The sequence below is a fragment of the Micromonospora sp. NPDC050695 genome, from assembly GCF_040654415.1.
GTDB lineage: Bacteria > Actinomycetota > Actinomycetes > Mycobacteriales > Micromonosporaceae > Micromonospora.
In genome coordinates, this window is sequence record NZ_JBFAHZ010000007.1 from 1 (window position 1) to 214,049 (window position 214,049).

Sequence of the window (214,049 nt, forward strand, 5' to 3'; positions counted from 1 at the left end):
CAGCCGCTCATGCCAGCCGTGTCCGCCTGCTCTGTAATGGCTTGAACCGATCAGCAGGAGAGTCTTGACAAGGCATGATCATGCCGTTGACGTTGACTGAACACGTACGGCCGAGCTGCGCTACTGCTGGTACCGACTCCTTCTCTGCCCGGTGCTCCCGTATCCTTTTACTGCGGCGTCAGTAGCAGTCGCTGAGGACCCATCCCTATATGACTGCCCACTATTGGACGAAGACGAACTGGCACCAAAGGATGTTAGCCGTGCAACTCCCGCCATTATTCCGCGCGATGACGCGTCCGATTGAGAGCGGATTATTGCAGTTAGAAATTCCCTCCCTTTACTGGAATCCAAACCTTGGAGGGCTGCACTGGAATTCCATTCTTCGAGAGCCTGGCAAACTACCTTAACCGCAGATCGGTCAGCCACCAAGAGGGCTGCCACATTCTCGTAAGAATGGATATAATTGACAAGATTATCGATTGTTATGTATGTATCCGGAACGCCACACCTCCCGCTAACGATCAATTCTTCGGCAATCCACTCATCCCTCCTCGGCTGCTGGAGAGGGATGAGTTCTCGTGCGTCGCTCTCAATAGCGAACTCGGTTCTCTCGCTGCGATTCGCAACCGTGTACGCGTCGTAAGGCATCAGTGGACTTTGTGACACAGCGCAACTCTCCGATTTTATATTGAGGTGCGATCTCGGCGGCTGCCGTATCTAGGACTAAAAACGTTACTGGGACAGTCTTGGTTCACCAGGGCTCACGAATGCCCACGCCGCCGCGCCGGCACCCCCTGGATCCTCCCGCCACCCGCCTGAGAGGACGTCTGATTCACGTATTTTGTGTGTTATGCGGTTGTAGGGGTTCTCGCCAGGTTGGGGTGGTTTCGGTGGTGAGGCGTTTGGCGAGGTTGTCGATCATGGCGAGGGTGATCATGCTGGCGGAGTTGTCGGGTCGGGTTTCGTAGTCGCGGACGAGTCGGCGGTGGTGCATGAGCCAGCCGATGGTGCGTTCGACGACCCATCTGCGCTTGACCACGCTGAAGCCCTTGACCTGCGGGTCCTTGGTGACGATCTCCACGTCGACGCCGAGTGCGGCACCGTGTTCGACGACGCGGTTCTTGAATCCGGCGTCGACCCAGGTCTTGGTCAGGGTGGGGTAGACGGCGGTGGCCCGGTCGAGTAGGTCGGTGCCGATGGCGTTGTCGCTGGCGCTGCCGGCGGTGACGATGACGGCGAGGAGCAGGCCGAGGGTGTCGGTGATGATGCTGCGTTTGCGGCCGATGATTCTCTTCCCGGCGTCGGTGCCCTGTGTGGACGGTGGGACGTTGGTGGAGGTTTTCACGCTCTGGCTGTCCATGATGGCCGCGGTGGGTGCGATAGTGCGGCCATGGTGGTCGCGAACGAGGCCGGTGAGCTGGTAGTTCAGTTCGGTGAAGATGCCTTCCTTGCTCCAGGCGGCGAAGTAGCCGTAGACCGTCGGGTGGGGCGGGAAGTCGTGGGGCAGGTGGCGCCAGGCGATGCCGGTTCGGTTGACGTACAGGATGGCGTTGAAGATCTCGCGCAGGTCGTGGGTGGGGGTGCGGCCGCTGACGCCGACGTCGGTGCGGGCCTGTCGCCAGGCTGTCAGGCGGGGCGCGATCAGGGCCCATCGGGCGTCGGACAGGTCGGACGGATAGGCTCGTCGCGCGGTCATGATTCAGGCGTACGGCGTCTGGGGGTCGGATCGACGGACCTCATGTACGTCGATGTCGGGTGAAAGTGAATCAGACACGATCACGGGCTGAAATGCTCTGATTCTGGTCAAGGCAGAGCTGACCGGGATGCGTGTATTCCAGGTCAGGTCCGGCATATTGCCCTAACGAGGTCGAGGCGTAAATCGGTCGCTACTGACGCGAACGCGAAACAAACGTCCAGTCAGGTAGGGCACCACGGTGGCACCCGAGACGCCGAACGGAAAGGGGCCGAACGTGTCCGCGTAGAAGTCGAGGATCGACGGCATCACCTCCGCGATCTCCTGCAGTGCCGTGAGGTGCGGCATGACCGCGCCGGCGCCGACGGTGGGCGGGGCAGCGGCGGCGACCGCCGGCGTCGGGGTGAGCGCGGCAGCCAACAGCAGCCCGACAGCGACCATGCCGTTGGGCAAAGCCCGTTTCCTCATGGATGGACCTCTCGTCAGCGACGGATGATCGGATCGACCTCCGTTCAGAAGACGATGCTTGGTGATCGATGTCAGGAAGTCGTCAGCTTCCTATTGTCATCCTGCACTCGAACCGACCGGGGTCAGCGCATGCGACCGACGATGCCGGTGTCGTAGGCGCCGGAGAGAAACTCCCCGTTCTCCAGCAGCTCGGCGAAGAACGCGACATTGTTCTTGGGGCCCTCGATCCGGAAGGCGCCCACCGCCGACCGGGCACGCTCGATCGCCTGCTCGCGGGTGTCGCCGGTGACGATCAGCTTGGCCAGCAGGCTGTCGTAGAACGGGGTGACCGTGTTGCCCTCGGTGTAGCCCGAGTCCACCCGGACACCCTCACCGGTGGGCTCCACCCAGGTCCGCACCACGCCCGGGCCGGGCAGGAACCGCTTCGGGTCCTCCGCGTTGATCCGCATCTCGATGGCGTGGCCGCTCGGCGTCAACGCGTCCGGGTCGAACGTCGGCGCCAACCCGGCCGCCACCCGCAACTGTTCCTCGACCAGGTCGATCCCGTAGACGTACTCGGTCACCGGGTGTTCCACCTGAAGGCGCGTGTTCATCTCCAGGAAGAAGAAATCTTCGGAGCCGGAGCCGGCACCCTCAGAGTCCCGCTGACGCGGGACCAACAGGCACTCGACGGTCCCCGCGTTGCGGTAGCCGACCGCCTCGCCGGCACGCACCGCCGCAGCCAGGAGACGTGCCCGCAGCTCCGGTGAGACCGCCGGGGACGGGGACTCCTCGACCAGCTTCTGGTTGCGCCGCTGCACCGAGCACTCGCGCTCGCCGAGCGCCACCACCCGACCGTCGGCCAGGCCGAGGATCTGCACCTCGACGTGGCGCACCCGGGGGAAGTACCGCTCGATCAGCACCGAGCCGTCACCGAACATCCGCTCGGCGAACGCGCGCACCTTGTCGTACTCGGTGCGCAGCGCGGCCTCGTCGACGGCCACACCCATGCCCATCCCACCGCCGCCGGCGGCGGCCTTGACCATCACCGGGTAGCCGATCTCGGCGGCGGCCGCCACCGCCGCGTCCAGGTCGGCGGCCGGGTCGGTGGTGCCGGGCGCGACCGGAACGCCGGCCGCCGCCATCAGATTCCGGGCGTTGATCTTGTCGCCCATCGCGGTGATCGCGTCCGCGTCGGGCCCGACCCAGATCAGCCCACTCGCCTCGACGGTACGGGCGAACTCGGCGTTCTCCGACAGGAAGCCATACCCGGGATGGATGGCCTGCGCGCCGGTCGACTTCGCGGCGGCGAGGATCGCCTCGGCGTTGCGGTAGCTCTGTGCCGGATTCGGCGGACCGATCAGGACCGCCTCGTCCGCCTCGGTGACGAACGGCAGGTCGGCGTCGGCCTCCGAGTACACCGCGATCGCGCGGATGCCGAGCCGCCTGGCGGTCCGGATGATCCGGCGGGCGATCTCGCCCCGATTGGCGACCAGCAGTGACTCGATCATGTTTCCTCCCGGCGTCCGGATGGTGGGACGATGTCAGGGAATCATGACCGGTGCACTTCTGACGAGTCGACTCAGGCGAGCAGAGCGGCCAGGGTCGCGCCCCGCAGCAGCTCGGCGCGACGGCGCCGGTCCACCTCACCACCGAGGAACGGCGTCGAGTTCATCAGGCCGAACGCGGCATGGGCGAGCACCCGCGCCTCACCGTCGGGCATGCCCGGATGCAGTGCGGTGAGCACCGTCACCCACTCCTCGACGTACATCCGTTGCAGGCGGCGGATCCGCCGCCGCGGCTCCTCCGGCAGGCGGTCCAACTCGTGCAGGTGCAGTGCGATCACCGCGGGGTTGGCCAACGCGAACTCGACGTGGAAATCGATCAGCGACTCCAGTACGCCACGCGGGTCGTCCGGATGCCCGGCGGAGCGTTCCCGCCCGCCGGCCAGCAGTCCCTCGCTCACCGGGATCAGCGCGGCGGCCAGCATCGCCTCCTTGCCGGCGAAGTGGTGGTAGAGCGCCGGACCGGTGACCCCCGCTGCCGCGCCGATGTCGTCCATCGACACACCGTGGTAGCCACGGGCGGCGAACAGACCGACCGCGATCTCCAGGATCTCGTCCTTGCGGGACCGGCGCCGGCCCGCGCCCGCCGCGCCCCGTGCCTGCTGCTCCACCGTCACCGGGCAAGCGTAGACCGCGAGCCGACCCCGGTGGGACGCTGGTTACCGAGCGGTTACACACACCCCGGCGCGCGCCGGCGCGCTCACTCGTCGTCCGGGTCGAGGTCGTGCTCCGCCCGCAACGCGGCGGCCTCGGCGGGCCGGTCCAGCAGATCCAGGGCACGGGCCAGCAGCCAGGCGGTCTGGCGCACCGGCCGCGAGTTGGCCGGGAGCCCACCGAGGACGCGCCGCAGGAGCGGCTCCGCCTCGGCCGGCCGGTCCAGTCGCAGCAGCAGCTCACCGGTGAGGACCTCCACCTGGGCGGCCTCACCGAACGCCTCGATCGACCGCAACCGGTCCGGCACCCCGGCGAGCCGGGCCAGCGCCTCGTCCGGCCGACCCTCGGCCGTCAGCACCCGCGCCCCGGCCTCGGCGGCCATCGCCAGCTCGTACGTCACCGGCGGCTCCGGCTGCCCGATCATCGTCGCCGCCAACCCGTCCACCTGCTCGACGGCACGGATCGCCGCCGGTCGGTCATCGGCCCAGAACCAGGCGTACGCCTCCCGCCGGCGGGCCCGCAACTCGTCCAGCGGCAGGCCGCCGAGCCGGTACGCGGTGGCAGCCGCTGCGAACCGCTCCGCGCCGGCGGCGTCCCGGTCCGCGTCGTACAGGATGCCGCCGGCCTCCTCGAGCACCTGCGCCCGGTACGGGAGGTTGTCCGGACCGTCCAGATTGCCGGCCAACTGCTCCAGTAGGGCCAGTGCGGGGTCGATCTCGCCGAGCCCGGCGTACACGCCCGCCAGCAGGTGCCGGCACCGGTCCGCCTCGGCCTGTGCGCCGAGCCGGTCGAGACCGAGGACGGCCTCCTCGGCGACCTCGGCCGCCTCGGCGAGCCGACCCACCACCCGGTACGCGTTCGCCAGCTCCCAGCGCAGGAACGCGTCGCCCTCGGCACCCCGCTCGACGCAGAGCGTCACCGCCTCGACGAAGTCGTCGACGGCGTCGGCGGCGCGGCCGGCGGAGAGCAACGCGCGGGCACGGGCGACCCGCACCGGCAACTCCGCGTCCGCCGGTGCCACCAGCAGCGCCTCGTCGCAGGCGGCCACCGCGTCGGCCGGATCGTCCACCGCGCGGGCGTAGGTCAGGCAGGCGGCCGTGACCAGTTCGCCGACACCCAGCTCACGGGCGATCCGGCGGGACTCGTCGGCGGCGGCGCGCGCCTCCTCGACCCGTTCGGACTGCTCCAGCAGGTGCGCGCGGTGCAGCGCGATCCGGGCCGCGAGGTGTGGGTCGCCGCCCGCGTCGGCAGGCACCCGGTCGAGGGCCGCGAGCGCGTCCGCCCAGCGTTCCCGGTGCAGCAGCGCCAGCGCCACCCGGTCGTGCGCGGCGGCCCGCTGTCGGGCGTCGCCGTCCCGGTCCAGCACCTCGGCGGCCTCCCGGACCAACGCCAGCCCCTCGTCGGCGTCGTCGTCGGAGCGGGTCAGCAGCACACCGAGTCGCCCGGCGACCACCTGGGCCGGCAGGTCCTCACCCGCCGTCCGGTACAGCTCCAGAGCCGCCCGGTTCATCTCCACCGCACCCTGGATGTCGTCCTCGTCGCCGCGCTCGGCGGCCCGCAAAGCCAGCCGGTGGGCGACCGTACGCGGGGGCAGGTCGTCGGAGCCGAAGCGCTCGTCGCAAGCGGCCAGCGCCGCCCGGAACGTGGCCCGGTCGTGCCGACCCCAGCTCTGCTCGGCGAGATCCAGCAGCTCGTCCGGGCCGGCGTCGGCGGGCACGGTCACCGCGGGCGTCTCGGCAGGACCGGCGTGCGGCGCGTCGCCGACGGTCGCCGGTGCAGCCCCGCCGAGGGGGATGGTCGGGTCGTCCCCGGTCGGACGCGACGGGCGACGGCGGACGCTCGCCGACAGCGGCACGTGCTCGCCGCTCGGCCGCACGGCGAGCCGGCGGGCGATCCACTCCGACTGGTGGGTGGTGCCGTTGCGGGCGTCGAAGCGCGCCGCCAGCTCGGTCGCGGTCCGCGTCAACTCGTCGGCGAGCACCAGCGTCGACACCTCGCCGGCCGGCCGTCCCTCGGCGGCCCGGCGGTACACGGTCGTCCCGGCGCTCCGGCCGGCCTGGCGCAACGCCGCGGCGGCCGTCGCCGCGAAGTGCATCGCGGCGGCCGGCGACGGCGGCCGGTCCAGCCAGTCCAGGTGCCGTTCGACCAGCTCCAGCGCCCGTGCCTCGTTACCGGTCATCGTGCAGAACTCGACGTGGTCGCCGATGTCCCACAGGTTGGCGAGGTTGCCGCGCAACCGGCGGTACGCCTCCCGGTGCGCGTCGCGCGCCGACTCGCCCCGCCCGGTCCGCAGGTACGGCAGGAGCAGCGCGGTGAGGATCGACTGTGGCTGCTCGTTGCAGCTGAGCCGGCCGGCGAGCACCGGCTCGGCCAACGCCACCGCCTCCGCGTCCCGCCCGTTGTCGGCGAGGTAGCCCACCTGGCTGGTCGGATCACAGCCGGCGCAGTCGGAGAGGTCGTCGCGCGGGGTGGTCTGCCAGAGCCGGTACCAGTGCTCGGCCGCCTCGGCGTCGCCCACGTGGTCGGCGACCCGGAACCGGTGCTTGTTGACGGTCTGCAGGCTGTGCCCACCCGCCCGGTAGCGGCGCTCCATGTCGTCCAGCACGGCGTACGTGCGGTCGAGCGGCACCTCCGGGAAGTTCAACAGCCCGTTGATCATGTACTTGAAGTGCCAGAGCAGGTTGTGCAGGTGCCGCTGGTGGTAGGGCTGCGGGTCGCGGTCGAACTCGGACAGACACCAGGAGAACGTCACGAAGGACTTCGCCGGCTCGCCGCCGTAGATGTAGCCCGTGGTGGCCTGCATCCGGGTGACGAACGCGAGGTGCCGGTCGTCGGCGGCGTCCACCCGGCGCAGCAACTGCTCCAGGGCGGCGATCTGCCCCGCCCCGTACGGCATGTCGGAGATGCCACGCAGCACCCGCCACAGATCCTCGTCGCTCATGCTCACTCCCGTCCCGGCACGGCCCGGCCGAGCAGGCCGAGGAAGGAATCGTTCAGCAGCGCCGCGTCGGCGGCGCGGATCGGATGGTGGCCGAGCAGCAACGCCTGCCCGTACAGCGCCTCGATGGCGAGCCCCACCAGCTCCGGGTCGGCCAGCATGGTGACCCGGCGGACCAGCGGGTTGCGGTGGTTGAGCACCAACTGCGGGCGGTCCGGTGGGGCGGTCGCGGCGAGCGCGTCGAGCACGCCACCCCACAGCTCGTCGGCCCGGTCCCGGCTGGCCGCGAGCTGGTCGTTGAATGCCGCCGACCGGCTGACCAGGTAGAGCGCGGGCAGCGAGACCGGGTCGTACGCCCGGATCACCACCTCACAGCCGGAGCGTTCGACGGCCCGCTGCGCGGCGGTGAGGAACGGCCGCAGCGCCAACTCCACCTGCGGGTCGAGGCTGTCGAAGCGGGTCGTGAGGTCGCTCGGCTCCAGCCGTTCGATGAGCACCGAACGGTCCACCACCGGCAGCCGCTCGATCAGCTCGGTGTCGTACGTGTAGCCGGCGTTGACCACCGCCAGGTCCTGCGCGGCGGCCACCGCGGCGAGCTGGCGGAACTCGTCCAGGCTCGCCGCGTAGCGGAGCACACCGTGGCGTTCCCGGAACTCGGCGAGGGTGAGCGTGCCGACGTTGGTGTCCATCGGCCACCACCGGTCGACCAGCCGCAGCATCTCGTCGTCGTGCAACGCCAGCGCCTTCACGCCGAGGTGGTGCACCTGGAGGAACTCGGCGAGCCGGTGCGGGTCGTGCCGTGCCAACCGGACCAGCCAGCCGCGGATCTGGTCGCCGAGCGCATCCCGGGTCGCGGTCAGCAGGGTGTCCTCGTAGAGGGCCTCCCGGCTGGCGGTGGGGCGCAGCTCGCTGGCGTCCACGACGCAGTGCGCGAAGAACGCCCAGTCCGGCAGCAGCCCGTCGGCGTGTTCGGTGAGCAGCATCCGCTTGAGGTAGACCCGGTGCCCCGCGCGGGCCGCCGGGTTCACCGGGGTGGGCAGGATGACGGCGACACCGGTCAGCCCGGCCTCCGGCACGCTCAGTGGCAGCACGTCGAACGGGTCGACGCCGAGCGCCTCCCGGGCGTACGCGATCAGCGCGGCCCGGTCGACCGGCGCACCCGGCGCGGTCGGCCACGGCGGTTCGCCGGTGGTGGTGACCACGTCGCCGACCCGGACCGTGACGGGCAGCAGCGAACCGAAGAGCCGGGCCAGGTCGGTGACGGTCGGGGTGGCGAACCACTGGTCGGCGTCGCGGCGGGGCACCAGCGTGACGGTGGTGCCCGGTTCGGCGCGGGCGGCCTGCGGCGGTGCCACGCTCACCGCGTACCGGCCGTCGGCGTACCCGGTCCAGCGGACCGTGGGGTGCTCGCCGTTGCGGGTGAGCACCTGGATTTCGTCGGCGACCAGGAAGCAGGAGAGCAGGCCGATGCCGAACTGGCCGAGAAACTCGTGGCGGGAGAAGCCCAGCTCGTCCCTTTTGGAGCTTCGGCCGATGGTGGCCAGCAGCTCGTGCACCTGCGCCTCGGTCAGGCCGATGCCGGTGTCGTGCACCCGCAGGGTGCCGTCGCCGGTGCGGTCCGGGGTTTCGATGCGGACCAGGGCGGGCGCGTCCGGTTCGGTCGAGCGGCGTGCCGTGATCGCGTCCACCGCGTTCTGCAGCAGCTCACGGACGTACACCCGTGGGCTGCCGTAGAGGTGATGGCTGAGCAGGTCGACGACGCCACGGAGGTCGACCTGGAAGGTGTGGTCCACGCCTGTCTTCTCCCCCGGTCCCGAATACCGGCGCCCACCGTACCGATGATCACCGACGGGCGCGTCCCCCTTTCGCCCGGCGGCTTGACCCTCGACCCGGTCGAACCCGCACGGTCACCGGCATGACAGCTTCCGCTCTCGGCCGGGACTTCCGGCTGCTCTGGTGCGCCGCCGTCGCGTCGCGGTTCGGTGACGCCCTGCGTACGCCGGCTCTGGCCCTGCTGGCGGCGGCGGTGACCCGCGATCCCCGGGTCATCGCGGCGGTCACCGTGGCCGCGCAGGTGCCGCCGCTGCTCCTCGGCCTGCTCGGTGGCGTGTACGCCGACCGTTGGGACCGCCGCCGCACGATGGCCCTGGTGGACGGGGTACGCGCCGGGGTGGTGGCGGCGTTGGCCGCGGCGGTCGCCGCCGACCGGGCCGGCGTCGAGGTGCTGCTGGTGGCGGCGTTCCTCCTGGCCGGGTTGGGCACGCTGTTCGACTCCGCCTCGTTCGCGCTGCTTCCCGCGCTGGTGCCGCCGGCCGGGCTGACCCGGGCGAACGGCCGACTTCAGGCCGGTACGGCCGTCGCGGGTGGTTTTCTCGGCGCTCCCGCCGCCGGTGTCCTCTTCGCCACCGCCCCGGCTCTCCCCTTCGCCGTGGACGCCGTCACCTTCGCCGTGGCCGCCGTACTGGTGCTGGCGCTCGCTCCGGCACCCGTGGTGGCGGCGAAGGCGCCGCGCGGGTCGGTGTGGGGCGAGGTCGTCGAGGGGGTGCGATGGCTGCGCGGGCACCAGACACTGTGGAGGGTGACGCTGCTCGCCGCCGCGAGCAACCTGGCGATCAGCGGCATCATGGCGGTGCTGGTGCTCTACGCGCTGGACGTGCTGCGGGTGCCGCCGGCCGGGTACGGGCTGTTCGCCGCTGCGGCGATCCTCGGTGGCGTGGCCGGGGCGCTGGGTGCGGGTCGGCTCGCCGCCCGACTCGGCACGGTGCCCGCGCTGTGCGCGGTGCTCGCCGCGCAGACGGTGGCGCTGACCGGGTTCGCGCTGGCCCGACATCCGCTGCCGGGCGGGTTCGCGCTGGCCGTCTTCGCCGCGGGCACGGTGGTGTGGAACATCCTGTGTGCGTCGTACGGGCAGCGACACGTGCCGGCGGGGCTCCTCGGCCGGGTGGGCGCGGCCCAGCGGATGGTCGGCCTGCTCACCGCCCCGGTCGGCGCGATGCTCGCCGGGCTGGCCGCCGCGGCGTACGGCACGGTGCCGGTGACGGACGCGGCGGCGGGCACGTTCGCACTGGTCACGCTTGCCGCGTGGCGGACACTGCGGCCAGCCGCGCGGGCTGCTTCCCGCCCGGTCGGCGCAGCCTAGCCCGGGGTCCGTTCCCGGTGGGACAACCCGGACAGGCGCAGCGCGATCCGCCGTCGGGCCGGTGGCACGGCGCCAACCACCCGGAGCAGGACGTCACGGGCCGGCCGCCGGGCCTGGGAGAGGGTGGCCATCCGGGTCAGCCCGGCGGCGAAGCTCAGCACGTCCTCGGCCATCGGCCGCTGCCGGGCGTTGTAGTCGTCGAGCGCCGTCTCCGGGCCGCCGTCCAGGACGTCGGCGAGGGCGGTGCCGAGGGCCACCGCGTCGCAGATGCCGAGGTTCATGCCCTGGCCGCCGGCGGGGCTGTGCACGTGGCCGGCGTCCCCGGCGAGCAGCACCGGCCCGGACCGGAAGGTGTCGGCGATCCGGTGGCGTACCCGGAACCGGGAACCCCAGAGCACCTCGGTCACCTGGTCCGGTCTCCGCGTCGGGCCACGCTCGTCGAGCAGCGCCTGGAGGTACGCCGCGTCCGGGTCGGCCGGGGCCGTCGCCACGGCGGCGACCAGCCGCACCACACCGTCCGGCAGTGGTGCCCAGACCAGCGGCCCGGGGCGGGCGAGGAAGAGCGCCGCCTCGTCGCGGGGCAGCGTGCTCCGTACGCGTACGTCGGCGAGCACGAAGGACTCCTCGTCGGCAGGACCGGTGAAGCCGATGCCGGCCAACTGACGGACCGTGCTGTGCAGGCCGTCCGCGCCGACCACGTACCGGGCGCGCACCTCCGTGCCGTCGACCTGCGCGAGCACCCCCTCGCCGGTGCGGCTCAGACCGGTCAGCCGGCACGGCCGGCGTACCCGTACGCCGAGGTCGACCAACTGCGCGGTGAGCACGTCTTCGGTGACGGCCTGGGAGACCAGCAGCGCATAGGGGTAACGGGACGGCAGCTCGTGGAACGGGACCGACAGCAGCACCCGGTCCCGGTCGCGGACCGTGAAGCGCGGCGCCCGCACCCCCTGGGCGACCAGGGGCGCCGCGGCGCCGATCCGGTCCAGCACCTCCAGGGTGTACGCGTGCACGACCGCCGCGCGAGACGTCACCGGTGGGTCGGCGACCTGGTCGAGGACGGTCACCCGCACCCCGCGCCGGGCCAGTGTCAGCGCGGTGGCGAGGCCGGTGGGGCCCGCTCCCACCACCAGGACGTCGGTACTCGTGGGCAGCATGGCCACCTCCGGAAACGACTGCTGCCAACACATGTTGGCAAACGCTTGTTGGCAGATTAGGAGCGTGCCGATTGTGTGTCAACAGGTGTTGGCCTACCGTCGTTGGCATGACCGCGCCCGCCCGCTCGACCCAGCCCCGCCGTTCGGACGCCACCCGGGCGGCGATCCTCCAGGCCGCCCGGGAACGGTTCGCCGCCGACGGGTACGAACGCGCCACCATCCGGGCCATCGCCGCCGACGCCCGGATCGACCCGTCCATGGTCATGCGCTACTACGGCAGCAAGGAGGGGCTCTTCGCGGCGGCGGCCGAGTTCGACCTGCGCCTGCCCGACCTGGCCGTCGTACCGCCAGCGCAGCTCGGTGAGACGCTGGTCCGGCACTTCCTCAGCCGGTGGGAGGGCGACGAGACCCTCGTCGCGCTGCTGCGGTCCGCCAGCACCAACCCGGGCGCGGCCGAACGGATGCGCGGCATCTTCACCGACCAGCTCACCGCCGCCGTGTCCACGTTCGGCACCGATCCCGCGATGACCGCCCGGCGCGCCGGCCTGGTGGCCAGTCAGATCCTCGGCCTCGCCTTCACCCGCTACATCGTCCGCCTGCCGCCCATGGTGGACGTCGAGCCGGATGAGCTGGTCGCCTGGATCGGGCCGACCCTCCAGCGCTACCTGACCGGGCAGCCGGAGGCCTGAGCCAACCTTTTGCCCCTCCCCGTGCGTCTGCCAGGTGACGCGCGACGCGACGGCCGGAAGGGGGGCGGATGGGATCCACGGCGAACGACGGCCGCGACGGCTACCTCGCCTTCGTGGAGAACCACCAGCACCGGCTCCTGCGTGCGGCCTACCTGATCTGCGGCAACCGGCACCAGGCCGAGGATCTCCTCCAGGACGCCCTGCTGAAACTCGCGCTGCGTTGGCCCTCGGTCCGCGAGGGCGACCCCTCCGCGTACGTGCGGACGATCCTCTACCGCGACGCGGTGTCCTGGTGGCGTCGCCGCCGTCGCGAATGGCTCAGCGCCACACCGCCGGAACAGGTGGCCCCCGACCGGGACGGCGCGTTGCGGCTCACGCTGCACGACGCGCTGGGTCTGCTGCCGCCCCGGCAGCGGGCCGTACTGGTGCTGCGCTACTACGAGGACCTGACCGAGGTCGCCACGGCGGAGGCGCTCGGGGTGACCGTCGGCACCGTGAAGAGCCAGTGCCACGCCGCCCTGCGCCGACTCCGCGAGGTGGCTCCGGACCTCGCCCTCGACGCCCGACCGGGCGGCGGCGCGGCGACCACCGGCGTGGAGGTGAACCCGTGAACGAGCAGGAGCTACGTCGGCTACTGACCGTCAGCGTCGAGGACGTACTGCCCAGCCAGCCCGCAAGTGCGCACTGGGACCGGGCGCGACGCACCCGGCGTACCCGGCGGGCCGTCGGTGCGGTCGCCCTGGCCGTGGCGCTGCTCGGTGGCGGCACGGTGGCGGCCCTCCGACCGCCGGCCGATCCGCCGCCGGACCACTCGGTGGCGCCGACCCCGACCGCCGAGCCCACCCACGCCGGGCCCGTGCAGCGACCTCCCGCCGAGCTGACCTTCCCACCCGATCCGTTGGCCCGGCTCGCCGACCCGGCGACCGTGCCGCTCTCCGCGCGACCGGTCCAGCGGGCGCTGGCGCTGTTCCAGCCCGTGGACGAGGAGTTCCGCGCGGACGGCGCGGTCCGGGTCCTCGGCGACGACGGCGTGGTGCGCAGTCTCGACGTCGTGACCCTGGCACCCACCCGGGACGAGAGCGGCAACGAGGCACCCGCCGTCAAGCCGGGGGTGTTGTCGCCGGACGGCCGATCCGCCGCCTTCGCCCAGACCAACGAGCTGATCATGATCGACCTCACCACCGCGGCCGTGCGCCGGATACCGCTTGAGGGCTACCTGGAGCTGGTGGTCTGGGCCAACGACCGGGTCCTGGTGGGCGGCGACAACCGGACGTACGCGGTGGACCGGGTCACCGCCACGGCCAGCACGAGCGACGTGTCGGCCTGGAACGTGGTCGCACCCGACCCGGAGGCCGGCCGCGACGCGGCGCTGGTCGAGCTGACCGGCGAGCGGGGTGGCCTGACACTTGTCAGCCGAACCGCCCGGGAGGGCGCGATCCGCTCCGAAGAGCGGATCACCGGCGACGCGCTGCCCGCGCCGTATGAGGTCAACGAGTTCTACGGCCGGGGCTGGCTGCACGGCGAACGAATCGCCAGCGCGGCGTGGATCACCAGCGGCGAGATCGACGGCGCCGAGGGAGCGGCCGTGCTGGACGCCCGTACCGGCGCGGTGACCCACCTGCTCGACCTGGGTCGGGAGCGCGCCAAGGGCTGTTGCCCGGTGCTGGGCTGGGACAACAGGGGAGCGGTGCTGCTCCGCCTGGAACCGGCCGGCCTGGCGCGGTGGAACCCGGAGACCGGCGAGATCACCGGCATCGTCCGCGACCTGCCCGGCATGGTGGCGCTGGCCGGCTGAGCACCGCCCCCCGCGCGGCCGTTCGCGGGCGCGCGGGGGACGTGCTCAGGTGATCAGGCGGCGAGGCCGCCGGGCTGGTCGCCCTTCACCACGGGCGCCCGGACCAGGTTGCCCCACTCGGTCCACGAGCCGTCGTAGTTGCGCACCTGCGGGTAGCCCAGCAGGTGCCGCAGCACAAACCAGGTGTGGCTGGAACGCTCACCGATCCGGCAGTAGGCGATGACGTCGTCGTCCGGGCTCAGCCCGAGCTGGTCGGCGTAGATCGCTTTCAGCTCGTCGGCGGACTTGAACGTCCCGTCCTCGTTCGCGGCGGACTTCCACGGCTTGCTGACCGCGCCCGGAATGTGCCCACCCCGCAGGGCACCCTCCTGCGGGTAGTCCGGCATGTGCAGCATCTCGCCGGTGTACTCACCCGGCGACCGGACGTCGACCAGCGGCCGGCCGGCGGCGATGTGCGCCATCACCTGCTCGCGGTACGCCCGCAGCGGCGCGTCGTCGCGCAACGGCACCGGATAGTCGGCGCGCGGGCGGGCCGGCTTGTCGCGGGTCACCTCGCGGCCCTCGGCGATCCACTTCTGCCGGCCACCGTCGAGCAGCCGCACGTCGGCGTGGCCGAAGAGCGAGAACACCCAGAGGGCGTACGCGGCCCACCAGTTGAAGTTGTCGCCGTAGAAGACGACGGTGTCGCCCCGGCCGATGCCCTTCGCGGCGCACAGCTCGGCGAAGCTCTTGGCATCCAGGTAGTCCCGGGTCACCTGGTCGTTCAGCTCCAGGTGCCAGTCGACCTTCACGGCGCCCGGAATGTGACCGGATTCGTAGAGCAGCACGTCCTCGTCGGACTCGACCACCACGAGGCCCTCGTCGCCCAGGTGCTCGGCCAGCCACTCGGTGGTGACCAGCCGCTGCGGGTCCGCGTACGACTGGAGGCGGGGATCAGGATCGTTGGGCACAGACATGATCCCCAAGGTACGCCGCAACCCCGCCCGCCGACCGGCCATCGGATGCGACGCAGAGTGGGCGGATGACCCGCACGTTGATCGGTCGAGTGGCGAACTGGATGCTTGCCAGCGAGTGAGATGGGGGATGTCGCCCGACTGCACGGCGGTCGTGTCGATGGTCAGGCGCGTGCACTCTGCCCGGGTCATCGGATCCAACCGACGATTCGGTCGTACAGCTCGGTCGGGTCCTCGTCGGGCCGCTCCGTGGACGCGATGTGGTATAGGGCGCCGACGTGCATCGACAGCCCGATCCGGTCACTGCGGTACGCCTCGAACAGGCGCACCTGCGCCGGCGAGCACGGCCATGAGGTGCCAGGGTCGCACTGCTGGCATTCCCACTCCGGCCGGCGGGGCACGTGCTCGTCAGCCATTCGCGCCTCAAGCGCCTCGATTTCGCGGATGGACTGCTGGTAGCGGGCCTCGACCGCGGCGCGGACGCTGGTCGGTGCCTCGCCCATCACGGTGTTGGCCCCTCGTAGAGATGCTCGGCCCGCCGCTGCTGCGCCAGGTCGCGTAGCCGCCGCTGAGCGGCCTGCCGGTCGGCGGCTTCCCAGGTCCGGCCGGCGGAGGGCTCGCAGCGCGGCCAACGGCGGGTGATGCGGTTGATCAGGTTGCGCCACATCGACATCCCTTCCGGGTGGATGGGGGCCGCGGCGGGCGGGGGTGTTGCCGGCACCGCGGCATTGAGGACTCCCCGCTACCGCTGGCGTTGGTTGCTGACCGGAGCCGGGCGATAGCGGGATGCCACCAAAAGCTAGTGCACTAGGTTTGCCGGGGCAAGGGTGTCGCGGAAACTTGGCACACCAGGTCGCGTGTGATCGACTGGGCGGGCTGACCGGAGGTTGTATCCCCATGGCCAAGACGCCTGCCTATCTGGCGATCGCCGCGGAGCTGCGTGCCCAGATCCAGTCCGGCGCGCTGGCGGCCGGCGCCAAGCTGCCTAGTGAGACCAAGCTGATGCAGCAGTACGCCGTGAGCCGCACCGTCGCCAAGTGGGCAATCTCTGTTCTCAAGGCAGAGTTGCTCGTCGAGGGTCGGCCTGGATCGGGCGTGTACGTACGCGCCACCCGCCAACTGGTCCGGCGCGCGCATGGTCGCGACCTGCGTGCGACACCGGGACCGACGTCCCCGTTCGCCCGCGACGCGGCCCGGGCCGGACAACGCGGCACCTGGGAGCACGACAGCCATCACGACCTGGCGGACGAGCGGATCGCCCTCCGCCTCGGCGTCGAGCCCGATGCGCCGGTCATGCGCACGGCGTATCGATTCCTCGCCGACGGCGAGCCGATCCAGCTGTCGACGTCGTACGAGCCGCTGAGCATCACAGGGGGCACCTCGGTGGAGTGGCCCGAGGCGGGCGCGGCGGTCGGGGTGGTGGCCCGCCTGGACGTGATCGGTGTGCGCGTCGACGAATTCGAGGAGCGGATCAATTCTCGGCCGGCACTGGCGGCTGAAGTCGCCGCGCTCGACCTGCCCGCCCGCGCCGACGTGTACGAGATCGCCCGGACGTACTACGCGGCGGGCGTGCCGGTCGAGACCGCGGACATCGTGCTGCCGCGCGGCCGCTACGAGCTGGTGTACCGCATCCCGGTGATCTGATGCTCGGCCCTGACCAGCGAGGCGCGCCCACGGGCTGGCCCGCAGCCGGTCCATCTCCTCAAGGAGGCCCTGCCGCTCGGCCTCGCGGCGCTCCAGCTCGGTAGTGGGCGCACTGACCGGGCGAGCTCGGGCGGGGTGCGCGGTGGTGCGGCGCCGACAGCCATGACGAACAGGCCGACCAGGGTGGACGTGTACCGCAGCGACGGCGCGGTGTGCAGGGTGCGCACCCGTCAGTCGACGATCGGCCCGAGCAGCGGACGCTTGGCGGTCACCGTGTCGCCGGACGAGCGACCGGTCAGCCGCCGCTTGATCCACGGGGCGAGGTGCTGCCCGGCCCAGCGCAGGTCGGCGGCGCGGGCGGCCAGCCACGGGGTCGGTGCCGGATGCGGGGGGACCATCAGCCACTCCTCGTCGCAGCCCATCCCGAGCGCGTTCAACACCTGCCCGGCGACCCGCCGGTGCCCGGCCGGGGAGAGGTGCAGCCGGTCGGTGCTCCAGAGCATCGGGTTGAGGAAGGTGTCGTCGGCGTACAGGTCGACCATGATCGCGCCATGCCGCTCGGCGGTCTCGCCGACCGCCTGGTTGAGCAGTTGCACCCGAGGGGCGACGAGGCGCTGACCGGGCAGCCGGGCCATCACGTCGGCGAAGCGGAACAGCAGCACGTCCGCGCCGCCGGACCGCAACTGCCGGACGACCTCGTCGAAGCGGGAGACCAGCGTGTCCGGGTCGAAGGTGCGCCGCAGCACGTCGTTGCCACCGGCTGCGAAGCTGATCAGGTCGGGCTTCATCGCCACCGCGGAGGGCACCTGCTCGGCGACCACGCTGGGAAAGAGCCGACCCCGGATGGCCAGGTTCGCGTACCGGAAGTCGGGGCCCGCGTCGGCGGCGAGCCGGGTCGCCACCAGGTCCGCCCATCCCCGATAGGTGCCATCGGGGTACGCGTCGTCCATGCCCTCGGTGAAGCTGTCCCCGACCGCGACAAAACTGCGCCAGCGCACCCGCGCCTCCCTCACGCCACTCGTTGCCTGCGGCGACCAGTCTGACACCGCGGGCACGGCCCGCGGAGCCCCGAACCGACGACGTGGCGGAGGTCATGGGGCAGCTCACGGATCTGCCGCCAGCGCACGACCAAGATCGACACAGGATCGCTGAAATCGGGGTGTCCCGATGCCGCGGATACCCCGATATCAGCGACGTTGGGTGGATGCCAATCCGCCTGGTGGCGGGGTGCCGCGGCCCGCGGCCAGGCCCCACAATGGAGGGCCGGTCACCGGGCCAGGCAGCGGGAGGCCGAGTTGAGTCAGGCAAGCGAACCGAGCCCCGCCGGGCCGGCGGTGACCACACCGCGCACCACACGGGCCCGGCAGATCCGCGTCGTGGGGCTGGCCGTCGCACTGGCCGTGCTGGCGGCGGCCCTGGTGCCGATCGTGTTCGCCATGGGTCCGCCGACCCGCGACGACCTGCTCGAGCAGGCCGGCATGAAGGGCAAGCAGCAACTCGTCATCGGGGTGAAGGACGACCAACCCGGCATCTCGCTACGACTGTCGAACAACACCTGGAAGGGCTTCGACGTCGACATCGCGTACATGATCGCCAGCTTCCTCGGGTTCGACCGCTCCCAGGTGCGGTTCCTGCCCATCGAGAGCGAGGACCGGGCCCGTCGACAGGCCAGCGACGGAGACGGGTTCGTCACCGTCGACCTCGTCATCGCCTCGTACAGCATCAACAAGAAACGTGAGGAGGAGGGCGCCGCCTTCTCCGCCGCGTACCTGCACACCGAGCAGTCGGCGGTGACCCTGCAAAGCTTCAAGGGGCCACTGAGCAGCCTTCAGGATCTTGCCGGGCGGGCGGTCTGCTCGCTCACCACCTCGACCTCGATCGAGCGCCTGACCGAGGCCGGCGCGAAGCCGAGAGGCCGCAACCGGATCAGCGAGTGCATCCAGGAGCTGTACGACGGCAAGGTGGAGGCCGTCACCACCGACGCGGCGATCCTCGCCGGCTTCGTCACCGCCGATCAGCCGGGCGACGACGGTCAGCGTTTCCCGGTCACCCTCAAGAACGCGAAGCCGCTGCGGCACTGGGACATCGGCTCGTCCCCGCAGGAGAGGTGGGGCGTCAACACCGGCCCCAACAAGGCGCTCCGCGATCTGGTCGACCTCGCGCTGTACGTCTCGGCGAACGACGAGGAGAACTCGACCTGGGAGAACGCGTACAACGCCAACCTCCGCTGGCAGCAGCAGTACAACCCCGGGCAGCCGGTCGCGGAGCAGGAGCAACCCGAGGCGAGGAAGGTGGAGGTGCGGCAGTGGCCGTGGGAGAGGATCGCGCTACCGGCCCCGGCGCACCCCGGATCGCCACCGGCCCCGGCAAGATCGGCAAGCCACGCCGGATGGCGGGGGCGCGGCAGGCGCAGCAGTGGCTGCTGACCCTCCTTCCCGCGTTCCCCGTCCTCCTTCTGGTGCTGCGGCTGTGGCAGCTCAGCCGGCAGGACATGTCGACGATGCTGCTGCTGGTGCAGTACGTGAGCCCGCTCGGCCTGCTGAGCGCCCTGCTGATCGCCCTGGTGTGGGCGTTCCCCGTCGTCGTGCTCACCTTCGGCGTACTCGGACGTCTGCTCCGGCTCAGCGCCCCTGACCGCTTCGACCCGGAACGGTCGCTGCTCGCCTCCGGGACGGCACGTACCCCCGGCTGGGTGCTCACCGCGGCGGTCGCGTTGGGGGCGCTCACCTGGCAGCTCCGCTTCCTGCCGTCGCTGCTGATGCTGGGTCTCTGGCTGCTCGCGCTGCGCACCCGCTACCTGCACCCGGACCAGCCGACCCGGGTCCTGGTGGTCAGCGTGGCGCTGCCACTGGCGGCGGCGGTGCTGGCGTACAGCGTGCTCGGCCCGGCGATCTGGACCGCCGTGCAGGAGGGTGAGCTGTCCACGGCGGCGCTGCTGGCCGTGCCGCCTGCCGCCACTCTGCTGCTCACCGGCCCGGTCCCCGACTGGGTCGCCCCGGCGCTGACCCATGGTCTGGCGTTCACGGTCGCCGCCGTGCTCCCGGTGGTGATGGGGGCCGTCTTCCTCCGGGTGCCGCTGCTGCCGACCGCCGCGATCGAGGTCGCGCCGAAGGACACGGCCGAGGCGGCACCGAAAGAGACTGCCGAGGCGGCACCGAAGGACACCGCCGGCCTGGAGGTGGTGCTCGGCGCGCTCATCACCGTCACCGACACGTCGACGATCGTGCTGGACCAGACCGCCGGTGTGCGGTTCCTGCCGAACGGCCAGGTCGAGTCGCAGGTCCTCTGCCCGCAGGCGGCACAGGTGCCGTACAGCCAGGTGTCGGTACGCGGCTGGCCGGTGGAGGAGACCGCCCTGGACTGGATGATGCCCCGGCGCCCGGTGGCCGAGCCGGACGTGCGTTGCGAGGGCCGCCTGCCGCCCGTCCGCCCCGGCCCGTCCTGACGACCGAAATGGATCGCCGATCGCGGCGCGCCGGTTCTACGCTGCCCGAATGCTGCTACGTGTGTCGACCCTCTTGCTGCGGACCCTTCGTGAGGACCCGGCCGACGCGGAGGTGCCGAGCCACCGGCTGCTGCTGCGCGCCGGTTACATCCGTCGCGCCGCGCCGGGCGGCTACACGTGGCTGCCGCTGGGCAAGCTGGTGCTGGACCGGATCACCGAGGTGGTGCGTGCCGAGCTGACCGCGATCGGCGACCAGGAGGTGCACTTCCCGGCGCTGCTGCCCGCCGAGCCGTACCGGACCAGCGGGCGGTGGACGGAGTACGGCGACGACATCTTCACCCTCGTCGACCGGCGCGGCGCCGACCACCTGCTGGCACCCACCCACGAGGAGATGGCGGCGCTGCTGGTCAAGGACCTGTTCAGCTCGTACCGGGACTTCCCGGTGACGCTGTTCCAGGTGCAGACGAAGTTCCGCGACGAGGCACGGCCCCGGGCCGGTCTGCTGCGTGGCCGGGAATTCCTGATGAAGGACGCGTACTCGTTCGACCTGGACGAGGCGGGGCTGCGGGAGGCGTACGCCCGGCACCGGGCGGCGTACCAGCGGATCTTCGATCGGCTGGGCCTGGAGCACACGGTGGTGCACGCCATGTCCGGTGCGATGGGCGGCTCGGCGTCGGAGGAGTTCCTGGCCGCGACGCCGGTCGGCGAGGACACGTTCGTCGGCTGCACGGCCTGCGACTACGCGGCGAACACCGAGGCCGTGGTCACCCGGCCACCCGCCACCGGTGACCCGGCCGCGCAGAGGGCCGTCGAGGTGCACGACACACCCGAGACCCCGACGATCGCCAGCCTGGTGGAGCTGGCCAACGCCCGCCGGCTGGGCGGTCGGGACACCTGGACGGCCGCCGACACGCTCAAGAACGTCGTGCTGACCGTCCGCCAACCGGGTGCCGACCGTGCCGAGCCCTTGGTGGTCGGGCTGCCCGGCGACCGGGAGGTCGACCTGAAGCGGGTCACCGCCGCGCTGGAGCCGGCCCAGGTGGCCGTCTTCGACGAGTGGGCCGAACATCCGGAACTGGTACGCGGGTACATCGGCCCGCAGATCCTCGACAAGCTGGGCATCCGATACCTGGTCGACCCCCGGGTGGTGCCCGGCTCGGCCTGGTTGACCGGGGCGAACGAGCCCGGCCGGCACGCGACCGACGTGGTCTGCGGCCGGGACTTCACGCCCGACGGGACGATCGAGGCGGCCGAGGTGCGCGCCGGCGACCCCTGCCCCGACTGCGGCGACGGCGAGCTGACCATCCGGCGGGGCATCGAGATCGGGCACATCTTCCAGCTCGGTCGCCGGTACACCGACGCGTTCACGGTCGACGTGCTCGGGCCGGCCGGCAAGCCGGTCCGACCCACCATGGGCTGCTACGGCATCGGGATCTCCCGGGCGGTCGCGGCCATCGCCGAGCAGCACCACGACGACCGGGGGCTGATCTGGCCGGCGGCGGTCGCGCCGTGTGACGTACACCTGGTGGTCGCGGGCAAGGGCCCGCAGCTCGACGCGGCGCTGGAGCTCGGCGGACGCCTCGCCGCCGCCGGGCTGCGGGTGCTGGTCGACGACCGCACGCACGTCTCGGCCGGGGTCAAGTTCACCGACGCCGAGCTGATCGGCATCCCCCGCACCGTCGTGGTCGGCCGCCGTCTCGCAGAGGGGTACGTGGAGCTGCGCGAGCGGGCCGGCGACGGGCGCGCGGAGCTGCCGGTGGACGGTCTGGTGGAGCGGATCGTCGACGGGGTACGCCGCGATCGTGGGAACCTGGTGTAGCCGCCACGTCACGGGGTAGTGCAGTTGGATCGGGTGAACAGCTTCGGAGGCTCTCATGACCGGTTACCGGGTCAGCGATGTGATGACCAAGCAGGTGGTGTACCTGTCGGCGGAGACGACCCTGGACGAGGCGGCCAGAGTGATGAAGGAGGCGGACATCGGTGACGTGGTGGTCACCGATGGCGCGAGCCTCGCCGGCATGCTCACCGACCGGGACATCGTGGTGCGGGCCGTTGCGGAGAACAGCTCGCCCGCGGCCACCACGATCGGCTCGATCGTCACCCGCGAGGTCGTCATGATCGAGCAGCACTGCACGGCGGGCGAGGCGGCGGCGCTCATGCGGGACCGGGGCATCCGGCGGGTGCTGGTCTGCGACAGCGACCGCAAGCTCGTCGGGATCGTCTCGCTCGGCGACCTGGCCATGCAGCTCGACCCGACCAGCGCCCTCAGCGAGATCAGCGAGCAGTCCCCGACGGTGTGACGAATCGGGCCGGAGGGCCGGCGGTAGCCTCGACACATGGCTGACATGCCGGCCCGACTGGCCGAGATCGTCGACGAGTTCGCCGCCGCGCCGCGCGACCTGGTGCTGGAGATGCTCCTGGAGTACGCGGACGTCATCCCGCCGCTGCCCGACGGCGCCGCGCGCGAGGGCATGGAGCAGGTGCCGGAGTGTCAGACGGCGTTCTTCCTGCGGGCCCGGGTGACGCCGGAGGGCACCGTGGAGACGCTCTTCGACTGCCCTCCAGAGGCGCCGACCACCCGCGCGTTCGCGGGAATCCTCGCCGACGGGCTGGCCGGCGCGAGCGCCGAGGAGGTGCTGGCCGTGCCGGACGACCTCTACCAGCGGATGGGCCTGGCACAGGCGATCAGCCCGCTGCGGGTACGCGGCGGCACCGCGATCCTGGGCCGGCTCAAGCGGCAGGTACGGGAACAACTCGACTGACCGCGAGGTTGCCACCGATCATGGAGATCGAGATCTATGCGGACGTCATCTGCCCGTGGTGCTACATCGGCAAACGCCGGCTGGATGAGGCCCTCGCCAGCTACGAGTGCGAGGTGACGGTCCGCTACCGACCGTTCCAGCTCGACCCGTCGCCGGTGCCCGAGCCCCGCCCGCTGGTGGAGGCGCTGGCCACCAAGTTCGGAGGCCCGGAGCGTGCCCGGCAGATGGTCGCCCGCGCGACCCAGGTCGCCGCGGGTGACGGGCTACGGCTGGACTACGACCGCGCGGTGATCGCCAACACGTTCGACGCGCACCGGCTGGTCTCCTACGCCACCGATCACGGTCGGGCGGCCGAGATGGTGGAGGCGCTCTACCAGGCGCACTTCAACCGCGGCATCGACGTCGGCTCCCGGGACGCGCTGGCCACCCTGGCCGGTGAGGTCGGCCTGGACCCGGCCGACGCGCGCCGATTCCTCGACTCCGACGAGCGCGTCGCCGACATCGGCGCCCAGTTGGCCGCCGCGCAGGGCCTGGGCATCACCAGCGTGCCGACCTTCGTGCTGGCCGGGAAGTACGCGGTGTCCGGCGCACAGGAGACGCAGACGCTGCTCGCCGCACTCGCCGAGGTCGAGCAGCGCGAGGCCGCAGCGCACTAGCCAGATCGACCGTTGTGATGTTTCACGTGCAACGGCATCGACGTCGATGCCTGGTCAGGCCGGCCTGGCCAGGCCCTCCACCACCTGCGCGCCGGGCAGCGCGCCCAGTGCCGGCCCCGGCAGCGCGATCTTGCTGTGGCGTACGCCGGACCCGATGATCACGTGGGGTGTGGCGATCACCCGCGCGTCCACCAGGATCGGCCACTGCGCCGGCAGCCCGATCGGGGTGATGCCCCCGTACTCCATGCCGGTCAGCTCGACCGCGTCGTCCATCGGGGCGAAGCTGGCCTTGCGCACGTCCAGCGCCCGCCGGGCCACCCCGTTCACGTCAGCCCGGGTGGTGGCCAGGATGATGCAGGCCGCGTAGCGGACCACACCCTCGCGCTTGCCCGCCACCACGACACAGTTGGCCGACACGTCCAACCCCACCTCGTACGCGGCACAGAACGCGGCGGTGTCCGCGAGTTCGGCGTCGATCGGTGCGACCAGGACGTCCTCGACGTCCACCGGAGCTTCGGCGGGCCACTGCGCGATGGCCTCCGCCACCGGCGGGGCGAGCAGGTCGAGGCGAGCACGCGCCGGTTCGGTCTTCAGCGTTCCCATCACGGGTGCGATCCTCGCATCCGGCACGCCGAACCGCCCGGCGACTCCCTCGCCACCCCCGGACGCCACCTCCGCGGCGCGGCTCAACTGCCGGCGAGGAAGGCGTTGTCGCGCATGAAGGAGCGGTCGCGGGCGGCCGCCAACTCCTCCTCGCGTCGGGCCCTGGCCCGTTGCAACTCCAGGTCCTCCAACGCATGCCGGACACCCAGCCGGATCACGCCGTAGAGGAAGACGAAGCCGAAGACGTAGAGGATCACCGTGGTGACGACAGCGAACATGGCGTCACCGTAAGGCGAACGTGAACCGTTGTTGCTCTCATTTCCGCCCGGTTCCCCCGTACGTGTCGGCGAGGTGGTCCGCCCAGGTGCGGACGCCCCGGCCGACCCCGCGGCGCGTCGATCGTCTGACGGAACGACGCGGCACCCTGTGACCTGGTGTGCGGCGGCTCATCCCGAACGGATCAGGTCCAGGACGGTCAGCAGCGCGAAGAACGCGATCACGATCTCGTTGACGATCCAGGAGTGCTCCTCGGCCCACTGCCGCATCCGGGTCAGCGCCCGCGCCGCCTTCCCGCCGAGCAGCAGCAACGCCAGCAGGGGCAGGGCCAGCAGGAGCACGGTGAGCAGCACGAACGGCACCAGATGCCACCACGGCAGATTGTGTCGGGCCACGCTCGCGCCGACCGCCGCCATCGTCAGGTCGTCGGTGGGCGTCACCACGAAGAGCAACGCCCCCGTCCGCAGCGCCCACCGCGGACTGGCATGCCCGACGCTCCCCAGCCACCTCGGCGGGCCGGACCGGTTCCGCCGTACCCAGATCACGACCGCCAGGCAGACCAGCAGCGCGAGCACGACCAGGTCGATGACGGGACCGCGATCGACCTTCCCGGCGATCGTGCTGGCGTCGGCGGCCAGGCCGCTCGCCAGGCGGGTCAGCAGCCAGCTCACCGTCACCCCGGCGGTCACCACCAGCCCGGCGCCGGCGAGGAAGCCCAGCGACGCGGCCCGTGGCCGATCCGACGACGCGAGGAAGACCGCCACGACCAGTTGGGTCCCGGCGACCATCACGACGGCCAGCGGCAGGACGGTCAGGAAGTTCATCGCCCGCCATCCTCCCGGCCGGACCGGGTCGGCACCGCCGAAACCGGGGATCACCCGGCCGGGGCGGCGCCCCCACCCACGACCACCCGGCCGGACAGCAGCGCACCGAGCAGCGCCAGGCCGGCGGTCACCGCGAGGGTCGCCACGTAACTGGCCGGGCCGGGCGCGCTCCCGGCGGCCAGCACCGCGCCCGTCAACGCGAGCACGGTCGCCGCGAACAGGTTGTCGCCGAGTTGCAGCGACGAGCTGTTGCGGCCCTGCTCGCCGGGCGCGGACAGCTCCAAGGTCAGCACCGACAACGACGGGTAGAGCAGCCCCATGCCGAACCCGGCGACCGCCCAGCCCACCACGGCGAATGCCACCGGCAGGTCGGGTCGGACGGCCAACGCCACCGTGGCGGTACCGACGGTGATGCAGCTCAACCCGACGCGCGGCAGGCTGGCACGGGAGGCCGGCACCGGGATCCGACCCTGCGTCCAGGAGCCCGCCGACCAGGCCAACGCGCCGACCGTGAGGACCAGCCCGGCGGCGGTCGGCGACAGGCCCCGCTCCCGGGAGAGCATCAACGGGATGACCACCTCGGCGCCGACGAAGGCCGCCGATGCCAGACCCCGCAGCCCGATCACGGTGGGCAGACCGCGGGCCGCCCGGAGGAACCCGGCCGGCAGCAGGCGTGGCGCGCAGACCAGCAGACCGGCCACCGCGATCGCGATCAGCGCCAGGGCCGCGGCGCCGCGCTGCTGTCCCCCGATGTGCAGCAGTGCGGCGCTCACCGCCGCCCCACACGCCCACCCGATCCGCGCCACCGCGCCGGCCGGCGGCCGGGCCGCCGCGGTGCGCCCGAGCGACCGCAGCCCGGGATGGATCAGCAGCACCGCCGGCACCGCCACCGCCGGCACCGCCAGGAAAACCCACCGCCAGCCCAGGTGCTCCACGATCAGGCCGGCCACCGCCGGCCCGACCAGCGACGGTACGACCCACGCCGCCGCGAACGCGGCGAAGATCCGCCGGTGCAGATCCTGCGGGTACGCCTGCCCGACGATCACGTAGAGCGCCACCGAGAGCAGCCCGGAGCCGAACCCCTGCACCACCCGGCCGACGACCAGCACACCCATCGCGGTAGCGGTCCCCGCAATCAGCAGCCCCAGCACGAACCAGGCGACCCCGTGCCACATCGGCCCTCGCGGCCCACGGGCGTCGCACCAGATGCCGGACACCACCATGGCCAGCACGCCCGTGGCGAACGGGCCACCGAACGCGAGCCCGTACAGCGCCAACCCGTCCAGGCTCCGGGCGACCGTCGGCATCGCCGTACCGACCGCCAACGCCTCGAACGCGAGCAGCGAGATCAACGCGACGCTGCCCACCGTCATCGCCCTCAGCCGGGGTGCGAACAGACCGGGCGCGGCCGGTACGGCGGTGGCGGCTGTGGTCGGCATGAACCGAGCCTGCGACCTCAACCTGGATTGAAGTCAACCGCCGGTGACCCAGCTCTCGTCAGGCGTTCTGAAGTGCTTCCCCGACCCCCTTCACCAGTCCCGAAAAATGCTGGTCGGCCAGGAGGTGCCCAGCGGTGATCACGAGGGCGATCGGCCACTCGATGACCTGGAGTGCGGCGAGCACCCCGAGCCCGGCGTAGTAGGCGACCTTGTCCGGTGGTGGCACCGCGACCTCACCCAGGATCGGCAGGTCCATCCGCCGGCTGTACATCTGGACGTTCTCGTGCGACCCGTTCAGGTGTCTGGTCAGCGTGCTCATTCCGGCCTCCCCGTGTCCGGTGATGGTCGCCGGATTCCACCGCCCGCTTCGTCCATGCGCTGCCGACGCCGGAAACTTCCGCAGCCCGAGGGGCATAACGGATGGCAGGTCGGGAAGCCAGGCCGCCGGACGTGACGCGGCGGGAGGGCGAGATGGCTACCGGACGCATCCTGCCGTCCATCGGTGTGCCGCACCTGGTCGGTGAGGCGTCCCGGACCGTCGGGTCGGCGGCGACACGACTGGCCCGACAGGCCGGACTGACCCGTCGCCGGGTCTGGTCGCGCCCCGGCCGGCACCACATCGAGGTGCACGGTGTCTGCCAGGACGGCGGCGACCGGCTGGCCCGCCAGGTGGAGGGTGCCCTGGAGAGGCTGCCCGGGGTGGCCTGGGCACGGGTGAACGCCCCGTCCGGCCGGGTGGTTGTCGCCGTGCAGGCCCCGGAGCCGAGACTGCGCGACCTGATCGCCACGATCGGCCGGATCGAACGGACCTGTGACCACGAACCCGATCCGGAGATCCCGCCGCCGCACCCACCGGAGGAGGGGCCCCGCACCCCGCGCACCCTGGGTGCGCTGGCCTCCGACGCGCTGGGCCTGACCATTTCGGCGGCCACCCGGATCCTGCCGTTCGCGCCGCTGCCCGGCGAGGTGGCCGGCCTGCTCTCGGCGGTGGACCTGCAACCCAAGCTGCACGCGTTCATGGGTAAGAAGCTGCGCTCGGACCCCCGCGCAGACATCATCTTTCCCCTGGCCGAGGCGGTGGTGCAGGGCCTGACCGGCCGGTGGACCGGGATCGTGCTGGACGGTGCCCAACGGATCGTGCAGTGGGGCGAGGATCGCGCCCAACTTGCCGCATGGGAGCGCGCCGAGCCCCGACTGACCGGCGACCCGGAACGCGCCACCGCCCGCTGGCCGGTGATCGACCGACCCCGACCGAAGCCGGACGGCCCGGTCGAGCGGCACATCAACCGGATGCTGGCGGTGGGTGCCACGGCCGGAGCGGCGGCGGTGCCGTTCGCCGGCCCCAAGAGGGCCGCCGCTCTGGGCCTGTCCACGCTGCCCAAGGCCCCCGGCAGCGGACGCGAGGGGTACGCCGCCCAGCTCGGCCGGATGCTCGCCCGGCGCGGTGTGATCGCCATGGACCGCAGTGTGCTCCGCGAGCTGGACCGGATCGACACGCTGGTGTTGGACGCCGCGGTGCTCGGTTCCGACCGGGGTGTCCTGGCCGACCTCGCACCGGCGTCGGGAGTCGACGTCGACCAGGTGGCGGAGCGGGCGTTCGCGCTGTTCGACCCGGCCGATCCGGCCGCCGCACGGTCGGTGGACGGGTGGCGGATCGGACCGCCGGACCACCTGCCGGCGGGCGACATCCCCGACCGGGAGCGGCTCCGCGCCGCCGGAGGGCAACTGCTCGGCCTCGCCCACGGCGACCGGCTCGCCGCTCTGCTGCGGGTCGAACCGGAACCCGCGCCGGGCGTCGACGGCCTTCCGGCCGCCGCGCGGCAGGCCGGGCTGCGGCTGGTCGTGGCCGGCGGCGACGAGCAGCGGTACGGCTTCGCCGACGCGATGCTGCCCGGCGGCGACCAGTTGGTCGAGTCGGTACGCGCGCTGCAACGCGACGGTGCGGTGGTGATGCTGGTGTCCGCGGACCGCAGGGCGCTCGGCGCGTCCGACTGCGGCCTCGGGTTGGCCGATCCGGACGAGCTGCCACCGTGGGGCGCTCACCTACTGGTCGGGGCGGACCTGCGGGTGGTGGCCCTGGTGATCGAGGCGACCGGGGTGGCCCGGCGGACCGCCCAGCAGAACATCCGGCTGTCCATGGCCGGCACCGGTCTCGGGGCGCTGGGTGCGTTCACCGCCCCACCGACGCAGCTGCCGCACCGGGCGCTCGTCGCGGTCAACGGCGCGGCCGGGCTGGCCTTCGCGAACGGCGTCTGGCAGGCCCACCGGCTGCACGACCGGTCGGACACCCCGGTGCCGGTGGCGACCGCCTGGCACCTGATGCCCGTCCGCACCGTGCTCGACCATCTGGGCACCGGCTCGGACGGGTTGGACAGCGCGGAGGCCCAGCGCCGACACGAGAGGCGCGGTGCGGGCGGCGGCGACGCCCCGGCGGGCGGTGGCCTGCTGCGCGCCTTCCTGGACGAGTTGTCCAACCCGTTGACCCCGGTGCTCGCCGCCGGGGCGGTGCTCTCCGCATCGTTCGGCTCGCTTGTCGACGCCGCTCTGGTGGGCAGCGTGGTCGGTGGATCCGCGTTGATCGGGGCGGTGCACGAACGCAACACGGAACGGTCGTTGGCGGAGCTGCTGTCCCGTTCGGCGGTGACCGCACGGGTGCGCCGGGACGGTGCCGAGCGCGTGGTCGCGGCCGAGGACCTGGTCGCCGGGGACGTCATCGTCCTGGAGTCGGGTGACTCGGTGCCCGCCGACTGCCGGGTGCTGGAGTCGGTGGGGTTGGAGGCGGACGAGTCGTCGCTGACCGGCGAGTCGCTGCCGGTCGCCAAGAACGACCGGCCGGTGGTCGCGGCCGCCATCGCCGACCGGCACTCGATGCTGTACGACGGCACCACCATCGCCGCCGGGCACGGTAAGGCTGTGGTGGTGGCGACCGGCGCCGACACGGAGGCGGGGCGCAGTCTCGCGATGGTCCGCCAGGCCCCACCGACCAGCGGCGTGGAAGCCCGGCTCGGCTCGCTGACCAGCGCCGCCATCCCCCTCGCGGCAGGTTCGGCGGTGGCGGTGGCCGGCGCGGGACTGCTTCGGGGCGTACCTCTGGCCGAGACGGCCGCGACCGCCGCGAACCTCGCCGTCGCGTCGGTGCCGGAAGGGCTGCCGTTCCTGGTCAGCGCGGCGCAGCTGGCGGCCGCGCGGCGACTGGCCGAGCACGGCGCCCTGGTCCGCAACCCGCGCACCATCGAGGCGCTGGGCCGGGTGGACGTGCTCTGCTTCGACAAGACCGGCACCCTCACCGAGGGTAAGTTGCTGCTCGCCGGGGTCGGCGACGGCGTGGGCGACCGGTACGCCGCGGTGGACCGCCTGGACGACCGGCTTGGGTCGACGCTCGCCGCCGCGCTCCGTGCCACTCCTCCCGCAGCCGACCCGGAACAGTTGGCCCTGCAGACCGACCGCGCCGTTCGCCGGGGTGCCGCCACCGCCGGGGTGGTGGAGCAGACCGGCGCCCCCGGCTGGCGCGCCGCCGGCGGGCTGCCGTTCGAGCCGTCCCGTGGCTACCACGCGAGCGTCGGAGAGACCGACGGTCACCTGCTGTTGAGCGTCAAGGGCGCACCGGAGACGGTGCTGCCGCGCTGCGCCGCGCGACGCACCGACGGCCGCCAGGAGCCCCTGGACGACGCCGGCCGAGCGGAGCTGCACCGGATGCTGGCCGACCGGGCCGGGGCAGGGCATCGGATCCTGGCCGTCGCCGAGTGCCAGGTGGACGATCCGACGGTGTCCGACGGGGACGTGCGAGGTCTGACCTTCGTGGGTTTCCTGGCCCTCGCGGACGGGGTCCGGGAGAGCGCCGCGCCGGCGGTACGGCGGATCCGGCAGGCCGGCGTACACACCATCATGATCACCGGTGATCACCCGGCCACCGCCGAGGCGATCGCCGCCACCATCAGCGAGCACGACGAGCAGCGCGTGGTGACCGCCGGCGAGCTGGACCAGCTGGACGACGAGGCGCTCGCCGAGCGGCTGGCCAACACCGACGTGGTGGCCCGCTGCACCCCGACGCACAAGGTGCGGATCATCCAGGCGTTACAGAAGTGCGGGCGGACCGTGGCGATGACCGGTGACGGCGCCAACGACGCCCCGGCGATCCGGCTGGCCGACGTCGGCATCGCCCTCGGTCAGCGGGGCACCCCGGCGGCGCGGGCCGCCGCCGACCTGGTGGTCACCGACGACCGGTTGGAGACCATCATCGCCACCCTGGTCGAGGGGCGGGCGATGTGGTCGTCCGTCCGGCACGCGCTCAGCATCCTGGTCGGCGGCAACCTCGGCGAGATCGCGTTCAGTGTGCTCACTGCGGCGGCGACCGGCCGTTCCGCGCTCACCGGGCGGCAACTGCTGCTGGTCAACCTGCTCACCGACCTGGCACCGGCGCTCGCCATCGCCGTCCGTCCACCCGCGTCGGACCGCACCGACGGCCTCCTGCTGGAGGGCCCGGACGTGTCGCTGGGCGAAACCCTCAGCCGGGAGATCGCGTTGCGGGCGGCGGCGACCACGCTGGGCGCGACCGTCGGCTGGACGCTGGCCCGGTACACCGGCCGCCAGCGACGGGCCGGCACCGTCGCCCTGGTCTCCCTGGTCGGCACCCAACTCGGGCAGACCATCCTGGCCGGCGGCACCAGCCCCGCCGTACTGGCATCCACGGCCGCGTCCCTCGGCGTGCTGGTCGTAGTGGTGCAGACGCCCGGTGTGAGCCAGTTCTTCGGCTGTACGCCACTGGGGCCGGTCGGCTGGACCATCGGCGCGGGCTCGGCGCTCGGCGCCACCTTCGCCAACGGCGCGCTCACCAAGCTGGTGGAACACCTGCCGCAGTCGCGGCCCGCCACCGGTCGGCCCGATGAGACGGCGAACGACGACGGGCCGACCGGGTCCGAGGACTGACCACGATCACGGCGCTCGGACGGCATGCACCGAAGCGAACGTGATGCCGCACAGTCATATTGATGCCGCACAGTCATCACGCTAAACGTGAATCCCCAGCCGGTCAGGCAATCTCCGCTGGCCGGAACGGTTCGCGGGCGGGTGCCTGTTCCGCCCCCAGGGCCTCGGCAAAGTCCTCAGGTGATGCCAAGTAGGGCCAGTGGTCGGTTGCTGTCGCGGGCGTGGTGGCGGTTGGCGGCGGCGATGTTGGTGACGCCGGTCAGGCGTAGTGCGCCGATGGCGGCGTTGCGGAGGGTGGCCATGACCTGTGGTCCGGTGCTGGTGCGGATGTGGGATCGGTCTTCGTCGTAGGTGACGTCGCGGATGTGTGCGCCGTGAGGCGCTGTTGTTTCGAGTGGAGGTGAGAGGCCTTCGCCGCTGGCCCTGTCGCAGCAGGGCGGTGGAGCTGAGGGCAGCCTGATCCGGGAGGTGCCGGGGAGGGTGGGAGCAGCCCTGACAAAGCTGGGGCGTGTCAGTACTGCCAGATGGTGCGGGTCCGGCGAGCGGGATGAAGAGGAGTACGAGAGGAACCTGCGTTTACGTCCCTCAAGATGTCACCGGCCTGGAACCTGGCGGATGTGGGCCGGATGCGGTGCGCACCCTCGATCACGTGTCGTAGGGGAACTCCTGGGTGGTTCTGTGTCTGACTGCCGGGAGGCCATGGTGAAGTGCTGCGGGTTAGCCGTGGCGATGCCGCTGGGACATAGCAGGGCTCCTCCTTCGTCGAGCGAACAGCAGTGAACACGGGCCCGATCTACAGGCCGCCTAGCTGGCTCGTCTCGGGTTATTGTTCGGCCCCGGCCCCGGCTTCGCCGCCTGCTGACTGGCCGCCTGGATTTGCGCCCTCAGCACCCTTTGACTGTCGAGGTTTGATCGAATGCGCGCAGCAAGGGAAAAGGTTGCACGAAGGTGAGCTCAGCGGCGGAGCGTTCCCACAAGACGATCGAATAGCCGCAAGATCACGACTGACATGCGCCTGTCTTGTGCCCAATGATCTTGCGAAGAGGAATCGCCTGGTCAGAGGCGATGTTGGTGGAGCCCAGGGGACTCGAACCCCTAACCCCTGCCTTGCAAAGGCGGATAACGGGCGTTGGACGCTGTCGGCGAGTCACGTTGCTTGCCGTTCTTCGTCCAGCGCCCGTCATCCGTTGCCGAGGAATACCAACCGTTGTCAGCGCTTGCGCTGACTTTCTGCTGACCGTTCGGAGCTAAACCGCCAAGGCAGGCTCGCTGCTCGTGGCGACGATCAGGGCGCGCCATCTGCGCGGACTGCCCCCTATCGCTGGTAAGCTGTCCCGCGCCCAGCCGCGTTACTGCTCCCAGCATAGCCCCCCGACTGGCCCCCACGGGGAGCCCCCCGTCCCGGATGGTACTGGCTACTAACCAAATGTGCCGCCGACTGAGTTGGGTTGCGTCGATTCCCCTCAGCCCTCAACATCGCCTGAGCGGCTTGCTGGTAGGTAGCTCCGACTGGCGGGGTTTGGAGCATGACGGCCGGGTTGTAAGGAGCGGCCGGCATGCGGTGCCTAACGTCGAGGTCGTATTCCAACACGTGCTGCGCCCACTGCCCCAGGTGGCAAAGCATATCGTAATTTCGGTGCTCGCGGTACGCGACAGCGCCGGCTTGCCACATGCCTTTCTCTAGTTGCTCAACAAGGAATAGCGGACTAGTAGGCGTCAGGTGAGACATGCTGATCATACCTTTCGATGGGATCTGTTGGTGCGGGGCGCATGCCAGAACCAACTGGCACACCGCATACAACGGGCACAACCGAGATAACGGTTCACAAGGACGCTCGGATCTTCGGTCATGCCGTCTCTCCCTCTGGTGATTCCGCGGCGCGCTCAATCGCGCGGTAGACCGTCGAGCGGGCCACGCCGAACAGCTCGGCGCTGGTGTGCTCGCCGGCCTTGTGCAAGGCCCCGCCAACTGGCGCGACCCATCCGGCAGTCAGCGCGCGAAGACCTTCCGCACGCGCAAGGAGGCCGCCGCGCACCTCGCGGCCACCGAGACGACCGTCATTCAGGGCACCTACGTCGATCCCGCAGCGGGGAAGGTCCGGTTCAGTACGTACGCAGAGCGGTGGTTGGCGTCGCGGTAGGTGGAGACGACGACGCTCGCCGGCTGGACCTCGCGTCTCCGGGCGCAACTGCTGCCGCACTGGGGGACCTGGCCGGTCGGGCGAATTGATCACCTGGCCGTTCAGGAGTGGGTAACGCGGATGGGCCGTGAGCTGTCGCCGGCCACGGTCGCCCCATGCCACTCGCTGCTGTCGTCCATCCTCGCGTCGGCGGTGCGCGGCCGACTGATCGCGTTCAACCCGTGCGAGGGTGTGCGGCTACCAGCACAGCGCAAGCGCGCGGGAGGGCTGGTCCCGCTCACGCTCGACCAGGTGACGGAACTACTGCTGCCGAGCGTCCCGGATTGGCATCGGCCGGTGGTTGCGGCGGCGGCTGGCGCTGGCCTGCGATGGGGTGAGTGCCTCCGGCTGCGGTGGGCCGATATCGTCCTGCCGGACGACGACGACCAGGACGCAACGTTGACCGTGCGGCGAGTGGTGATCGAGGTCAACGGGCACGCGACGGACAAGCCGTACCCGAAGACAGCTCAGAGCCGCCGTGTTGTCCCGGTCCCGCCGTTCCTGCGGGCCGAGCTGGCGCGGCACCGCGAGCGGACGGACCCCGCCAAGGTGGATCGGGTGTTCACCAACCAGGCAGGCGACCCGATGCTCCGCAGCAACTTCCGGCGCCAGGTCTGGCGACCGTCGCTGGTACGGGCCGGGCTGCTCGGCGAGGTCACGGAAACCGGGCCGTACCGATTTCGGGCCACCTGGCGTTCCACAACACTCAATCGCTACACGCACACGCCAGCCGACTTCCACCGGGTCATCCGAGGCGTTTTCGCATACCCCGCTGACGATCCGCTGACGAAAAAAGACGACCATCGATCAGGTCGCCCAGAATCAGAAGAGGAAGAAGCCCGGTAACCTGCACCGGAGCTTGGTGGAGCCCAGGGGACTCGAACCCCTAACCCCTGCCTTGCAAAGGCAGTGCTCTGCCAGTTGAGCTAGGGCCCCGTGGGCGGCTGCGGTGCCGCCGGTCGTTCACCGCCGGGCCGGACCTCAGCGCAGGTCGGGCGCGGTGGTCGCCTCGTGCCACAGGGCGCGCTCGTCGTTCGAGGCCTTGACCTTGTTGTAAACGACGGCGGCCACGCCGACGACGCCAGCCAGGATCAGCAGCTTCTTGAACATGGGGCAACCCCTCAAGCTCGACTACCGTCGGACGACGTGCGGTGGGGCTAGATGGAATCGAACCATCGACCTCAGAGTTATCAGCTCTGCGCTCTAACCGACTGAGCTATAGCCCCGCGTTGCGACGAGCAAGATTAACCCATCCGCTCGGCCGGACCAAAATCGGGGTCCGGACCGGCGGGCCAGGCCGTCGCCGCCTGCACAACCTACCCGAGTACGGGACGCCGGAGCGACCGCTTTACGCGGTGCCCCGGCGTCCCGATCACTCAGTCCCGCTCGGCGAGGGTCAGCTCGATCCCACCGACCAGGTCGGCGCAGACGTTGTAGACGAACGCGCCCAGCGTGGCCAGAGCGGTGAACAGCACCACGTTGACCAGGCCGATCAGCGCCGAGCTGAGAATCACGCCCTTGGCGGTGATCTGGAAGCCGTTGGTGCTCTGCCCACCGCCGGCGTTGACCAGGTCGCTCAGGCTGTCGTTGACGCTCTGGAACACGCCCATCGCGTCCAACGCCAGGTAGAGCACCGACGTGGCGACCACCACGACGATGAACAGCACCACCGACACGGCGAACGCGAACTTCATCACGGACCAGGGGTCGATCCGCTTGAGGTTCAGTCGGGCCCGGCGCGGCCCGCGGGACGCGGCCGAACTGACCGAGGTACGCGCGGCGCGTACCGCGTCACCGACCCGTGCCGCACCGACGGCGGACGGGTTGCCGATGCCCGGCGGCAGGCCACCGCCGCTGGCCGGGCGACCGGCCCCACCGGTACGTCCCGGGTCCGGCTGCGGCTGCGTCATGCCGGGCGTGATCCGGGGCTGGGTGCCCGTTGTCCCACTGGGTGTCGCCTGACCCGGCCGGACACTGATCGGCTGTGTGGTCGTCGGGCGGGCCGGCGCCGGCGCCGCTGCCGGCGGCGTGGTGGACGTCGGCGCCTCGGCACCAGCCGTCTCACCCTTGTCGCCCGACCCGCTGTCCTCGCCGGGCTCCGGCGGGGGTGTCATACCGGGAGCCCGGGTGAATTTCGGGGCAGGCGCATCGGCGGGGACCGTTGCCCGGCCCACGGCCGCGCGGCCGGTCGCTGGTGTGCCGCCCTTGGCGGCCTCCTCGTCGACCGGGTTGGCCGAGGTCCCCGTGTTCCCCGACTTCGCCTGTGTCTCCGTCATTCAACTAGTCCTGTTCGTCAGGCTCGTCGGCATTGCGAGCAATCGCCACGATAGTCACGCCGTCCGGGAGGTCCATCAGCTTGACCCCCATTGTGTTCCGGTCACGCGTACGGCGTACAGGCTTCACCGGAGTCCGGATGACACCACCGTTGCTGGTGATCGCGAACAGTTCGTCGTCCGGGTCGATCACCACCGCGCCAACCAGACCACCGCGCCGTTCGGTGATCTTCGCAGTCAACACGCCCTTACCTCCCCGGCCCTGCACCGGGTATTCCTCGATCGGGGTACGTTTCGCGTATCCCCCGTTCGTCGCCACCAGGACGTCCAAACCCTCCCGAACGACCTCCATGGCGAGCAGGACGTCGTCGTCCGTGAAGCGCATGCCGATCACGCCGGAGGTGGCCCGACCCATCGGCCGCAACGCCTCGTCGGAGGCGTTGAACCGGATCGCCTGCGCCTTCTTCGAGACCAGCAGCAGGTCGTTCTCCGGCGCCACCAGCGCAGCACCGACCAGCTCGTCCTCATCGCGCAGGTTGATCGCGATGATGCCGCCGGAACGGTTGGAGTCGAACTCCTCGAGCCGCGTCTTCTTCACCAGGCCGTTCTTCGTGGCCAGTACCAGATAGGGGGCTACCTGGTAGTTCGGGATTTCGATGATCTGCGCGATCTGCTCGTCGGGTAGGAAGGCGAGCAGATTGGCCACGTGTTGGCCCTTGGCTACCCTACTGGCCTCCGGCAGCTCGTACGCCTTGGCCCGGTACACACGCCCCTTGTTCGTGAAGAACAGGATCCAGTCGTGGGTCGAGCAGACGAAGAAGTGGCTGACGATGTCGTCCTGCCGCAGCGTGGCACCGCTGACGCCCTTGCCGCCACGACGCTGCGAGCGGTAGAGATCGACCTTGGTCCGCTTGGCGTACCCCGTCCGGGTGATCGTGACGACCACGTCCTCGCGGGCGATGAGGTCCTCCATCGAGACCTCGCCGTCGAACGGGATGATCTGCGTACGCCGATCGTCGCCCCACTTCGCGACGATCTCGCCCAGCTCCTCCGAGACGATCCGGCGCTGGCGCTCAGGCTTGGCCAGGATGTCCTTGAGGTCGGCGATCTCGATCTCGAGCTTGGTCAGGTCGTCGACGATGCGCTGCCGCTCCAGGGCGGCGAGGCGACGCAGCTGCATGTCCAGGATCGCGGTGGCCTGGATCTCGTCGATCTCCAGCAGCCGGATCAGGCCCTGCCGGGCGTCGTCGACGGTGGGCGACCGCCGGATCAGCGCGATGACCTCGTCCAGTGCGTCCAGCGCCTTGGCCAGACCGCGCAGGATGTGCGCCCGCTCCTCGGCCTTGCGCAGCCGGAACGCGGTCCGCCGGCGGATCACGTCGATCTGGTGCTCGACGTAGTAGCGGATGAACTGGGCCAGGTTGAGCGTGCGCGGCACGCCGTCGACAAGCGCCAGCATGTTGGCGCCGAAGGTCTCCTGGAGCTGGGTGTGCTTGTAGAGGTTGTTCAGCACCACCTTGGCGACCGCGTCGCGCTTGAGCACGAGCACGATCCGCATGCCGGTACGCCCGGAGGACTCGTCGCGGATGTCGGCGATGCCGGCGAGCTTGCCCTCCTTGATCAGCTCGGCGATCCGCTCGGCGAGGTTGTCCGGGTTGACCTGGTAGGGCAGCTCGCTGACGACCAGGCAGGGCCGCCCCCGCTTGTCCTCCTCGACCTCCACCACGGCCCGCATCCGGATCGAGCCACGACCCGTGCGGTACGCGTCCTGGATGGCGGTCGTGCCGACGATCAGGCCGTGGGTCGGGAAGTCGGGGCCCTTGACGATGCCGAGCAGGGCTTCGAGGGTGGTCTCCTCGTCCTCCTCGGGGTGCTCCAGGCACCACTGCACCGCCGCGCCGATCTCCCGCAGGTTGTGCGGAGGGATCTTGGTGGCCATGCCGACCGCGATGCCCTCGGAGCCGTTCACCAGCAGGTTGGGGATCCGCGACGGCAGGATCGTGGGCTCCTTGGCCCGGCCGTCGTAGTTGTCCTGCAGGTCGACGGTGTCCTCGTCGATGTCCCGCAGCATCTCCATGGCGAGCGGGTCGAGCTTGCACTCGGTGTTGTGGCTGACGAAACCATCGGAGACGAACGAGTGGTCATCGGTGTCGACCCGGACGCTGTAGACCGGCTGCACGCCGGCATCCGTGATCTGCGCCACCTCGGCGTAGTAGAAGCGCCCGTCGACCAGCGGCTCGACCACGTCGAGCACCTCGGTGTTCGTAATCCGGGCAGCGATTTCGTCGCGGTCCCGCTCCCAACGCTCCACCCGGTCCACGTTGTGCCGACGCAGCCAGTCCCGCTCGGTCCAGCGCGGCGCGCCGTGCTCGCGGATGAAGTCGCCGACCAGCGGCACATGGTCGCTGGAGAGCGCCGTGCTGCTCGCCGGCACCTGGGCCAACTCCGCCTCCAGCTTGGCCTGCTTGCGGCCGAGGAAGCCGACGTGCGCCGCGAAGATCCGGGCGTCGCGGCGGTTGGTCACCACGACCTTGATCTCGCCGTTGTCGTAGCGGGTCTGCCGGCTGATCACACCGAACTCCAGCAGCAACTGCTGGACCTCGCGGGCCAACCGCTCACTGCGGGTCGAGTACGAGATCTGCATGGTGTTCCGCGGCAGCAGCGAGGACGAGCCATCGCCCTCGAAGAGGGCCTGGATGAAGGCCCGCTTGACCGCTGCCGGCCCCTGCCAGACGAACTCGGGCACGAACTTCGCGGCGCTTCGGGCACCGACCATGTCGCCGAGCAGGCTCGTCCGCAGCGCGGAGAGGTCCTGCACGTCGAGTTCATGCAGGGTGCTGCCGGAGGCGATGACTCGCTCGCTGACGTAGCGGGGCCCACCGACGGCCAGGTCGTAGGCCGCGAGGACGCGGACGAAGAACTCCCGGTCGACGTTGTTGAACCCGGCCCGCCCCGGGGAGACCCAACCCTCGCTGACGAAGGCACCGGCGAGGACGGCCGCCTCGACGTGCTCCAGCATCGGGTAGCCGATCTCGTCCGGCACCGAGCGCTGGAGAACCACCCGGTCGCCTGGGGAGATCTCGGCGAGCAGCTTCCACAGCAGGGTCGGCACGCCGGCGACGTCCACCAGGCAGAGCACCGGGTGATTGTGGGTGCCGGTCAGCTCGTACCCCTCGCGGGTGCGCAGCCGCAGCGTGGGGTGCTCGCCGGAGTGAAAGAACTTGGAGGCGCGGACCAGGTCGCCGTTGCGGTCGCGGACCTTGAGGTCGATGTCGGTCTCGCTGGACGGCGCCGCGCCGGGCACGATGTCGCCGACCCGGACGCTGCCCTCAGCGGTACGAATACGGACATCTGCGGTCAGACAATATCTCATGGCCGCAGCCGGATCATTACCCGGCGAGCCGAAGTTGCCATTGCCGTCGACCAGCGGGTAGCGCAGCGACCACGGCTGCGCCATCCGGACCAGTGCGTCGTAGATCGCCGAGTCGCCGTGCGGGTGGAACTGGCCCATCACGTCGCCGACGACGCGGGAGCACTTCACGTAGCCGCGGTCCGGCCGGTATCCCGAGTCGAACATCGCGTAGAGGATCTTGCGGTGGACCGGCTTGAGCCCGTCCCGGACGTCCGGCAGCGCCCGACCGACGATGACGCTCATCGCGTAGTCGAGGTAGGAGCGCTGCATCTCCACCTCAAGCCCGACCGGTTCGATCCGGTCGTGCGCGACCACCGCGGCGATGGCCTCGGCGGGGACCTCAGGCTCGTTCGGTGTGGACTCGGGAGAATCGGTCACTGTATACCCTTATCAGACTCAGAGTCGTTTTCGTGCTGTGGATAACGGCTGTGGATACCGGCCAAGCTGTGGATAACTCTGTGGAACAGTGGATCGGCCGGGGCTTGCCCGGCCGATCCACCGAGGTCCGTCAGATGTCCAGGAACCGGACGTCCTTGGCGTTGCGCTGGATGAACGAGCGGCGCGCCTCGACGTCCTCACCCATCAGGACGCTGAACAACTCGTCCGCGGTTGCGGCGTCGTCGAGCGTGACCTGACGCAAAGTACGCGTCGCCGGATTCATCGTGGTCTCCCACAGCTCGGGATAGTTCATCTCGCCGAGGCCCTTGAACCGCTGGATGTCGTCCGGCTTGGCGTTCGGCTTCTTCTGCTGGCGCAGCGCGATGAGCCCGTCCCGCTCGCGGTCGGAGTAGGCGTACTGCGCGTCGTCGCCCTTCTTGTTCCACTTGATCTTGTAGAGCGGCGGGGCCGCCAGGTAGACGTGGCCCAGCTCGACCAGCGGACGCATGAAGCGGAACAGCAGGGTCAGCAGCAGCGTCTGGATGTGCTGGCCGTCGACGTCCGCGTCGGCCATCAGCACCACCTTGTGGTACCGCAGCTTCTCCATGTCGAAGTCGTCGTGGATGCCGGTGCCCAGCGCGGTGATCAGCGCCTGGACCTCGTTGTTCTTCAGCACCCGGTCGATCCGGGCCTTCTCCACGTTGAGGATCTTGCCGCGGATCGGCAGGATCGCCTGGGTCCGCGGGTCACGACCCTGCTTGGCCGAGCCACCGGCCGAGTCGCCCTCGACGATGAACACCTCGGACTCGCGCGGGTCGGTGGACTGGCAGTCGGCCAGCTTGCCCGGCATCGAGCCGGACTCCAGCAGTGACTTGCGGCGGGCCAGCTTGCGCGCCTGCTGCGCGGCGATGCGGGCGCGGGCGGCCTGGGAGGCCTTCGTGATGATCATCTTGGCTTCGGCCGGGTTACGGTCGAACCAGTCGACCAGCCACTCGTTGCAGACCCGCTGCACGAAGCTCTTCACCGGGGTGTTGCCGAGCTTGGTCTTGGTCTGGCCCTCGAACTGCGGGTTGGCGAGCTTGACCGAGATGATCGCCGCGAGCCCTTCGCGGATGTCCTCGCCGGAGAGCTTCTCGTCGCCCTTGAGCAGCTTCTTGTCGGTGCCGTACCGGTTGACCACGCTGGTCAGCGCGGACCGGAAGCCCTCCTCGTGCGTGCCGCCCTCGTGGGTGTTGATCGTGTTGGCGAAGGTGTAGACCGACTCGCCGTACGACTCGTTCCACTGCATGGCGATCTCGACCGACATGCCCTCCTCCTCGGCGCCGAACTCGACCACGGTCTTGTGGATCGGGTTCTTCGAGGCGTTGAGGTGCCGGACGAAGTCGGCGATGCCGCCCTCGTAGAAGAAGGTGACCTCGCGCTGCCGGCCGTCCTCCTCCGCATCCACCCGCTCGTCGAGCAGGTGGATGCGCAGCGCGCGGTTGAGGAAGGCCATCTCCTGCAGGCGCCGGTAAATGGTCTGGAAGTCGAAGTCGACGGTCTCGAAGACGTCCGGGTCGGGCCAGAAGGAAACCGCCGAGCCGGTGCGATCGGTGGTCTCACCCTTGTCCAGAGGACCGGGCTTGGAGTTGTTGTACTGCTGCCGCCACACGAAGCCGGACTTGTGGATCTCCACTGCCATCCGGGTGGAGAGCGCGTTCACGACGGAGACGCCGACACCGTGCAGACCACCGGAGACCGCGTACGCCTTGCCGTCGAACTTGCCACCCGCGTGCAGCACGGTCAGCGCGACCTCGACACCCGGCTTCTTGAGCTTCGGGTGCAGGTCGACGGGGAAACCACGGCCGTTGTCGGTGACCCGGACGCCGCCGTCGGCGAGCAGCACCACGTCGATGGTGTCGCAGTATCCGGCCAGTGCCTCGTCCACCGCGTTGTCGACGACCTCCCAGACGAGGTGGTGCAGACCACGCTCGCCGGTGGACCCGATGTACATACCGGGCCGCTTGCGGACCGCCTCCAGCCCTTCGAGAACGGTGATCGACTCTGCGCCGTACTCCTGCTTGTCCTGCGCTGCCACCCTCGGCCACTTTCTCGCGTCGTCCGCGCCGCTAGGGCGCGTCGGGCGCGGGTTCGGCGGACAGGACGCGACGTCGGCGCGCGGACCGATGCCGGAGACCTCCGGACAACGGGTCGAACGCGCCGGTCGCCGCGGTTGCCCGCGGATCGCGATCGGCTCGACCCGACGTGGAGAATGATCCTGGGGCCACCGGCCCCGTCTCGCGCTCCGCACCGGGTCTTCGTCTCACCATCAATCCTACTGTGCGCGGAGGACAGAACCACCACTCGGCACCCTCAACGAGGCGGCTGAGATGTCCGTAGCCGGCAGAACCCCGCTGCCCGCGACTCCCCCCACACGCCAGGCTCCGATCGCACGCGCCGTCCCCGAACGGGTTGACCCGCACCCGGGCGGGTCGGGGGTCGCGGTCGGGCCGCCCGTGCCGTACGTTTGCGGCGCCCCGGAACCGCCCTTGATCTTTACCGGCCGGAACCGGGACGATCGACCCGATCGACCCGACACGTGCTCTTTAAGAGGTGACAGATGGGGCTGGACAACGTCGCGGTGCACTGGCCGCGGACCGGCCGCTTCTACGATCCGGTCGCGCCGGCGGAGTTCGTCGACTTCGGCGAGATCGTCGACGTGCCGCGAATCTCCGCGCCGACGGCGGCGCTGGCCGAGCTGATCGCGAAGACCGGGACCGTCCGGGCGACCGCGTACACCGAACTGGTGGATCTCCTCCTCGGGCTGGAAGGTGTGTTGTACGCCACAGACGCCGCAGCCGAGGACGAGGACCCGGTGATCGACCCGGACGGGTGCGCCTGGATCGCCGGCGGGATCGAGCGGTTCGTGGCCGGCCACCGGGAGTACGGCGAGGCCGTCACCTTCGACTCGGTCAGCATCGTGCTGCGCGGGTTGCTCGGCGACGGCCGGTTGGCCGAGCAGCAGCTGCGGTGGCTGGAGAGCCGGCTCGACGCGTTGCGCGACGAAAGCGGCGACCCGCCGCAGTGGAACTTCACCTGCGCCGAGTTGGGCGTGCTGGCCGCCTTCTACCGGCGCTGCGCCGAGCGCGGCTTCGCGGTCTACGCCGACGCCTGACCGGCCACCCCGGCCTGCGGTGTGGGGTCGCCGGGTCGGTTGGCCGCGGCGATCACCTGGGTGAGCACCGCGTGCAGGTGTCGCAGGTCCTCGAGCGGCAGGCCGAGCCGCTCGACGATCGCGGCCGGGATGCGTTCCGCCTGCTCGCGGAGCGCCGTTCCGCTGGCGGTGAGGGTGACCGCGAGGCTGCGCTCGTCGGCGGCGTCACGCTCGCGGCGCAGGTAGCCGGCCGCTTCGAGCCGCTTGAGCAGGGGCGACAGGGTGCCCGGATCGAGTTGCAGGAGGCGGCTGAGGTCGCGGCCGGACAGCGGCGCGTGCTGCCACAGCGCCAGCATGACCAGGTACTGCGGATGGGTCAGGCCCATCGGTTCCAGTAGCGGCCGATAGACGGCCACGACGCTGCGTGCCGCCACCGACAGGGCGAAGCACACCTGCTGTTCCAGTGCCAGCGGATCCCCGCCGGCCGGCGGTTCGCTCATCTGTTGCCCTCCCGATGCACGATGGCTATCGTACCGACCATTGGTACACCAACTGTTGGTGTACCAACCATATGGCGGCAGGGTGGAGGCCCAGATGAGCGAGGACGGCGCGGCCACGAGATCCCCCGGCGAGGGCGGCCGGTTCCTGCGGTGGGCCTACCGGCACCTCGCCGGTCCGGCCGACGGCGTCCAGGGCGCGATCCAGGGCGGCTCGGCCGAGGCCCGCGAAGCCTGGAAGCGCGACCTGGCCGAGCGCAAGCGCTACACCCGGGAACAGCGCGAACGCCGGCGCGCCGACCGGCGCACATGACCCACCCGCTCAGCCGTAGGTGTCGCGCGGCCCCCGGCCACGCACCCGGCGCGGCCCCTTCTGCCAGGACGGCGCGGCCGGTCCGTGGATGTGCAGCTTGCGCACCACGTTGTGGCCGACCTCGCTGGCGATCTGCTTGAGCAGCGAACCGGCCAGCAGCCGCAACTGGGTCGCCCACGCGGTCGAACGGGCCTCCACGGTCAGCTCGCCGTTCTCCAGCTTCACCGGCCGGCTGTTCTGCGCGACCTCCGCGCCGACCACCCGCTCCCACGCGCCGAACACCGTGGCCTCGGCCGCGGGCTGCTGCCAGCCGCGCGCCTTCACCAGCCGGTTCAGCACCGCGCTGAGGGGCTGCGGGTCGCGCGGGTCGGGGCCCGGGCCGGAATAGCCGCGCAGCCTCCGCCCCGAGCCGCCGGCGCCATCGCCACCAGAGCCACCACCGGGGGTACGCCGTGCGCGGGCCGCCGCCTGCCGGCGGGACAGCGCCGCGTCGAGCACCGCCCTGGCCAGCTCCGGGCCGGCGGGTGCCGGCCCGTCACCGCCGACCGCTTCCGATCCGGGGGTACGCGCGCCCGCGGCGTCGCCACCACCGGTGGCCTTCGGCCGTGCGGTACTCCTCGAAGCGGCGTCCCCGGTCACCCTGGCACGTCGACCGTTGGTGGGTGGCTCATCCGACACGGCGGACCGTCCCCTCGCCGACCTGGTAGCGGGTGCCGCGCAGGGCAGCCGGCACGTCATCGTCCACGGCACAGGTCACCAGCAGTTGGCTCGCCCCGCCGACCAGCTCCGCCAGACGTTCCCGGCGCCCGGTGTCCAGCTCGGCGAAGACGTCGTCGAGCACCAGCACCGGCTCGATGCCGTCCGCGCGCAGCAGGTCGTAGCCGGCCAGCCGCAGCGCGAGCGCGAACGACCACGACTCGCCGTGGCTGGCGTACCCCTTGGCGGGCAGCGGGCCGAGGGTCAACGCCAACTCGTCGCGGTGCGGGCCGACCAGCGTGGTGCCCCGTTCGATCTCGGCCGACCGTGACGCCGCGAGGGCCGCCGTCAGCGCCTCGGCCAGCGTGGCACGGTCGGTGGTCGGCTCGGCCAACTCGATCGAGGGTCGGTAGGCGATGCCCGCCGCGCCCCGACCGGCGGCCACCGCATCGTACGCCTTGGCGACGTGCGGGGTGAGCGCGGCGACCAGCTCCAACCGGCCGGCGAGCAGCTCGGCGCCGTGCTGGGCCAGGTGGGCGTCCCAGACGGCCAGGGTGCCGAGGTCGCCGCCGCGGGATCCACCCGTCTTGCGGGCCAGGTACGCGGTGCGCAGCAGGGCGTTGCGCTGCTTGACCACCCGCTCGTAGTCGGCCCGCACGCCCGCGTACCGGGGCTGGCGGTTGACCAGCAGGTCGTCCAGGTAGCGGCGACGCTCGGCCGGGTCACCCCGGACCAGCTCCAAATCTTCCGGGGCGAAGAGCACCAGCCGCAGCGCACCGAGCACGTCGCGGGCCCGTCGAGCCGGGGATCGGCCCAGCCGGGCGCGGTTGGCCCGGCCCGGCACGATCTCCAGCTCGACCAGGAGTTCCCGGCCGTCGTGCACCACCGCGCAGCGGATCACCGCTGAGGCGGCGCCCATCCGGACCAGGGGGGCGTCCGTGGCGACCCGGTGCGAGTCCAGGGTCGCCACGTAGCCCAGCGCCTCGACGAGGTTCGTCTTGCCGACGCCGTTGGCGCCGGTCAGGACGTTCGCCCCCGGCTGGAGGTCGACGGCGACCCGCTCGTACGAGCGGAAGTCGACCAGTTCCAGCCGGTGGACGTACACAGGGTGTGGATACCGCTCAGCGCTTGTGGACGGCGTGGCCACCGAACTGCTGGCGCAGTGCGGCGACGGCCTTCATGGCGGGTGAGTCGTCCTGCCGGGAGGCGAACCGGGCGAACAGCGAGGCGGTGATGACGTTCAGCGGAACGGCCAGCCGGACCGCCTCGTCGACCGTCCACCGGCCCTCGCCGGTGTCCTCGGTGTAGCCGCTCAGCTCGGCCAGCTCCGGGTCCTCGTCGAGGGCCCGGTCCAGCAGGTCGAGCAGCCAGGACCGGACGACGGTGCCCTCGCGCCAGGACTTGAAGACGCCCGGCACGTTGGTCACCAGCTCGGAGGCGGTGAGTAGCTCGTAGCCCTCGGCGTAGGCGTGCATCAGGCCGTACTCGATGCCGTTGTGCACCATCTTCGAGTAGTGCCCGGCGCCGACCGGCCCGGCGTGCACGAAGCCGAACTCGCCCTCCGGCTTGAGCGCGTTGAAGATCGGCATGAGCCGGTCGACGTGCTCCTGGGCACCGCCGACCATCAGCCCGTAGCCGTTCTGCCGGCCCCAGACGCCGCCGGAGACGCCCACGTCGAGGTAGCCGATGCCGCGCTCGTGGAGCCGCTCGGCCCGGGGGGCGTCGTCGCTGAACCGCGAGTTGCCGCCGTCGATGATGATGTCGCCCTCGTCGAGGTACTCGGCGAGTTCGTCGATGGTGGTGTCGGTGACGCCGGCGGGCACCATGACCCACACCGCGCGCGGGGACTCGAGCTTGTTCGCCAGCTCAGCGAGGCTCGCCGCGTCGCTCAGCTGCGCGTCGTGGTCGAAGCCGACCACCTCGTGGCCGGCCGTGCGCAACCGCTCGCGCATGTTGCCGCCCATCCGGCCGAGTCCTACCAGGCCGAGCTGCATGTGTTTCTACCTCCGTGGATCTGGGTGTTGCTGGGCTCGATCAGCGAGACACGCGGATCGGCATGATGAGGTACCGGTACCCCGGAATGACTTCGCCATCCTCGCTGGCCGGTGAGATCACCGCGGGTTTGAAGGCGTCGACGAACGAGAGCACGGCGGTCTGTGAGCCGAGGTTCGCGAGGCCGTCGATGAGGTACTGGGGATTGAAGCCGATGGTCAGCGCGTCCCCGGTGAAGGTGGCCTCCATCGCCTCGCTGGCCCGGGCCTCCTCGGAGCCGCCGGCCTCGACGACCAGGCCGTCCGCGCTGAAGCTCAGCAGCACCGGCGTGGCGCGCTCGGCGACCAGGGCGACCCGCTTGACCACCTCGATCAGGGTGCTGACCGGCACGCGGGCCTCGGCGTTGTGGGTGGCCGGGAAGAGCGAGCGCACCGGCGGGTAGTTGGCGCCGTCCAACAGCCGGCTGGTGGTACGCCGGGTGCCCCCAGCAAGACCGACCATGCCCTCACCGGCGGCGCCCTGCGCGAGCGCGAGGGTGACCTCGCCGCCCAGCGGGCCGAGCGCCTTGGCGGTGTCGTTCAGGGTGCGGGCCGGCACCAGGGCGTTGATGCTCACCTCGGGGTCGTCCGGCCGCCACTGGATCTCCCGCAGCGCGAGGCGGTAACGGTCGGTGGCGAGCATCGACAGGGTGCTGCCGGACAGCTCGACGCGGACGCCGGTCATCATCGGCAGCGTCTCGTCACGACCGGCGGCGATGGCCACCTGGGCGACCGCCGTGGCGAACGCGGCGGCGTCGACCGTTCCGGCGCTCTGTGGCATCTCGGGCAGCGCCGGGTAGTCCTCCACCGGCATGGTGGGCAGGGTGAACCGGGCGCTGCCGCAGACCAGCTCCAGGTGCGCGCCGACTGCGGCGATGTCCACCGGCTTGGCCGGCAGCGCCTTGGTGATCTCGGCGAGCAGGCGACCGGAGACCAGCGCGGCGCCGTCGGCGTCACCCTGCACCTCGACGGTGACTTGGCTGGAGACCTCGTAGTCGAACCCGGAGACCCGCAGGTTGCCATCGGTGACGCGGAGCATCACCCCGGCGAGCACCGGTACGGATGGCCGGTTCGGCAGGCTCTTCGCGGTCCACGCCACGGCCTCGGCGAGCGCGTCGCGCTCCACTCGGAACTTCATCAATGCCTCCGCGTCGACGTCAGCGACAACTCTCTCATGCCGACCGCTGCCTACCGTCCCGCCCGACCGTGCGGGTACCCATCGCACCTTAGGGCGCGGGGACATCGGCTGTGCGCCCGACCCCGTGGATCGTGTCGCTGCTGACGTCTGCTCCGGCAGCGTTCGGCCCGATCCACAGAAAGCCCAACGGTGATGATTGGTTTTTGTTCTCTTAGAAGAGATAACTCATCGTCTTCATCGCACCTGTGCAAACTGTGGAGAACCCGGGTTCGCGCAGCTCAGGCAGGTTATCCACCGGTGATTTGACTGTGGATAACCGGGGGTACAACCGGCTCGTGTGTCCACAGCCCGGCTTCGGCGGTCGGTTGTCCACCGTTGTCCACCGGTTGTCCACCGGTAATCCACCGACTTTCTCCCCAAGCCTGTGGACGGCCACGAAGATCATCATTGTCGTCATCCCCAGAACCTTCAACAGGTCGTGCACAGGGCAGTGGTCATCGGTGGACAACGCGACGGTTGTCCCCAAGCGTCCACAGCGTCGTGCACAGGGTTTTTCCACAACCTGTGGGTAACCGGCGGCGGGCCGACTGTAGTTATCCACAGCCGGTGGACAACGAGTTGTGGACAACGAGCGGCAATCGAGGCGGACACGGCTTCGATGCTGTGGTCTGCACCATGTCGAGGGTCAAGCGGGCAGCCCTCAGAAGAAGGAAAAAACAACGCCCGGCCGGAGATCCGGCCGGGCGTGTCCGTCCCGGGCAACGTGCCGCCGAGGCGGCGGGCGTACCGCTCAGGTGTTCTGCTTGATCCGGTTGGTCAGCTCGGCGATCTGGTTGTAGAGCGACCGCCGCTCCGCCATCTGCTGACGGATCTTGCGGTCGGCGTGCATGACCGTGGTGTGGTCCCGACCGCCGAACGCCTGCCCGATCCGCGGCAGCGACAACTCGGTCAGCTCCCGACACAGATACATGGCCACCTGCCGGGCGTTGACCAGCACCCGGGAGCGGGACTGACCACGCAGGTCCTCCAGGCTCACCCCGAAGTAGTCGGCGGTCGACGCCATGATCTGGTCGGCGTTGATCTCCGGGCCGGCGCCGTCGGGCATGAAGTCCCGGAGCACCTCCTCGGCCAGGGACAACTCGACGGTCGACCGGGTGAGGCTGGCGAACGCGGTCACCCGGATCAGCGCCCCCTCCAACTCCCGGATCGAGTTCGACACCCGGGAGGCGATGAACTCCAGCACGTCCGGCGGGGCGTACATCCGCTCCTGCGCTGCCTTCTTCTGCAGGATCGCGATCCGCGTCTCCAGGTCCGGCGGCTGGATGTCGGCCAGCAGCCCCCACTCGAACCGGGTGCGCATCCGGTCCTCCAGAGTGGCGAGCTGGCGCGGCGACCGGTCGGAGGTGATCACGATCTGCTTGTTGGCGTTGTGCAGGGTATTGAAGGTGTGGAAGAACTCCTCCTGCGTGCGCTCGCGGTTCTCCAGGAACTGAATGTCGTCGATCAGCAGGATGTCGACGTCGCGGTAGCGCCGCTGGAACGCGCTGGTCTTGTCGTCCCGGAGCGAGTTGATGAAGTCGTTGGTGAACTCCTCGGTCGAGACGTACCGGACCGAGCGGGCGTTGCCGAGCGTCGTGGCGTAGTGCCCGATGGCGTGCAGCAGGTGGGTCTTGCCCAGCCCGGAGTGACCGTAGATGAACAGCGGGTTGTACGCCTTCGCCGGTGACTCCGCCACCGCCACGCTCGCCGCGTGCGCGAACCGGTTGGACGAGCCGATGACGAACGTCTCGAACATGTACTTCGGGTTGAGCCGGTTGCCGCCGGTGTCCGCGCCGGGCAGCCGGCGGTCGTCACGACCCCCCGCCCGGTGGTCCACCCCGCTGCGACCCGGGCCGCTGTCCGTTCCGCTGTCCCGGGGCAGCGCGCGGATCACGTGCTGGTCCCGCGGCGTCGCCGCCTCCTCGCGGTAGCGGGGCTCGTACGGCCGGGTGTCCGGGCCGGGCGGATCCAGGCGGGCGGCCTGCTCGTCGTAGCCGCGCCGGTCCGGCCCCTGGTGGGGCGACCGCAACGGCTCCACGAACGACGCGCTGAAGAGCGCCTCCTGCCCGTCACGGCTGGCCGGGATCAGCCCCGACCGGTGCCCGTCGGCCGTCGGCGCGAGGGGCTGCCCGACGGGTGCCGGCGGGGCGCCGGACTCCGGGGCGTACGGCACGCGCTGCTGGTCGGGGATGACCGGGTCGTTTGTCGGCCGTCCAGGGTGCTCGACGTCGAACGGTCCGGCGGGCGGACCCTCGACGTCGATCGACCCCGGCTCCGGTGTGCTGCGGTAGACGGTGCCGGCCGGGCGGCCGCTGGCATCCTCGGCCACCCGCACGGTGACCGCCACCTGGATCGGTCGGCCGAGCCGGCGGGTCAGCGCCTCGGTGATGGCCGGGCGCAGCCGCGATTCGATCACGTCCCGCGTGAACGCGTCCGGAACGGAGAGCAGCGCGGTGTCCTCGACGATCGCCCGTAGCCGCGTCAGTCGGAGGTAGGCGCGTTGCTGAGCGGAGATGATCTCGTCGGCGAGTTCGTCGGTCGCCGCCAACCACACCGCGGCAAGGTCGGTCGTACCGGCCACCGTCGTGCCACCCCCTCGCCTCTGCTCCCGGCCGCCGCTGTCTGCCAGCCGGCCGTCCCGGGCCCGCCGCGTGCGCGGGTGGAACATCACCCACCCGGACGTCAACCGGTGGTCGTCCACAGGTTATCCACAACCTGTGTGCAGACCGATGGTGGCCGCCCGTCGGACGCGGGTGGGACCTGCCCCCTGCCTGAACGGGCGCTGAAGCGGGTTCACCGTGCCGAACGATTCACTACCTTGTCCGGTCTTGCCTGTGCGACGACCGGAGCTTCCGACGCTCACCGCAATCGGGCACGGTAACAGCGTTGTCCCTGCGCCATCAACCGGCGGCGCGAAGGCACCCTTGTCGGCATCAGCGAAAACCGCCCCTTCGGTCCCGGGCGAGTCCCGGCCCGGACCCGTTGTCCGCCGCAGCGGGGTGTTTGACGGTCATTGCCCCCCTGCGTAGGCTGGAGCGGCTGCTCTCTCGCCCTCTGCTAGGGTGATGGGTGCTTGCTGTCCGCGGCCGCATCCCCGCATCGCCGAGGTCCCGCTCCGCCGGGCAGCACCGATCGGTGGCCACCGTCGAGGTGGCCTGGACCACCCCACGACCCCGGCGATCCCGTCGCCCGGGGCGCGTACGAAAACGGAGAGCCTGACGTGAGCAAGCGCACCTACCAGCCGAACAACCGCCGGCGCGCGAAGACCCACGGCTTCCGGCTGCGCATGCGCACCCGTGCCGGCCGTGCCATCCTCTCGAGCCGCCGCGCCAAGGGTCGCACCACCCTGTCGGCCTGAGCCGACCGGGCCGGTCCGGGGAACGTGGGCAGTCGTGCTGGCCGCCGCACAGCGACTGCGGCGCAGCACTGACTTCGCCGCAGCGGTCCGCGGTGGCCGACGCGCCGGACGAGGCGCCGTCGTGGTCCATCTGACCGTGCCGGCGACCATCGACCCCAGCACAGTGACCTCGCCGGAGCCGGCGCGGGACGCTGACGCGGAGCAGTCCTCCGCGTCGACCCGCGCCGGCTTCGTCGTGTCCAAGGCCGTCGGTAACGCGGTGGTCCGCAACCAGGTGCGCCGTCGACTGCGGGCGTTGACCCGGGACCGACTGGCCGCACTTCCGGCCGGCAGCACCCTCGTCGTACGGGCGCTGCCCGCGGCGGCCGAGGCGTCGTACCCCCGGCTCGCCGCCGACCTGGACGCCGCCATCGCGGTCGCGCGTTCGCCCCGACAACGGCGGTCCCGATGAGCGGTGACCCGGGCACGGCGCCAACCGGTGCGGCCAGGGTGCTGATCGCACCCATCATCGCGTACCGTCGGTGGATAAGTCCGGCGCTGCCGGCCCGCTGTCGGTTCTACCCGTCGTGCAGTGCGTACGCCCAGGAGGCCGTCGCCCGCCACGGCGCGCTCCGGGGAGCCGCCCTCGCGGTCCGGCGGCTGCTGCGCTGCCACCCCTTTCACCCTGGTGGACATGACCCGGTGCCGGAGCCGGGCAGCCGCCGTCGTGCTGATGTGACTGGAGCCCCGAATTGAGTCTGAGTCTCGACTGGATCTACTACGCGATTTCGTGGATCCTGCTGACCTGGCACTCGGCGTGGGACGCCATCGGGGTGCCCGTCGGCGCGGTGATCGGCACCAACTTCGCCTGGATCCTGTCCATCATCTTCCTGGTGGTCACCGTCCGGGTGATCCTGTTCCCGGTCTTCGTCAAGCAGATCAAGTCGCAGCGGGCGATGCAGGCGCTCCAGCCCAAGGTCAAGGAGCTACAGGAGAAGCACAAGGGTGACCGGGAGACGCTCCAGAAGGAGATGATGGAGCTCTACCGGAAGGAAAAGGCCAACCCGCTGATGGGCTGCCTTCCGATGTTCCTCCAGATCCCGGTCTTCCTCGGCCTCTTCCACGTGCTGCGCCGGCTCGACCCGGACAAGCAGAACAAGACCCTGTACGGCTGGACCGTCGACCAGTTCCAGAGCGCCTCGCAGGCGAAGCTCTTCACCGCCCCGATCGCCGGCAAGTTCGGCTCCACGGCCGACGAGCTGGCCAGCCTCGGCGCCAACGGCACCACCGTCAAGATCATTGCTGGTGTCCTCGTCCTGGTGATGATCGCGACCACCTACCTGACCAGCCGTCAGATGATCCTCAAGACCGGTTGGGCCGAGGACCCGCAGCAGCGGATGATCCAGCGACTGATGCTCTACGGCATCCCCGCGTCGCTGCTGATCTCCGGTGCGATCTTCCCGATCGGCGTGATCATCTACTGGGTCACCAACAACCTCTTCACGCTGGGCCAGCAGCAGTGGGTGCTCCGCAAGTTCCCGCCGCCGGTGACCGCCAAGAAGGCCACCGCCCCGGCCGCCAGCCGCAACCCGGTCCAGCCCGCCAAGTCCGCCGGTCTGTTCGGGCGCTCCAAGGCCGCCCCGCCGGCGCCGGTGAAGGCCACCGCGCCCAAGGTGGCGGGCCCGAAGCCGGGTGCCAAGCCCACCAACCCGAAGAAGAGCCGCCCCGCCAAGCGGCAGGGCTGACTCGTCCGGGCCGTCGTCGGGCAACCGGCGGCGGCCCGTTCCGCACCGCGCAGCCGCCGTACGGTCGGCGCCGGACGGAACCGACCGCGCTTGACGCGGCCACGGGCGACACTGCCCGTACAGACGTGCCCGCGGGCACCGGCGACCTCCAGCCGGCCCCGGGAAACCAGTCGGACCCGACGGTCCGGCCGAGCGAGTACGGAGATGAGACCGTGACCGAGACCAGCATGCCCCGCGCCGAGCAGTCCCTGGACGAGGAGGAGACCGCACCGCTCGCGGTGGACGACGACGCCGAGACCGACGACACCGAGACCACCGCCGGCGGCCGGGCGAAGAAGGCCACGGGCGAGGGCGACCTGTTCCGGCAGAGCGAGATCGCAGCCGACTACGTCGAAGGGCTCCTCGACATCCTCGACTACGACGGTGACATCGACGAGTTGGTGGCCGGCGGCCGCCCGGTGGTCGAGGTGGTCGGCGCGCGCCTGCAGAACCTGGTGGGTCAGCGCGGGGCCACCCTGGAGGCACTCCAGGAGCTGACCCGGCTCGCCGTCTTCCGGCAGACCGGGACTCCGAGCCGCCTGCTGCTCGACGTCGGCGGCTACCGGGCGAACCGCCGCAAGGAACTGGCCGCGGTCGCCAAGAACGCCGTCGAGAAGGTCAAGGAGTACGGCGAGCCGGTCCGGCTGGAGCCGATGTCCGCGTTCGAGCGCAAGTGCGTGCACGACGTGGTGAACGCCATGTCCGGCGTGGAGAGCGAGTCCGAGGGTGTCGAGCCGAACCGGCGCATCGTCGTACGGCCGGCGGACTGATCGGGTGACACACGACGACGCCACGGCCGACGCCGTGACCGGCCCGGGCGGCACGCCGCCCGGGCCGTCCGCTGTCCGCCCCGACCACACCGGCAACGCCCCGGCGCAGGACGACGCCGCCCCGTCCCCGGTCGACGCGGCTCTCCCGGCCGAGCTCGCCCCGGCGGCACTGACCCTCTTCGGCGACCGGCTCGACCTGGCCGCCGCGTACGCCGAACTGCTCGCCACCGACGGGGTGGTCCGCGGCCTGATCGGCCCCCGCGAGGCGCCCCGGATCTGGGACCGGCACCTGCTCAACTGCGCCGCGGTCGCCGAGCGGATCCCGACCGCGGCGACCGTGCTCGACGTCGGCTCCGGCGCCGGCCTGCCCGGCCTGGTCCTGGCCATCGCGCGCCCCGACCTGACGGTCACGCTGATCGAACCGCTCGCGCGACGGACGTCGTTCCTCATCGAGGTCGTCGAGCGGCTCGGCCTGACCAGATCGGTACGGGTGTTCCGGGGTCGGGCCGACGAGGCCGCCAGTGGGTCGAGCGGACGGGAGCCGATCAGCGGCGACGTCGTGACCTCCCGCGCGGTCGCACCACTGGACCGCCTGGCGACCTGGAGCCTGCCACTGGCGGTGCGCGGCGGCCGGCTCCTGGCCCTCAAGGGATCATCCGCCGCCGCGGAGATCGAGGAGCACGCCGACGTGGTGGCGCGGGTCGGCGGAGGGGAGCCCACCGTGCACCTCTGCGGTGTCGGAGTCATCGACCCGCCCACGACCGTCGTGGAGATCGTGCGCGAGCGGATGGTCGGCCCGGCCCGCCCCACCGCCAGCAAGCGGACCCGGGGCGGACGGGCCCGCCGCCGCTGACCCTGTGCGCCATCGGGCGTCCGGCCGACGGGTTGCCTCGTTGTACCGGTACGGATGGAACGAGGGTATGAGAACCCGACGTGGACCGGCCACGCCCGTCCGCCGTAGGCTGACCGCGCGTCGATAGTGTGGAGCGGGCGACGGACGTCGTAGGTCTCCGACCGCTCCCGAGGGGCCGTACGCTCCGGGGTGCGAGCGCGGGTGCGGCCAAGTTGACCGGGGCGCGGACCGACCATCCGAAGCGGGCAGGGATGACAGGTGCATGACGACGGCAGGTACGACGATCCACGCGTGATCGGGTCAACCAGCGACCCTGTTTCACGTGAAACCGACTACCCGAGCTGGTCGCCCGGCGAGCCCGGGCCGTCGCCCCGACCAGCGGACAGCGATCCGCTGGTGTCGAGCGACGATCCGGCGGGCCAGCCGGTCGGACCGGAGAGCCCGGATCCGATGACTACTCGACGGGCGTCCGAAGGGCTCACCCGACCGGTCAACGCCGTCGACGTGCGGCAGACGGTCGGACGGCGGAACACCGCAGCGGCGGTGCGTTTCGAGCCGGCGGTCCCGCACCAACCCACCGCGGCGGTCGCTCGGGACGCCGCGCCGGTGGTCGCCGACGCGCCGGTCGGGTCGGCCGAGTCGCTGGCTGCTATGGCGGCCGATCCCACGTACGTTTCACGTGAAACCCCGACGCGCGAAGAGGATGACCCACCGTTGGCTATGGAGGCGATGCGCGCCGTGCAGATCCTGAATCCCAGTGGCGAGGTGACCATGCCTCGGCCGGACCGGACCCGGGTCATGTGCGTCGCCAACCAGAAGGGCGGCGTGGGCAAGACCACGACCACGGTCAACCTTGCGGTGGCACTCGCCCTGCACGGCAACCGGGTGCTCGTCGTCGACCTCGACCCGCAGGGCAACGCCTCCACCGGGCTCAACGTCCCGCACCACACCGGCATCCCGGACGTCTACGACTGCCTTATCAACAGCGTGCCGCTGTCCGAGGTCGCGCAGGCGGTCGAGGGCATCCCCAACCTGTGGTGCGTACCGGCGACGATCGACCTCGCCGGCGCGGAGATCGAGCTGGTGTCCGTCGTCGCTCGCGAATCGCGTCTGGATCGGGCCATCGCCGCCTATCCGGGCCAGTTCGACTACGTCTTCATCGACTGCCCGCCCTCGCTCGGCCTGCTCACGGTCAACGCCCTGGTCGCCGCGCAGGAGGTGCTGATCCCCATCCAGTGCGAGTACTACGCCCTGGAGGGGCTCAACCAGCTGATCAACAACATCAACCTGGTACGGCAGCACCTCAACCCGAAGCTCGACGTCTCCACGATCCTGTTGACGATGTACGACCGCCGTACCCGGTTGGCGGACGCGGTCGAGCAGGACGTCCGGAACCACTTCGGCGACAAGGTCCTCCAGGCGGTCATCCCCCGCAACGTCCGGGTCTCCGAGGCACCCAGCTACGGCCAGTCGGTGATGACCTACGATCCCGGATCGCGGGGAGCCACGAGTTACTTCGAGGCCGCCCAGGAGATCGCCGAGCGGGGCGTCAAGGAGCCGGTGGGCCGGAATGCGTAGTGCGGAAGAGTCGCTGGGAGGCGTGGCATGAAGAACCGTCCTCGGGGCGGTCTGGGTCGGGGCCTGGGGGCGCTCATCCCGACCGGGCCGGTGAACGGCGTCGGTACCGCGACGGCCGAGCCGGAGAACGGGCTCGTCGATGACGAGGGCGCCGCCCTCGAACCGACACCGGCGACAGTCTCTACCGCGCCGCCGGCGGAGACTGAACTGGCGCTGAGCCCGGTGCCCGGCGCCCGGTTCGCCGAGATCCCGGTCGACGCGATCGTGCCCAACCCGAAGCAGCCCCGCCAGGTCTTCGACGAGGAGGCGCTGGAGGAGCTGAAGACCTCGATCCAGGAGGTCGGCTTCCTCCAGCCGATCGTCGTCCGGCAGCTCGACGACGAGAAGTACGAACTGGTGATGGGCGAGCGGCGCTGGCGTGCCGCCCAGGCCGTGGGGCGGGAGAACATTCCCGCGATCGTCCGGGACACCCGCGACGACGCCATGCTCCGCGACGCGTTGCTGGAGAACATCCATCGGGCCAACCTGAACCCCTTGGAGGAGGCCGCCGCCTACCAGCAGCTGCTGGAGGAGTTCGGTGCCACCCACGAGGAACTCGCCCGACGGATCGGCCGGAGCCGTCCGCAGATCTCCAACACCATCCGACTGCTGAACCTGCCGGCGCAGGTGCAGCGGCGGGTCGCCGCCGGCATCCTCTCGGCGGGTCATGCCCGCGCCCTCCTGAGCCTCGACGAGTCCGACGCTCAGGAGCAGTTGGCGCTGCGGATCGTGGCCGAGGGTCTCTCGGTCCGTGCGACCGAGGAGATCGTGGCCCTGACGCTGAACGACGGTCCGGCGAAGGGGCAGGCGGCGAAGCGTCGTCCGAAGCCGCACGCGCCCGCCCTCTCCGATCTCGCCGACCGGCTGTCCGACCGGTTCGACACCCGGGTGAAGGTCGACATCGGCCGGAGCAAGGGCAAGATCACGATCGAGTTCGCCACGGTCGACGACCTTGAGCGGATCGTCGGCATCATCGGAGTACAGCAGGAGGAGAGCGGCGACTGACCTCTCTCCCCGTCGCTCGCGGCCGCGCTCCCTCGGGGCGCGGCCGCTCTGCGTCTGACGCTGCGGTCCCGCTCCCTCGCGGCGCGGCCCGTCCTGCGTCTGACGCTGCGATCCCGCTCCATCGGGCGCGGCCCGTCCTGCGTCTGACGCTGTGATCCCGCTCCATCGGGCGCGGCCGTTCTGCGTCTGACGCTGCCGTCCCCGTTTCACGTGAAACGGCGACCGGAGTTGAGTGGTCGACTCGTGGACACCGCTCTCCGCCGCTGGACTCGCGCGGGTACCCGACACGGCGGCCGCGACGCTCCGCCGCGCTCGTTTCACGTGAAACCGAGCGCCCGCCCGGCACCCGCTGGATGCGGACGTCCGAGGATCACCATGGGAGGGGTCGCGCAGCCCGTCCAGTAGCCTCCTACCGGCCTGTAGGTCGGCGAGGGGGTGGGTCATGCCTGATCACGTCCATCCCCGACGTCCTCGTCGCTCTGCGCGCTGTTGTGCGTGTGTCCGCGCCGCAGATACGCCGCGCCTGGCTTCGACCGAACCACCTTCGCCGGCTCGCCTCCCCCCGCCGATCGGGCATGACTCGGGCACGCCGGGCATGACTCGGGCGCCCGGCCGTGCCGGGACTGCCTCGGGCGGGCTGCGACTGCCTCGGGTGGGCCGGGCGTACCCGGCACTGCCTCGGGTGGGCCGGGCGTACCCGAGGCACTGCCTCGGGCATGCCCGGAACTGCCTCAGGCGTGCCGGGCCTACCTCGGGCGTGCACGCCTCAGTCCGCCGACCCACCATCTCCGAGAATCGGGTGTGCGGGGTCCGACCTGCCGCGAGAGACGTGCCCGCCGACGGCGAACCCCGTGCCGAACTACTGGCGCCGCCCGGGTGCCGGGATGGGTCACCCGACCATCGCGCGGGAGGCCGCCCGGGACCGTCGGCCCGGTGTCCGAGGCTGTCGAGGTGTAGGGCCGGCCGGCGCACCCGAGCCGCTCCGCGCGGCCGTCCGCACGCGTCTCGACAACACGGATCCGGGCGGTCCGCACGCAACGAACGAGGGCCCGAAAAGTTATCCACACCGGTTGTCCACAGGCACCCCCCGTTTCACGTGAAACAGCGCGTGAAAGCGGGTGCCAGCCTGTGGATGACGGCCTGTGTTGGGGATCTCGGCAGCCTGTGGATATCCCCTCGACCGGGCGGCGTCGACCCGGGAACCGATCGACGGTGAACGTTGACCTGGTCGGTCGGGAGCGATCAATCGGGTAGGGACAGCGGTGCCAGACTCGGTTAGGGTCAGCGTCGTGCACGACACCCCTCCCTCAGTCCCGGACTTCACCCAGTGGCCCTCGTTCCCCTTCGAGGGTGACCTGCGTGTGAAGCAGCTCGACGACCCGGTCCCGGTCGAACCGCCACGCAAGGGCGAGGGCCTCCGGGAATGCACCGCCTGCAACGCACCAGACGACGCCTACATCTGGGTCGGGGAGCGTTGGCGAGTACGCGCCATGGACCGGCCCACCGGCCTGCCCATGGTGCTCATCCTCGAATCGCGGACCCACCTCGACCTGGGCGACCTACCGAACCTGCTCGCCGCCGAACTGGGCGTGATGACCGTCCGTCTGGAGCGGGCCATCCGCTCACTCGACGGTGTCGCCCGAGTGCACGTCAACCGGTGGGGTGACGGCTCCGCGCACCTGCACATGTGGTTCCTGGCCCGGCCGTACGGCCGACTTCAGTTGCGCGGCACGTTCCTGTCCCTGTGGGACTCGATCCTGCCGCCGATCTCCGAGGCCCAGTGGCGGGAAAATCTGGCGCTCGTCGCCGCGTGGCTCGCGGAGTTCGGTGGCCGGCCGCTCGCCGAGCCGCCCCGCATCCAGTGGCAGGCGCCGTCCAGCCTGCTGGCCCAGTCCGCCGCGGCCCACGCCGCCGCCGAGGCGGAAGCCGTGTCGGTGATCGAGGCGGCCGAGGAGATCCCGGAGCCCGCGTCCGACATCACTATCGGGACCGACGGCGAGGGCGACGACGACGCGGTCACCGATGCTGTCCCCGCGACCGTGGGCGCCGCCCACGCCGGGCGCGGATCGTCGACCGTGAACAGCACCACCGTCCGGGCCGAATCGGAGGCGTCCTTGTCCACCGGCGGCGAGTCGGCGGAGGGTGTCGCCGGTTCCCCGCCGGACACCGACCCCGCCACCGGTACACCAGCCAACGTCGGCGACAGCACCGCCCGACGTGCCAACGCCGAAGGCACGGCCACCGACCGCGCAGGCACGGTCACCGGACGGGCCAACCCCGAAGGCACGGTCACCGAGCGGGCCAACCCCGAAGACGCGGCCACCGCACGTGCCGACGACGACGCCGATCCGGAGAACGGCGGCACCTCGGGCTCGGCCAGCCCCGACCGTGGCACCCGCACGGCAAGGACTGTCGACACCCCGGCCGGCAGCGGGCGTGAGGCACCGGAGGACGCGTCGTCCGGTCGTTGACCGATGAGGTTGGCGGTGGCACCGGACGTGCGGCCGCCAACCTCGAAGTCGGCAGGCGGTGCCGGGTCGCGCCGTGAGGATCAGGACGTGGCGAGGCGGGCGGCGGCCCGCGTGACCAGAGAGCCGATGAGCCGGCCGAAGTCCAGGCCCGCCGCCTGCACGGCGAGCGGCAGCAGCGACGTCTCGGTCATGCCGGGTGAGACGTTGACCTCCAGGACGTGCGGTTGACCCGCGGCGTCCACGATCACGTCGACCCGGGACAGGTCCCGTAGGCCGAGAGCGGTGTGCGCGGCGAGCGCCACGTCCGCGACCGTGGCGGCCACGTCCGGATCCAACCGGGCCGGGGCGTGCCACGTGGTCCGCCCGGCCGTGTAGCGGGCGGCGTAGTCGTACACGCCGTTGCGGGGCACGATCTCCACCGGCGGCAGCGCCTGCGGGCCGTCGCCGAGGTCGATTACGGAGACCGCCACGTCCATGCCGGGCACGTACCGCTCCACGAGCGCCGTCGAGTGGTACGCGAAGCAGCCCACCATCGCGGCGGGCAGCGCCGCGGCCTCCCGAACCACCGCACCGCCCAGCCCCGACCCGCCCTGCGCCGGCTTGACCATCAGGGGCAGGCCGAGACGGTCGGCGATCCGGTCCAGGACGGCCACCGCGCCAAGCTCGGAGAAACGGTCGTGCGGGAGAGCCACCCAGTCGGGAGTGGGAATGCCGGCCTCGCGGAGCACCGCCTTGGCCGACGGTTTGTCCCAGGCCAGCCGGGAGGCGCGCGCGTCACAGCCGACGTACGGGACGTCGCACAGATCCAACACACCGCGCAGCGAGCCGTCCTCGCCGGTCGCACCGTGCAGTGCGATCACCACGGCGTCCGGCGGGTCGGCGGTGAGGGCTGGCAGCAGTGCGACATCGGCGTCCCGCAGTTCCGCCTCGACACCGACGGCACGCAGCGCGTCGAGCACCCGGCGGCCCGAGCGCAGCGACACGTCCCGCTCGTAGGAGAGCCCGCCGGCGAGGACCAGCACACGCAGGTCGGCCGAGACGGCGGGATCGGTCACGAGGAGGCGCTCGGCAGCTGTCGTACCCATGCCGGCATCATGCCAAGTCAGGACCTGGCACGTCGGAGCCGGCCTGGCCGCGCCGACCCGCGGCGCCGCCCACGGCACCGAAGACGCGGCGCATCGCGATCTCTTGCTCCATGACGCCGGCCAGCCGGCGGACGCCCTCGCGGATCCGCTCCGGCGGCGGGAAGCTGAAGTTCAGTCGCATGGTGCTCGTGCCGGTGCCGTCCGCGTAGAAGCCGGTGCCGGGCACGTAGGCGACCCGGGCGGCGACCGCGCGCGGCATCATCGCCTTCGAGTCGAGCCCGTCGGGCAGGGTGGCCCAGACGAAGAGGCCGCCGGCCGGTGTCGTCCAGCTGGTGCCCTCGGGCATCAGGTCCGCCATCGCGTCGAGCAGCGCGTCGCGCCGCTCCCGGTAGACCTCGCGGTAGACCTTGAGCTGCTGCCGCCACGGCATCGTGCCGAGGTAGGTGGCCACCGCCGCCTGGGCGTAGCCGCTGGGGCAGAGGATCTGCGCCTCGCTGGCGATGACCAGCTTGTCGCGGACCGCGTGCGGCGCCAGGATCCAGCCCACCCGCAGACCCGGCGCGAAGGTCTTGGAGAAGGTGCTCAGGTAGAACACCCCGTCGCGGCGGCGGGCGCGCAACGGTGCCGGCGCCTCACCCTCGAACCCCAGCTGGCCGTACGGGTCGTCCTCGACGACGAGCAGACCGGCGCGCTCGCAGATGTCGAGCACCCGTTCGCGGCGCTCCTCGCTGAGGGTCACGCCGGTCGGGTTCTGGTAGGTGGGGATCGTGTAGAGGAACTTCACCCGACGGCCCGCGCGCGCCAGGTCGGCGATGGCCGTCTCCAGCGCCTCCGGGATCAGCCCGTCGGCATCCATGGGTACGTGCACGACCTGGGCCTGGGCAGCCTGGAACACTCCGAGCGCGCCGACGTAGGTCGGCCCCTCGGCGAGCACCACGTCACCCGGGTCGAGGAAGAGTCGGGCCACCAGGTCCAGTGCCTGCTGCCCGCCGACGGTGACCACCACGTCCTCCGGGGAGGCGCCGCATCCGGCGTCGATCCCGGAGAGCGCCATCACCTCGCAGATCCGCTCGCGCAGCTCCAGGGTGCCCTGGCCGATGCCGTACTGAAGGGTGGTGACGCCGTGCTCGGAGCCGAGCCGGCCGAGCATCTCGCCGACCGCGTCGAGCGGCAGGGCGGCGATGTACGGTGCCCCGCCGGCGAGTGAGACGACCTCCGGCCTGCTGGCCACCGCGAAGAGTGCTCGGATCTCCGAGGCGGTCATCCCGCGTACCCGCCGGGCGTACCGGTCGGTGTAGTCGTCGAGTGTCGTGCCGGTCATGACCTCACCTCGATCACTGCTCGGGTGGCTCCCGTCCGGGTACCCCGCACGCGGGCGACCATGGCGGTCGGGACACCGATTGTCGATCCTAGTCGCCTCTGGCCAGGGTGCTGGCCCTCCGTGACGGATCGTCCACATCCCGGACCATCCCTCGGTGCGGTGGCGATCTGCGCGTCCCCTCCCGTACCGCCGATCGGCGGCGTACGATCGCTCGTCGGGGACAGGAAGGCGGCGCTGTCGTTGCGTGCCGGCCTCACCACCGAGCCTATTGTGGGGATGCGCCATATGTCGCGACGTCTGGTCAGCCTGACCCTCGACACGCTTGAGGACCTTCCTCGCCCCTGCCGGCAGTGCGTCTACTGGGAGCTTGATCCGGTCTCCGCCGACCGGGCCTGCGCCGCCGGTGACCCGGGTCTGGAGAAGGAGGCGTGGGTCTCCCAGACCCTGCTGGAGTGGGGTTCCTGCGGCAAGCTCGCGTACGTCGACGGCATGCCGGCGGGTTTCGTGATGTACGCCCCGCCGGCCTACGTGCCCCGCTCGATGGCCTTCCCGACGTCGCCGGTCTCCGCCGACGCGGCGCTGCTGATGACGGCGAACGTGGTGGCCGCCTTCGCCGGTGGTGGGTTGGGCCGGATGCTGGTGCAGGGCGTCGCACGGGACCTGACCAAGCGGGGGATCAAGGCGATCGAGGCGTTCGGTGACGCGAAGTTCGGCGACGCGGACGACCCTGCGGGTGGCTGCGTCGCGCCGGCCGACTTCTTCCTCTCCGTCGGGTTCAAGACCGTCCGTCCGCATCCCCGGTTTCCCCGGCTGCGACTTGAACTGCGGACCGCGTTGAGCTGGAAATCCGACGTCGAGTACGCGTTGGAGAAGCTGCTCGGCTCGATGAGCCCGGAAACCCTGCTCCGTCCGGTCCGTCCCGCTCCTGCGACCCGTGCCACCGGCGGCTGACCGACGCCTCGCGGCAGATCAGGTGACCACCGTGGCGGCGGTCACCACCGCACGCAGTTCGCTGACGTCGAGCGAGCCGGTCGGCACGTCCCGCTCGATCGGGTAGTACATCCGCTGCACCGCGGCCACGATCGCCTCGACCACCCGGTCGCGGAACCGGGGGTCGACCAGCCGGGCGCGGTCGGTCGGCGAGGTGAGGTAGCCGACCTCGACGCGTACGGCCGGCATCCGCGTCAACCGCAGCAGGTCCCACGCCTTGGCGTGCGTACGGCAGTCCCGTAGCCCGGTCCGCGCGACGATCTCCCGCTGCACCAGCCCGGCCAACCGTTCGCCGGTCGCCGAGGTCACGCCGTTGTCGGTGCCGTAGTGGTAGGTCGCCACCCCCTCCGCGTCCGGGTTGGCGTGCCCGTCGAGGTGCAGCGAGATGAACACGTCGGCGCCGAGCGAGTTGGCCAGCAGCGCCCGGTCGGTGTCCGGCAGGCAGCTGTCGGGCGACGGACCCCGGGTCAGCTGCACCCGCACCCCAGCCGCGGCGAGCCGCCCCTCCAGCCGGCTGGCCAGGTCGTGCACCAGGTCCGCCTCCGTCCAGCGCAGCGGCCCGTCCGGCACCACCATGCCCGGGTCGGTGCCGCCGTGCCCGGGGTCGATGACGACGGTCTTGCCGACCAGCGCCGGCCCGGACTGCCGGATGGCGTCGGATTCGCGGAGCCACTGGGGGCGGCCACCGACGACCTTGCGGCCGATCCGACGCAGCGCGTTCATCGTGTGCGGCCCGCAGGACCCGTCGGGGGTGAGCCCGACCTCCCGCTGGAACTGGGCCACCGCACGGGAGGTCCGGATGCCGTAGATGGCGTCCGCGCGACCCACGTCGTACCCCATTTCCAGCAGTCGCTCCTGGAGCGACCGGACGTCCTCGCCGGTGAGCGGGTCGGGCACCGCGTGGTAGAGGGTGCGGGCGCCGAGCCGCCAGCGGGCGGCGTCCAGCGCACCCCAGGTTTCCGTTCCGACCCGGCCGTCGACGCTGAGCCCCCGGGACTGCTGGAACGCGCGGACGGCCCGTTCGGTGTCGAGGTCGAACTCGTCGGCGTCCGGACCGGCGGTGGACGCGAGCAGGTCGAGGCCGGTGAGGATGGTACGGATCTCCGTGACCGCTGGTCCCCGGTCACCGGGTCGGATCGGACGCACGCACGACCCCCTCTGCACGACGGTGGCTGGCCGGGCGGCGGCCTCGGCTTGAGGCTATGCGTTCTCCGGCGGTGAGGGGGCGCGGGCCGGGAAAAACGCCGCCGGCTCCGACCCGAAAAAGACCGAACCCCGCACCCCTTGACGGGTACGGGGTTCGGTGCTGTTTCTACTGGTCAGAGCGCCGATTCGATGAGTCGGACCAGCTCGCCCTTCGGCTTGGCACCGGCGATCGACTGCACCGGCTGGCCGTTCTTGAACACGGTGAGCGTCGGCACCGACATGACCCGGTAGGCACGGGCGGTCTCCGGGTTCTCGTCGATGTTGAGCTTGACGATGCTGACCCGGTCGCCCATCTCGCCGGCGATCTCCTCAAGGAGCGGCGACACCTTGCGGCAGGGGCCGCACCACTCGGCCCAGAAGTCCACCAGAACCGGCTTGTCGGCCTGCAGCACGTCGGCGACGAAGCTCTTGTCCGTGACAGCCTTGGTATTTCCCACTATTGCCCCTCCTCCGGGATGTGTTTCCTGTTTCAGCTGAGCGTCGCGATGAACCGCTCGGCGTCGAGCGCGGCGGCACAGCCGGTGCCGGCCGCGGTGATCGCCTGGCGGTAGGTGTGGTCGACCACGTCGCCGGCGGCGAAGACACCGGGCACGTTGGTGCGGGTGCTCGGCGCCTGGACCTTCACGTAGCCCTCGTCGTCCAGCTCGACCTGGTCCCGGAACAGCTCACTGCGCGGGTCGTGACCGATGGCGACGAACACGCCGGTCACGTCCATCACCTTGGTCTCGCCGGTGTGCACGTTGCGAACCCGTACGCCGGTGACCTTGCCGTCATCGCCGAGGATCTCCTCGACGGTGCTGTTCCACTCGACCTTGATCTTCTCGTTGCTCAGCGCCCGGTCGGCCATGATCTTGCTGGCCCGGAACGAGTCACGCCGGTGGATGATGGTGACCGTGTCGGCGAAACGGGTGAGGAACGTGGCCTCCTCCATCGCCGAGTCACCGCCGCCGACAACCACGATGTGCTGGTTACGGAAGAAGAACCCGTCACAGGTGGCGCACGCGGAAACACCGTGGCCCAGGTACTCCTGCTCGCCGGGCACGCCCAGCGGACGCCAGGCCGAACCGGTGGAGAGGATGATCGAACGGGCCCGGTACGCGGTCTCGCCGACCCAGACGGTGCTCACCGCGCCGGAACCGGCGTCGCCGGTGTCCACCAGCTCGACCCGGGTCACGTCGTCGGTGAGGAACTCGGCGCCGAACCGCTCGGCCTGCTTGCGCATGTTGTCCATCAGCTCGGGGCCGAGGATGCCGTCGGCGAAGCCGGGGAAGTTTTCCACCTCGGTGGTGGTCATCAGCGCGCCACCGGACTGGACGCCCTCGATGATCAGCGGCTTCAGGTTGGCGCGTGCGGCGTAGACCGCCGCCGTGTAACCGGCCGGCCCGGAGCCGATGATGATCAGGTTGCGGACCTCGTCCACTGCCGTCTCCCGCGTTGTGTGTGTTCGGCGTTGGTGCGCACCGACGCCGATCCGAGTGCCGACGCCTGGAGGGTGCCGGCAGCTGACTTCCAGAACGTCATCGTACGAACCGGGGATTCCCGAGCCGGGCATCCGGTGGGTCAGGTCACGTAGAGGGTCATCACACCGGTGACCGTGGATTCACCCTACCCGCGTCGAATACCGCGTGTCCGAGGCGGACCCGGGGACGCCGCACTCCGGGCCGCTCACCCAGGCCCAGCGGGCCCCGGTCGAGTCGGTGAACCGGACGATCAACGCCTGCTCGCCCTGGAACTGCGCGTAGTCGATCACCTCGACCACCAGCGGTGCGGAACCGTGCTCCGCCGCGATGTCGGCCAGGCAGGCGGTCAGCGCGGTCTCGTCGGTCAGGCGGGCCAGCTGGTTGAGGCCGTCCGGCGCGGGTCGCCGGCCGCCCTCGGCATCCACCTCGGGCTGCTCGGCGGGGGCGTCGCCGGAGGCGCCGGTGGGCGTGCGGCTGGGGATGTCGGTGGCCCGGTAGGGCGCCGGTCCGCTCTGCGCGTCGCCGAAGGTCTGCGGGTCGTAGTTCGTACCGCTGCGTAGTGCCGGCCCTGTGGTGCGGACCGCTCCGGCCGCCGCCGCGCCCTCGGGCGCGCTGGCCGGCCGGTCCAGGGCGCTGGTGCCGGCGGAGTCCGAGGTGTCCGTCGAGAGCTGGTTGAGGCCCAGCGCGACCGTGATGACCGCGGCCGCCGCGAGGGCCACCGGTGCACCGCGCCGCGCCCAGCGGCGTCGGCGGCGACCCGGGCCGGTGGCTGCGGCGCGATCCGGCTCGGACGGTGCCGATCCGGCCGGCCGGCGGCCGGAGCCGACCTGGGACGGCACGACAACCGGGGTGTTCGTGGTGTCCGTGCCGGCCGAGGCCCCGTCCGGCGAATCGTGTGCGGCGGCCAGTGCCGCGGACAGCCGGTCGGCGATCTCCGACGGCATCTCCGGGGACGGGTCGGCCCAGGCGGCCAGGTCGGCGTGCACCTGCGTCAGCGCGCCGCTCAGCCGGGCGTGCGCCTCGGCCCACGCCGGGTCCTCGTCCACCAGCCGGGCGACCTCGGTCTGCTGTGGCGTGCCGTCCAGCGCCCCGCCGAGGTAGTCAGCGAGCAGGTCGTCGTCGACCTCCCGGAACCCCTCGGTCGTCACGTGTCCTCCTGGTTGGCGTCCCGCCGGTAACGGCCCGGCCCCGATCCGACGCCCTCTACCGGGCGGGGGTTCCCCGGGGTGACGTCCGGCACGTCCGCGATCGGGCCGGGCGGACCCGACCGGGTCGGGCGGAGATGCCCGAGCACCACCGCGAGCCGGGCGCGGCCCCGCGCGCAGCGGCTCTTCACCGTGCCCTCCGCGACGCCGAGGATGCGGGCCACCTCGGCGACGGGGTAGCCCTGCACGTCCACCAGCACCAGGGCGGCGCGTTGTTCGACGGGCAGGGTGGCGAGAGCGTCGCGGACCACCAGCGCGGTGTCGTGGTCCTGCACCGGTGCGGCCGGCTCCACGCCCCTGGTGCCGGAGCCGTCCCCGGCCCGGTCGCCGTCGGGCAGCGGCACGGTCGGGTGTGCCTGGCGGCGCCGGATCCGGTCGAGGCAGGCGTTGACCACGATCCGGTGCAGCCAGGTGGTGACAGCCGAGTCGCCGCGGAAGCGCCCGGCGGCCCGGTGCGCGGACAGCAGGGCGTCCTGGAGGGCGTCCGCCGCCTCCTCGCGGTCGCCGAGCGTCCGCAGGGCCACCGCCCACAGCCGGTCGCGGTGCCGGTGGAACAACTCGGCGAAGGCGTCCCGGTCGCCGTCGACGTGGGCGCGCAGCAGCTCCAGATCCGTTGCGGCGTCGCGCCCGTCCATCACCACGTCCTACGGATGTGGTGCCACGGCGGAGGTGCCGGGCTCACGACCCCTGGACCGTGATCTCCTGCACCCCCAGCTTGAAACCACCCTCGGCCGGGGGCAGCTCGGTGATCCAGAACAGCAGGTACCGGTATTTCGTGTCGGCGTCGAAGCCGTTGAACGTCATGGTGGTGCCGTCGTGGTCCTCGAACGGCTGGCCGATCGCGGTCTTGTAGCTGCCGACCAGCTGCTTGTCGCCGCTGGAGCTGGACGGCGGGTTGGTGGTGCCGGCGAGGAGCTGCGCGGACGCGCCAGTGGCCGAGAGCACCGCCTGGACCGACTTGACGTTGCGCGGCTGGCCCAGGTCGATCCAGACGCCCATGCCCTTCTTCAGGTTGCCGAAGTTGGGCCAGCCCCGATAGGTCTCGGTCTCCCAGCCCTTGTCATCGTCACCGTCGATGACCTTGTCGGCGCCGTCGACCTCGCTGCGGTCCTTGCTGTACGGGTCGATGATCCGCACGCTCTTCACGGTCAGCTTGTGCGCCGTGGCGGCGGCCGGAGTGGCGTCACCGGTCGGCGCGCCGGAGGTGGGCGTGGCGACCGGGTTGGCCTGCTGCTCCTTGTCGTCACCGCCGAGGGCGCTGATCCCGATCAGCAGACCGACCAGGGCGACCACCAACAGGCTGGCGATGCCCACGGCGACCTTGCGACCGCCGGCCGCGGCCAGCGGCGACGGCTCCTCCTCGGTGTCGGCGGCGAACCGCAGCGGGCCGCTGTTGTCGAGGTAGTGCTCATCCTCGGCCGGCACGTCCAGGCGGGCCAGCTCGGCAGCGAGCACGTCTGACGAGGGCGGGGCGATCTCGGCGTCGAGCAGATCCATGGTCAGGTCGTCCAGGTATGCGGGCACACCGGCCCGGACCTGGCGAGGTGCCGCGATGGCGCCGGCGGCGTCCCGGACAGCGTCCGGGATGGCGGCCCGGCCGTGGCCCGCGGTGGCACCGCGTAGTGGTGCCTCGGCGTGCGGCCAGTGACCGGTCAGGGCGAAGTAGAGGATGCCGCCGACCGCCCGGATGTCGTTCTCCTGGCTGTCGGCGCCGTCGGTGCGCGCGTCGGCCAGCACCACACGGCCCTCGTCGCTGATCATGACGGTGCCGGGGTGGACGTTGCCGTGCACCATCCCGGTGGCGTGCACCGCGGCGAGCGCGCTCGCGGCGGCGTTGCCGATCGCGGTGGCGCGAGCCGGGTCCAGGGGTCCCTCGGTCGCCAGGTCGCGCAGCGACTGCCCGTCCACCCACTCGCGGACCACGTACGCCCGCTCGGCCTCGTCGATCGCGTCGTAGACGCCGACCAGGTTGGGATGGATGACACGGCTCGCCGCGACGGCGGCCTGAAGCATCTCGGTGGCGGAGTCGCCACCCGGGTAGCGCAGCACGACCGCGACGGGACGGCGCAGGATGACGTCGACCCCGCGCCAGACCAGCCGACCCGCGCTGTCGTTGTTGATGTGCTCGACCAGCTCGTAACGCTCGGCGAGGATTTCACCGGCCGTGGGAGCACCGAAGGTCATGACCGGCGGAGCGCTCTCGTCCGCCTCCTGACCCTCGCCGACCTGGGTCACCCGTCCTCCCTCGGTGATCGTGTCGATCGATGGACCCGAACTGCTGGGCATGTGGCTTCCCGCTCTGCCGTCGAAGGAACCGGCCGACCGATGCCGACGCCCAGCGTCGGCGCCTGCCGTACCCGTCGAGAGCGACCTTACCCGGGTTGCCCGTCTCCCCGACATGTCATCTTCCCGCCGTACCCGGCGGGGTGCCGGGAGTCGGGGAAGTCGTCCGATTACTACCGTTGTCAGCCACGTTGCTGGCACATGTACTAGCTAATCTACGGCTTCATCGCAAGCGGCCGACGTCGGGGCCGACCCTGAATGGCACCTTCGCTCACCGGCATGTTCCCACCGATCGGGGGACCACGCTCATCCGTACGGTTGGTTATCCACAGGACGATCCGGTTGTTGACCGGCGAATCGCGGAGTTATCCACAGGTGCATCCCCAGGCTGGTGATCTGCGGTCACGTTCCGTGGTGGGCCACCGTGTGATCGGATGCTGGCGGTCAGTGACTCAAGCGGCGGCGGACCATACCGACCACCTCGGTGATCTCCCCGATCCGCAGCACCACGGCCAGGCCCAGGTACGTCCCGCCGATCACCACGCCGCCGATCACGAGCTGGAGCACGGCCTGCATCCGGCTCGGCGTGTCGCCGCCGGGCAGCAGACTCACCACGAGCAGCCCGACCAGGGCGGCACCCAGCGCGGCGACCGCCACCCGTCCGAGCGTGCGCAGGATGGCACCCATCCCGATCCGGCCGACCCGGGGTCGCAGCAGCCAGGCCGAGGCGAATGCCGCAGCCAGGTAGGACACCGCGTTGCCGATCATCATTCCGGCCGCGGCGAAGTGGGCGGCGAAGGCGACGTAGAGCACCACCTGCACGCCGATCCGCAACGCCACCACCGGAATGTTGATCAGTGCCGGGGTGCGGGTGTCCGGCAGGGCGTAGAAGGCGAAGATGAAGAGTTGGCTGATCGCGAACGGCACCAGTGCCAGCGCGGCCAGCAGCAGCACCAGCGAGGTGTCGGCCGTGTTCTCGTCGGTGAACGCGCCGTAGCGGAACAGCGTCACCGACAGCGGGGTGGCCAGCACCGCGTAGCAGACCGCGATGGGGGCGAGCACCGCCGAGACGGTCCGGGTGCCCTGCGACAGGTCGTCGGCGACGTCGGTGTACCGGCCGTCGGCGGCGGCCGCGCTCATCCGGGGCATCAGCGCCGTGATGATCGAGACGGCGATGATGCCGTGCGCCATCATCAGCAGCAGGAACACGTTGTTGTAGATCAGTGGGCCGGCGGCGTTCTCCTTGCCGGCCCGGTTGAGCAGGTTGAACAGCACGATCAGGCCGACCTGGCTCACCGCGACGTAGCAGACCATCCAGCCACCGAGCCGGCCCAGCTCGCGCAGCCCCAGGGTGCGGAAATCGAACCGCAGCTTCCAGCGGAAGCCGACCTTGCGTAGTGCCGGCAGCAGCCCGGCGGCCTGGATGGCGACACCGAGCAGGGTGCCGCCGCCGATCAACACGATCCGGCCGGTGGTCATCTCGTCGGGCCGGACGATCTCCGCGCCGAAAATCGCGATGTAGAGCCCGGCCGTGCCGATCACCACGATGTTGTTCAGGATCGGCGCCCACATCGGGGCGGCGAAGTGCCCCCGGGTGTTGAGCACCGCGCTGATCAACGCGCTGAGGCCGGTGAAGAAGATCATCGGCAACATCAGGTAGGACAGGGCCGTGACCAGATCCCGGAAGTTCTTCCCGGTGTCGTCGCCGGCGTAGAGCTTGGTCAGCAGGCCCGCCGACAGCACCGCCAGCAGGGTCGCCGCCCCCAGGGTCAGCACCGCGAGGGTCAACAACCGCTGGGCGTACGCCTGGCCGCCGTCGCTGTCGCACTTCCGGCGGCGGACCAGCACCGGGATCAGGACACTGGTGAGGATGCCGCCGAGTAGGAACTCGTACACCATGCCGGGCAGGATCTGCGCCGTCGTGTACGCGTCGCCGACCAGCGCGCCACCCAGCGCGGCGGTCAACGCCAACGTACGCAGGAAGCCCGTGCCCCGGCTGACCAGGCTGCCGATCGCCATCACCGCGCTGTTGGTCGCCGCGCTCGCCTCGTCCACCTGCTCCTGCGGAGGGGCGGTCGACTCCATGGCCGGCTGGTTCAGCGGCTCGGCGGAGATGAAGGTGGCGCTGTCGGAGGGGCGGACCTCGGCTTCCGCACCGCCGTCCCGCAGGGCGTCCGCGCTGCGGTCGAGCCCGCCGCTCATCTCCAGCCTCCCAGAGGTACACGAGCCGGGCATCGACCCGAATGGGACAAATTATAGTCAATCGGTCGTTACGGCGTCCGGCGAACGCGATGCTGACCGGGCCCGATAAGCTGGCGATCCCATGTCCGAAGCCTCCGCTCCCCACGCCGCCGCCCGCCGCGATCTCACCGCCGCGCAGCGCAACGCCGTCGCCGAACTGCTCCGGGTCTCCCCGGTCGCCGACGAGCTGGGCCGTCGTTTCGTCCGTGCCGGTTACGAGCTGCACCTGGTGGGCGGTTCGGTCCGGGACGCGCTGCTCGGTCGGCTCGGCGACGACCTCGACTTCTGTACAAACGCTCACCCTGACGAGACGTTGCGGATCCTCAAGGGCTGGGCCGAGTCGATCTGGGATACCGGCCGCGAGTTCGGCACCATCGGCGCCCAGCGCGACGGCCTCCGGCTGGAGATCACCACCTTCCGGGCCGAGTCGTACGACCAGGTCAGCCGCAACCCGGTGGTGGTGTACGGCACCAGCCTCGACGAGGACCTGAAGCGGCGCGACTTCACGATCAACGCGATGGCGGTCAGCCTCCCCGATCACCGGTTCGCCGATCCGCACGGCGGGCTGGAGGACATCTCGGCCAAGCTGATCCGTACCCCCAGCACGCCGCGTGAGTCGTTCGGTGACGATCCGCTGCGGATGCTCCGGGCCGCGCGCTTCGCCGCCCAGCTTGGCTTCGTCGTCCACCTCGACGCGCACCGGGCGATGAGTGAGATGGCGGCGGACCTGGACCGGATCACCGCCGAGCGGATCCGTGACGAGTTCACCAAGCTGCTCTGCGGCGCCGACCCGATCACCGGCCTGCGGCTGCTGGTCGACACGGGGCTGGCCGAGCGGTTCCTACCGGAGCTCACCGGGCTGAAGCTGGAGATCGACGAGCACGCCCAGCACAAGGACGTCTATGAGCACACGCTGACGGTCGTCGAGAACGCGGTCTCCTTCGAGGAGGAGGGCTGCGACTTCATCCTGCGGATGGCGGCCCTCATGCACGACGTGGGCAAGCCGGCGACGAAGGCCGTCGGGTCCGACGGCCGGGTCAGCTTCCACCACCACGAGGTGGTGGGCGCCCGGCTGACCAAGGCCCGGATGAAGGCGATGCGCTACCCCAAGGAGATCACCGCGAAGGTGACCGCGCTGGTCGCGCTGCACCTGCGCTTCTACGGGTACGGGCGGGGCGAGTGGACCGACTCCGCGGTGCGCCGCTACGTCGCCGACGCGGGTGACCTGCTGCCCCGGCTGCACAAGCTGACCCGCTCGGACTGCACCACCCGCAACCGGCGTAAGGCGGCTCAGCTCGCCGCCGACTACGACGCGTTGGAGGACCGGATCGCCCGGATCGCGGCCGAGGAGGACCTGGCGCGGGTCCGCCCCGACCTGGACGGCAACGCGATCATGGAGCTGCTCGGCGTACCGCCGGGGCCGGTCGTCGGACGGGCCTGGAAGCACCTCAAGGAGCAGCGCCTCGAGCACGGCCCGCTGGACCGCGACGCCGCCGAGGCGGAGCTGCTGCGCTGGGCGCGTGCCGAGGGCCTGATCGAGTAGCCCGCCGAGGGCCTGATCGAGTACGCCGACGGGCGCCACCCCCGACCCCGGGAGCGGCACCCGTCGGCGTACGGCGTCAGCGCGTCTCGACGGCCGTCCCGTCGACGGAGGCAACGCCCTTGCCGGTCGAGGTGCCGTTGCCACCGGGGGTGGACGCCGAGCCGAGCCGGGCGAGCAGACCGGCCAGGTCGATGCCGGTGAGGTCGCTGCCGAGCTGGAGCCCCTGGGCCACGTTGCCGGCCACCGACTTCGTCAGCGACGACGCGCCGTCGGTGGAGATGACGGTCATCTTGTCGATCGCCCCGATCGGGGCGCTGGCCGCTTCGACGACCTGCGGCAGCACCTTGACCAGCAGGTCCAGGACCGCCGCCTCGCCGTACGCGGCGAACGCCTCGGCCTTGCGCGCCATCGCGTCGGCCTCGGCCTCACCCTTGGCCAGGATGGCCGCCGCTTCGGCCTGACCCTCCCGCTCCACGGCCTCGGCGATGGCGGAGCGCCGCCGCTGCTCGGCCTCACCTTCCTTGGCGCCCTCGATGGCGTTGGCCTCGGCGAGCGCGGCCCGTCGCGCCCGCTCGCCCTCACCGGTGAGCCGGGCCTGCTCGGCGGAGGCCTGCGCGGCGGCGATCACGGCCTGGCGCTGCGCGTCGGCGTTCAGCACGGCGGCGTTGCGGGATGCCTCGGCCTCCTGCTCCACCTTGTACCGGGCCGCGTCGGCCGGCTTGCGCACCTCGGTGTCCAGTTGGCGCTGCTTGAGTTCGGCGTTGCGCTCGGCGACCTTCTGCTGCTCGGAGAGGATCGCCTGGTCCCGCTCCGCCTGGGCGAGTGGCCCGGCCGCGGCGGACTTCGCCTTCGCCGCGTCGATCTCCGCCTGGATGCCGGCCTGCTTGAGGGCCAGGTTCCGGTTCGCCTCGGCGATGGCCTCCTCGGCGAGCAGCCGCTCCTGCTCGGCCTGCTGCCGGGCCCGCGCCTCGGCGATCGCCGCGTCCTTGAGGACACGGGCGGCCTCCGGCCGGCCCAGGTCCTGCAGGTAGGAGCCCTCGGCGAGGATGTCCTGGAGTTGGAAGGTGTCCAGCACCAGACCCTGGTTGGTCATCGAGTGTTCGGCTTCCTCGGCGACCGCGCTGGCGAACGCCGCCCGGTCCCGGATGACCTCCTCGACGGTGAGCCGGCCGACGATCGAGCGCAGCGCGCCGGCCAGCACCTCCCGGGTGAAGTTGTCGATCTCGTCCTGCTGGTGCAGGAACCGCTGGGCGGCGGCCCGGATCGCGTCCTCGGTGCCGCCGACCTTGACGATCGCCACGCCGTGCAGGTCGGCGCGGATGCCCTGCTTGCTCACCGCGCCCCGGATGCCGACGTCGATCCGCCGGCTGGACAGGTCCAGAGACTGGAGTTTCTGCACCACCGGTAGCACGAACACCGAGGCGCCCAGCACGACCTTCTGCCCGGAGTTGTCGGTGGATCGGGCGCCGTCGGCGGTCTGCGTGGTGCGGCCCTTGCGGCCGGTGACGATGAACGCCTCGTTCGGCCCGGCCACCTTGATCCGGGAGAGCACGAACAACACCAGGATGAGTACGAGGAGGACCGCGCCGCCGATGGCGATCAGCAGGGGCATGGATGACGTCCCGTCTGTGAGAGGAGTTCAGTAGGTCTCGACGTGCACGCTGGTCTCGCTGAGCGCCTGCACGACGAAGACCTGGGCACCGATCGGGATCGGCTGGTCGGCGCGGGCGTTGAGCTTGACCGGTTGGCCGGCGACCCGTACCCGGACCTCGCCGTAGCCGTTGACCGGCACCGGCGTGACGACCAGGCCGAGCGCGCCCACCAGGTCGTCCCGGGTGGGGGTGGGGTCGGTGCGCATGTTCCGGGCCGCGCGGCTGAACCGCGAGGCCAGCCACCCGGTGGGCACGGCCGCGAGCAGGCCGCCGGCCACCGCGCCCGCGATCATGGCAGGGGTACGCGCGCCGAGCAGTTCGTTGACGATGGCACCGCCGAACCCGAACGCACCCGCGAAGCCGGCGACCGTCTCGACCGAGATCGGCCCGTCCACGTCGACGTGCCCGAAGTGGAGCAGCTCGGTGCCGAGCAGGGCGAGCGCCAGCACCGCCACACCGGCACCGCCGATGATGAGAAAGATGAGCGTCCCCGTGGCCACGACCTGCACGGTATCGACGTGACGCAACGCAGGGCGGGAGTCGGCAACGGTCGCGGGGTCGGGGACAATGGGTGGATGCGCTGGACCGTGCTCGACTCGCCGATCGGCGAGTTCTCCGTGGCCAGCGACGGCGTGAGCGTGTGTGGCGCGCACTTCGGCCGGGTCGACGGGGCCGCCGACGAGCCGGACGACACGCCGTCCCGGCAGGTCGTCGCCGAGCTGCGGGCGTACTTCGCCGGTGAGCTGACCGGGTTCACCGTGCCGGTGGCGATCCCCCGCGGCTCGGATTTCGAGCGGGCCGTGTGGCGGGAGATGACCCTCATCCCGTACGGCGAGACGCTGACCTATGGCGAGGTCGCGCGTCGGGTCGGCGATCCGGGCGCCGCCCGGGCCGTGGGTGTCGCCTGCAACCGCAACCCGATCCCGGTCATCGTGCCGTGCCACCGCATCGTCGGGGCCGGTGGGCGGCTCGTCGGGTTCGGAGGCGGCCTGCCGCGCAAGGTGCACCTGCTGGAGCTGGAGGCCCGGGTGGCCCTCCAGCAGGCGTGGTCCTGACCGGTCCGCCCCCCTCGGGAAGGTCTCTCGTTTATCGACCGATCGGTCGATGTGGACACCCCGCGACAACCGTCATGATCGGGCGTCATTTAACCGACTCTGCGGGGGACCGATGACCGAGCACGAGGACAAGACCGTGAACCGCCGCCGGCTGCTGCGCCGCGCCGGCACCGTGGCGGCGGGCGTCGCCGGCACCACCGTGGTGGGCGCCGCTGTCGCCGCGCCGGCCCAGGCCGCGCCCGGCGACCCGGTGGTCCAGGGCGGCACCAACGCCGCCGGCGCCACCATCACCACGCTGACCAGCACCGCGGCCGGGCCGACGCTGCAGCTGGCGAACACGAGCACCGCCACCTCGGATGGCGCGGTGCTGGCCCGACCGGCGCTGCGGCTCACGCCCAGCGGGGATTACCTGCACCCGGACTCGCCCGGTGGCTCGATCGGCATGGACAGCGCCAGCAACCTTCAGGTGGTCGCCGAGTACGGCGGCGGCAAGTACCTGGAGTACGTGCACACGACCGGCAACTCGAACCAGATCGTGTCGATCGTGCCGCAGCGGGTCGTGGACACCCGTTCGGCCGGGTCGCGCGCTCGGATCCTCAACGCCTCGTCGACCACCCTGGACAGCTCGGGGCGCCTGCGCGACGGGCAGACCATCCACCTCGACCTGAGCGACTTCGTCTTCTTCAGCGACGCCCTCTTCGGCAACCTCACCGTGACGACCGCGGTCGCCTCGGGCTTCGTGCAGATCTTCCCGTACGGCAGCCCGCGTCCGGCGAACTTCTCGACGATCAACTACCTGCCCAACCAGGTGATCTCGAACTCGTTCATGTCGGGTGTCGGCTACGACGAGGACTTCAGCGACGTCATCTCCGTCTACGCCGCCCGGACCACCCACATCATCATCGACGTGGTGGCGTTCGTGATCGGCGTCGGACAGGTCTACCCGGACATCCTGCCGTTCTCCGCCGGCGCGTCGGCGCGTAGCGCCGAGTCGGCCGAGGACCGCCGGGCGAAGCGGGCCGCGGCGGCCAAGCAGGGGACGCCGAGCTGGAAGTGATGCGGTCGCCGTACCCACGGCGGCACTGAACGCGGCGAGGGCCGGGTCCTTTCGGACCCGGCCCTCGGTCGTGCGTGGTGTTCAGCGCGTCAGCGCTCGACCTCGCCGGCGATGAACTCCTCCACGGCCTGGTGGGCGTCGTGGTCGGCGTACTGCACCGGCGGGGACTTCATGAAGTACGACGAGGCCGACAGGATCGGGCCGCCGATCTTCCGGTCCAGCGCGATCTTCGCGGCCCGGACCGCGTCGATGATGACGCCGGCCGAGTTCGGCGAGTCCCACACCTCGAGCTTGAGCTCGGCGTTGAGCGGGGTGTCACCGAACGAGCGGCCCTCCAGGCGGATGTACGCCCACTTGCGGTCGTCCAGCCACGGCACGTGGTCCGACGGGCCGATGTGCACGTCGCTCTTGCTCATCTCGTGCGGGATCTGCGAGGTGACCGACTGGGTCTTCGAGATCTTCTTCGAGACCAGCCGCTTGCGCTCCAGCATGTTCATGAAGTCCATGTTGCCGCCGAAGTTGAGCTGGTACGTGCGCAGCAGCTCGACACCGCGGTCCTCGAAGAGCTTCGCCAGGGCGCGGTGCACGATGGTGGCGCCGACCTGGCTCTTGATGTCGTCACCGACGATCGGCAGGCCGGCGTCGGTGAACTTCTGGGCCCACTCGGGGTCGGAGGCGATGAAGACCGGCAGGGCGTTGACGAACGCGCAGCCGGCGTCGATCGCGGCCTGGGCGTAGAACTTGGCGGCCTGCTCGGAACCGACCGGGAGGTAGCAGACGACGACGTCGACCTGCGCGTCACGCAGCGCCTGCGCCACGTCGACGGGGGTGGCGTCGGACTCCTCGACGATCTCGCGGTAGTACTGGCCCAGACCGTCGAAGGTCGGACCGCGCTGCACGGACACGCCGGTCGGCGGCACGTCGCAGAGCTTGATGGTGTTGTTCTCGCTGGCGACGATCGCCTCCGCGAGGTCCATGCCCACCTTCTTGGCGTCCACGTCGAATGCCGCGACGAACTCCACGGCGTTGACGTGGTAGTCGCCGAAGGCGACGTGCATGAGACCCGGGACGCGGTCGTTCGGGTCGGCATTCCGGTAGTACTCGACGCCCTGAACCAGGGACGAGGCGCAGTTACCCACACCGACGATGGCGACGCGGACGGAGCCCATAGCGTCTGCCTCCTTCTTTTCTGTCACGGCCGCTCTTTCCTGGTCTCTCCAGGCGGAGGCGGGCTGTTGTCTTCTCGTCGGCCACCGGCCGACCCCAGGTGCGGGGCCGTCGGGGCTCGGCCGGAGCGCTCGTTGGCGATGAGCTCCTCCAGCCAGCGGACCTCACGCTCACAGGCGTCAAGGCCGTGGCGCTGCAGTTCCAGGGTGTAAGCGTCGAGGCGCTCGGCCGCCCGGCCCAGCACGTCACGAAGTCCTTCGCGACGCTCCTCGATCTTGCGGCGGCGACCCTCCAGGATGCGGAGTCGGGTCGCCTGGTCGGTCCGGGCGAAGAACGCGAAGTGCACCCCGAAGCCCGTGTCGTCGTACGTCTCGGGCCCGGCCTGTGCGATCAGCTGGGCGAAGCGTTCCTTGCCCTCCGCGGTGATTTTGTAGACCACCCGACCTCGTCGGCTGGTCAGCGCGGGAACCTCCTCGGCGGTGGCGGGTGTCTCGGCGGCTTCGGTGATCCATCCCGCCGCCTGCAACCTGCGCAGGGTTGGGTAGAGCGAGCCGTAGCTGATCGCCGCCCGGATCGCACCGAGTTTGGCGGTCAGCTCCTTGCGCAGCTCATAGCCGTGCATCGGAGACTCCTGCAGGAGGCCGAGGATGGCGAATTCGAGCACTGGCCACCCTCTCTATCACCCTCCGGCGCGGATTGGTAACCGCCGCGATGTATCGGACCGATACATCGCACGTTAGCGGGTCGCGGGGGCCAGGGCAAACCCGCGTTCCGAGACGCTTCCGTCACGGATCGTGACCATGGTCGCCTGGTCGGGCCGGACCGCGTACCCTTCTCCGCATGCGTACGCAGCGCCAGGTCGTCGACTACTCGCTTCAGAAGCGAGCGGTGCTGCGTGAGCTCCTGGCCGGCCGGGTCGGCACGTACGACGTGTGCGACGCGTCGCCGTACCTGAAGAACGCGGCTCGGTTCCACGGCGAGCCGACCGACCGGCGCTGCCCCATCTGCCGCAGCGAGAATCTGACGCTCGTCCACTACATTTACGGTGACGAACTCAAGCAGTCCGCCGGCCAGGCTCGGACACTGTCCGAGCTGCCCGTGCTGGCGATGACGCTGCGTGAGTTTCAGGTCTTCGTGGTGGAGGTGTGCCTCGGCTGTGACTGGAACCATCTCGTCGAGCAGTACCTGCTCGGCCGGGACGGTCTCACTGCCGACGGCGACAGCGCCGGCGAGCAGGACGCGGCGGGCGCCGAGGGCACGGGTCGGCGGAGGCGAGAGGCGCAACGGTGATCTCAGCTGGATCGACCGGCCCCGGGGCCGCAGACATGAACCGGGACGGCCGACCGCCCGTTGTTCTGATTGGCCCGATTGATCCAGCAATGACCCCGGAGGGTCGGCACCCCCGTGCCGTCGTCCCGGGTGAAGCAACTCACGGCAACCCGGTGGCGGCGCAGTCGCGCCCCACCGCGACCGGCAGGGTGTGAGGAATGAACTCGTACGGCGATCCCAGTTCTGTGCGCGGACGGGCCCAGTACCCGGGCCTCGACGGTGACCCCGGACCGGGCGCGAACGACGCGCACCGCCAGACCGGCGGTGACTCCGGCGGGAGCGGCTGGTCGGCCCAGGAGGGCGCGGCGCCCCCGGGCCGTGCCTCGGTGACACCACGGCCCGCAGGCGGTCGCGCGTCGGTGGGTGGTTCCGCCGCGGTGCCGCCGCGCGGTGGTGCGGCCGGGTCCGCCTCGGTGGGGTCGGCCACGCCGGGCCGCAGCGGCCGTGCCTCGGTGCCGGTGTCACCGGCGCCCGGTGTGGCCGCCGGTCGTGCCGGAGCGGGCCGGGCCTCGGTGCCGGTGTCCCCGGCGCCCGGCGCGCCGGCGGGTCGGGCCACGGTCGGCGCCGCCGCGGTGGGCGCCGCCTCGGCCGGTCGGGCCAGTGTCGGCTCGGCGTCGGTCGGTGGTCGGGCCGCCGTCGCCAGGGCGAGTGTCTCCCCGGTCTCCGGCGGCCCAGGTGGCCCCGGCGGACCGAACGGTCCGGGGCGCGGTGGTCGTGGCGGTCGTGGCCCGGGTGATCCGGCCGGGGCGGCCCGCGCCAAGAAGCGCAAGCGGATGAACCTGCTGATCGCCGGTTTCGCCGTCTTCATCATGCTCGCCGGCATCGGTGTGGTCGGGTTCACCTACTACTCGACCAACGTGGTCATGCCCGACGAGATGCCGCTGCCGCTGTCCACCACCGTGTACGCCAAGGACGGCAAGACCCAGCTCGCCAAGCTGGGCAGCGAGAACCGCACCTTCGTCACCATCGACCAGATCCCGCAGCACGTGCAGGACGCGGTCGCCGCCGCCGAGGACCGGAACTTCTACCGGCACTCGGGTGTCGACTACAAGGGCATCGTCCGGGCCGCCTGGAACAACGTCTCCAACGGCGACAAGCAGGGCGCCTCGACGATCACCCAGCAGTACGCCCGCAACGCGTTCGAGAACCTCAAGGACGACACGTACGGTCGGAAGGTCAAGGAGGCGATCCTCGCCTCCAAGCTGAACGACAGGTACAGCAAGCCAGAGATCATGCAGCATTACCTGAACGTGATCTACTTCGGACGCGGCGCGTACGGCATCGAGGCGGCGGCGCAGACCTATTTCGGCAAGTCGGCGGTGAAGCTCAGCCCCGCCGAGGGTGCGGTCCTGGCCGCGCTGATCAAGCAGCCCTCGGCGACCAACACCCACAAAGGCTACGACCCGGCGGTCAACCCGACCGACGCCAAGACCCGCTGGGACTACGTGATCGGTGGCATGAAGCAGGAGGGCTGGCTGGACTCCGCCAACCACCCGCCGGCGCCCACCGAGTACCCCAAGGTCCTGCCGCCGAAGAAGGGCGGCAACGGGTTCGGCGTCGACAGCCCGCGCGGCAACGTCATCAACTACGTCCGCAGGGAGATGGACCAGATGGGTCTCTGCTCCAACAGCGGCGCGGACGGCAAGACGAGCTGCTTCGACGCCCTGCGGGACGGCGGCTACCGGATCACCACCACCATCGATCCGAAGCTCCAGGCGACTGCCGAAAACCTCGCAATGCAGTCGAAGAAGGGCTCCGAGCTCAACGAGCAGCCGAAGAACCTGATGGCGGCCATGGTCTCGATCGACCCGAAGAAGGGCCGCGTGCTCGCCTACTACGGCGGTGACAGCGGCACGGACTTCGACTACGCCGGCAAGAACCTCGACCAGTACGGCGACCTGGCCGGTGGCCACCAGCCGGGCTCGTCGATGAAGGTGTACACCCTGGCCGCCGCGATCGAGGCCGGCATCTCGGTGAAGTCGCACTGGGACCCCACGCCGTACAAGCCCGAGGGTTCCGCGGTGGCGATCGGCAACGCCGGTCGTACCAACCTCAAGTGCGGCAAGTACTGCACGCTCGAAGAGTCGACGATCCAGTCGTACAACGTGCCCTTCTACTGGGTCACCAAGGAGATCGGCGCCGGGAAGGTGGTCGACATGGCCCGTAAGGCCGGCGTGACCACCATGTGGGGTGTCGACCCGCCGAAGGCCTTTGACCTGTCGAAGAAGGAGCCGAACCCCTTCGACAACTACACCGGTTTCGGCAAGTACCCGATCACCGTGTTCGACCACGCCAACGCCATGGCCACCTTCGCCAATGACGGCAAGTACATCAAGGCGCACTTCGTCATCAAGGTGGAGCAGCAGGACAAGGACACCGGCAAGTGGAAGGTCGTCGGCAGCGAGCGCATCAAGCCGGAGCAGCGGATCGACAAGAGGATCACCGATGAGGTCACCGGTGTCCTGAAGCAGATCCCGAAGCCCAACGGCCTGACGCTCGAGGGCGGCCGCCAGGCCGCCGCCAAGACCGGCACCTGGGAGTACGACAGCAATGACAACGCCCACGCGTGGACGGTCGGCTACACGCCGCAGAACGCCACCGTCGTCTGGGTGGGCAGTCGGGATCCGAAGAAGCCCCAGATCCGCCTCGCCAACGGTAAGCACATCAGTGGCGCAACGCTGCCCGGCCTGATCTGGGAGAAGTACTTGAACGCCGCCCTCAAGGGGCAGGATGAGATCTCCCTGCCCAGCGTCACCGGCGAGGGCGACACCACAAGGGGCAACGGCAAGGAGCCGGCAGCGCCGCCGCCGACCATTCCGGGCCTGCCCGGCGGGCAGCCCTGTAACCCGCTGACCGACCCGTTCTGCCCGAACCCCGGTGGCGGCGGTCCGGGTGGTCCCGGCGGTCCGGGTGGTCCCGGTGGTCCCGGCGGCGGTGGAAATGGCGGCGCCGGTGGTGGGCTGCTGCCCGGCCTGACACCGACAACCCGGGACTGACCCGCACTCGTGGAACCGACGCCGCAGCCGGCCGGACGACCTGTCCGACCGGCTGCGGCGTTTCCGTACCCGGATCTCCGCGCCGCGCCGGGACGCGCACCCCCGCCGTACGGCAGGATGCCTTGTCATGAGCACCCAGTCGACGCCCGGCATCGACGACGCCGGAACCACCGACCACCCGTCCCGCTCCGACGGGTTCGTTCGCGGCATCTCCGGCGCGATCGGCGGACCGCTGGGCGACCACGCGACGGCACTGAACCGACCGGCCGGCGGGGAACACCGGTTCTGGACGGCCGTCCGGATCGTGCTGGCGCTGGCCTGCCTCACGCTCGCCCTGCACTGGGTGCAGAAGTCTCCCTGCCAGGACGGTGCCTGGCAGAACAACGTCCAGTACACCCGGTTCTGCTACACCGACGTCCTCGCCCTCTACTACGCCGAAGGGCTCAACGAGGGCAAGGTGCCCTACCGCGACCACCCGGTGGAGTACCCGGTGCTCACCGGCTATTTCATGGGGGCACTGGGCCTGCCCGTGCACGCCGTGGGCGACGGCGACCCGAGCATCAACCAGGGCCAGTGGTTCTACAACCTCAACGCGCTGGTGCTGGGCGCGCTCGCGGTGGCCACCGTGGCGGTGATCCTCGCCCTGCGCCGCCGACGACCCTGGGACGCCGCGCTGTTCGCGCTCGCCCCGGCCCTGCTGCTCACCGCCACCGTCAACTGGGACCTGCTCGCCATCGGGTTGGCCGCCTTCGGCCTGCTGGCCTGGGCACGGCGACGACCAGCGGTGGCCGGCGTACTGCTGGGTCTCGCGGGAGCGGCGAAACTCTGGCCGCTGTTCCTGCTCGGCCCGATCCTCATCCTGGCGCTGCGCGCCGACCGGATCCGCGCGGCACTCGTCGCCATCGGCACGGCGATCACGGCGGTGGTGCTGGTGAACCTGCCGGCGGCCCGGTGGTACCCGGAGAACTGGGACCGGTTCTTCGAGCTGAACACCACCCGGCCCATCGACTGGGGGACGCTCTGGTACATCGGGCGCTACCTGGACGGCAAGGTCGGCGGCGACCCCACCCGGCTCGGCCCGTTCGAGTGGCTGAACGTCAACATTCCCACCCTCAACACCATCTCGTACGCCCTCTTCGGGCTGGCCTGCCTCGGCATTGCCGTGCTGGCGTTGCGGGCGCCGCGCCGGCCGCGGCTGGCGCAGCTCGCGTTCCTCGTGGTCGCCGCGTTCCTCATCTTCAGCAAGGTCTGGTCCCAGCAGTTCGTGCTCTGGCTGCTGCCGCTGGTGGTGCTGGCCCGGCCGAAGTGGGGTGCCTTCCTGGCCTGGCAGATCGCCGAGGTCTGCTACTTCGTCGCCTTCTACGGCGAACTGCTCGGCGCGGCCACCAGCCGTCCGGTCTTCCCGGAGGGCGTGTTCGTGCTGGCGTCGACGTTGCGACTGGCCACCGTGGTGGTGCTGTGTGTGCTGGTCGGCAAGGAGATCCTGCACCCCGAGCGGGACGCGGTACGGACCAACTACCCGGACGACCCGGACGGCGGGGTCCTCGACGGCGCACCGGATGCCCCCTGGCTGGACCGCTGGCGCCGCCGAGCAGACAACCCCGAACCGGAGCCCGCGATCAGCACCAGCTGACACCAAGCCACGGACGCAGCCTGACCAAAAGCCTCAGAGCCGATACACCACAGCGTCGCCCACATCCTGCCGCGTGATGCCGAGCGACTCGACCGGCGCGTCGATGGTGATCTCCCATGGCGTGCCGGGCACCTGACCGCGCAGCAGCACCACCGCGCGGACGCCGAGCGTACGCAGGTAGTCGACGCTGGTCTGGTCGGGGAACGACTGGCTCACCCGGCGGACGTCGTCGAGCTGTCGCGGCGTGAAGCCGCTGCCACCGTTCACCACGTCCGGGAATCCGCTGGTCGACCAGAGCATCACGTGCTGGTCCAGGCTCTGGTTGCTGGGCAGCACCAGCAGCGGCCCCGCCACCGTGCGCATAGCCGCCGGCTGGGTCGGCACCACCGGATGCGGGGTGGTGTTCAGACCCTCGACGGTCACCAGCAGCAGCGGCAGCAGGGTGGCCAGCCGCAGCCACGGCCCCGGCCAGGACGGGATCCGCTGGGCGGCCAGGTCACGCACCCGTTCGGTGAGCGCGGTGACCGCGCCCGCGGCGAGCAGGGCCAGCAGCAGCGTGGCCCACAACATCAACCGGCCCGGGGTACGCAGCGCGTTCCAGCCCGGTGCGTGCTCGAAGAGTGGCAGGTATGTGAAGGTGCCGTCGAAGAAGCGGGTGCCCATCGCGAGGACCATGGTCACCAGCACCCCGGCGAGCAGCAGCAGCCGGTGCCGCAGCCGCCACACCGAGAAGAACAGCCCGCCGGCGGCCAGCGCGTAGAGCACGAAGCCCGGCAGCAGCGTCATCTCCGGGTGCCACGGCAGCGCCGCGCGGGCACCCTCGTGCAGTCCGCCCCAGATTCGGGACTCGGCGGGCGCGGTCACGAAACCGGACGCCGGCGGCGAGAAGATGCTGATGTCACCGATGGTGCGCTCGGCGTACGGGTGCAGCTCGGTCACCCTGAAGTACGGGTACGCCAGGAGCAGACCCACCGCGGCGAAGAAGATCCCGCCGAGCACGTCGGCCACGAGCAGCCGGCGGCCGAACGGCAGGGCCTCACCGGTCCGGAGCCGGCGAACGAGGAACAGGACCGCGGCGACGAGCACCGCACCGGCGAGGAAGTACGCGAACGGCAGACCGATGCCGAAGCCGAGGCTGAGCTGCCAGGCCGCGACCAGCCAACCGGCGTACACCCAGCCGTCGTGCCGGCGTTCGGGCCGGTAGCCGTGCCGCAGCGACCAGCCGTGCCCACGGGCGAGCATGGCCAGCGCCAACGGGATGCCGCCGTTCGACAGCACGTGCAGGTGCCCGGCCTGGGCCAGCAGCCACGGCGCGTAGGCGTATCCGACACCGGCGACCGCGGCACCGATCCGACCCGAGCCGAGCTGCCGGGCCAGCGCGTACGCCCCGAGCGTCGCGAGCGCGTGCGCCAGCACGAACATGATGTTGTAGCGCAGGACCGCGTCCTCGGGGCCACTGCCGAGCATCCCGGCCGGCGCGTAGCCGAGCAGCGTGTCGGAGAACGCGAAGCTCCACAGCTCGGGAAAGAACGTGTTGGACTGCCACAGGCGCGCCGGGTCGGCCAGCAGGATGTGCCCGGACCAGGCCATCTGCCACGCCTGCAGGCTCGGATCCCAGTAGTCCTGCGGAAGGGTGTAGCGCGGGTAGCGCAGCGTCGGCCACGTCATCAGCACGGCCAGGGCCAGCGCAGCGAGGCTCGCCAGCGTCCACTCGTGGATCAGGGACCGGCCCACTGCCCGGCCCGCGCGGGCGAGTCGGGAGGGCACGGGTTCGGGTGCGGACGCGAAGGCCACCCAGCGGTCGGAACCCTCCGCCGTCTTTCCGTCGGCGCCCGTCTTCCCGTCGGCGTCGTCGCCGGGCGTCGCGCCGTCGGTCGGGTCGCCGCCCTTGGCGGCGTCCGCCTTCGGGGCACCGCCTTCGGCGGACAGGCCAGCAGCGCCCTTGCCCTTCGCGGTCCTCCGCCTGCCGAACCAGCCCTTGGCCGCCTTGTCCTTGGTCAGGTGGGCGGCAGGCGTCGCGGCCTCGGCCGTGTCGTCCTTGGCCGTGTCGTCCTTGGCCGTGTCGTCCTTGGCTGTGTCGTCCTTGGTTGCGGTAGCCGTGGGGCCGACGTCCGTGGCTGCGGCGTCCTCAGGGATGTCCGATTCGCCGACGGGGGTGGGCCGGGCGTTCCCGGTCCCGGGCTGTCCGGTCGTCATGCCGCCGTGCTCTCCGCGCCGAGCTGCTGACGCAGGAAGTCGATGTCGGCGGCCTGACCGGTGACACCGCCCGGGGTCTCGACGACCACCGGCGCGCCGGCCGCCCGGATCACCGCGACCACCAGCTCCGGGTCGATCGTCCCGCCGTCCAGGTTGTCGTGGCGATCCTGGCCGGAGTTGAACGCACCCTTGGAGTTGTTGGCGTGCACCAGGTCGATCCGTCCGGTGATCGCCTTGACCCGGTCGACCAGACCGAGCAGTTCCTCGCCGCCCGCGAACGCGTGGCAGGTATCCAGGCAGAAGCCCACCTCGTGGTCACCGATGGCGTCCCAGAGTCGGGCGAGCGCATCCAGCCGTCGGGCGCACGCGTTGTCACCGCCGGCCGTGTTCTCGATCAGGACGGGGACGCCGAAGCCGCCGGAGTCGGCGGCGTACGCGAAGGTCTTGCGCCAGTTGTCGAAGCCGACGGCCAGGTCGTCCCCGGCGTTGACGTGCCCACCGTGGACGATCAGACCCTTGGCGCCGATCTCGGCGGCCGCGGTGGCGTGCCCGAGCAGCAGCTTGCGGCTGGGGATCCGGATGCGGTTGTTCAGGGTCGCCACATTGATCACGTACGGCGCGTGCACGTACAGATCCACTTCGGCCGTGCGCAGCCGCTCGGCGTCCTCCCGCGGCTTGGGGGCCTTCCACCCCTCTGGGTCGGAGAGGAAGAACTGCACGGTGTCGGCGGACCGGGCGACTGCCTCCGCCAGCGGGTCGGTCGAATCGACGTGGGCTCCGATACGCATGCGAGCGAGCCTACGTCGCGAGCCCGACAGGCGGAGCGACGGTCGGGGTGGTGTCGGGGAGGGGTCGCGTCACCGGACGGACCGACGATCGTTGATGGGATGGAGCCGGCGGTCGACGCCCGGTACCGCCGACGGCGCGAGCGCCGCGTACGGCAGCCGGTGACCGACGGACCGACAGCGAGGTCACCCCCGCCGCGCGGCCCGGCGAGGCGGGGGCGGCCCACGTGGCAGACCCGACTCTCACCGATGAACAATCTCGGAAATTTGTGCTTTTTCCCCCGAGAAGGTACGAGAGCCGTTGTATCGTCAGGTAACAACACGATAAAGCTCCGCGGGGCGTCTTCGGTCCAACCTCATCGGTGTGGTCGTTCCTCCCCAGGTCCCACCCAAGGAATGCGGACGGGACGCCCCGCGGCCTCGTTGACGGGGGCTCATCACCGACCAATGGCGGTCGGACGGTGGGCCCCCGTCGGCATGCCCGGCCCACGCCCCGACCACCCCGGGCATGATCGTCCGGACCGGGTATCCTGGTCAGGTTGTCCGCGTCCGGCCGGGTTCCCCCGGCACGTGCGGGCAGCGACGCACGACCTCCTGCCACGGAAGGACCGTGGCCGCCTAGCCCACAGGAGGTGAGCACGTCTTGCGTCATTACGAGATCATGGTGATCCTCGACCCCAGCCTCGAGGAACGCACCGTCGCCCCGTCGCTCGACACGTACCTGAACGTGATCCGGACCGCGGGTGGCTCCGTTGAGAAGACGGACGTGTGGGGCCGCCGGCGCCTCGCGTACGAGATCAACAAAAAGGCCGAGGGCATCTACGCCGTCGTCGACCTGCAGGCCACCCCTGCTGCCGTGGCCGAGCTGGACCGTCAGCTCCGCCTCAACGAGTCCGTGCTGCGCACCAAGGTCATCCGGCCGGAGATGCGCTAAGCATTCAACCCCGGTTCGCCCGGATCAGCCTCCGCGGCTCTGTCGTACTGCTCTGCGAGCCTGTACGTCGAGACGCTGAGTGCGCGAGGAGATGGTCATGGCAGGAGACACCACCATCACGGTCATCGGCAACCTGACCGATGACCCCGAGTTGCGGTTCACCCCGTCCGGTGCGGCGGTCGCCAAGTTCCGGGTCGCTTCGACGCCCCGGTTCATGGACAAGACCACCAACGAGTGGAAGGACGGCGAGCCGCTCTTCCTGGCCTGCACCGTGTGGCGTCAGGCGGCGGAGCACGTCGCCGAGTCGCTCCAGCGGGGCGCCCGCGTGATCGTCTCGGGTCGACTGCGTCAGCGGTCGTACGAGACCCGCGAGGGTGAGAAGCGCACCGTCATCGAGCTTGAGGTCGACGAGATCGGCCCATCGCTGCGCTACGCCACGGCGAAGGTGCAGAAGATGTCCCGCTCCGGTGGCGGTGGCGGCGGCTTCGGTGGCGGTGGCGGTGGCAACCAGGGTGGCGGCGGAGGCAACTTCGACGACCCCTGGGCCTCGGCTGCACCCTCTCCCGCGCGTGCCGGTTCGGGCGCCAACTTCGATGAGGAGCCTCCGTTCTAATGGCGCCGAGCGCCCGCGATCGCAAACCAGGAGCACGTGCAATGGCCAAGGCTGCGGCACTTCGTAAGCCGAAGAAGAAGGTGAACCCGCTCGACAAGGACGGGATCACCTATATCGATTACAAGGACACCGCGCTGCTGCGCAAGTTCATCTCCGACCGCGGCAAGATCCGCGCTCGACGGGTGACCGGCGTGACCTCGCAGCAGCAGCGGCAGATCGCCCGTGCGGTCAAGAACGCCCGCGAGATGGCGCTCCTGCCGTACACGGCCACCACCCGCTGAGAGGAGGCACCGATATGAAGATCATCCTGACTCAGGAAGTTTCCGGCCTCGGTGCCCCGGGCGACATCGTCGAGGTCAAGGACGGCTACGGCCGTAACTACCTGCTGCCGCAGGGCTTCGCGATCGCCTGGACCAAGGGCGCGGAAAAGCAGGTCACGGTCATCAAGCGGGCCCGTTCGGCCCGTGAGATCCGCGACCTCGACCACGCCAACGAGGTCAAGGGTCAGCTCGAGGGCCTCAAGGTCAGCCTGAAGGCCCGCGCCGGCGACGGCGGCCGGCTCTTCGGCTCGGTCACCCCGGCCGAGATCGTCGACGCCGTCAAGGGCGCTGGCGGTCCGGTCCTGGACCGCCGCCGGCTGGAGGTGCCCGGTCACATCAAGTCGACCGGCAGCTACCCGGTGAAGATCAAGCTGCACCCCGAGGTGACCGCCTCGTTCAACCTGAACGTCGTTCAGGGCTGACGTCGGCAACAGCACCACGAGGGCCCGTACCGAGCGATCGGTGCGGGCCCTCGCGCGTTTCGTGCGCCGGCCCGCGCCCGGTCAACCGATCGGCTGCCCGGTCACCGCGCTGATCAGCACGGTGGAGAGGCCACCACCCACGACCGCGGCGGCAAGAGCGATGGTCGCCGAACGCCACGTCGTGCCGACCCGACGCAGCAGCGCCGCCACCACCAGACTGCTCACCAGCGCCAGCCCGAAGCGCGGCGAGCCCGCGAGCAGCGACTCCAATGCCCGCGACCGAGGCGAATCACACCCGCCCCCACTGATGTCGGTGACACAGCCGGCCGGTGCCTGACCGTCCAGAGTCAACAGCCAGACGAAGATCAGGACGGCCGGCACCAGGTAACAGGCGGCGGTGTACAGCAACGGCCGGAACGATCCACCCGGATCCGGGTCGAGAAGGTCGTCCTCCAGGCGCCGAGCCCAACCACCCGTGGCCACCGACTCCACGCGTCGGCGCACCGACGCCGTTCCGACCGGAGACGGGACCGCCCGACGTCGGGTGCCCCCGTCCCGCTGCACGGGTGCGGTGCGAGGACGCGGAGCGGTGTAGCCCACCACCGGCGACCGTGGCGCCGACGTCGGTGGATCCATCCAGCGCGGATCGTCCCCGGCCAGCCGCGTACCGGACCAGAAGCCGTCGTCCCGACTGGGCCAACCCTCCGCCGCCACCTGCCGGTCGGCGCGCGGCGGGACCGTCCGATCCCACTGGTCGTCCGCGACCGCGGACCGCTCCCACTGCCCGGTGCGGTCGGACCGCTCCCAACCCCCGACACCCTCCACCTGTGCCCACTGCCCGCTCAGCTCCGTGCTGTCCGCGTCCGCGATCGACGGCCACGCGTGCACGCCCGACGCGTCCCACGGGTCAACCGCCGGCGCGTACGACGGCTCGGGCTCCGCCGCCCGCTCCGACCCGCGCTCCCACGGATCGACCGGGCGGGCCCAGGACTCTTCCGCCGCACGACGGCTGCGTCGAGTGCGCCGGCTCGCATCCCGACGAGGCGTCTCATCGGCGGGTGCCGCCTCCAGATCACCACCGGACCAGATCACCTGAGGACGACCAGCGGGCGCACGACGGGGGCGACTGTCCGAGACCGCTCCCGAGACCGGTTCCTCCTCCGCCGCGTCGGCGCGCCGGCGGCCGGCGTACCCCTGCTCCTGCGGACGGTCGAGCGTCCACTCCCGGGTGTGGTCCGATTCCGGCGCGGCACCGATCGCCGGTCGCTCCCGCCAACTGGTCTCGCTGACCTGCCGCCGCGTGCCCGTCGTCTCGGCGCGCCGCCAGCCAGCTCCGGAACTCGGGCGCTCCGGTGCGGCCGCATCCTCGTCGTCATCGGGTGCCGCGTGCCGGCCACCGCCGTCGGCGTGCCGAACCCCCGACTCGAGCGCCCACCTCGGCAGATAGGCGTCGACCGGCTCGTCCTGCCCCCGATCCAACGCGCGCCGCCGACTGGAGGTGCGGTAGCGACCGTCCTCGTCGTACGGGTCGACCGGAAGGGACGGCGTGCGCTCACCCCACGAGGCGGTCGGCTGGCCCTCGCGCGGGCTGCCCTCCCCGCGTCCCCAGTCCCGGTAACTCACGGCCGGATTGTGACCCTTCTGAACCGAAAGCGTAATCCGCTGTCCAGGTGTAGCCGTTCGCTGGAGATAGTACGGGACGATCGGGCGTCCGGCCCGACCGAAATATTCTCCTCCACAGGCTGGGGACCACGAAGCCGCAGGTCAGCGGCGTGCGGCCGAGAATTCCCCAGCGGTTATCCACACCCTGTGCACACGCTGCGCACATGCTCGTCCACCGGCGTCCACAGGTTGTCCCGAGGCTCGTCCACCGGCCTTGTTGAGTGGCTGACCTCGTGGTCCGTATGGTTGGCCCTCGACCGCCGGTGCGATGACCCCCGATCGACCGGCCTGGTCGGAAGAGAAGTGTCGTACCCCGGCGGTAGAGCTGGGTCCGGATCCGACGCAGTGGAGGGGGGCCCGGTGTCGGTCACCGATGACATGCGGGCGGAGTCACGGTCCAGCGGCGGCCAGCCGCCCGCGCAGCGGGACGGCCAGTTCGACAAGACCCCGCCCCAGGATGTCGCCGCCGAGCAGTGCGTCCTCGGCGGCATGCTGCTCTCCAAGGACGCCATCGCCGACGTCGTCGAGATCCTCAAGACCAACGACTTCTACCGGCCGGTGCACGCCACCATCTTCGACACCATCCTGGACATCTACGGCCGGGGTGAGCCGGCCGACCCGATCACCGTGGCCGCAGCCCTGACCGACTCGGGCGATCTGGCCCGCATCGGCGGCGCCCCCTACCTGCACACCCTCATCGCCAGCGTGCCCACGGCGGCCAACGCCGCCTACTACGCGCGGATCGTCAGCGAGCGGGCGGTGCTGCGTCGATTGGTCGAGGCCGGCACCAAGATCGTGCAGCTGGGCTACGGCACCGCCAATGGTGGCAGCCGCGATGTCGACGACATCGTGGACCTCGCCCAGCAGGCCGTCTACGACGTCACCGAACGGCGGGTCAGCGAGGACTTCGCGGTCCTGGCCGACATGTTGCAGCCGACGCTGGACGAGATTGAGGCGGTGGGCGCGCAGGGCGGCGTCATGACCGGCGTCCCGACCGGCTTCAGCGACCTGGACCGGCTGCTCAACGGCCTGCACGCAGGGCAGTTGATCATTGTGGCCGGCAGGCCCGGTTTGGGAAAGGCGCTGGCGCTCGACACCCCGCTGCCGACGCCGGATGGCTGGACCACCATGGGTGAGATCCAAGTAGGCGATCAACTATTGGCGGCGGACGGCAGCCCCACCACGGTCACACACGCCTTCGACGTGATGCACGACCGGCCATGTTACGAGGTGGAGTTCTCCGACGGCACCGTCATCGTTGCCGACGCGGACCACCTGTGGAAGACGACCAGCCGTGCCAGTCGACGCCAGGGGCCGGCGCGGCAAAGGCGACGCTGGCCCGAGTCGTCGCTGGCCAGCGTACGTGCGGCAGACAAGAGGCTCGGCGCCGCGAGAAACCAGCCGATCACGCTCTTCGACGAGATCGAGCAGGTCGGGCCGGAGTTCCGGCATGTCCTGCACACCGTTGCCCGTGAGGTCGGGTCGGTCGGCCGGATCAGCCGTCCCATCGTCCGGAACGGCAGGACGCAGAACTGGACTGCGCCCGGGTATCCGGCCGGCCCTCTTCTGACCTCCCTCCTCGCACGAACCGAGCGGGAGGTCAACGCCGATAGTCGGGTCGACCACGACGGTCTCGTCACTACTGCTGAGATCGCGGCCACGCTGCGTACTGACACCGTCGAGCGACGGCTCAACCACGCCGTACGCAACAGCGCACCCCTGCATCTTCCGGATCGGACTTTGGTGGTACCGCCCTACACGCTGGGGGCGTGGCTCGGTGATGGCCACACCGGTGCCAGCCGCTTCACCACCGCAGACCCGGAGATGGTCACGCAGGTCGAGGCGGACGGCTTTGTCGTTCGGCCCAGCGGGCCAATGGTGTACACCATTGTGTTGCTGCCCAGGCCCGCCGCTCAAGGGAACGGTGCCTGCGTGGACTGCGGCGTTTCCACCCGGGCGTTGCGCGAGAATCCAGCAACCAGGAAGTGTGCCGCCTGCCACCGCCAGAACGGATCCTTCCTCGCGCTGCTACGTCAGGCCAGGGTGGCGGCGGACAAGCACATCCCAGGCGTCTATCTGCGCGCCTCCGAGGCTCAACGTCGGGCTTTGCTGGCTGGGTTGATGGACACCGATGGCACTGTCGCTCCTGCGGGCAACCTCCAGTACACGTCGACCTCGAAGCGGTTGGCAGAAGACGTACACGAGCTCATTGTCAGCCTCGGATACCGCTGCACCGTCAACGCGAAGGCGGTGCGTGGTCGCACCCCGGAGTCGTCCATCGCGTACACGTTGAACTTCTCCACGCCGGATGTCATCTTTCGACTCAAACGGAAGCGGAATGCGCACGCCGACCGCCGCCGTACCGCGTCGGACGTCCGGACGACTTCGCGGTTCATCGTCGATGTTCGACCGGTGCCGAGCGTGCCGGTCCGCTGCGTCACGGTGGACAACCCCGAGCATCTCTACCTGGCGAGCCGGTCGATGATTCCTACTCACAACAGCACGGCCAGCATGGACTTCGCTCGAAATGCTGCGATTCGCGCCAACCAGGCGGCGGCCATCTTCTCGCTCGAAATGAGCAAGGTCGAGATCGTCATGCGACTGCTCTCGGCCGAGGCACGCGTGCCGCTGCACGTGCTGCGCAGCGGGCAGCTCTCCGACGACGACTGGACCAAGCTGGCCCGGTGCATGGGCGAGATCAGCGAGGCGCCGCTCTTCGTCGACGACACCCCGAGCATGAACCTGATGGAGATCCGGGCCAAGGCCCGCCGGCTCAAGCAGCGGCACGACCTCAAGATGATCGTCGTCGACTATCTCCAGCTGATGACCTCACCGAAGCGCACCGAGAGCCGGCAGCAGGAGGTCGCGGACCTGTCCCGTGGCCTGAAGCTGCTGGCCAAGGAGGTGGAGTGCCCGGTGATCGCGGTCAGTCAGCTGAACCGTGGCCCCGAGCAGCGCACCGACAAGCGCCCCCAGCTGTCCGACCTGCGCGAGTCTGGCTGCCTCACGGCGGAGACCCGGCTGATTCGAGCGGACGACAATAGTGAAATCACCCTCGGTGAGCTGCTGACCAACAAGGCGAAGGACATCCCGGTCTGGGCCTTGGATGAGGGTCTCCGCTACACCCCCCGCACTATGACCCATGTCTTTCCCAGTGGCACTCGGGAGGTCTTCCGCCTGACCCTCGCCTCGGGCAAGCAGATTGACGCGACGGCCAACCACCCGTTTCTCGCGTTCACCGGATGGGTGCCTCTGGGTGAGCTTTCACCAGGGGATCGCATCGCTACGCCTCGCCATCTGCCGCCCCCGATGGCCGTCCGCCCGTGGGCCGACGCCGAGGTCGTCATGTTGGCACACCTGCTCGGCGACGGTTCTTTCGTGCGGCGTCAGCCGATCCGGTACGCGAGTTGCGACGAGCTGAACCTCCAGGCCGTAACGGAGGCGGCGAAGCATTTCGGGATCTCCGCCGTCCGCGACGATTACACAGCGGCGAGAGTGACCACACTCCGGCTGCCCGCTCCGTACCGACTGGCTCGCGGTCGGCGCAACCCGATTGCGGAATGGCTGGACGGCCTGGGACTCTTCGGCCTCAGATCACATGAGAAATTCCTTCCGTCGCCTCTCTTCAGTCTGCCCAAGGAGCAGATCACCGCGTTCCTGCGACACCTGTGGGCCACGGACGGGTCGGTGACCGTCAACAAGTCAGGCTGCGGAGGGCGCGTCTATTTCGCGTCCACGAGCCGACGGATGCTTGAGGACATATCCCGGCTGCTGCTGAGGTATGGCATCACTGCCCGGCTGAAGGTTGTACCGGTGGTGAATCATCGTCCGCAGTACACCCTCGATATCTCCGGTCGGGACGACCAGTTGAGGTTCCTCCGCGAGATCGGCGTCTACGGGCAGCGGTCGGAGGGATGTACGGCACTTCTTGCCGCTCTGGAATCGGCGGAGAGCAACACCAACGTCGACACGGTGCCGCGCGAGGTGTGGGGCAGGGTCCGGGAGATCCTAGTCGAGCAGGGAATGACTCACCGCGAGTTCGCGAAGGCAATCGGCACCCAGTTTTGCGGCAGCGCCCTCTGGAAGTGTGCGCCGAGTCGCTCCCGGCTGGCAGCGATCGCCGGCGTACTCGACGCTGCCGATCTGGACCTGCACGCGACCAACGACATCTTCTGGGACTCGATCGTGTCGATCGTGTCGATCGGTGAGCAGGAGGTGTTCGACGCGACCGTTCTCGGGACGCACAACTTCATCGCCAACGGCATCGCCACACACAACTCGATTGAGCAGGACGCCGACGTTGTCATCCTGCTGCACCGCGACGACTACTACGACAAGGAGTCGCCCCGGGCGGGGGAGGCGGATTTCATTGTTGCCAAGCATCGAAATGGCCCCACCGACACGGTGACAGTCGCCGCGCAGCTGCATCTGTCCCGGTTCGTCGACATGGCCATCGGCTGACCGTCGCGACTGAGCACCAGCCGGTCAACCGAGCAGCGGAAACCAACCCGCCGACTCGCCCAGCTCCAGCCGGTCCCGGTCGGTGAGCGGGATTCGCCCGGTGGCCTTCAGGAGGAACTCGTGGTCGTCCCACGCGGCGGGGCGGACCGTGTCATCGCTCAGCAGGCCGTCCATGGTGGCCACCGCGACGCGTACCGCCAGTGGGCCGGGCGGCGGCGCGTCGGGCAGGTCCGGCGTGAGGTCCAGATGGTGCACGACGGCTTCGGTGATCAGGGTGGCCAGGAAGTCCGGTACGCGCAGCACGTGGCCCTGCGTGGTCACGTGCCCGGCCGGGTCGGCTGCCGCGGCGGCGCGGACGGCGGCGGGGGCGGTGTCCGTCCAGAGTCGGACGATCTCGCTCGGGCGGTCGAACGCGGCGGCCGACCGGCGGACCCACCAGGCGTGGCGGTCGCCCTCGTCACCGGTGCCGGGAAAGTCGCGCCAGTAGCTCACGTCGTCCACGTCGGCAGGGCCGTCGACGGGGCTGGCCAGCGTCACCAGGGCGCGCTGGGCGTCGCCGAGGACGTGCAGGAGCAGGTCCGCGACGAGCCACCCTCGACATCGGGTGGCGCGTTGCAGGGCCGCGTCGTCCAGGTCGCGGACCACTGCGGTGATTCCGTCGTACGCCTGAGCCAACGCGTGCTCCGGCCGGATCGCCGTCATGCGATGCAGCCTCGCACGGACTGCCGTACCCGCCAACCGCTGGCGGCGAACGAAGTGCCCGGGCCGACGCGCGGGTCGACCCGGGCGGGATGTCGGGCCCGGTTCAGCCGAACATCTCGTCGAGGAAGCCCTTCTTCTTCTTGCGCCGGTAGTGCCCGTGGTAGCCCTGGTGCTGCGGCTGGCCGTACGCCGGCGCCGGCGGGTAGCCGTGGGCGGGCGGCGGGGGCGGCGGGGGGACGGCGCCGTAGCCGGGCTGGTGCTGGGCCGGAGCGTGCGGGGGCGGGTAGCCGCCGGGCTGCTGGGCCGGAGCCGGGGGCGGGCCGCCGGCCTGCTGGCGGCTCCAGTTGGCCTCCGCCTCGAACAGCTTCTCCAGCTCGCCGCGATCCAGGAAGATGCCCCGGCACTCCCCGCACTGGTCGATGACGACACCGCTGCGCTCGTACTGACGCATTTCTCCGTGGCACTTGGGACAGGTGAGACTATTCATCGCCCGACGGTACCCGCTCTAGCTATGCGGTTGCTGTGAGCGCCTCGGTGACCTCCTCGTCGGACACCTCGTGGAAGTCGTCGTAGTAGACGCTGACCGCGCCGAAGTCGGCCGGGCGTTGGGCGCAGACGACCTGGTCGGCTTCGGCGGCCAGCAGCTCGTACGCCTCCTGTGCGCCGACCGGGACCGCGACCACGACGCGGCGGGCGCCGAGCTGGCGGGAGACCTCCACGGCGGCGCGTGCGGTGGCCCCGGTGGCGAGGCCGTCGTCGACGATGACCGCGATCCGCCCGGTGAGATCGAGTGGGGGGCGGCCGGCGCGGTAGAGACGTTCGCGGCGTTCCAACTCGGCCTGTTCGCGGTGGCTGACCTCGGTGATGTCGTCGCTGCTGAGTCGGCTGGCCACCGCGTCGTTGAGGACCTGCACGCCGTCCGGGCCGAGTGCGCCGAAGGCGACCTCCGGGGCCCACGGCATGCCGAGCTTGCGGACCACCAGCACGTCGAGCCGGGCGCCGAGCCGTTCGGCGACAACCCGGGCGACCGGCACACCACCGCGGACCAGGCCGAGGACGACGACGTCGGGTTCGCCGATGAGTGCGGTGAGTCGCTCGGCGAGCACCTGGCCCGCCTCGGCGCGGTCGCGGTAGGTGGTCATGCCTCCAGGTGTACGCCCTGGCGGGCGGTTCCGCCGGACAGTTACGCCGAACTGGCCCGACCGGACAGCTCCGCGGGCGTGGCGACGCTCGGCCGGTGCAGGGCGGGCGCCCAGGTGAGCAGGGCCAGCGGGTACAGCAGGTAGCCGAAGCGGGTCGAGGGCATCAGGGCGATGGCGGCGAGCAGTCCGTACCCGCAGATCAGTGCGGCGGCGACGGCGGTGCGGGGCGGTCGGCGGGCGAGCCGGACGGCGATGGCCACGCCGGCCGCGACCAGCAACGCGGCGGCGATGAGCCGGCCGGCGGGCAGCGCCGAGGCGATCAGGTGTCCGGGGAACGGGGACTGCGCGGGGCTGGTCACCAGGCCATGGCCGAGAGGGAAGCGGAGGACGTTCTCGGTCAGGGCGTCGCGGTCGACCAGCAGGGCCGGGAGCAGTGCGGCGATGGGCAGTCCGATCGCGCCGATGGCGACGCGCGTGCCGGCTCGCCGGGTCAGACCCCAGACGATCAGGACCAGGGCGACCGGCCAGGCGAACAGCTTCAGCGCGCCGGCCAGCCCGACCGCGAGGCCGGCCCGGCCGGGTCGGCCGGCGGCGGCGAGCGCGAGAGCCAGCAGACAGAGCGCGAGTACGGGAAGGTCGTCGCCGCCGGTGGCGAGCGTGAGGGCGCAGATGGGCAGGACGGTGGCGGCCTGCACGCCGCGGAGCAGCGCGGCGTCGCGACGGGGGTTCGCAGTGGCGGGGCCGGCGGTGGAAGGTGTGCGGCGCAGGGCGGCCACGGCGAGGGCGAGGGCCAGTGCGGTGCCCACCGCGAACCAGACCCGGGCGTCGGTCCACCAGGTGTCGATCAGGGCTCTGGGCAGGCCGAACAGGGCCATGCCCGGCTGGTACGGGGTGTACCCGAGCAGTTGCTCGCCGGGCGGGAGGGCGGCGATGGCGTCGGGGCCGAGGTACGGGGTGCCGTGTTCCACCAGGCGGGCGCCCGCGTGTTCCACGACCAGCACCTCCTCCTGGGCCCGGTCGGTGCGCCCGGCGGTGCGCTCGATGCTCTGCCAGACGACGGGTAGCAGCGCGGTGCTCCCCCAGGTGAGGGCGGTGACCGCCCAGCGGGCGGGTAGGCCGGCCAGTCGGGAGGTCGGGTTGCGGCGGTGCAGCAGGAGCTGGACGATCACGGCCAGCGTCGCGACCAGGTAACCGACGGCGGCGACCGAGCCCCAGGCGCGGTGTGGCAGTAGCGTCGAGGTGACGGCGGTGATCGCGGCGAAGATGGCCGAGACGCCGTACAGGCCGAGGTCGAGGGCGAGCCCGCCGGCGGCGGTGTCGAGGGTCCGCCAGTGCCAGCGTCGACGGCGGTCGGTGGGGTCGTCGGCGATCACGGCCGCCAGTCTGGCAGACCGGGTTGCTCCGGCTTCGCTTCTGCTCCCCTTGATCACATCATGCTCAGTAGTCGGAATGGTCCCCCGACAACTGCTCAGCGTGAAGTGATCAATGAGCTGGTCGGTGCCCGGTCAGGCCGGGAGGTGCGGGAGACGGGTGCGGCCGCCCTGGCGGCGGGTCTGGCTCAGCCGGATCACCGCGCCGGCGTCGTGCAGCGGCGCGGCCAGGGCGCCCGGGCGGCCGCCCGAGCCGCGTTGCAGGGCCGCGAGGAGGGTGCCGGCCGGCATCGGCCGGGCGAACAGGTGCCCCTGGCCGGCGACGCAGCCCAGCTCCCAGAGGGCGCGGCGCTGCGGCTCGCTCTCCACCCCCTCGGCGACCACGACCAGGTCGAGGCTGCGGCCCAGGTCGAGGGTGGAACGGATGACCGCGGCGGCTTCCGCCGAGCTCTCCATCGTGGTGACGAAGCTGCGGTCGATCTTCAGCTCGTGCACGGGGATCCGGGAGAGCAGGGAGAGCGAGGAGTAGCCGGTGCCGAAGTCGTCCAACGCCAGCCGGACGCCCTCTTCGCGCAGCCGGCTCAGCACCTGGTCGACCACGTCGAGCTGACTGAGCGTCAGGGTCTCGGTCAACTCCAGCACCAGCCGGTCCGGTGGGAGGTCGTGGGCGCGCAGGCGGGCCAGCACCGAGCCCGGGAAGCGCGCGTCGAGCAGACTGCGCGGGGACACGTTGACGGCGACCGGTACGTCGAAGCCGGCGTCGCGCCAACTGCCCGCCGCGATCAGCGCCTGGTCGAGGATCGCCTCGGCGAAGGCGGGCAGCAGTCCGGAGCGTTCCACCGCCTCCAGGAAGCGCAGCGGGTCGATCATGCCGTGGGTGGGGTGGTGCCAGCGGGCCAGCGCCTCGACGCTGGTCACCTCGCCGGTGCCCAGGTCGACGATCGGTTGGAAGTTGACGATGAACTCGTGGTCCGCGACCGCCCGTGGCAGGTCACCGCCGAGGGTGAGTCGACCCAGATCGGCGGTGTCCCGGGTCGGGGCGTACGTGGAGATCCGGAGGCCGGCACGCTTCGCCTGGTACATCGCCACGTCGGCGCGGCGCAGCAGCTCGGCCATGCCGCCGCTGGTCGGGGCGACGGAGATCCCGCCGCTGGCTTCGACGCTGATCCGCATGCCGTCCAACTCGAACGGCTCGTGCAGGGCGGCGAGCAGCGCCTCGGCCCGGTGCGCGGCCACCGCCGGGGCCGGCAGCCCGCGCAGGAGTACGGCGAACTCGTCGCCGCCGAGACGCGCCACCAGATCGCTGGGCTGGGCGGCCCTGCTCAGCCGGTCGGCGACCTGCACCAGCACCTGGTCACCGGCGGCGTGCCCGAGGGTGTCGTTGACCTCCTTGAAGTGGTTGAGGTCGATCAGCACCAGCGCGGTCACCCCTTCGGCGTGCCGGGCACTCAACTGCTCGGTGCCCTGGTCGAGCAGGTGCCGGCGGTTGGCCAGGTTGGTGAGCGCGTCGTGCGCGGCGGCGTACGCGTGCTCGTCGGCCACCCGGGCCAGCTCGGCGTACGCCTGGGCGTTGCGGACCGCCGTACAGAGGGCGGAGGCGAACGTGCGCAGCGTGTACTGCTCCCGTTCGGAGAGCTGGACGGGCCCTCGGAAACGCAACCGCAGCACGCCGACGTCGACGGAACGGTCGTGACCCTCCAGCGGCGTGGGCACGATGGTGCCGTCCACGTCGGTGGGTGTGCCGGTCGGCCCGTCGAAGGTGATGCCGCCGGTGCCGCCGCGCACGGTCCTGGTGCCGTCGCGCAGCTCGATCTCGACCTCGTCGGCGGAGAACAGCTCGGCGGCCTGGGTGACGGCGGTGGTGAGGACCTCGTCGAGGTCGACCACATTGAGCGCGTCGGTGGTGCGGGCGAGCCGCTGCCACGCCTGCTGCTCGGTCCTGGATCGGATTCTGGTGGAGTAGGCCAGGTGCAGGCTGAGCACGAGCGGCGGGACGGCCAGCAGGAGTTTGAGGTTGGCGTCGAGGATCAGCAGCGTGCAGGCCGCCACGATGAACCGTACGGCGAAGCCGGCGAGCCGGAGGTCGAGGTTGCTCCGGAACTGTTTGGAGATCTTGGTCCCGGATGCCAGCGCGATGACGGGGATGGCGAGGATGTCGTCCAGGAGGGCAGCGACCAGGTAGGCCAGCCCCAGTGGCACGATCAGTGCGACGAAGCCCGCTGGGGGCCAGGTCCACGTTGTCATGGCCAGCGTGATGCCGGCGCCCCAGGCCACGATGACGTTCTTGCCCACGCTGAACGCCAGCTTGATCGGCGGCACCCGGCGCGCGGTGCAGGCGATGCCGACCGCGGTGCAGAGCACCACCACCGGAGCCGGAGCGATGGCGAGACCGATGATGATCGCGGTTTCGGTCCAGCTGATCGAGTGGGTGGTGGATCGGATCCGCACCCGTGCCTTGACCAGCGTGCCGAGGGCGATCGTCACGGTGAGCACGACGAGGACCGCGACATCGTTCTGCGAGGCGGTCATCGCGGTGTGCGCTGCGACCGGTAGTGACGTGGCCGTGATGACAGTCGCCACAACGACGACGAGACCGACGAGCAGCCGTAGCCGCCGATCGGTCTCAATCTCTCGTCGCTGAGGAAGGGTCACACCACCCCCGAGGGACTGCCTCCGCCGTGCTCGTAGCCTACCGTTCTGGACTCGTGCACGTCCCCTGCCAGCTGATCAATCCCACTCGCTGCCGCGCATCGCAATGCTCCTCTCCTCCGCCGTGCCATTCGATGACCTACCGCCGTGGGCGGGTCTTCCTATGAATGGCAGCTTAAGAGGAGGAAGGGCAGCTTAAAAGAAATATATGTCGGTATGCGCAACATTAGCCAAGTTGGAGTGGCTTTATTACGTTCTGTCCATCACGACTAAACGGAGTGCGCTTGAGGTTTGCGGTGCCGGATCCGAGGCGGGGTGCGCAAGTGCGGACCTTATCCGGTCCGCGGAAGTGCTATTCGCTGAGTCTGGCCGCCCTTCTGGAGTTGTCTCATCCCGAGTTTGGCCAGGCGTAAGGGCGGGTTGGCCAGAGTTGGCGCAGGTTCGCGGCGTTGGTCGGCGGCGGTGACAACGTGTGGGCAGTTGCGTTGCGGCAGGTAGTGGTGCAACGTGCGGCTGCGGCGTTGTGGTCAGGGCCGGCAATCGGAGGGGCTCCTCGCATCATTCTGCGGCCCGTCGACGATCGTCGCTTGGTGCAGGAACGCGTATCACCGCAGCCGGACCTAGACTTCGTTGGGTGATCGGCTGAATACCGGCGACGGTCGAAGTGGGGACGGGTGGAGCAGGGGGCGGGTGGAGATTCAGGTTCTGGGGGTCTTTCGGTGCGACTGCCTACCCGCATGTTGCGCCTTGGCACACCCAAACAGCAGGCGATCCTCGCAGTACAGCCGGGCCGGCTGGTGGCGGTGGACGATCTCGTCGACGAGTTATGGGCTGATCGCCCACCGCGATCAGCGGTTGCGAATGTGCTGAGCTATGCCGCCAATCTGCGCCGAACCTTCGAGGCTTTCCCATCCGGTCGAGCGGTCATCGTGCGGCAGCGGAACGGCTATCGGCTCGCGTGCGCCCCGAGCTGATCGACGTTTTCTGCTTCGAGTTCGACTGGAGCGCGGGTCGCGAAGCGCTGGCGGCCGGTCACGTGGACAAGGCTCGGGACCTACTGGGTCGTGCGGTTGACCCGGGACGCTGACCTGCCCGGACAGAGCTTATCGATTTCTTATCGCCGGGTCCGCTAGCTTCTGCGCCGTATCGGCGAACGGGGGAGGTTCTGCCCACGGGCAGAACCGGGTCGTCGACACACGCCCGCCGCGAGGTCCCCCAGTGACTTCGGCAGCGGGTGGTGGTGAGGGAGGAGCGGCACCCGGAGCAGCATCGCGCCGTCAGCACCCGGCGCGGTTGGGGGCCGGGCGCCGCTCCTTCCGAAACACCCGTCGGTCGTGCCGCACCGATAGGCTCACGGCCGTGACCGAATCCGCCCAGCTCAGCCACGTCGACCGCGCCGGCGCGGCCCGCATGGTCGATGTCTCCGCCAAGCCGGTGAGCGGCCGGACGGCCGTCGCGGCCGGCCGTCTGCGCACCACGTCCGAGGTCATCGACCTGCTGCACCGTGACGGGTTGCCGAAGGGTGACGCGCTGGCGGTGGGCCGGCTGGCCGGGATCATGGGTGCCAAGCGCACCCCGGATCTGATTCCGCTCTGCCACCCGATCGCCCTGCACGGCGTCACCGTCGACCTGCTGCTGACCGCCGACACGGTCGAGATCACGGCCACCGCCCGCACGGCGGACCGGACGGGGGTCGAGATGGAGGCGCTCACCGCGGTCGCCGTCGCCGGTCTCGCCCTGATCGACATGGTCAAGGCGGTCGACCCGGCGGCCTCCGTGGAGGCCGTCCGGGTGCTGCGCAAGGAGGGTGGCAAGACCGGCGAGTGGGTCCGACCGGAGGACCGCCCGTGATCCGCGCCCGGGTCGTCGTCGCGTCCAACCGGGCGTCGGCCGGCGTCTACGCCGACACCAGCGGGCCGCTGCTCGTCGCCGGCCTGCGTGAGCTGGGCTGCGAGGTCGACGAGCCGGTGGTGGTGCCCGACGGTGAACCGGTCGGCGCGGCCATCCGGGCAGCCCTCGCCGACGGCGTCGACGTGGTGGTGACCAGCGGCGGCACCGGGGTGACCCCGTCGGACCGGACGCCGGACGTCACCCGGGGTCTGCTCGACTACGAGATCCCCGGCATCGCCGAGGCCATCCGCGCCCACAGCCGTGACCGGGTGCCCACCTCGGTGCTGTCCCGAGGGCTGGCCGGGGTGGCCGGCCGGATGCTGGTGGTCAACCTGCCCGGCTCGACGGGGGGCGCGCGCGACGGGTTGGCCGTACTCGGACCGATCCTCGGCCACACCGTCGACCAGCTTCGCGGCGGCGACCACTGACCGCTTCGCGGCGGCGGGCACTGACCGCTTCGCGGCGGCGACCACTGACCGGTCCGCGGCAGGCACCGGCAGGGGATGGCGCGTCCCGATAGGCTCGACCGGTGAGCACGGAAACGGCACCAACCGCGGATCAGGTCGCCGCACCCCCGCCGGCCGGGTGGGAGGAGGCGCGGTCCCGGGTGTACGCCGTAGGCCTGGCGGCCGCGCTGCCGGTGGTCGCCCGATCGCTCGCCGACACCGACGGGTCGACCCTGGCGGAGCCGTTGGCCACCCGCACCGACCTGCCCGCCTTCCCCACCTCCAGCGTGGACGGCTGGGCGGTGCGCGGGGACGGTCCGTGGCGGGTCGTCGGTCGGGTGCTGGCCGGAAACACCCCCGCCCCGCTCACCGACGACAACACGACCGTCGAGATCGCGACCGGTGCCATGGTGCCCGAGGGCGCCACCGCCGTACTCCGGGTGGAGGAGTCGACCATCACGGACGGCCTGGTTCGCGGCACGCCCCGACCGACGCCGGAGTGGCGGCAGCCGGGCGAGGAGGCGTACGCCGATGAGGAGCTGGTGCCGGTCGGCACGCCGGTCGACCCGGCGGTGATCGGCCTGGCCGCCTCCTGTGGGCACGACACGCTGCGGGTCCGGCGCGCGCCGCGCGCCGCGCTGCTGGTGTTCGGCGACGAGCTGCTCACCGCGGGGCCGCCCGCCGCCGGTCGGGTCCGGGACGCGCTGGGCCCGGCGGTGCCGGCGTGGCTGCGCCGGTACGGCTGTCAGGTGCGTCCGTCCGACGTGGTCGGCCCGGTGGCGGACACGCTGCCCGCGCACGTGGCGGCCGTACGCGCCGCGCTGGCCACCGCCGACCTGGTCTGCACCACCGGCGGCACGATGCACGGCCCGGTCGACCACCTGCACCCGACGTTGGAGGCGCTCGGCGCCGACTACGTGGTCAACACGGTGGCGGTCCGGCCGGGCTTCCCGATGCTGCTGGCCCGCCTGGTCGGTCACGACGGGCGGGTCCGGTTCGTGGCCGGGCTGCCGGGTAACCCGCAGTCCGCGATCGTCGCGTTGGTGTCGCTGGTTGCTCCGCTGCTCGCCGGACTCCAGGGTCGTCCGATGCCGGTGCTGCCGCAGGTCACCCTGGCCGAGGCGGTGCCCGGTCGCGGTAACCACACCCATCTCGCGCTGGTCCGGGTGGACCGGGCCGCCGGCACGGCGCACCCGGTGCGGCACGTCGGCTCGGCGATGCTGCGCGGGCTCGCCGGAGCGGACGGGTTCGCCGTCATCCGGCCGGGCACCAGCGGTGCGCCGGGTGACCGGGTGCCGATCGTTCCGCTGCCGTTGCTGCCCGGGGAGCGGGCGTCGTGATCGCGCCGGCCATCACCATCAGCGAGGTCACCGACCAGCCGCTCGACCTCGCCGCGCATGAGGCGGCGGTCGCCGACCGCAGGGCCGGCGCGGTGGTCTCCTTCCAGGGCGTGGTCCGCGACCACGACCACGGCCGTCCCGTCGTGAGTCTGGAGTACGAGGGGCACCCGAGCGCCGTGCAGGTGCTGCGCGAGGTGGCCGCCGAGATCGCGGCCGACCCCGACGTCTACGCGGTGGCGGTCTCGCACCGGGTGGGGCCGCTGGCCATCGGTGACGTGGCGCTGGTCGCGGCGGTGAGCACGGCGCACCGTGCGGCGGCCTTCGTCGCGTGCGCGCGGCTCGTCGACGAGGCCAAGGCCCGGCTGCCGATCTGGAAGCGGCAGGTCTTCGCCGACGGCACCGAGGAATGGGTCAACTGCCCCTGACCGGTCAGCGGCGGCCGTTGACCGCCACGGCACGGGCGAGCCGGTCGCCGTAGAACGCCGGCTCGGCACCCGGCCGCCACGGCAGCGCGGCGACCAGCACGATCAGCGCCAGCGCCAGCGAGTTCTCCATCAGCGCGCCGAACAGACCGTCCTGGTAGTGCGACATCTCGGGTAGCTGGTGCTCGTACGGCCAGATCGGTGAGATCAGGAACAGCAGGTAGAGGCCAATCGCGGCGACGCCGTGCCGGAGCCCGGTCAGCGTGGGATACCAGATCGGCGGTCGGAGACCGTTGAGGCCGGGGAACCCACCGAACGCCGGGCCCTGACCGACCCGCTGCGCCACCCCTCGGCTCGCCTCGCGGCGGCGTACGGCGGCGTCGGCCAGCACGATGATCGCGGGGATGACCCAGACCAGGTGGTGCGTCCAGGAGATCGGGCTGATCACGTTGGCGGTGAGGCCGACCAGGGTGAACGCGGTCAGCTCGTCACCGTCGGCGCGGGAACTGGCGGCCCGGGACAGGCCGAGCGCCAGGATCAGCACCGAGAAGGTGAACCAGAGCAGCCCCGGGGTCTCGATCGAGTCGTACAGCCGGGCCAGCAGACCGGCGAGCGACTGGTTCGGCGTCATGTCCGCCGCGCCGACCCGCTCGGTCTGCCAGAGCACGCTGCCGAAGTACGTCCGCGACTCGTCGCCGACGATCGCGAACGTCCCCAGGGTCACGCCGATCGTGGTGCCGATGGCGGTGGCCGCCACCCGCCACTGGCGGGTGATCAGCAGGTAGGCGATGAACAGCGCCGGGGTGAGCTTGACCGCGGTGGCGAGACCGATGCCGGCACCCGCCCAGGCGCCGCCGTAGATGAAGCGCAGCAGAGGGCCGTCCGTCGCGGCGTAGTGGGTACCCCGGCGGGAACGCCAGCGCAGCCCGATCAGATCAGCCATGATCAACGCGAAGAGCAGGATGTTGACCTGGCCGTAGCCGAGGGTCTCCCGGCCCGGCTCGATGGCGACCGCGAGTGGCACCGCCACGGCCACGGTGAACCACAGTGGCCAGCCCAGCCGGTCCACGATGGGCCGCAGCAGCCCGGCCAGCACCAGGGCCAGCGCGGCGATGCTCCCGAGGGCGTTGACCATGCCGGCCGCGCCGATCGGCAGCTGCGCCATCGGCAGCATGACCAGCCCGGCGAACGGAGGGTAGGTGAACCCGAGTGTGGTGCCGGGCGCGATGAACTCGTAGAGCTCGTGACCGCTCGCCCACCACACCACCGCGCCGTGGTAGATCTTCATGTCGAAGAAGTTGTACGGACGCCCGAAGGTGCCGATGGCGAGCCATGCGGCGTAGGCGACGGCAGCCACGATGGCGCCACGTACGACTTTCCTGCGATCGATCCCGCGCGTCATGCGTTGGATTGGGGCGAGGCGGTCCGCCCGTCTACCGACAGCCGTCGGCATGGCGTGGCCACCCCCGTACCAAGGTCGTCCTACCCGTCCAGGTCCTGCACGGAGCCTAGAACGGCGCCTCACGTCAGTGCCTCCCGCGTTATGCGACCGTGTCCGATCCCACACATGTTTTTGACATTTCCACCGCGTTAACGCCTACCGGGTGGTTCAGGTAATTCGTGGCCTTAGCGAGGGGCGGGGGTGGCACCGAGGGGGATCGACGCAGGTCAGCCGGGGAGGCGGCGTGCGGTGGCGGCGGACCGGACGGCGATCCGGGCCTCCCGCCGGGCCGTGCGGACGGCACGTTGCATGGAACGTCGAGAGTGGCCGATGCGATGACCCGTGCGCCACCGCAGACCCGGCTTGCCTCCGGTGTCCGCCGCGGCGAGCAGCAGACCGCCGAGGAGGCCCAGGTTCTTCAGCGTGTGGATCTCGTTGTTGTTCTTGGTGGTGGGGTCGTCGTTCTTCCAGAAGGGATGCCCGGCGATGGTCACCGGCACCAGCGTGCTGGCGAGGACCAGCGCGGCGGGTCGGCTGAACCGGTTGGTGGCCAGCATCAGCCCGGCGCTGACCTGCACTGCCGCGTTCATCCGGATCATCGTCTCGGTGTCGGTGGGAAAGCTCGGGTGAGCCCTCTGCAGGATCGGTGCGACCTTGTCGGTCACCGGTTTGGCCGCCACCACGAGCCGGCTGGGGTTACGGAAGTTGCGATACCCCTGCACCACGAAGATGCCGCTCAACATGGCGCGGGCGAGGGAGCGTACGGGCGTCATGGATCAGTCATACCCCGTCGGGGCGTTTGCTACCCCGTCAACCGCCGGATCCGGATTGGTGACCGTGCACGTCGCCACGCCGATTCGAGCGACCATCGCTGATGGACGGGCCGTGGCGGGTAACGTCGCGCGGGTGACCACGCTGCGGCTACGACCCGAGGATCCGGCTGACGCCGGCCCGGTACGTCGGGTACTCGCTGCGGCGTTCGCCCGCCCGGACGTGACGACGCCGCCGGAGGTGTTCCTGGTCGACGAGTTGCGCGACACCGACGCCTGGCTGCCGGAGCTGGCGATGATCGCCGAGTACGGCGGTGAGGTGGTCGGGTACGCGCTGCTCAGCCGGGTACGGGTGCGGCCGGAGCGGGGTCCCGCCGCGCAGGCGTTGGCGTTCGGCCCGGTGGCGGTGGCGCCGCACCGACAGCGCGTCGGGCACGGTACGGCGGTCGTGCAGGCCGCTCTGGACGCTGCCACCGAGCTGGGTGAGCGTCTGGTTGTGGTCCTCGGCGATCCGGCCTTCTACCGCCGGTTCGGCTTCGGGCCGGCCAGCGACCTCGGGCTGACCAGTCCGTGGGCCGGCCTCGGTGAGCCCTGGCAGGCGCTGGTGCTGCCGCCGTCGACCAGCGAGGACGGGCCGCCGCCACGCGGCGAGGTGCTCTTCCCCGCCCCCTGGTCCCGGGTCTGATCGGGCTGGTCCCGGAATCGGGCGCGGCTCGGTCAGGCCGGCTGGGTGCGCAGGTACCGGCCGAAGTGCGGGACGGTGAACGCCACCGTGCCCCGCTCGCCGGAGTAGATCAGCCCCTTCTTGATCAGGGCGTCCCGGGCCGGGGAGAGGCTCGCCGGCTTGCGGCCGAGGGCTCGGGCGATCTCCGCCGTCGGCACCGCGGCGTCCATGTCGTCGCGGACCGCGCCCCCGGATTCGGCCTCCACCAGAGACATCGTGGCCATCGCCCGCATGTACTCGCGTTCGGCGGGGGTGGCCCGCTCGAACCGCGAACCGAAGAACCCGACCGCCAGCTCTGCCTCCGCCTCCGGTGCGGCGACCCGCACGTCGGCTGCCGTGATCGGGGAGCGCGGCGCATGGTCCCAGGTCGCCTTGCCGTACGCCTGGACGAAGTACGGGTAGCCGCCGGACTTCTCGTAGAGCAGGTCGAGCGCCTTCTGCTCGTACTCCACGTCCTCCCGATCGGCCGGCGCGCAGAGCGCCTGGTCGGCGGCGATCCGGTCGAGCCGGTCGATGCGTTGGTAGCGGAACAACCGTTCGGAGTACGACTTGGCGGCGCTCAGCACGGCCGGCAGGTGCGGCAGGCCGGCGCCGACGACGATGAGCGGCGCGCCGAGCTGGGACAGCTCGTGGCAGGCGGCGCAGAGCGCCGACACGTCCTCCGGGCCGAGGTCCTGCATCTCGTCGATGAAGATGGCGATGCCGGTGCCCACGTCGCTGGCCACGGCTGCGGCGTCGCTGAGCAGCTCGACCAGGTCGATCTCGATGTCGCCGGAGTCGGCCCGGCCGCTGGCGGCGGGCACGTCGATGCCAGGCTGCCACCGGTCCCGTAGTTTCGGGGACGCGCCGGCCCGACCGGTCGGGGCCGACCGCTGGGCGAACGCCTTGAGGACGCCGAGGAACGCGTCGATGCGGTCCGGCGCGCGGTGTCGGGGGGCGAGTTCCCGGACGGCCATGTGCAGTGCCGCGGCGACCGGGCGGCGCAGCGACTGGTCCGGTCGGGCCTCGATCTTGCCGCTGCCCCAGAGCCGGTTGATCGCCTGCGACCGGAGGGTGTTCAGCAGGACGGTCTTGCCGACGCCGCGCAGGCCGGTGAGCATCAGGCTACGCTCGGGGCGCCCGCGGGCGATGCGCTCCAGCACGATGTCGAAGACGTCCAGTTCCCGCCCCCGCCCGGCGAGTTCGGGCGGGCGCTGGCCGGCGCCCGGTGCGTACGGGTTGCGGACCGGATCCACGCATCGCACAGTATCGGGCCATCTAGCTCGGGGACTAGACATGGATAGATGGGGCTACCGGCGTGTCGGGATTCGTCGACAACAAACTAGGGCTGTCTAGCGTCCACGCTAGACAGCCCTAGTTTTGGCTACCGGTTACTGCTTCTTCAGGCAGAGCACGTAGTCGAACAGGTCGATCGAGTTGTCGTGCACGTAGTTCGCGGTGGCCTGCGGCGCGAGCGTCTCGCACCGGTCCCCGTCGGTGGTCGCCGGAATCCGCAGCAGAACCTGGTAGGCACCCGGAGCGCAGGGCACCTTGCGCAGCTCCGCGTCGTCCTCGGTGCCGTCGTTCACCACGCAGTCACCCTTGGCGAACTCGTCCTCGTCCTCGTCCGCACTCGGGCTCGGCGCGTCGCTGGGCAGGGCGGGCGGAAGGACCGGCGCACTCGCACTCGCCGACGGGGCGGACGCGGCGCCACCGTCGCCGTCGGCGGCCCTCCAGATCGCCCAACCCGCCAGACCGAGGCACGGGCAGAGCAGGAGCAGCACCACCAGGGCGATGATCAGGGCTACCTTGCGGCCGGTCCTCGGCGTCGGCGGCGCGGGCGGTGCGCCGTACCCGCCGGGCATCGGCGGACCCCACGGGCCCCCCGGCTGCCCCGGCATCGGCCCGGCCGGCGGATACGGTCCCGGCCCGGCCGGTGGAAACGGTCCCGGCGTCGGCCCGGCCGGCGGGAACGGTCCCGGTGGCGGTGGGTAGCCCGGCCCCGAGGTCGGCGGCGGACCCCACAGCGGCGCGGTCGGCGGCTCCGCGCCAGGCGGCGGCGGAGCCCACTGCTGCCGGGTCGGGTCGTCGCCGGACGGCGGGGCACCCCACTGCGGAGGCTGACCCGGCGGAGCAGCCGACTGCGGAGGCTGACCCGGCGGCGGACCCCACTGGGGCAGGGTCGGGTCCACCGGTGGCGGGCCGTCGGAGCCGGTCGGCGGGCGCTGGTACGGGTCGTCCGGCTGCCCGGAACCCGGTGGACCGTAGGTCGTCATGTCATCCCCAGGGGTGGGTGAGCTCAGCGCTGCTTGAGGCAGAGGACGAAGTCGAGGGTGTCCAGGTCGCTGTCGAAGAAGTACCAGTTGGTGTAGCCCTCGACCTTGGCGCACTTGGCTTCGGCGTCACGCTCGCCACTCGTCGAGCCGTCGACCCGGCTCAGCACCTCGTACGACTTCGGCGCGCAGCCGCTGATCAACAGCTTGGGCTTGCCGCCGGCCGCGCCGTCGTTGCGGACGCACTGGCCGACCTTCGCGAACCTCGGGTCGGCCGACGACTCCGGAGCCGCCGCGCTCGGCACCGGTTCGGTCACGTCCACGCTCGGCTCACCGGTCGCGGCCGGGGCCGAACCGGTCGGTGCGGCCGTCGGTGTGGAGGCGTCGCGACCGCTGAAGAACCAGAACGCGCCACCGCCGGCCACCACCAGCAGCAGGATGACGGCGAGCACCGAGATCAGCGGCCTTCGGCCGGAGCGGACCGGGGGCGGCGGCCCGGGATCCGCGCCGTACGGGCGGTCGTCGGGCCGGTACGGCTGCCCGCCGTACGCCGGTGCCGCCTCGACCGGCCGGTACTGCTCGCCGGGATAGGTGGGTGCGCCACCGTAGGGGCCGTCACCACCACGGTGGGGCCCCGGTTGCCCGGTGTACGCCGGCGGATAGGGCTGCACCACCGGCGGGTACGGCTCGGGCGCGGGCGGGTGGGGCTGCTGGGCCGGCGGGTAGGGCTGCGCCGGCCAACCGGGCTTCTCGTCGGGTCGTTGCCCACGCCACGACCCGGGCGTGCCGCCACCCGGTGGTCCGTAGTTCGTCATGCCGCCCTCCTGCACGAAGTGGTGAGAGGCCGGCCACCAAAGCGCGACGCCGACTCCGACGTCACCGTAGCGTGGTCCACCGATGAGCTCATCTCCGACAAGTGCCGCGGGCCCCGCCGTCCGCCGCCCCAGTGCCGCGCCGACCCTGATCTGGACGGCGTTGATCCTGGTCTACCTCCTCTGGGGTTCCACCTATCTGGGCATCCGGATCGCCGTGGAGACGCTGCCCCCGCTGACGTCGGCCGCTCTGCGGTTCGCCGCGGCCGGTCTGGTGCTCGCGGTGGTGCTCCGGCTGCGCCGGGGGCCGGGCGCGTCGCGGGTGGACCGTCGACAGCTCGGCTCCGCGGCGCTGGTCGGGGTGCTGCTGCTCGCCGGCGGCAACGGCCTGGTGGTGCTCGCCGAGTCCGGGCCGCCCGGCGTCGCGTTGCCCTCCGGCATCGCCGCGCTGCTGGTGGCGACCGTGCCGCTGCTCGTCGTGCTGCTGCGCTCCGGCACCGGGGACCGTCCGCCGGTCTGGACGTTCGTCGGGGTCACCGTGGGCTTCGCCGGTCTGGTCCTGCTCGTGCTGCCTCACGACAGCACGGGCGCGGTGCCGCTGGTCGGCGCGTTGACCGTGGTCGCCGGGGCCGCCTCCTGGTCGGTCGGATCGTTCCTGTCCGGACGGATCCGGATGCCCGCCGACCCGTTCGTCGCGACGGTGTACGAGATGGTGGCCGGCGCGCTGGTGCTCGCCGTCGTCGCCGCCGGCCGGGGCGAACTGGGCGACTTCCACCCCGCCTCGGTCAGCACCCGATCCTGGCTGGCACTGGGCTACCTCATGGTGGCCGGCTCGCTGGTGGCCTTCACCGCGTACGTCTGGCTGCTGCAGAACGCGCCCATCTCGCTGGTCTCGACGTACGCCTACGTCAACCCGGCGGTCGCGGTGGCGCTCGGCGCGCTGCTGGTGGCCGAGCCGGTGACCGCGCAGACCCTGCTCGGCGGCGCGGTCATCGTCGCCGGGGTGGCCGTGGTGGTGAGCACCGAACGTCCCCGCCGGGCGGGCGCGGAATCGCGATCGGGGACGGCACCGGCGGGCGAGCGCCGGTAACGTCCGGCCCATGTCGGCCGCTGCACTGGTCGGGGTGGCGGTGCTCGGCGGGCTGGTCGGTCTCGTCGTACCCCCGCTGGCCTGGCGCTTCGCGACCCCGCCGGCCCGGCTGCGGCGCGTCGCGTGGCTCAGCCCACCGGTGGCGGCCGTGGTGTTCGTGGGGCTCGCGGCCGCGCGAGGTGACGATCCGGCGCTGCCGGTCTTCCTCGCGGTGGCAGCGGTGGGTCTGGTGCTGGCCGGGGTCGACCTGGCCGGCCTGCGGCTGCCCGACCCGCTCGTCCTCGCCGCCGGGCTGACGGCGCTCGTCGGACTGACCGGCGCGGCCCTGCTGTCCGGCGATCCGGGGCGGCTGCCCGGTGCGCTGGCCGGCGCGGCGGTCGCCGGCGCGGCGCACGTGCTGCTGGCTCTGCTTCCCGGCTCCCGACTGGGCTTCGGGGACGTGAAACTCGCCGTCGTCCTCGGCCTGCCGCTCGGCTGGCTGGGTCGCGACGCCCTGCTCACCGGGCTGCTCCTGCCACACCTGCTACACGGCGCCCTGGTGCTGGCCCTGCTGAGCACAGGCCAGGTGAACCGGCAGACCCTGCTTCCCCTGGGCCCAGCCCTGCTAACCGGCACCTGGCTAGCCGTCCTCCTGAGCTAAACCCCCCCCGGCCACCCCGCCCAGCTTGCACTTCCTGCGCCGACAGATCGGGCATCCCACGCATCACGACAACCGAAGGTGCACGATCGCGGGGGAGGGTGGGGGGTGGGGGTTAGATCAGGCGGAGCTGGCGGTCTTTGGGGCGGCGTGGTTCGGTTTCGCCGAACCGTTCGAACAGGCCCGGGTCGATCGTGCCGAGGAACGGCGACGGGCCGGACTCCCGCTCCACACCGTGGCGGGTACGACGGGCGGCGTGACTCACGTAGAGCCGGTCCTGAGCCCTGGTCAGACCGACGAAGAAGAGCCGCCGCTCCTCGGCGATCGCGTCCTCGTCGGGCGTCGAGCCCGGCCACCGCAGCGGCAGCAGCCCGTCCTCCGCGCCGACCAGGAAGACCACCGGGAACTCCAGGCCCTTCGCGGCGTGCAGGGTGAGCAGGGTGACCGCCTCCGCGCGCGGGTCGAGCGCGTCCACCTCCGCGCCGGTGGCCAACTGCGACAGGAAGGTCTCCAGGTCGTCGCCACAGCGTCGGGCCAGCGGGGTCAGCAGGTCCACGGCCGAGCGGACGTCCTCGGGGCGGACCGCGCTGCCGGCACCGTCCAGGGTGGGCACCGCGAACCGTTCGGCGACCACCTGACCGGCCAGGCGTACCCGGGCGGCCAGCGAACCGGCCAACCCGTCGGCGTGCCGCAGCTCGCGGGCGATGGCCGTCACCCCGGGCCGGTCCCGCAGCCGGTCGTGTGAGCGCTTCTGCACCGGGATGTTGGCCCGGGTCAGGGCGTCCACGATCGGGGCGGCCTGCGCGTCGGTGCGGTAGAGCACGGCGATGTCGGAGAACGACAGCGAGGTGGACCGGCCGTCGATCCGGCCCGAGTCCAGGGACCGGTGGGACAACCCGCCGACCAGCTCGTCGACCGTACGCACCACGAAGTCGGCCTCCTCGGCGACGGACGCCGCCGGGTAGCGGCCGACCAGCGGCGCCTCCGGGTCGAGCCGCGCCGGGTCCAGTCGCCGGCCCCGCACCAGCGAGGACGGCGCGATGGCCTGCACGGCGGCGGCCAGGATCGGTGCCGACGAGCGGTAGTTGCGGTTCAGCCGGACCAGTCGGGCGTCGGTGAAGTCCTCGGAGAAGCGCAGGAAGTAGCCGACGTCGGCACCCCGGAACGAGTAGATCGCCTGGTCCGGGTCGCCGATCGCGCAGAGGTTGCCGTCGGCGGGGCTGAGCAGCCGCAGCAGCTCGTACTGCACCGCGTCGACGTCCTGGTACTCGTCGACGAAGATCCACCGCCAGCGGTCCCGGTAGCGCTCGACCAGGCTTCGGTCGGCGCGCAGCAACTCCACCGGCAGGCTCACCAGCTCGTCCAGGTCGACCAGGTCCTGCTTGCGCAGCAACGCCGCGTAGCCGGCGGGATCGTCGCCGGCCTCTGACCGGGCCGCCGCCCGCTCGGCGTCGTCGGCGATCCGGAAACCGGTTGGCAGGCCCGCCGCGTCGGCGTTCTCCCGCAGGATGGTCAACCCCAGCGCGTGGAACGTACCAACGGTGACGTCCTCGGCGACCGGGCCGAGCAGACCGTCGAGGCGGTGCCGCAACTCCTCCGCGGCCCGCCGGGTGAACGTGATGGCCAGGCAGTGCTCGGGAAAGACGTTCAGCTCGGCGCAGAGGTACGCGATCCGGTGGGTGAGCGTGCGGGTCTTGCCGGTACCCGGACCGGCCACGATGAGCAGCGGCCCGCCGGGCGCGGACGCGGCCACCCGCTGCATCGCGTCCAGTCGGTCCAGCAGGCCCGTGCCGACCTCCTCCATGCCGGAGAGCATCGGCTCGAACGGCTCGTGCGGCGACGGCGGCGGCGCGATCGGCGGCGCGGGCGGAGGGGCCGGAGCCTTCCGCTTCGGCTCCGCCTTCGCCGCCGGGCGCTTGGTCGCGGCCCGGGGTGCCGGGTCCGCGGGCCGGCGCTGCGCCGGCACGGGTACGTCGAAGAGCGTCTCCTGCGCACCCAGTTCCGCCGGGTCGAAGAGGGTGATCACCCCGTACTCGCCGTCGTAGCCGGGTACCCGGCGCACAGCACCGCGGCGCAGCCGCCCGATGCCCTCGGCGAGCAGCTCACCGCCGGCCTGGGCGATGTCGGTCAGCGGCGTCGTGGTCAGGATCTCCAGCTCGGGGCCGAGCGCGGCGAGCAGGTCGTTGAACCGCCCCTCGACCTTCTTCGACCGGGCACCCACCTTGTTGATCTCGCCGAGGATCTCGGCCAGCGGCACCAGGTGGGTGACCTCCCGGGCGTGCGCCGGCCGGTGCCCCTCCGGGCGGTCCGCCAACTCCTCGATCCGGCTGAGGACACCCACGGTCAGCGGCTTGCCGCACTCGGGGCACTGCCCACCGGCGGCCCGGGTCCGCTCCGGGGACCAGTTGACCCCGCACAGCCGGTGCCCGTCCGCGTGGTACTTGCCCTCCTCCGGGAAGAACTCGATGGTGCCGGCCAGGCCGTCACCGGTGCGCAGCGCCTCCCGGACGGCGAAGTAGTCCCGTTCGGCGGTCAGCACGGTCGCCTCCCGGCCCAGCGCCGGCGGGGAGTGCGCGTCCGAGTTGGACACCAGTTGGTAGCCGTCCAGGCTGCCGACCCGCCAGTTCATCGCCGGGTCGGAGGAGAGACCCGTCTCCACCGCGAAGATGTGCTCGGCCAGATCCGCGTAGCAGTCGGCGATCGCGTCGAAGCCGGACTTCGAGCCCAGCGCGGAGAACCACGGCGTCCAGATGTGCGCCGGGACCAGGTAGCCGTCCGGGCTCGCCTCCAGGGTGATCTCCAGCAGGTCCCGCGAGTCGAGGCCGAGGATCGGCCGGCCGTCGGAGCCGAGGTTGCCGATCCGGCCGAGCGCCGTGTTGAACCGGGCCACCGCGTCCAGGTCGGGCAGGTAGATCAGGTGGTGCACCTTGCGGGTGCGGTCGTCCCGCTTGTAGATGGTGGAGATCTCCACGCTCAGCATGAACCGGACCGGATCCGCGTCGGTCGCGCTGGCGAGCCGGGGCGGCAGCCGGCGGGCGACGTCGCGCTCCGCCTCCGGGTCGAGCCGGTAGAGCCCCGGCTCCGCCGGTCGCAGCGTCTCCCGGAGATGGTCGTACCAGGCGGGATGGGTGAAGTCCCCGGTGCCGAGCAGGGCGATGCCCTTACGCCGTGCCCACCAGGCGAGGTTGGGCAGGGTGAGGTCGCGGCTGCACGCGCGCGAATACTTCGAGTGGATGTGCAGGTCCGCGACGAATGGCGGGAGGCCACCGGGGGGTACGGCGCTGAACGGGGGCACGCCGCATCCTGTCACGCCCGCCGTGACGGTCGCCGGCCGCCACGCGCGGACGTGACGTCCGCTATGCCGAGCGCAACTCGACGAGGCTGATCTGTGGCTCCGCGCCGACCCGCACCGGAGGGCCCCAGAAACCGGCGCCGTTGGTCACGTACACCTTCGTGCCGTCGACCTCGCCGAGCCCGCTGACCACCGGCTGTTCCAGCCGGACGGCCAGGTTGAACGGCACCATCTGCCCGCCGTGGGTGTGCCCGGACAGTTGCAGGTCGACGCCGTACCGGGCCGCCTCCACCGCCGCCAGGGGCTGGTGCGCGAGCAGGACGACCGGGCGGCTCGGGTCGCGGTCACCGAGGGCCGCGGCGAAGTCCGGCCCCGCGGCGAGGCCGGTGCCCGAACCCGTGAGGTCGTTGACGCCGGCCAAATCGAGGACGCCGCCCCGGGCCTGGATCTCCTGCCGCCGGTTCTGCAGAACCCGCAGGCCGAGCCGGTCGACCTCCTGGACCCACTCCTCCACTCCGGAGTAGTACTCGTGGTTGCCGGTCACGAAGAAGCTGCCGTAGCGGGAGCGCAGGTCGCGCAGTGGCTCGGCGGCCGATCCCAGCTCGGCCACCGAGCCGTCGACCAGGTCACCGACGACCGCCACCAGATCCGCGTCGAGCCGGTTGATCGCGGCGACGATCCGCTCGGTGTGCGCCCGACCGCGCAGCGGGCCGAGGTGGATGTCGGAGACGGTGGCGATGCGCAGGCCGTCCATGGCCCGCGGGAGCTTGGCGAGGGGGATCCGTACCCGGTCCAGTCGTGGCGGGCCGAGGGCGGTGCGCACTCCGTACCCGGTGATGCCCGTGGCGGTGAGGCCGGCGAAGATGGCCGCCCCACGGGCCAGCAGCAGCCGGCGGGCCGGGTCGTGGTCCGGTGCCGTGACGGCACCGGCGGCCGGCGGGTCGGCTGGTCCGGCACCGCCGACCAGCGCCGGCTCGGGCGCGGCGGCGGTCGGCTCGGCGGCCACCACCCGGCGGCGCAGCACCAGCCGGGCGACCAGCATCGGCACTTCCAGCACGGCGAGGATGACGAGCAGGTAGAACATCAGCGCGAGCCACAGGTAGCCCGGCCAGGCGAGCCAGTAGAGCCCGGCCTGGGTCCCGGCGAGGGTGACCGGCACGAGCAGGGCCAGGACCAGGGCGGCGATCCCACCGACGCGCCGCCAGCGGCCCGGCGTGGTGGTGTCCCGGATGAGCCGCTTCCACAGGTAGAGGTGGATGAGGCCGGTGATCAGCGCCAGGACGCCCACGAACCCCAGAACCGCCAACATCTGTGCGCCTCCCTCAGCCGCCCGCGAACGGAGGCAGGACGTCGATCGTGGCCCCGCCCGGCAGGGGTGTCTCACGATCATGACAGGTGATGCCGTCCACGAGGAAACTCGCGACCCGCAGCACGGCGGCGAGACGGTCGCCGTGCCGCTGGGCAAGGTCGGCGGTGAGGTCGTTGAGCGACCGCCCGGCCGGAATGCGCTCCTCGGTGCGACCGGCGGCGGCGCGTGCCCCGGCGAAGTAGCGGACGGTCAGCGGCGTCGCGTCCATGACTCAGCCTCCGATCGCGGACATCGGGCGGGCCGGCTGCAGGAAGGTGGGGTCGTCGATGCCGTGCCCGGCGCGCTTGCCCCACATCGCCGTGCGCCAGCGCCGGGCCAGCTCGTCGTCGTCCGCGCCACCGCGCATCGCGGCACGCAGGTCGGACTCCTCGGTAGCGAAGAGGCAGGCACGCACCTGGCCGTCGGCCGTGAGTCGGGTGCGGTCGCAGTCGCCGCAGAAGGGGCGGGTCACGCTGGCGATCACGCCGACCCGGGCCGGGCCGCCGTCGACCAGCCAGGTCTCCGCCGGGGCCGCGCCGCGTTCGGCCGGGTCGGGGCTGAGGTCGAAACGGGTACGCAGGGACGCCAGGATCTCCTCGGCCGTGACCATGGTGGCGCGGTCCCAACCGTGCTGGGCGTCCAGCGGCATCTGCTCGATGATCCGCAGTTGGTAGCCGTGGTCGACGGCGAAGCGGAGCAGGGCCGGAGCCTCGTCCTCGTTGACGCCGCGCATCAGCACCGAGTTGATCTTGACGGGGGTGAGGCCCGCAGCGGCGGCCCCGGCCAGCCCGGCGAGCACCGCGTCCAGCCGGGGACGGCGGGTGAGCTGGGTGAACCGGGCCGGGTCGAGCGTGTCCAGCGAGACGTTCACCCGGTCCAGACCGGCCGTGCGCAGCGCCGGGGCGAGCCGGTCCAGGCCGATGCCGTTGGTGGTGAGGGAGATCTGCGGGCGGGGCTCGACGGCGGCGACCGAGGCCACGATGTCGACCAGGCCAGCCCGGATCAGTGGCTCGCCGCCGGTGAACCGCACCTCGGTCACGCCGAGCCGCTCGACGGCCAACCGGATCAGCCGGACGATCTCCGCGTCGGTGAGCAGCTCGGGGCCGGCCAGCCAGGGCAACCCCTCGGCCGGCATGCAGTAGGTGCAGCGCAGGTTGCACTTGTCGGTGAGGGACACGCGCAGATCCCGGGCGACGCGGCCGTACCGGTCGACGAGGACGCCGTCGGTCCGCGGGGCGACGCTCACCTGTCGACCGTAGCGCGCTCGACCCCGCCCAGGGCGGCGCGGGCATTCTGGACGACCGCATCGCGGTAGCCGGCACCGAACAGCGCGGTGTGCACGAGCAGCAGGTGCAGTTGGTGCAGCGGCACCCGTTCGCGCCAGCCGGCCGACAGCGGCCAGGTCTCCCGGTAGGCCGCCAGCACCGTGTCCAGGTGGGGGATGCCGCCGAAGAGCGCCAGCTGGGCGAGATCCGTCTCGCGGTGCCCGCCGTGCGCCGCCGGGTCGACCAGCCAGACCCGGTCGTCAACCCCCCACAGCACGTTGCCCGGCCACAGGTCGCCGTGGATGCGCGCCGGTGCCTCACCGCCACCGAACTCGCCCAGCCGGCTCATCACCCGCTCCACCAGCGTGGCGTCCTCGCTGGTCAGCGCACCACCGTCGACGGAACGCCGCAGGTAGGGGGCGAGTCTCCGTTCGGCGAACCACGTCGACCAGGGACCGTCGTCGACGGTGTTGTCCTGCGCAAGCGCCCCGATGAAGCCGGGCCAGGACGCGCCGAAGGTCGGCGCGCCGGCCCGGTGCAGGTCGGCCAGCTCACGGCCGAAGCGTTCGGCCGCCTCCGCCGTCGGCTCGCCGGGCTCCACCCAGTCGAGCGCCAGCAGGTCGGGCAGCGCCACGAGCACCTCGGGTACGGCGACCGCGCCGGCGTCCCGCAGCCAGCGCAACCCGGCCGCCTCGGCCTCGAAGAACCCCTCCGGCACCGGCCGGTCGGCCCGCTCCGGCCAGGACTTGGCGAAGATGGAGTGCCCGTCGTCGAGGGTGAGCCGGGCGGCCGCGCAGATGTCGCCACCGGCGACCGGCGTCTCCCGGATCCGTTGGTGGGTCCGGAACGTCGACAGGTGTGCCGGATGCGCGCGCAGGTACGCCAGGTCCATCAACGCACGGTATCCGCTGCCCGCGACACTGGGGTGCCGCGCGAGCACATCGATCCGGATGACCAGCCCAAATACGCAGAGTGACTGTGGATAAGCCGCGTGTCGTCCACAGGGTCAGCGGGGCCCGGTGCGCCGGTCGCAGGCTCCCGACATGACCTCGACCGAACGTGCTCAGCTCTCCGTCCGCTCACCGGCCGACCTGATCGCCGCCGTGCCGTACCTGCTCGGCTTCCATCCCGCCGACAGCGTGGTCGCGGTGGCGCTGCGCGGCCGGCAGATCATCTTCGCCGCCCGCGCCGACCTGCCCGACCCGTCGACGGACCCGGGCGACCGGGCCCGGCACCTGGCCGGTGTCATCCGGCGGCAGGGCGCGGAGGCCGCCACCGTGGTCGGTTACGGGCCTCCCGAACGGGTGACGCCCAGCGTGGACGCCGTGCGCGCCGCCCTGGCCGGCGTCGGGTTGGAGGTGCTCGACGCCCTGCGGGTGACCGATGGCCGTTGGTGGTCGTACCTCTGCACCGAGGCCGACTGCTGCCCTCCCGAGGGCCGCCGCTACGACCCGGCGGCCAACCAGGTGACCGCCTCGGCGGTATTCGCCGGGCAGGTCGCACTCCCCGACCGGGCCGCGCTCGCGGCGCAGGTGGCACCGGTGGACGGCGCCGCGCGCGAGGCGGTGCGCGCGGCCACCGCCCGCGCCGAGCTGAGGCTGACCGAGCTGGTCGAGGGGGCACCCGCGAGTGACCTGCTCGGCGGTCGGGCACTGCGCTCCGCCGGGGTGGCGGCGGTCCGCGAGGCGCAGCGCGCGCAGCGGCGCAGCGTACGCCTCGACGACGACGAGGTGGCGTGGCTGAGCCTGCTGCTGACGCACCTGCCGATCCGTGACCATGCCTGGGAACGCACCGACGGTCGGGACCGGGACATCGCCCTCTGGACCGACGTACTATGCCGGGCCGAGCCGGATCTGATCGCCGCGCCCGGTGCGCTGCTGGCGTTCGCCGCCTGGCGGGCGGGGCAGGGGGCGTTGGCGGCGGTCGCGCTGGAGCGGGTGCTGACCCTGCACCCCGACTATTCGCTCGCCCAACTCCTGGACGACCTGCTCCGGCGCGGGGTGCCCCCGTCCGACCTCGACGGCTGGCCGTCGGTCGGGATGCCCGGGGTGGTCCGCCCGCGCAGGCGGAGCCGACGTGGCCGCCGCTGACCAGCCCCGCCGACCGTCCGGTAGCACCAACGGTGCTACCAAGTTTGGTAGTCTGGCACCCATGACCGTGAAGCGATCCGTCAGCCTTCCCGACGACGTCGCGGAGTGGCTCGACCAGCAGCCCAACGTCTCGGCCGCTATCACCGAGGCGGTGCGCGCCCAGATGGCGGTTGTGCACCTCCACGAGGTGCTGCGCCGAGCCGGCATCGAGGTGACCGAGGCGGGCCGGGCGCGGTGGCGGGAGCGGCTGGCGACACCCATCCCGGCGGACGCCCTGGCCGAGGGTCGCCGCATGTTGGGGCGCGCCGAATGAGCGATCGGATCGCGGCGGTGTTCGACGCGTCGGCGTTGACTGCCTATATCGAGGGCAGCGTCTCGGTGGGGGAGTTGATGCTGGAGGTCGGCGATGAGGGCCGGCAGGTGGCGGTCCCGGCCGCGTGTCTGGCGGCCGCCATCGCGAGCGTGGGCGACGAGATCGATGCCGCGATGCTCGCCCTGATGGTGAGCGCCCCGATGATCTGTGTGCTGCCGCTCGATGCCGGCGGCGTGCGGGACGCGGGCACGCTGGCCCGCCTGGTGGGCGGCGACATCTCACTCGGGCAGGCCGCCAGTGCGGCCCTCACCCATGAGGCGCACTATGCGACCGCGCAGCCCGAGCTGGCGGCGAAGGTTCTGCCGACCAACTGGAGCATCCTCGACCTGGCCTGACGATCGACCGGGCACGCCCTAGCTGACCGGGCCGAACTTCCTCGCCAGCCGGACGAAGCTCACCCACGCTGCCGGCTCGAACGTCAGCGTGCCGCCGTCGCGGTCCTTCGTGTCGCGCACGAGCACGACCCCCGGCAGATTGTCGGCCACCTCGACGCACGCACCACCGTTCGAGCTGCTGCGGGTGCTCTTGCGCCAACGGGCGCCGGTCAGGTCATCCATGCTCGCGCTCTCAGGAAGTCGATGGTCAGGTCTCGCGGTAGCGCTATCGATCTGATGCTATCCCAGACCACCCACAACGGGGCAACGTCATTACTGATGCGCCCGGCCGCCTGGTCGTCGAGGTAGCCGACCTCGCCGCCGTCCGGCGTGCTGGCGATGACGAATGGCCCGGCCTGGCCGGGGTGGAGACCGGCCGTGAGGGGAAGCACGTGAATCATGACGGCCGGTCGCTCGGCGAGCGCCACCAGGTGGTCGATCTGGTCGGCCATGATGTCGGGTCTTCCCCGGCGCAGCGCCGCCTCGTCGATCACGAAGACGGTCAACGGTGGCCGGGGCCGATCGAACACGGCGGCCTGGCGACGCAGTCGGGTCTCCACATGGGCCTCAAGGTCCTCGCCGGCCCAGAGCCCGCTGCCCAGCACGGCTCGGGCGTACGCCTCGGTCTGGAGGAGGCCGGGCAACACGGCGGACTCGTACCACCGCAGCCCCACCGCCTCGCGCTCGATGTCCGTCCACGGCCGGAGCCACGCCGGCTCGCGGCGCTTGAACAGGTCGGGCCACAGGTCGCCCTCGTCGCGGCCGAGGACCGCCGCGACCTTCGACCGGTGGCGGGTCTGCGGAATCCGTCCCGGGTTCGCCCACTTGGCCGCCGTCTTGGGGTCCACACCGATCTGAGCTGCGAGGCTGTCCGCTGTCAGGCCGGACGCCGACATCGCCTCAGCAACTGCGCGGTTCATCCAAGACTCCCTCCGTACGTCCGGAACGTCCACAGGAGATGTTGCTACGCGGTGTATTCGGTCCGCAACCCTTGGAAGTGTGCCTCTTGCACGGCGCGGCCGGCAGGGACCCCCCGAGACCCGGCGGCCGCGTTCGTCAGGGGCCGCCCCGTGGGCGAGCACTCAGGGGCGGCCCCTCCCAACGACGAGGGGGAGACCATGCCGGACGCGCCCAAGCCGACGATGAAGGCCGGCGACCTCGTCCACCTGACCCGCGCCGCGAGCCCGCAGTTCGTCAGACCCATCACGGTGCGGGTCATCCGCGAACTCACCGACCGGCACACCTACCACGGATGGACCTGGATCGAGGCGTACGAGCTGGGGCCGGACGGGAACGCACGGGCCAAGCGGGCGTTGTTCGTCCTCCGCGAAGGGGTCGGCCCGTCGCCCTCCGGTCCACCCGAGACTGCCCACCAGCAGATCCGGGGCGTCCCTCTGCGGGTGGGACGATGACCGGCCGCTCCGAGCACCCCGTCACGAAGCCCGCGTGGCGCTGCCGGACCTGTGGGATCGCGTGGCCCTGTGCGGCCGCGAAACTGCGGCTGCTCGGCGAGTACCGCGGTCGCCGCGACGAGTTGATCACGCACCTGAAGGCGCTGGAGATCGAGGCGACGAACCAGCTCACCGAGCTGCACGGCGGCACGCCTCCGCCCAGCCTGACCGAACGCTTCACCGGTTGGGCCCAGGCGCGGTAGGCCCGGCGTGGTCGTCCGTCGAACGATGTAGGCGTCTCTCCTGTTCACGACCGACGCGGCGGAGCCGCCACCCCCGAACAATGGCGGAGGCCGCGCCGCGCCAGGCCGTCAGGCCGGCTGCTCCACGGCGACCCGCTGCGGGCCGGCGTACACGTTCATGGTCCGGCCCCGCAGGAAGCCGACGAGCGTCATCCCCGCCTCGTCGGCCAGTTCGACGGCGAGGCTGCTCGGTGCGGACACGGCGGCGAGCAGTGGCAGGCCCGCCATCCACGCCTTCTGGGTCAGCTCGAAGCTGGCCCGGCCCGAGACCAGCAGCAGGTACCCGGCCAGCGGCAGCCGGCGTTCCCGCACCGCCCAGCCGATCACCTTGTCCACCGCGTTGTGCCGACCCACGTCCTCCCGGAGCACCACCAGCTCACCGTCGGGCGTGAAGAGCCCTGCCGCGTGCAGCCCGCCGGTCCGGTCGAAGCCGCGCTGCGCGGCCCGCAGCCGGTCGGGCAGCTCGGCGAGCAACGTGGCCGGCACGGTGAGCGGGTCGGCCGAGACCGGAAACAGCGACCGGGTACGCACCGCGTCGATGCTGGCCTTGCCGCAGACCCCGCAGGAACTGGTCGTGTAGAAGTTCCGGGACGGGTCGGTCGTCGGCTCCGGTACGCCCGGGGCGAGCACCACGTCCACCACGTTGTACGTGTTCGGCGTCTCGGCGCCGGCGCAGAGCTGCGCGGTCAGCACGTCGTCGGTCGAGCGGATCAGCCCTTCCGTCAGCAGGAAACCGATGGCGAGATCCAGGTCGTCGCCCGGGGTGCGCATGGTGACGGCGAGCGGCCTGCGCCGGCCGGGGCCGGCCGCGCCGACCCGGATCTCCAGCGGCTCCTCGACGGCGAGGGTGTCCTGCCGTCGGACGGCTCCGCGTCCGTCGGCCGCCGCGTCCAGGTCGATCCGGAGTACGCCCCGTCGGTCAGTCGCCCGTCCCATCCCGCCATCCTGCACCCCGTGGCGGTACGCCCGCACGGCGCCGGCCATTGCGCACTCGGAAGGGCCACCGGCCGGCGGCGGCACGGCTACCGTGGCCGGGTGGGGTCGTACGCCGCCGTGGTGCTCGCGGGTGGGGCCGCCCGACGGATGGGTGGGGTGGACAAGCCCGCGCTGCCGGTCGGCGGCCGGTCGATGCGCGACCGGGTGCTGGCGGCCGTCGCCGATGCCGCGCCGCGCGTGCTGGTCGGCCCGGCCGAGGCCGTCCCACCCGGTGTGCGGGTGACCCGGGAGGATCCGCCCGGCGGAGGGCCGGTCGCCGCGATGGCGGCCGGGCTGGCGCGGCTCGATCCCGACACGACCCTGGTGGCGGTGCTCGCCGCCGACCTGCCGCTGCTCACCCGCTCCGCGATCGGCGAGCTGCTGGCCCAGCTCAGCCCGACGGAGCACCGTGCGGCGGCGGAGCATCGTGCGGCGGCGGAGCATCGTGCGGCGGCGGAGCATCGTGCGGCGGCGGAGCACCGTGCGGCGGACCCCCGTGCGGCGGCGGACCAGCCAAAGGCGGACCGGGCGGCGGCGGACCACCGGGAGGTGGGCGCCGCCGAGTCGAGCCTTGGCACCGGGCCTGCCGGGCGGGGGCGTCTCCTCGACGGGGTGTGCTTCGTCGACGCCGACGGTCGGCGGCAGTCGTTGTGCGGCGTGTGGCGGGTCGCCGCGCTGCGCGCCGGGCTGGATCGGCTGGCGGCCGGGCGCGGCGGTGACCTGGCCGGAGCCCCGGTACGGGCGCTGCTGGGCGGCCTCGTCGTCGGGGAGGTGCCCTGGGGCGGTGACGGCGGCCCGCCGCCCTGGTTCGACTGCGACACTGACGAGGACGTACGCCGGGCGGAGGAGTGGGTGCGATGACGGTGATGGACGACTGGGTCACGGCGGCCTGCGCCGAGCTGAGCCTGGACGCGACCCAGGTGCCCGTGTCGGCGGTGCTGGACGTGGCCCGCGACGTCGCCCACCAGGTGCTGCGACCGGGCGCGCCGGTCAGCGCGTACCTGCTCGGGTTGGCGGTGGGTCGGGGTGCCGACCCGGCGGACGCCGCGGCGCGGCTCAGCGCCCTCGCGGCGACCTGGCCGGTCGAGCTGGGTGCCGACCGCACCGACCCCACCGCACCCGCCAGCCAGGCCGACCCCGCCGACCCCGCCGGTCCGACGGCGGCCTGAGCGTCGCTCGCCGGCCGGCGTGGACGCGCTTCACCAGGTCACCGCCTGGGAGCCAACGATCTCGGTGTCCGATCCCGGTCCGGGCTGATTCGACCCCCGGACGGCGTGGGTAGGGTGACCGTGACGGACGGAGGCGATCATGACGGCTGACCACCCCTCGGCGCCGGACGGTGAGCTGCCTGGCGGCGCGGCGGATTCCATCCTGCTCGACGAGCCCAGCACCACCGACCTGCGGGCCAAGGTGACCGAGGCGTGGCAGGAGTTCGCCCGCGCGCTCGCCGTACGTCTGCGGGAGTTGCCCCCGGGCGCGCACCTTGAGCTGACGCTGGATCCCACCGCCTCCGGGACGGGGGACGCCGTCTACTCGATCAGCGTCGACGTGGACGGCACCGGCGGGCTGTCCGCCCGGGCGGTCGGCAACGCCGACCTGCCGGCGGGCTACCGGTTGGACCGTGCCGCGGTGGCGGACATGATCGCGCTCGGCTGGTCCCCGCCCGGCGTGGTGACCGGTTCCTTCAACTCCTTCGGGTTGGACGGTACGACGGCGGAGGCCACCCGGGTCGCCGCGCTGCTCTCCCGGACGCTGCGCGACGTCTACGGTGCCCCGCACCCGGCCTTCCTCGTCTACCTGGTGCAGGACGCCGAGCGCGAGCCGCTGGCCGTGGAGCCGTTGGGTACCGCGCGCAGCGAGTTCGGCCCGGACGCCGACGTCGAGGCCGATCTGGAGGAGGCGTTGGCCGAGGCTGCCGCCGGCCAGGCGGAGCGGGACGACGTGCTCGACCTCCCCGACCGGGTGCGCACGGTGGTGTCCGCGATGCTCAAGTCCGACGCCGACCGGTTGCAGATCGACTCGGACGGTGACATCACCATCCGCGCCGGCTCGGCGATGGTGTTCGTCCGGGTGCGGGACAATCCGCCCCTGGTGGACGTCTTCTCCCCGGTGCTGACCGAGGTGGAGCCGACCGAGCGGCTCTACGTCAAGCTGTCCGAGCTGACCAACCGGATGCCGATCGGCCGCCTCTACTGCGCCGACGACACGGTCTGGGCGTCGATCCCGGTGTTCGGCCGCAACTTCCAGGCCACACACCTGATGCTGGCCGTGCAGGTGATGACCGGTCTCGCCGACGAGTTGGACGACCGGCTGCACGGCGAGTTCGGCGGCAAGCGGTTCTTCGGCGAGGGCGACAAGCCGGTCCTGCGCGACGAGTCGCAGCACCGCACCGGCATGTACCTCTAGAGGTCCAGCAGCGTCTTGCCGACCGTCGCGCGCGCCTCGATGGCCGCGTGCGCGTCGGCGGCGCGCTCCAGCGGGAAGCGCTGGCCGATCAGGGGTCGCAGCCGGCCGGCCGCCGCGTCCGCGAGCGCCTGTTCGGTGTACGCCCGCAGGCGCGCGGGTGGCACGTCCGGCCGGAGCAGCGTGACCTGCCGTGCGGTGGCGGCCTCGGGCGGGATCGGGGACCATTCGCCGCTCGCCAACCCGAAGCTGATCATGCGGCCACCCGGGTCGAGCAGTTCGAACGCCGCCCGGGCCACTGCCCCGCCGACCCCGTCGAGCACCACGTCGACCCCGCCCGACGCAGCTCGGACGCGGTCGGCCCAGTCGGGCAGCAGGTAGTCGACGGCGAGGTCGGCACCCAGTCCGGGCAGCAGGTCCACCTTGCGTGGCCCACCGGCCGCGCCGATCACCCGTCCGCCGGCGCGGGCCGCCAGCTGCACCAGCAGGCTGCCCACACCACCCGCTGCGGCCTCCACCAGCACCCGGTCGCCGGGGCGTACGCCGACGGTGTCGATCAGCATGGCGGCGGTGCGCCCGTCGGCCAGCAGCGCCACCGCCTCGTCGAGTGGCAACCCGGTGGGCACCTCGATCGGCGCGGACGCGTCCACCACCGCGCGTTCGGCGTACCCGCCGGAGCCGCCGGTCGCGGTGACCACCCGCCGTCCGACCAGCGCCGGGTCAACGTCCGGTCCGGCGGCGGTGATCACGCCACCGACGCCGTTGCCGGGGATCAGCGGGGGAGTGACCCGGAACGGTCCGGGGCGACCGGAGCGCTGCTGCGTCTCGACGAAGGTGATGTTCGCGTGGGCGACGTCGATCGACACCTGGCCGGGGCCGGGCGTCGGGTCGGGCGCCGTGCCGGGCACCAGCACCTCCGGTCCGCCGAACTCCCGTAGCCAGATCGCCCGCATGACGTCCCCCTCGTGTCCGGTGATGGCAGCACCAGTGCAACAGGTGAACCTGGCTTGAGGTCAAGCTCCGCCGGAGGGGCCGACGCCGGGGGACTCCACCAGCCGGGACAGGACGATGGTGCTGCGGGTGGAGGTCACGAAGGACTCGGCACGCAGTCGTTCCAGGGCCGCCTCCAGGTGGGCGATGTCGGCGGCGCGCAGGTGGACGAGGGCGTCCGCCTCGCCCGAGACGGTGTACGCCCCGACCACCTCCGGGTGTCGACGCGCGGCCACGCCGATCTGCGCGGGGGTGGTCCGGCCGGCGCAGAACAGCTCGACGAACGCCTCGGTGGTCCAGCCGACGGCGGCCGGATCGACCACCGCCGTGAATCCCCTGATCACGCCGGTGGCGCGCAGACGGTCGACCCGGCGCTTGACCGCCGGGGCGGAGAGTGACACCCGCGTGCCGATGTCGGCGTACGACGCACGGGCGTCGGCGACGAGCAACGCAATGATCCGCTGGTCTACCGCGTCTATCTGCAACGTTCCGCCTCTGGGAAGCAACGGTTGTGGCTGTTACCAAAGTTCCACGGTACCTACTCTTGGTGACCGTGAACCAGCAGGGAGTCTCGCGAAAGCGGACATATCTCATGTGCTCGCCCGAGCACTTCGCGGTCGAGTACGCGATCAACCCGTGGATGGACGTGACCACCCCGGTCGACCGGGAACTGGCCGTCAAGCAGTGGGACCGGCTGCGCGAGACGCTGGTCGGCCTCGGCCACGAGGTGCACCTGCTCACCCCCGAGCGGGGCCTGCCCGACATGGTCTACGCCGCCAACGGCGCGTTCGTGGTGGACGGCAGTGTCTACGGCGCGCGGTTCAAGCACGAGCAGCGGGCCGCCGAGGCCGCCGCGCACCACGCCTTCTACGAGTCGCAGGGCTGGCGTTTCATCGCGCCGAGCGAGACCAACGAGGGCGAGGGTGACTTCGCGTACGTGCCGGAGGCGCACGGCGGGCTGATCCTGGCCGGGCACGGCTTCCGCACCGAGATCCCGGCGCACGCCGAGGCGCAGGAGGCGCTGGGCCGGCCGGTGGTGTCGCTGCGCCTGATCGACCCACGCTTCTACCACCTGGACGTGGCGCTCGCCTCCATCGACGACTCGAACGTCGTCTACTTCCCCGGCGCGTTCTCGGCGGCCAGCCAGCGGGTGCTGACCCAACTCTTCCCGGACGCGGTGCTCGCCGACGACGAGGACGCCATGGCCTTCGGGCTCAACCTCGTCAGCGACGGCGCGAACGTCGTGCTCAACAGCGAAGCCACCCGGCTGGCCGGCAAACTCAAGGCCGCCGGCTACAACCCGGTCCCGGTCGAGTTGGGCGAGCTGAAGAAGGGCGGCGGCAGCGTGAAGTGCTGCATCGCCGAACTGCGGCACTGACCCGAACACTGCCGCGTACGCCAGGGGCCGGCCTCCCGACGGGAGGTCGGCCCCTGATTGCGTCGACGGGCGGTCAGCCCAGCGTGGCCAGCTCGTTGATCAGCACGTTCGACATGACCTGACCGTCGCGCTGCACCTCCCGCAGGTACCACTTCTGTTGCGGGGTACGCGGCTGGTTGAACTGCCAGATCCCGCGCGGGCTGTCGATCTGGCCGATCTTGCCCAGTGCCAGGTTGACCTGCTGCGGCGTCGGCTTCCCACCGGTCAGCTGGATGGCCTGGTCGAGCACCTGCGCCGCGTCGTACGACGCCATGGCGTACGTGGTGGGCGTGACCTGGTACTTCTTGCGGTACGCCGAGGCGAAGACCCGGTTGGAGGTGCTGTTCAGGTCGGCCGAGTAGTTCAGCGCGGTCTGGATGCCGAGCGCGTTGTCCTTCAGGTTTTCCAGCACGGTGCCCTCGGTGAGGAAGCCGGGTGCGTAGACGGGCCCGGAGAATTTCTCGCGCAGCTGCTTGATGAACTCCACCGCGGCATTGCCGGCGTAGAAGCAGAAGACCGCCGTCGGCTTCTTGGCCAGCGCCTTGCTGATGTCCACGGTGAACGCGGTCATGCCCGGGTTGGGGTTGGCGGTGGTGTAGGTCACCGGGTCGGCGATCCGCGGGTCGGTGGCGCCGAACTCCTGCCGGAAGCCGCGCACCACGTCCGGGCTGCCGACGTTCTCCGGCATGATGATCGCAACTCGGCCGTTGGGCGGCAGCTGGTCGCGCAGGTAGCGGCCCAGTGCCCGGCCGGCCTCGTCCAGCACGTAGGACGTCCGCCAGATGTAGAAGACGCTCTGCAGGCTGCTCGGTGAGGCGTTGGAGCCGATCAGCGGAACCCTGGCCTGCTCCACGGTGTTCCGGATGCCGAGCATCACCGCCGAGTTGACCACCCCGGTGAGCGCCAGCACGCCCTGCTTGAGCAGACCGTCGACGGCGGCCTTGCCGGTCTTTTCGGTGTCACCCTCGTCGGCGGTCAGCAGGTCGACCGGGTGCCCGCCCAACCGCTGGTCGTGTAGGTCGAGGAAGAGCTGGAAGCCGTTGGTGATGTCGTCGCCGATGCTCTTGAAGCCGCCGGCCTGCGGCGTGATCAGACCGATCTTGACCGGGCTCCGATCGGCGATGGGCTGGGTGTCGCTGTCGGAGCCGCATCCGGCGGCGAATCCGGTGGTACCGAGCGCGGCCAACAGTTGGAGCGCCCGCCTGCGATTCATCTGCGACACCGAGTTCCTTCCCAGGAGCGTTGCAGGGCAGAACACACAGCCCCTCCGGCGTTCTACCTGCTCCGCGACGCTGCGTCAATGGCTATTGATCATTGTGTAAAGACCGCAACGCATCGAGGACCTGGGGCCAGGCCGAAGCCTCCGGGTCGATCAGCCCGAAATGCTCGTGTCCGGGCAGTTCAAGAAGGGAAATATCGGATCCTGCGCCACGAGCCGCCGCGACGAAATCCCGGCTCATCGCCACCGGCACCTGTCGATCCTCCGAGCCATGAATAACTACTGTCCGTGTCCGCATGGGCACCAGCATTCGTGGATCGGCCACCGCGTACCGGTCCGGGACCTCGGCCGGGCCGCCACCGAGCAGCGCCGCCACCGCGCCGGAATCCAGATCCCGCCGGTACGCCTCGCCCAGGTCGGCCACCGGCGCCAGGGCGAGCACCCCGCCCACCGACGTCGGTGCGGTGGCCGCCACGAACATCGCCAGGTGGCCGCCCGCGGAGTGCCCGACCAGGAGCGGCGCCGCCCCGCTCACCCGGCCCGGCAGTGCCTCGGCGGCCAGCTCGGGCAGCGCGGCGATCCCGGTCAACGCGTCGGTCAACGTGCCCGGCCAGCCACCGCCGGGCTGCCCGGTGCGCCGGTACTCCACCTGCGCCACCGGATACCCGAGTGCGGCGAGCGCGGCCGCCATCGGTCCGGTGTGCCGCCGGTCGTACTCGGCCCGCCAGAAGCCACCGTGCACCACGACGACCAGTGGCCGCGCCGGGCCACTGCCCGCCGGGGCACGCAGGTCGGCGACCTGGTCCGGGTGATCGCCGTACGCCACCGTGTGGTCGGGCTCCGGGGCGGGCCGGGTCAGCACGGCACGCGGGTCGGCAGGCATGGCGCGACGGTAGCGCGCACCGCCCGGGTGGTTCGGCCCCGGGGAGTCGGTCCCGGGCGGCATGGGTCGCGCCCACTGGGTAAAGATGGACCCCATGACCGAAGCGCACTCCGCTGGACAGAACGACGAGCCCGGCCCCGACGAGTCCGGTCACTCCGGCACGGTGGTGGTGGTCGGCCCGGACGGCCGCCCGATCGGCACCGTGCAGACCGAGGAGGGCCAGGGTGAGGACCCGACCCGCCTGGTCGAGCAACCGGCCAAGGTGATGCGGATCGGCAGCATGATCAAGCAGCTCCTGGAGGAGGTCAAGGCGGCCCCACTGGACGACGCCAGCCGCAACCGGATGCGCGAGATCCACGAGCGGTCGATCGTCGAGCTCAAGGAGGGCCTCGCGCCCGAGCTGCGCGACGAACTGGAACGGATCTCGTTGCCGTTCGCCGAGGACAAGGCCCCGAGCGAGAGCGAGCTGCGGATCGCGCACGCCCAGCTCGTCGGCTGGCTGGAGGGCCTGTTCCACGGCATCCAGGCGGCCCTGGTCGCCCAGCAGATGGCAGCCCGGGTGCAGTTGGAGCAGATGCGCGGTGGCCGGCAGGCGCTGCCCAGTGGCCCGGGCGGGGTCGTCCCCGGAATGCCGGGCATCGGCCAGCCGGGCGGCGGCGAGGGTCACAACACCGGTCAGTACCTCTGACCTCAGTCCACCCCGAAGATCTTCTCCAGGTACGCCGCCACGCCGTCCTCGGTGTTCGCCGCCGTCACCTCGTCGGCGACCGCCAGGACGGCGCGGTGCGCGTTGGCCACCGCCACGCCACGCCCGGCCCAGGTCAGCATCGGCACGTCGTTGGGCATGTCGCCGAAGGCCAGCACGTCCGCGGCGGCCACGCCGAGCCGGTCGCAGTACCAGTCGAGCCCGGCCGCCTTGGTCACCCCAGCCGCGGAGATCTCCACCAGACCCGAGTACGACGAGTGCGTGGCCTCGGCCAACCCCGCCACCGCCGTGCCGATCAGCTCGACGAACCTGTCCGGATCCTGTTCGCCGGCGCGGGCGAGCAGCTTCACCGCCGGTAGCGACAGCAACTCCTCCGGCGTCTCGACCGGGCGGATCCGGTCGTGGTCGGCGTCCCAGCGCAGCGGGTAGTGCGCCTCGTGCCGCATCTCCCGGCTGTCCAGGATTTCCACCGCGAAGCTGATGTCGGGCACCTCGGCGCGCAGCCTCCGGGCCACCTCGGCCAGGTGCTGCGGCGCGAGCGGGTCGGCCCGCAGCACCTCGTCGGTGACCGGGTCGTAGACCACCGCGCCGTTGGCGCAGACCGCCGGCAGGGGCTCGGCCAGTTGGTCGTACACCATCTTGAGCCAGCGGACCGGACGGCCGGTGACCAGCACGACCGGCGTGCCTCGCGCGGTGATCCGCGCGAGCACGTCGGCGGTGCGCGGGCTGAGCGTGCGGTCGTCGCGGATCAGCGTGCCGTCGATGTCGGTGGCGACCAGGCGGGGCGTCTCTCCCATCACCGGGACAGTAGCCGGTCCAGGTACACCGCGACTCCGTCGTCGTCGTTACGCAGCGTCACCTCGTCGGCGACCGCGCGCAGGGTGGGGTGCGCGTTGGCCACCGCCACCCGGGACCAGCCGGCCCACTCGAACATCGGCAGGTCGTTGGGCATGTCACCGAAGACCAGCACATCGGCCGGGTCGACACCCAGGCTCTGCGCCACCACCGTCAGCCCGGTCGCCTTGTCCACCCCCGGTGGGCAGATCTCGATGAAGCCGAGCCCGGCCTGGGTGAGTGTGGCGACCTGCGGCGCAATGATCCGGCGGGCGACCGCCAGCAACTCGTCGACGTGGTCGTCGGCGGTCCGGGCGAACGCCTTGATCACGTCGCAGGAGAGGCACTCGTCGCGGGTGCGTGCCTCGAACCGGTCCTGGTAGGGCCAGCTTTCGTGGTAGTCGCCCCACAGCGGGGCGTCGTGCTCGTCGGACGCCTCGACCATCACGGTCAGCGGGCCGACCTCGGCCTCCAGGTCGGCCAGCAACCGGGCCAGCACCTCGGCGGGCAGCCGCTCGTCGCGGAGCACCACGGGGCCCGCCGGGTCGCTCTGGTCGACCACCCGGCCGCCGCCGGCCATCACCAGGAAGTCGGCGGCCCGGATGTCGTTGCGGGTCAACTCGGTCAGCCGTGGGCCGCGTCCGGTCGCGCCGACCACCGGAATTCCGGCGGCCCGCACCCGGTCGAGCACCCCATGGGTGTACGCGGAGACGGTGTCGTCGCTGCGGACGAGCGTGCCGTCGAGGTCGGTCGCGATCAGCTTGGGCAGTCCCGGGCGGGTCATCGTTCCTCCTTCGCCCACCGCCGTCGCGCCGGTCAGAAGGTCCCGGCGTGACGGCGGGCAGCAACCGTACCTCGGGAAACACGCCCCAACCATGGCTTTGAAGCGACTCGAACCCGAACCCCGGACCCCCGTGAGGTGTCCCCACACCCCCCGCGCGAGGTCTGGGCTCACGGGGGTTTCAGGCGGGGTGTTCGGGGCGGGCGAAGGGGGCTGACGGGGTGACCGTCAGGTCGGCCGGCGCGGGCAGGCCGTCCTCCTGCTCGACCGGGTCGCGGTGCCGGCGGCGCCAGCCCTGCCCCGTCGTGTCCCCGGACCGGTCGTCGTCAACCGGCGCGGTCGGTGCCAGCCGCAGGGCGGCGGCGAACAGGACGCAGGCGACGAACGCCATCACCAGGCCGCGGCCGTACTCGATCCGGAAGTTGTCCTCCGACGCGTAGAAGTAGTTCCGTTGACCGGAGTCCTCCAGAGTCGCCGCCGCGGCGACCAACAGCGCCAGCAGGGCTCCGGCCAGGGTGAACCCGACCAGCCGGGCGTTCTGCCGGGCGGCCGCCGTGCCCCGCAGCGCCAGCGCCACGGTGCAGACCAGACCCAGCAGACCGACCAGGTAACCGATCCCGAAGCCACCCACGTCGGACACCCCGGCGGGCACGTCGATCGAGGTGGAACCGGACGGGCCGCCGTTCGGCAGGGTCATCACCAGCCACTCACCGACCATCGAGGCCACGCCGGCCACCGCCCCGAGCCCGGCGGTCAGCACGGGCAGCCGGGGATCCCGGGTGAGCCCGGCCAGGGACCGGTCGAACCGGCGCGCCGGGGGCGGATCGTCGGCACCCCACTCGATCACGGCCGGGCCGTCGGACCGGTCGCCCTGCCGTGGGATCGGCAGCTCCTCGGACATCGGCCATCCTTCCGCCGGTCACGGACCTGCGTCGAATCATGGCACAGTCGACGGCAGGTGACCCGAATCGCAGGGCGGGCGTCGGTGCCGGTCGGTCGCCCAGCGGTCACCTTTCCGCTAGCGTTCTGCTCATGCCAATCCGTACCGCTTCAGCACAATGGCAGGGCAACCTCACCGAGGGCTCCGGCACCGTCCGCACCGGTAAGGGCGGCCTGTCGGGCAACTACTCCTTCAAGTCGCGCTTCGAGGAGGGCGAGGGCACCAACCCCGAGGAGCTCATCGCCGCCGCGCACTCCGGCTGCTTCTCGATGGCGTTCTCCAAGGCGCTCGCCGACGCCGGCTCGACGCCGACCTCCGTCGAGACCACCGCCAAGGTCCACCTGGACAAGACCGACGCGGGGATGACCGTCACCCGGATCGAGCTGGAGACCGTCGGTCAGGTGCCGGGCATCGACGACGCCGAGTTCCAGAAGCTCGCCGAGGCCGCCAAGGCGAACTGCCCGATCTCCCGCCTGCTCTCGCCGGGCGCCGAGATCACCCTCACCGCGCGCCTGGCCTCCTGAGCCGGGCGACCCGCACACCGCACGTTCACGGAAGGGAGCCTCCGCCGCTCCCTTTCCGTGAACGTGCGGACTCCCGGCAACGGTCATTCAACAGGCGCGTCGGGCACAATGGGCGAGGTGCCGGTGGAGATGAGCCGTGAGCGCTTCGAGGAGTTGGTCGGCGAAGCTCTCGACGAGGTGCCCGAGGAACTGCTCGGCCTGATGAACAACGTGGTGATCCTGGTCGAGGACGACCCACCACCGGGCGAGGCCGAGCTGCTCGGCCTCTACGAGGGCCACGCGCTCACCGATCGCGGCTGGGACTACTCCGGCGTACTGCCGGACCGGATCTTCATCTACCGCCGTCCGATCCTGCGGATCTGCGACGACGACGAGGACGTCATCGACGAGGTGGCGGTCACCGTGGTGCACGAGATCGCCCACCACTTCGGCATCGACGACGCGCGGCTGCACGCGCTGGGCTGGGGCTGAACCGCGCCGCGCCGCTCGGCCGATGGTCCGTGGTTGCCGTGGTCGCCTACCGTCGGTGCAGCGAACGCGAACCTATTCGGGAGGCCCTTTCATGCGCAGCGAGCTGTTCTCCGCGGAGAACCTGGAGAAGGAGTCCGCGCAGCCCGGCATGCGGCTGCAGAACTCCAAGATGTTGAAGATCGAGCTCAACGGCGAGGCGATGGCCCGGGTCGGGTCGATGGTCGCCTACCAGGGCAACGTCCAGTTCCAGGCGCTCGGCTCGGGTGGGCTCGGCAAGTTCCTCAAGCAGAAGCTCACCGGCGAGGGCGTCCCGCTGATGAAGGTCACCGGTCAGGGTGACGTCTTCCTCGCCGAGCTGGCCAAGGACGTGCACATCATCGACCTGGAGCCGGGCGACGCGCTCTCCATCAACGGCTCCAGCGTCCTCGCCTTCGACTCCACCCTCCAGTACGACATCAGGATGGTCGGCGGCGCCGGGATGGCGTCCTCGTCCGGCCTGTTCAACTGCGTGTTCAGCGGCTACGGCCGGATCGCCATCACCACCAAGGGCACCCCGGTCGTGCTCAACGTGGACGCGCCCACCTACGTCGACCCGCAGGCCGCCGTCTGCTGGTCGGCCAACCTCCAGACCGGCTACCACCGCGCCGAGCAGCTCGGCCTCGGCACGTTGCTGGGCCGCCGCACCGGCGAGTCGTTCACGATGAGCTTCGCCGGCCAGGGCTTCGTGGTGGTGCAGCCGTCCGAGGAGCCGCCGATCATGGGCAGCGGCCAGCAGCAGCAGGAGGGCGGTCTGCTCGGCAGTCTGCTGAGCTGACCACACCGGTGCGGGCGCTCCCGGGCCACCGGGGGTGTCCGCACCTCCGCGGTCAGCTCAACTCGCCGGTGCGCAGCCGGGCCAGCCAGGCCGCCGCGTCCGCGTAGTCGACGTCGGACAGACCGGCCGGCGCCGGCACCGGCCGCTCACCCGCCGCCGCGGTCCAGCGGTGCCGGGGGTACGAGCCCAGGAAGCGGACGTCGGCACAGACCCGGCGCAGCCCCTGCAACGCCTCGCCCAGCCGTACGTCGGCCACGTGCCCCGTGCAGTCCAGGAAGAACACGTACCGGCCCAGGGCCTCGCCGGTCGGCCGGGACTCGATCCTGGTCAGGTTGACCCCCCGGACAGCCAGCTCCATCAGCACCGACAGCAGCGCACCGACCCGGTCGTGGGCGATGTAGACCGCGAGCGAGGTCAGATCGTCGCCGGTCGGCGGCGGAGGCGGCCCGGGGCGGGACACCAACGCGAACCGGGTCACCGCGTCGGGATGGTCGGCAATCTTGTCGGCGAGCACGGTGAGCCGGTGCCGGGTCGCCCCGATCGGCGCGCAGATCGCCGCGTCGTACTCGCCGGACCCGGCGCCGGCGGCCGCCGCGCCGTTGGAGAGCACGTCGACCACCACCGCGTCGGGCAGGTGGTCGCGCAGCCAGCCCCGGCACTGGTTGGACGCCTGCGGATGCGCCGCGACGACACGGACCGAGGTCAGCGAGGTGCCCGGCCGCGCGCCGAGCACGAACTCCACCGGCAGGACCACCTCCCGGCTGATCACCAGTGGCTCGCCCTCGGCCATCTCGTCGAGGGTGACGCCCACCGCGCCGCCGATCGAGTTTTCCAACGGCACCAGCGCGGCGTCGGCGTCCCCGACCCGGACGTGGTCCAACGCCTCCCCGACGCTGCGTGCGGACGTACGGGTGCCGCGTTCGGCGGCGGGGATGGTACGCAGGGCCTGCTCCGCGAAGGTGCCCTCCGGACCGAGGTAGACGAAACGCGTCGGTGGTGTTCCCGGCATGTCGACCAGCCTACGCACCCGGCCCGATGGCCGGGCCGGCGTCGCAGGCGAGCGTCCGGATCCCGGTGGGGCCGGTGGCGCGTACCTCGATGGTGCACACGTCGGTGCCGGCGGTGACCAGCTCCGGTGCGGTCGGTCGACCCCGGGTGACGACCTGAAGCTCCTCGTGCCCGGTCACGTCGAGCACCGTGTACTGCCAGTCGGCGGCGCAGAGCGGGCCGGTGCGGACCTGGACCCGCACGTTGGGCGGCAGCACATCGGCCTGCCCGCGCAGCAGTTCCACGACCCGCTGTCCGGTCGGCCCGTTCCGGCAGGCCGTGGCGACCAGCCCGGCGTCCGGGGTGGCCGACGGGGTGCCGAACGGCGGTAGGGACGGCGCGGTGGTGGGCGTGGTGCCGGGAGTGCGCGTCGGGGCCGCCGTCGGGGATCCGGTGCCGGTCGGCGCCGCGCCCGGGTTTCGTAGCTCGGGTGGGGTGCCGCAGCCGGTCACCGCACCGATCGTGAGCAGCGCGAGGGTCGCCGGCAGCACGGTGTGTGTCACCGCCCGCGATGGGGTGGACGCGCGGCGGCGTGGGGTGAACGGCACGGGCCGATCCTTGGGACATCGGGAGTTCGTCGTGGCCGGGGTGGCCGAGCCCATCGTAGGGGGAGCGGCCGGCCGGGTGAAGGTCAGCCGAGGACCCGGTGCCCGGCGCGCTCCAAGGCGGCCGTGCCCTCGGCCAGCCGGACGGCCGGCACCAGCACGTAATCGGTGTCGAACGTGGAGAAGGTGACCACGCTGACCCGGGCCTCGGTGAGCGGGTCGACCAGCGCGGCCAGGGTGCCGGCGCCGGCCACCTCCGCCGGGCCGGCGACCCGCAGACAACGCCACGCCGTCTCTACCACGGCCTGCGCGGGCACCCGGTCGGTCGGGCAGATCACCGAGATCCCGTCGGCGGTCCAGCTCACGGTGATCACGTCGGCGCGGCCCAGCCCGCTCGTCAGCTCGTGCGGCAGGGCGGCGCCGGCGGCCAACCGGCACACGGCGTACTCCCCCGGCAGCAGAGCGATGTCGAGCATGAGGGCACCCTACGGCCTCGATGCGGGCCGGCCCCAGCATCGCCGCGTGCGGCGAGTGACACAACACGCCGCAGGTCAGACCTCGGAGAAGAAGGTGAGAGAGCCGGCCACGGCACCGTCGGCGTGCACCGGCGTGGAGATCGCGTCGACGGTCGCGTCGGAGCTGTCCGCCGAGGCGGCCTGCACCCGGAGCAGCCCGCGGGCGAGTCGGCCGGAGGAGAGCGCCAGCAGGGGCGGGATCTTGTCGATCTCGGCCTCGGTCAACTCGCCCCGGTTGGCGGTGAAGTCCAACAGGCGCAGCCCGCCGTCGAGCAGCGGCCGCCCGATCAGGCCGTCCGGCTCGCCGAGGCAGAGCAGCTCGCAACCGGCCGTGGAGATCGCCACCACCAGAGTGTCGGCGTCGATCAGCAGGCAGGGCTCGTCGGCCCGGCACACCGTCGAGGACCACTGACCGAAGTTGTCGAGCCCCGGCTCTGTCGAGGCCCGCGCCGCTGGCACGAACACTTCCGAGAGCGAAAGTTCGACGTGGGCCACCGAGCCTCCTATGTACACCGAGGGACTGTCCACGCTAGCGGGTCGCCGACAGAACCACCGAGCGCACCGGGTCGCCGACCGGTCTGGCTGGACCGGGGCGGCCGGTGACGGCGCGGAGACCGGTGGGGTGAACGGGGGGACCGGAGCCGCGTGGCGTCGCCGGTGACGTTACCGGTGGTGGGCCGGCTTGTCAGCGGCCGTTCGGCCCTCCTCATACCACTGGTAGTCGGCCGTTGGAGGGTACGTGCCGTTCAGCCAGGTCGCGGGGTGCTGTGCGACCCGGGACAGCTTTTCGGCGGTGGCCGGGCTGATCCGGCTGCCACCGGCCACGAGGAGCCTGTCCAACTCCCGGTGGGTTGCCATCAGGCAGTCCTTCGGGAGGCCGTAGACGCTGATCACGCCGGAGCCGACGAAGGTCAGCACCGGCGTGACCGGGACGGCCAGCCCCACGGCGTCGGACAGGGCCTTGCTGGCACGCTTGGCGTCCCGGCGGGCTTCGGCCACGTACGGCGGCCGCTTGCCGTTGATCTGGACGACGTCCCCGGCGACGAGCACGCGGGCCCGGCCGTGGTCGGCGATGGTCACCGCGAACAGGCCGCTGGGCCCGATGGCGAGGAACCCGGCGCGTTCGTCCTGGGTGCGGTCGAGCAGGACGTCCGTCATGTCGGTGCGGGGCCACTCGATGACGTGCCAGGCCGGCCCGAGATGATCGAGCTGGCCCAGCGCCCGTGCTCCGGCCACCTCCAGACGACGGGCACCGCGCTCGGCCCGACGACGGCGGGCCCACTCGAGCGGTGTCGGACGGACCGGTTCGAGAGCCCCGGGCGAATCGACGCGGGGGTGGGGCACCGCGACGGGCGGCAGTGCCCGTGCGGACGGTACGGCTCGTCGTGCGGGAAAGACAGTCATCGCGACCTCCGGCAAAAGGTCCCTCGGTTATGTCCTCACTACCCTACGTTGCCACTCCCGGTGTTCGGCAAGCCGGAGCGCCGGAGTGACTGTGGATGAATGCCATATTCATCCACAGTTCTTTTCTCGGATGCCGCCAAACCCTGCCCTACGCTGCGGGGGTGACCCACTACGTCGACAGTGAAGTCGGCCGGCTCGGCACCGTACTGCTGCACCGGCCCGGCCCGGAACTGGCCCGGCTCACCCCCCGCAACAACGACTCGCTCCTGTTCGACGCGATCCCCTGGGTGGGACGCGCCCAGGAGGAGCACGACGCGTTCGCCGCCGCGCTGCGCGACCGCGGTGTCGAGGTGCTCTACCTGGCGACCCTGCTGACCGAGACGCTGGCCGTCGCGGACGCCCGAGCCGAACTCACCGAGCAGGTGCTGCGTTCCCGGCGGCTGGGCGACACCCTGCGCGCCCGCGTCGCCGACCACCTCTCCTACCTCGACCCGGCCGCGCTGGCCGACGTGCTCACCGCCGGCCTGGCCCACGAGGAACTGCGGATCAGCTCCGAACGGCCGGGCGGGTTGGTCTACACGCTGATGGACCGGCACGACTTCGTCATCGATCCGCTGCCCAACCTGCTGTTCACCCGGGACTCGTCGCTGTGGATCGGCGACCGGGTAGGCGTCACCAGCCTCGCCATGCCGGCCCGCCGCCGGGAGACCACCATCACCGACGCCATCTATCGCCACCATCCGCGCTTCGCCGGCACCGAGTTCGTCTACCGGCCGAACCTGGAGCACCTGGAGGGCGGGGACGTCCTGCTGCTCGCCCCCGGCGTGCTGGCCGTCGGCGTGGGCGAACGGACCACCCCGGCCGGCGCGGAACGCCTCGGCCGGCAGGTCTTCGCCGCCGGGCTCGCCCACACCATCCTGGTGGTGCCGATCGCCCAGAAACGCGCCACCATGCACCTGGACACCGTCTGCACGATGGTCGACTCCGACGCCGTGCTGATGTATCCCAACATCGCCAGCACGCTCTCCGCGTACACGGTGATCGCCGGCGCGGACGGCGAGGACCCGCGGGTGGACGGCCCGGCGCCGTTCCTCCGGGCCGCCGCCGACGCGATGGACCTGGACCAGCTACGGGTCATCGACACCGGGCTGGACCCGGTGACCGCCGAACGCGAGCAGTGGGACGACGGCAACAACACCCTCGCCCTGGCGCCCCGGCTCTGCGTCGGCTACGAACGCAACACCGAGACCAACGCCCAACTGGAGCGGGCCGGCATCGAGGTGATCCCGATCGCCGGATCGGAGCTGGGCTCCGGCCGGGGCGGCCCACGCTGCATGTCCTGCCCGATCACCCGCGACCCGCTGCCCGTCGCCGGGTGAGCGGGTCGGCGGGGCTCCGCGCCGGGTGAGCGGGTCGGGCTCAGCGAAGGGTGAGCTGGCGGCCGAGCAGCCCCTGTCGGGCGCGCCGGCCGGCGGCGTCCAGCGGGTCGGTGGCGGTGAGCGCCTCCGCGTACCGCTTGGCGAACTGCGCCACCGGGTCCTCCCAGTCGGTCGCCGGAGTGTCCTCCGGCAGGTCCCAGACGGGCACCAGACGGCCGTGCGCGCGGAACATGCCGGCGAACTTGGTCTGCTCGCCGAGCGTCAGCGAGCCGGCCGCGCCGAGGCGGGCCAGCGCGTCCAGGGCGGCGTCCTCGTCCTCCGGCAGCACCCAGCGAACGTGTGCCTTCTCCGGGACCTGGCACCAGTACGCGGCCTTCGCCGCGGTCAGCCGCACGGTCGGGTAGATGGCCGCGTTCGCCCGCTCCAGGGACGCCTGGACGGTCGGGTCGTCCGCCGCGCCGGGGTCGAGCCAGAACTCGAACCCGTCGTGCATGCTGACGTCCAGCGGGCCGTCGACGAGGATGTCCTGCAGGCGGGGGCCGGGGCCGGGCAGCGGTGGGACGGCCACCGGAGCGCCCGGCTCGGTCCGCAACGCGCTCAGCAGCGCCTCGGCCAGATCCCGCGAGACGTCGCCGGACTGCTGGTGGCGTTGCAGACCGATCAGCACCCGGCCGTCCGGCTTCGTCATCGCCGGGGCGGCCATCGGCAGCACGGTGGCCAGCGTGGCGGGCCGGTCGCCGAACTCCTCGACCAGGGCGGGCGCCAGCCGCAGCGGCGCGGAGGCGGCGGGCACCAGCTCGCGCAGCGCGATCCACTCGGGCTCGTCGATGAGCCCCTCGAACGGTCGCGGCACGAAGATGTCCCGCACCTTGTCCCGACGGGGGGTGCTGTCGGCGGCGGCCCGTTGGCTCTTTCGACGCTTGCTCACGGCGTCACAGCCTAGAGGCCCGACCGGCTCGTCGTGGGCCGGACCCGCCCCGACGGGTCGTTCAGCCCGCCACCACCAGGTCGGGCCGAGGTGTGGGGGTCGGGTCGAACTCCGCCCAGACGCGCTGGCCCATGCCGTCGCGCTCGACGCCCCAGCGGGTGGCCAGGCCGGCCACGATGTGCAGCCCGCGCCCGTCCGCCGCGTCCGGGCTGGCCGTGCGCAACAGTGGGCCGGCACCCGCGCCGCCGTCGGTCACCCGCAACTGGATCCGCGGGCCCTCGGCCGAGGGCCGCAACCGCCAGGCCACCCGGACCACACCGCCCGGCAGCGGCCGGGCGTGCCGTACCGCGTTGCCCACCAGCTCGGCGAGGACCGCGATCAGATCCGCGAGAAGAGTCGGGGGTACGACGTCGGCCAGCTCGTCGGCGAGCCGGTGCCGGGCCAGCCGTGCCCCGGCGGGATGGTGGGGCACCACCACGCACCACGCCCGTTCCCTCGCTGCCGCTGCCACCGTCGCCTCCACGTCGCGCCACCGCCGGTCAACCGCGCGGTAGCCGCACCTCTGCGACCGTACCGCCGCCGGTCCTCGGACGTAGGGATACCCATCCATTCTGCTGTTCAACGATCCGGCGGACGAGATAGAGCCCGAGACCCGCTCCCGGATAGCCGCGGCGGTCGCCGGACTCGCCCTGCCAGAACCGGTCGAAGGCCCGCTCCACGTGGTCCGGGCGGATGCCGATGCCCCGGTCGCTGACCCGGAACGCCACCAGCTGACCGTCGACCCCAGCGGTGACCTCGATCGGAGAATCCGGTGGCGAGTACTTGCCGGCGTTCGTCGCCAGCTCGGTGAGCACGGTGGCGAGGCTGGGCCGGTGGCCGAGCGCCTTGGGCAGGTCGGACGGGAGACGGAGCACCAGCCGGCGGCGCAGCTCCGCCGGCTGGTCGACGACCGCGGCGCGCAGCGCCTCACCGAGGTCGAACGGGGTGGGCGGGGCGTCCCCGGGCCCCGCCTCGGCGGCCGAGGAGAGCAGCCGGTCGACGAGGCGGGCCAGCTCGTTGGCACGCTGCCCGATCACCCGGGCGGCCTGTCGCCGGTCGACGTCGGTCAGCGACTCCCAGTGGTCGGTGAGGGTGTCCGCGTACCCCTTGATGACGGTGACCGGCGTCCGTAGCTCGTGGCTGGTCACCGCGACGAACAGGTCCCGGTCGTGGTCTCGGCGCTGCTGGCCGGTGATGTCGCGGAAGGTCACCACCCGCAGCGCGCCGGGGCCGGGCAGGTCGCCGGAGGTGATCCGCAGCCACCGCCCGTCCGGCAGCAGGTGGTCGCGGACCTGGCCGGAGGGTGGCAGCGGGAACGGCAGCGGACGGCTCAGCGCCTGCTCGGCGGATCGGCCGGTGACCTGTGCGGCGGCGGGGTTCCACAGGTGGACGTGACCGTCCCGGTCGACCACGGCCAACCCGTCGGCGAGCGCCGCCGCCACCGGCCCGTCGCCGTGCACCGGCAGCCCGCTCTGGTCGCCGTACATGTGCCCGATGCAGGACGCGAGGTAGGCGACCACCCCCTGCCGCTCGGCCCCCGGCTCGTCGTCGTTCGGGTAGAGCGCGTGCAGGCTCCCGACGGTGTGCCCGTCGATCTCGGCCCGGGACACCACCATCCGGCGCAGGCCGCTGCCGGCCAGCTCACCGGCCAGTTTGCCGTTGAGGTGCTGCACCCGGACCTGGCGTACCCGCGGGCCGGACAGCAGGCAGACGGTGTCCGGGTCGTCGACGGCCAGCGGACGGCCGAGGGCCCACTCCGCCGCGCCGGTCGCGGCGATCACGCGACCGCCGGTCGGGCCGAACTCGACGAAGGCCATCCCGGTCGCGCCGAGCGCCGGCTGGGCGACCCGCAGCAGTTGGGTGAGGACGGGCAGGCCGGCGTCACCAGAATTGATCATCTCGATGACGACGGTGTGGCCGGCGATGAGAGCGGGGAAATCGATACGCTCCGGCATGTGCCGAGTCTGCCCCGTCGACCCGGATTTGGGCACCCCCGCGGGTCGCCGACGGTCAACGGTCCAGCCGGGCCAGGGCGTGCGCCGGGCGGTCGGTGATGATCCCGTCCACCCCGGCGGCCAGCACCAGCTCCAGGTCGGCCGGTTCGTTGACCGTCCAGACGTACACCTGGTTGCCGGCCGCGCGCAGCGCGGGCAGCAGGTGCGGACGGGCCCGGACCAGACCGATGCCCGGCCCGGCGATGCGGGCGCCGAACGGCAGCCGACCCAGCCGCAGCCACGGCGGCAGCACCTCCAGCAGGAGCACCGTGGGCACCGTCGGGGTCAGCTCCCGGATGCGGCGGATCGCCAGCGGGGAGAACGACATCACGGTCACCTGGACCGGGTCGTCCGGTGCCGGGTCGGCCAGCCCGTAGCGGCGTAGCAGGTCGACCAGACGCCGTTCCACGGCCGAGCCGTAGCGGGACGGGTGCTTCGTCTCCACCAGCAGCCGCACCGGGCGGCCGGCGGCCAGCACCGCCTCCAGCAGCCGGGCCAGCGTCAGCAGCCGAGTGTGCGACTCGTCCGGCGGCAGGTCACCGTCGGCCGCGCTGCCCGGATGCCAGGAACCGAAGTCCAGTGCCTCCAACTCGGCGAGGGTACGCGCGCTGACCAGACCGCGACCGTTGCTGGTGCGGTCCAGTCGCCGGTCGTGCACGCAGACCAGATGCCCGTCCCGGGTCAGCCGGACGTCGCACTCCAGGCCGTCCGCGCCCTCGTCCAGGGCACGCAGGTACGCGGCGAGGGTGTGCTCCGGCAGGTCGTACGAGGCGCCGCGGTGCGCGAAGACTTGAGGCCCGCCCATCTCGACCGCCTCAGATGACCTGGCCGGGCTGCCCGTTCGCGTCGACCACCGGGCGGCCGACGGCGGCCCACTGGCGCATCCCGCCGTCGGCGTTACGCACCTGCTCCCAGCCGTTGTTCGTCAGGTAGGCGACGACCTGGGCGGAACGGCCGCCGGAGCGGCAGATGACGGCCACCTCCCGGTCGGTCGGCACCTCCGCCAGCCGCGCCGGCAGTTCCATCATCGGCAGGTGGTGGGCGGTGGGGGCGTGGCCGGCCGCCCACTCGTCGTCCTCCCGCACGTCCAGCAGGTAGGTGTCGTCGGCGATCTCGGTCACGGGCACGGTGGGAACCTGGGGTCCGAACACAGGAAGCAACACTAGATCCTCATCGGCCGGATCGGCACCGACCGGGCCGTCGACACCGTCACAGCCGGGACACCCAGCGCGGGTTGGCCTGGGCCCAGGTGGGCACCCGTGTCCCCCGTACGGCCTCGAAGAGCCCGTTGCCCCCGTTGTCCAGGACCACGTACGACACCTCGTCGATGGTCTGCGGCGACGAGGGCACCTGGATGCCGCGCATCCCGTCGGGCGGCAGCGCGCGCAGCGCGAGGAGCAGGTCCTCGAGGGGTACGCCGTTGGTGTCGACGGTCAACGAACCGCCCACGGCCCGGAGCACCTGGTCCAGTTTGATCGGGTTGCTGCGCAGGTCCGCACTGCCGGCGCTGTCCAGCATCGCCCGGAGCAACTGCTGCTGGTGGTGCTGCCGGTCGTAGTCGCCGCCGGGCAGGTCGTAGCGCTGCCGTACGTAGTCCAGCGCCTGTGCGCCGTCCATCCGCTGGCAGCCGGTGGGGAAGACCCGGTTGGTGTGGATCGAACGGACCTCGGTGTCCACGCACATCTCCACTCCGCCGAGCAGGTCGATCACCTTGCGGAAGCCGGAGAAGTCGATCAGCGCGGCCCCGTCGAACCGGATGCCGGTGAGCCGGTTCAGGGTGCTGGACAGCAGGCGGGTGCCGGCCTGTCCGCCGCCGCCGTGCTCGTACGCCGCATTGATCTTGTCCGGGCCGCCGGTGAAGCCGTTCGCGGGTGGGATGGCGACCAGCAGGTCGCGGGGGATGGAGACCAGGTACGCCTCCCGCTGGCCGGCGGGCACGTGCACGATGAGGATGGTGTCGGAGCGTTGGTCCGGTTCGCTGCTCCCGGCGCGTCGGTCGGTGCCGACCAGCAGGTAGTTGAGCGGCCCGTCCAGGTCGGTGCGGTCGGTGCGGGCGCCGGGGTCGAGCAGTTGCTCCTTGGTCACCGTGCGGTCGTACCGGTTGGTGAGCGTCTTGAGGCCGATCACGGCGAGCCCGGCCAGCAGGACGAGGGCCAGGCCGATGCCGAGCAGGATCCGCGACCCGCGGGCGGTACGCGGCCGGGCGGATGGGGCCGTGCCGGCCCGACCCGCCGCGTTCCGTCCGGACCTGGACGTGACCGCCTCCCCGCAGCCGATACGTGAAACCTGCTCACGTAAGACTACGGAGGGTGACGGGGTCCCCGCGGTGTTTCCGCGACTTCAGGCCGCCACCGTGGCCGTCACTTGCGGGTGGACATCACCTCGGGGTGAGTGAAGATGAACTCGGCCAGTTTGTCCTGCTTGACCGCCTGGAACATCTCCATGGTCTCGGGGCTCAACGCCTCGCTGCCCTGGCCGTTGCTGTTGAAGGTGCCGTTGTTGGTCTTCAGCATGGTCAGCTCGTTCGCGGTCACCCCGCGCATGGTGAAGATCAGATCCTCGATCTTGGCACCGCCGGTGTCCAGCACGAACGCCTTGCCCGCCGCCTTGATCAGCTGGTTCAGCTTCGCCGGGTTGGTCAGCGTGCCGCCCTCGGTGGCCTTGCGGGCCATCGCCTTGATCAGCTGTTGCTGGTTCTGCTGGCGGTCGTAGTCGCCGCCGGGCAGCCCGTAGCGCTGCCGGGCGTAGTCCAGGGCCGCCCAGCCCTCCATCTGCTGGCAGCCCTTCTTGTGCACCACCGGCGTCATCTTCTTGCCGGTCTTCTTGGCGTCGGCGTTCCACATCGGCTTGCCGTCGACGAACGACATGTGCTTCGACTTGACCTCGTGGCTCACACAGATCTTGACGGTGCCGAGGGTGTCGATGACGTTCTTGAAGCCGCCGAAGTTGATGATCGCCGCGCCGTCGAAGCTGACGCCGGTGAGCCGCTTGATGGTCTGCGCCATCAGCTGGGCGCCACCCTCCCAGCCGCCGCCGTTGCGGGCCCCGGCCTGGAACGCCGCGTTGATCTTCTCGGTGCTTCCGGTGAAGCCGCTCTTCTTGAACGGCGGAATCTGGGCCTGGGTGTCGCGCGGGATGGAGATCAGGTACGCCTGATCGTGCGAGGCCGGAATGTGCAGGATGATGATGCTGTCCGAACGAACGTCGTCGGCGGCCCAGCGCTCCCGCGCGTCCACGCCGAGCAGCAGCATGTCGATCGAGCCGTCCAGGCTCGCCCCGCCCTCGGCGTCGGACTTGCCGGCCTCACCGAGCAGGTTGCGCTGGGCGATGTCACCGGTCGCCTGCCCGATCAGCACCTTGCCGCCGACGATGGCCGCGCCGCTGCTGAGCATCAGCACGGCACCGAAGATCACGGTCAGCCGCGCCCAGAGGGGATCCTTGCGTCGGCTCCGCTTCTTAGCCGGCCCACCGCCGCCCGTCCGGCCGCCACCGCCGCCGGGTGGACGCCCACCCGACCCGCCGCCCGAGCGGCCCGGCTGCACGGGTATGGACGCGCCGATCCGGCCGCTGGGGGCGGCGGACCCGGTGGACGAAGGGCGACGACTGGCCTGAACCGGCATTCGTGCTCCAGCTCGTGATCAGGAGGGGGCGGCACCACTGTACGTACATCGATTCGACTTGGCGAGTTCATCACCGGTCCATCCGGACGGCAATTTCCGCGATTCGGTCTATCGTCGCCATTCGATTGCTCAATCGGTGGGCAGGCGGTTACCCGCCGTCGCTGCCCTCCGGCGGATTGGCCTTGACCCAGTCCGCCATGGTGTCGGCCGACATCGCGCGGTACATCGCCAACGCCTTCTCCCGGTCGGAAACCACCACCGACTCGCCGTCGATCGTGTCGCTGCCCGAGTTCGGGCTGGTGACGAAGGTGAGGTTCTGCCCACGCAGGTTGCGGAACTGCAGCGCCATGTCTGTAACCGAGAAACCCTGGTCCACGGTTACGGCCGCGGTCACCGACTGGAGGAAGTCGTTGAGCTTTTTCGGGTTCGCCAGCGTGCCCGTGCTCGCCGCCTTGTCCATCAGAGCGCGGAGAAACTCCTGCTGGTGCCGCATGCGGGCGAAGTCCCCGTCCGGGAACTGCTTGCGCTGCCGGATCCAGTCCAGTGCCTCCGCGCCGTCCATGTGGTTGGTGCCCTTGGTGAACGTCCGGTACGGCTTGTGGATCGAGGTGATGGTCCGCTCCACCTTCAGGTCCACCCCGCCGAGGGCGTCGGTGACCTCCTTGAAACCGCCGAAGTCGATCGCCATCACGTGGTCGATCCGCACGTCGGTGAAGCACTCCACGGTGCGTACCGCCAGCGGCAGCCCACCGAACGCGAACGCCGCGTTGATCTTCGCGCGTTGACCGGAGCCGCAGTCGGCGCCGGCGCTCTTCGGGATCGGCACGTACAGGTCACGGGGGATGGAGACCAGGTAGGCCGACTGGTGATCGGCCGGGATGTGCATCACGATGATCGTGTCGGCCCGCCACTGGCTCTTGGTGTCGACCGGCGCGTCCGGATCGCGCGAGTCGCTGCCGACCAGCAGGATGTTCAGCGCGCCCTCGACGGACTTGACCGGCCGCCCCCCGGTGATCTCCGCGAACGGGTCGGTGCGGGCCAGGTCACCGTCGAGGTTGCGGGCGTACAGCCACGCGCCGACGCCACCGAGCAGCGCGAGGACCAGCACCGCCACCCCGGCCACCAGGCCGATCCGACCCCAGCGCGGCCGGGGACCGCGCCGGCCCGACCCGCCGTTGCCACCCGGGCCGACGGGTCCTCTCGGCCCCACCGGGCCACCAGGGCGGAGCTGCTCCTCGTCGGGTGACGGGTACCAGCGTGCCTCGGTCGGGCGGGCACGCCCGGAGGCGCCCCGGCCGGGGCCGGGCACCGAGGCGCGCCCGGCGCTGCGGTGCAGGTGCGGGTGCGGAACGCCGGCAGACGATGTCGCTGACATGTAACTCAGGGTACGTAGCGGGAGCCAATCCCGCCTTCAGGCGACACTCAGCGATCGGCCGTCCGCTGCCGACCGGTTACCCTAGCCGCGCCCGGAAGTACTCGATCGTGCGTCGCAGGCCGTCCTCGGGTGCCACGGTCGGCTCGTATCCGAGCAGTTCCCGGGCGAGAGTCAGGTCCGGTCGACGCATCTCGGGGTCGTCCGCGCTGCGGGTGATGTAGGTCACCTGGGAGCTGCTGTCGGAGAGCGACACGATCAACTCGGCGAGTTGCCGCATGGACATCTCGTGTTCGGTGCCGCAGTTGACCGGGCCGGTCTCGGTCGAGTCGAGCAGCAGCAGGATGCCGCGCACCAGGTCCTCGACGAAGCAGATGGACCGGGTCTGGTTGCCGGTGCCGTGCACGGTGATCGGCTCGCCGCGCAGCGCCTGGGAGATGAAGGTGGGGATGGCGCGGCCGTCGTCCGGGCGCATCCGCGGGCCGTACGTGTTGAAGATCCGGACGATCGCCGCGTCGAGCCCGCGGTAGCGGTGGTACGCCATCGTGGCCGCCTCGGAGAAGCGCTTCGCCTCGTCGTAGACGCTGCGTACCCCGATGGGGTTGACGTTGCCCCAGTAGGTTTCGCGCTGCGGGTGCTCCTTCGGGTCCCCGTACGCCTCGGAGGTGGAGGCCATCAGGAACCGGGCGCCGTCGGCCGTCGCGCGCTCCAGCAGGTGCAGGGTGCCCACCGAGCCGACCCGCAGGATCTCCACCGGCAGTTGGGCGAAGTCGGTGGGGCTGGCCGGCGAGGCCATGTGCAGGATCGCGTCGAACCGCTCGGCCAGCGCCGGGTGGTGGGTCGGCAGGCCATCGGAGATGTCCGCCTCGACCAGGGTGAAGGTTGGCCGGTCCAGCAGGTGGGCGACGTTCTCCTTGGAGCCGGTGACGAAGTTGTCCAGGGCCACCACCGTGCAACCGCGGGCGATCAGGGCGTCCACCAGGTGCGACGGGACGAAACCGGCCCCACCGGTGACGAGGACACGGTGACCGGGACCGAAGCGCTCAGCAACCTTCATGCCGGTCAGCCTACCGACCGCCGTGAACAGCAAGAGGCCCCCTGTTGACGCGTGGCGTCGACAGGGGGCCCGATGCGTCGATCAGTGTGCGCCCGAGCCGGTGAGGGCACGCACCTCCAGCTCCGCGTACTTGTCCTCGTCGTGCTCCTTGGAGATGAGGGTGCCGATCCACCCGCAGAGGAAGCCGAACGGGATGGAGATGATGCCCGGGTTGGACAGCGGGAACCACTGCCAGTCGTGGTCCGGGAACATCGAGGTCGCGGCGCCCGAGACCACCGGTGAGAAGAACACCAGCAGTACGGCCGAGAGCAGACCGCCGTAGATCGCCCACACCGCGCCGGAGGTGTTGAACCGCCGCCAGAACAGGCTGTAGAGGATCGCCGGCAGGTTGCCCGAGGCGGCGACCGCGAAGGCCAACGCCACCAGGAACGCTACGTTCAGGTTCTGTGCGTAGATCGACAGCAGGATGGAGATCGCGCCGATCACCAGGGCGGAGATCCGGGCGACCCGTACCTCCTGCCGCTCCGACGCCTCGCCCCTCTTCACGACGTTCGCGTAGAAGTCGTGCGCCAGGCTGGACGACGAGGCCAGGGTCAATCCGGCGACCACCGCCAGGATGGTGGCGAAGGCGACCGCCGCGATGATCGCCAACAGGGCGGCGCCACCCAGGTCGCCGCCGAAGAAGTCGATACCGAGCGCCTCGGCCAGCTGTGGTGCCGCCGTGTTGCCGGCCTTGTCCTGCGCGGTGATCGCCTGGCTGCCCACCAGCGCCGCCGCACCGAAGCCGAGGGCCAGGGTGAGCAGGTAGAAGGTGCCGATGATGCCGATCGCCCAGAGCACGCTCTTGCGGGCCGCCTTGGCGGTCGGCACGGTGTAGAAGCGGATCAGGATGTGCGGCAGGCCGGCCGTGCCGAGCACCAGGGCGATGCCCAGGGACAGCAGGTCGACCTTGTTGTAGAAGGTCTGTGTCGCGTTACCGGCCACTTCCACGCCGTACCGCAGCCCGGGTTCGAGGAAGGCGCTGCCCTTGCCGGAGGAGGCGGCGGCGTCGCCGAGCAGCGACGACAGGTTGAACTTGTACTTCGCCAGCACCAGCAGGGTCATCAGGAGCGCGCCACCCATCAGCAGGAACGCCTTGACGATCTGCACGTAGGTGGTGCCCTTCATGCCACCCACGGTGACGTAGATGATCATCAGGGCGCCGACCATGATGATGGTGGCCACCTTGGCGGTGGCCGCGTCCATGCCGAGGAAGGTCGTCCCCGGCCGGATGCCGAGCAGCAGCGCGACCAGCGCGCCGGCGCCCACCATCTGCGCCAACAGGTAGAAGATCGACACCGTGATGGTGGAGACCGCCGCGGCCGTCCGCACCGGCCGCTGGCGCATCCGGAACGCCAGCACGTCGGCCATCGTGTACCGGCCCGAGTTGCGCAGCAGTTCCGCCACCAGCAGCAGCGCCACCAGCCAGGCGACCAGGAAGCCGATCGAGTAGAGGAAGCCGTCGTAGCCGTAGAGCGCGATGATGCCGGCGATGCCGAGGAACGAGGCGGCCGACATGTAGTCGCCACCGATCGCCATGCCGTTCTGGAATCCGGAGAACGACCGGCCGCCCGCGTAGAAGTCGGTCGCCGTCTTGGTCTGCCGGCTGGCCCAGATGGTGATGGCCAGGGTCACCGCCACGAAGACCAGGAACAGCGTGATGGTCAGGTTGCGGGCGGTGTGGTTGCCCGCCTCGGCAGCGAGGAGCAGGTCAGCCGCGTGGACCGTTGTCATGGGTCACCTCCCCGATCTCGGCACGGATGCGGTCGGCGACCGGATCGATCTTCCGGTTCGCGTACCGCGAGTACAGCCAGGCGATCAGGAACGTGGAGACGAACTGGAGCAGGCCGAAGACCAGCGCGACGTTGATGTTGCTGCCGAACAGCTTCGTGCCCATGAAGTCCCGGGCGTACGCGGAGAGAATGACGTAGAGCGCATACCACAGGAAGAACGCGACGGTCATCGGGAAGACGAAGCCGCGCAGCGCACGCCGCAGCCCGGCGAACTCGTCCGACCGTTGTACGGCCAGGTACTTGTCCGACTGGGAAGCGGCCGGAGCGGGTGTGTCCGTGGACATCTGTGGATCACCACCTTCACAGGCGTCAGGGGAGTTTCGCGCACCGTAGAGAGCGCGCTCCCCGCCGGGAAAGGCCGAGATCGACCCCGGTCGGCGAGTGCGCTGAGCGGTTGACTGGCTGCGCCGAGTGACCCAGATCACCCCGGTGACCGGTCGATCGACTCTGGTGATCGTGCGGCCGCCCGCTCAGCCCGGCAGCTCGTGGTAGCGACCCCGGTAGTGCAGCAGCGGAGAAGTGTCCTCGGCCAGGTCGACCGCCTCAATGGTGGCCTCCACCAGCAGTGCCCAGCCGTACTCCCGGGCCGTGTCCAGCCGGCAGCCCACCCAGCCGCCGGCGTCCCCCGGCACCGGCCCGTACGGCGTGTCGGTCCACGTACCGGTGGCGAAGAGCCCGCCCGGGGAGGGGAAGAGGCCGGCGAACCGGTCGGCGAGCTGCCGGTGTGGCGGGCCGAGCGGCGCGACCGCGAACCGACCCGCGTCCTCGACGGCCGCCCACAGGTCGGACTCCGCGTCGATTAGACCGAGCAGCCGATTCGGTTCGCCCTCGGCGACCAGAGTGGACGATACGGTCAGCCCGGCCGGCCCCGGCGCCGTCCAGAGCGTCACCGGCGCGGCGAGGCGACCGCGCAGCCGGCGGACCGGCGACCGCTGCCCGGTCGGCACGGCGAACGGATCGGTGTGGTGGATCTCGGCACCCGGCTCATGATTCACGTGAAACATTGTGCCGCCCCGACCCCGCGCCCAACCCAGGAAGCGCTGGTGCAGGTCGGCGGGGCGCCCGTTGAGCAGGGCGAGCTGATCGCCCGCCTCCGCCATCATCGTGCCCAGGTAGACCAGCAGCCCGGTGCGGTCGTGCCGGTACTCGGCGAGCAGCGCCAGTCGGGCCGGCTGGCACGGCCAGGGCGCGCCACAGCTGCGACACCGCCAGAGCGGCCGCATCGGCAGGTGCGGCCGGCTCACCACCGTGCTCCAGCCGGCGTGCCCGGCCGGCCGCCGCTCGGCTTGGTCGGGGGCGGGCAACTCCCGATTGAACGTGATGCCTGTGAGTCATAAATATGCCGCACAGTCATCACGTTCGTGGTGGCATGACGGTCCCCGCCGCGACCGGCCGCACACGTCACCACCGGCCACGGTTCGCCCGCCAGGTCTGCGCCGGCGTCAGCCAGCCGGCCCGACCTGGTCGCGGCACGGCGACCGTCGGCCCGTCCGCCCAGGTGGGTGGTCGATTCGGCGGGCCCGCCGACCACCCCGATCCGGTCGCGCCCGGCACTGTCGCCGGTGCCGCGGCCTTCCCCTTCCGGTACGACCACCGCGCCCCGATCCTGCCCCGGATGAACCCGGCCATGGCTGATCTCCTCCCGGTCGACGGGGCCGCCCCGACGGGGGATGACCGGGGCGGCCCGGACGCTGGACCGGCCGCCGGGACATCGCCTCCACCGGCCGGGCCGCGCGTCCTCCACCCTGGACGCCCGGCCGTGGGCAGGGGAGGATTCCAGGGCTTACTACTCAGCGCGGTCACGTACTTACCGGAGAGGTAAGGATGAACATCGAGATGTGGGTGCGGGCGTTGAAGGCCGCCCGAGCCGGTGCCGAGATGTCCCAGGAGGCGTTGGCGACGGCCACCCGATGGAGTCCCTCCACGGTGGCGGCCATCGAGACCGGTCGGCGTCGACCGACCATGGAGTTCGCGGTCGCCGCCGCCGACGCCCTCGCCACCGGCGGCCTCCTCGCCGAACTACTCAGGGCCGCAGACAGGATCGCGGGCCTTCCTGGTTCGCGCAGTGGCGCGGATACGAGCAGCGGGCCACTCGTCTACGCGCCTTGGAGGCATGTCTCGTGCCCGGCCTACTCCAGACCGAGGAGTACGCCCACGCGGTCATCTCAGCGGGAGGGCTGCATCCGCCGAGCGTTGTCGACGAACTCGTTGCGGTCCGGCTGGAACGTCAGAAGCTGTTGTCCCGGGATGTACCACCGCACTGCGTCTTCATGGTTGACGAGATGGGCCTCCGCCGACCGGTGGGTGGTCCTGCCGTGCTCGATGCCCAACTCGGTCGGCTGCATGAGGTGGCGGATCTGCCATTCGTCCGAATACACGGGATCCCACTGGCCGTGGGCGAGCATGTCGGCCTCGGCGGTGGCTTCGTGCTCGCTGATCTGCCGGACGGAGACAGGGCCCTCTACCTGGAGAATGCCGTCCGCGGACACGTCATGGACGACCCCGAAATGATCGCCTTGATCGATCGCAAGTGGGATAGCCTGCTCGGCGAAGCACTCTCCACCGGCGCCACGCTGGATCTGATCCGGAAGCTGAAGGTGACGCAATGACGATGAGCGAGCCTTGCTGGCGCACGTCCACCCGGTCGACCGACTCTGGCGGCAACTGCGTCGAGGTGGCGGACAACATGCCCGGCGTGGTGCTGGTCCGGGACAGCAAGGATCGTTCCGGCCCGATCCTCACCTTCGCGCCGTCCGCCTGGCGTGGCTTCGTCGCCGACGCTGCCCAGCCCGGGAGCCGGCGCGCCGGTTAACGGCGCGGGGTGACGGTGGCCAGCAGTTCCGGCTGGCGGCGGTCCAGTACGTCGCCGGCCAGGTACGCCCCCAGCAGTGCCGCGCCCAGCCCGTACCCGATGCCGACCGGCAGGGCCAGCCAGAGCCACGCGTCGCCGAGCAGCGCGGCGGCCACCACCATCGGCACCGCCGCGACCGCCGAGGTGACCATGGCCAGGATGGTGAGCAGGCCCTTCGCGACACCGGCGCCGCTGTTCATCGCGAACGGATTGCTCGTCTCCGGCAGCGAGTACGCCCCGAGCACCGACACGAAACTGTTCACCGCCAGCCCCGCGCCGTAGGTGGCGGCCAGGCTGCCCGTCGTCAACCCGATCCACGACGGTCGGCCGAGCACCACCGACAGCACCACGGCGACGACCGCGAGCATCGGCAGCACGTACAGCGAGAAGGCCGTCATGCGCGCGCGCAGCTCCACCCGGCCGGGCACGCCGGCGACCACGTTCGCGGCGTACGCGCTGCCGTCGAAACCGAACTGGTTGGCCAGGGTGACCGAGGCGAGTACGCCGACGAAGAGCATGGAGATGGTGACCACGACCGGTGAGCTGTCGGCGACGCCCGCGGTCAACCCCGCGCCGTCCGTGGCCGCGAAGTCCCCGCCCGTCACGTTGATCACCACGGGCACGAAGATGCCGACCACCGCGATGGTGATCAGGTTCGCCCGTCGGCGGGCGTCCCGCCACCAGTAGCGGGCCTCCCGGGCGACCAACGCGCCGAACCGGTCCCGGCGGGCCCAGCCCGCGAGTCGGGGAAACAGCTGGCCGACCGCGCCACCGGTGGCACCGCGCCGCGTCGGTGCCTTCCCGGCGCTCACCGCGCCCACCATCGCCGACTCCAACGACCGCGACCACCAGACCAGCAGGGCACCGATCGCCGCGGCCGTGATCAGCAACTTGACCGGGGCGGCCCAGACCCGGCCCTGCGCCACGTCGATGCCGGCGGTCCACGGTGCACCGAACGGCGTCCAGGCGACGACCGTCGCCACTCCGGTCAACCGGCTCCAGTCCGCCTCGCGCAGCGCCGCGAGGCCGAACACCTGCAACGGCCCGAGCAGCGCGGCGGTCACCGCCAACAGCACGGCCGCCAGGTCACGTACCCGCCGTGACCGCAGCATGGACGCGAAGGCGCTGGTCACCGCCCGGCTCGCGGCCACGCAGAGCAGCAGCCCACCCAGCACGCCGACGATGGCCACCAGGCCCGCGGACCAACCGCCCAACGCCCAGGATGTGAGCGCCAGCCCGAACGAGGCGACCAGCACCGCCAGCACCGGCACGCTGACCAGGGCCGCGGCGAACAGGCCGGTGACCAAGGTGCGTCGGGTCAGCGGCAACAGCGCGAACCGGGCCGGATCCAACGTCTCGTCGACCCCGAAGAAGACCAGCGGCAGCAGCAGCCAGCCGAGCACCAGCAGCCCACCACCGGCCGCCGCGACCAACACCGCGTACCGGCCGTTGCCCGTCATGCCGGGCGCGGCGAAGAGGAAGAAGCCGCTGACGGCGAACCACAGCCCGACCAGCGCACCGCCGATGAACAGGGCGATCCGCCAGCCCTGACCCCGGAAGTTGTTGCCCATCACCCGCAGCTTGAGCCGCACGAAATGCCCGGCGGAGACGGGTCGGACCGGCGCGGCGGGAGCGGCGGCGGCACTCACCGGGAAAGCCACGACAGCTCCTCACCGGTCGCGGTACGCCCGCCGACCACCTCGACGAAGACCTGCTCCAACGAGCGGTCCCCGCGTACCTCGGAAAGGGTGCCGACCCGCTTGATGGTGCCCCCGGCGAGGATCGCCACGTGCGAGCAGAGCCGTTCGACGACCTCCATCACGTGGCTGGAGAAGACCACCGTGCCGCCGCCCGCCGCGTACCGGGTGAGGATGTCCCGGATCAGCGCGGCGGAGACCGGGTCGACCGCCTCGAACGGCTCGTCCAGAACCAGCAGCCGGGGACCGTGCAGCAGCGCGCAGGCCAGCCCGATCTTCTTCTTCATGCCCGCCGAGTAGTCCACCACCAGCGTCCGGCCGGCGTCGCCGAGCGCCAGCACGTCCAGCAACTCCGCGGCCCGCTGGTCGACCACCGCCGGGTCCATCCCCCGCAACAACCCGTGGTACGCCAGCAACTCCGCCCCGGTCAGCCGGTCGAACAGGCGCACCCCGTCGGGCATCACGCCGAGCAACCGCTTGGCCGTGACCGGGTCCTGCCACACGTCGTGCCCGAGCACCCACGCCGAACCGGCATCCGGCCGCAGCAGCCCGACCGCCATCGACAGGGTGGTGGTCTTGCCGGCGCCGTTCGGGCCGAGCAGGCCGTAGAAGGAACCGGCGGGGACGTCCAGGTCGACGCCAGCCACCGCGATCGTGCCGTCGAACCGCTTGGCCAGGCCACGCAGTGCGAGCGCGGGGTGCTCAACAGTCATGAGGCGACGTTATCCGTCGATCGCCAGTTCCGCCCTCCGACGGTGGACGGACCTCGATCATCCTGGAGTCGTAGTGGTCACAGGCGGACAGCTTCCGGGGTGTGCAGGCGGAGCATGGTGGCCGCCACGTCGCCGGGGGCACGCCGGCGGGTGGCGATCGACACCGCGACCATCACGGTGAAGGCCAGCGGCACCGTCCAGGCGGCCGGTTGCGCGGTCAGCGTGGCCGGCCAGCCGGACAGCGGCGGCCCGAGCACGATGACCAGCACCGCGCCGATCGCCGCTCCGCCGCCGGCCACCACGCCGGCGGCGGCGCCCACGTCGGTCAGCCCACGCCACCAGATGCCGAGTACCAGCAGCGGACAGAAGCTCGACGCGGCGACCGCGAAGGCCAACCCGACCACCTGCGACACGTCCAGCCCGGAGACGTGCAGCGCCAGCACCGCCGGCACGCCGCCAGCGATCACCGTCGCCAGCCGGAAGCCGCGTACCGAGCCACGGCCCAGCACATCCGTCGAGATCACCCCGGCGACGCTGGTCAGCAGCCCGGACGAGGTGGAGAGGAAGGCCGCGAACGCGCCAGCGGCGACCAGCGCGGCGAGCAGCCGCCCGACCAGTCCGTCGCCGAGGGCCGCGCCGGGCAGCAACACCACCACCGCATCGGTCTGCCCACTGATCAGCAGGTGCGGCGTGTAGATCCGGCCGAGCACCCCGTACAGGGTGGGCAGCAGGTAGAAGGCACCGACCAGCGCCAGCACGACCAGGGTGGTCCGGCGGGCCGCCGCGCCGTCCGGGTTGGTGTAGAAGCGCACCAGCACGTGCGGCAGGCCCATGGTGCCCAGGAACGTGGCCAGGATCAGCGAGTACGTGGCGAACAGGCCCCGGTCGTCGTCACCGGCGGCGCTGGGCAGCAACCAGTCGCCGGCGTCGGTGGCCGCCCCGGACACCCCCGGTACCGGGTCACCGGCGGCGAAGGTCAACTCGTCGCCGGGGCGTACCTCTCGGATCTCACCGTCGGGCAGCGTGAGGGTCGCGCGGTGCTCGACCACGACGGTGGTCGCGGCCCGGAACGTCGGCCCGTCGGGCGGGGTCACCGCCGGGCGGCCGTCGGCCTGCCACTGCAACGCCAGGAAGATCACCGGTACGGCGAGAGCGGTCAACTTCAACCAGTACTGGAACGCCTGGACGAAGGTGATCGCCCGCATCCCGCCCAGCGCCACGTTCGCGGTGACCACGGCCGCGACCAGGAGGGCACCGACCGGGTAAGGGGAGCCGGCCACCGTGGCCAGGGTCAGCCCGGCACCCTGGAGCTGCGGCACCAGGTACAACCAGCCGATGAAGATCACGAAAGCGGTGGCGAGGATGCGCAGCCGCCGCGACCCCAGCCGCAGCTCGCAGAAGTCGGGCAGGGTGAACGCGCCGGAACGCCGCAGCGGAGCCGCCACGAACAGCAGCAGGGCCAGGTAGCCGGCGGCGAACCCGACCGGATACCAGAGCACGTCCACGCCGTACTTGAGGACGAGGCCGGCGATGCCGAGGAAGCTCGCCGCCGACAGGTACTCCCCGCCGATGGCGGCGGCGTTCCACGTCGGACTGATCGCCCGCGAGGCCACCAGGAAGTCGGAGGTGGTGCGGGCCAACCGCAGCCCGTAGAAGCCGATCCCGACGGTGACCAGGGTGACCGCGACGATGGCCGGGACCACGAAGTCGTTGCCCACCTCAGCGCTCCGGCCGCTGCACCAGGTCGGTGAAGTCCTGCTCGTTGCGCTCGGCCAGCCGCACGTACGCCCAGCCCACCCCGATCAGGAACGGGAAGGACGCCACACCGAGCAGCAGCCAGGGCAGGTTGACGCCAGCGACGGTCGTCCGGCCGAGCGACGGCGCGATGGCGAACAGCCAGGGCAGCCCGCCCAGCCCGATGGCCACCACCAGCGAGAGTCGCAACGCCAGCGCGAGCTGGGCGCGGACCAGGCCGCGGACCAGCGCCTCACCCACCTGGGTCTGCTGCGCCAGCTCGGCGCGGGTCCGCTCGGCGCGGCTGTCCTGCCGGGTGATGTCGGCCAACACGATCCGGGCCCGCCGGGGTGGCGGGACCGCACCGCCCGACCCCACGTCAGGGAGTTGCTTGGCCACCCCGGCAGTCTGGCCCGCCCTGCGCGATTGTCAAGCGTTCGCCCTCACCAGCGCTGCGGGTCGGGGCAGTACGCCAGACCGGCGGTCGCCTGGACCTTGTCGAGATCCCGCCGCGCCCGCTCCCGGCCGAGGTTCGTCGCCCAGAAGCCGTCCCCGGGTTGCTCGGCGGCGAGCTGCCGCAGCGCGCAGATGCGCATCGGCTCGGGCAGTCGGGCCAGGGCCGGTACGGCGTCCGCCGACAGCCCGGACAGGTGGTTGACGTCCAACCGGCCGGTCTCCAGGTACCGGTCGACGTTCCGGTCGGCGATCAGCCGATCGGGGTTGACCACGGCCAGCCCGAGCAGCGCCAGCACCGCCGTGCCGATCACCAACCGGGGCAGCCAGTCCGCCCGCAGCCGCACCACGGCCACCCCGACCAGGACGAAGAGCAGCCCGAGCCAGAGTTCGGCGGTCGCCACGACGAGCCGCAGCCGGGTCGCGCCATACGCGTCGGCGTAGACCTGCATGCGGTAGAGCGCCGAGGCGACGATCACCAGACTGAGCGCCGCCAGCGTGCCGAGCAGGACGCGGACCAGCAACCGGTCCGCCCGGCTGGCCTTCGGTGCCCGACGGGCGGCGATGGCGATCACCAGCAGGGTGAGCGCGGTGACGGCGAGCAGTTGCCAGAACCCGCCACGGGCGTACTCGGCGTAGGTGAGCCCCGCCGTGCGCAGCACGTGCCCCGCGCCGCCGAACAACACCGTCAACTGGACCAGCACGAACGCGGCGAACAGGGCGTCGAGCAGCACCAGCGGGAGGGTCCACTCCAGCCGGTGGGCCGGTCGGGACGGCCCGGGGCGCAGGCCGTCCAGGTCGGGCGGGCGGCTGACCAGGTACGCGGCACCGAGCAGACCGCCACCGATCAGCAGCAGGCGGAACGCCCAACCGATCACACCGGGCGCCGAGATGTCCGGCAGCAGGCCGGTGACCAGGTCGGCGAACACCGCGTCGGCGGAGGAGAAGAGCACCCCGAACAGCAGCAGCAGACCAACGGAGATCGCCAGGCTGGTGATGATGCGCCCGACCTCGATCCCCGACCCGGTCGGGCGGCCGCTGCGCAGTCCGCGTACCGCCCACGGGAGCGCCCGTACCGTCGCGGCCGGCGGCAGCGTCGCGGCGAGCAGCATCCCCAGCGGACTCCGCCCGCCGGTCACCGCGAGCGTCCCGGTCACCGCGGCCGCGAGCAGGCAGAGGGCGAAGAGCCAGCCGGCGGCCCGGACCGTGCCGACGCCGACCAACGCGACCGTCGCGACGGCCCAGGCGGCCTGCGCCACCCGCCCCGGTGCCCCCGTGGCACCGGGACGGGCGGCGTCCGCCGCAGCTGGCGTGGCGGTCGGTGCCGGCGCAGCCGCCGCCGAGGACGACGTCCTGGAACGGACGACGCTGGCGGTGACGAGGGCGGCGGTGCCGGCCAGCGCGGCCACCAGCCAGCCGAGGCCGGGACGGATCGTCGTGAGCGTCGAGGTGCCGACGACCGCCGCAGCCGTCAGCGCCGCCAGGACCAGCGGACGGGCGGGGCCGGACGGCCCTGGCCAGCGCCGATCGATCAGCGACGGTGGCCTGGGCACGGCCGGCGTGAGCGGCCACGGTTGGGGTCGAGCGGCGGCCGGGGCAGCCGGGCCGGGTCGGACCGTCGGAGGGACCTGCGGTCCGGTCGGCCCGGTGGCCGGTAGCGGTGTGCTGCCAGGGCTGGTCATGCGGCCTCTTTTCGATGTGGCCCGTCGCTCGGGATGGTGACCTGGATGCGGCAGCCGGGACTCTCGCCCCGGTGCGGTCCGGCGGGATCGAGGACACCGATCTGACCGCCGTGCAGTTCGACGACCCAGCGGGCGATGGCCAGGCCGAGCCCGGTACCGCCGCCGGCCGACCGGTCGCCGCGGGTGAACCGCTCGAACACCCGGGACCGTTCGGCCGGCGGGATGCCCTGGCCCTCGTCGCTCACCTCGAAGCGGAGCTGGTCGCCGTGGTCCTCGGCGCTCACCCGCACGGTGCCGCCGGGCGGGCTGTGCCGGGCCGCGTTGTCGAGCAGGTTCGCGAAGACCTGGTGCAGTCGCCACGGGTCCGCGTGGACCGTCAGCGGCGCCGGCAGCTCACGGAGGTGGAAGTGCACGTCCAGGCCGGCGCCGGACGCGCTGGCGGTGGCGTGCTCCACCGCCTCGTCGAGGAAGTCCCCTACGTCGATGTGTACCCGCCGCAGCGGCACCACGCCGGCGTCGAGGCGGGACAGGTCGAGCAGGTCGGCGACGAGGTGCCCGAGCCGTTGGGTCTGGGCCAGCGCCGAACGCAGCGCCGCCGGTTCCGGGTCGGCCACGCCGTCCACCATGTTCTCCAGCACGCCCTGCAGGGCGGTGCTCGGCGTACGCAGCTCGTGCGAGACGTTCGCGATCAGTTCCCGTCGGCGCTGGTCGGCGGCGTGCAGGTCCTCGGCCATCTTGTTGAATGCCTGGGCCAGCTCACCGACCTCGTCGCGGGAGGTGGCGCGTACCCGACGGGTGTAGTCGCCGCGCGCCATCGCCCCGGCCGCCGCCGTCATCTCCCGCAGCGGCGACGTCATGCCGTGGGCGAGCACCTGCGAGGTGAGCAGGGCGACGGCGATGGCGGTCGCCGAGGTGACCGGCGGCGGCCAGCCGATGCCGTACGAGAAGTAGGCCAACCCGGCCGCACCGGAGGCGACCAGCAGCACGCCCAGTTTCAGCTTGATGGAGCGCACCGGATCCAGCGGGCGGGGCAGCAGCTCCAGCACCCGGTCCAGGCGGGTGAGCGGGGAGGCGGTCATGACGGCAGCTCCAGGGCGTAACCGACGCCGTGCACGGTGCGGATGAGGTCGGCGCCCAACTTGCGGCGCAACGCCTTGATGTGGCTGTCCACCGTGCGGGTGCCGTTGCCGTCGCCCCAACCCCAGACGTCGGCGAGCAGCCGTTCCCGGGGAAGCACCGTGCGGGGCCGCCCCGCGAGGTGGATCAGCAGGTCGAACTCGGTCGGCGTGAGGTGCACGTCCGCCCCGCCACGGCGAACCCGCCGCTCGGCCTCGTTGATCTCGATGTCGCCGAGGCGGATGGCGGGCGGCGCGGGTGTGGCGGCGGCCCGCTCCACCCGACGCAGCAGGACGTGCACCCGGGCGGTCAGCTCCCGCATCGAGAACGGCTTGGTGAGGTAGTCGTCCGCGCCGACCGCGAGCCCCACCAGCAGGTCGGTCTCGTCGTCCCGGGCGGTGAGCATCAGCACCGGCACCGGCCGGTCCGCCTGGATCCGGCGGCACACCTCCAAGCCGTCGAAGCCGGGCAGCATGACATCGAGTACGACGAGATCGGGCTGGCCGGCCCGGAACTGCGCGACCGCGCTGGGCCCGTCCGCCGCGATGTGCACCGTGAAACCCTCGGCCCGCAGTCGAGCGGCGATGGACTCGGCGATGGTCCGTTCGTCCTCGACCACCAGTACCCGGCGTTCCTTCATGGGTCCTGACTGTATTGAGCCGCCGTGGAGATCAGTGGGTGGCATTGTGAACAACCTGTGGAGAACGCGCCGCACCTGTGGATAACTCGACGAACAGTCAGGATCGGCGTCGATCCGAGCGGCGTTCTGGGTGGGCTGAGGCGGCGCCCAGCCAGGTGTGCGGGTTGCCGTACCAGCACCAGCCGAGCTTCGGGGCGCCCTGACTGATCCAGAGCGCCGGCACCCGCTTGTCGCCGCAGCGGGAGCCGACCAGTGAGAAGCACCTGTTGCTGGCGAGCGCAGCCGGGTGCAGCGTGATGAAGGCGAGCCCTTCGTCGATGGTGAGGGGCAGCCGGCCCTGTGCGGTCATGCCCTCCATGGCCGTGGCGGGCGGCAGGTTGCGGAACTCCTCGCCCCGGTCGACGTCGAAGAGCAGGTACGCCGGCCCGGCTGGCACCTCCAGTTCCTTGATCGGGTCGAAGCGCGGCAGGTCGCCCTCGGCGTAGTTCCGGTCGAGGACGCCGGGCTTGCGCTTGCCGGCCAGCGTGGTGAGTTCGAGGCGCTCCTGCACCCCGATCAGGTCCCGGCTGATGACCAGCAGGACCGGCACCCGGGCGTCGGTGGGGGCGGGCAGGCCGGCGGCACCCTCGATCGCCCTGGTCCGCAGCGGTTCGACCAGGTCGCGGAAGGCGGTTTCGGTCAGCCCGGCGAGGGCGGGGTAGTCCAACCGCACCAGCCGGTCCAGCTGGCGGTCGAACTCGGTCTCGGCGTCGAACGGGGCTTCGGACACGATGGCCTCCCGGTTGTCGTACGGCCTAGCGTACAACGTACGGCAGTGGCCGTCTCATTCCCGGCTCAACGGTTCCAGTCCTGCTTCGCGGCCCTGACCAGCTTGTCCTTCAACTCCCGGGTGTGCCGGCGGCTCACCGGCAGCTCGGTGGAGTCGACCACCACCACGTAGCCGGAATTGACCAGCCGCAGTTCCGCGATCAACTTCAACTGCACCAGGTACGACCGGTGCACCCGGACGAAACCCGCGTCGGCCCACCGCTCGGCGAGGGTCGCCAACGACACCCGCACCAGATGCGAGCCCTCGGCGGTGTGCAGCCGGGCGTAGTCGCCCTGCGCCTCCACCCACCGCACCGCCGAACGGGGCAGCATCCGGGTGGTGCCGGCCAACTCGATGGGGATGGTCGGATCCTCCTCGGCGCGGGCCAGCGCCGCCGGATGCGACGGCACCACCCGCGAACCGATCACCCGGCGCAACGACTCGGCCAGCCGGTCGGCACGGACCGGCTTGCGCACGTAGTCCGTGGCACCCAGGTCGAAGGCGTCCACCGCGCCGTCGTCGTACGCGGTGACGAACACGATCGCCGGCGGTCGGGCGAAACGGCGCAGCACCCGGGCCAGCTCCATGCCGTCCAACCCGGGCATCCGGATGTCCAGGAAGACCACGTCCACATCGCCGTCGCGCAGCAGCCGCAGCGCCTCGGTGGCGTCGGAGGCCGTGTGCAGCCGGGCCACCCGAGGGTCGGCCCGCAGGTGGTACGCCAGCTCATCGAGCGCGGGCGGCTCGTCGTCGACCGCCAGGACCCGGAGAAAACCAGTGGTCACGAGCCCGCCCGCACACCGGGGTGGAACTTCGGCACCCGCATGCTCACCCTCGTGCCCGAGCCCAGCCCGGTCTCGACGACCAGGCCGAACCGGTCACCGAAGACGGACCGCAGCCGCTCGTCGACGTTGGAGAGGCCGACGTGCTGGCCCGTGTCGTCGCCCGGATCACCGGCGCCGCGCGCCAACTCGGCGATGCCGGCGGTCAACGTGGTCGGGTCCATTCCCACTCCGTCGTCCTCCACCGTGATGTGGCATTCGGCGCCCGCGTCCCGGGCCTCGATGCTCACCATGCCCGTGCCCGGCTTGCGGGACAACCCGTGCCGGACGGCGTTCTCCACCAGAGGCTGGAGGCAGAGGAACGGCAACGTCACCGGAAGCACCTCCGGGGCGATCTGCAACCGCACCTGCAACCGGTCACCGAAGCGCGCGCGTTCGATGGTCAGGTAGCGGTCGATCGACCGCAACTCCTCGGCGAGCGTGGTGAACTCCCCGTGCGCCCGGAACGAGTACCGGGTGAACTCGGCGAACTCCAGGATCAGCTCCCGGGCCCGCTCCGGGTCGGTGCGCACGAACGAGCCGATCGCGGTCAGCGCGTTGTAGATGAAGTGCGGGCTGATCTGCGCCCGTAACGCCCGGATCTCGGCACGGGCCAGCCGCTCCCGCGACGAGTCCAGCTCGGCCAGGGCGAGCTGGTTGCCGGCCCAGTGCGCCGTCTCCAGGGTGGCCTGCACCAGCCCCGGCGCCGGAGGGCTGTCGGCGATCGCCACCAGGGCGCCGACCACCCGGCCGTCCGCGCCCTGCAACGGCGCGACCACCGCCCCCCGGATCGGGCAGTCGACCCGGTCGCAGTGCAGCTCCTGCTCACCGAGGACCGTCGAGCGGCCGGTCGCCACCGTCCGCCGGGCCGCCGCGAGCAGTTGCTCCCCGTGGTGCGTGCCGCGCCCGTCGAGGGCGAGCACCCGGTCGGCGTCGGTGAGCGCCAGCCCGGCCGCGCCCACCAGAGCCCGCAGATGGCGTACGGCCTTCGTCGCGCCCGCCGCACTCAGCCCTGCCCGCAGCGGCTCGGCGGCCAGGCCGGCGGTGTGCAGCACCTCGTAGGTGGCCCGCTGGGTGGCTGTGGCGATGCCCCGGCGGGCACGCAGCCGCAGCACCGCCCACAGGGCAGCGGTCAGCGCGGTGACCAGTGATACGACGCCGACCACGGCGGAGAGGTTGCCACCCACGCAGCGATCCTTGCCCCTGCGGGCCGGCGCGCCAACCCCCTAATACGCGCCCTTGCGGGCGAGCACCACCCCGACGGTGCGCCACAGGATGCTCAGGTCGTACGCGAGCGACCAGTTGTCGACGTAGTAGAGGTCCAGGCGGACCGACTCGTCCCAGGACAGGTCGGAGCGGCCGGAGACCTGCCACAGCCCGGTCATGCCGGGACGGACCAGCAGGCGGCGGCGCACGTCACCGAGGAAGTCGCCGTCGTCGGCGGGCAGCGGGCGCGGCCCGACCAGCGACATCTCACCCCAGAGCACATTGATCAACTGCGGCAGTTCGTCCAGCGAGGAGGCCCGCAGGAAGCGGCCGACCGGGAAGACCCGCGGGTCCTGCTTCATCTTGAACAGCATGCCGTCGGTTTCGTTCTGGTCGGTGAGGCTGGCCAGCCGGTCCTCGGCGTCGACGTACATGGTCCGGAACTTCCACACCCGGAACGTGCGCCCCTCGTGCCCCACCCGGGGCTGGCGGAAGAAGACCGGCCCGCGGTCGGAGATCCGGATCGCCACCGCGATCGAGATGAAGAGCGGGATCAGCAGCAGCAGGCCGAGGCCGGCGGCCACCCGGTCCAGCAGGTTCTTGGCCAGCAGCGCCGGCCCGGAGAGCGTCGGCTCCTCGACGTGCAGCAGCGGCAGACCTTCGATCGGCCGGATGTGCACCCGGGGGCCGGCGATGTCGGTGAGCTGCGGTGCGACCACCAGGTCGACGCCGGAGCCCTCCAGCTGCCAGGCCAGCCGGCGTAGCTCACCCGGCTCCGCGCTGGCCGAACCGCACACCGCGATGGTGTCGCCACCGACCTCCCGGACCAGGGCCAGGACGTCCCGGCCGGCGTAGATCGGGACCGGGGTCGGCATGCCCCGGGCCGCCGCGTACCCGTCGGTGATGTGGATGGCGACCGGGACCAGCCCGGCGTTCGGGCTGCGGGTGACCGCCGCGTAGACCTCCAGGCACTCCGGGAGGGTGCCGACGAGCACCATCCGATGCGCGGCCTGGCCTGCCCGCCGCCGGATGTAGTGCAGGGCCCAGCGGGCCACGAACCGGCCCCACAGGATCAGCAGCGCCGCGCCGAGCAGCGCCGTGCCCACGGTGAACCGGGAGAGCTGGGTCACGGTGGAGAAGGCGAGGAACGAGACGCTCGCGGCTACCGTCACCGAAGCCCGGATCACCCGCTTGAACTCGTCCGGGCCGAGCCCCAGGTAGCGCCGGTCGTAGGCCCGGTTGCTCCAGAGGATGACCACCCAGCCGAGCGGAAGCAGCAGGTAGGAGACGGTGTGGAACCAGGTCGGGTCCTGCTGGGTGTCGCTGAAACCGGAGGTGGCCTGGTCGAAGAGTTGGATCGCGATCCAGCTGGCGAACGCCGCCGCGCAGAAGTCGAGCAGCAGCAGAATGGCGATGTAGGGGCGGTGCCAGCGGGAGACACGGCGTCGCGCCCTGGCCCACGCCGACCGAGGGACGCCGTTGTGTGACGGCGGCGTCGGCGGCTGGATCTCGAAGCTGTCGACGTGCCGCACGAGTCTGCTCCGGCCTTCGTTGGATACCGGGCGCTGGAGGCTTGCCGTCACCTCACCCATGTCCTCCCGCATGACACGGGCCGCTCACTCGCAGTGAGGGCCCGGGTCGCCCACCGTCCCAGTCTCCCACGCGGGCTCCGACCGGTCGCCGCCCCGAAGGAGATTGGCGACCGATGGTGCCGGCGGGATCTGGCCGGCTCCGCACCATTTCAGAAGCCGGGGACCGGGCCACTATACCGATGGATACGCCTCTGGCGAGAACGGTGGACCGGAGCTTCGGCTCAGTCGGGCCGATTCCGCTCTGTAGTCGGCGGGTGCGATCACTCACCGTACGAGTCGGGACAACCGTCGGTCAGCGAGCGGTTTGCCGCCGGTCTGGCACGTCGGGCAGTACTGGAGGCTGGAGTCGGCGAACGACACCTCCCGCACCGTGTCCCCGCACACCGGGCAGGGCAGCCCGGTCCGGGCGTGCACCTTCAGCCCTGAGCGCTTCTCGCTCTTCAGTTCGGCGGCCCGCTGGCCGAGGGACCGCTCGACGGCGTCCCCGAGGATCTGCCGGGTCGCCGCGTGCAGGGTGGCCAGCTGGTCGTCGGTGAGCCGGTCGGTGATCGCGAACGGCGACAGCTTCGCGGCGTGCAGGATCTCGTCCGAGTACGCGTTGCCCACCCCGGACAGCACCGACTGGTCGGTCAGCACCCCCTTGACCTGCCCCCGCCGGCTGCGGAGCCGCTCGGCGAAGGTGGGCAGGTCCGCGGCGAGCGCGTCCGGACCCAGCTTGGCCACCCCGGGCACCGCCGCCAGGTCGGTGACCAGGTACGCGGCCAGCTTCTTCTGCGTGCCGGCCTCGGTGAGGTCGAAGCCGGATCCGTCGTCGAGACGGACCCGCAGCGCGATCGGCCCCTTACCGGGACGAAGCGGGGCGCTCGACGGGAACGCCTCCCGGTAGTGCAGCCAGCCCGCCCGGGCCAGGTGCACCACGAGGTGCAGGTCGCCTTCGACGAGCACGTCGAGGAACTTGCCGTGCCGGCGGGCGTCGACCACCGCCCGACCGGTGACCGCGGTCGGTGCCGGGTCGTACGTCTTCAGGGCGCTGATCGCGGCGATCTCCAGCCGGTCGACACGCCGCCCCACCGCGCGCTGCCGCAGGTAACCCGCGAGCGCCTCAACCTCCGGTAGTTCGGGCACGACACAACGGTAGCCTTCTTTCCCGTGAGCGTGAGGAATGAGCTTGCGAGTCCCGCAATCGCGAACGAGAGGCACGCTCAGTGAGAATCGTGGTGGCGCACAACCGGTACCGGGAGGCCCAGCCCTCCGGGGAGAACACGATCGTCGACTCGGAGATCGCCCAGCTCACCGCTGCCGGTGTCGAGGTGCTGCCGTTCATCCGCAGCTCGGACGAGATCCCGTCGATGTCGAAGGCGGCGAAGGCGCTGCTGCCGATCTCACCGATCTGGGCGCCGCGTGCCCAGCACGACCTGAGCCGGCTGCTCACCGAGCACCGGCCGGACGTCCTGCACCTGCACAACCCGTACCCTCTGCTGTCGCCCTGGGTGGTGCGGACCGCGCACCGGCACGGCGTGCCGGTGGTGCAGACGGTGCACAACTACCGGCAGGTCTGCTCCTCCGGCATCTACTTCCGCGACGGCGTGATCTGCCAGGACTGCAAGGGTCGGGCGCTGGGCGTGCCGGCGATCAAGCACCGGTGCTACCGCGACTCGGCGGCGCAGAGCGCGCTGATGGCGACCACCCTGGCCGTGCACCGGGGCACCTGGCGGTCGGTGGACCGGTACGTCGCGCTCACCACCGCCATCGCCGACCACCTCCGCGAGTACGGCATTCCGGACGATCGGATCATCGTGAAGCCGAACGCCGTACCCGACCCGGGCCGGCCGGCGCCGCTCGGTGACGGCTTCCTCTACCTGGCCCGGCTGTCCCCCGAGAAGGGCGTCGACCTGCTGCTGAACGCCTGGCGTCGGCACCCGGTGGGCACCCTGGGCACGCTGCGGATCGCCGGCGACGGCGAGCTGCGCCCGCTGGTCGAGGCCGCCGCCGCCGAACGACCCGACGTGGTCTACCTCGGCCAGCTCGACCGCGCCGGGGTACGGGCCGCCGTCGAGGCCAGCGCCGTGGTGATCGCGGCCTCGATGTGGCACGACGTGCTGCCGACCGTGATCATCGAGGCGCTGGCGAGTGGCCGGCCGGTGCTCGGCACCGCACTCGGCGGCATCCCGTACCTGGTCGGGGCGGACGCCCCGCACGAGCCCGCCGGCACCGGACCGGCCGAGATCGCCTCCGCGGTCGCCGGGGGTGGTGGGCCGACGCCGCTGCCGGTCGGCGTGGTCACCGGTACCGCTGGCTGGGTGGTGCCACCGGAGCCGGCCGCGCTGGCCGCCGCGCTCCCGGTCGCGCGGGCCGGTGCCGCCACGCGCTCCGCGCGGGCCCGCCTGCGGTACGAGCAGACCTTCCACCCCGACGTGGTCACCAAGCGACTCCTCGACATCTATGCCGGAGTTACCCGCCCCTGACCCGGCCCGCCGGTCACGTGCGTGAAGGAGTAGGTGCTTCGGTCGTTGGCGGCCGGTGCGGTGGGCGCGGAGGACCGGTCGGGCGGTGAGTATCAGCCGGTTACCGATCGGGGCCGGCGACAGGAACGGCGCGGCGTCCCCCGCCGCCTCCGCCAGTACGCCACCCGCCGGCCGATCGGCAGCAGTTCACTGCGGTCCACGCCGCCACCGCCGGTCCGGCACTGCGCGGGCCGTCTCCTCGGCCGGTATCCGCTCCGACCACCTACCGCGAAGACGCCCATTGCCTGTTGTCCGGCAACGCACCCCGAGCCCTGGCCACCCTGCGCACCGCCGCGATCAGCCTGCTCCGCCTGGCCGGCACCGCATCCGTCGCGCAAACCCTACGACGAAACAGCCGCAAACCGTACAGATCCCTGCAACTAGCCGGAATCGACTAAACGGGCACACTACCCCTTGCGAACGTTCTGGATGAACTACTGCCTCGGGAGGCTCGTTGTAAGGGTGTGCCACTTGATCGTGGCATGCGCTTCCATTCCGATAATTCAAGGGAGGAACAGCATGTATGGCCGATGGTACCAGGAACCGGATGTCTCGACACGGTACAAAGACGACGCAGCAAGGTCGTTTGGTGCGGAAAACTGTGCAGCGCCTGATTTTATTCAAGCGCTGGAGGCCTTCCGAGGAGATCTTACGTTTGCGTATCGGCGTGACCGGAAAAATCAGGTAATTCGCGCCGACCACGACGAGACGTTACTAACCCTGGGCTCTGGACTCGGCGGGCGACGCTGGACTGGTTGTACCAAACCAGCAACCAACTTCCCTATATGCGGACTCTTTCTACTACCCGGCCTGCGGTTGCGGCGTTGACTAGCGCAGCTTCGGCTCCGGGTGCGGCTCACGGGGGCGCAGGACAGGCTGGTCCCGCCGGAGGCCAGTCGAGTGCCGGAAGCAACCGGTGGCAGCAGCACGGGAGTCAGTCGGGGAATGGGTCAGTTCGCCGGCAGTGACGTGATCTCAGCAAGGAGTTGGGCGTGGTTCGGGACTGGACGCCTACTGCCGGTCGCCCTTAGAGCTTGTCGGGTAGGTGGGTGGCTACGCGGCGACAAGTTGCTCGGTGTTGATGTGTCGGGCGGCTTCGCGGTCGATAGCGCCGAAGATCTCGCCGATCCCGTCGGCTCGTAATCTCGCCAGAATGGATATTCGAATGGCTGCACCTAATGATCCAAATCGCACCGAATTTTTGGTGGAGAAGGCCAGCGATCTATATCACCAGGTCGATAAAGATTATCGGAACGACCCTGATTACCGCTTCCTGAAATTCGTGGCCGGAGTTGGCCGGGACGGAGCCATGACTCATGAGCGGGACGAGGCTAGGGTTTTGGCGACAGGGTTGAGAGAAGATCAGGAGATTCAAGAGCGATCGAGAGCTATAGAATCGGCCCTTGTGAAATTCGTTGAGTTCCTCAATTCCGATCAAAGTCAGCGATTTCACCTAAGGACTACCGACCCGTTCTTCATTTTCCTGAATGAAAGATTCGCTCAACCTTTTCCGCAAGTGGTGCCGGTGGCAGTCCGACGAATTGCGCCACGTCAGGCTGGCCCGTCCGGCCCGCCGCAGGCTGCTCCCAGGGGCGCCTACCCGAGTTCCAGCGCCGCTGCGTTGACGAGTGCATCTGCCCAGCTCGGCAGGCCTCAGGCTCCGGTGGCTTCCCCACCGGGAGGAGGTTTGCCGGTATATGGCCCTCCGGGTGGGTTTCCGCCACCGCCCGGCGCTTCACACGGCCATGGTGGCGGATCCGGCTTCGCTCGTAGAGCGTAAGCAGCGACAGGCGAAGGCAAGGTAGGCGGGGGTGGGGCCGTTCTGGGCGCGGGTCCAGGACGGTAGCCCGTCCGGGCGCATAACGGCTTGAGGACCTCGACCACTACCACCAGGCCCTCTCTGTCGTGGGTGGCGTTCCGTCGACGCGCCACCGGGTTCCTACAGGGAGGCGCGGGCGGAGAAGGCGATGCTGGCGAGCAGGAAGCCGCCGTTGACGATGGTGAACGCGACCATCACCCAGAGGACCAGCGCGGGGGCCACGGCCAGCACCAGGGCCGCCACGAAGACCACCGCGCCGTAGTCGCGGACCAGCTTCACGAGGCGCACCGGCAGCGAGGTCGAGGTGACCATGCTGGCGGCGTTCGGGCCGGCCTGCATCACCGACGTCACCAGGTTGACCATCCAGGTGCCGGCGAAGGTCGCCACCAGCCAGGTCGGGGTCGACGGCTCCTGCGCCACGGCGGTGGCGGCGAGCGCGGCCACCAGGGCGATCTGCGCGGCCACGTCGCAGAGCACGTCGACACGCGCCCCGGCCGCGCTGCCCTGGCCGGTCACCCGGGCGAGCTGCCCGTCGGCGCAGTCCAGGGAGTACGCGACCTGCCAGCCGACCAGGGCGAGCAGGCCGACGACCCAGGCCGGTACGTCACCGGCGGCGACCGGGCCGGCGAGCGCCACCACGGTGACCGAGGTGGCCAGGCCGAGCATCAGGTTGGTGACGGTCAGCGCGGTCGGGCGCAGCCCGAGTCGCTGGGCGACCAGCGCGAAGACCGCGCCCAGCCACTGGCTGATCGACTCGCTGAACAGGCCGCCACCCCGGTTGACCCGGTGGAAGTCGGCGACGGTGGGACGGGGCTCAGCCAAGCTGGTCGCGGATTGCACCGGCGTAGTCTGCCAGCCGCTCCCGCGTCTGGGTAGGCGACAACGCCAGGTGTTCGAGGATCGTGTAGCGGTCCGGTCGGGTACGCGGCGCGAACTGCACCGCCTCCACGAACTGGTCGTCGGTGAGCCCCACCTCGGCCGGGAGCCGGGGCAGGCCGTGCCGGGCGAGGCAGGCCGACATCTCCCCGAATCGGCGCAGGTCCCCGCGTAGCCAGGTGCAGAACAGCGCGCCCAGCCCGGCCAGTTCGCCGTGTGAGGCGGTGCCGGGAAAGAGCGAGTCGACGGCGTGCATGATCTCGTGGCAGCCGCCACTGGACGGTCGGCTGGTGCCGCACACCGCCATCGCCAGGCCGCTGGAGATCAGCGCCTCGGCCAGCACGGTGACGAACGCGTCGTCGGTCATGTCGCCGGGGTGGTTGAGCACCGCCTCGGCGCCCGCGCGGGCCAGCGACGCGGCCAGCCCGTCGACCGGCTCGCCGCGTACCTGCCGGGACAGCTCCCAGTCGGCCAACGCGCTGATGTTGCTGATCACGTCGCCGATGCCGGCCCGGTTGTGCCGGTCCGGGCCGCTCTCCACGAAGTCCAGGTCGACGATCACCGCGATCGGGATGTGCACCCCGTAGGAGCCCTTGAGCCCGTCGGTGATGAGGCTGGACACCGGGGAGCCGATCCCGTCGTTGGCGAGGCTGGTCGCCACCGACACCATCGGCAGCCCTCGCCGGGTGGCCGCGTACTTGGCCACGTCTATGGTCTTGCCGCCGCCGATCCCGACGACCGCGTCGTACGAGCGGGCGCGGAGTTTGCCGCCCAGGTCGTCGGCGGCGTCCAGAGTGCCGCCGGAGACGGTGAACACGTCGGCCGAGCGCAGCGACGGTCGGATCAGCTCCGCGATCTGGGCACCCTGACCCGGGCCGACCACCACGGCGACGTCGCCACCGGAGGAGATCCGCCCATCAGCCAGGATCGCGCCCAGGTCGGCGACCGCCCCACGTCGTACGTCGATGTGCAGTGGGGTGAGGACGCTGCGGGCTAGTAGCGGCACGCGATCTCCCGCGCGCGGGCCAGGTCGGCGTGGTTGTCGACCTCCACCCAGGGCACGTCACCGATCGGAGCTGCCCGCACCTCGCCACCGCGGTCGGCGAACTCCTGGTAGCCGTCCTCGTAGTACAGGTTCGGGTCGCGCCGCCAGGTCGCCTCCAGGGCGTCGGCGAGGGCGTCGGCGACCTGCGGCTCGATCAGCGTCGCGCCGATGTACTCCCCGTACGCCTCGCCCGGATCCATGATCTTGGTGATCCGGGTGAGCTGGCCGGCGGCGTCGAAGGTGGTCTTCATCTCCTCCTCGGCCAGCGGCTTGAGGGTGTCCACCGCGAGCAGGATGCCCGGGCCGCGTTCGGCCAGCAGGGTCTTCTCCACGCTCACCGGGTGCACGGTGTCCCCGTTGACCAGCAGCACCCCGCGTGCGAAGTACTCCCGGGCCAGCCACAGCGAGTAGGCGTTGTTCCACTCCTCGGCCTTGTCGTTGTGCACGAGGGTGAGCGTCACCCCGTACCGCTTCTCCAGGTCGGCCTGCCGCTCGCGGACCGCGTCCGCCGCGTAGCCGACCACGATCACGATGTCGGTGAGCCCGACCTCGGCGAGGTTGCCCAGCGCGATGTCCAGGATCGTGGTCTCGCCGTCGACCGGCACCAACGCCTTCGGCAGCGTGTCGGTGTACGGGCGCAGCCGGCGCCCCGCCCCGGCCGCAAGGACCATTCCGATCATCGCGACATCCTCCCTCGTGCTGCTCCCCGTCACCGGTGGAGGATAGCCCCGGTTGGCCGGGCGGCTCCGGCCAACCGGGTCAGCCGGGCAGCGCGGCCAGGTCGGCGAGCATCGTCAGCCGCTCGTCCGCGCTGAGCACGGAGTACGCGCCGGCGGCCCGACGGTCGGTCTCCAGTTCGATGGCGACCCGTTCGGGGCCGGCCGGCAGCGCGGCGACGGTGGAGGCGGTGTGCCCGGCGGCGGTCCAGGCCGCGGCGTGCGCGTCGGCCCGGTGATAGCGCAGCGTGCCCAGCCGGTTGAGCAGCAGCACGCCCGACGGTGTGCCGTCCGGCTCGTACGGGGGCGCCAGCGCGGTGAACGCCGAGCCGGTGGGTGCGCCCTCCTCGTCGGCGAGCACCAGGGCGTACGCCAGGACCCGGCCGAGCGCGGCCACCAACCGCGCCACCCGCTCGTCGTGCCCGGCCCACAGTTCCTCGGTGACCTCGGCGTGCACCTGGCACAGCTCGGTGAGGAAGGCGGCACCCCGTTCGGTGGCGGAGAGCGCGCCGTCCGGGCGGCGGTGCAGCATCCCGTACGCCACCTGCTTGTCCACGGCCCGGCGGACGGCGACCGGGTCGCCGTACCGGGTGACCGCCGCGAAGCCCGGCCCGTCGACCGTGCCGCCCGGCGCGGCGAGGCGGGTGCGCAGGTCCACCAGGTAGCCGTTCGCGGTCGGGCCGCCGTACCGCTGGCTCAGCTCGGCGCCGCCGCCGTGCCGCCCGGCCAGCATGCCGGCGCGGAACGTCCGGTCCACGGCCGGTGCGAGCAGCCCGGCGAGCCGGTGCGGCGTCAGCTCGACGGTGTTCACAGACCGATCGACCGCAGGACGGCGAAGCCCTCCTCCGCGATCCGCCGGATCAGCCCGTCGTTGACGTCGCGGTTCTCGTCGAGCACGGTCACCTCGTGTTCGGCCAGCCAGCGGTACTCGGTGTGCTTGCCGGCCTCCAACCTCGGGTGGTCGAGGTCGCCGTCGACGCGTACCAGGAAGTCGTGCTCGATCCGGTCCAGGCCGTCATCGCCGACGTACTGGTATTCACCCACCTGACCGAGGACGTGCGAGAGGATCCAGCCGGTCTCCTCGGTGATCTCCCGGCGCAGCGCGTCGTCGATATCCTCGCCCGGGTCCAGGTGGCCGCCGACGATGTCCCAGCAGTTGGGAAAGAGGCGTCGGTGTTCGGAGCGGCGCTGGAAGAAGATGCGGCCGTCGTGGTCGACGATCAGCGCGCCGGCACAGCGCAGGGGCTCGGTGGACACCGTTCGACAGTAGCGAGCGGTCCGGCATCGCGGCGATGCCCGGTCTTGTCCCGGAAACATCCACGGACCACGATGTCGGTACCGGATGCCACCGTCCCAAAGGAGTGATGTGTGATGCAGGTACGGGAAGCGATGTCCAGCCAGGTCCTCGTCGTCGGTCCGGAGCACACCCTGCGCCAGGCGGCCCGGATGATGTCGGCCCGTGGTGTCGGGTCGGCGGTCGTGATCGACCCGGATTCGGAGGGCGTCGGGATCATGACCGAACGCGACGTGTTGAAGGCCATCGGCGCCGGTCTGGACTGCGACGTGGAACGCACCGGCGCGCACCTGACCTGGGATGTGGTCTACGCCGGCCCGGACTGGACGGTGGCCGAGGCAGCCGCCGCGATGGCCCGGGGCGGTTTCCGGCACCTGGTGGTCCTGGACGGCCGCGAGGTGGCCGGGGTGATCTCGGTGCGGGACATCATGCGGGTCTGGGCGGACAGTCAGGCGGTCGCGACGACCTGACCGGTCCGGGTGTGCCGGGTCGGATCGAGGGGTAAGGATCCCTTGCGGGCGCGGAGATGCCGTGGCCCGTCCGGGAGGGCCCGATGCGTGACGCGGAGCGCCTGATCAGCCAGCAGTACGCCATGCTCCTGAACCGGGATGTGGCCCGCCTGCCGGACCTCTACGCCCCGGAGGCGTTCTACTCCATGCCGGGCGTGACGGTCCGGCCGATCGAGTTGCCCGCGCTCCTGCGTACCTGGACCGGCGCCTTTCCGGACCTGCGGGTCGACCCGCGGGGCACGGTGCGCACGGCCGGCGGTGCGGCCGTGGAGCTGCGGCTGACCGGCACCCACACCGGCACGTTGCACTCGCCGTTCGGCACCGTCGCGCCCACCGGCCGCACGGTGAGCTGGGAGGTGGCCGACGTGGTGCGGGCCCGCCGGGGGCGGATCGTCTCCTGGCGGTCCTACTTCGACTGGAGCCAGCTCCTCGACGCGCTCGGCGTGCAGCTGGACGGGTTTTCCCGGGCCGCGCAGCACGACTCGCTCGCCCTTCCGGTCTGATCTGTCGCCGTCCGGCCCCGTCGGGTCACCCGACCCGGTGGCTCATGATGCGGACATCGCCGTGCCGTGCGCGCGTTCCCCGTCGCCGCCCGTACTCTCAACATCCATGACCGCCGAGCAGCTGATCTCCTTCGCCCGTGGGGCTCCCTCGCTGGACATCGTCGATGTCGAGGGGCTCAAGGCCGCCGCCGTCCGCGCCTTCGACGCCGACCCCGCAGGGGTCACGGCGTACGGCACATCCGTCGGCTACGTGCCGCTGTGCAAGTGGATCGCCGAGAAGCACGGGGTCGACGCCAACCAGGTGCTGGTGACCAACGGGTCACTCCAGGCCGACGCGTTCCTCTTCGACCACCTGGTCCGCCCGGGTGACGCGGTGGTGGTGGAACGCCCGACGTACGACCGGACGCTGCTCAACCTCCAGCGGATGGGCAGCGAGCTGCACGGCATCTCGGTCCAGCCGGACGGTCTGGACACGGCCGAGTTGCGCAAGCTGCTGGAGTCCGGGGTCCGGCCCCGGCTCGCGCACGTCATCCCGAACTACCAGAACCCGGCCGGCATGACGCTGTCCCTGGAGAAGCGCCGGGAGTTGCTCGACCTGGCCGCCGAGTACGAGTTCACGATCTTCGAGGACGACCCGTACGCGGACATCCGGTTCCGTGGCGAGCCGCTGCCGTCGATGCTGTCGCTGGACACCCGCAACGTGGTGGTGCACGCGTCGAGCTTCACCAAGACGGTCTGCCCGGGTGTGCGGGTCGGTTACCTGGTCGGCCCGGCGGACCTGATCGCCGACATCGCCAAGAACGCGACGAGCCTCTACATCTCCCCCGGCATGGTGTCGCAGGCGATCGTGCACCAGTTCTGCGTCTCCGGTGACATCGACCGCTCGATCGACACCGTCCGCGCGGCACTGGGTGAGCGGGCCGGGGTGCTCGCCGAGTCGCTGCGCCGGCACCTGCCGCAGGCCCGGTTCGTGGAGCCGGACGGCGGCTACTTCCTCTGGGTGGAGTTCCCGGAGGACATCCTGGTCGACCGGCTCGCCCCGGCGGCGGCCGAGCGCGGCGTCGCCGTGGTGAAGGGCAGCGACTTCGTGCTCGACGGTGGGCGGCACGCCCTGCGGCTGGCGTTCTCGGCGGTGACCGCGGACCGGATCGACGAGGGCGTCCGCCGCCTCGCCGCGGCCGTCGAGGACATCCGTAGCTGACACTTCTGTCGGGTCCCCGACAGAACGACGATGCCGGCCGTCCCGGGACTCCCGCCCGGGCGGCCGGCGGCCCACAATGCTGCGAGCGCCACCCGACAGGCCCCCGGCCGGTTCTTTCGGCCACCCTGTCCCAGGGTGACGCGTACAGCACAACCCCCGCCCCCACGGGCGTCGGGTGGGCCGTGTCGTCCCCAAACCCCCCGATGCGGCCCGGCCCGCCCGGCGCCACCCCCCACGCGACGGCCGTCACACGTGCCCCCGCTCCCGAGCGGCGTAGCCTGCAAGCCGCAGTCGAGCGCGGGGAGGTGACCCGATGACGGATCGGACCGGGCAGGGCCGGACGACGCCGTCGCACACCGGTCGGGTGCTCCGACCCAGGGCGTGGCCGTCCCCGGTGCGTGCGATGACCCGGATCCTCAACGCCGACGGCTCGCCACCCGTGCCGGCCCCCGCCGGCAGCGGGCGCAGCGGCGTGGTCGACTGCGCGCTCTACGTCGACGGCAAGCGGCAGCCCGGCGACTGGGGTTACGCGGACGCGCTGCAGGCGGCACGCCAGGCGGAGCACGGCTTCGTCTGGATCGGCCTGCACCAGCCCGAGCTGGCCGAGATGACCGCCATCGCGGATACCTACGGCCTGCACGAGCTGGCCGTCGAGGACGCCGTGAAGGCCGAGCAGCGGCCCAAGCTGGAGCGCTTCGGCGACGTCAGCTTCCTGGTGCTGCGGACCGCCCGGTACTGCGAGCACACCGAGCTGACCGAGACCTCGGAGGTCGTGGAGACCGGCCAGGTGATGCTCTTCATCGGCCCGAACTTCCTGATCAGCGTCCGGCACGGGGACGCCTGCCGGCTCTCCCCGGTGCGCGCCGACCTGGAGACCAAGCAGGAGCTGCTGCTCCAGGGCCCGTGGGCGGTGGCGTACGGGGTGACCGACCGGGTGGTCGACCTCTACCTGGAGGTCGCCGAGCAGCTTGAGGACGACCTGGACCAGCTGGAGGCCGAGGTCTTCGACCGCAACAGCCACGGGCGGATCCAGCGGATCTACCAGATGAAGCGGGAACTGGTCGAGTTCAAGCGCGCGGTGATCCCGTTGCAGCGGCCACTGATGACCTTGACCTCGCAGATGAACCGGGAGGTGCCCAAGGAGATTCGGCGGTACTTCCGGGACGTGCAGGACCACCTGAGCCGCACCGTCGAGCAGGTCAACTCGTACGACGACCTGCTGAACTCGATCCTGCAGGCGCGGCTGGCCCAGGTCACCGTCGATCAGAACAACGACATGCGCAAGATCGCCGCGTGGGCGGCCATCGCCGCGGTCTGGACGTCGATCGCCGGGGTCGAGGGGATGAACTTCGACAACATGCCTGAGCTGAAGATGACGTACGGCTATCCGGTGGCGCTGGCCCTGATGCTCGGCGTCTCCCTCGCCCTCTACCGCTGGTTCCGCCGCAACGGCTGGCTCTGACCGCGATCGGCGCCGCACGCGGAAGCGCCGGCGACGCGGGGGTGACCCGCATCGCCGGCGCCCGGTGCGCTGCCGCCGGGGTCAGCGGCGGCCGTTGGTGCGCGCGGTGTCCTTGCCCAGCGCCTTGGTGAGGTCGTCGGCCGGGCGGCCGGAGACGTCCGTGGCGCCCTCGGCGACCGCCGGGACCTTGTCGGTCGGGCGGACACCGGTCTGCTTGGCCGTGCCGGTGGTGCTGGCGCTGTCGCCGCCGGCCACCGCCGAGCTGCCGGCACCGTTCATGCCGGCCGCACCGGTCATGGCGGAGCCGTCGCCGCCCTTGGTGGCGGTGGGGGTACGCACCTCGATCGAGTCCACCTCGTCGCGCATCGGCTCCAGGGTGCGGGTCGGGTCGTACTCGGCCCACTCCTGCTGCTCCCGACGGCGACGCAGGGCGACCGCGCCGGCGATGCCGGCGATGGCGCCCGCTGCCAGCAGGCCGGTCATCATCGAGCCGCGACGGCGCGGCTGCTTCTTCTTACCGGTGATCCGCATGGTCTTCGACTTGGCCTTCCTGGTCAGCGGCCCTGCCTGCGCGGCGCCGTCACGGGCCGCCGCGGCCAGCGGTGCCAGCGTGGTGAGTGTCGTCCCCCAGCCGGTCGACGCGCGGTCGCGCACCTTCGTCGCGGCCGGCCCGACGTAGCCCCGGGCCACCTGGACCCGCGGACCGACCGTCGCGCCCGCACCCTTCGCGGCGTGGTTGGCTGCCTGCACCAGGTGGCTGATGCTCTGGTTCAGCTCGGCCATGGCCTGCTGCCCCTCAGACTTGCGCCGCCCGACTCCAAACACGGTCCTACCTCCTGGGAATTGTTCCTTCGTCATCCTCCACCTTCGGATGCCTCCGCGATGCCAGATCGGGCACATGGGAGGATCCGCATGGAACTGACCAACGAGTGAGGAGTACCCGTGGCCGAGGCTGTCTACGCCACCTTGCACACCAACGCTGGCCCGATCCGGCTGGAGCTCTTCCCGAACCACGCGCCGAAGACGGTCCGCAACTTCATCGACCTGGCCGAGGGCAACCGGGAGTACACCGACCCGCGCACCGGCCAGCCGGGCAGTGGGCCGTACTACGACGGCACCATCTCGCACCGGGTGATCAGCGGTTTCATGGTCCAGATGGGCGACCCGACCGGCACCGGCCGGGGCGGCCCGGGCTACAAGTTCGCCGACGAGTTCCACCCGGAGCTGCGCTTCGACCGGCCGTACCTGCTGGCGATGGCGAACGCCGGACCGGGCACCAACGGTTCGCAGTTCTTCATCACGGTGTCGCCGACGCCACACCTGAACAACCGGCACACCATCTTCGGGCAGGTCGCCGACGAGCAGTCGGTGAAGGTCGTCGACTCGATCGCGAACACCCCGACCGGCCCGAGCGACCGTCCGCTCCAGGACGTCGTCATCGAGCGGGTCGAGATCGAGCGGTCTGCTTCCTGACCGAGCGGCGAGGTACCTTTGCTCGCATGATTGAGCGCTCCGGAGCACGGCCGGTGCCGGTGGACCGCGCGGTGGCGGACGGAGGGTCGGCCCGGTGAGTGAGTCCCCGCCGACCACCCCGGTCTGCTACCGGCACCCCGGTCGGGAGACCTACGTCCGGTGCACCCGCTGTGACCGGCCGATCTGTCCGGACTGCATGCGGGAGGCGTCCGTCGGGCACCAGTGCCCGGAGTGCGTCAATGAGGGACGTCGCACCGTCCGGCCGGCGCGTACCGCCTTCGGTGGCGGTACCGCCGGCCGGCACGGCTACGTCACCAAGGGGATCATCGCCCTGAACGTGCTGTTGTTCCTGCTCTCGATCGCCTCCGCGCGGAGCGGGAGCGCGGTGGTCGGCGGGTCCGGCCTCGGCGGGCTGATGGGTGACGGCACGCCGCTGACCGCCTGGGGTTCGGTATACGGGCTCACGCCGCCCGGCTACCTCCCGGACGGCATCGCCGACGGCGACTACTACCGTCTCTTCACCGCGATGTTCCTGCACTACGGCGTGATCCACCTGCTGCTCAACATGTGGGCGCTGTGGGTGCTCGGCCGGTCGCTGGAGGCCAATCTCGGGCCGCTGCGCTTCGGCGCGCTCTACCTGATCGCCGGGCTCGGCGGTAACGTCGCCGCCTACCTGTTCAGCGCCCAGAACTCGGCCACGGCCGGCGCGTCGACGGCGGTCTTCGGCCTCTTCGCCGCGCTGATCATCATCGAGCGCAAGCTGGGCCGGGACATCTCCCAGGTGATCCCGATCCTGGTGATCAACCTGGTGTTCACGCTGACCGTGCGGGGCATCTCGATCCCCGGGCACCTGGGTGGCCTGGTGGTCGGCGCGGCGATGTCCCTGGTGCTGGCGTACGCGCCACGCGGCCGACGCACGTTGGTGCAGGCCGCCGGTGCCGCGATCATCCTGCTGATCCTGCTCGGCCTGGTGCTGTTCCGCACGGCACAACTGCTCGGCTGACAGCTCAGTGCTGGCGGGCGGCGCGCAACTCGGCGGCCACCTCCTCCGGGGTGGCACCCAGCTCGAACCGGCCGAAGAGGTGCAGCGACTCGCCGGTGTCGATCTCCAGGACCTCGGACGTCAGCCCCATCCGCGGTCGACGGTCCACGGTGATCGCCTCGATGGTCGTCCAGGGCAGCAGCCGGTGGCCGGCGAACCCGTGGATGACGCTGAGTCCGTCCGGGTCCGCCGCCAACCGGACCGGTGCGATCAGGTCGCGTACCGCCCAGCCGGCCACGACGGCGGCGGCCAGGATGGCCAGCACCAGCCGGACCGTGTCGCCGTCGGCGAAGAGCAACCCGAGTGCGATCAGCAGAACCGCGCCGGCCAGTTTCGCCGCCGGCAGGCTCGCCGGTACTCGCCACTGCCGGGCCGGGGAGATCTCATCCACCCGTCCAGCATGCCAGTGGCAGCTCCGCGCGGATCGATCATGGAATTGTGCTGCCCTACATATGGTGCGAAGTGGAAACTTCTGCCCACCACAACTCCATGATCGACGCCAGCGGAGCCGGGGCGGGGGCGGCGCGGCGTAGGATCGGGACAACCGAAGTTACCGGGGAGTAAACATGAGTGACGCGGTCATCGTCGGCGCGGTACGCACCCCGGTCGGGCGGCGCAAGGGCAGCCTCGCCGGCGTCCACCCGGTCGATCTGTCGGCCCACGTGCTGCGCGCCCTCGCCGAGCGCACCGGGCTCGACCCGGCGCAGGTCGACGACGTCTTCTGGGGCTGCGTGTCCCAGGTCGGCGAGCAGTCGTGGAACATCGCCCGCAACGGCGTACTCGCGGCCGGCTGGCCGGAGACCGTCCCCGGCACCACCCTCGACCGGCAGTGCGGCTCCAGCCAGCAGGCACTGCACTTCGCCGCCGCCACCGTCCTCTCCGGCCAGGCCGACCTCGTGGTCGCCGGCGGGGTGGAGTCGATGACCCGGGTACCGATGGGCTCCAGCGTGGCCGGCGGCATGCCGTTCAGCGACCAGCTTCGCGACCGCTACCGGGGCGTGGAGGGCTTCGCCGACGACGCGCCGCTGCCGTTCAACCAGGGGGTCGGCGCCGAGCTGATCGCCCGACGGTGGCGGCTCTCGCGTACCCAACTCGACGAGTTCGCGCTGGCCAGTCACGAGAAGGCCGCCGCCGCGCAGGACGCCGGGGCGTTCGACCCGGAGTTGACGCCGGTGCCGCTCGTCGACGGCGGCAAGTTCGCCGCCGACGAGGGCATCCGTCGGGACACCTCACTGGACAAGCTGGGTGAGCTGGCCACCCCGTTCCGCGCCGACGGCGTGGTCACCGCCGGCTCGGCGTCCCAGATCTCCGACGGCGCGGCCGCGCTGGCCGTGACCACCTCCGAGTGGGCCAGCCGGCACGGCCTGCGCCCGCTGGCCCGGATCCACACCGCCGTCGTCGCCGCCGACGACCCGGTCACCATGCTCACCGCGCCCATCCCGGCCACCGCGAAGGCGCTGCGCCGCGCGGGGCTGGGCATCGAGGAGATCGGGGTGTACGAGGTGAACGAGGCGTTCGCCCCGGTGCCGCTGGCGTGGCTCGCGGAGACCGAGGCGGACCCGGAGCGGCTCAACCCGCGCGGTGGGGCGATCGCCCTCGGTCATCCGCTCGGTGGGTCCGGTGCCCGGATCATGACCACGATGCTCCAGCACATGCGCGACAACGGGATCCGCTACGGCCTGCAGACCATGTGTGAGGGCGGCGGCATGGCCAACGCCACCATCGTCGAGCTGGTCTGAGGAAAACGTCTCGCCCCGGCCCGGGCGGCCGCCTAGGGTGCCCACCGTGACGACGAGCGAGCGCGCCCCCGACTGGTCCGGCGAGCAGTGGCAGGCGCGGGCCCGGTCGTGGGTCGACGAGCAGCTGAGCCTGGCCGGTCGGCGGGTGACCGGGCCGGTGGAGCCCCGGGTCCGTCCGTGGTCACTGGTCTGGCAGGTGCCCACCGACGGTGGCCCGGTCTGGTTCAAGGCCAACAACCCGGGCACGGTGCACGAGGCCGTCCTGATCGCGGCGCTGGCCCGGCTCACGCCGGAGCGGGTGCTGACGCCGATCGCGGTGGACCCGGAGCGGGGCTGGTCGCTGCTGCCCGACGGAGGTGACTCGCTGCGCACGCTGCTGGGCCGCGACCCGGACCTGACGCACTGGGAGCGGGCCCTGCCCGGGTACGCGGCGCTCCAACTGGCCGCCGCGCCGCAGGCCGACGAGCTGGTCGCCCTCGGCGTGCCGGACCATCGCCCCGAGGTGCTCGCCAACCTGTTCGCCGACCTGCTCGACGATCACGAGTCGTTGCGGATCGGGGCCGAGGGCGGGCTCAGCGTCGACGCGTACGAGCGGCTGCGGGCGGAGCTGCCGTCGTACGCGCAGCGGTGCCGGCGGCTCGCCGAGATCGGCATCCCGGCCACGGTGCAGCACGACGACCTGCACGACGGCAACGTCTTCGCCGGCCCGGACGGGTACCGCTACTTCGACTGGGGTGACGCCTCGGTGGCGCACCCGTTCGGCACGCTGCTGGTGACGCTGCGGTCCGTCCGGTACGCCAACGAGCTGCCGGCCGACGATGCCGTGCTGGCCCGACTGCGCGACGCCTACCTGGAGGCGTGGACCGACCGGTACGACCGGCGGACCCTCGTCGAGGCCGCCGACCTGGCGATCAACCTGGGTCCGGTGAGCCGGTCGCTGTCCTGGCGTCGAGCCCTCGACACGACCGACCCGGCCCGTGCCGAGTACGCCGAGGCCGTTCCGGGTTGGCTGGAGGAACTGTTGGAGTCCGAGCCCGCCTGAGATCCTGCCGGTCTGCACAGGCGGCGGTCGGGCGGGCACGTACCAGCGGAAGCGATCCGACCCGCGCGGCGGCCCAGGGTGGGGAGGCGGCCGACGACGCGGTATGCAACGCCCGCACTCTCGGCCTCTGGCTGGGCAGCACGATCACGCTCGACCTGGAGCACTATCCGGCGGGTAACGCCGCCCGCACCGAGGGGGTCAACTCCTTCGTGAGCGCCTGGAGCAGCCGGCTGCACGAGCAGAAATGCTTCTCCGGGCTCTACACCTCGGCCACCTCCGCCGGGTTGGCGGATCAGGTGGCGGCGTATGGGCGGCCCGGGCCACGCCCACCCCGACATGATCGACTTTGCCCGCTGGGACGGCGTCCAGACGGTGTCCGACAGCGCACTGCCGGCGTCGCTCTGGATGCCCGGCGGACGGATGAAGCAGTACCGGGGCGACCACCACGAGACCTGGAGTGAAGATCAACATTGACAGACTTCCTCGATCTCCGGCAGCCGCGCCGGACCCCGCCGAACTGGTCGCGGTTCGGGGCCGTCCGGGAGGTTCCCCGGATCATCGACCGGTTCCAGGTGCGCCCGCCGACCCGCTGACGCCGGGTTCCGGGCCGGCCCTGGCGCGATGTCGGACAGCCGGTGCGACCCGGAGCGTGGAACTTCCAAAACTTGCCCGTGACCCACGTCACTCCCGCCGGGGAGGTCGTTGGGCAGGTCATGGACGTCTTCTCCCGAACGTTCCTCCCGGCCGCCGCCGAGGCCGGCCTTGCCGTGCAGACCCTCAGTCGGCACATGCCGGTCTTCCGCCGCTGTGTCGGGTCCGGTGACGCCACCATCCTGATCACCCGTTGCAGTCGTCCCGATCGTCCCGTGACCGGCGACTACCTGCTGCTGCTCACCCACCGGCGGCTGGTGGTGACCCAGCAGACCCGGTTGTTGCACCGACTGCGCCTGCACCTCAACACCGAGCTGCGTGAGCTGAGCAACGTCACCTGGAGCCCCGACCCGCGGCTGCACTCGGTCGAGCTGGCCGCCACCGCGATCGACGGGATCCGTGAGCGGTTCCTGATCCGCACGACCCACCCGAAGCGGGTGTGGCAGCTCGACGCGCTGCTCAACCACGCGTTCCGGACCCGCCTGCGGACGCCCCGCGAGCGGACCGTCGCCTCCATCAGCGACGCGCCGGCGACCGCCCGGTCCGCCGTGTTCCGCCCCGCCGTTGTGAGCTGAAGCGCGACCGGCTTCACCTCGCCTTTACCAAACCCGAACACGTACCGATCGCGGCGACGCCACCGGTCGGCAATCATGGGCCGGTGACCGTCGACCCGCCGCACCGCGGGCTCGTCCTCGTGGTCGAGGACGAGCCGGCCATCGCCGACCTGGTTCGGCTCTACCTGACCCGCGACGGGTTCGGCGTCCACCTGGAGCGCGACGGCGAGGCCGGCCTGTCCGCCGCCCGCCGCCTGCGTCCGGTGGCCTGCGTCCTGGACATCGCTCTGCCCGGCCTGCCCGGCACCGAGGTCTGCCGGCGGCTGCGGGAGGCCGGCGACTGGACACCGGTCATCTTCCTCACCGCCCGTGACGACGAGGTCGACCGGATCGTGGGCCTGGAGCTGGGTGCCGACGACTACGTCACCAAACCGTTCAGCCCTCGTGAGCTGGTCGCCCGGGTCCGCGCGGTGCTGCGGCGCTCCGCCGGCGGTCCCGAGGGCGTCGACCGGCCACGCGTCGTCGGTCCGGTGACCCTCGACCCGGCCCGCCGGACGGTCACCGCCGCCGGCGTACCGGTGCAGCTCACCTCCACCGAGTTCGACCTGCTGGCCCACCTGATGGCCCGGCCCGGGCGGGTCTTCACCCGGGAGGAGCTGCTGGCCGGGGTGTGGGGTTACGCCGCACACGCCGGCACCCGCACGGTCGACGTGCACGTCGCCCAGGTGCGGGCGAAGCTCGGCCCGGCCAGCGTCATCCGGACCCACCGCGGCGTGGGGTACGCCGTCGATGCCTGAGCATCCCGGCCGCGCCGAATCGCCGACCATGGCGCTGCCCGTGGTCGGGGTCGGCCCGCCACCCGCACCCCGGCGCAGCCGGTTCGGCCGGACGCTGACCGCACGAGCGGTGCTGGTCACCTGCGCGGTGGCGCTGGTGTCGGTGCTGGTCACCGCGATCGTCGCGGTGCCGCTGGCGATCCGTGGCGCCGAGCGCCGCGATCAGGAGGCGCTCGCCGCGCAGGCCCGGCTCGCCGCCGAGGTGCTGCGGACCCGGCTGGACCGGGGCCGCACCGCCGACGAGGAGCGGCTCATCCAGCAACTGCGCGACCAGGGCATCGACGCGTACCTGATCCGGCGGGGCGCGGTCGACCGGCCGGGCCTGCCGCCCCGGGTGGTGCAGCGGATCGAGCAGGGCCGCAACGTGTCGGTGCGTCGCCCGGTCAACGGCGAGCGTGCCCTGGTCGAGGGTCGGGCGCTGCCGAACGGCAACGGGGTGGTGCTCTCCCGCCCCTCGGCGAACGGGCTGTGGGCGCAGGTGCTGCTCAGCCTCTGGTTACCGCTGCTGGCGGGGCTGGCCGCCGGAGTGGTGGCGGGTCTGCTGCTGGCCCGCCGCCTGGCCCGCCCGATCCGCGTCGCCGCCACCGCGGCCGCCCGGTTGCGCGCCGGTGACCGCGCGGTACGGGTGCCGGTCGAGCCACCGGACGAGGTCGCCGACCTGGCCGAGGCGCTGAACGGGTTGGCCGCCGCACTGGCCACCAGCGAAGGCAGGCAACGGGAGTTCCTGCTCTCCGTCTCGCACGAGCTGCGCACCCCGTTGACCGCGATCCGGGGGTACGCGGAGGCGCTCGCCGACGGCGTGCTCGGCGCGGACGACACGGTCGACACCGGCCGGACGGTGCTGGCCGAGGCCCAGCACCTGGATCGGCTGATCGGCGACCTGCTGGCGTTGGCCCGGCTGGAGGCCGCCGACTTCCCCCTCGAACCGGTGCCGGTGGACCTGACCCGGCTGGCCATGGACGCCGAGCCGACCTGGTCCGGCCGGTGCGCGGCGGTGGGCGTGCCGTTCCGGGTGGAGACGCCCGGTGAGCCGGTGCCGGCGTACACCGATCCGGGTCGGATCCGGCAGGTGGTGGACGGGCTGCTGGAGAACGCGCTGCGGGTCGTACCCCCGGGTGCGCCCGTGGTGCTCGCGGTCCGGCCGGCCGGTGCGGACCCGGCCGCCGGCGGTGTGCTGGAGGTCCGCGACGGCGGACCCGGCTTCACCGACGACGACCTCGCGGTGGCCTTCGAGCGGGGAGCGCTGCACCAGCGGTACCGGGGGGTGCGCAAGGTCGGCAGCGGGCTCGGGTTGGCGCTGGCCGCCGGGCTGGTCCGTCGGCTCGGCGGTGAGATCACCGCCGGTCACGCGCCGGAGGGCGGCGCCGCCTTCACGGTCCGGCTGCCCGGTGATCCTTACCGGACCCGAACATCGGCCTGACGCTCCGCTCGTCATCGCAGGGCAGTCTGAGGTCTCCACGGACGAGAGGGAAAGTCATGCCACGTTGGGGATTCGCCACCGGCACCACGGCACTGCTCGCGGCGGTCACGCTCGGCGTCAGCGGCTGCGGTGCGGCCGAGGTGGCCAGCCAGCCCGCCCGCGAGGCGGCCGTCGACGTCGCCGCCGCGATGGGGGTCGAGGGTCAGGCGCTGGCGGCGATGGGCTTCGACGCCGACGACCTGGACGTGCAGACCGTCGCCGCGCCGGCCACCCCCACGCCCGGTGCCTCCCCCACCGCGCAGGACAAGGCCAAGCAGAAGCGGGGCGAGGAGTGGCGTAAGCGCCGCCAGGCCCGTGTGCTGCTGCGCAAGAACACCCTGCACGGTGAGGCCGTGGTGAAGACCAAGGACGGCGGTACGCAGACCGTCGCCGTGCAGCGTGGTGAGGTGACCGCGATCGACGGCGACTCGATGACCGTCAAGTCCACCGACGGCTTCACCATGACCTGGACCTTCGGCGACGACCTGCGGGTCGTCGAGCATCGGGCCACCGTGCAGGCCAGCGACGTCAAGGTCGGTACGACGCTCGGTGTCGCCGGTGCCAAGGACGGCGACAAGGGCGTGGCCCGGCTCGTCCTCATCCCGCGCGACAAGTGAGCGACCAGGGGCCCTGGCCGACGCCAGGGCCCCTGTCGCCCGGTCAGCGGCCGGGCGACAGCGCGTAGCCGACGTAGTCCCGGAACTCCAGCCGCCAGCCGGCCGGAACCAGCTTGGCGCAGGCCGGCTCGCTGCCCGTGCAGACGATGGCGTCCACCGAGGACGGATCGGCCGGCGGGCGTTCCGGCAGCACCGACTGCAACGCCACCAGCTCCGGCGAGCCTCCGTCGGGCTGCCGCAGCAGCAGCCACCACGGGTACTCCCAGTTGTCGTTCTGCTGCACCAGCCCGATCCGGCGGGCACCGCTGTCGCGGACCGCTGCCGCGGCCCAGCGAAACTCGTCGGCCCACTGGGGGCGACGCAGGAACCGGGTGTCCCAGTCCGAGGTGGTGAAGACCGAGCCGGCGCCGACCAGCCGGCGCGGGAAGCCGTAGGACAGCGCGAGCACCCCGGCCAGCGCCGAGGTGGCCAGCACGGTGGCCGCCGCGACCGTGGCCACCGACCGTCGTGCCGCCACTCCGGCCGTACCGGCTGCCGGGTTGGTGTGGCGACGGAGGAGCGCGTCGAGCCAGAGCCCGGCCAGCGGCACCGCGAGCACCAGGGCGTACAGGATCAGCCGGTTGCCCCACGGCTGCCACTTGATCATTGACGTGTGCAGCAGGACGGTGGCCAGCACCACCACCGCGTACGCGCGCAGCGGCCCGATCTGCCCGGGGTCGATCCGACGCGGTCGGGCGAGTGCGACGGCCGCACCGATCAACGCCAGCGCACCGGCGATCGGGAACGCCACCCGGTCCTCGTCCGGATACCAGGCGGGCTCCGGAAAGATCTCCCGACCGAAGGTGATGGCGCGGTCCTGCGGGTCGACCCCGATCGCGTCGGCGCCGCCGATGATCGCGTCGGCCCCGACCCGGCGCAGCGGCCCCACCGGCGTGTCGAACGCCGTGTGCCCGATCCGTAGCGCGTTGACCAGGATAGACGCCGGGTCGTGCCGTTCCATCGGGATGGACTCGCGCAACCGGGGCGGCCCCAGCGGGTGCCCGAACTCGGCGGTCACCCGGGCCAGGAACGGACCGACGACCACGGCGGCGACGAGCAGGATCAGTACCGAGCCGCCGACGACGCGACCCACCCCGCCGACCCGCACCCGGCCGGCCGGTGCCCGGCTGGCCAGGACGAGTCGGAGCTGGGCCAGCCCCCACAGCACCAGCAGCGGGCCGACCGCGATGAGGCCGCTGGTCTTCGTCACCGCGGTCAGACCGGTGGCCGCCCCCAGGCCGAGCAGCGTGCCCCAGCCGGTCCGCCGGCGCAGGCCGTCCAGCACGAGGGTCGCCGCGCACGCCACCCACGCCGCGCAGACCAGGTCGGTCTGCGTGCTGGTCGCCTGGAGGGCCACCATCGGCGTCGTCGCCAAAACGAAGGCGGTCAGCAACTGGGCCCGCCGGCCACCGCCGAACTGCGCGGTGATCCGTGCGGCCACCAGTAGGCACAGCACCCCGGCGGCCCACTGCACCAGGTTGTGCAGCGCGTCCCCGCCGGTGAGCAGGCGCAGGTGCAGCAGCAGGTATTCGGTACCGGGCGGGATGGTCACCTGCCGGTGGATGGCGGTGGGCCAGAAGTCCAGGTCGCCCTGGGCGACCCAGTGCTCCACCTTCGGTAGGTGGTACGTCTGCGAGTCGAAGTTGTTCGGCTCGGCCAGCAACGCGACCAGCAGCTCCACCAGGACCAGCCCGCCGACCGTGCCGGCGAGCAGCCGCTCGCCCCGACCCGCCGTACGCCAGGTGTCGACCGCCACGGCGAGTAGGCCGGCGAGCGAGCGGCCGGTCCCGGCCGGCGTGGCGGCGGGTTCGGCCGGACCGCCGTCGTCGACCGGAGCGGATGTCCCGGGGGCACCGCCGGACACCACGGCACCGACCGGCACCGGCCGGAGTACGGCGGCGGGCGGCTGCGCGACCCGGGTCGCCCGCCGCTGCCGCAGGCCGGCGGCTGTCGCGGCGACGGCCAGGAAGAGCAGCCAGGAGACGGTGAACGCGGTTCGGGTCAGCGCGTGCAACGCGCCGAGAACCTCGACGACGAGCACCGCGTACGCTGCCGTGAGCAGGGCGGCGCGTACCACGGCGAGTCGCAGCCCAGCCACCGCGCCGACCTCGCGCGGCCTCGTCGTGACGGTGAGCAGGAGCACCGAGGCGGCGGGAACCGCCGCGAGCAGGGAGCCGGCAGCCGACATGGCCGGAAGTAAACACCATCCGCCTGAACCCGCCACGCCGACCGCCCGACGATGGCGGCCAGCGTCGAGCTGACCAGCCAGGCTAGGCTATGCCCGACGTGTTGTCGCCACCGTGGAGATTCCCGTGAAGCTCTCGATCCTCATGCCGGTCTACAACGAGGAAGAACGCATCGCGGATGCCCTCAAGCAGGCATTGGCGGTGGACTATCCCTGCGAGATCGAGCTTGTCGTCGTCGACGACGGCAGCCGGGACGGCACCGGCGAGATCCTCGGTCGCGCCGACGACGCGCGTCTGCGGGTCATCACCCACCAGCGCAACGCCGGCAAGGGCGCGGCCATCAAGACCGCGGTGGACAGCGCCGAGGGCGACTACATGGTCATCCTCGACGCCGACCTGGAGTACGACCCGCAGGACATCCCCAAGCTGCTCGACCCGGTGCTCGACGGGCGGACCACGGTGGTCTACGGCAATCGCACCTTCGGCAGCCACAGCGCCTACAGCTTCTGGTACGTGATGGGCAACAAGGGCGTCACGATGGCGGCCAACGTGCTGTTCAACTCGTACATCGGTGACCTGGAGACCTGCTTCAAGCTGATGCCGGTGGCGCTCTACCGGTCGCTGGAGGTGCGCTCGCGCGGCTTCGGCATGGAGGCCGAGGTGACCGGCAAGCTGCTGCGCCGCCGCATCCGCCCGTACGAGGTGCCGATCAGCTACCGGGCCCGGGGCCGCGAAGAGGGCAAGAAGATCACCTGGAAGGACGGCGTCGAGGCGATCTGGATCCTCGGCCGTGAGCGCGCCCGCCGCCGTCCCGTCGCGTCACCCGCGCGCTGATCCCAGGAACCCGCTGATCGACCGCCGCAGGCCGGCGGCGTCCAGCCCGTGCCACCGGATGTGGTCGGCCGCGTCGCCGTACCGGCGCAGGTCCGCCCGGCCCACCAGGAACGTCGCGTACGAGTGCACGATGGGTCGCAGCCCGGGCAGGGCGAGGCCGCGGCCACGCCGATCATCAGTTGCTCCCGGATGCCGACGTTGAGCACCCGGGTCGGGGTGCCGCTGCCCGGCCGGGGCGAACTGGCTGACCGAGATGTCGGCCAGCACCTGCGCGGCGCGGGGGTCCTCGTCGAGCAGATCGATCGTGGTGTCGATGAAGGCGGTACGCACGACGGTCATCCCTTCCTCTCGACGCGGGCGACCACCAGGTGCGGTTGTCCCGGCCGGTGCCCGGTCAGCGCCGTGTACAGGGCGGTGTGGTCGCGGCCGTCGACCGTGTCGGCGGTCCACCCGTTGACGGTGAACCGGCTGGCGATGCCGCCCGCCCACCCGTGCGTGGCGGACGAGTTGTCGACCACTATCGCGGTCAGGCTCTCCAGGCCGGTCGCGCCCGCGTAGGCGATCGCCTCGTGGTTGGACCCCTCGTCCAGTTCGGCGTCGCCGAGCAGCACGTACACCCGGGGTGTGAGCAGGCCCTGCGCGCGCAGGCCGAGGGCGGTGCCGACGCCCAGCCCGAGGCCGTGGCCGAGCGAGCCGGAGCTGATCTCCACTCCCGGCACCAGCACCCGGTCCGGGTGGTGGCCGAGGCGGCTCTGCGGCCCGCCCAGGTCGTCGAGCCAGTCCTCGGGGATGAAGCCGTGGGCGGCGAGCACCGCGTAGTACGCGGCCGGACGTGCCCCTTGGAGAGCAGGAACCGGTCCCGTTCCGGGGCGTCGACGGTGTCGGGGGTGAGTGTCGTGGTCATGCCACTACTCTGTGACTTGAAGTGCGCTTCAACTCAAGGACCGGGTGATGCAGGACTCATTGACGATCGGGGATCTGTCCGCCCGGTCCGGGGTGGCGCCGTCCGCGCTGCGCTACTACGAGCGGCTCGGCCTGATCCGCGCCGACCGTACCGGCGGCAACCAGCGCCGCTACGCCCGCGCCGAGCTGCGGCGGGTCGCCTTCATCCGGATCTCCCAGCAGGTCGGCGTCTCACTCGACGAGATCCGCGAGGCGCTGGAATCGCTGCCCGAACGACGTACACCCAGCCCGGCCGACTGGGCGCGGCTCTCCGCGAGCTGGCGCGGCCGGCTCGACGAGAAGATCCGACTGCTCACCAAGCTCCGCGACGACCTCGACGGCTGCATCGGCTGCGGCTGCCTGTCCCTGCAACGCTGCATGCTCAACAACCCGGGCGACAACCTCGCCAAGGAAGGCCCCGGCGCCCGCCTCCTGCTGCCGCCTGCCTCACCCGAGGGTGAGTAGCACCTTCCCGACGTGGTCGCTCGCCTCGACCAGCCGGTGCGCCTCGGCCGCCTCGGCCATCGGCAGCCGCCGGTCCACCACCGGCCGTACCGCGCCGGCCGCGACCAACGGCCACACCTCATCGCGTACGCCCCGGACGATCTCCGCCTTCTCCACCAGCGGCCGGGAGCGCAGCGCGGTCGCCGACACGCTGGCCCGCTTGGCCAGCAACGCCCCGAGATCCAGCTCGGCCTTGCGGCCACCCTGCATCCCGATCACCACGAGCCGGCCGCCGGTCGCCAACGCGGCGACGTTGCGCCCCAGGTAGGACGCGCCCACGATGTCGAGGATGACGTCCGCGCCGTGACCGTCGGTGGCCTTGCGGACCTCCTCGACGAAGTCCTGCTCCCGGTAGTCGATCGTGTGCGCAGCGCCCAGCTCACGCAGCCGGGAATGCTTCGCCGTGCGGGCGGTCGCCAGCACCGTGCCACCGAGCGCCGCCCCGAACTGGACCGCGAACGTGCCGATCCCGCTGCCCCCGCCGTGCACCAGCAGCGTGTCGCCGGCACCGAGCCGGCCCACCCCCACCACGTTCGACCAGACCGTGCAGGCCACCTCCGGCAGCGCCGCGGCGTCGACCAGGTCCACGCCCGCCGGCACGGGCAGCAGTTGGCCGGCGGGGACCGCCACCCGCTCGGCGTACCCGCCGCCGGCCAGCAGCGCGCAGACCTCCTGGCCGACCGCCCATCCGGTCACCTCCGGGCCGATCGCGTCGATCACCCCGGAACACTCCAGACCGAGGTACGCGGGCGCGCCCGGCGGCGGTGGATAGTGCCCCTGCCGTTGCAGCAGGTCGGCACGGTTGACGCCGCTGGCCCGGACTCGGACGATCACCTCGCCGGGGCCGGGCTCGGGATCGGGGACCTCGGCCCAGACCAGCGTGTCGGGTCCACCGGGCTGCGTAACGGTGATGGCTCGCATGCCCCCAGTCTCACCCGCCGCGCTCCCCGCCGCAGGCGCACCCCCGGGTCGGGTCGGCGCTTGATCAACTCGGGTTGCAGGAAACCGGGCCATCGGAGTCGTCGGGACGCCCCGGTTTCAGGGATCCCGAGTCGATCACGCCACAGTGGACGTCGCCGCTGCGGTCTGGCCGGCGCTTTCGGGGAGGGACGCTGAGCCTGCCGGCGAGTGCCGTGGCAGACTGTTCATGGCCGCGCACTCACGGGTGGCGGTCCGGGAGGGTTCGCCTAGTGGCCGATGGCGCTGGTCTTGAAAACCGGTAAGGCAGCGATGTCTTCGTGGGTTCGAATCCCACACCCTCCGCCGATCGCCGCGTAGCGCTGGTTCGCAGCCGGTGGTGTCTCCGAGACCGTCAGCGAGCTTTCTTTACGCCCTGATGGCGTGCGCGCGAACAGGTCCGACAGCGACGTTACATTCGCAGGTTGGGTGAACCTGCCGGTGCCTTTGTCCGTCCTCTTAGCCGAATGCCCAGCACTGGGCCTGGTCGAGGGGACGTCGGTATGGGCACAGAAGCTGGCAAGAACCAGCAACAGCAAACAGCAGTGATCGATAGGATCAACGCGCGGCGGGTCCGCCCGGGTTCGGGTGGTGGAAGCGACAGGTATCAGGGCGCGCGTCGGGCGAATGTGCGGGGTTGGTCCGGTCCGCGGCGTTTCGCGTTCACCGCCGGATTCCTCGGCGCGCTTCTGGCCGTCCTCGCGGTCAGCCTCAGCGCACGTCCCGATCACACAACCGGCCAAGCCGTCGTGTTGCCCTGGATGACCGGCGGCGCGCCCGACCAGGTCGCCTCCGGTCCGGCCCTCGCCACCCCGCCGGCGGCCACCCCCACCCCTGGGGGGTCCGCCACATCCGAATCGTCACCGACACCCTCGGCGACTACCGTTTCGGCTGCGGCTGTGCCCACCCCGGCCGGATCGGGGTCACCGGTCACGCCGCGAGCTGCGGCAGGTGCCACGCCACGACCGGCGTCGCCCACTCCGCCCCCGTTTCCAGCGGCCAGTCCGGTCGCCGTGCAGGCGGAGGACCCGGGTAACGAGCTGCACGGCGCACTGGTGGGGAAGTGTCCGACCTGCGAGGGCGGTGCCAAGGTCATCTACCTCGGGGGAAGCAACTATCTCGTGGTCCACACCGCTGTCGCCGTAGCGGGACGATGGAACGTGTCGGTCTCCTACGAAAGTGCCGTTTCGCGGCCTCTCAAGGTCGGCGTCAACGGTGCGAGCCCGCGAACGTTCACGGTGGCGGGTGGAGGCGATTGGCTGACGCCGAAGGTCTTCACCTTCCCTGTCGATCTGACGGCAGGGCCGGTGAGTTTCAGGTTCTACCACGAAACTGACCAAATGCCCGATCTCGACAAGGTGTTCCTCAGTCCCGCCTAGGATTTCCGACAGACTGTTCCGGCTCAGGAGTTCGCAGATTGTACGGCCGGTGCGGCAGTGGCGAGCGTCGTTGAGCCGTTCGTGGGTTCGAATCCCACACCCTCCGCTCATCGACGGACATCTCATTGCTGCGTATGGTCGGGGTACGCGATGTGCCCGATGCTGCGAGGTGCCTCCATGTCCGATCAGCAACTCACTCCCGGTAGTTGGTGGTGCGGTTGGCCGTTGACCCGGAGGGGCAGCGGCTAGGCCGCCGCGCCCTGAGGCGGGAGGACGCCGCTCGTGACCAGTCCGCCGACAGGCCCGAATCCGGTGCGGGCCGATGATTGGGGAGATGCCCACCACCGCCAGGACGGCGGTGCGAGCGGTGGCGGTGACGGAGTTGCCGACCATCCCAGCGGGCGAGTTGTACGAACGCTTCGTTCCTGGACCCGTTGATCGCCGACGGCTACGTACCCTCGGGCTCGTCCCGTCGGGCCTCGCGGATCGTCGTGTCGGCGAGCCGTTCGACGGCGCGGCGACGCTCCTCGGCGAGCGCGTGCTCGTCCGGTTTGCGCAGGGCACCGACGACGGCGACCAGAAAGTCCCGCCAGATGCTGAGCAAGAAATTTCCCCCGTGGAATGGTGCAGGGACATCACCCTAACCGTCGCCCCGTGATCCGGCACACCCCCACAATCGGTCGTTCCGCAGCGGGGAAAGGGGTATGAAGAGGCAGGTATCTGCCCACTCCGGAAGGACGCGTCCCGATGACCCTGGAACGACCGATCGCCCCGGACCCGTACGAGCTGCTGCCGACCGTTCCCTCGTTCACGCTGACCAGCGACGACGTGCAGAACGGCGAGCCGATGGACGTCCGGCACGCGCACGGCAGCGCCGGCGGTGAGAACGTCTCGCCGCAGCTGACCTGGTCGGACTTCCCCGCCGAGACCAAGAGCTTCACCGTCACCTGCTACGACCCGGACGCGCCGACCGGCAGCGGCTTCTGGCACTGGCTGCTGGTGAACGTGCCCGTCGACGTCACCCAGTTGCCCACCGGCGCCGGCGGCGCGGCCGGCACGGACGTCGGCGGCGCGTTCTCCGTCCGCAACGACTACGGCGAGCAGGGCTACGGAGGCGCCGCGCCGCCGCCCGGAGACCGGCCCCACAGGTACGTCTTCGCGGTGCATGCCCTGGACGTCGACCGCCTCGACCTGACCCCCGACGCGAGCCCCGCCTACGTCGGCTTCAACCTGACCTTCCACACCCTGGCCAGGGCGGTAATCCGCCCCACGTACCAGATCAAGGAATGATCCATGCCCCCGCGATCTTGCACTCCAAGTGCAAGATCGCGGGGTGGCGTCAGGCGGGGACGCGGGCTACGGCGAAGACGGACTGGCCGAACGGGGGGTGCACGAGCTGTTCGGCGGCCTTGGTGGCGGGCAGGACCAGAGTGTCGTACACCTTGACCATCGGGCCCTCCTTCGGCATGAGCCGGAAGACCTTGGTGGCCATGAAGTAGCCGATCAACCCGAGCGCGTTCGCGTAGTGGATCTTTTCCACGGTCAGGCCGGCCTCGGTCATCGCCGTACCGAGCGTCTTCTTGGTGTACCGGCGGACGTGGCCGGTGGCGATGTCCGCCGGGCTCATGGCGAACTGGAACGCCGGCACGATGATGATCACCGCGCCACCGGGCCGGACCAGGTCACGCATGCTGCGCAGCGCGCCCACGTGGTCCTCGATGTGCTCCAGCACGTTGTACGAGACCGCGGCGCTGTAGTGCCCCTGGTCGTTGTGCGGCAGCAGCATCTGTCGGACATCGATGCTCGGCTGGTCGGCGAGGCGTTCCTTGAGCTGCACCAGCCGGTCCGGGTCGGCCTCCGTGGCGGTGAACCGGGGCAGCCGCTGTGACCATTCCAGCGCGTAGTCACCGAGACCGCTGCCGATCTCGATCGGGTCGTCGCCGAGGTACGGCACCGCCAGTTCGACGAACCAGCGACGGTGGTTGACAGCTGTCGCCAGGCCCTCCAGCACCTCGGACTGGACGCGCTGATCCCCAGTGATTTCTGCCATGCGTCGATTCCTCACGATATGAACTCGACCCGTGCCTGGACCGACAGAGTGAATCATCCACTGGGACGGCAGAAGAATCGGGGCATCGGGGTAGCCGAATTGTGGTCGGGGGGTGGGCACGTGATCGGCGGTCGGCGAACCCGGCACATAGTACGGCAGTACCCCGAAACATGTCACGGCCACGTCATACGCTGGCTACCCTACGAATTGTCATGACTACTCCTGAACCGGACGCGCGCGGCGAGGGTCCGGCTGTGTCCGGCGAGGGTCCGGCTGCCCCGCGCGACCGCTCGCCCGTGCCCGACGGCGGCCCAGCCACACGGTCGACAGCGGGCGCGGTCGACGACGGTGCGCCGTTGCGCCGCAACGGGAAGCGGGCCGACCTGGTCGCGGTGCTGAGCTTCGTGGCGCTCGGTTTCTGGGTCACCGGGCGGCTCTGGTTGGACCCGGGCAGCGGGGTGCGGGACAACCGGTCCGATCAGTCGCAGTTCGAATGGATGATGGCGCACGGTGCGCGGGTCGTCACGCATTTTGCCTACCCTTTTCATTCGGACCGGATGAACGTGCCGGACGGCGTGAATCTGATGGCGAATACGTCCGTATTATCCATTTCGCTGCCAATGACGCCGGTCACCCTGCTCCTGGGGCCACGCGCGAGTTTCCTGGCCTTTCTCACCCTCGGAATGATTGCCACCGCCACCGCCTGGTACCTCCTGCTGTCCCGGGTCCTGATCGGTGCCCGAGGCCCGGCCTGGCTGGGCGCCGGCTTCTGCGCGTTCGCGCCGGCCATGGTGTCGCACGCCAACGGACACCCGAACATCGTGTCGCAGTTCGTCGTCCCCTTGATCATTTGGCGCACGCTGCGTCTCGGCGAGCCCGGCCGCTGGCTCCGCAACGGCGTCCTGCTCGCGCTGGTGATCGTCTGGCAGGCGTTCCTCAACCTGGAGATCCTGCTGATGACCGCGATCGGTCTCGGCGTGGTCGTCGGCGTACTCGCCCTCGGCCGCCCGGCCCTACGGGCGCGGGCGCGGCCGTTCCTCGCCGGCCTGGCCGTCGCCGCGGTGGTCGCGGGTGTCCTGCTGGCGTACCCGCTGTACGTGCAGTTCTTCGGACCGGGCGCCTACTCCGGGCTGTCCCGCCTGATCCGTGGCTACTCCAGCGACCTCGCCTCGTTCGTCGCGTACTCCCGGGAGTCCCTCGCCGGCAGCCCCCGCACCGCGGCGGGCCTGGCCAAGAACCCGACCGAGGAGAACAGCTTCTTCGGCTGGGCGCTGCTGGTGCTGGCGATCGCCCTGGTCTGGTGGATGCGCCGATCGATCGTGGTGCTCGCGTTGGGCGCGCTCGGGTTGCTCTTCGCGGTGCTCTCGCTGGGCCGGGAGGTCCGCTTCGACGGTCGGGGCACCGGGGTGCCGGGGCCGTGGGCGGCGCTGGAGAACCTGCCGATCCTGCACTCGGTGGTGCCGACCCGGTGGGCGTTGGCGATCACCCCGATCGTCGGGTTGCTGCTCGCGTACGGTGCCGAGCGCGCTCGTGAGCTGGCCCGCTCGCACCCCGGCGCCCGGCCGCAGATCCGTTTCGCCACCGCCACCGTGCTCACCATGGCCCTGCTGCCGATCCTGCCGACCCCGCTGCCCGTGGTCGACCTCGACCCCGTCCCGTCCTTCGTGACGAGTGGGGCGTGGCGGCCCTATGTGACGGGTGGGCGCAGTGTGGTGACCCTGCCGCTGCCGGACACCAACTACGCGGAGCCGCTGCGCTGGTCCGCGGTGACCCGGCTGGACATGCCGCTGGCCCGCGGCTACTTCCTCGGCCCGGACACCCGGCCGAACGCCGAGGCGCCGAAGGTCGCGCTGTTCGGTGCCCCTCCCCGCCCCACCAGCAGCTTCTTCGCCACCATCCGGCGCACCGGAGCCGTGCCACCGATCACGCCACAGAGCCGGGTCAAGGCGGTCGATGATCTGCGCTACTGGCGGGCCGGGGTGGTCATCCTCGGGCCGCACGAGCACGAGGCGGCACTGCGCCGGGGGATGACCGAGCTGACCGGGATCCAGCCGGTCTTCACCGGCGGCGTGTGGGTGTGGGACGTGCGGCAGCTGACCGACTGAGGTGTCAGCTCCGGACGCAGCAGCCCTGGCACACCTTGGGGCTGGGCAGCGTGAACGCGAGGCAGCAGGTGCGTCGCTGCACACTCGGCTCGCCGCCCGGCCCCGGCACCAGCTCGACCAGGTCGGCCAGGTCGAGCGCGCCGAGCAGGGTGTCGATGCTCTGCACCGTGGAACCGGGCAGCCCGTCCGCGGCACGCAGGATGCCGTGCGCGATGCCGGAGGCCACCGATCCGAGCAGCGTACGGGTGCCCACCCGGACCTCCGCCTGGATCGCCGTGATCAGCGGAGCCAGGTGGGCGTCGAGCAGGGAGGCCCGCAACACGGCCAGCAGCTCCGCCTCGTCGGCGACGACGCGGACCTCCGGCAGGCCGGCGAGCGCCAGCGGGTCGCTCGGCAGGACCGCCACGGCGGTGCTGCGCCGCAGGCCCAGCGTGAGCAGAGGGCGGTGGTCCTCGAAGTGGATCAGCACGTCGGCCGGGTCGAGCAGGGGCACCCGGCGGGCCGAGGCCCAGCCGAGCACGACCGGAAGCGCCGTCCAGTAGCTGTACGACTTCCAGGCCAGCGCCGCGCAGGCATGCGGGGTGCCGCCCCAGCGGACGGCGGCGGCGCGCAGCAGCTCCGGCAGCCGGCTGCCGTCAATCAGGGTGGTGGCGGGCGCCCAGCCGAACTCGTCGTCGACCAGCAGGCCCCGGGCGAGCCCGGGCAGGTCGTCGGTGCCGAACATGGAACGCAGGGCCGCGGTGACGGGGGCGAGCGGCGTGGCGGTCACGTCCCGCCTCGGCATCACCGCTGTCACCTGAGTCGTCCCCCGTCCGACTGACCGGGAGCGTGCCCCGGCGGACGACACGTGCCGTCCTGAGCTAAGGCTAGCCTAACAAAGCCGGCTGGTCTAAGTGAGTGTCGGAACGTGGGCGACAAGTTTCCGGCGGCAACCCGGCGGCAACCCTGCGGCGATTCCGGCATCGGCCCCCAGACCGGGACGACAGGTGAGGCCCCGGATCACGTACCGCGATCCGGGGCCTCGGCAGCGCGCTCAGTCGTTCAGGCCGCAGTCCTTGGCCGGCGTCGGAGTGCAGGACAGCTTCTGGTAGCCGGGCGGCGGGGAGACCTCCAGCTTCGCCTGATTCTCAGTGGTGCGGGGCAGCCACTCGTAGTCGCTGGTGGTGGTGCCGGTGAAGCCCTTGGCGACCACGCGTACCGGCAGGTAGGACTTCGTGTCGACCCAGATCTGCATCGACTCCTCGGCCGCCTTCGCCTTGTCCATGGCGCTGCCCGGACCGCCCAGCCACTGCAGGTGCAGGGCCTGCTTGCCGTTCACCGTCTCCTTGCCGACAAGCGTCACCTTCCCGCTGTCGACCGCGCGCTTGAGATCGGTGGGGTTGAGCCCCGGCGGCAGCGACTGGATCCGGTTGCTGGCGGCGGCCCCGAGCTGGTTGACCTCGAAGGTCCACCACTTCTTCTTGTCATGGTTGAACTCGGTGGCGGCGGAACCGTCCAGTACGACGGTGAACGAGCGGGTCTCGCCGAAGAAGATCTGGTTGTCCTGCCGTTCCCGCTTGCTGGTGGGGTCGCTCCAGGCCTCGATCATGCTGGCCGGCTTGCCGTCGCGGCCCTGGTGTGCGGACTTCTCGTACCGGATGTATGTGGGCAGTTCGCTCAGTGCGGTGGCGGTCTGCTCGGCGACGTAGCTGACGGTGAACATGTCGGCGGTCGCCGGCGTGGTGCTGCTGCCACCCCCGGGAGTGAGGACCAGCGAGGCGGCCACCGCGGCGGCGGCGATCACCGGCACGGCAGCGGCGAGACCCAGGGTCCGGGTGCGGTGCCTGTTCTTGCGGTGGAGGGTCTCGGTGAGGCCCGATGGTGCGTTCATCGCGTACGTCTCCTCGTGTAGCCGGTCGCCCAGCAGTCGGCCCAGCTGTTCGTCGTCGAAAGCGGTCATTGGGAAGCCCTTATCTCTTGGGTCTCGTGAAAGTCGCCGAGCAGTTCGCGCAGCCGGGACAACGCGCGCGAGGTGTACGACTTGACCGTTCCGGTCGAGCAGCCGATGAGTTCCGCCGTCTGCTCGATGGACAGGTCCTCGAAATACCGGAGGACGATCACCTGTCGCTGCCGGATCGGTAGCTGCGCCAACGCGGCGGTGACCGTCTGCCGCTCCCCGATGCCGTCGAATCCGGGATCGGGGGAGCGGAACGCATCGGGGTTGTCCGGCAGCGCCGTCTCCCGGGGGCGCCGCAGAAGAGCCCTGATCCGGTCGCGAGACAGATTGACCATCACCTGCCGGGTGTACGGCTCAGGTGCGTCACGGGCCTTCGGCCAGCGACGCATCGTACGGAGCAGGGCCGTCTGCAGCAGGTCCTCTGCGTGGCCACGGTCCCCGGTGAGGAGGTACGCGAGGCGCAGGAGCGCTGCGGACCTCTGTTCGACGAACGTGTCGAAACTCGCATCAACTCTCACGGAAGAAAGAACTCCGCCGGCCGGCCGGGGGTTGCCAGCAACGTCGGCCGTGACAAGAAGGGGCGGCAGGATCGACGTCCCTCGCTGGATTGTCAAGCGGTGTGTCGGCAAGGTGCCATATACGTGTGCGCTCGGCCACGGAACGTGAAACTAATACTCCCGGCCACGAGGAAGCCGATGACGATCTCCCCCCTCGATCGGGCTGCCGACTCCTTCGCTGCCGAGCTCGCCCGACAGCGGACCGGGCGAGGGCTGTCCAAAAAGCAACTGGCCATCCTGATGGGGTTCGACCCGTCCTACGTCAGCCACGTCGAAGGGCGCCGGCACCGCCCCACCGAGGACTTCGCCCGCCGCGCCGAGTCCGTCCTGGAGGCCGGCGGCGCGATCTGGCAGCGCTTCCGGGAGTACGACGACGTCCGCCACGCCCGCTCCGGCCAACCGCCACGGGAGTCACCCCTTCCCGGCCAGTGGCTGCCACCCGGCACCGGTCTCGTGGTGGAGCGGGAAACGGCCACCCTCGTCCACACCGACGGCGGCTACCGGTGCGTCATCCACCGTGAGCTGTACAACGCCGGCACCGAGCCGGTCACCCGCTACCTGGTCCGGGTCGCCGTCGACCGCTACCCGAACGACCCCGGCCGCTCCAACCGGCACCACCGGGAGCACCCCCTCACCTTCGCCGAGCTGCAACTACAGGCCCGCCGCGACGACGGCGGCGGCGACCCGGAGCCGATGCACTGGCGGGCCAAACACGACCGGGACGCGTTCAAGGAGATCTGGCTGCTCTTCGAGAACGGTGAGCGGCGCTTCCCGCTCTACCCCGGCGACCGGGCCACCATCGAGTACGCGTACAGCGTCGGGCAGGACAAGTGGGGGCCGTGGTTCCAGCGGGCCGTCCGCCTGCCCACCCGGCACCTCGCCGTACGTCTCGACCTGCCGGCGGCGCTCGACCCGCAGGTCTGGGGCGTGGAGACCTCGCTCTCGGCGGAGGAGGGCCCGCTGCGTACGGCGCCGCAGCGACACGACGAGGGCGACCGGGCGATCTTCGACTGGCAGACCGACGACCCTCCGCTGAACGCCCGCTACCGGATGCAGTGGCGCCTCCGCGCCCGCCCGGACACCGAACCGGACGTCGACACCGTCGGGACCCGGGTGCGGCCCAGCGACCGGATGCGCGGGATCGGCATCGTCCAGCGCGGCGCCGACCTGCTCCGCCAGCGGGCCCGCCCGTTCGACCTGCCCGCCGAGGAACAGGTGGCCCGGGACATCGTCGACCGGCTGACCGCGGTCGTGGTCCGGCTCGACGAGCTGCACCCGTTCAGCAAGGGGGTGGGTGTCGCCGCTCCGCAGCTCGGCATCGGCCGGGCGGCGGCCGTGGTGCGGCCTCCGGACCGGGCGGCCGAGCCGGTCGTGCTGCTCAACCCCCGGGTCGTCGACGGCGACCCGGACACCGACGAGCAGTACGAGGGCTGCCTCTCCTTCTTCGACCACCGGGGTCTGGTGCCCCGGCCGCTGCGACTGGACGTGGAGCACGCCCAGTGGGACGGCAGCCGGATCATCACCTCGTTCGAGTTCGGCATGGCCCGGCTCGTCGCACACGAGATCGACCACCTGGAGGGCCGGCTCTACGTCGACCGGATGGCACCCGGCGTGCCGCTCGTGCCGGTGGAGGAATACCGGGAGACCGGGCAACCCTGGCGGTACTGACCAACGAGGGGGACCGGGGCGCGCGCCCCAGGGGGCAGGGGCACGCGCCCCGGTGTGGGGGGAGGAACGTCTAGAGGTCGCCGAAGGTGTCGTAGCGGATGTGCGGGGGCGGCACGTCGTCCGCGGCCAGCACCCGCAGCGTGGACCGGACCATCCGGGCCGAGCCGGAGACGTAGCAGTCGTGGGTGGTCCACGGGCCGTAGCGGGCCACCACGTCCGGAATGTCACCCACCTCGCCGTCGAAGTCCGGGTCGTCGCTGCACGCCGCCGTCACCGACAACCACGGGTGTACGGCCATCAACTCCTGCAACCCGGCCAGGCCGTACAGGTCGGCCGCCTGCCGGGCGCCGTAGAAGACGTGCACCCACCGCGTCCGGTTGTAGGAGGCCAACTCCTCCACCAGCGCCTTGATCGGCGCGAGCCCGACCCCGCCGGCCACGCAGAGGATGTCCCGTTCCGACGACCGGTCCAGGATCATCGAACCCATCGGCGCGGCCAGCCGCAGCAGGTCACCCGGCTGGACCCGGCGGACCAACGCACCGGACACCCAGCCCGCGCCCGGCGTCCGCACGTGGAACTCCAGGATGTTGTCGTCGTTCGGGGCGTTCGCCACCGAGTACGTCCGCCACACCCGGGGGTGGTGCCGCGGCACCTCCAGGCTGACGTACTGCCCGGCCTCCCAGCGCAGCGGATGCTGCAACGCCCGGCAGGTCAGCACGGCCGTGTCCGGGCCGTACCGCTCGTGGGTCAGCACCTCGGCGTGCCAGAACGGCGGGTTGTCGTCGGCCGCCGCCCCGGCCATCATCTTCGCCGATATCGCCGCGTATGCGTCCCGCCACGCCTGGTCGTACTCCAGGTTCCATCCGTCGCCGGCGGTGCTGCGCAGCGCGTCCAGCAGCGCGACGCCCATCGTCGCGTAGTGCCGGTCGTCAACGTGGTACTTACGGTGGTCACGGCCCAGCGCTCGAAGGAACTCGTCGAAGCTCTCCGGGTCGTCCACCGCGTGGATGGCCGTGATGATCGCTTCCAACAGGCGGTCACCCTGGCCGGTCATCTGCACCGGAAAAAGTTGACGCAGGGCGGGGTCGAGCAGGAACAACCGGGCGTAGAAGTGCCCGCTGAGCCGGTCCCGGTCCTCCTCGACCAGGGTCCAGCTCTCCTTCAGCAGCCGCGCGACGTCATCCACGAGGGCGCTCCTTCTCCAGACGGCAGCGGATCGGGCGCCCATAGAATGTCCACGGAGAGTGTCGATCGGTCGCACAGAATGTGCGATCGGTTCACGCCGGCCGGTCGGCCCTGCCAGGGCGGCGGCCCGTCGGGCAGAGTGGTGCGGTGACCGTTGAGCTGACCCGCCCGGTGTCCCGCCGGCTCCTGGGGACCGAGACGCTGCTGGTCCTCGGCCTGTCCCTCGGCCAGTCCGCGGTCTACGCGGTGGTGTCGATCATCGCGAAGTTGACCGCCGACGGGCCGCTCTCCAAGCAGACCGCCTCGCTGAACACCTCGGCGTCGGCCCGCCCCTGGCTGGACCTGACGTACCAGCTGCTCGGCATCGTGTTCGCGCTGCTGCCGGTGCTGCTCGCCGTACACCTGCTCAGCCGTGACCCCGGCGACCCGGCGCGGACCCTCGGCCTGGACGCCCGGCGGCCCGGCCAGGACCTGGCGCGCGGTGCCGGCCTCGCCGCGCTGATCGGCCTGCCCGGGCTGGCGCTGTTCTTCGTCGCGGCCCAGCTCGGCCTCAACGCGACGCTGGTGCCGGCCGCGCTGCCGCAGGTCTGGTGGGCGGTCCCCGTGTTGATCCTCGCCGCCGTGCAGAACGCCGTGCTGGAGGAGGTGATCGTGGTCGGCTACCTGGTCACCCGGCTGCGTCAGCTCCAGTGGCGGCTCGCCGCGATCATCGCGGCCAGTGCGCTGCTGCGCGGGTCGTACCACCTCTACCAGGGCTTCGGCGCGTTCGTCGGCAACGCGGTGATGGGCGTGATCTTCAGCCTCTTCTACCTGCGTACCCGGCGGGTGATGCCGCTGGTCATCGCCCACACCCTGCTCGACGTGGTGGCCTTCGTCGGCTACGCGCTGCTGCCCCGGGAGTGGTTCGACTGGCTCTGACGCGGCCGGTAGGCGGCCACCGCGCGGGCCGCGAGCCGGTCCGCCGCCGCCGCGTCGCCCAGCGCCGCGGCGAGCACCGCCGCCCCCGGCAACAGCCGTGACGCCAGACGCAACGCCAGCCACCCACCGGCCTGCGCGGTGAGGGGCGCCGCCAGCCGCCAGGCGGCCTCCGCCGCCCGCGGCCACGCACCCTCGACCGGGTCGTCCGCCGCCCGAGCGGCGGCCAACGCGGCACGCGCGCTCTCCGGATCCGGGTGCACCTGGGTCAGCACCAGCAGCTCGGCGGCCCGGTCCGGATGGGCCGGATCCCTGCCGTACGCCGCCGCCAGGTGCAGCACCAGGTTCGAGTGGGTCCACAGCACCGAGGCCAACTCGGCCAACGGCGCGAAGAGCCCGGCCAGCGCGGCCGCGGCCCCGCCCGCGCCCGCCGACCGCACGAACCGCCGGGTCGCCAGCCGCGCCAGGCCGTCCGCCGACGCGTCCGGGTAGCGGGTCCGCAGCCGCTCGGCCCAGTCGGCCGCGCCGGGCCCGAGCGACTCCACCGCCGACAGCGCCAGCAGCTCCGGAGCGAAGCCCGGGTGGTCGCGCAGGCGCGCGGCCACCGCGCGCAGGTCAGATTCCGGGGTACGCGGTGAGAGCGCCCCTGGGGTGGCTGGGGACGCCGTTTCCGGGCTGGCCGTTTCCGGGCTGGCCTCTGGTGTGGGTCTTGGGGTGCGCTTCTTCGGCGCGGTGGCCTTGGGTGGGGTGGCCTTGGGTGAGGCGGCCTTGCGTGGGCTCGCGGCGCGCTTACGCGGGGCGGGCAGCGCTGGGGTGCTCGGAGCCGGTGTGCCCTCGACGCTCGGTGCCTCTGGCTGGTCGACGCTGGCTGCCGCGCTCGGCTGGCCCGGTTCGCTCGGCCGGTCCGCCTCGCCCGGCTGGTCGGCGCTCGGTGCCGTGCTCGGCTCGTCGGCGTCGGTGCCTGTCGCACTGGCCGGCGGACGGCTCGGCTGTCGGGGCAGCGGCCGGTCCGGCTCCGGTGGCTGGAAGAGCACCGGCGGCGCGGGCTTGGGCCGCCGTGGGCGCGGGCTGGCCGGAGCCGCCGGAGGTGTCGCCTGCTCGGCTGCCGTCGGCGGTGTGAAGGTGGCCCGCGCCGAGCGCTTACGCGCCCGGTCAGCAGGCTCTCGGCGGGTCGGCTCGCTCGGCGGCTGCTCCTGCATATCGATGGAGCGTAGTCCCGATCACGTCGCCGCACAGCGCCGAAACACGGTGCCCGGCCGCCCCGGTCGGCGTACCCCGGAAGTCGTTTTGCCCCCGGTGGGTGACGACCTGTATCCTCGGGCGCGGTGGTCTGCGGGCCACCAGGGAGACTTCGCCTAGTCTGGTCTATGGCGCCGCACTGCTAATGCGGTTGGGGTCTTAAAGCCCCTCCCGGGTTCGAATCCCGGAGTCTCCGCGCGAAAGCCGGGTGTGTACACTGGCTGAGCACGAGCGCCCGTAGCTCAATGGATAGAGCATCTGACTACGGATCAGAAGGTTAGGGGTTCGAGTCCCTTCGGGCGCACAAACGATCAAGGCTGTGACCTGCAAGAACAGGGGTCGCGGCCTTGACTGCTTCTAAGGGTTGGGACGAATCTTCCCAGCATTTGGAATCTGGTGCTCCGATGGTGCTCCGTTGTCACCGTGCTGTCTGGGCAGGGGTTCGTGCTGGTCCGTGCTGACCAGTGCGTTTGCGGGTCGCCTGGTCTGGATCATGGTCGGGTTGCCGGCGGGTGAGCGTACGGCTGTTGTCCACTGTGGTCTTAGTTGTGAATCTTCTCTGCCGAGGTGGGCGCGCGGGCGGTGGGCTGTCGTTGACCTGGGCTGGTGCACGGCGACGAGCGGTGGTCGGGACGTCGGCCAGGGTGAGCGTCGGCGGTGGCGACCGGGGGTCTGCGCATCTGATTCCCGTACTCCCGACCGGGCGTGCTCGAACCGAGGCGGCGCCGACCCAGGCGTGATGGACCGTCTCGCGCGTTCGGCCGGGTCTCGCCCGGCGTCGCAGCAATGGCGGCTCCTGTCGCCGAGGTCTCGACAAAGTCGGTCCGACGGACGCAGGTGACGCGGCCGCTCCGTGAACAGTGCCAAGCCGACACCGACGCGTTTCGCTGGCGGGGCGTATCGGAGGCGGCGGGCCCCCGAATCGGCCAGCCGCACGCTGACACAGCCATTACCCACGGTTGCCGCTGACCGAGCGCGCCCGGCCGGTGACCGGATCTGCCGATGACCGGATGTAGGTGGTTCAACCGGACGGAAGTGCCGAGCAGCGATGGATCTACGGGCCGCTCGGCGATGCGGTTGTCCGCGCTTCGTCGCGACGAGGCAGCCAGTCAGGCTCAGGCAGGGAACCAAGCAATGCCGGCAGGGCGCCAAACACGAGGGGAAGGCCGCCCAGCTCGCTGATCTCGACCCATGCGATGTCGTCATGCTCATCAGATGCACGGTTGGTGGGAGAGCCGACCCAGTCTCTGATTTGCCAGACGCCCACGTGAACGGCGTCCTCGCCACTGCCAGCATGCCAGTCGCCCAACCGTGAAGCGGACTCCGCCACAATGTGAACCCCTAGCTCCTCGCGCATCTCGCGCGCGAGGGCCTGTAGTTCCGACTCACCCGCATCGACATGCCCCCCGGGCAGATCCCAGCGATCCGGGTATGCCCGGCGGGTCGGACTGCGGTGTACCAGCAGGACCGCACCGTTCTCCACGAGTGCGCCGCAGACGACGACATGCATGACGGGATTAGAGCACAGGGATAGGACAGGCTCGCTCCAGCCAGAGGGCACGCGCGGACATCCGGCTCTGCCGCCGTTCGTACGCTCGGCCTGTTCGCCGGCCGTCACTGTTGCGTGGATTGCTTGGATCGCCCGCCGTAGAGGGCTACGAAGACGCGGTCCCGCAGGATCTCGTACTGCTGGCGGCATCGCCGAGGTGGGCCCGGCGGGCGTTGCTGGACTTGACCGCCGACAACGACTTCCGGTGGCTGGAACTGGTCAGCTGTCAGGTCGACCTCGCGGCCGTCGGCCAATCGATTCCAGTAGTGGTAGCCGACCTTGGCGTCTCCGGCGAGGACCTCGCCGAGGATCAGCTCTCCACCGAGCAAGTCCTGAATGATCAACGCAGTCACCCCGCATTGACCACGGGCTGCGTTGCCGGCGTGCCAATCCTGCACATCGTGCGGGTCGCAGGTATCCGCTCCCCAGCCGCCGCGCAGTACCGGCCGCAGCATCTCCAGGTCAATCGCGAGAGGGACTGATCGTTGGTCGCGCTCTTCAGACGTCACCCAGGAAAGGTCAGCCCTCGACCGGGTCGAGAGTCAAGGGATACCCCGCCTCGGGTCCTGGCCGACCGAATGGCGCCACTAGCGGGCGCGCTCATCTGCCGCCATCCGGGCGTCACAGCGCGTGACGGAGGAACGGCGGCGACAGGTGCGCTCGTAGCCGGTAGCCGTGCGTCGGGCCGCAGTGAGGACGAGTGGGAAGGCCGCTTTATCTGGGACTGTTTTTGAACGTAGGCCCCCTACGGCGCAGCGGATGTTGCGGCGGCGATGGCTGCGTACTTGCGGTCTGGACGGTCCGGAAACTGCTGTTGCAAGCGCTGAAGCTCGGTGAAGCCGGCTTGTGTCAGGCGGGCGGAGAACTCGTCTACGGGCCAGCGGTATGCCGTATAGACCTTGTGGTCGAACGCGGCGACCTCGTCGTCGCTGTCGAAGAAGCCGATTACCAGCCTCCCGGAAGGTGCCAGCATCCGGCGGAACTCGATGAGTACCCCGTCCAGCTCCGATGGCGGTAGGTGGATGGTCGAGTACCAGGAGAGGATGCCGGCCACCGAATGGTTGGGAAGGTCAAGGTCGGTCATCGATGCGAGCCGGAACTCCGGCCCGGGAAAGTGCGTCCGGGCATGGTCGATGAACTCAGGGACCAAGTCGACGCCGGTCACGTCGACGCCGAGCGAGTGCAGGTAGGCGCTCCAGTGCCCGGGGCCGCAGCCGAGATCGAGCACCGTACCTCCCGAACCGACGAGGTGGTCTCGGACGAGGGCCGTGTCGTCCACGTGGGCCTGCCAGTCACCATCGACCAGGGAGATGTACTGCGCCGACATGTACGAGTAGGCGTCACGCACCGGCTGGTTGCTCACCGTGCCACTCTAGATCCAGTGTCAGCTCGAACCGTCCGAACAGAAGTGCGGCTGCATGAGGGGGACCAGGGCCACGACGTCGTCGGACATCGCCGGATCGACGCTGACACCGGCCAACATAGCCACCCGTACTTCGCGGCCGTGGGTCTCGCCCCTTCATGCACGGATCTGCCGCGCTGCGGGGGCGGCTGGCCGACGCCATCTTTACTGCCCGCACCTCCGGCGGAGCCGCCTCCGCGCGTACGGTGGCGCAGGCGTGCGTGGACGGCAATCCGCCATGGGCGTGGATCTGACGCCGCGACGAACGCTCCCAGTGCTGCTGCTTGGTCGGGCGGTCAGCTCATGGCGATTGCGTACGCCTCCTCGCGCACGTCGGCGTCCGGGTGTCGGCGCAGCGCGATCAGCAGGTCCCGCCATGGCGTCTTCCACCCGAAGTCGGCGCCGTGCCGGACCAGGGCAACCGCGAACAGCCCGCCGGCGAGGTCGCCGCGTCCCGCCAGCCGCGCGATGGTGTCGGTGAGGGTCGCCGGGTCGGGCCACTCGCGAAGGCTTCGTAGGCGGGCGCTGACGCGTTCGGCGGTGCGAGCAGCGAGGACGGGTCGGCCTGCGCACAGCCCAGCGATCTCGTCCAGATTGTCGAGTCGACCGAGGTCGACCATCAGTCCGGCGGCCGTGCCGGCGAAGATGGGCCGGCTGGCGAGCCACCGCGCCGCTTCGATCAGCGCGGTCCGGTCGGCGTTGGCCGGCTGGCTTGCGGATCGGACGACCGCGCCGCATGCAAGGAGTTCGATGCGGCGTCGGTCCGGGCGATCCGTGGCCGGGTCGCCCGGATGGTCGTCATTGGCGTCGCGGTCCACCAGTCGGGCCAGCGCGGCGCCAAGGATGGCGTCGCCGCCAGCCTTGAGCAGGTGGGCGACCTCGGTGGACACCATCGTTTCATCGAGGTCGGTGAGTCGGTCATTGACCAGTCCGGTGAGTCCGGCCAGCCAAGGCGACCAGTCCCCGAGCTGGCGAAAGGCGGTGCGCCGGACCTCCCGGTCGGTGGCCTGGCAGGCTTCGATGATGAGCGCGCCGTAGGCCGGGCGGTCCCGTTGCGGTATTGCGTACGGAGATGCGTCCAGGACCGCGCGCCGTTCCTCCCGGCTGCCGTCGACCGCGGCTCGCAGGATGGTCCAGCTCGCCTCGGTCTTTAGTCGTTGCCGGGCGGCGGAGACGATCGCCGCGCGCACGTCGCGGTGCGCGTCCGGGTTCGTGTACGCGTCGAGCAGCGTCGCCATCACCTGCGGCGGCCCGTAGCGTGCCAGCAGCCGGGCCGCCTCCTTCCGGCTTGTGATCTTCACCGGGCCGGTCAGCACCTCGGTAAGCACATGTGCCAGCCGGGACGGCGCGACGTGCCGGGCGGCCCGGCCGGCTGCGTACAGCGCGACCCGCGCCCGGTCGCTGCCGGCGTACCGGAGCAGCACCGGCAGTGCCTCGTCGGGCCGGTCGGTCCAGACCAGCGCGCCCAGCGCCGCCTCGGCGATCGCCACTTCGGGGGCGTCGAGGTGGTGCAGCACCAGCTCTCGGCCCGCGCCGGGTACGTGGGCAGCGGCTCGGATCGCCGCCGCGCGCTGCCACACTCGCTGCTCGGTGTCGGCGAGGATCAGCTCCAGCTGCTCCACGAAGCGGGCCTGTTGGCGGGGCAGCCAACGCTCGGCGTGCAGCACCCAGGCGGGCACCCATCGCGTCCCGGGTTCCACGAACCGACCGCGCGGGCGGCGTTTGAGCACCCGGTCGAGCAGATCGGTGCGGGAGGCGCAGATGATCGCCCACACCTCGTGGAGCGTCACCGCCGTCGGATCGGTGGCGAGCACCTCGGCGACGCGGTCCGAGCGGGTACGCGGGTCGTCGAGCCACAGCCTGATTGCCGTGCGGGCCACCGAGGCCAGCGTTTGCGGGCCGATCGCCCGACGCAGCAGGTCCTGCAGCTGTGGCAGCCGCCAGGCCCGCGTGCCGAGCGCGTGGGTGAGCGCGAAGAGGGGCCCGTACCGGCCGCGGGCGATGCCGGCCTCGACCCAGCCGCGTAGCCGCTCGAAGACCAGTGTCTCCTGCCCGCGGCGCAGCACAGTGTCGAACCGGCGCAGCACCGGCACGCTGGCGCCGGTGCTCACCAGGTCGATCGCCAGCAGCGCCCACTCGCGTAGCTGCGGCACGGCGACGTGGTGCTGCAGGACGTCGGCAGCGAGCGTGCTCAGCGCTGTCGTGGTGGCGGCGGAGGCGTCGCGGGCGTCGACCGCGTCGGTGGTCAGCTGCGTGAGCCCGGACGCCGTATCCGCGGTGAGCAGCGGAGCCACCTTCGCCAGCGCGGTCAGCGCGGCAGCGCGTACAGGGTCCTGCTCGTTGCGCAGCCGACCGAGCCGCACGATCACCTCCGCCACCGTCTGCGGGTCGCGGGAGCGGCGGGCGGCCTGCACCAACAGCGCGTATCCGTGCCCCCGATCGTCGGCGTCCCCCGAGCGCAGCGCGACGTCCAGCGCCGCCGACGCGTCCGGCCAGGCCAGGTAGGCACTCCAGAGGCGCACCTCGGCCTCATGCTCCTGGATTTTCGTCAGGCCCAGCACCCGCCTCGCCTCGCGGATCCGGACCGCGGCCGGTAGCACCTCCATGATCTCGGCGGCCGGAATCAGCACCGCCGTGTCGACCTCGGCCATAGCCCGGTCGTACAGCTCCCCGCGTCGGGCCGGCGCGACAGCATCGAGCAACGCCGCCAGCGCCCGGCTGTGATCCCGGAACCGACTGGCCAGCGGCGCCAACTCGTCGGTGGGCAGCACCGCCAACCGGCGCAGCAAGGCCGGCGGGAGCACGTTCCGCCGCAGCCAGGCGGCGCGGCCGGGCGCGGTAAGCAGACGGACGACACGATTGGCGTCGTATGCCGCGAGCACCCCGTACGCGTCGAGCGGGCCGGGTAGCGACTCCTCCATTGCGTACCGTTCGAGCAGATCGAGTGCCTGCGCCGGGTCACACCGCAGGACCGCGGCGGCGGCCTCGCCCCAGATCCTTGCCACCAGTTCAGGTGGGGCTGCGGCCAGCCGCTCGCGGACCCGCTCCAGTAGCGGAACCGCATGCCACCGGACCAGCCGCTCCAGGCGCAGCGCGTGCTCCAGATCCGGCAGCAACGCCCGTACCGTCTCGTCGCCGCAGGCTGGCAGCAGCGCGGCGGCCTCCTCGTCACCGAACTGGGCGCGGACCTCGCTGATGAGCGCGTCGGCGACAGCCGGGGCGTACCGGCGGCGCAGGCCCCGATAGATACGACGCCGCTCTATCGCCGACCGGTCGGTGATATCGCCGATCGGGATGTCGGCGCGCAGCGCTGCGGTGAGCGCCGCACCCCTGATCGACGGCTGAGGGTCGCGGGCCGCCGCGGCGATGCCCTCGGCGTCCCGGGTCACCATTGCCGCGACCAGGGCGAGATGTCGCTCGTAGGGACCCTGCTCGCGCAGATCCCGGCAGATCTGAACACGATCAGGCGCGGTACGTACCCACTCGACGAGCCGCTTCATCCGCACGGGGTACGGCAGCGGATCGAGCGACGTCAGCAGGCTACGGGTGGCGGTCAGCACGGCGTTCATTGTGCCCGTAGGCGCACCGTTAACGAGATCGATTAAACGCCCAGCACGACCGCTCCACAATCAACCACTATCGATGCCTTTCCCACGGAATGAGACAACGGCAAGGAAGTTCTTGACAGGGATCGAAAAAAGCAGATATCTGTCCAAATCGGGCGACAGGGAGGAGTTCGATCAAGGCTGCGAGCTGCGGTATCCGACTTCTCGTCTACGGATCAGAAGGTTAGGGGTTCGAGTCCCTTCGGGCGCACAAACGATCAAGGCCATGACCTGCAAGAACAGGGGTCATGGCCTTTTTCTTTCCCATTTTCGTTGCCGATTGTCCTACATCTTGGAACGTTGGTGCTCCGTTGGTGCTCCTCTGTTTCGGCGGGGGTTCGTGCTGGCTGGTGTCGGAACGGTCGGTGCTGTTGTGGCCCGTGTCGG

The 214,049-nt window shown here is 71.3% G+C and carries 196 protein-coding genes, 5 tRNA genes and 7 pseudogenes; 87 read left to right on the plus strand and 121 right to left on the minus strand.

From position 1 onward, the window contains the following. Positions 1-832: 832 nt before the first annotated feature. The 6 genes from AB0H52_RS06960 to AB0H52_RS06985 form a co-directional block, all read right to left on the minus strand. Entirely contained in the window at positions 833-1,696 is an 864-nt protein-coding gene (locus tag AB0H52_RS06960; RefSeq protein WP_151487727.1) for an IS5 family transposase, read from the minus strand. Between the two features lie 162 nt (positions 1,697-1,858). Further along, positions 1,859-2,161: a M1 family metallopeptidase gene (locus tag AB0H52_RS06965; protein ID WP_151487726.1), complete on the minus strand. Its 303-nt coding sequence runs from the start codon at positions 2,159-2,161 to the stop codon at positions 1,859-1,861. 122 nt (positions 2,162-2,283) lie between these two features. Next, positions 2,284-3,651, minus strand: coding sequence for a biotin carboxylase N-terminal domain-containing protein (locus AB0H52_RS06970; protein WP_151487725.1), 1,368 nt, complete (start codon positions 3,649-3,651; stop codon positions 2,284-2,286). A 71-nt stretch (positions 3,652-3,722) separates the two neighbouring features. Beyond that, positions 3,723-4,322: a TetR/AcrR family transcriptional regulator gene (locus tag AB0H52_RS06975; protein ID WP_151487724.1), complete on the minus strand. Its 600-nt coding sequence runs from the start codon at positions 4,320-4,322 to the stop codon at positions 3,723-3,725. Positions 4,323-4,405: 83 nt separating this feature from the next. Next, complete coding sequence (locus tag AB0H52_RS06980; protein ID WP_151487723.1) at positions 4,406-7,300, minus strand: tetratricopeptide repeat protein; 2,895 nt, start codon at positions 7,298-7,300, stop codon at positions 4,406-4,408. A 2-nt stretch (positions 7,301-7,302) separates the two neighbouring features. Further along, positions 7,303-9,090: an HSP90 family protein gene (locus AB0H52_RS06985; protein WP_151487722.1), complete on the minus strand. Its 1,788-nt coding sequence runs from the start codon at positions 9,088-9,090 to the stop codon at positions 7,303-7,305. 122 nt (positions 9,091-9,212) lie between these two features. Between AB0H52_RS06985 and AB0H52_RS06990 the strand changes: the two genes are divergently transcribed. Further along, positions 9,213-10,436 carry an MFS transporter gene (locus AB0H52_RS06990; RefSeq protein ID WP_151487721.1) on the plus strand — a complete coding sequence of 408 codons (1,224 nt, stop codon included), beginning with the start codon at positions 9,213-9,215 and terminating at the stop codon, positions 10,434-10,436. On the opposite strand, the gene AB0H52_RS06995 is transcribed toward AB0H52_RS06990, so the two are convergent. After that, positions 10,433-11,590 (minus strand): FAD-dependent oxidoreductase, encoded by a 1,158-nt coding sequence (locus tag AB0H52_RS06995; RefSeq protein WP_357945767.1) that lies wholly within the window; start codon positions 11,588-11,590, stop codon positions 10,433-10,435. The two genes, AB0H52_RS06990 and AB0H52_RS06995, sit on opposite strands and share 4 nt — an antisense overlap. A 107-nt stretch (positions 11,591-11,697) precedes the next feature. Here AB0H52_RS06995 and AB0H52_RS07000 point away from each other — a divergent pair, with 107 nt between their 5' ends. The 3 genes from AB0H52_RS07000 to AB0H52_RS07010 all read left to right on the plus strand — a co-directional run bounded on the left by AB0H52_RS07000 (position 11,698) and on the right by AB0H52_RS07010 (position 14,074). After that, positions 11,698-12,279: a TetR family transcriptional regulator gene (locus AB0H52_RS07000; RefSeq protein WP_151487719.1), complete on the plus strand. Its 582-nt coding sequence runs from the start codon at positions 11,698-11,700 to the stop codon at positions 12,277-12,279. 68 nt (positions 12,280-12,347) lie between these two features. Beyond that, complete coding sequence (locus AB0H52_RS07005; protein ID WP_151487718.1) at positions 12,348-12,890, plus strand: SigE family RNA polymerase sigma factor; 543 nt, start codon at positions 12,348-12,350, stop codon at positions 12,888-12,890. Continuing rightward, positions 12,887-14,074, plus strand: a complete 1,188-nt coding sequence (locus tag AB0H52_RS07010; RefSeq protein WP_357945771.1) for a hypothetical protein — start codon at positions 12,887-12,889, stop codon at positions 14,072-14,074. Before AB0H52_RS07005 ends, AB0H52_RS07010 begins: the two co-directional genes overlap by 4 nt. Before the next feature lie 53 nt (positions 14,075-14,127). On the opposite strand, the gene AB0H52_RS07015 is transcribed toward AB0H52_RS07010, so the two are convergent. From AB0H52_RS07015 to AB0H52_RS07025, 3 genes are all read right to left on the minus strand, one after another. Continuing rightward, on the minus strand, positions 14,128-15,030 hold the full coding sequence (locus tag AB0H52_RS07015; RefSeq protein WP_151487716.1) for a sulfurtransferase: 903 nt from the start codon (positions 15,028-15,030) through the stop codon (positions 14,128-14,130). Between the two features lie 185 nt (positions 15,031-15,215). Next, the gene (locus AB0H52_RS07020; RefSeq protein WP_357945774.1) at positions 15,216-15,530 is read right to left on the minus strand and encodes a hypothetical protein; all 315 of its coding nucleotides are present in this window, start codon (positions 15,528-15,530) and stop codon (positions 15,216-15,218) included. Continuing rightward, positions 15,530-15,694, minus strand: coding sequence for a hypothetical protein (locus tag AB0H52_RS07025; RefSeq protein ID WP_192580090.1), 165 nt, complete (start codon positions 15,692-15,694; stop codon positions 15,530-15,532). Before AB0H52_RS07025 ends, AB0H52_RS07020 begins: the two co-directional genes overlap by 1 nt. Before the next feature lie 230 nt (positions 15,695-15,924). On the opposite strand from AB0H52_RS07025, the gene AB0H52_RS07030 reads away from it, so the two are divergent. Continuing rightward, a complete protein-coding gene (locus tag AB0H52_RS07030; RefSeq protein ID WP_192580089.1) occupies positions 15,925-16,671 on the plus strand; it encodes a GntR family transcriptional regulator in 747 nt (248 codons plus the stop codon). Positions 16,672-16,901: 230 nt separating this feature from the next. Here the strand turns inward: AB0H52_RS07030 and AB0H52_RS07035 are convergent, their stop codons facing one another. After that, on the minus strand, positions 16,902-17,669 hold the full coding sequence (locus AB0H52_RS07035; protein ID WP_151487713.1) for an SGNH/GDSL hydrolase family protein: 768 nt from the start codon (positions 17,667-17,669) through the stop codon (positions 16,902-16,904). A 297-nt stretch (positions 17,670-17,966) separates the two neighbouring features. Between AB0H52_RS07035 and AB0H52_RS07040 the strand changes: the two genes are divergently transcribed. Genes AB0H52_RS07040 through AB0H52_RS07065 form a run of 6 tightly spaced genes read left to right on the plus strand, consistent with a single transcriptional unit; the run spans position 17,967 to position 23,534 of the window. Then, positions 17,967-19,097: a transporter substrate-binding domain-containing protein gene (locus tag AB0H52_RS07040; RefSeq protein WP_357945779.1), complete on the plus strand. Its 1,131-nt coding sequence runs from the start codon at positions 17,967-17,969 to the stop codon at positions 19,095-19,097. Further along, a complete protein-coding gene (locus AB0H52_RS07045; RefSeq protein ID WP_357945782.1) occupies positions 18,983-20,116 on the plus strand; it encodes a hypothetical protein in 1,134 nt (377 codons plus the stop codon). Before AB0H52_RS07040 ends, AB0H52_RS07045 begins: the two co-directional genes overlap by 115 nt. 49 nt (positions 20,117-20,165) lie before the next feature. Then, entirely contained in the window at positions 20,166-21,935 is a 1,770-nt protein-coding gene (locus AB0H52_RS07050; protein ID WP_151487711.1) for a proline--tRNA ligase, read from the plus strand. Positions 21,936-21,990: 55 nt separating this feature from the next. After that, on the plus strand, positions 21,991-22,416 hold the full coding sequence (locus AB0H52_RS07055; protein WP_151487710.1) for a CBS domain-containing protein: 426 nt from the start codon (positions 21,991-21,993) through the stop codon (positions 22,414-22,416). 36 nt (positions 22,417-22,452) lie between these two features. Continuing rightward, positions 22,453-22,878 (plus strand): SufE family protein, encoded by a 426-nt coding sequence (locus tag AB0H52_RS07060; RefSeq protein ID WP_151487709.1) that lies wholly within the window; start codon positions 22,453-22,455, stop codon positions 22,876-22,878. Between the two features lie 20 nt (positions 22,879-22,898). After that, entirely contained in the window at positions 22,899-23,534 is a 636-nt protein-coding gene (locus AB0H52_RS07065; RefSeq protein ID WP_357945787.1) for a DsbA family oxidoreductase, read from the plus strand. A 54-nt stretch (positions 23,535-23,588) separates the two neighbouring features. On the opposite strand, the gene AB0H52_RS07070 is transcribed toward AB0H52_RS07065, so the two are convergent. From AB0H52_RS07070 to AB0H52_RS07090, 5 genes and pseudogenes are all read right to left on the minus strand, one after another. Continuing rightward, the gene (locus AB0H52_RS07070; RefSeq protein WP_151487733.1) at positions 23,589-24,137 is read right to left on the minus strand and encodes a YbaK/EbsC family protein; all 549 of its coding nucleotides are present in this window, start codon (positions 24,135-24,137) and stop codon (positions 23,589-23,591) included. Positions 24,138-24,220: 83 nt separating this feature from the next. Beyond that, positions 24,221-24,415, minus strand: coding sequence for a hypothetical protein (locus AB0H52_RS07075; RefSeq protein ID WP_151487707.1), 195 nt, complete (start codon positions 24,413-24,415; stop codon positions 24,221-24,223). A gap of 168 nt (positions 24,416-24,583) precedes the next feature. After that, entirely contained in the window at positions 24,584-25,237 is a 654-nt protein-coding gene (locus tag AB0H52_RS07080; protein WP_151487706.1) for a GAP family protein, read from the minus strand. Between the two features lie 50 nt (positions 25,238-25,287). Further along, positions 25,288-26,676, minus strand: coding sequence for an MFS transporter (locus AB0H52_RS07085; RefSeq protein WP_151487705.1), 1,389 nt, complete (start codon positions 26,674-26,676; stop codon positions 25,288-25,290). Positions 26,677-26,734: 58 nt separating this feature from the next. Further along, a pseudogene (locus tag AB0H52_RS07090) lies at positions 26,735-27,051 on the minus strand (hypothetical protein). A 96-nt stretch (positions 27,052-27,147) separates the two neighbouring features. On the opposite strand from AB0H52_RS07090, the gene AB0H52_RS07095 reads away from it, so the two are divergent. Further along, positions 27,148-31,602 carry an HAD-IC family P-type ATPase gene (locus AB0H52_RS07095; RefSeq protein WP_151487703.1) on the plus strand — a complete coding sequence of 1,485 codons (4,455 nt, stop codon included), beginning with the start codon at positions 27,148-27,150 and terminating at the stop codon, positions 31,600-31,602. A 176-nt stretch (positions 31,603-31,778) separates the two neighbouring features. Here AB0H52_RS07095 and AB0H52_RS07100 read toward each other — a convergent pair. After that, positions 31,779-31,967: pseudogene (locus AB0H52_RS07100) on the minus strand (ISAs1 family transposase); the annotation flags it as partial. A gap of 1,776 nt (positions 31,968-33,743) precedes the next feature. On the opposite strand from AB0H52_RS07100, the gene AB0H52_RS07105 reads away from it, so the two are divergent. Further along, a complete protein-coding gene (locus AB0H52_RS07105; protein WP_225854087.1) occupies positions 33,744-34,628 on the plus strand; it encodes a site-specific integrase in 885 nt (294 codons plus the stop codon). Between the two features lie 14 nt (positions 34,629-34,642). Here AB0H52_RS07105 and AB0H52_RS07110 read toward each other — a convergent pair. The 6 genes from AB0H52_RS07110 to gyrB form a co-directional block, all read right to left on the minus strand. Beyond that, positions 34,643-34,718 (minus strand) — tRNA-Ala (locus AB0H52_RS07110). A 45-nt stretch (positions 34,719-34,763) separates the two neighbouring features. Continuing rightward, positions 34,764-34,892, minus strand: a complete 129-nt coding sequence (locus AB0H52_RS07115; protein WP_225854086.1) for a DLW-39 family protein — start codon at positions 34,890-34,892, stop codon at positions 34,764-34,766. A 42-nt stretch (positions 34,893-34,934) separates the two neighbouring features. Next, positions 34,935-35,008: transfer RNA gene (locus tag AB0H52_RS07120), tRNA-Ile, on the minus strand. 150 nt (positions 35,009-35,158) lie between these two features. Then, positions 35,159-36,058: a DUF3566 domain-containing protein gene (locus AB0H52_RS07125; protein ID WP_151487702.1), complete on the minus strand. Its 900-nt coding sequence runs from the start codon at positions 36,056-36,058 to the stop codon at positions 35,159-35,161. Positions 36,059-36,062: 4 nt separating this feature from the next. Beyond that, positions 36,063-39,845: an intein-containing DNA gyrase subunit A gene (gene gyrA, locus AB0H52_RS07130; RefSeq protein WP_151487701.1), complete on the minus strand. Its 3,783-nt coding sequence runs from the start codon at positions 39,843-39,845 to the stop codon at positions 36,063-36,065. A gap of 130 nt (positions 39,846-39,975) precedes the next feature. Next, on the minus strand, positions 39,976-41,922 hold the full coding sequence (gene gyrB, locus AB0H52_RS07135) for a DNA topoisomerase (ATP-hydrolyzing) subunit B (protein ID WP_278125496.1): 1,947 nt from the start codon (positions 41,920-41,922) through the stop codon (positions 39,976-39,978). Positions 41,923-42,444: 522 nt separating this feature from the next. Here gyrB and AB0H52_RS07140 point away from each other — a divergent pair. Continuing rightward, positions 42,445-42,999, plus strand: coding sequence for a hypothetical protein (locus tag AB0H52_RS07140; RefSeq protein WP_151487699.1), 555 nt, complete (start codon positions 42,445-42,447; stop codon positions 42,997-42,999). Here the strand turns inward: AB0H52_RS07140 and AB0H52_RS07145 are convergent. After that, positions 42,984-43,478, minus strand: coding sequence for a MarR family transcriptional regulator (locus tag AB0H52_RS07145; RefSeq protein ID WP_151487698.1), 495 nt, complete (start codon positions 43,476-43,478; stop codon positions 42,984-42,986). The two genes, AB0H52_RS07140 and AB0H52_RS07145, sit on opposite strands and share 16 nt — an antisense overlap. 94 nt (positions 43,479-43,572) lie before the next feature. Between AB0H52_RS07145 and AB0H52_RS07150 the strand changes: the two genes are divergently transcribed. Then, positions 43,573-43,788: a hypothetical protein gene (locus AB0H52_RS07150; protein ID WP_278125498.1), complete on the plus strand. Its 216-nt coding sequence runs from the start codon at positions 43,573-43,575 to the stop codon at positions 43,786-43,788. 9 nt (positions 43,789-43,797) lie between these two features. On the opposite strand, the gene AB0H52_RS07155 is transcribed toward AB0H52_RS07150, so the two are convergent. The 5 genes from AB0H52_RS07155 to dnaA form a co-directional block, all read right to left on the minus strand. After that, complete coding sequence (locus AB0H52_RS07155; RefSeq protein ID WP_357945796.1) at positions 43,798-44,427, minus strand: DciA family protein; 630 nt, start codon at positions 44,425-44,427, stop codon at positions 43,798-43,800. 28 nt (positions 44,428-44,455) lie between these two features. After that, the gene (gene recF / locus AB0H52_RS07160; protein ID WP_357945799.1) at positions 44,456-45,589 is read right to left on the minus strand and encodes a DNA replication/repair protein RecF; all 1,134 of its coding nucleotides are present in this window, start codon (positions 45,587-45,589) and stop codon (positions 44,456-44,458) included. A 16-nt stretch (positions 45,590-45,605) separates the two neighbouring features. Next, positions 45,606-46,478 (minus strand): phosphogluconate dehydrogenase (NAD(+)-dependent, decarboxylating), encoded by an 873-nt coding sequence (gene gnd, locus AB0H52_RS07165; protein ID WP_151487694.1) that lies wholly within the window; start codon positions 46,476-46,478, stop codon positions 45,606-45,608. A 40-nt stretch (positions 46,479-46,518) separates the two neighbouring features. Continuing rightward, positions 46,519-47,652 carry a DNA polymerase III subunit beta gene (gene dnaN / locus AB0H52_RS07170; protein WP_151487693.1) on the minus strand — a complete coding sequence of 378 codons (1,134 nt, stop codon included), beginning with the start codon at positions 47,650-47,652 and terminating at the stop codon, positions 46,519-46,521. 790 nt (positions 47,653-48,442) lie between these two features. Then, the gene (gene dnaA / locus AB0H52_RS07175) at positions 48,443-50,272 is read right to left on the minus strand and encodes a chromosomal replication initiator protein DnaA (RefSeq protein ID WP_151487692.1); all 1,830 of its coding nucleotides are present in this window, start codon (positions 50,270-50,272) and stop codon (positions 48,443-48,445) included. Positions 50,273-50,911: 639 nt separating this feature from the next. On the opposite strand from dnaA, the gene rpmH reads away from it, so the two are divergent. From rpmH to AB0H52_RS07220, 9 genes are all read left to right on the plus strand, one after another. Beyond that, on the plus strand, positions 50,912-51,049 hold the full coding sequence (gene rpmH, locus AB0H52_RS07180) for a 50S ribosomal protein L34 (RefSeq protein ID WP_007453904.1): 138 nt from the start codon (positions 50,912-50,914) through the stop codon (positions 51,047-51,049). Positions 51,050-51,083: 34 nt separating this feature from the next. Next, positions 51,084-51,500 (plus strand): ribonuclease P protein component, encoded by a 417-nt coding sequence (gene rnpA / locus AB0H52_RS07185; protein ID WP_151487691.1) that lies wholly within the window; start codon positions 51,084-51,086, stop codon positions 51,498-51,500. Beyond that, positions 51,497-51,784 carry a membrane protein insertion efficiency factor YidD gene (yidD, locus tag AB0H52_RS07190; protein WP_192580088.1) on the plus strand — a complete coding sequence of 96 codons (288 nt, stop codon included), beginning with the start codon at positions 51,497-51,499 and terminating at the stop codon, positions 51,782-51,784. The genes rnpA and yidD overlap by 4 nt, the downstream gene beginning before the upstream one ends. Before the next feature lie 2 nt (positions 51,785-51,786). Then, positions 51,787-52,773: a membrane protein insertase YidC gene (gene yidC / locus AB0H52_RS07195; protein ID WP_151487731.1), complete on the plus strand. Its 987-nt coding sequence runs from the start codon at positions 51,787-51,789 to the stop codon at positions 52,771-52,773. Between the two features lie 227 nt (positions 52,774-53,000). Further along, positions 53,001-53,582 carry a R3H domain-containing nucleic acid-binding protein gene (locus AB0H52_RS07200; protein WP_151487730.1) on the plus strand — a complete coding sequence of 194 codons (582 nt, stop codon included), beginning with the start codon at positions 53,001-53,003 and terminating at the stop codon, positions 53,580-53,582. A 169-nt stretch (positions 53,583-53,751) separates the two neighbouring features. After that, positions 53,752-54,435, plus strand: a complete 684-nt coding sequence (rsmG, locus tag AB0H52_RS07205; RefSeq protein WP_192580093.1) for a 16S rRNA (guanine(527)-N(7))-methyltransferase RsmG — start codon at positions 53,752-53,754, stop codon at positions 54,433-54,435. Positions 54,436-54,693: 258 nt separating this feature from the next. After that, positions 54,694-56,013 carry an AAA family ATPase gene (locus AB0H52_RS07210; RefSeq protein ID WP_357945806.1) on the plus strand — a complete coding sequence of 440 codons (1,320 nt, stop codon included), beginning with the start codon at positions 54,694-54,696 and terminating at the stop codon, positions 56,011-56,013. A gap of 27 nt (positions 56,014-56,040) precedes the next feature. Further along, positions 56,041-57,057, plus strand: coding sequence for a ParB/RepB/Spo0J family partition protein (locus tag AB0H52_RS07215; protein ID WP_357945809.1), 1,017 nt, complete (start codon positions 56,041-56,043; stop codon positions 57,055-57,057). Positions 57,058-58,571: 1,514 nt separating this feature from the next. Further along, entirely contained in the window at positions 58,572-59,528 is a 957-nt protein-coding gene (locus AB0H52_RS07220; protein WP_357945989.1) for a hypothetical protein, read from the plus strand. 80 nt (positions 59,529-59,608) lie between these two features. On the opposite strand, the gene AB0H52_RS07225 is transcribed toward AB0H52_RS07220, so the two are convergent. Both AB0H52_RS07225 and AB0H52_RS07230 read right to left on the minus strand, forming a co-directional pair. Further along, positions 59,609-60,613 carry a D-alanine--D-alanine ligase gene (locus AB0H52_RS07225; RefSeq protein ID WP_357945812.1) on the minus strand — a complete coding sequence of 335 codons (1,005 nt, stop codon included), beginning with the start codon at positions 60,611-60,613 and terminating at the stop codon, positions 59,609-59,611. A 7-nt stretch (positions 60,614-60,620) separates the two neighbouring features. Further along, a complete protein-coding gene (locus tag AB0H52_RS07230) occupies positions 60,621-61,934 on the minus strand; it encodes a PLP-dependent aminotransferase family protein (protein WP_151487685.1) in 1,314 nt (437 codons plus the stop codon). Positions 61,935-62,219: 285 nt separating this feature from the next. Between AB0H52_RS07230 and AB0H52_RS07235 the strand changes: the two genes are divergently transcribed. Continuing rightward, a complete protein-coding gene (locus AB0H52_RS07235; RefSeq protein ID WP_151487684.1) occupies positions 62,220-62,885 on the plus strand; it encodes a GNAT family N-acetyltransferase in 666 nt (221 codons plus the stop codon). Positions 62,886-62,903: 18 nt separating this feature from the next. Here AB0H52_RS07235 and AB0H52_RS07240 read toward each other — a convergent pair whose 3' ends face one another. The 7 genes from AB0H52_RS07240 to murJ all read right to left on the minus strand — a co-directional run bounded on the left by AB0H52_RS07240 (position 62,904) and on the right by murJ (position 71,280). After that, positions 62,904-64,070: an N-acetylmuramoyl-L-alanine amidase gene (locus tag AB0H52_RS07240; protein ID WP_151487683.1), complete on the minus strand. Its 1,167-nt coding sequence runs from the start codon at positions 64,068-64,070 to the stop codon at positions 62,904-62,906. Positions 64,071-64,243: 173 nt separating this feature from the next. Beyond that, entirely contained in the window at positions 64,244-64,567 is a 324-nt protein-coding gene (gene trxA / locus AB0H52_RS07245; protein WP_053651673.1) for a thioredoxin, read from the minus strand. Positions 64,568-64,599: 32 nt separating this feature from the next. Beyond that, complete coding sequence (gene trxB, locus AB0H52_RS07250; RefSeq protein WP_151487682.1) at positions 64,600-65,550, minus strand: thioredoxin-disulfide reductase; 951 nt, start codon at positions 65,548-65,550, stop codon at positions 64,600-64,602. A gap of 180 nt (positions 65,551-65,730) precedes the next feature. Then, positions 65,731-66,738: a hypothetical protein gene (locus AB0H52_RS07255; RefSeq protein ID WP_357945818.1), complete on the minus strand. Its 1,008-nt coding sequence runs from the start codon at positions 66,736-66,738 to the stop codon at positions 65,731-65,733. Next, complete coding sequence (gene sigM, locus AB0H52_RS07260) at positions 66,735-67,430, minus strand: RNA polymerase sigma factor SigM (protein WP_151487680.1); 696 nt, start codon at positions 67,428-67,430, stop codon at positions 66,735-66,737. The genes AB0H52_RS07255 and sigM overlap by 4 nt, the downstream gene beginning before the upstream one ends. A gap of 43 nt (positions 67,431-67,473) precedes the next feature. Continuing rightward, on the minus strand, positions 67,474-69,081 hold the full coding sequence (locus tag AB0H52_RS07265; protein ID WP_357945821.1) for a protein kinase family protein: 1,608 nt from the start codon (positions 69,079-69,081) through the stop codon (positions 67,474-67,476). Positions 69,082-69,522: 441 nt separating this feature from the next. After that, positions 69,523-71,280, minus strand: a complete 1,758-nt coding sequence (gene murJ, locus AB0H52_RS07270; protein ID WP_151487678.1) for a murein biosynthesis integral membrane protein MurJ — start codon at positions 71,278-71,280, stop codon at positions 69,523-69,525. 121 nt (positions 71,281-71,401) lie between these two features. On the opposite strand from murJ, the gene AB0H52_RS07275 reads away from it, so the two are divergent. Further along, positions 71,402-72,862 carry a CCA tRNA nucleotidyltransferase gene (locus tag AB0H52_RS07275; protein WP_151487677.1) on the plus strand — a complete coding sequence of 487 codons (1,461 nt, stop codon included), beginning with the start codon at positions 71,402-71,404 and terminating at the stop codon, positions 72,860-72,862. Between the two features lie 76 nt (positions 72,863-72,938). On the opposite strand, the gene AB0H52_RS07280 is transcribed toward AB0H52_RS07275, so the two are convergent. Both AB0H52_RS07280 and AB0H52_RS07285 read right to left on the minus strand, forming a co-directional pair. Beyond that, positions 72,939-74,474 carry an SPFH domain-containing protein gene (locus AB0H52_RS07280; protein WP_151487676.1) on the minus strand — a complete coding sequence of 512 codons (1,536 nt, stop codon included), beginning with the start codon at positions 74,472-74,474 and terminating at the stop codon, positions 72,939-72,941. A gap of 27 nt (positions 74,475-74,501) precedes the next feature. Continuing rightward, positions 74,502-75,023, minus strand: a complete 522-nt coding sequence (locus AB0H52_RS07285) for an NfeD family protein (RefSeq protein ID WP_225854085.1) — start codon at positions 75,021-75,023, stop codon at positions 74,502-74,504. 66 nt (positions 75,024-75,089) lie between these two features. On the opposite strand from AB0H52_RS07285, the gene AB0H52_RS07290 reads away from it, so the two are divergent. Both AB0H52_RS07290 and AB0H52_RS07295 read left to right on the plus strand, forming a co-directional pair. Continuing rightward, a complete protein-coding gene (locus tag AB0H52_RS07290; protein WP_278125517.1) occupies positions 75,090-75,569 on the plus strand; it encodes a methylated-DNA--[protein]-cysteine S-methyltransferase in 480 nt (159 codons plus the stop codon). 112 nt (positions 75,570-75,681) lie between these two features. Continuing rightward, on the plus strand, positions 75,682-76,626 hold the full coding sequence (locus AB0H52_RS07295; protein ID WP_151487673.1) for a hypothetical protein: 945 nt from the start codon (positions 75,682-75,684) through the stop codon (positions 76,624-76,626). An 89-nt stretch (positions 76,627-76,715) separates the two neighbouring features. Here the strand turns inward: AB0H52_RS07295 and AB0H52_RS07300 are convergent, their stop codons facing one another. Next, positions 76,716-77,795 carry an inositol-3-phosphate synthase gene (locus tag AB0H52_RS07300; RefSeq protein ID WP_139588081.1) on the minus strand — a complete coding sequence of 360 codons (1,080 nt, stop codon included), beginning with the start codon at positions 77,793-77,795 and terminating at the stop codon, positions 76,716-76,718. 23 nt (positions 77,796-77,818) lie between these two features. Then, entirely contained in the window at positions 77,819-78,457 is a 639-nt protein-coding gene (locus AB0H52_RS07305) for a PadR family transcriptional regulator (RefSeq protein ID WP_151487672.1), read from the minus strand. Between the two features lie 176 nt (positions 78,458-78,633). Here AB0H52_RS07305 and AB0H52_RS07310 point away from each other — a divergent pair, with 176 nt between their 5' ends. The 3 genes from AB0H52_RS07310 (at position 78,634) to AB0H52_RS07320 (ending at position 83,751) form a co-directional block, all read left to right on the plus strand. Further along, positions 78,634-79,083 (plus strand): DUF5318 domain-containing protein, encoded by a 450-nt coding sequence (locus AB0H52_RS07310; protein ID WP_151487671.1) that lies wholly within the window; start codon positions 78,634-78,636, stop codon positions 79,081-79,083. A 197-nt stretch (positions 79,084-79,280) separates the two neighbouring features. Next, entirely contained in the window at positions 79,281-82,118 is a 2,838-nt protein-coding gene (locus tag AB0H52_RS07315) for a transglycosylase domain-containing protein (protein ID WP_357945828.1), read from the plus strand. A 127-nt stretch (positions 82,119-82,245) separates the two neighbouring features. Next, positions 82,246-83,751 carry a glycosyltransferase 87 family protein gene (locus AB0H52_RS07320; RefSeq protein ID WP_151487669.1) on the plus strand — a complete coding sequence of 502 codons (1,506 nt, stop codon included), beginning with the start codon at positions 82,246-82,248 and terminating at the stop codon, positions 83,749-83,751. A 33-nt stretch (positions 83,752-83,784) separates the two neighbouring features. Here the strand turns inward: AB0H52_RS07320 and AB0H52_RS07325 are convergent, their stop codons facing one another. Then, a complete protein-coding gene (locus tag AB0H52_RS07325; RefSeq protein WP_357945831.1) occupies positions 83,785-85,947 on the minus strand; it encodes a hypothetical protein in 2,163 nt (720 codons plus the stop codon). Next, positions 85,944-86,735 carry a deoxyribonuclease IV gene (locus AB0H52_RS07330; RefSeq protein ID WP_357945834.1) on the minus strand — a complete coding sequence of 264 codons (792 nt, stop codon included), beginning with the start codon at positions 86,733-86,735 and terminating at the stop codon, positions 85,944-85,946. Before AB0H52_RS07330 ends, AB0H52_RS07325 begins: the two co-directional genes overlap by 4 nt. Before the next feature lie 640 nt (positions 86,736-87,375). On the opposite strand from AB0H52_RS07330, the gene rpsF reads away from it, so the two are divergent. The 4 genes from rpsF to rplI all read left to right on the plus strand — a co-directional run bounded on the left by rpsF (position 87,376) and on the right by rplI (position 89,021). After that, positions 87,376-87,666 (plus strand): 30S ribosomal protein S6, encoded by a 291-nt coding sequence (rpsF, locus tag AB0H52_RS07335; RefSeq protein ID WP_007073791.1) that lies wholly within the window; start codon positions 87,376-87,378, stop codon positions 87,664-87,666. 79 nt (positions 87,667-87,745) lie between these two features. Then, entirely contained in the window at positions 87,746-88,279 is a 534-nt protein-coding gene (locus AB0H52_RS07340) for a single-stranded DNA-binding protein (RefSeq protein ID WP_192580087.1), read from the plus strand. A 41-nt stretch (positions 88,280-88,320) separates the two neighbouring features. Further along, positions 88,321-88,560, plus strand: coding sequence for a 30S ribosomal protein S18 (gene rpsR, locus AB0H52_RS07345; protein ID WP_013289355.1), 240 nt, complete (start codon positions 88,321-88,323; stop codon positions 88,558-88,560). Positions 88,561-88,574: 14 nt separating this feature from the next. Further along, positions 88,575-89,021, plus strand: a complete 447-nt coding sequence (gene rplI / locus AB0H52_RS07350) for a 50S ribosomal protein L9 (RefSeq protein WP_151487665.1) — start codon at positions 88,575-88,577, stop codon at positions 89,019-89,021. 81 nt (positions 89,022-89,102) lie between these two features. On the opposite strand, the gene AB0H52_RS07355 is transcribed toward rplI, so the two are convergent. After that, on the minus strand, positions 89,103-90,644 hold the full coding sequence (locus tag AB0H52_RS07355) for a hypothetical protein (protein WP_192580094.1): 1,542 nt from the start codon (positions 90,642-90,644) through the stop codon (positions 89,103-89,105). Positions 90,645-91,061: 417 nt separating this feature from the next. Here AB0H52_RS07355 and AB0H52_RS07360 point away from each other — a divergent pair, with 417 nt between their 5' ends. Next, the gene (locus tag AB0H52_RS07360) at positions 91,062-95,144 is read left to right on the plus strand and encodes a replicative DNA helicase (protein WP_357945992.1); all 4,083 of its coding nucleotides are present in this window, start codon (positions 91,062-91,064) and stop codon (positions 95,142-95,144) included. A 24-nt stretch (positions 95,145-95,168) separates the two neighbouring features. On the opposite strand, the gene AB0H52_RS07365 is transcribed toward AB0H52_RS07360, so the two are convergent. The 5 genes from AB0H52_RS07365 to AB0H52_RS07385 all read right to left on the minus strand — a co-directional run bounded on the left by AB0H52_RS07365 (position 95,169) and on the right by AB0H52_RS07385 (position 100,887). Next, entirely contained in the window at positions 95,169-95,846 is a 678-nt protein-coding gene (locus tag AB0H52_RS07365; RefSeq protein ID WP_357945839.1) for a maleylpyruvate isomerase N-terminal domain-containing protein, read from the minus strand. A gap of 103 nt (positions 95,847-95,949) precedes the next feature. Continuing rightward, complete coding sequence (locus tag AB0H52_RS07370) at positions 95,950-96,333, minus strand: zf-TFIIB domain-containing protein (protein WP_357945842.1); 384 nt, start codon at positions 96,331-96,333, stop codon at positions 95,950-95,952. 22 nt (positions 96,334-96,355) lie between these two features. Beyond that, the gene (locus AB0H52_RS07375; protein ID WP_151487660.1) at positions 96,356-96,988 is read right to left on the minus strand and encodes a phosphoribosyltransferase family protein; all 633 of its coding nucleotides are present in this window, start codon (positions 96,986-96,988) and stop codon (positions 96,356-96,358) included. Between the two features lie 41 nt (positions 96,989-97,029). After that, the gene (locus tag AB0H52_RS07380) at positions 97,030-98,361 is read right to left on the minus strand and encodes a glycosyltransferase family 87 protein (protein ID WP_357945847.1); all 1,332 of its coding nucleotides are present in this window, start codon (positions 98,359-98,361) and stop codon (positions 97,030-97,032) included. 132 nt (positions 98,362-98,493) lie between these two features. After that, complete coding sequence (locus AB0H52_RS07385; protein ID WP_357945995.1) at positions 98,494-100,887, minus strand: bifunctional diguanylate cyclase/phosphodiesterase; 2,394 nt, start codon at positions 100,885-100,887, stop codon at positions 98,494-98,496. A gap of 857 nt (positions 100,888-101,744) precedes the next feature. Between AB0H52_RS07385 and AB0H52_RS07390 the strand changes: the two genes are divergently transcribed. The 5 genes from AB0H52_RS07390 (at position 101,745) to AB0H52_RS07410 (ending at position 105,108) form a co-directional block, all read left to right on the plus strand. Beyond that, a complete protein-coding gene (locus AB0H52_RS07390) occupies positions 101,745-101,981 on the plus strand; it encodes a winged helix-turn-helix domain-containing protein (protein ID WP_151487657.1) in 237 nt (78 codons plus the stop codon). Positions 101,982-102,366: 385 nt separating this feature from the next. Next, entirely contained in the window at positions 102,367-102,858 is a 492-nt protein-coding gene (moaC, locus tag AB0H52_RS07395; protein WP_151487656.1) for a cyclic pyranopterin monophosphate synthase MoaC, read from the plus strand. Next, positions 102,855-103,325 (plus strand): MogA/MoaB family molybdenum cofactor biosynthesis protein, encoded by a 471-nt coding sequence (locus AB0H52_RS07400; RefSeq protein WP_151487655.1) that lies wholly within the window; start codon positions 102,855-102,857, stop codon positions 103,323-103,325. Before moaC ends, AB0H52_RS07400 begins: the two co-directional genes overlap by 4 nt. A gap of 101 nt (positions 103,326-103,426) precedes the next feature. Continuing rightward, entirely contained in the window at positions 103,427-104,683 is a 1,257-nt protein-coding gene (locus tag AB0H52_RS07405) for a molybdopterin molybdotransferase MoeA (RefSeq protein ID WP_151487654.1), read from the plus strand. Then, entirely contained in the window at positions 104,683-105,108 is a 426-nt protein-coding gene (locus AB0H52_RS07410; protein WP_192580092.1) for a molybdenum cofactor biosynthesis protein MoaE, read from the plus strand. The genes AB0H52_RS07405 and AB0H52_RS07410 overlap by 1 nt, the downstream gene beginning before the upstream one ends. 4 nt (positions 105,109-105,112) lie before the next feature. Here the strand turns inward: AB0H52_RS07410 and AB0H52_RS07415 are convergent, their stop codons facing one another. Both AB0H52_RS07415 and AB0H52_RS07420 read right to left on the minus strand, forming a co-directional pair. After that, the gene (locus tag AB0H52_RS07415) at positions 105,113-106,558 is read right to left on the minus strand and encodes a glycosyltransferase 87 family protein (protein WP_151487652.1); all 1,446 of its coding nucleotides are present in this window, start codon (positions 106,556-106,558) and stop codon (positions 105,113-105,115) included. A gap of 215 nt (positions 106,559-106,773) precedes the next feature. Continuing rightward, the gene (locus AB0H52_RS07420; RefSeq protein ID WP_151487651.1) at positions 106,774-107,319 is read right to left on the minus strand and encodes a DoxX family protein; all 546 of its coding nucleotides are present in this window, start codon (positions 107,317-107,319) and stop codon (positions 106,774-106,776) included. A gap of 133 nt (positions 107,320-107,452) precedes the next feature. Between AB0H52_RS07420 and AB0H52_RS07425 the strand changes: the two genes are divergently transcribed. Then, on the plus strand, positions 107,453-108,001 hold the full coding sequence (locus tag AB0H52_RS07425; protein ID WP_151487729.1) for an N-acetyltransferase: 549 nt from the start codon (positions 107,453-107,455) through the stop codon (positions 107,999-108,001). 32 nt (positions 108,002-108,033) lie between these two features. Here AB0H52_RS07425 and AB0H52_RS07430 read toward each other — a convergent pair whose 3' ends face one another. The 3 genes and pseudogenes from AB0H52_RS07430 to AB0H52_RS07440 all read right to left on the minus strand — a co-directional run. Next, positions 108,034-109,275 (minus strand): ATP-binding protein, encoded by a 1,242-nt coding sequence (locus tag AB0H52_RS07430; RefSeq protein WP_151487650.1) that lies wholly within the window; start codon positions 109,273-109,275, stop codon positions 108,034-108,036. Between the two features lie 135 nt (positions 109,276-109,410). Continuing rightward, positions 109,411-109,821 (minus strand): hypothetical protein, encoded by a 411-nt coding sequence (locus AB0H52_RS07435; RefSeq protein WP_151487728.1) that lies wholly within the window; start codon positions 109,819-109,821, stop codon positions 109,411-109,413. A gap of 497 nt (positions 109,822-110,318) precedes the next feature. Further along, positions 110,319-110,789, minus strand: a pseudogene (locus tag AB0H52_RS07440) (hypothetical protein); the annotation flags it as partial. Positions 110,790-111,189: 400 nt separating this feature from the next. Here AB0H52_RS07440 and AB0H52_RS07445 point away from each other — a divergent pair. Together AB0H52_RS07445 and AB0H52_RS07450 are read left to right on the plus strand one after the other, a co-directional pair. Beyond that, the gene (locus AB0H52_RS07445; RefSeq protein WP_357945854.1) at positions 111,190-112,194 is read left to right on the plus strand and encodes an EamA family transporter; all 1,005 of its coding nucleotides are present in this window, start codon (positions 111,190-111,192) and stop codon (positions 112,192-112,194) included. Positions 112,195-112,204: 10 nt separating this feature from the next. Next, complete coding sequence (locus AB0H52_RS07450; protein WP_151493351.1) at positions 112,205-112,834, plus strand: prepilin peptidase; 630 nt, start codon at positions 112,205-112,207, stop codon at positions 112,832-112,834. Between the two features lie 112 nt (positions 112,835-112,946). On the opposite strand, the gene AB0H52_RS07455 is transcribed toward AB0H52_RS07450, so the two are convergent. From AB0H52_RS07455 to AB0H52_RS07475, 5 genes are all read right to left on the minus strand, one after another. Continuing rightward, positions 112,947-116,126 carry a UvrD-helicase domain-containing protein gene (locus AB0H52_RS07455; RefSeq protein WP_357945857.1) on the minus strand — a complete coding sequence of 1,060 codons (3,180 nt, stop codon included), beginning with the start codon at positions 116,124-116,126 and terminating at the stop codon, positions 112,947-112,949. Between the two features lie 61 nt (positions 116,127-116,187). Further along, positions 116,188-117,432: a metallophosphoesterase gene (locus AB0H52_RS07460; protein ID WP_151491262.1), complete on the minus strand. Its 1,245-nt coding sequence runs from the start codon at positions 117,430-117,432 to the stop codon at positions 116,188-116,190. Positions 117,433-117,445: 13 nt separating this feature from the next. After that, positions 117,446-117,700, minus strand: a complete 255-nt coding sequence (locus AB0H52_RS07465) for a MoaD/ThiS family protein (RefSeq protein WP_151491263.1) — start codon at positions 117,698-117,700, stop codon at positions 117,446-117,448. A 3-nt stretch (positions 117,701-117,703) separates the two neighbouring features. Continuing rightward, a complete protein-coding gene (moaA, locus tag AB0H52_RS07470) occupies positions 117,704-118,717 on the minus strand; it encodes a GTP 3',8-cyclase MoaA (RefSeq protein ID WP_151491264.1) in 1,014 nt (337 codons plus the stop codon). Next, positions 118,714-119,628, minus strand: a complete 915-nt coding sequence (locus AB0H52_RS07475) for a fructosamine kinase family protein (protein WP_357945861.1) — start codon at positions 119,626-119,628, stop codon at positions 118,714-118,716. Before AB0H52_RS07475 ends, moaA begins: the two co-directional genes overlap by 4 nt. A gap of 151 nt (positions 119,629-119,779) precedes the next feature. Here AB0H52_RS07475 and AB0H52_RS07480 point away from each other — a divergent pair, with 151 nt between their 5' ends. The 3 genes from AB0H52_RS07480 to AB0H52_RS07490 all read left to right on the plus strand — a co-directional run bounded on the left by AB0H52_RS07480 (position 119,780) and on the right by AB0H52_RS07490 (position 121,534). Further along, positions 119,780-120,826, plus strand: a complete 1,047-nt coding sequence (locus AB0H52_RS07480) for a DUF4192 domain-containing protein (RefSeq protein ID WP_151491266.1) — start codon at positions 119,780-119,782, stop codon at positions 120,824-120,826. Positions 120,827-120,887: 61 nt separating this feature from the next. After that, complete coding sequence (locus AB0H52_RS07485) at positions 120,888-121,139, plus strand: hypothetical protein (RefSeq protein ID WP_151491267.1); 252 nt, start codon at positions 120,888-120,890, stop codon at positions 121,137-121,139. Further along, on the plus strand, positions 121,136-121,534 hold the full coding sequence (locus tag AB0H52_RS07490) for a hypothetical protein (RefSeq protein WP_151491268.1): 399 nt from the start codon (positions 121,136-121,138) through the stop codon (positions 121,532-121,534). The genes AB0H52_RS07485 and AB0H52_RS07490 overlap by 4 nt, the downstream gene beginning before the upstream one ends. A gap of 18 nt (positions 121,535-121,552) precedes the next feature. Here AB0H52_RS07490 and AB0H52_RS07495 read toward each other — a convergent pair whose 3' ends face one another. Both AB0H52_RS07495 and AB0H52_RS07500 read right to left on the minus strand, forming a co-directional pair. After that, positions 121,553-121,756 carry a DUF397 domain-containing protein gene (locus tag AB0H52_RS07495; protein ID WP_151491269.1) on the minus strand — a complete coding sequence of 68 codons (204 nt, stop codon included), beginning with the start codon at positions 121,754-121,756 and terminating at the stop codon, positions 121,553-121,555. Further along, complete coding sequence (locus AB0H52_RS07500) at positions 121,744-122,493, minus strand: DUF5753 domain-containing protein (protein WP_151491270.1); 750 nt, start codon at positions 122,491-122,493, stop codon at positions 121,744-121,746. The genes AB0H52_RS07495 and AB0H52_RS07500 overlap by 13 nt, the downstream gene beginning before the upstream one ends. 150 nt (positions 122,494-122,643) lie before the next feature. Between AB0H52_RS07500 and AB0H52_RS07505 the strand changes: the two genes are divergently transcribed. Both AB0H52_RS07505 and AB0H52_RS07510 read left to right on the plus strand, forming a co-directional pair. Continuing rightward, positions 122,644-122,985, plus strand: coding sequence for a hypothetical protein (locus AB0H52_RS07505; RefSeq protein WP_225854640.1), 342 nt, complete (start codon positions 122,644-122,646; stop codon positions 122,983-122,985). Continuing rightward, a complete protein-coding gene (locus AB0H52_RS07510) occupies positions 122,982-123,227 on the plus strand; it encodes a flavin reductase (protein WP_151491271.1) in 246 nt (81 codons plus the stop codon). The genes AB0H52_RS07505 and AB0H52_RS07510 overlap by 4 nt, the downstream gene beginning before the upstream one ends. 108 nt (positions 123,228-123,335) lie before the next feature. On the opposite strand, the gene fdhD is transcribed toward AB0H52_RS07510, so the two are convergent. Continuing rightward, positions 123,336-124,202 (minus strand): formate dehydrogenase accessory sulfurtransferase FdhD, encoded by an 867-nt coding sequence (fdhD, locus tag AB0H52_RS07515; RefSeq protein WP_151491272.1) that lies wholly within the window; start codon positions 124,200-124,202, stop codon positions 123,336-123,338. A 99-nt stretch (positions 124,203-124,301) separates the two neighbouring features. On the opposite strand from fdhD, the gene AB0H52_RS07520 reads away from it, so the two are divergent. The 3 genes from AB0H52_RS07520 to AB0H52_RS07530 all read left to right on the plus strand — a co-directional run bounded on the left by AB0H52_RS07520 (position 124,302) and on the right by AB0H52_RS07530 (position 126,647). After that, positions 124,302-125,102, plus strand: a complete 801-nt coding sequence (locus AB0H52_RS07520) for an NTP transferase domain-containing protein (protein WP_357945868.1) — start codon at positions 124,302-124,304, stop codon at positions 125,100-125,102. Next, a complete protein-coding gene (locus tag AB0H52_RS07525) occupies positions 125,099-125,410 on the plus strand; it encodes a DUF6457 domain-containing protein (protein WP_151491274.1) in 312 nt (103 codons plus the stop codon). The genes AB0H52_RS07520 and AB0H52_RS07525 overlap by 4 nt, the downstream gene beginning before the upstream one ends. A 139-nt stretch (positions 125,411-125,549) precedes the next feature. After that, positions 125,550-126,647 (plus strand): YbjN domain-containing protein, encoded by a 1,098-nt coding sequence (locus tag AB0H52_RS07530; RefSeq protein WP_151491275.1) that lies wholly within the window; start codon positions 125,550-125,552, stop codon positions 126,645-126,647. On the opposite strand, the gene AB0H52_RS07535 is transcribed toward AB0H52_RS07530, so the two are convergent. Both AB0H52_RS07535 and AB0H52_RS07540 read right to left on the minus strand, forming a co-directional pair. After that, positions 126,644-127,597, minus strand: coding sequence for a zinc-binding dehydrogenase (locus AB0H52_RS07535; RefSeq protein ID WP_357945871.1), 954 nt, complete (start codon positions 127,595-127,597; stop codon positions 126,644-126,646). The genes AB0H52_RS07530 and AB0H52_RS07535 overlap by 4 nt on opposite strands. Positions 127,598-127,657: 60 nt before the next feature. Further along, complete coding sequence (locus AB0H52_RS07540) at positions 127,658-128,119, minus strand: Lrp/AsnC family transcriptional regulator (RefSeq protein WP_151491291.1); 462 nt, start codon at positions 128,117-128,119, stop codon at positions 127,658-127,660. 59 nt (positions 128,120-128,178) lie between these two features. Here AB0H52_RS07540 and ddaH point away from each other — a divergent pair, with 59 nt between their 5' ends. Further along, on the plus strand, positions 128,179-129,012 hold the full coding sequence (ddaH, locus tag AB0H52_RS07545; RefSeq protein ID WP_357945874.1) for a dimethylargininase: 834 nt from the start codon (positions 128,179-128,181) through the stop codon (positions 129,010-129,012). Between the two features lie 73 nt (positions 129,013-129,085). On the opposite strand, the gene AB0H52_RS07550 is transcribed toward ddaH, so the two are convergent. Both AB0H52_RS07550 and AB0H52_RS07555 read right to left on the minus strand, forming a co-directional pair. After that, positions 129,086-130,273, minus strand: coding sequence for an ABC transporter substrate-binding protein (locus AB0H52_RS07550; protein ID WP_151491301.1), 1,188 nt, complete (start codon positions 130,271-130,273; stop codon positions 129,086-129,088). 82 nt (positions 130,274-130,355) lie between these two features. Beyond that, positions 130,356-131,153 carry a prolyl oligopeptidase family serine peptidase gene (locus AB0H52_RS07555; RefSeq protein WP_151491305.1) on the minus strand — a complete coding sequence of 266 codons (798 nt, stop codon included), beginning with the start codon at positions 131,151-131,153 and terminating at the stop codon, positions 130,356-130,358. An 85-nt stretch (positions 131,154-131,238) separates the two neighbouring features. Between AB0H52_RS07555 and AB0H52_RS07560 the strand changes: the two genes are divergently transcribed. Beyond that, complete coding sequence (locus AB0H52_RS07560; RefSeq protein WP_151491308.1) at positions 131,239-131,841, plus strand: bacterial proteasome activator family protein; 603 nt, start codon at positions 131,239-131,241, stop codon at positions 131,839-131,841. A 2-nt stretch (positions 131,842-131,843) separates the two neighbouring features. On the opposite strand, the gene AB0H52_RS07565 is transcribed toward AB0H52_RS07560, so the two are convergent. The 3 genes from AB0H52_RS07565 to AB0H52_RS07575 all read right to left on the minus strand — a co-directional run bounded on the left by AB0H52_RS07565 (position 131,844) and on the right by AB0H52_RS07575 (position 134,375). Continuing rightward, positions 131,844-132,656 carry an HAD family hydrolase gene (locus AB0H52_RS07565; protein ID WP_278125589.1) on the minus strand — a complete coding sequence of 271 codons (813 nt, stop codon included), beginning with the start codon at positions 132,654-132,656 and terminating at the stop codon, positions 131,844-131,846. After that, on the minus strand, positions 132,656-133,477 hold the full coding sequence (locus AB0H52_RS07570; protein WP_357945878.1) for an HAD hydrolase family protein: 822 nt from the start codon (positions 133,475-133,477) through the stop codon (positions 132,656-132,658). The genes AB0H52_RS07565 and AB0H52_RS07570 overlap by 1 nt, the downstream gene beginning before the upstream one ends. A gap of 178 nt (positions 133,478-133,655) precedes the next feature. Continuing rightward, entirely contained in the window at positions 133,656-134,375 is a 720-nt protein-coding gene (locus AB0H52_RS07575; protein WP_357945881.1) for a hypothetical protein, read from the minus strand. Positions 134,376-134,506: 131 nt separating this feature from the next. Here AB0H52_RS07575 and AB0H52_RS07580 point away from each other — a divergent pair, with 131 nt between their 5' ends. From AB0H52_RS07580 to AB0H52_RS07590, 3 genes are all read left to right on the plus strand, one after another. Beyond that, entirely contained in the window at positions 134,507-134,938 is a 432-nt protein-coding gene (locus AB0H52_RS07580) for an OsmC family protein (protein ID WP_151488927.1), read from the plus strand. A 123-nt stretch (positions 134,939-135,061) separates the two neighbouring features. Continuing rightward, positions 135,062-135,409: a metallopeptidase family protein gene (locus AB0H52_RS07585; RefSeq protein ID WP_192580183.1), complete on the plus strand. Its 348-nt coding sequence runs from the start codon at positions 135,062-135,064 to the stop codon at positions 135,407-135,409. 91 nt (positions 135,410-135,500) lie between these two features. Then, entirely contained in the window at positions 135,501-136,223 is a 723-nt protein-coding gene (locus AB0H52_RS07590; RefSeq protein ID WP_151488925.1) for an AIM24 family protein, read from the plus strand. A gap of 52 nt (positions 136,224-136,275) precedes the next feature. Here the strand turns inward: AB0H52_RS07590 and pheA are convergent, their stop codons facing one another. The 5 genes from pheA to AB0H52_RS07615 all read right to left on the minus strand — a co-directional run bounded on the left by pheA (position 136,276) and on the right by AB0H52_RS07615 (position 139,734). Beyond that, positions 136,276-137,232 carry a prephenate dehydratase gene (gene pheA, locus AB0H52_RS07595; RefSeq protein ID WP_357945884.1) on the minus strand — a complete coding sequence of 319 codons (957 nt, stop codon included), beginning with the start codon at positions 137,230-137,232 and terminating at the stop codon, positions 136,276-136,278. Positions 137,233-137,242: 10 nt separating this feature from the next. Continuing rightward, a complete protein-coding gene (locus tag AB0H52_RS07600) occupies positions 137,243-137,818 on the minus strand; it encodes a hypothetical protein (RefSeq protein ID WP_225854221.1) in 576 nt (191 codons plus the stop codon). Positions 137,819-137,901: 83 nt separating this feature from the next. Continuing rightward, a complete protein-coding gene (locus tag AB0H52_RS07605) occupies positions 137,902-138,291 on the minus strand; it encodes an ACT domain-containing protein (protein WP_357945887.1) in 390 nt (129 codons plus the stop codon). A gap of 75 nt (positions 138,292-138,366) precedes the next feature. Continuing rightward, the gene (locus AB0H52_RS07610; protein ID WP_151488922.1) at positions 138,367-138,825 is read right to left on the minus strand and encodes a hypothetical protein; all 459 of its coding nucleotides are present in this window, start codon (positions 138,823-138,825) and stop codon (positions 138,367-138,369) included. A 168-nt stretch (positions 138,826-138,993) separates the two neighbouring features. Continuing rightward, a complete protein-coding gene (locus tag AB0H52_RS07615; RefSeq protein ID WP_357945890.1) occupies positions 138,994-139,734 on the minus strand; it encodes a hypothetical protein in 741 nt (246 codons plus the stop codon). A 161-nt stretch (positions 139,735-139,895) separates the two neighbouring features. Here AB0H52_RS07615 and AB0H52_RS07620 point away from each other — a divergent pair, with 161 nt between their 5' ends. Continuing rightward, on the plus strand, positions 139,896-141,113 hold the full coding sequence (locus AB0H52_RS07620; protein WP_357945893.1) for an arginine deiminase: 1,218 nt from the start codon (positions 139,896-139,898) through the stop codon (positions 141,111-141,113). Between the two features lie 40 nt (positions 141,114-141,153). Here AB0H52_RS07620 and AB0H52_RS07625 read toward each other — a convergent pair whose 3' ends face one another. The 12 genes from AB0H52_RS07625 to AB0H52_RS07680 all read right to left on the minus strand — a co-directional run bounded on the left by AB0H52_RS07625 (position 141,154) and on the right by AB0H52_RS07680 (position 153,178). Further along, positions 141,154-142,041, minus strand: a complete 888-nt coding sequence (locus AB0H52_RS07625) for a DUF5926 family protein (protein ID WP_151488919.1) — start codon at positions 142,039-142,041, stop codon at positions 141,154-141,156. A gap of 61 nt (positions 142,042-142,102) precedes the next feature. After that, positions 142,103-142,519, minus strand: coding sequence for an ATP-binding protein (locus AB0H52_RS07630; RefSeq protein ID WP_225854223.1), 417 nt, complete (start codon positions 142,517-142,519; stop codon positions 142,103-142,105). Between the two features lie 61 nt (positions 142,520-142,580). Further along, the gene (locus tag AB0H52_RS07635; RefSeq protein ID WP_357945896.1) at positions 142,581-144,035 is read right to left on the minus strand and encodes an ATP-binding protein; all 1,455 of its coding nucleotides are present in this window, start codon (positions 144,033-144,035) and stop codon (positions 142,581-142,583) included. A 55-nt stretch (positions 144,036-144,090) separates the two neighbouring features. Further along, positions 144,091-144,879: a glycerophosphodiester phosphodiesterase family protein gene (locus AB0H52_RS07640; protein WP_357945899.1), complete on the minus strand. Its 789-nt coding sequence runs from the start codon at positions 144,877-144,879 to the stop codon at positions 144,091-144,093. A gap of 10 nt (positions 144,880-144,889) precedes the next feature. After that, entirely contained in the window at positions 144,890-145,225 is a 336-nt protein-coding gene (locus AB0H52_RS07645) for a rhodanese-like domain-containing protein (protein WP_151488915.1), read from the minus strand. Between the two features lie 58 nt (positions 145,226-145,283). Beyond that, complete coding sequence (locus tag AB0H52_RS07650; protein ID WP_278125603.1) at positions 145,284-146,201, minus strand: LCP family protein; 918 nt, start codon at positions 146,199-146,201, stop codon at positions 145,284-145,286. 233 nt (positions 146,202-146,434) lie between these two features. Then, positions 146,435-147,487 (minus strand): LCP family protein, encoded by a 1,053-nt coding sequence (locus AB0H52_RS07655; RefSeq protein WP_225854219.1) that lies wholly within the window; start codon positions 147,485-147,487, stop codon positions 146,435-146,437. A gap of 355 nt (positions 147,488-147,842) precedes the next feature. Further along, a complete protein-coding gene (locus AB0H52_RS07660; protein WP_151488912.1) occupies positions 147,843-149,069 on the minus strand; it encodes an LCP family protein in 1,227 nt (408 codons plus the stop codon). Between the two features lie 76 nt (positions 149,070-149,145). After that, on the minus strand, positions 149,146-150,123 hold the full coding sequence (locus AB0H52_RS07665) for an NAD-dependent epimerase/dehydratase family protein (RefSeq protein WP_151488911.1): 978 nt from the start codon (positions 150,121-150,123) through the stop codon (positions 149,146-149,148). 81 nt (positions 150,124-150,204) lie between these two features. Beyond that, complete coding sequence (locus AB0H52_RS07670; protein WP_151488910.1) at positions 150,205-151,896, minus strand: cation acetate symporter; 1,692 nt, start codon at positions 151,894-151,896, stop codon at positions 150,205-150,207. Beyond that, positions 151,874-152,239 (minus strand): DUF485 domain-containing protein, encoded by a 366-nt coding sequence (locus AB0H52_RS07675; RefSeq protein WP_357945905.1) that lies wholly within the window; start codon positions 152,237-152,239, stop codon positions 151,874-151,876. Before AB0H52_RS07675 ends, AB0H52_RS07670 begins: the two co-directional genes overlap by 23 nt. A 186-nt stretch (positions 152,240-152,425) precedes the next feature. Then, a complete protein-coding gene (locus AB0H52_RS07680) occupies positions 152,426-153,178 on the minus strand; it encodes a flavin reductase family protein (RefSeq protein ID WP_151488930.1) in 753 nt (250 codons plus the stop codon). A gap of 655 nt (positions 153,179-153,833) precedes the next feature. On the opposite strand from AB0H52_RS07680, the pseudogene AB0H52_RS07685 reads away from it, so the two are divergent. The 3 genes and pseudogenes from AB0H52_RS07685 to AB0H52_RS07695 all read left to right on the plus strand — a co-directional run. After that, positions 153,834-153,914 (plus strand): annotated as a pseudogene (locus AB0H52_RS07685) (helix-turn-helix transcriptional regulator); the annotation flags it as partial. Positions 153,915-154,075: 161 nt separating this feature from the next. Beyond that, on the plus strand, positions 154,076-154,564 hold the full coding sequence (locus tag AB0H52_RS07690; protein ID WP_357945908.1) for a DUF5753 domain-containing protein: 489 nt from the start codon (positions 154,076-154,078) through the stop codon (positions 154,562-154,564). Then, complete coding sequence (locus AB0H52_RS07695; RefSeq protein ID WP_151488906.1) at positions 154,561-154,767, plus strand: DUF397 domain-containing protein; 207 nt, start codon at positions 154,561-154,563, stop codon at positions 154,765-154,767. Before AB0H52_RS07690 ends, AB0H52_RS07695 begins: the two co-directional genes overlap by 4 nt. On the opposite strand, the gene AB0H52_RS07700 is transcribed toward AB0H52_RS07695, so the two are convergent. The 12 genes from AB0H52_RS07700 to AB0H52_RS07755 form a co-directional block, all read right to left on the minus strand. After that, a complete protein-coding gene (locus tag AB0H52_RS07700) occupies positions 154,764-156,467 on the minus strand; it encodes an ABC transporter permease (protein WP_357945910.1) in 1,704 nt (567 codons plus the stop codon). The two genes, AB0H52_RS07695 and AB0H52_RS07700, sit on opposite strands and share 4 nt — an antisense overlap. After that, the gene (locus AB0H52_RS07705; protein ID WP_151488905.1) at positions 156,452-157,216 is read right to left on the minus strand and encodes an ABC transporter ATP-binding protein; all 765 of its coding nucleotides are present in this window, start codon (positions 157,214-157,216) and stop codon (positions 156,452-156,454) included. The genes AB0H52_RS07700 and AB0H52_RS07705 overlap by 16 nt, the downstream gene beginning before the upstream one ends. Before the next feature lie 77 nt (positions 157,217-157,293). Then, a complete protein-coding gene (locus AB0H52_RS07710) occupies positions 157,294-158,934 on the minus strand; it encodes a cation acetate symporter (RefSeq protein ID WP_151488904.1) in 1,641 nt (546 codons plus the stop codon). A gap of 1 nt (position 158,935) precedes the next feature. Next, complete coding sequence (locus AB0H52_RS07715; protein ID WP_225854217.1) at positions 158,936-159,349, minus strand: hypothetical protein; 414 nt, start codon at positions 159,347-159,349, stop codon at positions 158,936-158,938. Between the two features lie 44 nt (positions 159,350-159,393). Further along, positions 159,394-161,085: a DUF4173 domain-containing protein gene (locus tag AB0H52_RS07720; RefSeq protein WP_357945914.1), complete on the minus strand. Its 1,692-nt coding sequence runs from the start codon at positions 161,083-161,085 to the stop codon at positions 159,394-159,396. Then, positions 161,082-162,164, minus strand: coding sequence for a HAMP domain-containing sensor histidine kinase (locus AB0H52_RS07725; RefSeq protein ID WP_357945917.1), 1,083 nt, complete (start codon positions 162,162-162,164; stop codon positions 161,082-161,084). The genes AB0H52_RS07720 and AB0H52_RS07725 overlap by 4 nt, the downstream gene beginning before the upstream one ends. Continuing rightward, positions 162,161-162,841 (minus strand): response regulator transcription factor, encoded by a 681-nt coding sequence (locus AB0H52_RS07730; protein ID WP_151488901.1) that lies wholly within the window; start codon positions 162,839-162,841, stop codon positions 162,161-162,163. The genes AB0H52_RS07725 and AB0H52_RS07730 overlap by 4 nt, the downstream gene beginning before the upstream one ends. A 97-nt stretch (positions 162,842-162,938) precedes the next feature. Then, positions 162,939-163,610 (minus strand): DUF5701 family protein, encoded by a 672-nt coding sequence (locus AB0H52_RS07735; RefSeq protein ID WP_357945920.1) that lies wholly within the window; start codon positions 163,608-163,610, stop codon positions 162,939-162,941. 65 nt (positions 163,611-163,675) lie between these two features. Continuing rightward, positions 163,676-164,434: a LytTR family DNA-binding domain-containing protein gene (locus tag AB0H52_RS07740; protein ID WP_151488899.1), complete on the minus strand. Its 759-nt coding sequence runs from the start codon at positions 164,432-164,434 to the stop codon at positions 163,676-163,678. Next, positions 164,431-165,657 carry a histidine kinase gene (locus AB0H52_RS07745; protein ID WP_357945923.1) on the minus strand — a complete coding sequence of 409 codons (1,227 nt, stop codon included), beginning with the start codon at positions 165,655-165,657 and terminating at the stop codon, positions 164,431-164,433. The genes AB0H52_RS07740 and AB0H52_RS07745 overlap by 4 nt, the downstream gene beginning before the upstream one ends. A gap of 39 nt (positions 165,658-165,696) precedes the next feature. After that, complete coding sequence (locus AB0H52_RS07750) at positions 165,697-167,268, minus strand: sugar transferase (protein ID WP_192580181.1); 1,572 nt, start codon at positions 167,266-167,268, stop codon at positions 165,697-165,699. 264 nt (positions 167,269-167,532) lie between these two features. Continuing rightward, positions 167,533-168,393, minus strand: a complete 861-nt coding sequence (locus AB0H52_RS07755; RefSeq protein ID WP_357945926.1) for a DNA-formamidopyrimidine glycosylase family protein — start codon at positions 168,391-168,393, stop codon at positions 167,533-167,535. Between the two features lie 80 nt (positions 168,394-168,473). Here AB0H52_RS07755 and AB0H52_RS07760 point away from each other — a divergent pair, with 80 nt between their 5' ends. After that, positions 168,474-169,733, plus strand: coding sequence for a glycosyltransferase (locus AB0H52_RS07760; RefSeq protein WP_357945929.1), 1,260 nt, complete (start codon positions 168,474-168,476; stop codon positions 169,731-169,733). 1,978 nt (positions 169,734-171,711) lie between these two features. Here the strand turns inward: AB0H52_RS07760 and AB0H52_RS07765 are convergent. The 5 genes from AB0H52_RS07765 to AB0H52_RS07785 all read right to left on the minus strand — a co-directional run bounded on the left by AB0H52_RS07765 (position 171,712) and on the right by AB0H52_RS07785 (position 175,485). Next, the gene (locus AB0H52_RS07765) at positions 171,712-172,431 is read right to left on the minus strand and encodes a CDP-alcohol phosphatidyltransferase family protein (RefSeq protein ID WP_151488893.1); all 720 of its coding nucleotides are present in this window, start codon (positions 172,429-172,431) and stop codon (positions 171,712-171,714) included. Beyond that, positions 172,406-173,473 (minus strand): iron-containing alcohol dehydrogenase family protein, encoded by a 1,068-nt coding sequence (locus AB0H52_RS07770; protein WP_357945932.1) that lies wholly within the window; start codon positions 173,471-173,473, stop codon positions 172,406-172,408. The genes AB0H52_RS07765 and AB0H52_RS07770 overlap by 26 nt, the downstream gene beginning before the upstream one ends. Then, positions 173,461-174,192 (minus strand): phosphocholine cytidylyltransferase family protein, encoded by a 732-nt coding sequence (locus AB0H52_RS07775; protein WP_151488891.1) that lies wholly within the window; start codon positions 174,190-174,192, stop codon positions 173,461-173,463. Before AB0H52_RS07775 ends, AB0H52_RS07770 begins: the two co-directional genes overlap by 13 nt. A 79-nt stretch (positions 174,193-174,271) precedes the next feature. Beyond that, positions 174,272-175,039, minus strand: a complete 768-nt coding sequence (locus tag AB0H52_RS07780) for a hypothetical protein (protein ID WP_357945935.1) — start codon at positions 175,037-175,039, stop codon at positions 174,272-174,274. After that, positions 175,036-175,485, minus strand: coding sequence for an NUDIX domain-containing protein (locus tag AB0H52_RS07785; protein WP_357945938.1), 450 nt, complete (start codon positions 175,483-175,485; stop codon positions 175,036-175,038). Before AB0H52_RS07785 ends, AB0H52_RS07780 begins: the two co-directional genes overlap by 4 nt. Positions 175,486-175,599: 114 nt before the next feature. On the opposite strand from AB0H52_RS07785, the gene AB0H52_RS07790 reads away from it, so the two are divergent. From AB0H52_RS07790 to corA, 4 genes are all read left to right on the plus strand, one after another. After that, entirely contained in the window at positions 175,600-175,992 is a 393-nt protein-coding gene (locus tag AB0H52_RS07790) for a CBS domain-containing protein (protein WP_278125633.1), read from the plus strand. A gap of 83 nt (positions 175,993-176,075) precedes the next feature. Then, on the plus strand, positions 176,076-176,534 hold the full coding sequence (locus AB0H52_RS07795) for an ester cyclase (protein WP_151488887.1): 459 nt from the start codon (positions 176,076-176,078) through the stop codon (positions 176,532-176,534). 106 nt (positions 176,535-176,640) lie between these two features. Then, entirely contained in the window at positions 176,641-177,735 is a 1,095-nt protein-coding gene (locus tag AB0H52_RS07800) for a PLP-dependent aminotransferase family protein (protein ID WP_357945942.1), read from the plus strand. A gap of 313 nt (positions 177,736-178,048) precedes the next feature. Beyond that, positions 178,049-179,197, plus strand: a complete 1,149-nt coding sequence (gene corA / locus AB0H52_RS07805; protein WP_151490105.1) for a magnesium/cobalt transporter CorA — start codon at positions 178,049-178,051, stop codon at positions 179,195-179,197. A gap of 81 nt (positions 179,198-179,278) precedes the next feature. On the opposite strand, the gene AB0H52_RS07810 is transcribed toward corA, so the two are convergent. Continuing rightward, the gene (locus AB0H52_RS07810; protein WP_151490106.1) at positions 179,279-180,055 is read right to left on the minus strand and encodes a hypothetical protein; all 777 of its coding nucleotides are present in this window, start codon (positions 180,053-180,055) and stop codon (positions 179,279-179,281) included. A gap of 84 nt (positions 180,056-180,139) precedes the next feature. On the opposite strand from AB0H52_RS07810, the gene AB0H52_RS07815 reads away from it, so the two are divergent. Both AB0H52_RS07815 and AB0H52_RS07820 read left to right on the plus strand, forming a co-directional pair. After that, positions 180,140-180,670, plus strand: a complete 531-nt coding sequence (locus AB0H52_RS07815; RefSeq protein ID WP_151490107.1) for a peptidylprolyl isomerase — start codon at positions 180,140-180,142, stop codon at positions 180,668-180,670. 94 nt (positions 180,671-180,764) lie between these two features. After that, the gene (locus AB0H52_RS07820) at positions 180,765-181,673 is read left to right on the plus strand and encodes a rhomboid family intramembrane serine protease (protein WP_357945947.1); all 909 of its coding nucleotides are present in this window, start codon (positions 180,765-180,767) and stop codon (positions 181,671-181,673) included. A 4-nt stretch (positions 181,674-181,677) separates the two neighbouring features. Here AB0H52_RS07820 and AB0H52_RS07825 read toward each other — a convergent pair whose 3' ends face one another. Next, positions 181,678-182,103: a PH domain-containing protein gene (locus AB0H52_RS07825; RefSeq protein WP_151490109.1), complete on the minus strand. Its 426-nt coding sequence runs from the start codon at positions 182,101-182,103 to the stop codon at positions 181,678-181,680. Between the two features lie 175 nt (positions 182,104-182,278). On the opposite strand from AB0H52_RS07825, the gene AB0H52_RS07830 reads away from it, so the two are divergent. The 8 genes and pseudogenes from AB0H52_RS07830 to AB0H52_RS07865 all read left to right on the plus strand — a co-directional run bounded on the left by AB0H52_RS07830 (position 182,279) and on the right by AB0H52_RS07865 (position 188,610). After that, positions 182,279-183,451 carry an acetyl-CoA C-acyltransferase gene (locus tag AB0H52_RS07830; RefSeq protein WP_278125643.1) on the plus strand — a complete coding sequence of 391 codons (1,173 nt, stop codon included), beginning with the start codon at positions 182,279-182,281 and terminating at the stop codon, positions 183,449-183,451. A gap of 46 nt (positions 183,452-183,497) precedes the next feature. Further along, positions 183,498-184,493, plus strand: coding sequence for a phosphotransferase (locus AB0H52_RS07835; RefSeq protein ID WP_151490111.1), 996 nt, complete (start codon positions 183,498-183,500; stop codon positions 184,491-184,493). Then, positions 184,457-184,741: pseudogene (locus AB0H52_RS07840) on the plus strand (glycoside hydrolase domain-containing protein); the annotation flags it as partial. The gene AB0H52_RS07835 and the pseudogene AB0H52_RS07840, both read left to right, overlap by 37 nt. Positions 184,742-184,799: 58 nt before the next feature. Next, the gene (locus AB0H52_RS07845; protein WP_192580279.1) at positions 184,800-184,967 is read left to right on the plus strand and encodes a hypothetical protein; all 168 of its coding nucleotides are present in this window, start codon (positions 184,800-184,802) and stop codon (positions 184,965-184,967) included. 239 nt (positions 184,968-185,206) lie between these two features. Continuing rightward, positions 185,207-185,719, plus strand: coding sequence for a hypothetical protein (locus tag AB0H52_RS07850; protein WP_278125646.1), 513 nt, complete (start codon positions 185,207-185,209; stop codon positions 185,717-185,719). A gap of 83 nt (positions 185,720-185,802) precedes the next feature. Further along, entirely contained in the window at positions 185,803-186,495 is a 693-nt protein-coding gene (locus tag AB0H52_RS07855) for a response regulator transcription factor (RefSeq protein WP_151490112.1), read from the plus strand. After that, complete coding sequence (locus AB0H52_RS07860) at positions 186,488-187,954, plus strand: HAMP domain-containing sensor histidine kinase (RefSeq protein ID WP_151490113.1); 1,467 nt, start codon at positions 186,488-186,490, stop codon at positions 187,952-187,954. The genes AB0H52_RS07855 and AB0H52_RS07860 overlap by 8 nt, the downstream gene beginning before the upstream one ends. Before the next feature lie 56 nt (positions 187,955-188,010). Further along, positions 188,011-188,610, plus strand: coding sequence for a hypothetical protein (locus AB0H52_RS07865; RefSeq protein ID WP_357945951.1), 600 nt, complete (start codon positions 188,011-188,013; stop codon positions 188,608-188,610). A gap of 43 nt (positions 188,611-188,653) precedes the next feature. On the opposite strand, the gene AB0H52_RS07870 is transcribed toward AB0H52_RS07865, so the two are convergent. After that, entirely contained in the window at positions 188,654-190,837 is a 2,184-nt protein-coding gene (locus AB0H52_RS07870; RefSeq protein WP_357945954.1) for a hypothetical protein, read from the minus strand. A 124-nt stretch (positions 190,838-190,961) separates the two neighbouring features. Between AB0H52_RS07870 and AB0H52_RS07875 the strand changes: the two genes are divergently transcribed. Beyond that, positions 190,962-191,669, plus strand: coding sequence for a glycosyltransferase family 2 protein (locus AB0H52_RS07875; RefSeq protein ID WP_151490115.1), 708 nt, complete (start codon positions 190,962-190,964; stop codon positions 191,667-191,669). Positions 191,670-191,762: 93 nt separating this feature from the next. Here AB0H52_RS07875 and AB0H52_RS07880 read toward each other — a convergent pair. Next, positions 191,763-191,999: pseudogene (locus tag AB0H52_RS07880) on the minus strand (transketolase); the annotation flags it as partial. Positions 192,000-192,004: 5 nt separating this feature from the next. Further along, positions 192,005-192,561: pseudogene (locus AB0H52_RS07885) on the minus strand (transketolase); the annotation flags it as partial. Positions 192,562-192,620: 59 nt separating this feature from the next. On the opposite strand from AB0H52_RS07885, the gene soxR reads away from it, so the two are divergent. Further along, the gene (gene soxR, locus AB0H52_RS07890; protein WP_151490116.1) at positions 192,621-193,076 is read left to right on the plus strand and encodes a redox-sensitive transcriptional activator SoxR; all 456 of its coding nucleotides are present in this window, start codon (positions 192,621-192,623) and stop codon (positions 193,074-193,076) included. Here the strand turns inward: soxR and AB0H52_RS07895 are convergent. Further along, positions 193,059-194,036, minus strand: coding sequence for an NAD(P)H-quinone oxidoreductase (locus tag AB0H52_RS07895; RefSeq protein WP_151490117.1), 978 nt, complete (start codon positions 194,034-194,036; stop codon positions 193,059-193,061). The two genes, soxR and AB0H52_RS07895, sit on opposite strands and share 18 nt — an antisense overlap. Before the next feature lie 255 nt (positions 194,037-194,291). On the opposite strand from AB0H52_RS07895, the gene AB0H52_RS07900 reads away from it, so the two are divergent. Together AB0H52_RS07900 and AB0H52_RS07905 are read left to right on the plus strand one after the other, a co-directional pair. Beyond that, positions 194,292-194,378 (plus strand) — tRNA-Ser (locus AB0H52_RS07900). A gap of 707 nt (positions 194,379-195,085) precedes the next feature. After that, positions 195,086-195,451: a hypothetical protein gene (locus AB0H52_RS07905; RefSeq protein ID WP_151490118.1), complete on the plus strand. Its 366-nt coding sequence runs from the start codon at positions 195,086-195,088 to the stop codon at positions 195,449-195,451. Between the two features lie 448 nt (positions 195,452-195,899). On the opposite strand, the gene AB0H52_RS07910 is transcribed toward AB0H52_RS07905, so the two are convergent. After that, positions 195,900-196,055 (minus strand): hypothetical protein, encoded by a 156-nt coding sequence (locus AB0H52_RS07910; RefSeq protein WP_278125657.1) that lies wholly within the window; start codon positions 196,053-196,055, stop codon positions 195,900-195,902. A gap of 143 nt (positions 196,056-196,198) precedes the next feature. Between AB0H52_RS07910 and AB0H52_RS07915 the strand changes: the two genes are divergently transcribed. Continuing rightward, positions 196,199-196,741, plus strand: coding sequence for a YbhB/YbcL family Raf kinase inhibitor-like protein (locus AB0H52_RS07915; RefSeq protein ID WP_151490119.1), 543 nt, complete (start codon positions 196,199-196,201; stop codon positions 196,739-196,741). 49 nt (positions 196,742-196,790) lie between these two features. Here AB0H52_RS07915 and AB0H52_RS07920 read toward each other — a convergent pair whose 3' ends face one another. Beyond that, positions 196,791-197,501 (minus strand): class I SAM-dependent methyltransferase, encoded by a 711-nt coding sequence (locus AB0H52_RS07920; protein WP_357945960.1) that lies wholly within the window; start codon positions 197,499-197,501, stop codon positions 196,791-196,793. 212 nt (positions 197,502-197,713) lie between these two features. Between AB0H52_RS07920 and AB0H52_RS07925 the strand changes: the two genes are divergently transcribed. Further along, on the plus strand, positions 197,714-199,606 hold the full coding sequence (locus tag AB0H52_RS07925; RefSeq protein ID WP_357945963.1) for a hypothetical protein: 1,893 nt from the start codon (positions 197,714-197,716) through the stop codon (positions 199,604-199,606). Between the two features lie 4 nt (positions 199,607-199,610). On the opposite strand, the gene AB0H52_RS07930 is transcribed toward AB0H52_RS07925, so the two are convergent. The 3 genes from AB0H52_RS07930 to AB0H52_RS07940 form a co-directional block, all read right to left on the minus strand. Beyond that, positions 199,611-200,390 carry an IucA/IucC family C-terminal-domain containing protein gene (locus AB0H52_RS07930; RefSeq protein WP_151490122.1) on the minus strand — a complete coding sequence of 260 codons (780 nt, stop codon included), beginning with the start codon at positions 200,388-200,390 and terminating at the stop codon, positions 199,611-199,613. Positions 200,391-200,639: 249 nt separating this feature from the next. Next, positions 200,640-201,545 (minus strand): hypothetical protein, encoded by a 906-nt coding sequence (locus AB0H52_RS07935; RefSeq protein ID WP_357945966.1) that lies wholly within the window; start codon positions 201,543-201,545, stop codon positions 200,640-200,642. After that, the gene (locus AB0H52_RS07940) at positions 201,542-202,060 is read right to left on the minus strand and encodes a SigE family RNA polymerase sigma factor (protein ID WP_357946002.1); all 519 of its coding nucleotides are present in this window, start codon (positions 202,058-202,060) and stop codon (positions 201,542-201,544) included. Before AB0H52_RS07940 ends, AB0H52_RS07935 begins: the two co-directional genes overlap by 4 nt. Before the next feature lie 177 nt (positions 202,061-202,237). Here AB0H52_RS07940 and AB0H52_RS07945 point away from each other — a divergent pair, with 177 nt between their 5' ends. Further along, positions 202,238-203,767, plus strand: a complete 1,530-nt coding sequence (locus tag AB0H52_RS07945; protein WP_151490127.1) for a peptide deformylase — start codon at positions 202,238-202,240, stop codon at positions 203,765-203,767. A gap of 70 nt (positions 203,768-203,837) precedes the next feature. Here AB0H52_RS07945 and AB0H52_RS07950 read toward each other — a convergent pair whose 3' ends face one another. Then, positions 203,838-204,953 carry a globin domain-containing protein gene (locus AB0H52_RS07950; RefSeq protein WP_151490129.1) on the minus strand — a complete coding sequence of 372 codons (1,116 nt, stop codon included), beginning with the start codon at positions 204,951-204,953 and terminating at the stop codon, positions 203,838-203,840. A gap of 146 nt (positions 204,954-205,099) precedes the next feature. On the opposite strand from AB0H52_RS07950, the gene AB0H52_RS07955 reads away from it, so the two are divergent. Next, entirely contained in the window at positions 205,100-205,870 is a 771-nt protein-coding gene (locus AB0H52_RS07955) for a CPBP family intramembrane glutamic endopeptidase (RefSeq protein WP_151490131.1), read from the plus strand. Here AB0H52_RS07955 and AB0H52_RS07960 read toward each other — a convergent pair. Further along, positions 205,831-207,066: a hypothetical protein gene (locus tag AB0H52_RS07960; RefSeq protein ID WP_357945970.1), complete on the minus strand. Its 1,236-nt coding sequence runs from the start codon at positions 207,064-207,066 to the stop codon at positions 205,831-205,833. The genes AB0H52_RS07955 and AB0H52_RS07960 overlap by 40 nt on opposite strands. A 145-nt stretch (positions 207,067-207,211) precedes the next feature. Here AB0H52_RS07960 and AB0H52_RS07965 point away from each other — a divergent pair. Further along, positions 207,212-207,302, plus strand: a tRNA-Ser gene (locus AB0H52_RS07965). Positions 207,303-207,337: 35 nt separating this feature from the next. Beyond that, positions 207,338-207,410, plus strand: a tRNA-Arg gene (locus AB0H52_RS07970). Between the two features lie 750 nt (positions 207,411-208,160). Here AB0H52_RS07970 and AB0H52_RS07975 read toward each other — a convergent pair. The 3 genes from AB0H52_RS07975 to AB0H52_RS07985 all read right to left on the minus strand — a co-directional run bounded on the left by AB0H52_RS07975 (position 208,161) and on the right by AB0H52_RS07985 (position 210,018). Beyond that, a complete protein-coding gene (locus AB0H52_RS07975) occupies positions 208,161-208,616 on the minus strand; it encodes an NUDIX domain-containing protein (protein ID WP_357945973.1) in 456 nt (151 codons plus the stop codon). A gap of 104 nt (positions 208,617-208,720) precedes the next feature. Next, positions 208,721-209,164, minus strand: coding sequence for a hypothetical protein (locus AB0H52_RS07980; protein WP_357945976.1), 444 nt, complete (start codon positions 209,162-209,164; stop codon positions 208,721-208,723). Positions 209,165-209,400: 236 nt separating this feature from the next. After that, complete coding sequence (locus AB0H52_RS07985) at positions 209,401-210,018, minus strand: class I SAM-dependent methyltransferase (protein ID WP_357945979.1); 618 nt, start codon at positions 210,016-210,018, stop codon at positions 209,401-209,403. 158 nt (positions 210,019-210,176) lie between these two features. Between AB0H52_RS07985 and AB0H52_RS07990 the strand changes: the two genes are divergently transcribed. After that, the gene (locus tag AB0H52_RS07990; protein WP_357945982.1) at positions 210,177-210,311 is read left to right on the plus strand and encodes a hypothetical protein; all 135 of its coding nucleotides are present in this window, start codon (positions 210,177-210,179) and stop codon (positions 210,309-210,311) included. Between the two features lie 42 nt (positions 210,312-210,353). On the opposite strand, the gene AB0H52_RS07995 is transcribed toward AB0H52_RS07990, so the two are convergent. Continuing rightward, the gene (locus AB0H52_RS07995) at positions 210,354-213,626 is read right to left on the minus strand and encodes a hypothetical protein (RefSeq protein WP_357945985.1); all 3,273 of its coding nucleotides are present in this window, start codon (positions 213,624-213,626) and stop codon (positions 210,354-210,356) included. Between the last annotated feature and the right edge of the window lie 423 nt (positions 213,627-214,049).

Excerpts from the sequence above, each read along its gene's own strand:
- AB0H52_RS07800 (WP_357945942.1), top strand. The coding sequence starts at position 176,641 with ATGACCGCCGAGCAGCTGATCTCCTTCGCCCGTGGGGCTCCCTCGCTG.
- AB0H52_RS07025 (WP_192580090.1), bottom strand. The coding sequence starts at position 15,694 with ATGTGGCGCAACCTGATCAACCGCATCACCCGCCGTTGGCCGCGCTGC.
- AB0H52_RS07575 (WP_357945881.1), bottom strand. The coding sequence starts at position 134,375 with ATGTCCGAGGAGCTGCCGATCCCACGGCAGGGCGACCGGTCCGACGGC.
- AB0H52_RS07565 (WP_278125589.1), bottom strand. The coding sequence starts at position 132,656 with ATGGGAGAGACGCCCCGCCTGGTCGCCACCGACATCGACGGCACGCTG.
- AB0H52_RS07680 (WP_151488930.1), bottom strand. The coding sequence starts at position 153,178 with ATGCGGCCGCTCTGGCGGTGTCGCAGCTGTGGCGCGCCCTGGCCGTGC.
- AB0H52_RS07115 (WP_225854086.1), bottom strand. The coding sequence starts at position 34,892 with ATGTTCAAGAAGCTGCTGATCCTGGCTGGCGTCGTCGGCGTGGCCGCC.
- AB0H52_RS06980 (WP_151487723.1), bottom strand. The coding sequence starts at position 7,300 with ATGAGCGACGAGGATCTGTGGCGGGTGCTGCGTGGCATCTCCGACATG.
- AB0H52_RS07050 (WP_151487711.1), top strand. The coding sequence starts at position 20,166 with ATGCTGCTACGTGTGTCGACCCTCTTGCTGCGGACCCTTCGTGAGGAC.
- AB0H52_RS07225 (WP_357945812.1), bottom strand. The coding sequence starts at position 60,613 with ATGGGTACGACAGCTGCCGAGCGCCTCCTCGTGACCGATCCCGCCGTC.
- AB0H52_RS06960 (WP_151487727.1), bottom strand. The coding sequence starts at position 1,696 with ATGACCGCGCGACGAGCCTATCCGTCCGACCTGTCCGACGCCCGATGG.
- AB0H52_RS07000 (WP_151487719.1), top strand. The coding sequence starts at position 11,698 with ATGACCGCGCCCGCCCGCTCGACCCAGCCCCGCCGTTCGGACGCCACC.
- AB0H52_RS07475 (WP_357945861.1), bottom strand. The coding sequence starts at position 119,628 with ATGGACCTGGCGTACCTGCGCGCGCATCCGGCACACCTGTCGACGTTC.
- AB0H52_RS07320 (WP_151487669.1), top strand. The coding sequence starts at position 82,246 with ATGAGCACCCAGTCGACGCCCGGCATCGACGACGCCGGAACCACCGAC.
- AB0H52_RS07465 (WP_151491263.1), bottom strand. The coding sequence starts at position 117,700 with ATGGACGCGACGCCGCTGACCGTCCGCTACTTCGCCGGGGCACGCGCC.
- AB0H52_RS07230 (WP_151487685.1), bottom strand. The coding sequence starts at position 61,934 with ATGACCGGCACGACACTCGACGACTACACCGACCGGTACGCCCGGCGG.
- AB0H52_RS07220 (WP_357945989.1), top strand. The coding sequence starts at position 58,572 with ATGGTGCTCATCCTCGAATCGCGGACCCACCTCGACCTGGGCGACCTA.
- soxR (WP_151490116.1), top strand. The coding sequence starts at position 192,621 with ATGCAGGACTCATTGACGATCGGGGATCTGTCCGCCCGGTCCGGGGTG.
- AB0H52_RS07295 (WP_151487673.1), top strand. The coding sequence starts at position 75,682 with ATGACCGAGCACGAGGACAAGACCGTGAACCGCCGCCGGCTGCTGCGC.
- AB0H52_RS07480 (WP_151491266.1), top strand. The coding sequence starts at position 119,780 with ATGACCTCGACCGAACGTGCTCAGCTCTCCGTCCGCTCACCGGCCGAC.
- AB0H52_RS07330 (WP_357945834.1), bottom strand. The coding sequence starts at position 86,735 with ATGCGTATCGGAGCCCACGTCGATTCGACCGACCCGCTGGCGGAGGCA.
- AB0H52_RS07705 (WP_151488905.1), bottom strand. The coding sequence starts at position 157,216 with ATGACTGTTGAGCACCCCGCGCTCGCACTGCGTGGCCTGGCCAAGCGG.
- AB0H52_RS07310 (WP_151487671.1), top strand. The coding sequence starts at position 78,634 with ATGCGTACGCAGCGCCAGGTCGTCGACTACTCGCTTCAGAAGCGAGCG.
- AB0H52_RS07495 (WP_151491269.1), bottom strand. The coding sequence starts at position 121,756 with ATGGATGACCTGACCGGCGCCCGTTGGCGCAAGAGCACCCGCAGCAGC.
- murJ (WP_151487678.1), bottom strand. The coding sequence starts at position 71,280 with ATGAGCGGCGGGCTCGACCGCAGCGCGGACGCCCTGCGGGACGGCGGT.
- AB0H52_RS07075 (WP_151487707.1), bottom strand. The coding sequence starts at position 24,415 with ATGTTCGCTGTCGTCACCACGGTGATCCTCTACGTCTTCGGCTTCGTC.
- AB0H52_RS07720 (WP_357945914.1), bottom strand. The coding sequence starts at position 161,085 with ATGACCAGCCCTGGCAGCACACCGCTACCGGCCACCGGGCCGACCGGA.
- AB0H52_RS07850 (WP_278125646.1), top strand. The coding sequence starts at position 185,207 with ATGGACGTCTTCTCCCGAACGTTCCTCCCGGCCGCCGCCGAGGCCGGC.
- AB0H52_RS07525 (WP_151491274.1), top strand. The coding sequence starts at position 125,099 with ATGACGGTGATGGACGACTGGGTCACGGCGGCCTGCGCCGAGCTGAGC.
- AB0H52_RS07315 (WP_357945828.1), top strand. The coding sequence starts at position 79,281 with ATGAACTCGTACGGCGATCCCAGTTCTGTGCGCGGACGGGCCCAGTAC.
- AB0H52_RS07095 (WP_151487703.1), top strand. The coding sequence starts at position 27,148 with ATGGCTACCGGACGCATCCTGCCGTCCATCGGTGTGCCGCACCTGGTC.
- AB0H52_RS07125 (WP_151487702.1), bottom strand. The coding sequence starts at position 36,058 with ATGACGGAGACACAGGCGAAGTCGGGGAACACGGGGACCTCGGCCAAC.
- AB0H52_RS07275 (WP_151487677.1), top strand. The coding sequence starts at position 71,402 with ATGTCCGAAGCCTCCGCTCCCCACGCCGCCGCCCGCCGCGATCTCACC.
- AB0H52_RS07830 (WP_278125643.1), top strand. The coding sequence starts at position 182,279 with ATGAGTGACGCGGTCATCGTCGGCGCGGTACGCACCCCGGTCGGGCGG.
- AB0H52_RS07660 (WP_151488912.1), bottom strand. The coding sequence starts at position 149,069 with ATGTCAGCGACATCGTCTGCCGGCGTTCCGCACCCGCACCTGCACCGC.
- AB0H52_RS07020 (WP_357945774.1), bottom strand. The coding sequence starts at position 15,530 with ATGGGCGAGGCACCGACCAGCGTCCGCGCCGCGGTCGAGGCCCGCTAC.
- rpsR (WP_013289355.1), top strand. The coding sequence starts at position 88,321 with ATGGCCAAGGCTGCGGCACTTCGTAAGCCGAAGAAGAAGGTGAACCCG.
- AB0H52_RS07290 (WP_278125517.1), top strand. The coding sequence starts at position 75,090 with ATGCGCTGGACCGTGCTCGACTCGCCGATCGGCGAGTTCTCCGTGGCC.
- AB0H52_RS07670 (WP_151488910.1), bottom strand. The coding sequence starts at position 151,896 with ATGACAACGGTCCACGCGGCTGACCTGCTCCTCGCTGCCGAGGCGGGC.
- AB0H52_RS07235 (WP_151487684.1), top strand. The coding sequence starts at position 62,220 with ATGTCGCGACGTCTGGTCAGCCTGACCCTCGACACGCTTGAGGACCTT.
- AB0H52_RS07365 (WP_357945839.1), bottom strand. The coding sequence starts at position 95,846 with ATGACGGCGATCCGGCCGGAGCACGCGTTGGCTCAGGCGTACGACGGA.
- AB0H52_RS07570 (WP_357945878.1), bottom strand. The coding sequence starts at position 133,477 with ATGACCCGCCCGGGACTGCCCAAGCTGATCGCGACCGACCTCGACGGC.
- AB0H52_RS07005 (WP_151487718.1), top strand. The coding sequence starts at position 12,348 with ATGGGATCCACGGCGAACGACGGCCGCGACGGCTACCTCGCCTTCGTG.
- AB0H52_RS06970 (WP_151487725.1), bottom strand. The coding sequence starts at position 3,651 with ATGATCGAGTCACTGCTGGTCGCCAATCGGGGCGAGATCGCCCGCCGG.
- AB0H52_RS07665 (WP_151488911.1), bottom strand. The coding sequence starts at position 150,123 with ATGAAGGTTGCTGAGCGCTTCGGTCCCGGTCACCGTGTCCTCGTCACC.
- AB0H52_RS07730 (WP_151488901.1), bottom strand. The coding sequence starts at position 162,841 with ATGAAGGAACGCCGGGTACTGGTGGTCGAGGACGAACGGACCATCGCC.
- AB0H52_RS07935 (WP_357945966.1), bottom strand. The coding sequence starts at position 201,545 with ATGACCGCTTTCGACGACGAACAGCTGGGCCGACTGCTGGGCGACCGG.
- AB0H52_RS07500 (WP_151491270.1), bottom strand. The coding sequence starts at position 122,493 with ATGAACCGCGCAGTTGCTGAGGCGATGTCGGCGTCCGGCCTGACAGCG.
- AB0H52_RS07895 (WP_151490117.1), bottom strand. The coding sequence starts at position 194,036 with ATGCGAGCCATCACCGTTACGCAGCCCGGTGGACCCGACACGCTGGTC.
- AB0H52_RS07370 (WP_357945842.1), bottom strand. The coding sequence starts at position 96,333 with ATGAATAGTCTCACCTGTCCCAAGTGCCACGGAGAAATGCGTCAGTAC.
- AB0H52_RS07065 (WP_357945787.1), top strand. The coding sequence starts at position 22,899 with ATGGAGATCGAGATCTATGCGGACGTCATCTGCCCGTGGTGCTACATC.
- gnd (WP_151487694.1), bottom strand. The coding sequence starts at position 46,478 with ATGCAGCTCGGCCTGGTAGGACTCGGCCGGATGGGCGGCAACATGCGC.
- AB0H52_RS07445 (WP_357945854.1), top strand. The coding sequence starts at position 111,190 with ATGAGCTCATCTCCGACAAGTGCCGCGGGCCCCGCCGTCCGCCGCCCC.
- AB0H52_RS07590 (WP_151488925.1), top strand. The coding sequence starts at position 135,501 with ATGCGCAGCGAGCTGTTCTCCGCGGAGAACCTGGAGAAGGAGTCCGCG.
- AB0H52_RS07865 (WP_357945951.1), top strand. The coding sequence starts at position 188,011 with ATGCCACGTTGGGGATTCGCCACCGGCACCACGGCACTGCTCGCGGCG.
- AB0H52_RS07810 (WP_151490106.1), bottom strand. The coding sequence starts at position 180,055 with ATGACGAAGGAACAATTCCCAGGAGGTAGGACCGTGTTTGGAGTCGGG.
- AB0H52_RS07870 (WP_357945954.1), bottom strand. The coding sequence starts at position 190,837 with ATGTCGGCTGCCGGCTCCCTGCTCGCGGCGGTTCCCGCCGCCTCGGTG.
- sigM (WP_151487680.1), bottom strand. The coding sequence starts at position 67,430 with ATGGACGGGCGCGACGCCGCAACGGATCTGGAGCTGCTGCGCGCCCAC.
- AB0H52_RS07725 (WP_357945917.1), bottom strand. The coding sequence starts at position 162,164 with ATGACCGCCTCCCCGCTCACCCGCCTGGACCGGGTGCTGGAGCTGCTG.
- AB0H52_RS07605 (WP_357945887.1), bottom strand. The coding sequence starts at position 138,291 with ATGCTCGACATCGCTCTGCTGCCGGGGGAGTACGCCGTGTGCCGGTTG.
- AB0H52_RS07420 (WP_151487651.1), bottom strand. The coding sequence starts at position 107,319 with ATGACGCCCGTACGCTCCCTCGCCCGCGCCATGTTGAGCGGCATCTTC.
- AB0H52_RS07300 (WP_139588081.1), bottom strand. The coding sequence starts at position 77,795 with ATGGGCTCCGTCCGCGTCGCCATCGTCGGTGTGGGTAACTGCGCCTCG.
- AB0H52_RS07555 (WP_151491305.1), bottom strand. The coding sequence starts at position 131,153 with ATGCCTGCCGACCCGCGTGCCGTGCTGACCCGGCCCGCCCCGGAGCCC.
- AB0H52_RS07415 (WP_151487652.1), bottom strand. The coding sequence starts at position 106,558 with ATGCCGACGGCTGTCGGTAGACGGGCGGACCGCCTCGCCCCAATCCAA.
- AB0H52_RS07995 (WP_357945985.1), bottom strand. The coding sequence starts at position 213,626 with ATGAACGCCGTGCTGACCGCCACCCGTAGCCTGCTGACGTCGCTCGAT.
- AB0H52_RS07145 (WP_151487698.1), bottom strand. The coding sequence starts at position 43,478 with ATGAGCGAACCGCCGGCCGGCGGGGATCCGCTGGCACTGGAACAGCAG.
- AB0H52_RS07460 (WP_151491262.1), bottom strand. The coding sequence starts at position 117,432 with ATGTTGGCGGTTCTGGGGTTCGTGGGCGTCCTGGCGCTGATCACCGGC.
- AB0H52_RS07015 (WP_151487716.1), bottom strand. The coding sequence starts at position 15,030 with ATGTCTGTGCCCAACGATCCTGATCCCCGCCTCCAGTCGTACGCGGAC.
- fdhD (WP_151491272.1), bottom strand. The coding sequence starts at position 124,202 with ATGGGACGGGCGACTGACCGACGGGGCGTACTCCGGATCGACCTGGAC.
- AB0H52_RS07325 (WP_357945831.1), bottom strand. The coding sequence starts at position 85,947 with ATGACGACCGGACAGCCCGGGACCGGGAACGCCCGGCCCACCCCCGTC.
- AB0H52_RS07960 (WP_357945970.1), bottom strand. The coding sequence starts at position 207,066 with ATGCAGGAGCAGCCGCCGAGCGAGCCGACCCGCCGAGAGCCTGCTGAC.
- AB0H52_RS07945 (WP_151490127.1), top strand. The coding sequence starts at position 202,238 with ATGACGATCTCCCCCCTCGATCGGGCTGCCGACTCCTTCGCTGCCGAG.
- AB0H52_RS07580 (WP_151488927.1), top strand. The coding sequence starts at position 134,507 with ATGCCAATCCGTACCGCTTCAGCACAATGGCAGGGCAACCTCACCGAG.
- AB0H52_RS07265 (WP_357945821.1), bottom strand. The coding sequence starts at position 69,081 with ATGCCCAGCAGTTCGGGTCCATCGATCGACACGATCACCGAGGGAGGA.
- AB0H52_RS07925 (WP_357945963.1), top strand. The coding sequence starts at position 197,714 with ATGACTACTCCTGAACCGGACGCGCGCGGCGAGGGTCCGGCTGTGTCC.
- AB0H52_RS07280 (WP_151487676.1), bottom strand. The coding sequence starts at position 74,474 with ATGCCCCTGCTGATCGCCATCGGCGGCGCGGTCCTCCTCGTACTCATC.
- AB0H52_RS07640 (WP_357945899.1), bottom strand. The coding sequence starts at position 144,879 with ATGGGCGGGCCTCAAGTCTTCGCGCACCGCGGCGCCTCGTACGACCTG.
- AB0H52_RS07750 (WP_192580181.1), bottom strand. The coding sequence starts at position 167,268 with ATGGGTGAGGTGACGGCAAGCCTCCAGCGCCCGGTATCCAACGAAGGC.
- AB0H52_RS07215 (WP_357945809.1), top strand. The coding sequence starts at position 56,041 with ATGAAGAACCGTCCTCGGGGCGGTCTGGGTCGGGGCCTGGGGGCGCTC.
- AB0H52_RS07860 (WP_151490113.1), top strand. The coding sequence starts at position 186,488 with ATGCCTGAGCATCCCGGCCGCGCCGAATCGCCGACCATGGCGCTGCCC.
- AB0H52_RS07535 (WP_357945871.1), bottom strand. The coding sequence starts at position 127,597 with ATGCGGGCGATCTGGCTACGGGAGTTCGGCGGACCGGAGGTGCTGGTG.
- AB0H52_RS07795 (WP_151488887.1), top strand. The coding sequence starts at position 176,076 with ATGCGTGACGCGGAGCGCCTGATCAGCCAGCAGTACGCCATGCTCCTG.
- AB0H52_RS07060 (WP_151487709.1), top strand. The coding sequence starts at position 22,453 with ATGGCTGACATGCCGGCCCGACTGGCCGAGATCGTCGACGAGTTCGCC.
- AB0H52_RS06990 (WP_151487721.1), top strand. The coding sequence starts at position 9,213 with ATGACAGCTTCCGCTCTCGGCCGGGACTTCCGGCTGCTCTGGTGCGCC.
- AB0H52_RS07450 (WP_151493351.1), top strand. The coding sequence starts at position 112,205 with ATGTCGGCCGCTGCACTGGTCGGGGTGGCGGTGCTCGGCGGGCTGGTC.
- AB0H52_RS07485 (WP_151491267.1), top strand. The coding sequence starts at position 120,888 with ATGACCGTGAAGCGATCCGTCAGCCTTCCCGACGACGTCGCGGAGTGG.
- AB0H52_RS06995 (WP_357945767.1), bottom strand. The coding sequence starts at position 11,590 with ATGCTGCCCACGAGTACCGACGTCCTGGTGGTGGGAGCGGGCCCCACC.
- corA (WP_151490105.1), top strand. The coding sequence starts at position 178,049 with ATGACGGATCGGACCGGGCAGGGCCGGACGACGCCGTCGCACACCGGT.
- AB0H52_RS07070 (WP_151487733.1), bottom strand. The coding sequence starts at position 24,137 with ATGGGAACGCTGAAGACCGAACCGGCGCGTGCTCGCCTCGACCTGCTC.
- AB0H52_RS07140 (WP_151487699.1), top strand. The coding sequence starts at position 42,445 with ATGGGGCTGGACAACGTCGCGGTGCACTGGCCGCGGACCGGCCGCTTC.
- AB0H52_RS06965 (WP_151487726.1), bottom strand. The coding sequence starts at position 2,161 with ATGAGGAAACGGGCTTTGCCCAACGGCATGGTCGCTGTCGGGCTGCTG.
- AB0H52_RS07390 (WP_151487657.1), top strand. The coding sequence starts at position 101,745 with ATGTTGCGCCTTGGCACACCCAAACAGCAGGCGATCCTCGCAGTACAG.
- AB0H52_RS07055 (WP_151487710.1), top strand. The coding sequence starts at position 21,991 with ATGACCGGTTACCGGGTCAGCGATGTGATGACCAAGCAGGTGGTGTAC.
- AB0H52_RS07775 (WP_151488891.1), bottom strand. The coding sequence starts at position 174,192 with ATGATCGGAATGGTCCTTGCGGCCGGGGCGGGGCGCCGGCTGCGCCCG.
- AB0H52_RS07490 (WP_151491268.1), top strand. The coding sequence starts at position 121,136 with ATGAGCGATCGGATCGCGGCGGTGTTCGACGCGTCGGCGTTGACTGCC.
- AB0H52_RS07375 (WP_151487660.1), bottom strand. The coding sequence starts at position 96,988 with ATGACCACCTACCGCGACCGCGCCGAGGCGGGCCAGGTGCTCGCCGAG.
- AB0H52_RS07790 (WP_278125633.1), top strand. The coding sequence starts at position 175,600 with ATGCAGGTACGGGAAGCGATGTCCAGCCAGGTCCTCGTCGTCGGTCCG.
- AB0H52_RS07695 (WP_151488906.1), top strand. The coding sequence starts at position 154,561 with ATGACGATGAGCGAGCCTTGCTGGCGCACGTCCACCCGGTCGACCGAC.
- pheA (WP_357945884.1), bottom strand. The coding sequence starts at position 137,232 with ATGCCGGGAACACCACCGACGCGTTTCGTCTACCTCGGTCCGGAGGGC.
- AB0H52_RS07845 (WP_192580279.1), top strand. The coding sequence starts at position 184,800 with ATGGGCGGCCCGGGCCACGCCCACCCCGACATGATCGACTTTGCCCGC.
- AB0H52_RS07975 (WP_357945973.1), bottom strand. The coding sequence starts at position 208,616 with ATGCATGTCGTCGTCTGCGGCGCACTCGTGGAGAACGGTGCGGTCCTG.
- dnaN (WP_151487693.1), bottom strand. The coding sequence starts at position 47,652 with ATGAAGTTCCGAGTGGAGCGCGACGCGCTCGCCGAGGCCGTGGCGTGG.
- AB0H52_RS07560 (WP_151491308.1), top strand. The coding sequence starts at position 131,239 with ATGGACCCCATGACCGAAGCGCACTCCGCTGGACAGAACGACGAGCCC.
- AB0H52_RS07510 (WP_151491271.1), top strand. The coding sequence starts at position 122,982 with ATGACCGGCCGCTCCGAGCACCCCGTCACGAAGCCCGCGTGGCGCTGC.
- AB0H52_RS07385 (WP_357945995.1), bottom strand. The coding sequence starts at position 100,887 with ATGACCGCCTCGCAGAACGATGTCGCGGTCCTCGTCGTGCTCACCGTG.
- AB0H52_RS07915 (WP_151490119.1), top strand. The coding sequence starts at position 196,199 with ATGACCCTGGAACGACCGATCGCCCCGGACCCGTACGAGCTGCTGCCG.
- AB0H52_RS07200 (WP_151487730.1), top strand. The coding sequence starts at position 53,001 with ATGCCCCGCGCCGAGCAGTCCCTGGACGAGGAGGAGACCGCACCGCTC.
- yidD (WP_192580088.1), top strand. The coding sequence starts at position 51,497 with ATGAGCGGTGACCCGGGCACGGCGCCAACCGGTGCGGCCAGGGTGCTG.
- AB0H52_RS07080 (WP_151487706.1), bottom strand. The coding sequence starts at position 25,237 with ATGAACTTCCTGACCGTCCTGCCGCTGGCCGTCGTGATGGTCGCCGGG.
- AB0H52_RS07030 (WP_192580089.1), top strand. The coding sequence starts at position 15,925 with ATGGCCAAGACGCCTGCCTATCTGGCGATCGCCGCGGAGCTGCGTGCC.
- AB0H52_RS07360 (WP_357945992.1), top strand. The coding sequence starts at position 91,062 with ATGCGGGCGGAGTCACGGTCCAGCGGCGGCCAGCCGCCCGCGCAGCGG.
- AB0H52_RS07085 (WP_151487705.1), bottom strand. The coding sequence starts at position 26,676 with ATGCCGACCACAGCCGCCACCGCCGTACCGGCCGCGCCCGGTCTGTTC.
- AB0H52_RS07635 (WP_357945896.1), bottom strand. The coding sequence starts at position 144,035 with ATGCCGGAGCGTATCGATTTCCCCGCTCTCATCGCCGGCCACACCGTC.
- AB0H52_RS07150 (WP_278125498.1), top strand. The coding sequence starts at position 43,573 with ATGAGCGAGGACGGCGCGGCCACGAGATCCCCCGGCGAGGGCGGCCGG.
- AB0H52_RS07930 (WP_151490122.1), bottom strand. The coding sequence starts at position 200,390 with ATGCCGAGGCGGGACGTGACCGCCACGCCGCTCGCCCCCGTCACCGCG.
- AB0H52_RS07990 (WP_357945982.1), top strand. The coding sequence starts at position 210,177 with ATGCACGGATCTGCCGCGCTGCGGGGGCGGCTGGCCGACGCCATCTTT.
- AB0H52_RS07615 (WP_357945890.1), bottom strand. The coding sequence starts at position 139,734 with ATGACTGTCTTTCCCGCACGACGAGCCGTACCGTCCGCACGGGCACTG.
- AB0H52_RS07920 (WP_357945960.1), bottom strand. The coding sequence starts at position 197,501 with ATGGCAGAAATCACTGGGGATCAGCGCGTCCAGTCCGAGGTGCTGGAG.
- AB0H52_RS07530 (WP_151491275.1), top strand. The coding sequence starts at position 125,550 with ATGACGGCTGACCACCCCTCGGCGCCGGACGGTGAGCTGCCTGGCGGC.
- rplI (WP_151487665.1), top strand. The coding sequence starts at position 88,575 with ATGAAGATCATCCTGACTCAGGAAGTTTCCGGCCTCGGTGCCCCGGGC.
- AB0H52_RS07675 (WP_357945905.1), bottom strand. The coding sequence starts at position 152,239 with ATGTCCACGGACACACCCGCTCCGGCCGCTTCCCAGTCGGACAAGTAC.